The organism is Sunxiuqinia sp. sy24 (assembly GCF_052677165.1).
In genome coordinates, this window is sequence record NZ_JBQYLH010000006.1 from 1 (window position 1) to 213,608 (window position 213,608).

Genomic DNA, 213,608 nt, shown 5'->3' on the forward strand with positions numbered 1-213,608 from the left:
GTTTGTCTTTAAAATCAAACCAACAAATGTATAGACCCGCAAAAAGATTTAAAACACGGGGTTCAGCGAATGCTTACTTCTATACGTTCTTAGATGAATCGAATTTCCAAACACCTGCAATTGCGAAAGAAGAAAAACTGGATGACGAGTTTTTTGACGAGAAGTATTTTGAAATAATTAAAAATCAATCAGATTGTGTAAGTTTCTATTACTTACTTGGCGAAGAATATATGAGGCGAATTACCTATATAAAAAGAGAAAATAAAGTAGTTGAATTTTGGTCATGTTGTTAAACGAAAAAATAACGCACCCTACATTGGCTATAAGTAATTGCTTGTTATTTCCGTACCCTAACTCCCCTTGGTCATTGCTTCGCTCGAACCAGAGGCAGGCCAGGTGATAACTTTATCTGTTTATACCTTACGATCGTCTTTCCTGAATTCTTCCGTATTTTTTGTTTCAGTTATCACAGTCTCCAATGTGCTTTCTCCATATTTCGGTATTTTAAAAAAGAAAGTACTTCCTTTTCCTTCTTCTGATTCCACCCACAGATCGCCACCTAGCAAATGGGAATAAGCTTTAGCAATTGACAAACCTAAACCCGTTCCTTCATGCCGCCGGGTTAAATTTAAATCGGCTTGAACAAATCGGTCAAAAATAGCATCAAGCCGCCCTTTGGGAATACCTATCCCTGTATCACTTACAAAAAATACAATATCGCTGCCATTATCCTTACCTCCAACCTCTATCGTTCCGTCGCTAGTAAACTTTATGGCATTGCTAAGCAGGTTGGAAAGAATACTTTCTAGCAGATTTCTATCGGTATGTAATCTGACTTCAGGAGGAAGTAATTTACTGTCGTATATTACTTGATTGTTCCTTTTTGCTGCCAATGGTCTTGCACCGGTGACATGCTCCGACAATACTTTATTGACATTAACCTCTGATGTATGAACGTGTATTTGGTGGGTTTCAATTTTTGCGATATCAATCAGACCATTTACAGTCTTAAGTAACCGTTCGCCGCTTGCATTTATAATGTCGTAATAGCTGCTGCGTGTTTTCTCATCAACATGCCGTTCTTTCAACAAATTGATAAACCCAAGAATTCCGTTCATGGGCGTGCGGATCTCATGGCTTACATTCTGCAGAAAAACACTCTTTAACCGATTACTTCCTTCTGCTTTCTCCTTGGCTTCTTTAAGTTTATCGAAAATTGCTTTTTTGTCGGTAATATTTTCTCCCAGGCTGGCAATACTTTTTACACTTCCATCATCATCAGTAATAAGCATATTGTGCCACGCAATATCAAGTATTTCATTTTCTTTGGTCTGAATTTTATTTTCATAATAATGAAGAACCGAATCTGTGTCCATAAACTTCTGAAAAGCTGCGACTAATTCCTCTTTCTCATCCTCACAAACAAAAGTATCAATCCAGTTCCTTCCAACCAGTTCGTCTTCTTGATAGCCGGTAACCTGAAGCATATATTTATTGCAGGATATTATGTTTTTATCCAAATCAAGGTTTACAAAAATCATATTGATCCCTTCCAACATCATTACAAACTTACGTTCTGAGTTAAGGAGCCTTTCTCTGGCTTTATGATTATGCCAATTTTCCAGCTGTCTGTTCATCAGTATTCCTAAAAGCACTGTTATAATAGGATAGATAATTATTACAGGAATAGCAATAAACCTTACTATTGGTAAAAATTCTTCTTTAGGTAACCATATCAGCCAAATAAGCATGAACAGATGAACAAGCAGACCGAAAGCATACAGGATACCAATGGTATTTTTAATCCCCCTTTTTTGTAAAAAGTACCTACATACGATACCAAACAAGCCTGACGAAATAATGAGAGAAATTCCCATGAATGCGTGATCTCCTCCAAGAAAAAATCTGAAAACACTCATAATTAAAATTGCACCAAGCGTAGGAATGGCTCCCAAGTATAAACCTGCTATCGATAGAAGAACCGAACGAAAATCGAAACTAATCCCTGCCTGGTAAGTCCACGGGGTATAAATTAAAAAGATACCAATGCCTCCAATTATTATTCCAGCAAAAATTTTTGGCAGCAGTTTTTGAGAATAGATAGAATCAATCCACCTTAATTCATAGAAAAAACTAAACACCAAAAGCAATGCAACATTCGATATTAAGTCTGAAATAAACAAGGGCACCATTTTAGTTATAAAACGATAATATAAAAAAAAAGATCATGAAAACGTCGAATCATTAAAAAATCATTGATTGGATTAAGCCAGATCTCTTATTGCTTTTTCTTTAACACCTAAACGAAAACCAATATTCCAACTCCCCCTCTTCTTCGCCAATCAATGCCGCGCGGCACACGGTCTGTCGTTTGTAACGACCATACACCAGACCTATTGTTTTGAAAGACAATAATGAATACCTTTCAATCAAAATAACTAGTTACTCCTTACCGCTTCGCTCAAACCAGGGGCAGGTCGGTTCAAACGAATAACCACTTCACCTCAACGAAACACGAATGCATGTTAACGAATAACAGCTTCAACCTAAGGAATAGCAACTCGCGTTAAACTAAAGTGTGTCTCACCCAAACGAATGACCATTTCGACATAACGAATAACCATTTGAGCGAAACGAAAGCCTGGTTCAACTCAACGAATAAATCCTTGAGGCAAGCGAAACTGCCTTATCTTAACAAAAGATCACCCCGCATCTTAAATATCACGGTCTTCTTTCCACCGAATTGCCTATTTCCAAATTTCGTTCTACTTTTGTCGCTCAATTGATGCAAAAGATGAAAAGGGTAGTTATTGGACTTTCAGGAGGAGTAGATTCAAGTGTTGCAGCCTATTTGCTGAAACAACAAGGATACGAGGTGATCGCTTTATTTATGGTGAACTGGCACGACCGTACAGGCACCTTAACGGGCAGTTGCTCCTGGGAAGACGATGCCATGATTGCCGAGATGGTAGCCAAAAAACTCGACATGCCCTTTCATATTGTCGACCTCAGCAAGGATTATAAAAAGCGGGTGGTCGACTACATGTTTGACGAATACAGCAAAGGCCGCACCCCCAACCCCGACGTGCTTTGCAACCGCGAAATAAAGTTCGATATCTTCATGGACGAATGCCTGAAATATGGAGCCGACTACGTTGCTACGGGGCATTACTGTCAGAAAAGTGAAGTGGAAAAGGACGGCCAACCCATTTACCAGTTGCTTGCAGGCGAAGACAACAACAAGGACCAAAGTTATTTCCTGTGTCAGCTCAGCCAGAAACAATTGAGCAAAGCACTGTTTCCCATTGGACATCTGGACAAGCCCGAAGTACGCAAAATTGCCGCCGAACAAGAACTGCCAACGGCAACCCGCAAAGATTCTCAGGGCATTTGTTTTGTTGGGAAAGTCGACCTGCCTACCTTCCTGCAACAGCAGCTGGAGCCCAAAACCGGCAATGTTATTGAAGTGCCGCCCGAGTTTATGGCGAAGAAAAAGGCGGTAGAAAAAACGCCCGACAATTTCAAAAAGCTGTGTTTTGCTTACCCTTACAAACCTTGGAACGGGCAGGTTATTGGCGAACATCGTGGAGCTCATTTTTACACCGTTGGTCAACGCAAAGGGCTGAACATAGGCGGACACGAAGAACCCTTATTTGTTTTGGGAACCGATGTGGTGCGCAATATCATTTATGTAGGCGAAGGAACCAACCACGCGGGCCTGTATCGTCCGGGACTGTTCATTTCGGAAGCTGAAACCCACTGGATTCGGGAAGACCTGAAAATGACTGTAGGAGAAAGCCGACGCTACGAGGTGCGCATCCGGTACCGCCAACCGCTTGAAAAAGCAACACTTTACCAACGCGAAGAAGGATTGTATATGCTGTTCGATGACGAGCAACGTGGCATTACCTCCGGACAATTTGCGGCCTGGTATGATGGCAACGAGCTGCTTGGATCGGGCGTAATCGCCTAGTTATCAACAAACCGTCGCTATTCAAAAATCGCTTATCTCTTCTTGACATCAATTCCGGGCAGCCAGCGCTGTCCGGCCTGCGCCTGCCCTACCGATTTTCAAACACTTGTTCATCTTTGTGCTTTCGGCTTTGAACAAAAGCAGAACTTCCATAGTTTAACTAACAGAAAATAACCTGTAAAATCAATATTATGGCAGATCTATCAACCACCTACATGGGGCTAAAGCTAAAAAACCCGCTAATTATAGGTGCCAGCAACCTGGTAAACAAACCAGAAGTGATCAAACAGCTCGAAGAAGCAGGAGTCGCGGCAATTGTCTACAAATCCTTGTTCGAAGAACAAATTCAACTGGAATCGCTTCAACTTGACGATGAACTACACGAATACGAAGAGCGTCATGCTGAAATGACCAGTATCTTTCCTGACCTCGAACATGCCGGCCCTAAAGAACACCTTTTCAACCTGAAAACCTTAAAGAAAAATACTTCAGTACCCGTCATTGGTAGTTTGAATGCGATTTATGAAACCTCTTGGGTTGAATTTGCCAAAGAATTGGAACAAACAGGCGTTGATGCACTGGAAGTGAATTTATACGCCACACCCGGATACTTCGAAACCACTGGCAAAAGCATTGAAGACAAACAAATTCAAATTGTTAAAAGCATAAAAAAGGCCGTTAAAATTCCAGTAAGCGTAAAACTCAGCCCGTTCTATACCAACACCTTAAACTTCATCAAAAAACTAGACGAAGTGGGTGTCGACGGCTATGTTCTTTTCAATCGCTTCTTTCAACCCGAAATCGACATTGAACAAGAATTATTTCACTATCCGTGGGATTTGAGCCATGAAAAGGACCACCAACTTTCGTTACGTTATGCCGGCCTGCTATACGGAAACATTGATGCCAGCGTGTGCGCCAGCCGAGGAATTTCATGCACCAAAGATGTCATCAAAATGTTACTGGCTGGTGCTGATGCCGTTCAGGTCGTTTCGGCCATTTATCGCAACCAACCACCTTTTGTGGCGAAAGTACTTCGCGAATTGGCCGACTGGATGGATGCTAAAGGCTACAAGTCGCTGGATGATTTTCGTGGAAAGTTATCACGCAAAAACCTCAAAGATCCGTTTGCCTACCAACGGGCACAATATGTAGAGATCTTAATGAAATCAGAAGAAGTTTTCAAAAAATACCCTATGGTATAAATTTCGTTTTTGTAACTACAAGACAGAAAAGGCTTTAAACGCAATGCTTAAAGCCTTTTCTACGTTTAGCACGTCAAAAGAAAAAAAAGCAACTCACCTGAAATACTGATTCAAACGAGACATTACTTCTGACGATGGCTTCTCAACAGCCTTCTTCGGACTCCCAATTTCTCTGCCTCCTAAGCCATGCTGTAAAGAAAAAGAATCATCGCCTGTTTTAATTCATTTGAAAATTAGTACTTTCAACAAATCAAACTAACAGCTGAAAAGCACACCTCTCGGGTGTAAAACTTAGATGGTCAAAAAACCTACATATCAAGAATTAGCGAGGCAGGTAGAAGAATTAAAACAGGGAAGCGAAAATCGATTCAGACAACTTATTCGAAATTCATTTGACATGATCGTTTTGCTGGATTCCAATGGAGTACAGCAATATGTGAGTGAATCCTGCGAAAAAATACTGGGCTATCAACCAGATGAGTTGGTTGGTATTACTGTCATTGATGAATTTATTCATCCCGACGACCGGGCACAAGTGCTGCAAGGATTTAAAAATATTCTGGAAAATTCGGACAACGGCGGCACACAATACCGGCATCGACACAAAAACGGAACTTGGGTTTACTTAGAGGCCTTTGGAACAAATCAAATACACAATCCAGACATCCAATCGGTTGTTTTAAATGTTCGCGATATTACAGAACGAAAAAATGCAGTACATGCGCTGCAACAAAGTCAAGCCCACTTAAGTGAGCTAAATGCCACCAAAGACCGTTTTTTCTCCATCATTGGTCACGACTTGAGAAATCCGTTCAATTGCATTATCGGACTCAGTGATATGCTGCTGGAACAAATTCAACAAAAAAACTATGACGATGTGGAGGAGTACGCGCAAATCATTCAAAAAGCATCCAATCAAGCAATGAATTTGCTTACCAATCTACTGGAATGGTCGCGATCGCAGTCGGGAAAAATGAAATTTAACCCCGCACCGCTCAATCTGTCCCTTATCATTCATGACGTGGTTGAACTTTTTAAGGATTCAGCGCGGCAAAAATCAATTACCATTCTGAACTTAACAGCTCAAGACATTCCAGTTCTGGCCGATCAGTCAATGATTAAAACCGTGTTGAGGAATTTGATATCCAACGCAATAAAATTCACAAATACGGGAGGCGAAATTGAAATTACTGTCACACAAGAGGCCAATGAACTCATGGTTTCAGTAGCAGACAATGGGATTGGAATCACAGAAAAAGAATTTCAGAAACTATTCCGCATCGAATACAACCATTCCACTTTGGGCACGCACAACGAATCGGGCACCGGACTTGGCCTGCTCCTTTGCAAAGAGTTTATTGAGATGCACGATGGGCGAATATGGGTCGACCGCCAACGAACTCAAGGCAGTCGGTTTTGTTTTAGCCTACCGCTTGCCCACAAGCCCGGCAATTGAAAAGAAGATCCGCTCTCTCCTAACTTTATTCAGCAAGAGTCACCCGAATCTTTTTGTTTTTCAACCGGAGACAATCAAGCGTCTGAATCAATTGTTCTGCTTTAGCAGCATGCACACCAACAAAGGCGCAATCTCCCTTAAGTTCAATGATTCCTAATTCTTCTTTGTTGAGTTTTCCTTGCTTAAAGAAGAAACCGGCAATGTCTGCTTTCGATATTTTATCTTTCCGTCCTCCTGAAATAAATAGCGTAGTCCATGGCGAAGCATCTGGAAGTGGTGCCTCTTGCAGCCGTTCGATGCCTAGTGCCCCCATGTAGTCGGGCAAGTTTTCTTCTTCCCACTGCAAAACGTAAGCTGTTCCGTCGTTAAACATACGCGCGGTTCGTCCGTTGCGGTGTGTAAATTCATCCTTCCGCCCTGGGAGCTGGTAGTGAATAATAAATTTGATCTCCGGAATATCGAGTCCGCGTGCTGCCAGGTCAGTGGCTATGAGAAGTTGGTGCGAGCCATTTCGAAACTGAATCAGCGCCCGTTCACGCTCCACCTGTTCCATGCCTCCATAAAAGCACCCATGGCTGATTTGCTTTTCCGACAAAAAATCGCTCACCCGCTGGATGGTATCTTTAAAATTACAGAAAATAATTCCAGGCTGGTTGCCGATATGACAAAGCGCCTCAACCAAAGTTTCCAATTTATCTTTTTCGGGCGAAAGAATACGTTTGATCTTCAACTGCGACCGTTGATCTGACAGGTAATTAATCGATCTTGGCTTTTTCAGCCCGACAAACGAAGGCACTTCCATTTTTTGAGTCGCCGAAGTCAAAATCTTTTTCTGAAGCTCCGGTAGAGCTGTCAGAATCTCCTTCATTTCAGACTCAAACCCAATTTCCAGCGACTTGTCAAACTCATCAAGGACCAGCGTTTTTATTTCATGCGTTGGAAATGTTTCACGCCGAAGATGGTCGGCGACCCTACCCGGTGTCCCGATCAATAGGGTCGGACGGTGTTTCAACTCCAGTTTATCTTTCGAAAAAGACGTTCCTCCATAAACCGCATTGGTTTTAAATCCTGCGCCCATTTCACGGGTCACCTGTTCTATTTGAATAGCCAGCTCACGCGATGGGGCAATGATCAAGCATTGAACTTCATTGCAATCGCGATCCAACTCAGCAAGGACTGGCAATAAAAAGGCCAGCGTTTTTCCGGTTCCGGTAGGTGAAAGCAACACCACTTCAGAGCTGGAATGAATGGCTTCCTGAGCCTCCAGCTGCATGGCGTTCAGCTGCTCGACGCCTAATTTTTCCAGAATTTTTTTCTGATTTTTTAACATTCGGCAAAGGTAGTTCATTTCCTTTGATCCCCGACATATCTAAAGTAAAGTCTGCTCAATTAGTCAATTGATTTAATCTGAATGGTTTGACCATTAAACACCAGCTCATCGCCTGCTGTTTTGCCGCGCAGTGCTTGACCAAGGGGCGAAAGCATCGACAAACAAAAAAAATCGGTTTGCTCCACACGAATTTCCCCTAGGGCAACCGACAGAAAATAATTGCCTTGATTACAAACCACCAGACTTCCAAACTCAGCCCTATTCAATTTTATGACCGGATTAATTTTTGCCAGCTCATTCTTCAAACTACGGGTTTTGCTCAACTGTACCTGGTATTTATCCAGCTCCATCTGCATCATTGCCCGGCCTGTTTCGTACTTATCGCCCGCACTACTTTTGGTATCACTATCGCGTGCTTCCTTGGCCGATTCAATCGCTTTTACAGTCGTATCCATTCGCTCATCCAGCAGTTCTCTCAGCTGATTTAAAAGTTGTTCTTTCAGTCCCCTATTTTGGCTCATCAGATTATATTTAAAGAAGTGGAGCAAATTAACTTAAAATCGGTATTCTTTCGCAAAATAATGTCCCTAAAATCGCTAACCAAGCTCTATGCTTGCACCTGAGAGGAAACAGACGAAGCTAAAATAATAAAACCAGGATCAGCACTTACTGCAACTGGTTTTACATCCACAAAAAGCAGTCGAAAGATCATTTGCTTTTGAAATCAGCCACTTCAAAGCCAGATACGACAACCTATAAATCGACTTTCATTGAAATCGCAATTGGATCAAGCACCGTATGCTTCGCTTTAATTCCCGCATTGGCCGGATCATTAACCATAGCACCGAATTTCTCAACATCAGGGGTATCGATCACTAAAACCATTGAATTAGGGTCATCGGCATCTTGAAAAGTAGTAAAACTTGTCACGTAAGGATCAAATAAATCCTATCCTGGTGACCTTTTAGCCATGTGTCAATGTCACTTACTTTGTGACGTGCAACGATTGTCGGCATAATATTGAAGTTAAATAATGAATATCATTTTCGAAGAATTAAAATGGCCCCATACCATTACGACCCAACTGCTTAATCAGAACATTCGGACATTATTCCGTCAGATTTTCCATTTTCATTGTTAAGATTCAATCCGTTAAGGATTTCATACGTTCGTTTTATTCGAGAATAATAGATGTGACGAAAATCTATTCTCGTGATTTAAAAACATTGTTTTAAGACCCGAATGTCTTAATCTCAAGAGATTCAACACCTACACGTTCAGATTGTTTAGCATGAAATTTATCTACCTACGATGAATCTTGCAATCACCAGCAAAGAACTTAAACCAACTCCAGCGTTACGTTCTTCAGAAAACGTTCTTCCAGCAAACGAACAATTCGTTTCACCACAAACTTTCGGATTTCCAACTCCATAGGCTGATCTGGATCCTGATGCGCCCAATTGATTCGTGTTCCAACAATAATGTGAATGTTATCATGCTCCAGCAGCAATTTCGCCACTTCTTCCGGCGGACTCGTTCCCAGTCGGTCCTCGCGCGAATAAACCTCCAAAATCTCCTCCACCTTACCCATGGTTAAAATCCCTTCGGTAACCATCTCAAAGCCTTCCATCTCAGCAGCCGGCGGAATACCAGCCTCCTCATAGCCATAGCGATGCTGAATGTTAACTTCCAGATCGAGTTCGCGGGCAATAATTTCGGCTGTTGTTCCCCCGCAAATGATCTTTTTCCCGGGAAACTCAATCACACGTTTCACAAAGTCCGTGTCTTTTATCTTATAAAAAGGAGGGCCTGTAATGAGCATAAACTCCCGGGGCTGTCTGAAATGGACAATGCCGCAACTCGTATCATCTTTTAGTTCAAAGCCATCATTCATGGCTGCCTGATTCAATATCTTACGTGCCAGTCGGGTTGCCGAGATTTCACTCTCGCGTGCCAACTGTTTCTGAGCGAACTCACGCACCTGCACAAGCCCCCAGCCCATAGGGTAACGTTTTCCGCCCAAACCACTTTGCTCCACCCCATCAGTCATAAAAATAATCCGGTCACCTTGAATGGGCCTAAATTCCCGAATACGAAGAATCTTTCCCACATTTTCTTCGCCCCGTATATTCACTTCAATTTCGTCGGGAGCATAGGGTTCACCATGCCGAAGAATGATTGTTTGCGGGTTGTCGTAGTTAACAATCCGGACCAATCCGCCCACTTCAATTTCAATAATGGTAAAGGTGGCATAACTTTCCTTACCATCGCTGCTGCGGGGCAGCGCGCGCATAAATACCTTGGCTGCCACATCGGGCTGGGTGTGTAACGAAGAGTAGTTCAATGCCATGGAAGCAGTTAAGGTTCCAAGCACATTGGCTTTTACGCCATGCCCGATCCCGTCAGACAAGACCAGGATTACACGTCCTTCCTCTTTGATTCGGCGCGTTAAGAACACATCGCCACATACCACTTCGCCTTTAGGCAGTTTTTGCTGCATATGGACATCAAAATGATAGTCAGCCATCAGTTGTCCTCCTCATATTTATAAGACTCAATAATTGAGTTAAGCATAATCTCGGTTTGCGAAGCATTTTCGCCCAGTAAGAAAGCAATTTTCCGAACGGTCTCCAGGTTTTGCTTGTTCACCTGCCGGGCACGACTGATAATCTCTTCACGCACCAGCGATGGAGCCGACATATCGCGAATAAGCGCACCAACTACCCGATTTTTATAGATAGTGATCACTGAAATATGCAGCAAGCGATTTTGTACCTTCAAGTCACGCTCAACCATATTTTCACCCGAAGCCATCAGCATAGCAAACATTTTAAAAATCACCTCCGGAATTAACTCTTTCAAATCAGCTCCCTGAAGGCCGGGGATGGTTTCATAAAGCTCTTCTAACTCCTCCCCAAAAAGCCGGGCAAACCCTTCATTCGAATCGATGACCTTAAATTCACTGTCAACAATGACGATTCCTGCCCTGATTTTGTGAATCATGGCCGAGGCGATCACCGATGCTTCTTTGGCTTTTTCCAATTTGCGCTCGGCCTTTTTGCGATCTGTAATGTCCATAATAGAACCGACAACACCAATAATTTCATCGTTGCCGTTTCGAATTACGGCCTTATTAAAGATCACATCGTGAATAGAACCATCAGACAAACGAAACTTGGTCTCATAACTTTGACTCTGCTGATTTTCAAATAACTCCTGATCACGACGAGCATACATTTCCGCAATATCAGGGGGCTGTACGTCAAAAACAGTTTTACCTATAACGTCCTCCTTTTTCAGACCAATAAAATTCTCATGCGCCCGGTTGGTTGCAATGTAAACGCCCTGAATATTTCGGTAAAAAATAGGGATCGGCAAAGCATCAATAATTTTTTGATGCAAGTCAGGATGCTGGATCATGTCCGTATGTAAGGATTTGTCGTCGTAAATCATTATTTTGGTTACTTGATTTTGGTTACTCGGTACTATTTCTACGAAAATACAAATTTAAGCCCTTATTTCAATTCAATCTAAATTTTATCAACCGACGCATATTCCCTCCAAATGTTGCTTCCTTTTGACAGTTTTGGGTGATATTTGCAAAAATCGTTTTTAAGCACCATGCAGATCAGTAAAATTTGCCAACTTTTATCCGCCCAAATCATTTGCGGCGAAGAACACGCTACAGCCAACATTGAAAGAGGTTATAGTTCTGACTTAATGAGCGATGTCCTGACTCTTGACACGGACAATCTGCTTCTGATTACTGGTATGTGTAACCTGCAAGCCATCCGAACCTCCGAAATGGCTGATATCCGGTTCATTGTATTTGTCCGTAACAAAAAGGCAAACGATGAAATGCTGGCTCTTGCTAAGGAAAACAGCCTGTGCATTTTGGAGTCCCCTTTTACTTTATTTAAGGCCAGTGGCATCTTGTACCAGGCAGGCTTAAAACCAGTTTATTAATGAAACTGGAGTTCTATATAGAAGGAGGTAATTTCACGCGTGCCGGCCATGCTGCCAGCGAGGTCAAGAAGATGCTCAAACAATTGGGTATAGAGGCCCGAAGCATCAAAAACATTGTGATTGCCCTTTACGAGGCCGAAGTAAACGTGGTAGCTCATGCTTACGAAGGCCAGATTCTGGTTCATATTGAAACGGATAAAATAACGATAGAAATCATTGATAAAGGCCCCGGAATACCAGATATTGAGTTGGCCATGCAGGAAGGTTATTCCACAGCCAGCAAAAAAGTCAGAGAGATGGGTTTTGGCGCTGGAATGGGGCTTCCCAACATCAAGAGAAATACGGATGAATTTCATATTGAGTCAATAGTAGATACTGGAACAACACTTAAAATGATTAATCACTTTTAATGTCACCTGCTAAAAGATATCACGCGTTAACCATTGATGAGCAAAAATGCATTGGCTGTACGCATTGCATGAAAGTTTGTCCGACCGAAGCCATTCGGGTAGCCGGAGGTTTGGCTGAAATCAGAGCTGACCGCTGTGTGGATTGTGGTCATTGCATGCGGGCGTGTCCAGTTAAAGCCATTTATGTGGAGCAGGATGACTTAAAAAATATCCAATCGTTTAAATACCGCGTGGTTCTATTTCCAGCCGTTATGATTGGCCAGTTTCCGGAGAAATATACCGAAGACCAGATTTATGCAGCACTGCTTAAAATTGGCTTCACCCATGTGTTTGAAGTCGAGCAGCCCATTGGAGTCTTAAAGACCTCCATTAAAGAATACTGCCGCAAATCACCCGACAACCGGCCGCACATTTCTACTTTCTGCCCAGCCATTGTTCGTCTGATTCAAATTCGCTATCCATCGCTAACCGAAAATCTGATTAAGCGGAAAGCGCCACACGACCTGGTAGCCCATTTTGCCATCAACGAACTGAAAAAGCAAGGTGCCCTCGAAGAAGAAATCGGTCTGTTTTACGTCACACCCTGCAATGCCAAAATTAGCTCGGTGAAAAGCCCCGTAGGTGAAAAAAAATCCATCGTGGACGGCATCATCAACATGGATGCTTTGTATAACCGGGTGATGAAAGCCATTGATGATAACGAAGCGGCAGATACCAGCGCCCGGCGCCAAAACCTGACAAGAGATGGTATTTTATGGAGCTTGACACGCGGCGAAACCAGACATTTTGGGGAACGCAATATGGCTATCGATGGCATACACAATGTCATCCGCTTTTTGGAGCGGCTGGAAAATGAAGAAGTGCCGGACATTGATTTTCTGGAGCTACGGGCTTGCGACCAAAGTTGCGCCGGAGGCATTATGATGACCGGAAACCGGTTTTTGACCGTTGAACGGTTGGAGCGACGCGCCAAGCGCTATCCTCCAGCCTGGAAACTTCAAAACACGCCGGCTATTAAAGAATCAAAACAACTAAAACAAAAGTTAGTCGCCGATCAAATAACCCCCAAACCTGCTTTTAGCCTGGATCAGGATCGAAAACGAGCCCTCGAAAAGATGGCCCGGGCTCAGCGGATCATCTGCTTTTTGCCAGGCATCGATTGCGGTGCTTGCGGAGCGCCCAACTGTCAAGCTTTAGCCGAAGACATGGTCAACGGCCAAGCCAAAATGTCGGATTGTATTTTCCTGCAACAAATGTGGGAAAACGAAGGCAAAATCGACACCAAAAAAGCCTTACGCAATGTCGAAAAAAAATGGGGAGAGAAACGGTTTCAGGCAGACTGCAATAAAAGAGGACGAAGAAATGAAGGTTTCTGAATTAATAGAAAGACTGGATTTAAAAGTAATTTCAGGCGAGAAAGGTCTCGACCGTGAAATCAACGGAGCTTACGTCTCCGACCTGCTAAGTGATGTTATGGGTAATGCCTGCGAAAACCAGGTGTGGATCACCCTGCAAGTGCATCAAAATGTGATGGCAATCGCCTCGCTAAAAGACCTGGCTGCCGTAATTTTGGTAAAAGGGCTGCAGCCCCACCAAAGTACGATCGCCCATAGCAAAGAGGAGCAAATCCCCTTGCTGTCCTCTTCTGATTCAACTTTTGATTTAAGTGGAAAATTGCATGCCCTACTGAAAGAAAAAGGATGAAAAAATTTCGGGCAGACTTACATATTCACACGGTTTTATCGCCTTGTGCCGATCTGGAGATGAGCCCGGACATAATTGTCCAGCAAGCTATCGACCGGGGCGTCAACATTTTGGCGGTTACCGACCACAACTCAACCAGGCAGTGCGCCATGGTAAAACAACATGCCGAAGGAACCGGTTTGTTGGTGGTCAATGGATGCGAAGTCAACAGCCGGGAAGAAATTCACGCAATTTGCCTGTTTGAAGATGATTATACCCGAAATAAGTTTCAACGATTTCTGAATCAATACTTACCCGAAATCCCCAACCGACCGGAATACCATGGACATCAGGTATTACTTGACCATAAAAACCAAATAACCGAGTATTTACCTCACTACCTGGGTAGTCCTCTTCAAATTGACATAGAAAGCATTGAAAAATATACACACCAGCTGAACGGCCTTTTTATACCAGCCCACATTGATCGGCCCATTAACAGCCTATACAGTCAGTTGGGCTACCTGCCTTCCGACCTTCATGTTGATGGATTACAAATCACCCAATATACCAACGAACAAACCGTTCGAAAGCAGTACGATATACATCCCGAAACCAGTCTGATAACCGCGTCGGATGCGCACTATCCCCATGACATTGGGGCAGCATGCACTTCCTTTTATCTGTACGAACCTACATTTCAGGAAATGCGCTGGGCTTTGAATCAAAAAAATGGTCGTTTCGTAAAAATTGAATCATGAACGAACTCGCTCTGCATATCCTCGATATTGCGCAAAACTCCATTCGGGCCAAAGCCCACTTGGTGGAAATTCGACTTGAAGAACAGCCTGCGGAAGACCGTTATTCAATCGTCATAGAAGATGATGGACATGGCATGAGCACAGCCCAACTAGAGCAGGCGTCCAATCCATTTTTCACCACTCAAACCACCCGAAAAGTGGGGCTTGGACTTCCCCTACTGAAGCATAACGCCGAGCAAACAGGAGGGAGTTTTCATCTTCATTCCGAAGAAAAAAAAGGCACACAGCTACATGTCAACTTTGGCTTTCAACATATCGATCGCCCAATCTTGGGAGACATGGCCGGAAGCTTGTTGATTTTGGTGAGCAACGAGAACAATACCGAAGTGCACTACACGCATCAAACCCCAAAAGGGAAGTTTGAATTTGACACCCGCGAAATCAAAAAAGAATTGGATGGCATAGCCATTTCAACACCAGAGGTAAGAAATTTTCTGCTGGAAATGATACGCGAGAATTTAGAACAAATTCAAATAAGCGAATAATGATAAAAATTAGATTTTAAATGTCTTAATCATCGGACATTTGAACACAAGATAACTCGCTGATTAAAAACAAAAAACAACGATACAAATATGACAAAAGTCAAATCACTGGCCGACCTCAAAAAATTGAAAGAGGAGGTCCAATCTAAAATTAAGCTGCGGGAGAAAGGAGACCATCCGGAAAACCTGATCCAGATTAAAGTTTCGATGGCTACTTGCGGAATCGCTTCCGGAGCCAAAGACACCATGAACCATTTCATCGAAGAGCTCGACCACCAAGGAATTGATGCCCTGATAACCCAAACGGGATGTATGGGCTATTGCTATGCCGAACCCACCATTGAACTTACAATGCCTGGAAAAGAGCCAGTAATCTATGGTTATGTTGACAAAACAAAGGCTCAGGAAATCATTGACAAACACATCAAACTTAACGAACTGGTCGATGGAATCATCCCGGTAAGTTATAAAACCATTGACGAATAAAAATTACGCAACGAATGGCTGACTATAAGATGCACTTGCTGGTTTGCGGAGGCACAGGCTGTAAAGCTTCCCAAAGCGGACCAATCAAAAACAATTTTCAGAACCAACTGGAAGAGATGGGGCTGGAACAAGATGTTCAGGTAATTCACACCGGATGTTTTGGTTTCTGCGAACAAGGCCCGATTGTAAAAATCCAACCTGACAATACATTTTACGTTTCGGTAACCCCTGACGACACCAAAGAAATTATTGAGGAACACCTGGTCAAAGGGCGTAAAGTAGAACGCTTACTATACACCGATCCAAACACACAAATGCCCATAACGGAAAGCAAAAACATGGACTTCTACAAGAAACAAGTTCGTATTGCTTTGCGAAATTGCGGGTTTATCAACCCTGAAAATGTGGAAGAATACATCGGCAACGATGGTTATTCGGCATTAGGCAAATGTCTGGAAGAACTGACTCCCGAACAGGCCATTGAAATCATTATGGATTCGGGGCTGCGCGGCCGTGGTGGCGGCGGTTTTCCTACCGGATTGAAATGGGACATTACCCGAAAAGTAGAGAACGAACAAAAATATGTGGTTTGTAATGCCGACGAAGGAGACCCCGGTGCCTTCATGGATCGCTCCATTTTGGAGGGCGACCCGCACACAGTTATCGAAGCCATGGCCATTTGTGGCTACTGCATTGGTGCCGATAAAGGCTTGGTGTACATCCGGGCTGAATACCCACTGGCAATTCAACGCTTAAAAACAGCACTTAACCAAGCTCGTGAATATGGGTTGCTGGGCAAAAACATCTTAGGCTCTGATTTTAGCTTTGACATTGAAATCAGATATGGAGCCGGAGCCTTTGTTTGCGGTGAAGAAACAGCGCTGATCCAATCGATGGAAGGAAAACGTGGCGAACCAACCTTTAAACCACCGTTCCCTTCAGAGGAAGGTTATCTGAGCAAACCCACCAATGTAAACAACGTGGAAACTTTTGCCAATATTCCTCCAATCATCAACAAAGGAGCCGCTTGGTTTAGCAGCATTGGTACTGAAAAATCGAAAGGCACCAAAGTATTTGCACTGGCTGGGAAAATCAACAATGTGGGCCTGATTGAGGTGCCCATGGGAACAACCTTGCGCGAAGTAATTTACGATATTGGCGGTGGTATAAAAAACGGAAAAGAATTTAAGTCGGTGCAAACCGGCGGACCATCGGGTGGCTGCCTGACCAAGGATTTCCTGGATACGCCTATCGACTATGACAACCTGCTGGCAGCCGGCTCCATGATGGGATCCGGAGGAATGATCGTGATGGACGAGGACGACTGCATGGTGTCAATCGCCAAATTTTATCTGGAATTTACCCTCGATGAATCGTGTGGAAAATGTACGCCTTGCCGGATTGGAAACAAACGACTCCACGAAATTCTGGAGAAAATTACCGAAGGCAAAGGTGCCGCCGAAGATTTGACTAAACTGCGTATGCTTAGTCATGTCATCAAAGACACTTCGCTTTGTGGACTGGGGCAAACTTCTCCTAACCCGGTGCTTTCAACCCTCGACAATTTCATGAATGAATATGAGTCGCATGTCAATGATAGCACTTGTCCGGCCGGCCAGTGCAAAGCGTTGCTACAATACCATATTGATGATGAAAAATGTACCGGATGCACTTTATGCTTCCGAATTTGTCCGGTTGGCGCAATTTCCGGAGAAAAACGCGGTCCACATTACATCGACCAATCGCTGTGTATCAAATGTGGGGCATGTTTCGAGAAGTGTAAATTCAATGCCATAAAAATTGCCTAATACTCAAAACAACTCTGGAAATGATCAATTTAACCATCGATAAAAAACCCCTGGTCGTCAAAAAGGGGACTACCATTTTAGAAGCAGCCTCAAGCATTGGCATTGACATCCCAACACTATGCCACATGAACCTGCACGACATGAATATTGAAAACAAGCCCGGTGGCTGCCGGGTTTGTGTGGTCGAAGTCACAGGCCGCCGAAATCTAGCTCCTGCCTGCTGCACCGAAGTGGCTGAAGGCATGGAAATCAGTTCGCACTCCATTCGGGCAATCAATGCTCGTCGGACAGTTGTTGAGCTGATTCTGTCTGATCACCCATCAGACTGTCTGGTGTGTGCCAAGTCGGGCAACTGCGACTTGCAGGATATGGCTCATCATCTTGGAATTCGGGAAGTTCATTACCAAGGCGAACAATCGCACTACCGCGAAGACACCAGCCCGGCCATTATCCGCGAAATGGATAAATGCATTCTTTGCCGCCGCTGCGAAACCATGTGCAACGAAGTACAAACCGTTGGCGTGCTTTCAACCATCAACCGTGGCTTCCATTGTGTGGTATCACCTGCGTTCGAAATGAACCTGGATCACTCCTCCTGCACCTATTGCGGACAGTGTGTGGCCGTTTGCCCTACAGGGGCGCTAACCGAAGTGGATGAAACCGGAGCGGTGATCCGCGCCCTCTCCGACCCCACCAAAACGGTGATTGTGCAAACTGCTCCGGCAGTGCGTGCAGCCTTGGGTGAAGAGTTTGGAATGGAAGCCGGAACACTGGTAACCGGAAAAATGGCTGCCGCCTTACGTCGACTCGGATTCGATTATGTGTTTGACACTGATTTTGCTGCCGACCTGACCATCATGGAAGAAGGAACGGAATTGCTTGGCCGCCTCAACAAATACCTGGCCGGCGACAAAGAGGTCAAATTACCTATTCTGACTTCATGCTGCCCTGCCTGGGTAAAGTTTTTTGAGCACCAATTTCCAAACCTGAAAGATATTCCGTCAACAGCACGCTCGCCACAACAAATGTTTGGTGCCATTGCTAAAACGTATTTTGCCGACAAAATGCAGGTAAAACGCGAAGATCTGGTAGTCGTTTCCATCATGCCCTGTGTGGCTAAAAAATACGAAAGCAGCCGCGATGAATTTGCCGTAAATGGCAATCCAGATGTCGATCATGCATTAACGACCCGCGAACTTGCTCAGCTTATCAATTTGGCCAACATCGATTTCAAATCCCTGCCCAATGAAGAATTCGACCAACCCATGGGCGAATCAACTGGTGCCAGCGTTATTTTCGGAACAACTGGAGGTGTAATTGAAGCAGCCGTGCGCACCGCTTACGAAGTGCAAACTGGCAAAACTCTGGAGCGCCTTGACTTTGAAGAATTACGCGGCATGGAAGGACTTCGAAAAGCAACCATCGATTTTGATGGATTACCTATCAATATTGGTATCGCACACGGATTAGGAAATGCGCGTAAGTTACTGGAAGAAATAAAAGCCGGTAAAAGTGAGTTTCATGCCATTGAAATCATGTCGTGTCCCGGAGGATGTATTGGCGGCGGTGGCCAGCCTTATCATCACGGCGATGTGGAAGTTTTGAAAAAGCGTCAAAAAGCAATTTATGCCGAGGATAAAAGTAAAGCCATTCGTAAATCACACGAAAATCCGTACATCAAAAAACTCTACGATGAGTTTTTGGGTGAACCTTTAAGCGAAAAAGCACATCACCTCCTGCACACCAAGTATTTTGACAGAAGCTGAAGCAAGTCTTGAGTATCGAGTTTAAAAATTACGAGTATTCAAAGAGGAACTGAATTAAAAAAAAAGACAATGCCAAAAATAAAACTTTCCGAAAAGACCATTAGCCAGATTAAGGAGATCTGTGCTCAGTTTGATAACCAGGAAGGAGAACTAATCAATGTACTGCACCAGGTACAAAGCAAGCTGGGCTATTTGCCAGCTGAAGTGCAGGAAGTAATTGCCAAAGAACTGAAGATGTCGGTTGCCAAAGTATATGGTGTAGTAACCTTCTATTCGTTTTTCACCATGTTGCCCCAAGGAGAGCATCCCATTTCAATTTGCATGGGAACGGCCTGCTACGTGCGAGGTGCCGAGCAGGTGTTAACGGAGTTCAAGCGTCAGCTCAATATTGAAGTTGGCCAAACTTCTCCCGATGGTAAATTTTCACTTAGTAGCCTAAGGTGCGTAGGTGCCTGTGGTTTAGCTCCGGTGGTTACCGTTGGCGAAAAAGTCTATGGACGGGTTTCACCACAACAGGTTGGTAAAATCATTGCGGAATATCAGGAAGGATGTCCTTCCGAAGCACAATCAGCCTAAGTCAACATAAAGCAATGCCTGAGCTTGTTTGGGAGTTTTACACGCCCGAAACAAACTTAGGCATACTTCACTCCTACCCTTTTCACGTCCATTCCTCTCCCTATAATCCACGCCTTCATTTCCCTGCTAACAAACTGCCATATTGACACTTAATGCATGAATCTTTCTTCCAATGCAATCGTAATTAAAAGCATGAAAACACTGAACAAATGACAGGTAAAGTTTGAAAAAATGTCTATCAAAAAGCACTGGCACTTATTTTGATTTTTTCAAGTTGAAATTAAATGTCTAACTAAAAAGTATGGAGGATAAAATTATGGCACTACCAACATTTTCAAATCAGTACCCGGATTTATTTGACCGCTTATTTGACCGCAATTTATTCGATTGGTCAAACCAAAATTACTCAACCACCAACACAACCCTTCCCGCAGTTAACATCAAAGAAGATAACGATGGGTTTGAAGTTGAAGTGGCTGTTCCGGGCTTTGATAAAAAAGATTTCAAAGTTGATCTGAACAACAATCTGCTGACCATCTCTTCGGAAAAAAAAGTGGAAGACGAAACCAAGGAAGGCCAGCAATTTACTCGCAGAGAATTTAGCTACCAATCATTTTGCCGGACATTTACCTTGCCCGATACAGTAAAAACAGACAGCATTGTGGCTAAATATGAAAACGGCATCTTACGTGTAGAAATTCCTAAAAAAGAAGAAGTAAAACCCAAGCCACCAAAGCAAATTGAAATTAAATAGAAATTGATTCATCTCTGTTAACGGAGCGTCCGGATGCTTGGACGCTCTTGAATAAACCGCTCATTCACTGGTCGTAATTTAGGCCATGGACGATCGCTTGAACGCATAAAAAGACAGCTTGCAGTTGCCAACTTAATTGTCTAACCACAAAACACGAAAGACTATGAAGTACATTGGCTTATCAACAACGCTTTTACTCTTTTTGCTTAGCAGCTGTTCCGGTCAACCCCGTTCGGACCAAATGGAATCACTGGATTCGATAACACCCAAAACCGACATCGTTGTTAACCGGCAATTCGATGAAAACGGAAACCTTATCCGGTACGACTCAACGTATACGCAGTTTTACAACAGTGTTGAACAAGACAGCCTTATGGCTGACAGCATCTTGAATGAATTTAAAGATCGCTTTAACTTGCAGTATCCGTTCTCTGACAGATCGTATTTCAACGATTTCTTTTTTCAGGACTCCTTGCTGCAATACGATTTTTACAAGAAGAATTTTTTCTACGAACGGTTTCAAAACAACATGAAGCGAATGGACTCTCTTTTTCAGGAAATGGATTCCATGAAGAATCGCTTTTTCATGGACCAGTTTCCGCAAAACAAATAAGCTTTTCCCCTTGGGGATTACTAAAAGATAAAGTTTAACGATTAAAAACGGAGGTTGTTATGAATGGAATTAGAAAACATGAAAACTTACCACTCTGGCCAAAATTGTTCAATGACTTTTTTGACCGGGACTGGATGAATTTCTCAACCCGCAACTTTTCAAATACCAATACGACACTTCCTTCCGTAAACATCAAGGAAGACGACAATGGGTTTGAAGTTGAGATGGCTGCACCGGGCTTTGAAAAGAACGATTTCAAAATCGATCTGGACAATAGCATCCTCACCATTTCTTCAGAAAAAAAAGTGGACAGCGAAACCAAAAAAGGACAGCAATTTACCCAACGTGAATTCAGTTACCAATCGTTTAGCCGTTCATTTACACTTCCACAGTCAGCTGAAAGCGACAAGATTACGGCCAGCTATGCCAATGGTATTTTAAAAATCTCTATTCCGAAGAAAGAAGAAGCCAAACCGAAACCAGCCAGAAACATTGAAATTAAGTAATGGAAGGCGGAACCTGTCTTCAGTTTAAAGGGGTGCTCCGTCAGGGAACACCCCTTTTTTATTGATTCGCAAACAAAAGACAATGCAATACAAAGATTACTATAAAATACTGGGAGTTGATAAGAATGCCTCGCAGGCTGAAATCAAAAAAGCCTACCGTAAGCTGGCAATCAAGTATCATCCGGATAAAAATCCCGGGGATAAGGAAACCGAGAACCGCTTTAAGGAAATCAATGAAGCCCATGAAGTACTCAGCAAACCCGAGAAGCGCAAAAAATACGACGAGCTGGGCGAAAACTGGAACCGCTATGGACAAGCAGGACCGTATGGCAGCGAAAATCCATTTGCTGGTTACCGACAGCAAGGCCAATCATTTTATTCGGAAGAGGATTTGAATGATGTTTTCGGAGGTTTTGGTTCATCCGGCTTTTCTGATTTTTTCGAAGCCTTCTTTGGTCACGGAAGACCATCAGGCAGATCAAAAAGAAATTTTAATTTCAGAGGGCAAAACCTGAATGCACAGCTGCCACTTAGTCTTGAAGAAGCCTTTCATGGCACCAGCAAACTCATACAGCTACAGGACGAAAAAATCAGGCTAAAAATTAAACCCGGAGCCTTCGATGGGCAAGTGCTGCGCATAAAAGGAAAAGGAGGAAAAGGAAGTGATAAAAGCAATCAGGGCGACTTGATGGTAAGCGTGCAGCTAATGCCACATGACACCTTCGAACGAATAGACGATGACCTGAAAACACGCCAACAAATCAGTCTATTTGATGCCGTACTCGGAGGAGAAGTCCAGATCAATACCATGGATGGCAAGATTAAAATCAAGATTCCGGCCGGAACAAAAAATGACAAAGTGCTACGGGTAAAAGGCAAAGGAATGCCGGTTTATGGTAAACCCAGCCAGAGAGGCGACCTGCTGGTCCAACTTCAGGTAATAATTCCAGATAGACTGACCCCCACCCAGAAAGAACTGTTTGAGAAACTTCGCCTAAGTTTTAACTAAAAAACAGGATATACCCCATATTCCAAAGAAGATCTATTCTGTTTTTATTGACTTTCAAATATCGTTTAATCTAGATCCAACAAGCGTTAAAAATATGGACATCATGAAAAACTTAATTCATTATCCGCCCAACGAGGTCGAGTTGCTTAACACGCTGAATGAGTTGATGCATGACCGGGAGTTAAAATACCGATGTATCGACCTTTGTCAAGCCGGGATAGACGATGAAACGGAACTGCTTTCGGCCATTCAACATGCTAACCAAAGCTTGTTTCGCTCTGGCCTGAATCCACACCACTACATCAAACCACTTTTTGTCACCGCTCTTGAAAGCGGACAAACTTATCACGACTGGAAAATGAGCGAAGCCGGCTTTTTGTTGGTATTTTTCAGCGCCAACCAGTCAAGCCGAAAGTTCAACCGATGTAAAATTGCCCTCATAAATCGCTTGCTCGAAGATGCAGACCGCTCAGACTAAACAGCTAAAAGTCTTGCTCCCGATGGGTCAGAATAACATTCAAATCATATTTTTCTTTGAGATAAGCGGCTAACTGTTCGGCCGAATAAACCGAACGATGCTGGCCTCCGGTGCAGCCAAAACTGACACCTAAGTGGGTAAAACCTCTTGATAGATACATTTGCACCGATTGATCAACCAAAGCATAAACATGGCTTAAAAAATCAGCAATCTCAGATCTGGATTCCAGAAAATCAATCACCGGCTGGTCTTTTCCCGTAAGCTGCTTGTATTCTTCGTAACGCCCGGGATTATGGATCGCCCGGCAGTCAAAAATAAAACCGCCACCATTGCCTGATGGATCTGCAGGCAATCCTTTTTTATACGAAAAGCTGCAAACCCGAACAGTCAATTTTCCTTGCTGCACACCAATCTTTTTCAAAAATTCAGATTCACTTACGGCTTCTAGCACCTTGAAAAGCTCCGGCAAGGCAATCGTTAGATTATTGTTCTTCAACAAATAGCGCAGGTTCTCCAAGGCGAATGGAATACTTTTCAGGAAATGTTCTTTCTTCTCATAGAAACCACGAAACCCATAAGCTCCCATTGCCTGCATAATCCGAATCAAGGCATAACCGGTAAAGTAGGCCTTAAACTCCTCCCGATCAATAGTAATGTATTTTTCCAGTTCATCAAGATAGAACTCTAACAATTTGTTGCGGATGGCTTGCGGAATATCGGCCTTGGCATCGTAAAGCAGCGATGCTATATCGTATTGTAAGGCTCCTTTACGTCCGCCTTGGTAGTCTATAAAGGCCACCTTATTATCATGAAGCATGATGTTGCGCGACTGAAAATCGCGAAACAGGAAAAAATCATTTTCAGCAGCCAGCAGGTAGTTGCTGAAACTCTGAAAATCATCTTCCAACGCTTGCTCATCAAAAGGTATTTTAGCCAACTTCAGAAAGTAATATTTGAAGTAATTCAAATCCCACATCATCGACTGCTTATCGAAAGCCGCCCGGGGATAGCAGAAATCATAATTAATCCCTTTCCCAGCGGTGATTTGCAACTTGGGAAGCTCCATCAACACCTTTTTATACACGTTGACAATCTTCTCCGAAAAACCTTCTAACTCGCGCGTCCGACTGAGGTACTCAAATAAGGTAAGGTCTCCCAAATCTTCCTGAACATAACAGGTTTTCTCTGAATTGACGGTGAAAATTTCCGGAACCGCCACTCCCTGTCTAAAAAAATGATCGGAAAACTCCAGGAAAGCGGTGTTCTCTTTTACATCCTGATTCCAGGCTCCTATTGCCTGATGATTCGCACTTTTAATGCGGCAATATTCGCGGTACGAGCCCGATGGTGGCAATACTTCAAAAGCAGTCATTTCTTCCTTGAAATGGCCTTCATAGAGTCGAATGATTTCTTCCTTTATAGTTAAGTCCAAAGCGTTCTTTTTTTAATCATGAAAAACAAAGATAACAGAATTTAGTAGCTCTCAATTTAAATTTGAACTCCTCTTTTAGCCCTTCTTACCCAATTGTTGCTTCCGCTAAATGCTCCCTCATGAGCAAAGTCATGCTAGCTTTTCCCATACAACGATAAGACCAACAGACAATCGCACGAAAACGAGTACCTCTGAATAAAACCAGTAGTGAAGGCACACTTAATCGACTCTAAAAATCGCAACAACCGGATAATGATCGGAAAGCTTCCAATTGGGTTTCCCGTTAGCGACCCAAGCATCAATACATTGCTCTTCCATTTCAGGCGAAACCAAGATGTAATCGATTCGCTCTAACCTGGCATCCAGTTCATCAGGAGATTCATTGTTAACCACTCCGAGAGCCCTGCCCGGAAAACTTCCCCGCTGAGCAATTCCCTGCGTATGCTTACGAACCACATCACCTAAAGGCAAGGCCAGAAAAGAAGAAATTACCGCATAATCAAAATCGCCGTTAATCAAGTTACCTTCCAGTCCTTTTCCTTTATCGCCCTTTTTCATTCGAGTCAACAAAGGGCCATTTTGATCATAAAGGTCAGCATCATAGGGAGAATGCGCATTGAAATCGCCCAGCACCATAAAACGGGAATTCTGCTCACGAATTGCCTCGATTTTGCTTGTTAGCAACTGACACTCATCCCTTCTCCGTTGAATACTTCCGGGATGCAGGTGAACCACCAAAAAGTCAACGCCATTGGTTTGACAATGCAGCGCTCCGTGATGTAGCCCTTCAAAAAGCTTTTCGTTCAACTCAATTGGGAATCGCGAAGTAAGACCAACGGAATAGCCCGTTGTTTTTAGCAATACCGAATAAGGATGCCCCCATGATTTTGCATCTTCCTCCAACTTTTCAGGAGTATACATGCATAGTTCCTGCAAGGCCACCACATCGGGCTGTTGTTCAGCCATCCACTGTTGCAGTTCAACACGTCGGGTAGCATCCTTTCCCCAGTCAAAACCATTCCAAATGTTGTAGCTAATCACTTTTAACTGATCTTTGGGGGATTGAGAAAAACCTGAATTAGTTGCTCCCAGCAAAATAGCCAAAAGCAACAGCAAGCGAGAGGTCATTTTCGTTCTGCTTTGAATGTTCATATTTTAAAAAGATATTAACTCAGATAACCGTCAGTGGCTTCTGAAACTTTGCAGCATCTAAAATAAGAAAATCTACCGATAACTTTTTGCAGCTCTCCTTCAGATCAAAGCTCCTCTTTCAGCACATCGCGAATATCCATAAAATTAGATTCGAGCCAAAGCATATTATCGATGAGAAAGTTGTAAATATCGGGCCATTGGTTTTGCCGGTGAATGTCGAATCCCTTCTGCTCAACAAATACCCGGCACACTTCTTCTCCGCTTTCGCGAACATACAGGAAATCCCACTCCAATCCATCTTCAAAACCATTTTCGAGAATGGGCTTGTACTTTTGAAGTTTTTCAAAAATCTCCAACCGCTTTTTTTCATTGCGATGATTGACTTCAATGATCACTTTGGCTGATTGTCGATCCACCTCGAATTTCAAATCCAGACCGGTAATTTTAGTATCGTAGAGCACCCACTTTTTATTTCCATCTTGCAATTCGGGAACAAGCTTACATCGCTTCCCAAAGAGAATCCAGAATTGCTTACGTAGTTGCTTGGCTTCTTCTTGTGTATACATCAAAAAACAATTGAGCGACAAAAATACATTCGTTCTTTGGAACCAGAAACAGAAAAACAATCAATTTTATCAATCCACTCTTTTTCGGTTATCCCATGGCAGCATCGCCCTAGACCAGAAGTGACTTTATTTTGAACAAATGAGCACATTAGCCTGAACAAATCTCCCTTTTCATTGTCTCTGAATAAAAACCAGAAGATATACAGTTAACCTTTTTCAATAACATTTACATGCTGGGAAAGCAAATAATCTCCATCCTGATTGTTCTGGCCATCGGCTTACATTTGTTTGCCGAACTGGGTATTTATTTCTCCTTTAAACTGAATCAAGATTGCATTGCGGAGTTTCTCTGTATTGAAAAAGACGTTCCGGAGTCAACTTGCCAAGGGTGTTGCCAGCTAAAAAACAAGCTGGAAGAACACGAAAAGCAAAAACAGGAAGCCCCCCAATCAGAAAATAAGAAATACGAAATCCAATTATTTGCCGATGATTATGGAATAGTGCAAGAGCAATTCCCCAACTCTGAGATCATTGGCAATCAAATCGTCTACTTTAAAGGAGTTTTGTTAGCCTATTCTCTGTTTCACCCTCCGAAAGATCAAGCCTGATTTTTTGTCGAATACGCTTTTTAGTTGCTAATCAGCACTAAAACCAATACAAACTCTTAATTCAACTCATAATGAATCAATTATTTGATCGCTTTAACAGAAGAATTGGGGTGATGCTTAGTTTGCTAATTCTAAGTTTTACAATGCAAGCGCAAACGCCCCTCTTAAAACTTGTTGATGAAGATACCCGTCAATCTGTTGAAAATGCCAACTATGCCTATGGCTCAAAACAAGGCATTTCATCCATTGATGGAGAAATAACATTCGTTTTTCAAAAGGATGTTCCATTAATCATTTCACACATTCAATATGGAAAGCTTAGTTTTACGCCTGAAGAAGTTTCTCAAGCCATGAAAAAACAGGTCCTGGAGCTAAGTGCCAAAAGCCACAGCCTGCAACCTGTTACGCTTATAAGCATCCATCCGCAGGCCGGCAAACGCGAAAAGATGGCCTTCCGGGTACAACACCAACTGGCACACGATGCCGGTCAAATTCTGGAGCAGTTCAGTTCCATTTCAAGTATCCGGAAAAGCGGAGCCTATGGCTTTGATCCGGTTCTTCGTGGGTTTAAATATGACCAAATCAACCTGGTGATTGATGGCAGCCAGGGAGCGACCGCTGGCTGCCCCAACCGAATGGATCCTGCTTCAAGCCAGATTCCCCTTAACATGATCACTCAGGCGGAAGTCATGAAAGGCCCACACAGCTTGCGCTATGGAAACGCCTTTGGTGGAACCATCAATTTTAAAAGTGCCCCAGCTCGCTTTTCTGAAAAAGCCACGATTCAAGGCCGGCTGGGAACCAGCTACGCAACCAATGGAGAGATCAGCCGATCGGAAGCCGTCATTGGCCTTACGTCCAAAGCTACCGACTTAAAATTATTTGGCTCGCTGTCCACTGGAAAAGAATACACCGATGGCGATAATATGGAAATTCCAGCAGAGTTTTACCGCACCAATGTAGGTGGGAAAATGGGACTAAAAATCAGCGAAACACAAACGATGAGTTTACTGCTTTCGAATAATTATGCCAAAGATGTAGACTTCCCTGCCCTGCCAATGGATTTAAGAAAAGATGATACCTGGCTGGTCAATTTGGGTCACAAGGCCTTGTTTTACAACGGGGCACTTTCATCGTGGAACACTACCGTATACGCCACAAAAGTAGATCATTTGATGGACAACCACGACAAAATGATGAATCCACGGATGGTGGATGCCAACACAGCTGCTCAAACCAACAATGCCGGAGGACGAACCGAACTTCGGTTCGATTTTGAAAAGGATTGGCTCTATGCCGGAACCGGCATGCGTGTTGAGAATGCCGAGGGTACGCGCGAACGTAACATCCTGATGGGTCTCATGGCCGGAAAAACAATACTGGATAATGTATGGCAAGATGCTCTCATCCGGAAGAATAGTGCTTTCGCAGAATACCACCACCAAGGCGATGCCTATCACCTGGTTTTTTCCGGCCGTTTGGAACTAAACCATGCTGAAGCTCGTGAGCTAGATGAGAACTTCGCATCAAACTACAGCAACCTGAATTCCGATATCCTTAACCCGGCGCTGAGCTTGGGGGGAACAAAAACGCTAACCAACAACATCTCCTTCAGCTTATGGATGGGAATGGCCCAGCGAAGTGGAAGTTTGGCCGAGCGTTACATTAACTTGTTTCCTATCGGACTGGATCCCTATGAAATGCTTGGCAATCCAGGCTTGAAAGCGGAAACCAACAATCAGCTTGATTTGATTTTCGATTACAAAACCGAACAAACCAATGCAACCATCAACCTGTTCGCTTCCTTCCTATCCAATTACATTTCTTCGGAGATCAGAAACGATTTGCAGCCGCGCATGGCTACTGCAGCCGGTGTGCGACAATTCATTAATATTGATGATGCTCGAATAAGTGGTCTTGAAATAAGCTGGCAACAACTGCTGGGAACGCATTTTCAGCAGGTAGCCGAGCTGGCTTACACCCACGGAGAAAATACAACGACCAATGAGGCCTTACCCGAAATTCCGCCCATGGAATTCCGCTATCGACTACTTGGATCATTCGTCAAAAAGAAGCTGCGAACAGAATTGCACTTTCGCCATGCTTTTGAGCAAAACCGAATTGCAACAAGTTATGGTGAAACAAAAACACCAGCTTTCAATCGGATAGACCTGAAAGCATCGTATACCTTGACCCAGCAACTCCATTTCTCGGTAGCCGCTCAAAACCTGTTCGATGAAGCTTATTACGAACATCTTTCAAGATCAGTGAGAAGTGCAGAGAATCGACCTCTTTATTCGCCAGGGCGGAGTTTTTACTTTAGTCTGAGTTATAATTTTTTATAGATCCCAATTGACTCGCCGGGTGACTTGATGCTACCCGGTGAGTCAATTTCAAGCCACTTAGACAATGTGGATATGCAATAGAGGCAAATCAACCTGCAACAAGGCCTTACTTGTTTTGTTCAAATTTGGAAGCCATTAAATTGAGCTAAAATCAAAGAATCTCCTTACTGTTCATTTCCACCCGCGATTTCGATCTTCAAACCGCCCAGCGTATTAGTTAATCAAAATCTTTACTTTTAAAATGAAGATCACGCTGAGGAAATGGAATTTCAACCTTGTTTTCCCGAAACTGCTTGTCGATATCAAAGCGCAAATCACTTTTAATATTTTCAACCAGAAAGTCATTGCCAGTCCAAAAGTACAGTTCAAAATCGAGCGATGATTCACCAAAATCTTTGAAGCGAACAAAGGGAGCAGGCGTTTTTACAACTTGTGAATGTTCCTTGGCCACTTGCAGCAAAATTCGTTCAACTAATCGGACATCCGATCCGTAAGCGACACCTACGGACACATAAAACCGGGTTACATCAGCATTATGACTCCAGTTAATTACTTCCTGGCCGGTAAACCGGGAATTGGGAACAATGATAATCACATTGTCGCGTGTAAGAATCTTCGATACACGGAGACCAATATCCAAAATACGGCCAACAACCCCTTCCAACTCCACCACGTCATTAACTTTCACCGAACCATCAAAAAGAATAATGATTCCAGAGAAGAAGTCGTTGAAAATATGCTGCAGTCCAAATCCTACACCAATTAATAGGGCAGAAATACTGGCAATCAAAAGGGTAACTTTAAACCCCATCGTTCCTATCAAAACGATGATTCCAACCAACCAAATAAGGTATTTTACAATTTGTAGAAATGATTTCCCTCTGCCAATATCAAGCTTCTTATTTTCAATACGCGTATCAAACCAATACTCTACGGCAAAAGAAAGCCCGTTGATAATATATAATAATATGAAAACAATGAAGATATTGTAGATTCGAAGCTGAAACTTCTCATCTGCGTACAGTTCATAATTAAAAACAGTGGACACCTGAACATTAAGCACTTTTAGAAATAAAAGCAGAAAGGTGATTCCCACAAAGAGCCTGGCCCCTTGATGTAAAAACCGATTGAATCGCAACGAGATATTGTTCTTAGCACTAAGTCGTTGAATCAGCCGTCGAAGCAAGCTCAGAACAAAAAAACAGAAAATAAACAGGGATACAATGAGGATCAAATCCAAAAGGTTGATTTCAAAACTACCGGACTGTAAGATTCGAATATCTTGTAGACTATTCAGCATCATCCACTTCTATAATTATATTTTCCAGGCTATTACTCAGTTCAATAACAGATATATTCTGCGTCAATTTTCCCTTTTGGGCAATAGAGATGTGACCATTTTCTTCAGAAACTACTATGGCAACAGCATCGGTACTTTCGGTAATCCCAACAGCTGCTCTATGACGCAGCCCCAACAAGGGATTGAGATCTTCTTTATTAGTTAAAGGCATAATGCATCGAGCCGCTGCTATTTTGTTGCGGTTAATGATCACGGCGCCATCATGCAAAGGTGTATTTTTAAAAAAAATTGTTTCAAGCAGGGCATCAGAAATCCGCGCATTAATTTTCTCCCCGGTCCGCACATAATCCTTCAATTCTGAATCCTGTGCAATGACGATCAAAGCGCCTGTTTTTGTTTTTGACATGTTTTCACATGCTCTTGAAATCATTTTCAAATGCTGACCGGAAGCTGATTTTGTCTTATCGGAGCTAAATAATTTCTCAACACTCAGAAAGCGATTTACTTGCGAATTACTACCAATGAGCAATAAAAAACGCCGGATCTCAGGTTGAAAAACAACAATCAGCGCTAAAATGCCGACCCCAATAAACTGCCCCATGAAAGAACCCAGAAGTTCCATGTTCAGAGCCCGAACCAAGAGCCAAAAAAGGTAAACCAAAAAAAGTCCGATGAAAATATTGAACGCTACGGTTCCCTTAATAAGCAAGTATAACTGATAGAGTAAAAACGCTACCAGTAAAATGTCTAAAACATCGAGAAATCGTAATGTTATAAATAGGTTCATAAGCTAGCTACTTCTTTCAGCTTGGTAAAAATCCGAACTGATTCTACGGCTTCCTTCACGTCGTGCACCCTCAGGATATCGGCTCCGCCAAGCAAGGCCATGGTATTAGCACTTATCGTTCCACCTAAACTGTTTTCTACATCCACGTCCAATAATTTTTGGATCATAGACTTTCGACTAACCCCAACTAAAACAGGCAATTGAAATACCTTAAAGGCATCCAGTCTGTTCAGTAGATCGAAATTATGGTCAACAGTCTTTCCGAAGCCAAAGCCCGGATCAAGAATCACATCCTTAACACCGGCCTTCGTCAAACGGCGAACGCGCTCAGAAAAATATTTTGAAATATCCTTAATGATATCATCATAGTGAGGATTATCCTGCATGGTTTGAGGATTTCCACGAATATGCATCAGAATATAAGGTAAGCCCAATTTCCCCACGGTGTCAAACATGTGCTCATCAAAATCACCACCCGAAATATCGTTGACAATGCAATCGCCACATTCATCAACAACCCGCAAGGCAACCCACGAGCGAAACGTATCGACCGAAACCGGAATATCCGGAAAGTGCTTACGCACCGCTTTTATGGCAGGTAGTAAACGCAACAATTCTTCCTTCGTTGAGATAGCGCCTGCCCCCGGACGTGTAGAAACCGCTCCAATATCAATAATTGAAACTCCTTCTTCTATCATCTGCTCGGCTCGTTGCACAATCGCATCTTCGCTTACATACTTGCCACCATCGAAAAACGAGTCGGAACTTACGTTTAAAATCCCCATCACAATAGGGTTACTTAGATCAATTAATTGACCATTGAGGTTAATCGAATGTTTTCGTTTAAAAAACTTACTCGTTGAACTTGTGACCAACATAAAACATAACAATTTGAGGAGTTAGACAATACCAATTACAAAAGTAAGATAAAGCCAACAAAATACGCATTTAATTTCTATTTTTATGGCCCAATATAAAAAGCACAACATGGAAAAAACCATTCAACAATACAACCACGTTATCGGAATTTGCGAAGATATCTTTCTGAAAAAGATGAAAGATTATGGTGTTGCCTGGCGAATCTTACGTCCCAGTTCAATGACCGACCAAATCTTCATTAAGGGTCAACGAATTAGGAGTATCGAAATGAAAGGAACCATGAAAGTAGCAGAAGACAGCCGTTCGGAGTACATCGGTATCATCAACTACTGTATCATGGCTTTAATTCAGCTGGAAAAAGGCATTGCCGATCACGATGACCTCAGCCACGAAGAAACGCATGAGCTATATCTGAATTACTTCAACCAGGCGAAAGACCTCATGCTCAATAAAAATCATGATTATGATGAGGCTTGGAGACAAATGCGAATCAGTTCCATCACCGACCTTATCTTAATGAAGATTAAGCGAACAAAGCAAATTGAAGACAACGCAGGACAAACAATTATCTCCGAAGGTATTGATGCCAATTATCTCGATATGATCAATTATGCTGTTTTTGCGTTAATAAAGCTTGAATTTAAAGAGTAAAAACAATGAAAACTTTTTGGCACATCGCACGCATCTCACTGGGCTTAGTCTTTATTTTTTCGGGTTTCGTTAAGGGAATTGATCCCTGGGGAATGGCCTACAAGTTTACCGACTATTTCAATGCTTGGGGCATGGAATGGCTCACGGAACTGGCTTTTCCAATCGGAGTCTTATTATCAGCCTCCGAATTTATTATTGGAGTGGCGCTTGTGCTAAATATTTTCATCTCCTTCTTTTCGCTTCTGAGTTTGATGATGATGGGCTTTTTTACGGTGTTGACCCTCTTCATCGCTATCAATAATCCGGTCACCGATTGCGGTTGCTTTGGCGATGCGCTGACTTTAACCAACTGGGAAACATTTGCGAAAAATATTCTTTTTATCGCATTTGCGATCGTGGTTTTTGCTTACCGGAAAAAATACAAGCCGGCAAATTTCCCACTGATAGCGACCATTATGGGAGCAGCAACCGTTTTTGTTTTTGCCTATCTGGTTGATTATTCCTACAATCACCTGCCCATTATGGATTTTCGTCCGTACAAGACCGGGGTAAATATTCCAGAAAGCATGCAGGTTCCCGAAGGAGCTCCAAAGGATGTTTATGAAAATACGTTTCACTATAAGAACAAAAACACCGGAGAGATCGAGGAATTTAACCAACAGAATTACCCTTGGCAAGACACGATAAACTGGGAATTTGTATCGATGGATGAACCCGTTCTTGTTCAAAAAGGCTATGAACCACCCATTCACAACTTTTTCATTGAAACGCCGGAAGGTGAAGACATCAAAGATTTCTTTCTGTATGATGAAAACTATACCTTTTTTTACATTGCCTATAACCTCGAAGAAACCGACTTATCTCAAATGGAAGCCATCAATCAACTGGCTGACCATGCCGAAGCGAATAACATGAATTTCATTGGACTGACCTCTTCATTAACGGAAAACATAGAGGAATTTCGATCTAGCAATGACATCCATTTCGAACTATTTAATGCCGATGAAATTACCCTGAAAACCATGATCCGCTCAAACCCGGGCTTGATGTTGATTAAAAATGGTACCATCATGGAGAAATGGCATTTTAACGATATTCCAAGTGCCGAAGAGTTGGATATGCAGTTGGCGTATTTCTCCAAGTTGGAGAACAAGCCGAATTAAGCCTTCAAACTGACAGACAAAGACTTTCACAAAATAACAAAACGATCTCGTTACGAATTTGGACAAAAAGATCCCCCGCCGGTAAGGTGCGAGGCCGCGATTTGGCGGGGGTTTAAATTGTTAATGAATAAACGAATTTACACAAATTTTGCTTCTTTCAGATAGTTCTGGCTAATTTTCACATTTTCAAAAGGATCCAAATCCCGAAAACTGTCTTGCTTGATTAATTAAATAGTTTGAAAACCAGCTCCTCATTTTTTAAATTTAACTAAATTGAATCCCAATGAGAGATTTCCAGCTTTTCACTTACGGAACAATTGCTGATCCGGATTTTTTTGAGGGACTGCTAAAACGAAAAGCAATCTATCGACAGGCACAGCTAAATGACTACCAATGCCTGACCAATCCAAGTACGGGTTATCTATTTGTAAAACCGTCAGTTGGCAAACAGGTCTCCGGAAAATTGGTCGATGTAAGCACCCAGGAACTTGACATCCTGGATCGCTGGGAAGAAGTTCCATTGTATAAACGAGAACTTAAAACAATTCGGAGCGAAACCGGGCATGAAAAAGCCTATGTTTACACGCAAAACCATGCGGATGGCGTTCCTATTCATTCTAATCATCCCCATGACCGAGCAAGCATCCTTCATGAAATTCAAGTTTTCCGGACTTGGATTGACAACTTGCTGATTGACTAGGATTTTTGAACGCTCACCTGTAATGCCCGCGAACTTTTTCATACTTGTAAAGAAAAAACTTAACCAATGTCTCTTAGCGTATGAAAAAGCTTCTCATTCTTTTCTCACTACCTCTTTTTTTTGCCTGCCAGCCCAAACCCGAAATCACCCAGTGGCGTGGTGAAAATCGTTCAGGCGCCTACCATGAATCTAATTTACTGGCTAGCTGGCCCGATAAAGGTCCTCAAATTGTTTGGGAAACGGAATCATTAGGCAACGGTTACAGTAGCCCAATAGTTAGCGACGAGTTTGTTTATGTTACCGGAGAAATAGACAGCCTTGGATACCTGTTCAAATTAGACCATAATGGCAATGAAATTTGGCGCTCCACCTACGGCAAGGAATGGACCACTAACTTTCAAGGCTCACGCGGTACTCCCACTCTAGTTAATGACCTGGTTTATATTTGTTCCGGACTGGGTGATATTTCCTGCCTGAGTGCCGAAACCGGAAACCGGTTGTGGTCTATAAATATGGTGACAGACCTCGAAGGAACCTTTCCTCGTTTTGGATTTTCGCAGGCTCTGGTGGTCAACAATGAGTGGGTTTATTGCCAACCCGGAGGCGAACAGCACAATGTGGTTGCCCTCAACCGTTTTTCCGGCGAACTGGTTTGGTCCAGAAGCTGTTTAGGAAAACGTCCCGGATACAACTCGCCCCTACTGTTTGAATGGGGCGAAAAAAAAATGCTGGCTACTTTTTCGGCCTACCATCTTCTGGGGCTTGATGCAGAAACCGGCCAGCTTCTTTGGTCGCACGAGCAAACCAACACCAAACCCGAAGAGCGGTCTCTCGGCAAAGGCGACACCCATGCCAACACCATCTTGTTTGATGAAGGCTTCATCTATTATTCGGCGGGCGATGGCAACTGTGGCGTGAAACTAAAGTTGAATGAAGATGGCACGACCATCGAACAACTCTGGCAAAATTCCGAGCTTGACAATTACATGGGCGGCCTTATTTTAGCTAATAATCACCTTTACGCCAGCAGCCACCGTCAAAATCAGTTTATTGCCATCGACTGCGAAACCGGAGCACAAACCGATAGTCTAAAAATCGGCCGGGGAACTACTATTCAGGCTGATGGTATGATTTACTTTTATAGCAACAAAGGAACGGTTTCGCTCCTTGAAGCAACTGCTGAAGGACTGAAAACACGAAGCTCCTTCAAACTAAAAAAAGGAAGCAAAGAGCATTTTGCCCACCCGGTTATCCATAATGGCCTGCTCTACCTTCGGCACGGAAATTATTTAGGAGTTTTTCAAATTCAACAGCAATCGTAGTAAGCACGGCTCTATCTACGCAGCAATAGCGTTCCTTACTGTAAAGCTCCTTTAGAAAATAAAAAACCCTCTGCAAACTGAATCCAGAGGGTTTTTGATATCGCTTAATCAGCAAATTACTTTGCTTCTTGTTCCAGTTTCAAGGTAACTGTCGTAAGGTCACAAACTTCGCTTGGCCCCCAGTATTGAATTGGTCCCGGGTACAAATAGCTGGTCTCAGTAGCCCACTTGTCGCGGTTGGCTAACAAGTATTTGTATGGAGCGCCATCCAGCTCAACCAAAGCTTTCTGAATTACCGGCTTCATGTGGCCATGACGTCTCTCCATGTTCATCATTTGCGTAATGGGCACTCCGCCAGCGATCCAATCTTCAGCCGGTGAAGTCGTATTACGCACACTTGACATATAACCTGTTTTTCCTTCACCGATCAACACAGATGCTGTTGTTCCTAAAGAGTAGCAGTAGTCTGCATCGAAATTCGAAGGAGCAGCACAACGACCTTCGTATCCGAAAAAGTGGTACTGAGTTCCGAATTTACCTTTAAACTCGCCTTTTTCTGCTAACTCAGCCAATTTGGCTTTCACCATTTCGCCCAACAGTTTTTCAGTCTCAATCAACGAAACCTGAACGTTTCCGTGTGGATCGCGGTCCAAAGTCAATTGGTTTGCAATCCCTGATGGCAATGAACGGAAAACAGCGGCTGATTCTGCTGAAATTTTTTCAGCAACCCACTCACGACGGTAGCTTCTTTTAACTCCCTGGAAGATTTCAGCGGTTTTAGTTCCTTCTGCCAGCAAATCATTCAATTCACCAATCAGAATTTTCATTTCAGGAATAAACTCAATTAATCCTTCAGGAATCAAAGCTACACCGAAGTTATCACCGTTTTCAGCACGTTTAATAACAATACTAGCCATGTACTCCACGATTTCGTCTAACGTTTGCTTTTTCTCAGCTACTTCTTCCGAAATCAGGGTGATGTTTGGTTGTGTTTGCAGGGCAGCTTCTAAACCAATGTGCGATGCTGAACGTCCCATCAGTTTGATAAAGTGCCAATATTTTTTTGCTGAGTTAGCATCACGCTGGATGTTACCAATCAATTCAGCATATACTTTTACGGCTGTATCAAAACCAAATGAAGTTTCAATCATTTCGTTTTTCAAGTCACCGTCAATTGTTTTAGGACAACCAATTACCTGAACACCTGCCTTTTTAGCAGCGTAGTACTCAGCTAACACACAAGCGTTAGTATTACTGTCATCGCCACCGATAACAACCAATGCTTTGATGTCCAATTTTTTCAAGATCTCAAGACCTTTGTCAAATTGAGCTTCTTCTTCCAACTTAGTACGACCTGATCCAATGATGTCAAAACCTCCGGTGTTACGGTAAGCTTCAAGGTATTCGGCAGTAATTTCAATGTAATCATGATCAACCAATCCTCCCGGACCACCCAGGAATCCATATAGTTTGCTATCAGCATTCAGTTTTTTAATTCCATCAAAAATACCTGAGATCACGTTGTGTCCACCGGGAGCTTGTCCACCGGAAAGGATAACACCAACATTTACAGCAGAAAATTTTTCAGCATCAGTACCTTCTTCAAAGGTGATGATAGGCATTCCGTAAGTGTTCGGAAATAAGTCTTTGATGTCTTCCTGATCGGCAACTGATTCTGTTGCAGTACCCTCTACAAGTTTAACGGCACCTTTCAATGATTTTGGAAGTTTAGGCTGGTATTGAGCCCTGGCTTTTTGTAATGCACTAATGGTCATGTTATTAATTTTTTAGGATCGTATTACTATTTAATTTTCGAATCATCTGCTGCAAAAATAACCCAAAATTGCAGTAATGGACATGTTGTTCTAGCGACATCCTATGATTTAAAGTAAATTTAAACCGAAAGCCCGAACAAATCAGCTTTTGAGTATCTCTGTACTTATAGAAAAAAAGAGTTGGTCTGATTAACTCGCATCGAAAACCTAAGTCCCATATGCCCAATTAAAACCAAGCGGATTCAAGGTAAAAATGAGCGGACATGTTTATTGATTCTTCTCAAAATAATCATGAAAAAACAACAAATGGTATTTCACTGAATTGGTCCAGTACGCCCAATTGTGTGCGCCAGGCCTTTCGGTGTAGTCATGCGGAATATTTCGTTCCAGCAGTTTTTGGTGCATTCGCTGATTAGCATCGTAAAAGAAATCATCCACGCCGCAATCAAAAATCAGCTTCAACGTTCGTCCGTCCAGCAAATAAATCAGATTGATGACCGAATTTCCCTCCCACACCTCCTTGTTGTCGGCATAGCTTCCCAATCGTTTCGGGATATCCCAGTTGTTTGGAAAAGGTCGAATATCCAGTCCCCCACTCATACTTCCGGCAGCTCCCCACACATCCTGATGACGAAATGCCAGGTAAAAAGCGCCATGTCCCCCCATGCTCAGCCCGGTAATGGCGCGACCAGCAGGTTCTGCAATCGTTCGATACTGTTGATCAACCGCGCTCACCAATTCCTTTGACACATAGGTTTCGTATCGCATCGCCGAATCAACCGGGCTATCAAAATACCAACTGGTAAAACCACCATCAGGACATACAATAATCAGATTATACTGATCGGCATACGCTTTTATCGTGGGAACTTTACTCACCCAATCAGTATGATTGCCTCCTGCGCCATGCAGCAAATAAACAACGGGAAGCTTTCCGTTATCAGAATGATAACTATCGGGAAGAATGACCATAATTGGAATCGTTTTAGTCATTGCGGCACTTTCCAGTTTCAGGGTGTCGACCCTAGCGGCAAAAATCGTAGAAACAAAAAACAGAAGCAGAAGAACTACAAGTTGAAGTTTCATTATTTGAGTTAATTTAGGTTTGACAGTAATTTACGCGCACAAAAATAGCAATATGAAAACAATCTCCACAATCTCAATCTAAAAGAAGAAAGCCCCAATAAAAACAATCATCTATCAGCACTTCCGAATCATTCTAAATCGTTCAAATTCTAGCATCATCCTGCGTGTTGCGGATAATTCAATTCATTCTGCTAAATTTAACTTCAAAATCAAACTGAAATGAAAATACTCCTGGCTCCCGATTCCTTTAAAGATTGCCTGTCCGCCACCGAGGTCGCTCGTCACATGGCAGAAGGAATCAAGCGAGTAGATAAATATGCAGAAATTAGAAGCATTCCGGTTGCCGATGGCGGTGAAGGATTTGTACAAACCATGCTAGCAATGGAAGGAGGCCAACAAATAAGCTGCCGGGTTACTGATCCTTTGGGACGAGAGATTGACGCAAGCTACGGCATGCTGGACAACGGGCTGACTGCAGTTATTGAAATGGCAACGGCTTCCGGCATTGAGCTTCTAAGCTCTGAAGACCGAAATCCGCTGACAACAACAACCCGAGGCACCGGCCAACTGATGAAAGATGCCATGCGGAGAGGCTCTCGCAAGCTCATCATCGGCATTGGCGGTAGCGCCACCAACGACGGAGGCACTGGAATGGCTCGGGCACTCGGCTATCATTTTCTGGATCAAACCAATCAGGAAATTACTGAAGGAGGTGGTCATTTAGATCAGTTGCGTCACATTGACCAATCATCCGTATTGCCAATTTTGAAACAAACGGAAATTGTAGTGGCCTGCGATGTGAACAATCCGCTTATCGGTCCCAACGGCGCATCTGCCGTTTATGGACCGCAAAAGGGAGCAACACCGCAAATGGTATCACAACTCGATAAAAACTTAACACATTTGGCTCTAATCATTCAGAAAGACTTGCAGCTTGATCTTTCACAACTACCGGGCGGCGGAGCTGCCGGAGGCTTGGGTGCTGGTCTGGTCGCTTTTGCCGGAGCAATGCTACGCCCCGGCTTTTCCATCATCAGTGAACAAACCGGACTTGAACAAGCCATAATAGAGGCAGATCTTGTCTTCACCGGAGAAGGAAAAATCGATCATCAAACCAAACAAGGAAAAACACCGTGGGGCGTGGTTCAACTGTCCCGCAAATATGGCAAACCATGTATTGGTTTTGCCGGTTTGTTAGGTGACCGTTACCATGAACTTTACCACGAAGGCTTCAGTTCGCTGTTTGCACTCCCCAACGGGCCACTTTCTTTGGAGGAGAGTCTAACGCAAGCACCTGAGTTGATTAGTGACACTGCCGAACAGGTTTTTCGTTTAATCAGAAGATATGCGCCCCCTAATAGTTAGAACATATCGCTTGTTCAACCATCAATGATCCATCATTTTGCGCTTTTGATTGTTAAAACTTCAAAGACAAAACATGAAAATATTACTAACAGGCATTACTGGTTATGTGGGGAAGCGCATTTTGCCCCTTTTACTGGAGCAAAAGCATGACGTAATTTGCTGTGTACGCAACCTGGACCGTGTGGAAGAAAAATGGACCAATCATCCGCAAGTCCAACTGGTGGAAATCGATTTTCTCAGTGCAAACAATCAGTCAGACTTTCCCCGCGAAATTGATGTAGCCTACTACCTGATTCACTCCATGGCTTCTACTTCCGGTGATTTTGAAGAATTAGAACTAACAGCAGCACGCAATTTCAGAAATCTGATCAGTCAATCGAAAGCGAGGCAGGTGATTTATCTGGGGGGAATATCCAACGACAAATACCTTTCCAAGCACTTGCGTTCGCGTCTAAATGTGGAAAAGGAACTTGAAAAAGGCGATTACGCGCTGACATCCTTGCATGCCGGCATCATTATTGGGTCGGGAAGCGCTTCCTTTGAAATTATCCGTGATATGGTTGAAAAGTTGCCAATTATGATCACCCCCAAATGGGTACTCACCCTATCCCACCCGATCAGCATTCGCGATGTATTGAAATTTCTGGTTGGCGTGCTAAACAACGAAAGCTGCTTTAACCAATCTTTTGATATTGGTGGAAAAGATATTCTTTCCTACAAAGATATGCTGCTCCAATATGCTGAAATCCGGAAACTAAAACGACGCATCGTCACCCTACCTATCATGACACCGCGGCTTTCCTCCTATTGGCTGTTCTTCATTACTTCTACCTCCTACAAACTAGCCATTAACCTGGTTAACAGCTTAAAGGTCGAAGTGATTGCCAAAGAAAATTCACTAGCCGAAATGCTTCAGATTGAGCCCATGACCTACCGCGAGGCCGTTGAAGCTGCCTTTACGAAAATCCGTCAAAACCAGGTATTCTCTAGTTGGAAAGATGCTTTGAGTTCGACCGAGTTCAATCCAAATTATGCCGATCAAATTGATGTTCCGAACTATGGATGCTACTGGAATAAACAGTCGGTAACTTTTACACAGAATCCGGATAAAGTACTGCAAACCATCTGGTCAATCGGAGGTGACAATGGCTGGTATTATGGCACCTGGCTTTGGCAAATAAGAGGCTACATGGATAAGCTAACCGGGGGCATTGGTTTACGGCGTGGGCGCACCAACCCCGATGAAATCATGAATGGCGATGCGCTGGATTTTTGGCGGGTGCTGCTGGCCGATAAACAAAAAAAGCGCTTGCTGCTCTATGCTGAAATGAAGCTTCCGGGAGAAGCCTGGCTTGAATTTAAAATTGTGCAATCGGGCAATGAAAACCGCCTGATACAAACTGCTACTTATCGTCCTATTGGGGTCTGGGGTCGCTTTTATTGGGGCTTATCCTGGCCTTTTCATCTTTTTATTTTCCGGGGCATGGCCCGAAACATACTAAAAGCCAGCAACTAAAACAGCTACTGGCTTTTACTATTTTTTGATTTTTACAACTGAACTCACCGGGAATATTCCAACCCGAGTTTTGCACAATTCGACTCCAGCCTTACTCGTCTTTCGCTTCAAGCTTCACAACCTTTTCGGCATCGCCATATTTATTCTCTGATCGGGCTGCCAAAAAGATTGCAATAAACACGACCGCAACAGCGACATAAACGAAACTTGGAATGGCTGGCGCATCGCCTTGAGCATACGAGTGCATTCCCGACAAATAGTAGTTCACTCCAAAGAAAGTCATAAGAACTGAACTAAAACCAGCTAAAGCCAATGCACTAAGCACAAAATGGTTGTACATGCCTGGTACTTTGCGCAGGTGGATAATGAAGGAGTACACCAGAATGGTGACCAAAGCCCAAGTTTCTTTCGGATCCCACCCCCAATAACGGCCCCACGATTCGTTGGCCCACACTCCACCGATAAATGCACCTACGGTTAAAAGGATTAAACCAACAATCATGCTTAATTCAATAATGATAGCCAGTTCAACAATGGTAAATGAGGTATTCTTCAGATTTCCAGGTTTACGCAGCGTCATGATAATCAGGTTCAGGAAGCCAACCAACGCAGCCACACCCAAAAAGCCGTAACTTGCCGTAATAACGGCCACATGAACAATCAGCCAATACGATTTCAGAACCGGAACCAGATTCGTGATTTCGGGATTCATCCAACTCATACCGGCCACCATTAAGATTAAGGAAGCCAGAATAGTGGTAACCGCCAAAGTAATATGCGATCTCTTCAGAAAAACAAACCCCGTCAGCAACGAGGCCCAACCAATGTAAAGCATGGTTTCGTACCCATTGCTCCAAGGTGCATGGCCGGCAATATACCACAAGAGCGCCAATCCGGCTGTATAGGCAGCAAAAACAACTGCAACCAGCCATGTTCCTGCACTCAATATTCTTTTCAGTTTTAATTTTTCGTTGAAGATCCCAAGCAGATGAGTAATCAGCAGCAAGAAACCCACCACTCCGCAGATCTTGGACAGCCATCCAAAAATATTCCAGTTATTATAGCGGATTTCCCAATTTATTTTTGCCTGACTGGGAATAATTTCATTCCCATGAGTTTGTTGAAAATCTTTTAAGGCATTTAACTTCTGGTCAGCCATTCCGAAACTGCCCCGGCTGATCGCTTCATTTACAGCCTGAAAATAATCGGTCAACAAGCGTTCTTCTCCTCCTTCGCTAGCAGTCTTCTTATAAAACTCCTTCTCGCCAACCCACTTGTTATTTTCATCGTTCTGAATGGGAAATACTTTCAGAAAATCGCCCTGAAAAATCTGATAGCAGATATTCATTCGCTCATCCACATTAATGATTTCCTTATCATACTTATTTCGCTGGGTGGGTTGCTTTTGATAGGTTTCATCGACCAGCTGCTGTAGCTTGTAAACTCCGGTATTCGGATCCAGCATTTGGTTGAAAGTAACATATTCGTCCCGAAACCCCAATCGCTTACGGAGTTCTCCATTGCTAATACGGATAATTGGCACATTTCGCCAGGCAGCCGGACGGGAACTCATTCCCAAGAACACTTCCGAAGCACTCAGTCCTTCAAAGGTGTTTTTCTTGTTCAGTTTGCGTAAAACTTCTGAGGCCAATGTATTAACGGGCTCAACACGCCCTTTGGTATCTTGCACCAGCAAGGTTTCAAACTGCTTCAGGTGGTCCTTGTCAATTTTAACCATGTTGCCATTTTGGGCATTAACAATAGCCGGAGACACCATTAATACGGCTAAAAGAAAGCCGAAAAAGCTCTTCTTTTTCAGGTTTTTCAACCGGACACTTGAACGCAAGAGCGATTGAAAACGACTCTTTTTATTGAAAAAAGTAGCTAGCATCCCCAAGGTCATTAGGAAATAACCCACGTAAGTGACTCCCGTCCCTAAGTAATCATAGCTCACAGAAAGAACCGTGCCCTTTTCATCTGTATCATAAGAAGACTGAAAAAAGCGAAAGCCATCATAATCCAGAATGTTGTTCATGAAAATCCGATAAGGCATTTCAAGCTGGTTGCGTCGATCAATTAGCGTTACTTCGCTGGCATAGGACGAGGGACTCATACTGCCCGGATAGCGCTCGAGTTGAAAATCATTCAGGAAAATTTTAAACGGGAGTTCTATCAATTTGGGGCCAAAGCTCAGTTTAACATCCACATCACCCAAACGGGTTTGAGCGGTTTTTGCCTGCTCGCCTGAATTTTTAAATACCGCCACTTGTTTTTGCTGACTATTTAGCTTTAAATCAACCATAATGGCATCGCTGGCCTGAGCAGCTGCAGCACCGGTAACGCGCGACAACACTTTCCGAGCAAATGGATAATAGGCTTTCAGCGCAAAAATATGATTCCCCAATTGATACATGCCCTGACTTTTCAATGAAATTTCGTCTCCTGGAGCAACAGTCTGCTCCACATTTCCGTTCATCGCTACCACTTGAATACTATCTTGCGCTTTCAAAAGAAGGCTATCAGCCGAACGCCTCAGATAAATCGATGAATTGGTATTTTTCCCTTCGAAGCTAACCCGAAAATTATTGCGAGTAATTTCCTCGTTTAGCTCCAACACAACATCATCTCGAGATGCATTCCGATTAACGAGGACAAAAGAAAGCATCGGACTCCCTCCTTCGTCGGCCACAACACTTTCTAGTGCCGAGGAAACATAATCCAGCACCTCAATCTCCAGCTCATTGCCCCCAAGCTCCAGCGACTTGTCAAATTGGTTACCGGTGTAGGGTGAAAACATCACCTCCCAATCGTCCCGACTCGTTGCAGCTTCTGTTGACGCTTCAACCTGTATAAACGTATTAGTCGATATTAATTGATTCGAATCCTGGCCTTCACGAATATGCATCATCCCTTCATAACTATAAAAACGGGTAATGCCTGCTCCAATCAGGATAACTATGAATGCCAGATGAAAGAGCACCATGCTCCAACGCCTCAGCTGGAAAGCTTTATAGTAAAACAAGCCACCAACCAAGTTGACTGCGGTTACACCTAATAGAATATTAAACCACAAGGCATTGTAAACTAATATTTTTGCTGTTTGGGTACCGTAGTCATTCTCTAAAAAAGTAGCATAGGCTATCGCCACCCCAAATATAACGACCAGACATGAGCTGGTTAACATTGAAAACAGAGCAGATTTTATTCTTTTCATTCTCCACAAGCTTAAGTGATAATTTTCGATCTAATTGATCTTACCTTTTAACAAAAAATTACTCCAACCTCATGCAAGGCTGAAGTAATTACTATCTTTTTCAAATTCTATTTTTACTTCAACGATTCAGCTCCAAAATAATCAAATATTCTGATCAATACAAACTAAAATGACAGTCGGAACAGAATGTTGTACGCCACTTTTCATTGATATCAATCGGATGTTCAAATTCCAGCGGACTGGCTGATGTTCCGAAGGCCAGCTGGTCGGCCGTCCCCTGAGCTAGAATATCATGGCAAAGATTACAGTCACGTGAAATAATCTCTCCTTTTGCTGTTTCATGGCGGTCGTTATGGCAACGGTAACAACCGGTGGTTTCAAGATGCCCCAAATGGTTTGGATAGACCGTCCAGTTGACCTTCATCACCGGAAATATATTTTTCCGATAGCCTGTTTTGATCGCTTCTAAAGCTCGATCGTAAAGTTCTTTTTGCTCCTTCAACACTTCAGGGTACATAATTTCGTAATACTCCTTTGCGTAGGCATCAATGCCATTCATGGCACTATCAACCGTAGGGTATTCGGTACTCAAAGCATCCATGGCAACCACCTTGATATCCGGCAATTCTCTTGAAATTTCGCCAGAGGTAATGTAATCATCGATAAAATTGGCGGGCGACAAGTAATTATGCGAGGGGCGATTGTGACAATCAATACAATCCATGGTTCGAAGCTCCACTGTTTCTATATCAGAGTCGGGCATCGCAACTGCTTCATCCCGGTAAACTTTAACTTCGCCTGTTTTTAAGTTTGTATAGCGAACCCATGGAATGGAGTCCCGTCCTTCGTCCACTGCCCGATATTCAATTTTGATGTCGGGGTTGATATGCCAGTGAATTCCTTCCTGAAGCCCCTGAGCACTGTAAGTAGCACTGGTTTTCATCATCAGATGAATATCCCACTCTGTCGTATTTTCATCCGCTAGATACGATTTTTTTGTGTTGATTTTGCGGGCATAAAACTTCTCTGTCCAGTGACACTCTTCACAGGTTTCGCGTGCCGGCCGCAAACTGTGAATAGGCGTTTCGATTGGCCGGGGGTATTTGTCAAACAAAACCGAATAGACCTGGTACAAACCCGACATTTTACTTTTCACATACCAACCTGCTCCCGAGCCAACATGACATTCCACACAGCCAACACGCTCATGGGCTGATTCCTGATAAGCCGTATATTCGGGCTCCATCACTTGGTGACACAATTTACCGCAAAACTCGTCCGACTCTGTTAAATGAAAAGCTTCGTAACTTCCTATGGCTGAAAGGATTAAAAAACAAATCGTGCCAGCCACAAAAATGATGGAAGCATTGCGTACCGTTGGCTGATTAAAATCGATAACAGGCCAGTCTTTCACATGAACCTCATCCGGATACTTCTTTAATCGATTTTTCTCTTTTATTATTCCAACAGGAATCAGGATTAAGCCAAGCACCAACACCATGGGCAAGGCAATGTAAATGAAGATGCCCAGGTATGAGCTACCGATATCGAATAAGGCTGAGATACTAAATAAGAACAGGATAATGAGTAAACTTATCAGAGCGATTGAGGCACCAATAACCGAAGTTAAATTTCTAACAGATTGTGGTAATTTCATGGAGATAGTTTTAAAAGTAAGTGTAATTCCTTTTGCAAATATCCTAACTCATTCAGGGCCGAATCAGCCTGAACTACCTAATACCAAATCAAAATCCTGCTCTTCCAAATAGCCATAACAGAGGGCTGCTAAACCTTTTTCTTGTCTTTTTCAGTTGAATGCACATCATGATATCCATTGATGATGCTTCTAAAATTATCCAAAGGATTTTTGCCAATTGAAGCAACATACAAGTGAATCAACAAGAAAATGGATATTAAAAAACCGACAGAACCGTGCAAAATGGCGGTTAAAAAGATTCCACTAACAGAATAAACCTGTTCAATAATCAACTCAGGAAAAAGCAAGGCGACCCCGGTAACAATTGCCATTGGGACAAAGCAATACATCACAAAAATATAGGCATACTTTTGTAGTGGATTAAACTTTCTTTTTTCAGAAATCGGAAACGGACTCTCTTCGCCTTTAAACAGACCTGAGATGTAATAATTGAGCTGTTTGGTCAACCGCTTTACCAAGCCTTTAGGTTTAATCTTATAGTATTTTTTATTAGGAGTAACCAAATTACCAATAAAAAAAACGAAGTAACTCAGTGTTACAATTACCCCTGCAATATTGTGCATTTGAACGGCCAAACCAAAATCCATCGGAAGCAGGCTTAGTTCGGAATACTGCAGTCGTATCCCGGTTAAAATCAATAGAATAATTCCCAAGGCATTGACTCCATGCCAAATTCTAAGCCATAGCGGGTACAAGTATATTTTGTTGTTCTCAGCAGTCATAATTACTTACTTTTTTTAACGATTCTGAAAATCCAGTGAATAGCGATCCCTGCGAATGCCAAGCCAAAAAGAATAAAGCTCAACAACTTCAATAACGGATTTTGATTCGCACCGATCACATAAGCCTCATTGGTGAGAATGGCACCAATCTTTCCTTCTTCGGAACGAGCCTGCAGATTTTCATATTTATACAACGATGCTTTCAACATGGAATTGGATGAATGGCACTCATTGCAATTTCTTAAAGCTTCTTCTTTGGGTAAAATGTTGTGCGATACCAAGAATGAATCGACAACAACCGTATGACACTCGATGCATCGTACATTGTCGAAGTGCAGCTTTTGGTTAGGCAACCAATCATGCACCTGACTAAGTTGTGGCGTTTCTTCGGCTGATACCGTTTGATATTTCAACACATCATCATGACATGATAAACACATGTTGTTGTTGTATGAGACAATTTCGGCAACATTGCTGCTCGTCCGTGCGGTTGCCCGATAATAATGCTGATTATGACATTTGGAACATGTAAAACTCTCACCGCTTTTCTGGAAGTGAACACTTTTATGAAACTCTTCTTCAATTTTATCAAATTGATAGTCTGCATAAGTTTCATCGCCACCATGACAATCAAGACAAGTGGCTAGTGGTTCCAGCTTAAGTTCGGCGTTATGTGGATAGGTTTCGTAATCGGGAGAATGGCAGTCGGTACAACTAAATTCGCCATGAACACCCGTTACCATGATTGTTGAATCTAAAATGTAGAAAGGATTCATCATCCTTTTGGTTTCTACTTCCAACCAATCGTTATAAAAAGAATAAGTCTGATTGGCATGGCAATTTAAACAATGACTATTTTCGGCGGGCATTTCCTTTATCTGCCCCGTGGATACAATCCCAACTGAAAGAAATGCGATGAGTAAAATACTCCTGATTAAAATTGACATTTTTGTGAAGGTTAAAAGCCGGAAGTTACTACTTCCGGCTTATCTGGTTCTTACTTCTTCATTGATTTAATGTAGTTTACCACCGCCCAGCGGTCTTCCTCTTCCGGAATTTTGCTTTCATAGTTAGGCATTTCATCCCGCCCAATAATTGATTGGTAATACACTACGCCATCAGCTTCCTCCTGAAATTTCTCTGAAGTGAATGACAGAATCTCTGTTTTCATGCTGGCCGCTTTAGGTCCATCGCCTTCGCCCGTGTTTCCGTGGCATGAACGGCAATGTTTGATGTAGAGAATTTTCCCTACCCGATCCAACGACTTGTCGCCAACATACGGATTCTCCATCTTCTGATACTTTTCAGGAATATCCCACGGCGCTGATGCTACCTTATCTTGAACAGTTACAAACGACAGTAAAAAACCGCCTACAAATACGATGACAATGAATGTCAATAAACTTCTGTGCTTTTTCATATCTCTCAATTTTAAATGTCAATTAAAAACTCCACAAACGGGTAATTGTAAACCCTATAGCAAAGTTATCAAAATCAATGCCATTATAATTATTAATCATCATGTCTTGCAACAACATCGCCTGAGAGTTTCCCATGTAGATTTGAAAAGCATGTGTACTTGTCGACACCTCATAACCAAATGATAAATTTGGTTCAGGATGATAAGGACCATCCCAGCCCGGAGTGTTCTCCGAAGTCCAGCCCGGATTTTGTTCTGAGAGATCATCAATTTGCAGAGGAGCATCAAAGTTAAAGATGATAGCTCCCTGGGGACTCACTTTCAAACGACCGTTAAAGTGAAGTCCAACCCGGTCGTGATCCTGCCACTGCGGAACAAAGTTTGCGTGCGAAAAGCTCACTGCTCCCTGCACCGACAAAGCATTGGTCACTTTACGGCCAATAATTAACTCGGCAAAATATGACATGCGAGACTTTAAATTGAAGCGGGATCTGGCATAAGGCATATCGTAGTTATAAAGCTCCAGATCGTCACGATCCATTCCGTCAATGGCGGCATTGGCATATACTGTTACAAATACAGGAACCTTATTTTTACGCGTTTGCTCCAGAATTGTCCATTTAGCATTAAAATCATTGTACATATTTCTTCTGGAGATTCCCCAGCCAATTTGCACGTTGTTGGCTACTACATAATTCAACCCAAGTCTGATATTACCAGCAGGAGCATAAATACCCCATAAATCAGAACTTCCATTATCAATGGAGCCAAATTTATGCTGAATAACCATTTCCAGTGTCTTTGCTGTTGATATTTGCGAAGTTTGCTGATCAATCAGCATACCGCTTTCCCAGGCAAACCGAACAGGTTTATCCTTTTCTTTAACTCCAGCGGTTTCTTCCTGAGCAAACAAATTAGTGCAAACCAACAAACCTAAAAGGATAGATAATATTTTATTCTTCATAGTATGATTTCTTTTGATTTTCACTAATTATTTTTTGCTCCTTGCTCGATCCAAACTAACAGATACTGAGCCTGAGCTGCTGTGTATTGTCTGTGCCCGTGCGTTGATGCTCCGGGTGCCACATAGGAATAGATCAAGCTTGCTTCGGGGTTAGCAGTATCAATATATTTAGCCTTATTAATGCTTTGATAAGCATTAGCTGCAGTTAAATCAGGGGCTTGTCCGCCAGATTTATGACATTCAGCACAACGTGAAGTAAAAATAGGGAGAATCACTTCGGAAAAACTTACATCTTCATCCACAGGGATATCGGGAAGTTCTTCCTGGGCAATAAAATCATACTCACATGCACTAATTGCTAAGCCCAGAACTGCAATAATCAGGAATAATTTAATTTTTTTCATTTTGCGTGGTGTTTAGCTTATCATGATAAGAAAAAAGCTTCTGTTTTGATAAGAAGCTTTTTTCTTAAAATTGAGTATTTTTTAGTTAGCAGGTACTGCTGTCTCTAAAGCTTCAATCGTATTATTCAACAAAGCTCTAACATATTTAGGATTGTGAACACCTAAACTACGATCTTCTTCCAATCCAGCCCAATTAAAGAAGGCACGAGCTTCGATCATTGGATAAGTCCCAACAACAGGACCATAACCAGCCTGGTCATCTCCAGATACAACTCCGCGAGCAATCAACAAGTCTCTCAATTCAATCAACTTATCGTGAATATCGGTCTGAACGCCACCATAGTTAAAGTCAGTCTCATCTGCTTCATGGCATTCATTACAGGCATTCACACTTGGATTCCAGGAGTGACCTCCCTGTCCATCTGCAAATTCTCCCATATGACAACCAACGCAAGAGGCTTGAGCAAGGTGTAGGTTGGATCCTGCGTCAGGATACGAAGTTGATCCTTCGATTTCGGCAAAGCCAACACCGGCAACAACATTAGCCTGAGCTCCGTGGTGTGGTCCATAATGGGTACTTGTAATTTTGTAAGTGTCGCCAGGTTTATCAATCGACGGCTCCGGACGACGTGACTGGTGACAATTCGCACATAAATTGCTATTTCCCATGAGATCCATCGTCACTGTCTCATCAAAGATTGGATTAACAGGATCACTCAGGCGAAGAGCATAATCTCCCGACTCGAAAGAATTATGCAAGCCGTGGCAAGTTCCACACTCCCATGCGTTAGGGCTAGTAATAGCACCAAACACTTCACCAAATTCGGCAAACTGGACAAAACCTTCATGTGAGTGACATTGAGCACAATCGGCTCTGGCTCCGGCATAAGCAACTGCATTTACACCACTTTTGTGAACTGACATTGCAAATTGTCCTTGAATCGCTTCAATATTCTCTCCTCCATGGCATACCAGACAGGTAACATGTCCATCGGCACCATCGGCACCATCAAGGCCATCTTCACCATCGACACCAGCAAGTCCCTGAGGTCCTTCTTTTACACACGCCGGAATAAGTAACAATACGAGCGAGGCAACAAACAATAACTTGGTTATTTCTCTAAGTTTCATACGCTTAAAATTTAGTACATTCATGTAATCTGGAATTTCTTCCAATTCTTTAGTTTGAGTATAAAAGTATAATTGAAAGTACTAAATCCTCAGACCTGAGGAGTGATATATTTCGAGGGAAAAATTGACATATGTCAATTAGCCATTTTTGCTGATCTTTATCAGCTCCAGCTCATTCAAAATCTCAATTTCATTACGTCGTTGTATAATGATTCCAGAGACCTCTAACTCTTTCATATTCCGAATGAAGCTCTCTTTGGTCATCCCCGACATTTCTGCAAATTCCTGCTTGCTTAGCTTATATTGAAAAGGATTTGCCTGATATATTTCATTCTTTAAATACAGGAGGGTGTCTGCCACTCGGCCGGGCATATATTTCTGGGTTAACCCAATCAAGGTATTTAACATCTGAATGCTTTGCTTATTATTATATTTCAGAAGTTCATAAGCAAAACGACTGTTGCGGGCAAGTAGTGTATTTAACCGACTAGAATCAATAAAACAACATTCAACAGTTGTTAGCGCAGTAACCGTGAAATGCCGAATATCATCACTAATTACACCTCCGGCGGTTACCAGGTTATGGGTAGAAATGAGCCGCATGATGACATTTTTACCATTACTCCCTTCAGCAACCACCTTGGCCAAGCCTTTTTTCATGCAAACAAAGTGAGTGGTCGATGTATTTTGCTTGATAATTGTTTCCCCTGGATTAAACACGACATTTCTGCGGCTAGTCATCAGGTAATCCATATCTTCTTTCGAAAGGCACTCGAAGATACTGGACTCTGCTTCAGGCAAGCAATTCAAGCAGCAGGTTAATCCACAATTTACACAATCATTTATTTCCGCTTCTTTAAACATCCGGTTTTAAGTCTGTAGTTAGAGTTAAATCACATGCTGGTATAAATATATATATTAATATTCGCATGCTTCAACAAATCATATCCTATTTTCATGCTAGGATAAACACTTCAATTTTTCTATTTTTTAATATACTGATAATACACGAATTAGAAAACCTGTTTCCCTCAAAAAATGTTGTACAATATTCCTTTAGGCAGTGATCATGCACAAAACAAAGTCAATAATACGCCTTCAGGCCTTGAGAGAAAAAAAATCAGCCTCAGGTGAAACGCGTCTAAAGCGCCTATATCAGCTCATAAAAAATGAAGAAAAAACTAATTGGTTATAAAATCCAACACACTGCTCGCTCCGGATGATCGAACGCCTTTGTAAAACTCGGTATATCCGCAAGCGGCACAAGAAACTACCGTAAAACGTCTGTTTTGAATATTGAAAAACTTAGTAAAACCTGAACCTGTCGTTCTAATTTCGTCGATTTCGGCCTTTTTACCACTACATTTCGGACAAACATAAACTTTTCTCATGGGGTATATAAATTAACGATTAATAAAACGAACTTGTGGCATTTCAATCAAAAGCTGACGGATGACTTTACTTTTTCTCTGACTCATTATCGGGCTTTCGGCCTGCCTCTTTTAATGCTTCATTTATGAGCCATTCCAACTGACCATTTATGCTACGGAAATCATCGCTCGCCCAACGTTCAAGCGCAGCATAATCCTCCGGATCTAAACGTAATACAAATGATTTTTTCTTTCCCATACTCATCCTATCCTCCCGTATTATTAGAAAACAACCGATCCCATCGAGCTAGAATCTCGACACCCAATAGGACACGGCTACAATTAACAGCAAAATCAAATAGGCTTCGACCCTGGCAAAATTCAAAGTCCACCCCAAAAGCTTGTTTCGCTTGGGTAAAATCGTGCGGTAATCTTTTCGATTGAAATAAAAAACGCCCCAAATATAATTTTCAGGATCATTCCTCATTTTGTCCAACTGAAATTGGTCGAATAAATCTTGCTTTCTCATGTTAAATCCCCTTCCTTTGAGTTATCGCTATCAATAAATAGAACCGGTATTGACCACCGGAGTAGCTTCCTTATCGCCACAAAGCACAACCATCAGGTTGCTTACCATGGTCGCTTTCTTTTCCTCGTCCAGCTCAACAATTCCTTTCTGCCCCAATTCCTCTAAAGCCATTTCCACCATACCAACGGCTCCTTCAACAATCTTAAATCGGGCGGCAACAATAGCGGTAGCCTGCTGACGCTTCAACATAGCCTGAGCAATCTCCTGTGCATAAGCCAAATAATTAATCCGGGCCTCCATCACTTCAATGCCAGCAATAGCAAGCCGTTCAGTCACTTCTTTTTCAAGTTCCTCATTGACCTCCTCGCCCCCGCTACGCAAAGTAATTTCGGCTTCATGATCTTCAAAATTGTCATAGGGATAAAGTCCAGCCAATTTCCGAATAGCCGCTTCTGTCTGAATCGTTACAAAATGCTCAAAATCATTGACGTCAAAAGCGGCCTTGAATGTATTATTTACACGCCATACGAGCACTACACCGATCATAACAGGATTACCAATCTGATCATTCACTTTGATCGGCTCGCTATCCAGGTTGCGGGCACGAAGTGATATTTTTCGCTTTGTAAAAAAGGGATTTACCCAACAAAAACCGTTCTTTTTGACGGTACCACGGTAATCGCCAAACAAAACCAACACGGCACTTTCATTGGGATTTACAATGGTAAAACCGACTGCTAAAAAGATAAAAACAACAATTAGAACGGCTGCAGGAATAGCCATTCCTCGCATAAAGCCCAGAATAATGAGAGCAAAAACAAAAAACTCTACAAAAACAAAAACATAGCCAGATACAGCATGATAATTCTTTTCCATAGCTTAAAGATTAAATTGATATTATTCTGATATCACTAAGCTACATAAAAAAAGCATCTTTGTCAAGATGCTTTACAACCATACTTACCTCACTGTTAGTTCTTAATAAACTCAATATTTGTCATTAAGCACGAGTTTAAAACATCGTATGATCTGGAGAAGTTCAAAACCTTCTGAACTGATTTTTCAGATGGAGTAAATGACTGTTCATTCACCGGCTGAAGCTCATCGCTTCCCATCAGGCTATTTGTTGTCATTTCCCGAGGTGCAAACCCATCAATAGTAAAATCATGAATAAAATAAGATAAGGTAAAACTCTTCTTCATAGGCATTTCGTTTCATTTTAAGATTCGAATAGAAAACGCCTTTGAAGATCGTTTATTGTCTGACCAGGACTTAAATTTTTGTCAGATGAAGTTTATTTTTTTCAATTAGTTTCCGCAGATTAATCAGCGCATAACGCATACGCCCCAAGGCAGTATTGATACTCACATCCGTCTGTTTCGAAATCTCCTTAAAGCTCAGCCCCATATAATGTCGCATCATAATAACCTGACGCTGATCTTCCGGCAACAAATCAATTAGCTTCCGCACATCTTCGGTAATTTGATCATACACCAGCTTATCCTCTATATTTTCATCGGAGTACTTTTGTGAATTGAAAAGGTCGATTTCGGTATCATCATTCGATGTTGTATTCAACAATTTTTCCTTCCTGAAGTGATCGATGATGAGGTTATGGGCAATGCGCAGCACCCATGAAACAAATTTTCCGTTCTCGGTATATTTACCGGTTTTCAACGAACGGATAACCTTGATAAAGGTGTCCTGAAATATATCCTCTGCAAGTTGATGATTTTTAACAATTAAAACGACGTAAGTAAAAACCCTGTTCTTATGTCGCCGGACAAGCTCTTCGAGAGCCAGTTGATCACCGTCTATGAAATTCTGAACGAGCTGATTGTCGTTCAACGTATCTGTATTGAACATTACTTTCTATTTATATTATATCGATAAACAAAAGTAAAATTCTTCTATAGGCGATCTATTTTAGGTGTGAGTAAAACAATTTGCTAATTTTGCACGTGGTAAAAATGATGGTTTTTTGCTTAAAAAACAAATTTATTCCCGGCAAAAAAAGATACGTTGATGGCAGAGATAAAAAAAACAACACAAGAAATACATATTAAAGGCGCTCGAGTTCACAACCTTCAAAATGTGGAAATCAAGATTCCCCGAAACAAACTTATGGTCATTACAGGCCTTTCTGGCTCTGGGAAATCATCCTTGGCCTTCGACACCCTTTACGCTGAAGGACAGCGTCGCTATGTGGAAAGCCTCTCCTCTTATGCCCGGCAGTTTCTTGGTCGGATCAACAAGCCGGAGGTCGATTTTATTAAGGGTATTCCCCCTGCCATTGCGATCGAACAAAAAGTTAACACCCGAAATCCGCGATCAACAGTAGGCACATCAACTGAGATTTACGATTACCTAAAACTATTGTATGCGCGGATAGGCCAAACGATTTCACCCGTTTCAGGACAGGAGGTCAAACGCCACCGGGCAACCGATGTGGTTAACTACATTTGCTCTTATCCATCCGACACCCGTGTGCTCATTTGCTCGCCTCTAACAGCAAAAAATGACCGCACCGTTCTGGAAGAAGCCGAGCTTTTACTTCAACAAGGGTTCTCAAGAATTGAAACCCCAGAGGGAATTAAGCGAATCGATCAATTAGTTGCTAATAAAGAGGCAGATTTTTGCTCCGGCAAGTGCAACATTGTCATTGACCGCTTGCAAGCCAGCCAGGACGAAGATAACGTAAGTCGAATGGCTGATTCGGTGGAAACGGCCTTTTTTGAAGGACATGGAACAACCATCATCAAAACCTATCAGGGCAATCAGGAGACTGAGCATGTATTCTCTAATTTGTTTGAAGCCGATGGGATTGAATTTGAAGAACCCACAGAGCACCTCTTTAGCTTCAATAATCCCGTTGGAGCCTGTCCTACCTGCGAAGGCTATGGCAAAGTAATCGGCATTGATGAAGACCTGGTCATTCCGGACAAATCGCTTTCCATTTACCAGGATGCAGTAGCCTGCTGGAAAGGTGAAAGCATGCAGAAGTGGAAGCATGAACTCATTCAACATGCGGCTAGCTTCAGTTTTCCCATACACAAACCCTATTATGAGCTGAATGATGAGCAACGCGAATTGCTTTGGACAGGCAACAGCTATTTTGAAGGCTTAAATGCCTTCTTTAAAATGCTGGAATCAAAAAGCTATAAAATTCAATACCGCGTCATGCTTTCGCGCTACCGTGGAAAAACAAACTGCACAGACTGCCGTGGAACACGCTTAAAAAAGGAAGCCAGTTATGTCAAAGTCGGAGGTCACTCCATTCAAGATTTGGTTTTACTGCCGGTAAACGAATTGAAACCATTCTTCGACGAGCTGGAAATTAAAGAACATGAGCAGCAAATAGCAAAGCGAATTCTGATTGAAATCAGTAACCGACTGGATTTTCTTGATGATGTAGGACTGGGCTACCTCACGCTGAACCGCCTGTCATCCACACTTTCCGGAGGCGAGTCGCAACGCATTAACCTGGCCACTTCCTTAGGATCAAGCCTTGTTGGGTCACTCTATATTCTGGATGAACCCAGCATTGGCCTGCACCCAAAAGACACGGAGCGACTAATCAATGTTTTACGAAAGCTCCAAAAAATTGGCAATACCGTCTTGGTTGTTGAGCACGATGAAGAAATTATCCGGGCTGCTGATGAAATTATCGACATTGGCCCCGAAGCTGGCGTACATGGCGGTCAGCTGGTTTTTCAGGGCAACCACAAACAACTAGTGAAGGCCAAAAACAGTCTGACAGCCGACTACCTGAATGGCACCAAAAAAATTGAACTGCCCGAGCGACGGCGGAAATGGAACAATTTCATCGAAATAAAAGGAGCCCGCGAGAACAATCTAAAAAACGTCACCGTCAAATTTCCACTCAACACCATGACAGTGGTCACTGGAGTCAGTGGCTCCGGAAAATCGACTTTAGTCAGCCGCATTCTTTACCCAGCTGTTGCTAAGCTGTTTGGAGTATATGGAGAAAAGACTGGCCAACATGACACCATCAAAGGTGATTTCAACCGCTTAACGTCGGTCGAATTTGTCGATCAAAATCCAATTGGAAAATCATCACGCTCAAACCCTGTAACCTACCTGAAAGCCTATGATGAAATACGAAAGTTATTTGCCGAGCAACAGGCTTCAAAATACCAAGGATTCAAACCATCGCACTTCTCATTTAATGTCGATGGCGGACGCTGCGAAGAATGCCAAGGCGAAGGAGAAATAAAAGTGGAGATGCAGTTCATGGCCGACATTCATTTGCAATGCGAAAGTTGCCATGGCAAACGATTCAAAGACGAAATACTGGAGATTCAACTACACGGCAAAAATATTCACGATATCTTGGAGATGACTGTCAACCAGTCTATCGAATTCTTCAATTCCTGTAAAGGCAATACAGAGAAAAAGATCGGGAAAAAGCTACAACCGCTGCAAGATGTTGGTCTGGGCTATGTAAAGCTCGGTCAAAGCTCCTCAACACTATCGGGCGGAGAAAGCCAGCGGGTAAAATTGGCCGCATTCCTGTCAAAAGAAAAAGATTCTCCTTCGCTGTTTATCTTCGACGAACCAACCACAGGACTTCATTTTCATGACATTAAGAAACTGATGGACTCCTTCAATGCGCTCATTTCAAGAGGACACAGCATTCTGATCATTGAACACAATTTGGAAATTATTAAATCAGCTGATTGGATCATCGATTTGGGGCCCGAAGGAGGTAAAAATGGCGGCCATATTTTATTTGAAGGAACGCCGGAAGATTTAATCAAAACATCAAATTCATTTACCGCGAAGGCTTTAGCCGAAAAACTGATATAACCTGAAGCTTGTCTAATACCGATTTTTTCTTTCAAACGAGATAAAAATCTGTATCTTTACGGGTGACAAAAGAGTGAATTATGGGATCCTGCATCAAAGCTTAAACATCAGAATGTCAAAACTTAAGATTGCATTTCCCTCAAAAAAAATCTAATGAATTTAAATAGGCATACCTTTAGTATTCCGGTCATGGGGCTGGGATACACCATAGACACCCCCGTTCGGGTGGCACACCTGGGGATATCATCTGTTATTTCCTTAGTTGATGATATTTTAATGGAAAAGATGCGCGAACTCTATAGTAAAAAGTTCGATATTCCGTATCAAACCATCACTACCAAAGTCGAAGACTTTCGGGCAAAACGCATTGCCGCATACCTGAATTTAGTTGACAAGCTGGTGAACGAAAAGCTTGAAGAAGTGGTGGAGAATTTCCACAAGAAGGAAAGTGAACTTGAAAAATATTTCGAATTGCTTCCGAACTCCACACAGATTCGCGAAAAATTCAACCATTTGCTTGAAAACACGAATCTTCAGGATGTGAAAAGCTGGTTGCACAACACGTTAAAGCCAGGTAATATTGATGTAAACATCATGACTAAGCTGGATAAAGCGAACTTCGAAAACCACGAAAAACTCCCCTCTGAATTCAATGACGCTCACGCTGCCTTGCGCGGATTTGCTACCAGCAATTTGAGCTCATCCTTAGTGCTTTCGGCAGGTATGAATCCCAGACTATACAGCTACCTCGAAAATTTCAGTGATTTCTATCCTGATGAGCAAGGACAGCTACGCAAGAAAATCACCCTGAAAGTCAGTGATTTTCGTTCAGCAATGGTTCAGGGACGTTTCCTGGCTAAAAAAGGTATCTGGATTTCGGAATACCGTATCGAGTCGGGCTTAAACTGTGGAGGACACGCCTTTGCAACCCAAGGTTATTTGCTTGGACCAATCATGCAAGAATTCAAGGACAAACGTCAGGAGTTGATCGATTCAACCTTTAGCGTTTACCAAGCAGGACTGAAAGATAAAGGACTAAAAGAACTGGATCAGACTCCCGAAGTAAAAATTACTGCTCAAGGAGGTGTTGGAACCCATGAAGAACACCAACTGCTACTGGAAGAGTACCAATTGGACAGTGTTGGATGGGGTAGCCCTTTTATGCTTGTTCCTGAAGCCTGTAATATTGACGAAAAAAGCCTGGAGCTGTTAAAGAATGCTGACGAAGATGACTTGTACCTGAGCGATGCCTCTCCATTAGGAGTGCATTTCAACAATGTGCGCGGAGCAAGCCAACAGCAAGCCATCCAAAACTACCTGAAAGAAGGAAAACCGGGGTTCCCATGCACCAAGAAGTACCTGGTATTCAACACAGAATATACCGAAGTGCCTATTTGTACAGCATCAAAACAATACCTTCGCAAGAAACTGAAAGAAGTGGATGAGTCGGATCTGACACCTGAGCAAAAACAAGCCAGGAAAAGTAAGCTTACAGAGAAAGAATGCCTTTGCGAAGGACTGACCAACTCGACTTACCTGGCCAATGGTCTTAAAACCGATAGCGATCGCAACGGCGTGAGCATCTGTCCCGGCCCCAACATTGCCTATTTCAAAAAAGTCGTTTCGCTAAAAGAGATGGTTGACCACATCTATGGAAGAATCAACTTGTTAAAAGACACCAAGCGTCCCAATCTTTTTCTGAAAGAGTTAAAGATGTATGTTGAGTACCTCGAAAACAAGCTGCAAGAAGCTCGTGCAGAACAAGATGATAAGCAATTGGTTTACTTACGGAAATTTCAGGCAAACCTAAAAGACGGAATCAGCTACTATCAGGAATTTTTCAAAAAGTATGAAGCCAAACTTCAGGAAATGAAGAAAGATGTTTTCAGCGATCTGGAAGCATTTACTAAAAGGCTGGAGCAGATTACCATTTAAGGTCTCTAAATAGATTAAAAAAGAATCCGGACACATGAAAATCACTTTCAAGTATCCGGATTCTTTTTTTCAAGCCGATCTGACCCCACTTACCACTTACCACTTACCACTTACCACTTACCACTTACCACTTACCACTTCCCTCTCAAATAACGTCTTGAAATAAGGTACCGGGAACACCCAAAAAACGATGAACGTTAAACTGCGTTAATCAAGCTTCTTCCACTCACGCGAAATGAAATAGGTGACAATCAAAGCCGAACAAGTATCAGAAATGGGCATAGAAATCCAGATTCCATTTAACTCCAGAAAATTTGGAAGAACAAACAACAGCGGAATCAATACAATCACCTGCCTCAACAAAGTTAGCAAAGTGGCAATTTTGGCTTTTCCTACCGATTGAAAAAAGTTACCAGCCACCACTTGAAACCCCACAACCGGGAGCGCCAGCATAGAAAGCCGAAGCCCTTGCTTACCAATAGCCAATAGCTGCGGATCGGAAGAGTTAAACAGCCCAACAATAAGTTCGGGGATAGACTGAACCAAGATGAACGCAATAATGGAGATAACAGTCGATGCAATCATCGCCAAGCGTAAAGTTTCTTTCACCCTACCTCCGGCATTTGCACCGTAGTTAAAGCCAATGATGGGCTGAGTAGCCATGTTGATGGCCACAATAGACATCACAATTAACGTAACAACAGAATTGATAATCCCCATCGCACCAACAGCCAAATCACCGCCAAACCGAATCAGCTTGGTATTAATTAAGGCCTGAACCGCCGAGTTAGCAGTCTGCATAAAAAAAGGCGCCATTCCAATGGCTAAAACTTCATTGATAATCGGAAGCTCCAATCGAAAATACTGAGGCCGCAACTTGACGATAGAGCGGTTGCTCATAAAATGCGAAAGCACCCACACGGTTAAAGCAATCAATGAAATCATCGTAGCATAGGCCGCCCCTTTCACCCCCATATCGAAACCAAAAATAAAAATAGGATCGAGGATTATGTTGATGCCCGCACTTAAAAGCATGGAATACATCGCTATTTTTGCATTCCCTTCACTTCGGATGACATTGTTCAACGAGAAACCCACAACCTGAAAAACGGTGGATAGCAAAATAATATTCAGATAATCATTTGCATATTCAATCGTTTCCGCGGTAGCGCCAAAAAGCTCCAACATGGGTCTTTTAATCAGAAAGCCAATAGCCATTATCACTCCGGAAACCAGAATCATCATGATAAAGCTATTCCCCAGAACCCGTTCAGCTTTATCCACATCCCGGCGCCCCATATTAATGGATACCAACACGCCGGCACCAATCCCAATCAACATACCAAAAGCCATCACAATCAGCATCACCGGAAAAATAACTGAAACGGCACTCAACGCCACAGCACTCACCCCCTGACCAATAAAAATCCGGTCAACAATATTGTACAAGGCATTCACAAACACCCCGATAAAAGCAGGTATAAAATATTTTACCATCAGACGAGGGATGCTGCCTTCGCCCAACTCTCTTGTTTTGTCCATAAAAAAAATTGGCTGCAAATGTACTGATTCAATTCAACAAATCAGGTATGCCTCCATTCCCTTTATTCTTTAGGAAATATTAAATTTGCAACTTAAAGTTAAAGTTCATGACAACAGAAAAATCACAAAAGATTAGTGCTCGCACCGTTGAACGGCTAAACTCGACCGATGCCCAAACTGCCATTCGAGCCATTGCCGACTTGAAAGAGAGTGGAAATGTCAACTACATCCCCACTTTAGTTGAGTTGCTACATACAACGTCTGATCCTGAAATAAAAACACAGGTACATATGCTTCTTGCCGAAATCAAACAAACAGAAGCAGTTCCCTTTCTGATCCAAGCCATCGAAAACAAAAAGTACAACAACGAACTCCAGCAGTTAGTTTCTGCCTGTTGGGAAAATGGGCTGGATTTCAGCATGCACCTATCACTGTTCATCAACCTGGTGATTGAGCATGACCTGATGATCGCTTTTGAAGCTTACACGGTGATTACCAACATGTCGGGGAAAATTTCAAAAGAAATGCTTGAAAAAGAAAGTGGCAAACTGAAAGAAGCGATCCTTGAAACCAATGAGCAAAAGAAAGAGCTAATGCATGACTTGTTGCATTTTCTTCCCGCTTTTGAGCGAGGAATTGAGCCACAAGCTTACTAAAAAGCTTTAGGAACTGTTAGCATTTAAATTGACCCTTATTTTCCCTTTGGCTCTTAGCAATTCGATTTCGTCAAAGCGAGACGCCGCAAAATAACAATTTAGATACGGAAGGCAACGCCAAGGCCTTCCTTTAGTCAGATTCCATAACAAACAGTCAATTTCAAACAAAAAACCCATGAAAACATTCAGGTTTGTTCTTGCCTTTCTCGTTTTCATTACTTCAGGGTTGACTGCTGCTGCTCAAGATTTTAGTGCTATCCAATATTATTCAACACCCATCCTGTTAAATCCATCCTATGCCGGATCGACGGGAGGAGATCGGCTTTTGGCTTCCGTTTATACCTCCTTACGGCAAAATACCAAATCGTATCAGAAGTTTATCAGTCATGATTTTTTTGTAAAGAAAAGAAGTTTGGCCTTAGGGTTTATTGGAGACATCCGGCGAGATCACATACAGCAGAACTATGTTCCCATTCTGGAACTTTCTGCTGCCAAATTTATCCCCTCAGCTTATCGCCGATTTTTCACCCCATCCTTTACCCTGGGGATTCATCACCCCTTGAAAGATCCCGTTCTATTCCTCGCTGATTATATGATCAACTCCAACCGTTTGTCCGAACAGGATTCAATACGTGAAAATAGTTTCTTTCGAACTACGGAACTTGTTGCCGGCGCAGGCGTCTTACTTTCCAATTATCTTGGATCGATAGGACTGGCAGGAAAAATAGGACGATCCTATAAAAAAATCCGGCCAACGAGAAGTATGATGAACTCCTTTGGCATGTTCTGTTACATGCTGAAACGATTCTCACCTGGTATCAGCAGGGCTTGTTATCGCGCCGCTATCTGATCCGACCGTGAGTAGTTTTACATTATGGTAATGAATTCACCCAACTTTTAACTGAAGTCACTGTCCTGCGCAAACAACTTGAAGCCGGTATTGGGTTCCTTCCTAAGTTAGACACCGGCCAAAGCCATTTCTCACTTCAGCTTGGGTATGATTTCAAGGTTCTAAAAGTCTCTTACCTGAGCTCTCTTCTAAAAACTCCTCAAGGCCTTCAAGATCCGATGCACAACATCAGCCTACGCGTGATTTTGCCGAAGCTAAAACGCCACGCCGTTCCGGTTCCGGCTCTCTTCCGAAGTTTATAAGCTGGATTTCCTGTTATTCAACACCCTCTGCTCTCAATACTGCAATTTTCGAACTTTAATATTACTTTTACTATTCGTGAAAAATGGACAACCCTAATCTGAATTCTGCGTGAAAAAGGCTCTTTTTCTCTTGCTATTCCTTAGCAATTTCATCCTGACTAGCGGGCAAGATGCGGAGTATTCACAATTTTATGCCAATCCTCTTTACTTAAACCCCGGATTAACCGGCACTTCAGCTGCTCCTCGTTTAGTTATGAACTACCGAAACCAATGGCCTCAAAAAGGAGCAACTTACATCAATTACAGCTTGTCCTACGATCAATATATCAAAGAAATGAAAGGAGGTTTAGGCGTCCAGTTTCAGAATAGCACCGAGCTCAATGGACTAATCGAAACTTCTTCGGGCTATCTATTTTACTCACATCACATTAAAGTTAATAAACGACTATTTATTGACGCCGGACTTCAGCTTGGAATAAGCTATAAGAAACTGGATTATGGCCGGCTCATTTTCCCGGATATGATTGATCAGCTTACCGGAATTACTTTTCCGGGAACCATGGAGCAACCTGAAAATGCAAGCAAGCTCTATCCTGATTTTGGCTTTGGAGCCCTGGGGCAATACGATACTTTCTTTTTTGGATTCAGCCTGATGCATTTAACACAACCTGACGAATCTCTCTTTACGGGAGACCAAAAAGGGAAATTGCCCCTAAAAATTACGTTACATGCCGGATCAAGAACACACAAGCTACATCGCGGGTTGTTGTCGCGCGAGTTTACGCTTTCACCCAACCTTATTTATCAGCAGCAGGGGACATTCAAACAAATCAACCTGGGCCTTTACATGCTGGAACAGTCGCTGGCCGGCGGAGTATGGTACCGGCAAAACCTGGGCGTACAACCCGATGCCTTAATCCTAATGGTAGGCGTTATGAAAGAGCGGTTTAAAATAGGCTACAGCTACGACTACACCTTATCCAGCTTATCCAATTACTCGAATGGGTCGCATGAGTTCTCGCTCACATTTTTTATTGGAGAAAAACACAGCAGTCGTGGTGCCTTGCTGATTCCATCGCTTTAAAAGAACCTTGCTGAATAGAAAAGAGTATTTACAGCCAAACTCAACCTAATAAACTAAAGTGACCGTCCCGGCTTGCCGATGACTTTCCCCCAGAAAATCCTGATAAGCCAACACCCAGGTGTAAACCCCGGTTGGTGCAGCCTGACCATTTTTCATAGTGCCATCCCAGCCCACAAACTCATCCTTAGCTTCAAAAATCCGTTCTCCCCACCGATTAAAAATCTGCATGTGGTAACCGGCTTCCTCAACGCCATCATGCTTGAGTAAGAACACCTGATTTTCAACACTTGAACTGTTCGGACTAAAAGCATTGGGTGCAAAAATCTGATCGGGAGCTACCAACACTCTCTGAATGGCCGTATCGGCACAGAAAAATTCATTTTCAGCAATCAGCTCCACCTCAAACCATCCCAGTCCGGCGTAACTGTATGCAGGCTCAAATTCAGCGGAAGTTCCTGCATCGTCGCCAAAATCCCACGCGTATCGACTTGCTCCTTCACTTTCATTTTCAAAATGAACAAGCGGTTCTACAATGCTAACTTCATTCGGACTCGCACTAAAAGCGGCAAGTGGCTTTGAATAAACCCGGATTGGATTCTGCTGCCAAGTGGTGTCCACACATCCGGTTAACGATGACCGGGCTATAGCAAACACCGCAAACTGCTGATCGGATGTATGAAACGTATTCGCCAATTTGGCCGGACCAGAAGCCGTTTCCTGCCCCTGATCAAAATTCCAGGAATAGCTCAACTCATCCATGGTATCCATCGGCAATGCCTGAAAGTTCACCTCCAAAGGCGAACAACCATCCAGCACATCAGCCGACAATTGAACCCAGGGTTTTCGCTTAACCCTAAAATTCCGAAGCTCACTTTCACAGCCAAACTCAGTAGTTATCTGAAGTCCGAGGCTGGCCTGTGGCTGATTCAACTTTAGCTGAAAAGGCCCCTGCCCCGTCCCCGGATCCTGTAAAACCTCTTCCGCCTCCAGAGCCGATAAATCCCAATGATAAGTATCCTGCGAGTTGGCAGTTCCGGTATACCGAACCAGAAGCTGGTGCGGAAAACAGGAATCCGGATCAAGATTCGTCTGTACGGTTGGCACCGGCCTTACTTTGATGAAGTCCTCCATTAAGCCATAATTTTCGCAGCCTTCCTCCGAAACAATTCGCAAGCCCACATCATAAAAACCATCCCCGGTATAGGTATAGTCCGGGGCTTGCTCCTGGCTTGAACCTCCGTCGCCAAAGGACCATAAAACCTCCGAAACCGGCTCACTCGTTTGGGCTGAAAATTCAGCATGAAAAGGCTCGCACCCTTCGTCATCCACCACACTGATTTCAATATTTGGAATGACTTTGATGTGCTCCCATAAAGTATCACTCAGGCAGCCTCCTTCATTCACCATCAGTCCCAACTTCCGGTTATCGCCCCGGTCAAAGCCCAAGGCAACAGCAACCTCGGTTAATCCAATCCCTCTAGCGTAAATGGAATCTGAGAAAAACCAGGAGTAGTTTGCATCCAATGTCCCATCACCCATATAAGCAACATCCAGGTTGTAACCATAACATTCCGATTCATCAATGCTGAAATCGGTCGTTGGCGTTTTGTAAAAACTCAGGTTCAACGAATCTTTGGTCACACAACCGTATTGGTCTGTTGCCGTCAGGTAGGTTTTATAAGATCCCCAATCCGTAACATTAGCTTGTGAAAGGGTGTTGCTATCTGAAAAATCCAAGGCTGAATTCAATGGCTGCCAGGCCAACTGCCCTTTATCCAGAGCAACTGTTATTGCTCCAGTTTTTGAATCGCAGAATAAGGTATCAGTATCCGTCAGGTCTATTTTGGGATAGGCATGCACCGTCACCTTCACCTCCTCCGTGGTTGAGCAGGCAAACTCATTCTCAACCCGCACTTGATAAACTCCGGCTTCTGAAGTAAAAAATACCTGCTGATCAATGCCGGTACTCCACGCATAAAGAGCATGACTGCCTGCATCCAATTCGGTGCTGTCTCCCATGCAAATATTCCGGTCTCCTTCAAAATCCACAACCGGAACAGGATTCACAATCACCCTAAAATAAGCAGAATCCGAACAAACACCATTCCTTGAAACTACCTTGTAAACCATTGTTTCCATCGGTCGGGCAATCGGATTGGAACTGTTTGGATCGTCCAGTCCGGTTTTGGGAAACCATTCATAAGAACCTATAAAATCATGATTCAAGCGAACTTCTTCGTTTTCACAAATGGTTTTTACCGTATCCGTATCAAATTGAATGTTCCAAACATTGATCTCCAAGGCAGCTGACAAGCTGATCTCCGAATCGCCTTCCATCCCTCCAAACTCAACAATATAGCCTTGCGGAAAGTAATATCCGGAACCACCTTCATCCGGTAGGTCATTCCATGACTTATCAGCATGAGCTGGATTTTGATTGATGTGGGCATAGTCCTCATCTCCCAGGTTGTTAGGCTCCCCCGAACTCCAAAACGAATACTCACCATTAACAGCCCCACCATTGTAATTACCTCTCCAAAACAAGGTTCTGTCGGCAGCAGGACCGGTCACCCAACGCCAGTCCCCCTCATCCTGTGCATCACTGGCACCAATCCAACCAACTCCCTGCACTTTGGTCCAGATAAAATCATTTTCCGCCTTCGATTTGATTGTTGCCAAATACCCCTTTAAGTTGTGATATCTTTTGCCTTCTGCCGCAAGCTTGGCATCGATCCAGGAGATCCCGGGACTGCTGATGTATTGATAGAAATGCCCTGTGGCAGGTAAGTAATCGGCATCCTGTAAGGTAATGGCAATGGATCGTGTGCCATTGGTGGGCGAATCTGCAAGATTGGTATAAGCAATGCGTTGGATGGCCTCCTCGTACGCTGCTGCCGTGGCTGCTCCAGTCAAGAAAAGTGTCCCAAGCTCGGAATCCCATCGCCCGGAAATGTTGGCGGTTTCATCCAGACTCAGCTGATCTTCTCCTTGGATGTAGTTTGAGATTGAAACTTTCAGTCCATCCTCCACGGCATCGCCTTCAATGCGAATGCGCTCCCCAAATTCGACAGGTTCGCTGCAATAATCAACCGGCGGCAAATCAATGGAACTGATTTCGGGTTGGGCCAATAGCAATTGGCTGCAAAAAACAAATCCAATGACCAGCACATTCCTTTTCATAAAACAGATGTTATAATGATGTCCTGGTCATCGGAGATAAGTTAGTTGTTCGTTATATAAAACCGGAGTGGAGCATTCAGGCTCTGGCCTCTAGTTTCTGGAAGAGAAATATTTCATAAACTGCGAACGTTCATACATCATCGGATCTTTAATTCGGGCATACGACAAGCGGCCTCTAAACGAATCGATGGTTTCGAAATTCCACTTATCCATAAAAGCTTCGAGATCATTCAAAATACCGTTAATTACCTGGGCACCCTGAATATAAACAACTGAGCACACCTGCGTTACCTGGGCCCCCGCCAACAATTGCTTGGCAACAGCAGCGCCATCGTGAATTCCGGTTGAAGCCGCTATTTCAAGTTTAGGAAGCGCTGCGCTTACCAAGCCTACCCACCGCAGCGAACGACGGATATCCGAAGGATCGCTAAAAACGTCGGAAGCAGAAAGCTCGAGCTTCTCCAAGTTGATGTCTGGCTCGTAAAAACGGTTAAACATGGTTACAGCAGCCGCACCGTTCGCCTTCAGTTTTTCAGCCATCGAAACCAGGTTTGAAAAATAGAACCCAATTTTGACCGAGACCGGAATACTTACCTCTTTTTTCACTTTATTAAGTATATCAATATACAATTGCTCAATTTCTTCTCCCGATTGGTGACGATCGGTCGGAACCACAAACAGGTTTAACTCCAAAGCATCGGCACCCGCCTTTTGAAAGTCCTGAGCAAAACTGGTCCACTCTTTGGCTGTAATGCAATTGATGCTGGCAATGATTGGAATAGAAACTGCACTTTTTGCCTCTTTAACCAATTCCAGGTGACCGGTAATGGAATTATTGCGCGTATAATTCCAGATGTAATCTTCGGCTTCCGGATATAAGTTTTGAGGATCTTTATTGATAAGATGACTAACCTCGCTGTTAATTTGCTCCTCAAAAATTGATTTTAGTACCACCGCTCCAGCACCCGCCTCTTCCAGCGCTTTAATCTTGTCGACAGTATTGGTTAAGCCCGAACTGGCTACAACAATAGGGTTTTTCAATTTTAACCCCATATATGTGGTTTCTAAGTTTGCCATATCTTTCTTTTTTTAATTATCCGAATATATTAAAAAAAACCGCTATAAATTCATGTTATTCAATGGTACTCCCGATCACCAAAGATTTTACTCCCTACCCGAACGATGGTACTCCCTTCTTTAACAGCTAGTTGATAATCACCCGACATCCCCATTGAGATTTCAGAAAAAGAAGGTTGATCCTTAAAATAGCGGGTTTTCAATTCATCAAAGATAATCTTAAGCGACCGGAATTCCTTCCGGACCTGGGTCTCATCATCGGTATAGGTAGCCATTCCCATTACACCTCGCACCTCGACACTGTCGAGCGAAGCAAAAGTCTCGCTTTCCAAAAGTTCTTCGGCCTCAGCCAGGTTCAACCCGAATTTTGTTTCCTCCTCAGCAATATGAAACTGAAGCAAACAAGGAATTACCCGCTTGTTTTTTTGCCCTTCCTTATTAATTGTTTTCAGCAGTTTTAACGAATCAATTCCATGTATCAAGCTCACAAAAGGAGCCAGGTATTTCACTTTGTTGGTTTGCAGGTGTCCTATAAAGTGCCATTCAATATCCTTGGGCAAATCCTCATTCTTTTGTACCAATTCCTGCACCTTATTCTCACCAAAAACCCGTTGTCCACCTTGGTAAGCTTCCAGAATGGCCTCCTTTGGTTTTGTTTTCGACACCGCTACCAGGCAAACATCGCTGGTAATTTCCTTTTTAATGCGTTCAATATTCTCCGTAATTTCCATATCTAATAATGTGTAGCACAAATTTACTAAAGCAGCCGCAATTGCACATGTAAAATTCACTATTTTTAAAACTGAATCCAAATGCGGTAATCGCAGTTCTCAAGGCATTTTCTTATCTTTGAGCCCTTCATGATCACCACCAAAAAAGATACTATTTTAAAGATGAACGCGTTGGGGAAAGCCAAGCGTCCGTTTGTTTTTCTGATTGACTTCGATTTTAAAAAACCAATCGTATTGGAATGGGAAGAAAGCCAGAGCCAGCTACTGTGGCAAACCCCCAAACATACCAATTTTAAAGAGCAGAAACCCGTTAACCAGCCCTTTCGCTGGAAAGTGCTTCCGGTTTATTACGGACGCTATCAGAAAGCCTTTGACTTGGTTCAGCACCACATCCATAACGGAGACAGCTATTTGCTTAACCTGACCATGCCCAGCGGCATTGAAACCAATCTGAGTTTAGAGGATATTTTTCATCAAAGCCATGCCCCGTACAAGGTCATGCTGAACAATCAATTTGTATGCTTTTCCCCGGAAATCTTTGTCCGGATTGAAAACAAAGAGATTTCCTCATTCCCCATGAAAGGGACCATTGATGCAACACTGGAAAATGCCGCATCCATTCTGATGAACGACACCAAAGAACTGGCCGAACACAGCACCATTGTCGACCTGATTCGAAACGACATCAGCATGGTAGCCGACCAGGTGCAGGTGGAAAAGTTTCGCTACCTCGACCACATCAAGTCCAACCGGAATGAGCTGCTGCAAATGAGCTCAAAAATCACCGGAAAGCTTCAGCCCCATTACCGCAAAAACCTGGGCAATTTGATAGCCAAACTTTTGCCTGCCGGTTCAATCTGTGGCGCCCCCAAGAAAAAGACCGTGGAAATTATAAAAGCAGCCGAAAACTACGACCGCGGTTATTATTCCGGCGTGTTTGGTGTTTTTGACGGACAAAATCTCGATAGCTGCGTGTTAATTCGCTACCTTGAGCAGCAAAACGAAAAGCTGATTTTTAAAAGTGGCGGCGGAATCACCTTCCAAAGCGACTGTCAATCGGAATATGAAGAACTGGTAAAAAAAGTCTATGTCCCTCTTGCTTGAAACCCTCAAACTGGAAAACGGCAAACTCCAAAATTTGCCTTACCATAACCAGCGGTACAACAAAGCCCGGCAGGACTTATTTTCATTGCACTGGCAAGACTTAAGCGAACGTATTACAATACCCGAAAACTGCCGAAACGGAATCTTTCGCTGCCGGGTGCTTTACGCTGAAACCATTGAAAAGGTGGAATTCATTCCCTGGCAAGCCCGCTCCATCCGATCGTTGCAACTGGTTTATGACGACCAGATCAGCTACAGCCACAAGTTTGCCGACCGTTCCCGCTTAGAATCTCTTTACAGCCAGCGCGGAACAGCCGATGAAATCATCATCGTTAAGCAAGGATTGGTTACCGACAGTTTTATTGCCAACCTTGTATTTTTTGATGGGGAAAAATGGTTTACTCCTGCTCAACCGTTATTGCAAGGTACCCAACGTCAAAAATTACTCGATGAAGGGCAAATTCACGAAGCTATCATCACCGATAATGAGCTGTTTGAATACCAAAAAATAGGTCTGATCAATGTTTTTTACAACTTGTATAACATGCCTGTGCTCGAAATCTCTCAAATCAAAAAAGCATCTATCCGCTAATAGTCAATCAAATAACAAAGAGCCTCTTTTTTGTTTCGCAATTTTATACCGTTCGAAACAAAAAAAATAGTGAGCATGCTATCAAACCTATTTTTTTATTGAGTCATTTTCGTATTTTTCGACAAGATTAAAACTTAAAAAATAAGGTAAAAACTGCCTTCTTTGGCGTAAAATATATGGAGGATAAAACAATGGCTGTCAGTAAACCAAGAGTAATAAAAGACTTTGAAAAGCTGGAAAACAAAATCCAGGAGCAAATCAAATTAGTGTACCCGGAAGGGTTCAGCCAACACTTGATTACATTTAACAATAAAGACGGCTTGCTGGTAAGCGCCCTGCCATTCGAAACGGATGAAAAGTACTATTTGGTCCGAATGACAACTCAACAAGCCGAGGACATCATCAGCGATGATGATGATTACGATGATGATGGTACCCTGAAGGATGAATCGCGCTCGGAGTATGAAGACAAATATGCCGAGCTGGACTATATTGCTGAAAACCTGGAAGACAATGCCGATGATGATGATGATGATGACGACTAGGGCAATACGATAATCACAAAAAAAAGATTGCCGTTTCGGTGATCCTTTTTTTGTGCTTCCGATTGATCCGATCCGACGGAGGCATCGTGTAGTTATAAGATCGAGCTTGCACGAAAAAATTCGCCCCCAAATGGGGTCGCGCATTGCCAGCACTATACCATTAAAATTGGGGGAAAATAGCTGCACCAGCTAACAACAGCTAGTCATCCTCTTTCAAATCTTCCTGAGCATCCCGTACAATACCAGCCTCTGAATCAGCCGCTATCAGGTTGTTTTCAATCGCATGCCGAGCCGCTTCAACGGTATCGTGAGCCAAAATCATAGGCACATGGAGCAGCTCCAACCGTACTTTAATTTCACTCAGTCGTCTGTATCTTCCTTTCTTTCTCACCACCCGAATGTAAATCGCCCGAATACGACTCGGGTACTCTTTGGCAATTTGAGAGTAAATTTCCGGATCGTGCTGTCCATTATCGCCAATCAGGATGAAGGACATACCGGGATAGATATCAAACAGCGCTTTAATTTTTCGATACTTATGCTGATGATCGCCACCGCCCGACTTCCAGAACTTCAAAATATTCACCTTCAACTCGCGTAACAAAAACACCCCTTTGGGGAAACCGTTGTAAATGCAAAAATCTTCCAACAAATCGTACAAATTCCACTCGCTGCTCGACACGTAGAAAAAAGGATTGAATTGCTTCCCATCCCGGCCAACATGCAGTGCCCGATAGAAAGCGGCCACCCCCGGAAAAGGTTTGCGCGTACGCGAATTCCGCCATAACATCAACCATAACTTGCGCAGCGCTTGTGTTGCGTGACTAACTAAAATGGTATCATCTACGTCCGACACCACGGCAAATTCGCAGTCTGCTCCAGGAATCAGAATTTCACCCCGGGTACTCACCTGCCGGTCATCTTCCGTAATGTCTGAGTGAAGCGTGGCAACATAAGGAATCCATTCGGACTTTTTCTTTGACGCCAATGCAACCGTGTCAAACCTGACTTTAAACAAGCCCGTGTCGCCGGTAGTCGCCTCCTGCCGTTGCCCGTCAACATCAATAGTAACAAGCGCCCCCGGAATTTCATCACTTGAGTAGCGTTTAATCATCGCAAGCAGATTCTCCCATCGGGTGTGCTTCTCATCTGGCTTGGCCATTCCCTTGTCTTCGGTCACATAACCACTCACCAACAAGGTTTCACCATCACCATACCCGTGGTAAGGGATAATAATAGGCACCCTCAGCCAGCCCAAACGGTACTTGACAAACAATTTGATGCGCTTATAAACACTTTTTGTAATCTTCTTAAAGTATCGAAATGTTTTTGGTGCCTTAACCATAAGTCTACTTTTTTGGCATGAGTTTTATAGCCTACAAACAAAAAAAGATGCATAACATATGCCAAACAAGCCATTGAACACACCGCAAAGAATCTTATTTATAGTCAACCCAATTGCGGGTGACATCGTTAAAGATGACTTTAAAGAAAAAATTGAAACATTTTCGGAGAAACGAAATTTTGCTTTTGAAATTCAGTACACTAAAGGCGAAAAGGACAACCAGCTCATTGCTGAAGCAATCCGGAGATTTGTCCCGGACAAAGTCGTAGCTGTTGGTGGTGACGGGACCAGCAACCTGGTCGCCAAAATTCTGATCAACGAAAAAATTATCATGGGAATAATCCCCATGGGCTCAGCCAATGGGCTGGCCAGAGAACTGAACATTCCGCAAACGCTGTCTGATGCTCTGGAAGTTGTTGCAGCCCAGAAAACAAGAGCCATCGACACGGTAACAATCAACGGCACGCACCTGTCGCTTCACCTGGCCGACATTGGCATAAATGCTCAGGTTATCAAACGTTTTGAACGCGACAGCATCCGGGGTTTTACAGGTTACGCCAAACATTTCATCCAAGAGCTTTTTGCTGCTAAACCGTTCAAATTTGCAGTAACGCTGGATCAAAAGAAAATCACCCAAAAAGCACATATGGTGGTCATAGCCAATGCAACAAAATATGGAACAGGTGCCGTCATCAATCCCCGGGGAAACATCAGCGACGGGCAGTTTGAAATCATTTTTGTCCGTCCCTACTCCATGTGGCATTTGTTTCAAATGATCATTCCCTTCTTCACCCACAAAATTCACGAATTAGACTACGTTAAAAGCTTTAGTGCCCAAAAGGTGACCATCCATAATTACGGTAAAAAAGAACTCCAAATTGATGGGGAACTTATTGGACGCTTAAAGGAGATAAACGTGGAAATAAATCCTCAGGCGCTGGAAATACTAATCCCGGAACGTCGCAGCAAATATTTCTTTTCAAGCGTAACTGACGAAACCTGATTTAAGTTTCCGATGAAACAATGCCACGCTCAATCAACAAAAATCCAGGATTCCAACTTTCTCCGTCAAGCCCTGCATGACCTTAAAAACTTACTTGAGCATGCCCTTGAACTCCTATTAAAATATTAACTTTGCAGGCAACTAAAAATTACCGCATGATCAAATCGATGACTGGCTACGGAAAAGCCGAATTTGAAACCGGAAACAAAAAAATTACGATTGAGCTGAAAACACTGAACAGCAAGCAACTGGATATTAACTCCCGGATACCGGCCCTTTACCGTGAAAAGGATATTGTAATACGGAAAGAAATCAATGAGAAACTGGTGCGTGGAAAGATGGATTTCTCGCTCTACCTGGAAAACCTGGGTACCGAGAGTAACTCAGCCATCAACGAAAACATTGTAGCAGCCTATTACCGCCAGCTGAGTAGCATCCACGAAAAACTGGGTCTGCCAATTACCGACCAGATCATGCAATCCATTATGCGTTTGCCCGACACGGTAAAAACCGTTTATGAAGAGTTGGATGAAAAAGAATGGGAAACCATTTATGCCAACGTTCAAAAAGTAATTGCATCGGTTGATCAATTTCGGGCTCAGGAAGGCATTGCCCTGGAAAAGGACATTCGCTCAAACGTTCAGGAAATCATGCAGCTGATGAAGCAGGTTGAGCCCTTTGAAAAGCAACGGCTGGAAAATGTTAAAACACGTATCTCAGACAGCTTGAATGAGTTGAACCTGAATGGCAACTACGACCAAAATCGTTTTGAGCAGGAGTTGATCTATTATATGGAAAAACTGGACATCAACGAAGAGAAAGTGCGCTTGCTCAACCATTGCAACTATTTCCTGGAAACCATGGAAAGCCATGAAGTAGCCGGAAAAAAACTGGGGTTTATTGCACAGGAAATTGGTCGCGAAATCAATACCTTGGGAAGCAAAGCCAATGAGAGCAACATCCAGCGTATTGTGGTGCAAATGAAAGACGCCCTGGAGCGTATCAAAGAACAAATGCTAAATATCCTGTAAACGGGCACACAGCCATTTTAGAATTTAGTTGAACATGAAAAAAGGTAAGTTAATTATATTTTCAGCCCCTTCCGGAGCTGGCAAAACAACCGTTGTCAAACATCTGTTGAGTCAGAATTTGGGACTGGAGTTTTCGATTTCGGCCACCAGCCGCCCACCCCGCCACACCGAAACCCATGGCAAGGACTATTATTTCCTGAGCCAGGACGAGTTTCAGCAAAAGGTGGCCAATGGAGACTTTCTGGAGTGGGAAGAAGTTTACCCCGGAACAAGTTACGGTTCGTTGAAAGAAGAAGTAGAGCGAATTCGCAACAAGGGAAAGCATGTTGTGTTTGATGTGGATGTCGTTGGTGGTATCAACATCAAAAAATACTACGGCGATGAAGCCCTCGCTGTTTTTATTCAACCACCATCCATCGAGGAATTGCGTAACCGCTTGGTAGGACGCTCAACCGATGCACCTGAGGTGATTGAAAAACGCGTGGAAAAAGCCGCCTACGAATTAACCTTCGCCCCCAATTTCGATGTTATTTTGGTTAGCGAAGAATTGGAAGTAACCTTGGCCAATGCCGAAAAACTGGTTACTGATTTTATCCATCGCTAAACATCGGTTATGAAAGTTGGACTCTATTTCGGAACATTTAACCCCATTCATATTGGTCATTTAGCCATTGCCAACTACCTGGTTGAATTTTCTGAAATTGACCAGCTGTGGTTTGTTGTCAGCCCGCAGAGCCCGTTTAAAACCAAGCAGAAACTGCTGGACAACTACCAGCGGCTTGAATTGGTCAATCGGGCCATTGGCAAAGACCACCGCTTTCAGGCTTCTTCCATCGAGTTCAACCTTCCCCGCCCCTCCTACACCATCGATACGCTGACGTATTTGAAAGACCAATACCCGTCGTATGATTTTACGCTGATCATGGGGGCCGATAATCTCGCATCGATTGAGAAGTGGAAAAATGCCGATATGCTCTTAGCCGACTATAAGTTGCTGGTATACCCGCGTCCGGGATTCGATAAAGAGCAGCTGAAAAGTCATCCTAATATTCAATTTATTGAAGCTCCGGTTATGGAGATTTCGGCCTCGTTTATCCGCAAGGCCATAGGCGACGGTAAAGACATCCGACACTTTATTCCGCAGGGAACCTGGCAGTACATTGAAGAAATGCGCTTCTACCATTAAGCGGTCTCCTTCGAAAGCTCAACCATCCTCCTTCATTTCAAACGAGATACCAACACCCTGGCGATTCGAATGCTGGCTTACGCATAAAACAGGCAGACGCTTTTATCACTAGACTTCTGGCTCGGGGTTCTTCTTTCCCCATGCCCTCTGCACATCATTATTCTTCCCTGAATTCCTCCATGTTTCCTTTCAATTTGTATCTTCGCATAAAAAAAAAGAAGATGATCCCAAAACTGAAACATGCCGGCAAAAATTTTCTCTTACTGGCAGGCCCTTGTGTTATTGAAGGAGAACCAATGGCCTTTGATATTGCCGAAAAGATAGCCGCCATTTGCGACCGGCTGGAGATTCCATTCGTGTTTAAAGGTTCGTACCGCAAAGCCAACCGTTCGCGGATTGATTCCTTCACAGGTATTGGCGATGAAAAAGCGCTGAGCATTCTGAAAGCCGTGGGCGAAAAATTGAACATCCCAACGGTTACAGATATTCACTCGGCCAGCGAGGCAAAATTAGCGGCGCAATATGTCGATGTGTTGCAGATTCCGGCTTTCCTGTGCCGCCAAACCGATTTATTGATTGCTGCTGCCGAAACCGGCAAAGTGGTGAACATTAAAAAAGGGCAGTTCCTGTCTGCTGAGTCGATGAAATTTGCCGTTGACAAAGTTCGCGATTCGGGCAACGAGAACGTGATGCTAACCGAACGTGGAACCACTTTTGGCTATCAGGATTTAGTGGTTGACTACCGCGGCATTCCAATCATGAAAGAAAATAACTGCCCGGTGATTATGGACATCACCCACTCCCTGCAACAGCCCAATCAAACATCGGGCGTTACCGGAGGAAAACCCGAGCTAATTGAAACCATTGCTAAAGCAGCCATTGCTGTTGGTGTTGATGGTATTTTTATTGAAACCCATCCGAACCCAGGTGTTGCGAAATCGGATGGTGCCAACATGTTACAACTCGACTTGCTGGAACAGCTTTTAACCAAACTGGTTAAGCTAAAGCAAGTGACCGATCAACTATAAACCAATAAAAAAACAGCGCCGCATGAAAAATCGCCGTACTTTCTTAAAACGATCATTTGCCGGAATCGGATTTTTAAGTTTCCCCCTGTTTGCCAAAAAGACCAGTGCCAGCGAAATGAAAATAAGCCTACAAGATAGTTTTATACACCATGTTTATTTTTGGTTGAAAGAACCCGAAAATGAAGCGGCCTGTAAACGTTTTGAAGAAGGGCTGAAACTATTAGTCACCATCCCGGAGATCAAGCTTTACCACACCGGCAAAGCCGTTCAATCGGATCGCGATGTGGTGGATGATTCCTTCACCTATTCCTACTTGGCGGCATTCGACACGAAAGCCGATCAGGATACCTACCAGGTACATCCCACTCACCTGAAATTCGTTGAAGAATATGGTGATTTATGGGAGAAGGTAATTGTTTACGACGCGCTTTAATGAAAAAATAGGTAAGCGATCAGGATAGCGGCAATAATTCCGGTAAGGTCAGCAATTAACCCGCAAACAACAGCATAGCGGGTTCTTGTAATTCCTACCGCACCAAAGTAAACAGCCAAGGTATAAAAAGTCGTTTCGGTTGATCCTTGAAATACGGATGATAATAAGCCGGCAAAGGAGTCGGGGCCAAAGCCGGGGTTATTATAAATTTCGAGCATAGCGCCTCGTGCCCCACTCCCACTCAGGGGTTTCATAAAAGCAACGGGCAAGGCATCCACAAAATCGGTGTTTAGCCCAACGAACGAAACAAGTGCTTTAATACCACCGATCACCAAATCCATGGCCCCTGATGCCCGAAATACGCCAATGCCAACCAGCATGGCCACCAGGTAAGGAATAATTTTGATGGCGACATTGAAACCATCTTTTGCTCCGGTAATAAAGGAATTGTAAACATCAATCTTCTTCCGGAAAGCCAAAAACAGAAAGGAAATAATAATCAGGAAGATGATCAGGTTGCCGCCAAACGACGAGACTTCCGTAATTTGATCCTGATTCAAACCAGAAAACCACCACAATAAGCCGGCAATTAAGGCCGTTGCCGTTCCGATGTACGCAAGCACGGTTTTATTAAAAAGATTGATCCGCTGATAAATAGATACCGATATTAAGCCCGCAAGCGTAGAGAAATAGGTGGCTAATAAAATGGGGAGAAAAATAACGGATACCATCTGCGACTCAGCAGCCACGCGGTAAGCCAGAATACTCACCGGAATAACCGTCAGACCCGAAGTATTCAAAACCAAAAACATAATCTGTGCATTCGATGCTTTGTCCTTTTCCACATTCAGCTCTTGCAGGTCCTCCATGGCTTTCAGTCCCAGCGGCGTTGCGGCATTATCCAATCCCAGCATGTTGGCCGAAAGGTTCATCATCATGGCCCCAATCGACTTATGATTTTTGGGCAGCTCCGGAAAAAGCTTGTTAAAGAACGGACCGAAGATACGGGCAATAAGGTTGACTGCGCCCCCATCTTCGCCTACTTTCATGATGCCCAGCCACAGCACCATCACTCCTATTAACGCAATAATCAGGTCGACACTGGCCGTTGCCATCGAAAAAGAAGCATCAACCATATCCTTAAAAACATGCAGGTCAACTTCCGTGAAAATGATGCCCAGCGCATCGGCAAAAAAATCGCGAAACAAATAGCCCAACACGCGAATAAGAGCAACCACAAAGGCCACCAGAAAAAATCCGATCCATATGTAATTTAATACCATACCAATAAGCTTATTCAAAGCCCGGGAGCCGGGCACTCGATCTCAAAATTAAAACCGAAACTACAAAAAAAGCCTGAGAAATCCGGCATCTGCCTTCAAATCGGTCCCTTGTGCTGAAACTAAAAGAACGAAAAAGACCAAGGCCGACGACGCTTTTCACCTACCGATGAAGTGGAGGACTTAGGTATTGCTGGTAATCGGTTCGTGCGTTCATCTGTTCGTGTCCTCGTACCCTCGGTGATCCGTTTTGAGCGTCGTCCTGAACTCGTTTCAGAATCTGTTCCTTTTAGGATGGCGCTTGAAGACGCCGGTTTCCTTCGCCCCAACGGGGCTAAAGCAAGCAGCCAGGGGAAACAGAACAGATATAAAAAAGGTGCAATCGCTCTTCTTGGAAAGGCTCCAGAGCAGACATGTACCGCAACGAAATCAGTCGGCTCCTTTCATTTCTTTTCCGATGAAAAGAAACGCCCGCCTGCCGAACGGGCAGGGAAACAAAGAAAAATCCTAAAAATTTCATCCTTCTACCCGCCAGGCTCTCGCTGGCCCGGGCCAAATTTTCGACCAACGCGCTTTTCACCTGCCGTGAAGTGGAGAATTTAACCCTTGTCTGATCTCAGTGATCGGTTCGTTCATTCGTCTGTTCATTTCTTCTATTGCTTTTTTTCCAGCCAGAATCGTCTTCGGTTCAAGTCCGGATCTTCTGCGTTGCTTCTGGGTATCTTCTGTATTGCTTCTGTATTCAAAAACACAGAAGATACTTTGAATTAACGTAGAAAAAACGTGGAATTACCGGACTTGGTACGGAGCAAGATACACGACGACTAGGCTGACCCCATCTGCTGCCTTAGGCCGCAAAGTATAATGAGCTTACTCATTGCGACGGCTCGGAAGTAAAAGCTATCAGTTGTTTAGAACGAGAATAACATGCGTTTATTCATGCATGCATTTTGTAACGTTTTGTAAATTGAGCAGGGAAAGCTAAAAACGAAAAAACCAATGAGAAAACAATCCTACAAACTCCACCCTCGCACATCCAGCATTTTTACTAACAAAAACACATCCAGCTAATACTTGTATTAGGTTTCATGCTAAAAAACCGACACACAAATAGCACATGTGCAATCTCCAACACACATGCCGAAACTTCAGCTTACAAAAGAGTGAAGTTGCTACATTTGATTGGACGGTAGGTTAAGTATTATTTTATTCACCTACATTATGAGTCCTATGAGAAAGAAGTTTGACAAAGAATTTAAGAAAAAAGCCGTAGAGCTATCCTATGCGAGAGGGAATGCCAGCGAGATTGCAGATGAACTGGGAATCGACCGAGCATTACTTTATCGGTGGCGTAAGGAATTTAGTCAATATAAAGACAATAGTTTTCCAGGTTACGGGAATCCGAAGATGACGGATTTGGAGCGAGAAAATGCCCGCTTACAGAAAGAGCTTCGAGCAGCCAGAATGGAACGCGATATCCTAAAAAAGGCAATCAGCATCTTCTCCGTGAACGATGGGAAATCTAGCAATTTATAAGTGATCACCGCAACCGGTTTTCTACCCGGATGATGTGTAAAGTATTCAAAGTAAGTAAAAGCGGTTATTACCACTGGCTTCAGAACAAAGACTCAGGCCGCTGGAATGAAAACCAAAAGTTATTGGTCGAAATTAAACGGATTTTTCAGGATAGTGGTCAAAGCTATGGAAGCCCGCGGATGAGCGAAGAACTTCGCGCCTTAGGACACAAGGTGTCACGTCCTCACACGGCCCGAATTATGAACGCTGCAGGACTGCAAGCCAAGCGGAAGCGAAAGTTCAAAGCGACAACCGACACCAGGCACAACTATCCGATCGCTCCCAACCTGTTAAACCAGAACTTTTCGGTTTCTGCCCCTGCCAAAGTTTGGGTTTCCGATATTACCTATATCAGAACCAACAAAGACTGGATGTACTTGACTGTCATTATTGATTTGTTTGATCGTAAAGTGATTGGCTGGGCGATGAGCAAAGGCATGCGTGCGAAAGAAACAACGATTCCTGCATGGAGAATGGCCGTAAAGAATCGTTTGATTACGAATGAACTAATCTTTCATTCAGACCGTGGTATCCAGTATGCCTGCAATGCTTTCACCAATCTATTGGAACGCGAGCAGCTGGTTGCCCGCAGTATGAGCCGTAAAGGTAACTGCTGGGACAATGCAGTAGCCGAAAGCTTCTTTAAAACGATAAAAGTGGAGTTGGTCTATCAACGGAGCTTTCTCGATCAGGAATAAGCCCAATTATCCTTGTTTCGGTGGATCGAAACCTGGTACAACAAACGAAGAAGGCATTCGGCTTTAGGGTACAAAACAATAAACGAATTTGAACAACTAAATAATAATCAAAGAATAGCAGCGTAACTCTTAACTAGCCGTACAGTTTTTTGTTGCATATCCATTTGTCGATGTATCGAGCAAACAAAAAAAGAGTTGCCTTTGCTGACAACTCTTTCGCCCGCCGTTATGGCCGGTCTTATTTACCGGAGTTTTTGAGTTACTGAAGCGTTTGCGTAACCTCCCCCGTAAACTTCACATCAAATGCGTCTTTCTGATTACTCAGATAGACTCGAACCGACTTACTGAACACCCCCAGATGATCAGCAATATATCGAATTTTCAAGTCTGAAGACGCCTGAGGAAGAATCGGCTCCGGCTGTAATTCAGGAATCGTACATCCACAAAATATCCGAACTTCATTGATTATAACTGGCTTGTCCGCCATATTTTTCAGGGTGAGCACCAATTCCTTCTCCTGCCCAACAGCTATTGCCCCCAGCTCATAAATAACGTCTTCATTGGCCGAATCCGTTATTTCCAGCATTTTGGTCTCGCCCCGATTGGCTTGCTGCCCACTGCACCCCCAAAGCAAAGCTCCCAGTGCGAATAAAAGCAAGTGATTTCGAAATACGTTTTTTTTCATGGGTGAAGAATCCTGTTTCATTGATGTATTATTTCTACTAAAAACCAATAAACGAGTTGCCCGTGAGCAACTCGTTTAATTCTAATATTGATTCGGTTAGTATCCAGGGGTTTGTTCTAACACAGTCGTTCCGGTTTCGTCAACCGACAAGTCGCGCTGGGTTTGTGGAATTGGCCAACGCTCATGTTTTCCTGCCGTAAAGCTTTTACCTGACAGATGCGTCATTTTAGTTCCTTCCACACTCAGGTAGTTATTCATCACATCAGCTGCAATGCCCCAACGTACCAGGTCGAAAAAGCGTAGTCCTTCCATAGCAAACTCCAGTCGGGTTTCATGCTGAATGGCTTTCATGGCAAATTCTTTCGATTCAAAAGTATCATCATAAGTTTCAACCATGTAATTGGCAGCAGGAGTTCCATCAGCAAACGTAACCACATTGGAGTCTTTAGCCCGGCTACGAATTTCATTGACCAAATCAGTTGCACGGTCAAGCGAACCAACCTGGGCTTCGCATTCGGCCAGCCAAAGAATAACATGCCCTAAACGGAACTTACGGAAGTTATTGGGATTAACACCCGTTGCCCAACCGGTAGTGGTAGCCAATCCTTTTTCAGATTGTTTGAACATATTTTTCTTATACAAATAAGGTCCGCCATTGCTGGGATCACGAATCCAACCATAACCAACATGAATTCCCCAATCCAAAAACGGAACTCCCGGACGTCCAACCGTATGATCCAGGCGCGGGTCAACAAGCCCCTCGTACATCACATCTTCATCTTTCGTGATATCGGTATCGTAAGGAAGCATATCGTCGGCCGTATAGGTATCATCCAGCAGTGGCAAGCCATCATCGCCCACGCGGTAAGCACTTACCAAGCTATGAGTAGGCTGAAAAAAACCACAGCAGGTTCCCATGCCGGCAACCCCATGAGGAAAGTTTAAAGCATCGCCCCAGCCACCATTAGGCGACCCCGACGCACCGTCGTTGGTTGCATATTGAATTTCGAAGATCGACTCCTTGTTGTTATTAAATTCAATCAGGTAGTTCTGCTCATAGCTTTCCATGAGATCGAAAGGCCCGTTGGTGTAAACATCATCCAAAAGCGGTAAGGCCTCATCATATTTCCCTTGCAGTAAATAAATGCGAGCCAGGTAGGTTTTAGCAGCCCACTTAGTAGCCCGTCCAGCATCGTTCCAGGACTCCGGCAAATTGCTGGCAGCGAATTTCATGTCAGTTTCAATTTCGGGCCAAAGGACATGATCGTTTACTACTGTTTTTGGCGTTTCGGTATTTTCATCAATGTACGGCACCTGACCGTGAACCATCGTCAGTTCAACATAGAAATGGGCACGTAGAAATTTTGCCTGAGCCTCAGCCTGCAATTTCTCCGTTTCATTCATATCTTCGGTTCCCGGCAAATACCGAAGCACATCGTTGGCACGAATAACACCATCGAATAAGCCCTGCCAATGGTTGGCCACATAGCCATTATCCGCATCCGCAGTAAACGCCTCTACGGGGTTGATGGTTGCCTGGTCGCCATAATCTGATCCTTTATAGGCATCGTCGGAAGCAACACTCCCCCATACCCAGTTTGAAACAGCACTGGCCCAAACCGCACCATCGGTAGGCAAATGTGTTCCGTCAACAACAGCATAGGTTCCTGTCAACAAATACTCAATTCCTGTTTTACTGGTTAAAGTTGTTGGAGATCCTTGTCCCTTAGGTTTTATCTCAAACCAGTCATTGGTGCAGGACGAAATCAGTCCTGCCACAAAGATGAAGGATAGAAATAATATCTTTTTCATATGTCTTTTCATTTTTAAGTGATTACAAGTTCAAATTAACACCAAACATGAAGATTCGGGAAGTTGGATAAACGCCTTCATCAACACCCATCAAACGATCGGGGTTGGAGTCCGGGTTTGAAAGTTCAGGATCTAAACCGCTGTAATCCGTGATGGTAAATAAATTGGTTGCCTGAATATAAAGTCTTAAACTTTCAATACCTGCTTTACTAATCAGCGAGCTAGGCAGACTATAACCAATTTGTAAATCTTTCATTCTGAAATAAGAACCATCCTCGATAAAGAAGCTGGAGTTCTTTTGCATAGCGGCATCATCGCGCAAGGCAATGGGCTGTGTAATTTTAGCACCTGCGGCGTAACGCTCTTCAGTCCATGACTCGTACAAGCGTGCTTTTCCACGGTTCCCGGAGAAGTTATTAAACATGATCCAACGATTCACGTAGTTAATCAGGTCATTACCTTGCGATCCCTGGAAGAACATGGTCATATCCCAGTTCTTGTATTCCAGGTCAATGTTGATTCCATAAGTGAAGTCAGGGTGTGGACTTCCAATAACTGTTCTGTCAGCCGCGTCAATCTTACCATCGCCGCTAATGTCCCGGTATTTAAACACACCCGGCTGGCTGTATGAATCACCATCAAAGGATTCTGAATTATAAGGCACATGATCATATACTTCATCCCATGAATTAAAGATACCATCAACAACATAGCCATAGAAAGACGAAATTGGCTCGCCTGTCATACTGGCTGTATAGGTATTTTGACGTAAGGAAGGGCCGTACAAAATCTCATTCGGGTTTTCGTTCAGCTTAACAATCTCGTTCTTGTAATGCGAAATATTGGCCCGAAGATTCAGTTTAAGGTCTCTGCCAATCTTTTCGCGGTAGGAAACCATCAGGTCAAATCCCTTGTTTTGCATCTCACCAATATTTACCGCAGGTAATTCCAAACGACCATAAGTATAAGGTAAACTCTGGTTATAGAGCATATCGGTTGTTACCCGTTTGTAAATATCCAGGTTGACCTCCAGCTTGTTAAACATGGTCACATCAATTCCCAAGTTGGTTGTTACACTGGCTTCCCATTTTCCATCGGGATTACCCAACTTGTATTTGTGAATACCTGCATCGGTAGCCGAGTTTGAACCTGACAAACTGTAGTACGATTCGCCATTGTATACCCGGTAGGTGGTGTAGGCATTGTAGTAACCACCAACATTATCATTTCCGTTTTTACCCCATCCAAAACGAAGTTTCATGTTATCAATCCAGCTCGTATTACTCATGAAATCTTCCTCTGAAAGACGCCATCCTACAGAGAAAGCCGGAAAGGTTCCCCAACGGTTATCTTCGGAGAAACGAGAAGAAGCATCGCGACGCAAGACCACTTCAGCTAAATATTTTCCCATGTAGTTGTAATTAATACGACCAAAATAGGAGAAGGTAGACCACTCATCGAACGATCCATTGGCAACCTGATCTTTTTCACCGGCGTCCAAAACCATGTAATCCAAGTCAGTACTCGCAAATGTTGAACGACTACCCTGGAACCAATCATAATTCCACTTTACTGCTTCAGTTCCTAACAGGAAGTTGAAATTGTGCTCATTATTAATAGAAACTTCGTAATTCAAGGTGTTGATCCAGTTATACTGGAATGTTCCGTAATAGAATTGCGATAAAATATCGGTTGGAATTGCTTCCGAAAACTCCGGGTTGGTCAAGGTGCGATCCTGACGGCGGGTACTGGTGTAATCAGCTCCAATCAATGTTTTCAATTTTAAGCCTGAAAGTAAATTAACCTGTGCGTAGGCATTGGCCAGAACGCGTAGGTCGCGGTAATAGTCATCTTTATCTCTGGTAAGAATGGCTACCGGGTTGGCTCCGTTACCCATTGTTTTGGCCTGTGTTCCGGCAAAATTTCCGGCAATATCACGAACTGGAATAAGAGGTTGCATCCGGTAAGCAAAAGAAATAGAGTTACCTTCATCGTTGTTCGTTCCTTGTCCTGTTCTGTCGGTATAGGAAACGCCCAGGCTCTCCCCTACTTCAAGCCAATCCGTAATTTTTGTATCGGCATTTGAACGTAAAGAGAAACGCTCAAAACCGGTATGTATAACGACTCCGTCCTGGCTCATATACCCCCCAGAGAAAGCGTATTTCCCTTTTTCTGTTCCACCAGACACTGAAAGGTTATACTCCTGAATGGGAGCAGGATCAAGAATCTCATCGTACCAATCGGTTCCCTCTTTATTGGCTCGGGTGATTCCATTATAAGGACTGGGATAACTGTAGTCACTCTCATTAACTTCGCCTTCCATCGCGCCTTCAGGAATTATATAATCAGGAATAACCGGTTCTGCCCCATAGCCATACTGTGAGTTTCCCCACCCCTCGTCGCCAACGTTCAACCCCAGGTTTTTACTTTCAAGCCATAGCAAATCACCATACTCCCTAGAATTTAATAAATCCAGGCTGTTTATTGTCCGCTGAATTCCATAGCGGGCATCAAAACGAAGAGTTGGTTTCCCGGCTTTACCACGTTTGGTGGTTACCAAAATCACACCATTGGCAGCGCGCACCCCATAAATGGCCGAAGAGGAAGCATCCTTCAATACAGACATGGACTCAATGTCGTTTGGATTGATTTTACTTAAGCCTCCTGAAGTTGGTACTCCATCAATAATGTATAAAGGATCGTTGTTGTTGACCGAGCCAATTCCCCGGATCCGAACCATAGACTCTCCACCGGGGGTATTGTCATTGGTGATTGTCACCCCAGCCACGCGTCCTTGCAATTTGGCTGCGGCACTGGCTGCCGGAACCGAGCGCAATTCCGTTTCATCAACCGATGAAACAGCTCCGGTTAGTGTTTTTTTCTGTTGGGTACCATAGCCCACCACAACCACTTCATCAACGCCAATCACGTCGGGCTCTAATACAATTTGAAAAGAGGCCTGATTGCCAAGTGTAATCGTTTCGGTCCTCATCCCAATATACGACACCGTAATGGCCGTAGCGCCTTCTGGAACATTAAGGGTAAAAAGACCATCAAGATCGGTAATTGTTCCACTCGTGGTTCCTTCCAAAACAATCGATACTCCGGGAATGGGCATGCCATCATCCCCCTTAACCGTACCGGTTATCACCCGTTCGCCTTGGCTAAGCTTCATCGGTTTAAGAACGATAAGATTGTTATTCTGAACACTGTAGGTCATATTCTTCCCTGAGAAAAGTTCATTGAGAATGTCATCAATCTCCTTATTACGGACATCGATATTGACCATTTCATCCAAGGATAAAACATCTTCCGAGTAAAAAAACCGGAAACTACTTGATTGTTCAATGACGTTCAATACAGAACGTAATGATTGATTTTTGATCTCCAGGTTAAGCTTGGTATTTTGAGAGTATACTCCCGCACTAACCTGAACTAATCCCAGCAGTAAAAAAAAGGCTGTTAGTTTCATAAATAGAAAAAGTTTTTTCAATTGATCCCCGGGGGATTCAAAGAACTGTTTTTTTTTCATAGTTTTACAAATAATTAGTTAGACGATACATACTTACGTATGCTGTTGTTTAATAGAGTAGCAGGGTGCTGGTACCATCCTGTTACTCTTTTTTGATAGTTTGTTATTTTACTAAAATTTAGGGTTATACCATATGCTTACATTTTTATTGTCAAGTGTATAATTAATTGGTGATGTGATGCTAAGCACATCCAATACTTCTTTCAGATTTTCATCCATCAAGGTGCCACTATAGGCCAAATCGTATAACGAAGAATCTTTTATGTTGATGCTTACATCATACCGCTTTTCAAGCTTCTTCATGAGTGAGCCAAACTTTTCTTTATAAATCACCCATTCCTTTTCTTTCCACGAGGTATAAATGTCTGTTCTCGCTTCAGAGGTTAATACCGCCTTTTCGATCTTCAATGGAGTTTCAGCAAAGTATTCGATGTGTTTTTCCATCGATTGACCCGCCAAATTCTGGTCAGCCATCGTATGTCCTTTATCTTTGAAAATGGTTAGTCTTTGATTGGGCTTTAAAAGCAGATCTTGTTTTTGCGGCGACACGGAGCGATTAACAGTCACTTCTCCCTCAATCAAAATTGTTTCAATAAATTCTTCATCGCCATAAGCCCTTACATTGAAACGCGTACCGGTGGCCTTCACTTTCACACCCAATGCTTCAACAAAGAAGGGTCGATCTTTATTCGTTACCACATCGAAGAACGCTTCTCCCGCCAACCAAACCGTTCGTTGGTTTTCATCGAAGGTAACCGGGTAACTCATGGAGCTGCCCGCATTAATCCATACGCGCGATCCATCGGGCAAAGTCACTACCGACCTACTACCATAGGGCACTTCAGTTATAATATAATCAGCATGTAATTCCTGGGTTTCAGTTGTCGGGTTCAGGTCGAAATAAAAATAGCCGAGTACGAAGGCGATTGCAAATACAGCAGCAATCTTAGCAAACTCCTTTCCGAGTTTTATTAGATTTGTCCGCTGGTTAATTTTAGAGGCTACTTTTTTCCAATTCTTTTTGGTATTAAATCGTTCAGATTTCATTACCCCCGAGGAAAGTTCTAAATAGGCAATGGAGTGACTGAAGTAGGCTGTATTTTGTGCCGAAGCCTCCACCCACTCAAAAAGTTCGGCCTCTTGCTGTTGGCTTAGCGTTCCATTTACATAGTCTAATATAAGGATGTCTATCTCTGAATTATTCATCATCATATGGTATGCGTATACTTACTTTATCTCTATGACAATGAAGCTTAAAAATGGCGTACAAGATTAAACAGGAAAATTTGATCGACCGCCTTAAAATCTTTAAAATCAAGGCGAATCTTCTTCAGCGCACGTGCAATCTGCGTCTTCACGGTGCCCACGGATAGGTTTAACTTTTCGGCAATTGCTTTATAGGACATCTGCTCGTACCGATTCAGAAAAAAGATATAGCGACATTGCTGTGGTAAAGATTCAATAGCATCTTTCAGTTGCTCTTCGAGCTTATCGAGTTGCTGTAGCTGCTCAATTTTATCTGAAATTTCTTCTTGCTTATAAAAAGGGTAACTACGCTCTGAATTGAAGGTCACTTTCTGCTTCCGTTTGCGTAGCTGATTAATTGACAAGTTGCGGACAGCAATGTATAAATAAGACTTTAAAGAACTGGTGATTTCAATCGATTGACGCTTATTCCAAAACTCCATAAAACAATCATTAACGATATCCTTTGCATCTTCATGATTGCCTAATATTCCGGAAGCATAAGAGCAGAGCGCAGCGTAATGGGAGTTGAAGATATACTCAAAAGCCTTCTGATCATTATGAGATTTTACCCGTGAAAATAAGATTTGATCCATGTTTGGCATAGTTCAGCTTCGTTAGTTTAGGAGTATATCGGACGTCAAAAAATACAATCGCAACATAAACAATTATATTTTAACGGAAGATAGAAAGATTTATTGAAATAAAGGAAGGTATTTGTAATTTATAAAACACCTCATATTCAAACGAAAACGCCCGTCACTCTGATCTATCCAACGTTATGGAGCTTAGCTGTTAAAAAACATAAAAATAACAATCATCCTTCACCCTGCAATTCGAACAATCAATCTTAACACAAAAAGAAAGGAGCCATGTTCCCATGACTCCTTCGGATTTAACGATAGACGATCCGTCCTAAATAATAATGTCTATTGGATGACTTAGCTTTTCAGCTTCTTCGTTAATGTAGCTTTGAAAATGGTCCATTTCTTTCCATTTTGGATTTTCGAGCCCCCAGACGGCAAAAAAGTAATGCCGTGCTGGCTGGTTATTTTTAATCTTTTGCGCCAGGTAGTAAGTTTCTGAAATAACATGACTGAAATTCTTAGCAGGCACCGTCTGGTAACCTTCCGCAAAAAAATTGATATCTGTTGTCCGGTCAATTTTTGTCATCTCAGCTTTTGGAACCATTACGGCCATTCCAAGTTCATCTTTGTTTAACGATTGAACGTCAAGTGTGGCAATGGCCGAAAATTTATCACCGGCATCAAACGAATAAGGTTCGTTTTTCAATAAGCTGGTAACAATACCCGTTGCCAACTGCTTTTGCCCCGTAAATCCTGTTACCGTAACATCCGACTGAAACCAATACTTTCCGGGATAAATAGAGATGCGTTCAACAGCATCGAGTTGTTCGCCATTGACATCCCACCCTTTGTATTTCAGATCGAATACCGAACGAATTGGACCTTCTACAATTTTCTGGTACTCATAAACCTCCGTAGAGCCCAACCGAAACAGGGAATCATTTTCGAGCAAGGCCAGACCTCCGGATCCTAGGCTGCTCCCACAGTGCAAAACATCCATTCCCCAATCAGCTAAATCATGATAGCTCCCCATTTCCGGCGTATGAATTTTATCGATGATCAAGCCAGGCTGAAGCTTTCCAAACAGGTCTTTCACATTCCGGCAATCGAAGTAATTCCGGAATCCCATTTTATCGTTTTCCCAGTTTACACTTTCACCTTGAGCAATGGTTGGAAATCCATCCAAGCCTTGAGGAGCAAAATACTGATCCACTTCTTTAAAGGAATGATCATCCTGAACAATTCCCAAACGTACGTTCGTCCGTTTTTCAAAGTCTGGATAATCAGCTGCCGAAACGATCTCAACATCCAGTAAAATTATCTCATTGGCCAAAAAATCAAAGTTGACAACCAACTCATCCCAAGCGCCATCAGCATCCATATCATCGACCTGAGTTGGAACCAGCTGTCCCTTGTGCATCAAAACAGGAGCCATTCCGGCTTCAAATTTGCCGAATTTTTGTTCCAGATCAACTCGCTCAATTAGGATGGTTTCATCCGGACGATCAACATTCAGACCATTCTTCATCGTAAGTTGATTGTTCGATTTTGAACAAGAAAAAAGTCCGGCAACAAGTACAAGTGATAGGTAGATTAGCTTTTTCATAACCTTAGTCCAAGTCGTTTTCACCTTTAACATAGCCAAAATTGGCTAAAATTCCACCATCAACATAAAGCACCTGACCGTTGACAAAGTTGCTGGCCTCCGATGCCAGGAAAAGCGCGGCATTACCAACATCTTCGGGTTCGCCCCAGCGTCCTGCCGGCGTGCGGGTCATCACCAAATCGTTGAACGGATGGCCTCCCTCACGTATTGCAGCTGTTTGTGATGTTGCTATGTATCCGGGACCAACGCCATTGATTTGTAAGTTGTATTTAGCCCACTCGCAACACATATTCGCGGTTAACAGTTTCAATCCACCTTTGGCTGATGCATAAGCTGAAACCGAGTTACGACCGTAAACGCTCATCATGGAACACATGTTGATGATTTTCCCACTGCGTTTGGCAATCATTTTAGGAGCTACACGCTTCGCAACAATCAAAGGAGCAACCAAATCCACATCAATCACCTGTTTGTAGTCAGCAATAGCCATATCCAAAATAGGAATTCGCTTAATGATTCCGGCATTGTTTACCAGGATATCAATCTCACCAACTTCCTTTTCAATTTCAGAGATTCCGCGATCAACATCTTCTTCACTGGTCACGTCAAATTTTAAGGCAAATACATCGATGCCTTCTTTTTTATATTCTGCACGACAGCTCTCCAGCTTATCGCCTGACAAGTCGTTAACACAGATTTTTGCCCCGGCTTTTCCCATAACCTTGCCAATAGCCATCCCAATTCCGTGAGTTCCTCCGGTAATCAGGGCCACTTTCCCTGTTAAATCAAATAATTCGTTCATTTCAATTGTATTTGAATGTCTTGTTTATTAATTCTTCAATGCATGGTCAGCCGGGAAATTTGTTCCTCCCCAAATTGTTTTGGCAGTCCAGTCTGTTTCAGGGCCAGCCCAAAACGGATCATCTTCCGGAAGACCAAGGGCCAACAGACCAACCGAACACAGGTATAAGCTTCCGGTTGAAAGATAACTTTCAGCAATATCCGGTTGATGTCCGACAAAACCGATTTTCAGCCAGCCATTGGCATCAAAAACACCATCGGCTTCAAACATGCGTTTAATAACGGCAGTGAGACCACAACGCACCTGAGCCGGCTTAATGGACTCGGGCAAATGGTGTTGAAGAGCCATTTGCGACAAATGTTGAAAAGCTCCAAAACGGTAGGGTAAAGACCGGCCAATTGCAGGGAAAGTTCCTTCCGGAGAAATCAACTTTTCCTGGATAGCCGCATAACGGGTAGCTCGCTTCAAAACAGTCTCATAGGTGGATTCATAGCGCTTGTTATGCTTGACGACCTCCGCTAAAATATCGACCATCATAGGCTGAATGACATAGCTGTTGTAGTAGTCCCAGTGAAACTCAGGACCATCGCCATACATCCCATCGCCAACATACCACTCCATGTGTTTTTTGAGAGTCAAATCAACACGCATTTGGTCCCAGTCTTCGCCGGCAAAAGCCAGAAAAGCCTCAACCATGCCACTAAACAAAAGCCAATTATTATACCACGGGGTAATTTCCCTTGAACTTTTCATCGCTTCAACCAATTGCCTCTGGGTGGTTTTATCTAGCTGTTTCCAAAGCACATTGGGTGCTCTTAAAATTGCATGTGCTAGAAAGGCAGCATCGACCAAAGGTTGATACCCTTTGGTGAAATTCATGAAGTCGGGAGAATTTGGATCTACGGCCATTTTCAGACTCTTCTGAGCCAACTCAATGAACTGTTTGCGTTGCTGTCCCTCTCGACTGCTATCAGGCCCCAGCTCAAGCCAAGGCGCCAAGCCGGCCAAAAGCCGGCCAAAAGCTTCCAGGTAAGTAACCTCTTCCCTGTTCGCCTTCATTCCCGGCTTGCATTCTACCGGCATATTCTTTTTCAATTCACCTTTGCTTAATGATTCCAACAATGGTGAGGAAATAGTGGTTAACACATGCACCCAATATTCGCGATGATTGGTTGGCTCATCTGCCGCAAAAACAGAAGCCGTTGCTTTTCCACTAAGGGGCAACAGTCCCGCTAATGACAAGTATTTAAAAACGTCTCTTCTTCTCATTTTCTAGGTATTTTGTCAGAAAGACAACAATACCCCTCGAAGGGGGTATTGTAAAAGGTCATTTTAATTCAATTGGTTTAATGACATCCATATCAGTGTAATCCAGGTTTTCGCCGGCCATACCCCAAATAAAGATATAATTGCTCGTACCTGCTGCGGAGTGAATAGACCAACTCGGGGAGATTACAGCTTGCTCGTTTTTCATCCACAAATGACGAGTTTCCTGAGGCTGTCCCATGAAGTGACAAACCGCCTGATCTTCCGGAACATTGAAATAAAAATAAACCTCATTTCGTCGGCTGTGTGTATGCGCAGGCATCGTATTCCAAACGCTTCCGGGTTTCAGCTCGGTCATTCCCATTTGCAATTGGCAAGTTTCAACAACCGTATTGATCAACAACTGGTTGATGTTTCGTTCATTGGATGTTTCAAGAGAGCCCAAATGCAATACGTTGGCATCTTTCAAGGTCACATGCTTGGTTGGAAATTCTTTGTGAGCCGGTGCCGAGTTAAAATAGAAACGAGCAGGTTTTGCTGAATCTTCCGACTCAAAAGCAACTTCCTTTGCTCCTTTTCCAATGTACAGGGCGTCTTTAAACTCAAGAACATATTTTGTCCCATCAACCGAAACAGTTCCTTTGCCACCAACATTAATAATTCCTACTTCGCGACGTTCGCAGAAATAATTTGCTTTCAGAGCATCAACGGTTCCGAGTGTTAGTGCTTTTGTAACAGGAACAGCTCCTCCAACGATATAGCGCTCAATATGTGAGTACACTATATTGATGGCATCCTCTTCCATTACTTTCTCAACCAAGAACTCTTTTCTGATTTTTTCCGTGTCATACGCTTTAAAATCATCCGGATGATACGCATAACGTTCTTCAAAATTTGTAGTCATAATTCTCTTATTTTTTTAATTCATGTTTCCGCTTAATTGCTTCTAGATAGTAATAATCAGCATAATTCAAAGGAACATTGATTTCTGAATTACCTGGCAAATGCCCAACACAGTGTTTCAGCAAAAATCCTCCATTGGCACCGCCTTCAGCCAAGTAAGCCGGAGAGGAAAGCTTTTCCACGATTTGATCGGCCAAATCAAAATAGTGTTGGCCATCCGCGACCATCGTACCTAGCTCATAGAATGCCGAAGCCACTAAAGCTGCCGCTGAAGCATCCCTTTCACTGTTTGGAATTTTAGGATCGTTATAGTCCCAGTATGGGATCAAGTCGTCTGGTAAATTGGGAATAATAAATGCGGCAATATCTTCTGCTGCCTTCAAATATTTCGGATCGCCTGTCTCCCGATAACAAACAACATAACCATATAATCCCCAGGATTGTCCTCGAGCCCAGGCTGAATCGTCACTGTATCCCTGGTGAGTCTGTTTGCGCTCAACTTGCCCGGTAATGGTATCGTAGCTAACCACGTGGTATGAACTCATATCTTCCCGGAAATGATTCTCCAGCGTAGTGTTAGCATGGGTTACTGCCATATCCCGGAAACGACTATCGCCAGAAACTTTTGATGCCCAAAACAACATCTCCAGGTTCATCATATTGTCAATGATAACAGGAAATTGCCATTTACCCCAATCCCAAGAACGAATAGTTCCTGTAACTGGATTAAAACGTGAGGCCAAACTTTTAGCGCCTTGTAGAATAACTTCTTTATACGCTTCGTCGCCAGTCAGTCGATAAGCATTTCCATAGCTGCAAAACACCATGAATCCCAAGTCATGAGTTCCCGTGTAATATTGCACACCATCCAACTTCTCCGTTGCTCTGATGGCTGTATTTTTCCATTGGGCATCATTGTTCAAATCATACATATACCAATACATTCCAGCCGGGAAGCCGCTACACCAGTCTCGGATCCCAATCATTTTGTATCCGTCCTCTTCAGTCCATGATCGGGGCAACTTCTCCGAATCATCGGTTGCTTGCACCAACACATTCAATTGGTCAGAAAGCCGTTGCTCCAAGCCATTATCTGCCGTTTTTCTTAGAGAACATGCCTGAAAAAGAAAAAACGCCAAGCCAGCAAAAACCAAATACTTCATTTTCATCTGTTTATTTTTAGATCGTTTTAGAGCTACAAATCTATTACAAATAGAGTAAAAATGCAATCGATTGCGCGCTATTTTCATTTTATTTGAAAAATAATTATCATATTTGTACCCTAATTGCAGACCATGCAAAATGGCCAGCTGATTCTTATTCGATTCTGAAAAAAAAAATGGAAAAAAAAACATCGATCACCATTCACGATATTGCACGGGAACTCAATATTTCTGCGTCAACGGTATCCCGAGCACTAAATGATAACCCTCGGATTAGCCAAGCCACAAAAGACAAAATTAAAGCACTCGCTCTTAAACTTGGCTATCAACCCAACACCATCGCATCGAATCTGCGCACCCAGAAAACCCACACTATTGGGATCGTTGTACCACTAATTAACCGACATTTCTTTTCCACGTTTATAAGTGGTGTCGAAGATGTTGCGTTTGAAGCAGGTTATAATGTTATTATCTCTCAATCAAAAGATTTGCTGGAAAAAGAGAAAAAGATTGTGCATGCGATGTTCTCCAACCGAGTAGATGGTCTAATTACCTCGCTCAGCATGCAAACCAATGAGTTCGATCACTTTCAGATTTTCACAAATAAGAATATTCCTTTGGTCTTTTTTGACCGGGTAGCTCCTGATCTTAAAGCAAATAAAATTGTCATTGATGACTTTTCATGTGGGTTTAAAGCAACTCAACATTTAATTGATCAGGGCTATAAACGAATAGCCCATCTTGCCGGCCCAACGGCACTCAACACCTATCAGGATCGAATGGATGGCTACAAAGCAGCTCTGAAAAAGAATAACCGCCGCGTAGAAGATGAGTTAATTATCTGTAACCGACTAACCCGCATGGACGGCCAGCAAGCCATTAAGCAGCTACTCAACTTGGATACCCCACCAGATGCCGTTTTCTGTGGCAACGACACCTCAGCCTTAAGTATGACTATCTACCTAAAATCACAAGGTATTCGCATTCCAGAAGATTTTGGGATCGTTGGGTTCAGTAATGAGCCCTTCTCAGAAGTAGTCACCCCGTCTATATCCACCCTTAAGCAGCCGGCTCAAGAAATGGGAAAGAAAGCAGCAGAAATAATTATCAATGAAATTGAGAACAAGGGAGGACAGGGGATCTACCAAACGATAACACTACCCAGTGAGCTTATAATCAGAGACTCATCATTGAAAAAATCACTTTAAGCCATCGGATCATCGCTTAAACAAAACCTAAAAGACTTTCAACGCACAGAGAAACAGAACACTTTTATAAAAAAAGAACTGATCACCCAAAAAATCCAACTAAGCTCAGCCCTTTTTTCTGCAGAGATCGCACAGCTTAACTTTAATTATTCATTAGGCGACAATTAGCAAAAAAAAGATTAAAGGTAGTGAAGACCATCGATATTCAAACGTTCCATTCTTTCTATCGAGTCTCCCTGATTCCAAAGCACTGCATCTAAGTTTAAAGCAAGCTCATGCAATTAGATATGCTCAGGACGCAGCCAATTAACAAAACCCTCTTAGACTTTGACAAACAATTAACCATCCAATAACACTCCTAAATCCTTAATTATTCGAACATATTCAGCCACTCTGTGTTTACATAAATGATTTCTAAACTTAGATAAAAAAGAGTACTCCAAAGAGCCTCATTTTTTTAGTTCATAGGCCAAACAAGCATTTTGGGGAATTGAAACAATCAGTTCATGAAATAAGTCAATAAATATTACTAATTACAAACTAATATGTTTTAACTTGTAGAGGATATTCTAGTTCCATAGGAGTAGTTTGTCCACAGCACAAGAAAAGAATTAGCTAAGATTACAGTATAATTATGGAATATTCTTCAGATCAGAATATAGGTCAAATTATAAGTTCCTTATCACATGAATTAAGGACTCCGCTTACGATTCTAAGCTCTAACCTTCAATTACTGAAGACTAGCAATCATAGCTTGGAGCCAACTGTGCGTGAAGAAACATTTCAACTTTGTGAAGAGGCTTTAACAGCAGTAACTAAATTTCTTGATGATATCCATTTCATAAATCTATCAAACAAAAACGAACTCAAACAAAATCGCCAAAAAGTTGATATCAGTCAATTAATTTCAAATGTTTTAGCGTCGAAAAAGACCTGCTTCTATAAGTCGAACAGGATCAAAGTGCTCAGCCATTCAAAGCAGTTTTTTTTCAAGACTGATGAAGCTTTGTTGGCTAAAATTATTACGAACCTACTAAGCAACGCTTATAAGTTTTCAACTAAGGAAATCACCCTTAAGCTTTCCAATGAAAATAACCATTTAAATATCGAAATTGAAGACCAGGGAGTTGGAATCCCAACAGATCAACTCGAATTCATTTTCATGCCCTTTTACCGATGTGAAAATGTAAAAATGCTGAGTGGAACAGGACTGGGTCTATCTGTCGCCAAAAAAGCAGCCGACTGTTTAAATGGAGAAATAACGATTGATAGTACTCTTTCAAAAGGGACAACAGTCAAACTAAAAATTCTGTCAGATGAACGCTAAGAAGATATTGATTATTGAAGATGATTTAGCTTTGAGTAAGACTCTACGGAATGTTTTAATGCTCAACAATTACCAGGTCGATCTGGCCGGATCTGGCGCGGAAGGCATTCAAAAAGCTTATGAATACTGCCCCGACTTAATCCTGTGTGACATTAATATGAAACCCATTGATGGGTATCAGGTATACAATATACTCAAGGACAGCCTGCTAACCAGTCGAATTCCATTCATTTTTATTACAGGAAAATCCGAATTAAACGACATCCGCTTTGGCCTTGAACTAGGGGTTGACGACTATATCGTAAAACCTTTTGACAATCAAGATCTTCTAAAGTCAGTCAAAGTTCGAATTGAAAAATACGAGAAACTGGTTAACATTGGTAAAAATGACTATAAAGCGCTTCTAAACCTATCACCCAATGGGGTTTTTGTTTTTGATGGCGAAACAATTTATGAAACCAACCAAGCATTTCTAGACCTTACAGGATTATCGGAGGCTGAAGTAAAAAAAATCACCTTCGATCAACTGGTTAGTGCCAAGCATTACCATAAAATCGAAAAAAAAATCATGAAATGTGCCAATGGACTGAGTGGCAACTTTCATGAAGAAATTGAGCTTAAAACATCATCGGGCAATAAAGATAAATTTGTTTTACATGTTTCTCCTAGCCAAAAATACAATGGCTTCACTCTTTTAATTGGGTTGTTGGCACGCCAGGAACAGCAGGGAGAATCGGCTCAGCTTGAATATAAAAAGCTCGTCAACATTCTGGAAGAAGAAAAAGTTTACATCTCAGGCACCCTCGCCAATAAGCTACACCTAGCTTTTGACGAATCTGCTGCTTCCACATCGCACCAGCATAGCAGTTCAACCATGGTTGCCAAGTCACTCTTCTCCAAAAGAGAGCAGGAAGTGTTAAACTTATCATGCAAAGGTCTTCCCATCAAAATCATAGCCGATCAGCTCTCAATTTCAGACCGTACCGTAGAAAAGCACCGAGCCAGCTTAATGGAAAAAACAGGGGCAAAAAACATTGTAGAGGTCATTATCTATGCCTTGAAAAACGACTTAGTCGAAATCTAAATACCGATGATAGGAATAAAAAATACCGGAATAATAACTTCCGGTATTTTCATTTACACTGCTTATGAAAGAGCGTTTACGTGTATCACATCAAACTTACGTTTATTAACTCTTTAAAATGTCACCATAGGGATTGCGTGAAGAGCGTGATAAGACTGATTGCATTTTTTCATTACCATCCAAAATTGTTTCAGAAACAGGATCCCATTTCAGAGTAGTTTCTCCTGAGCGTACCATGATATTGCACAGATGACTGATGGTATCCGAACGAACTGCTGACTCAATCGGGCTCACCGTGGGGGTATTGTCTATGATGGCATCAAGGAAATTTTTTGTATGATTGCTGCTATTCAACAATCTTACATCATTCTCTGAGAAAGTGTGCTTCAGTATTTCGGGATTGCTGGCATGAATTCCTTCACGATCGACACTTACCCAGCCTTCAGTTCCAAAGAAAGTGGTTCCATGGCCGCAAAATGAACGGTATTGCTCAATAATTGGTTTGCAAAAATCATCGCTAAAAAAATGCATTTCAACGCCGTTGGCATATTTGGTTTTGATGTCCCAAGAATTCATCGTGTTAAATAAATTATCGGTCTCGAAAAAGCTACCTGTCCCTTCATATTCAACTGGGCCACTTTCATCGCTGTTGTTTCCCCATTGAGCAATATCCAAAGGGTGGGCTCCCCAACCAGCAACAAAGCCAATGGCGTAATCGTAAATAAACCAGGCTCCCAGGTTCGAAACACGTTCATTGGAGAAAGGGTGTTCCATTGCCGGACCCTGCCATAAATCGTAATCAAATCCGGCAGGAACAACATCTGTTTTTATGGGGGCAAATTGTTCGCTTCCGCCATCACACCAAACATCGATTTTTTCAAGTTTCCCGATTACTTCATTTCGGGTTAGTTCGCAGGCCAATCTGAATTTTGAATCTGATCGTTGTTGGGTTCCATACTGAAAAACCACCTTTTTCTCCTGAACCAGTTTTCGTAATTTCTGTCCGTCCTGAATGGACAATGCAAGAGGTTTTTCCAGATAGATATGTTTGCCAGCCTGAGCCGCAGCTAACGCAATAGGAACGTGCCAATGATCGGGAGTGGCAATTACCACAGCATCTACATCTTCACGAGTAAGCACTTCCTGAAAATTGTTATAAGCCACACATCCATCGTAACTGGCTAAGCCCTTTTGTTTGGCATAAAACGCATTGATTTTCTGCGTAATTGTATTTCTCCGATTTTCAAATGGATCGCAAACAGCAACAATTTGAGCTTGTCTGGCCAGTTCGAGCATGTATACCACATGATTTGAGCCTCTTCCGCCGACACCAATCATGGCAACATTAATTTTATCGTTCGGGGAACTGGTTTTAATGCACGAGCTCAATACCGATGGAATAACCAAACCTCCTGCTGTAATAAGACCTGTATTGCGAATGAAATTTCTTCTTGAAATATTTTCTTTCATAACTTATTTATCAGATAATTAACTTGCACCAAGTTTCTTCAAAAACTCAAAGCTTTTCAGAACTGCTTCTTCGCCCGCGATTTCAAGCGTAGAATAACCATCAAATCCCGCGTTTATCAATGCATTGAAGATAGCTTTGATATCAATAACTCCATCACCCAGAGCTGTTGTAGACATACCACAGCCAAATTGAGTCCCTCGTTTTTCAATCATTTCTGCAGGAAGATCTTTCCAGTGAACATGCTCGATTTTCGAACCGAGTTTTTCGATCATCTCCAGCGAATCACCGCCACCCAGCCAAAGGTTTCCAGTATCAAGGTTAATTCCTAGCGCTTCTGAGTTACATTTATCCAATACATCACCCAGCAATTTAACTGAATCAGTAATATGACCATGTGGCTCAATCAATATTTTTACGCCATAATCTTCAGCAAACCGAAGCGGTTCGTACAATTTCTCCGCGATTGAAAAAATAGCTTCTGAAGTGGTCATGTTTTTGCCAAAAGGTGTTTTCGGATCACCTTCGGCCGTTATTACATGTTTTATGCCAATGGCTCCAGCCAGCTTAACAGCTTTAATAATTTGGGCTGTTCCATAACGCGAAGGTGATGTTGGGTCGAGTAAATTGGCGTGGGCGCAAATGCTCGAAAGTTCCAGACTGCGACTTTCAAACATACGTTTCACGTCGAAAGGGTTGGAGTCCAGACTTGCTAAGGCCGTAAAACCATATTCTACACCCAGACAGGCGCCATCTGAACTATCGGTTAAATCGCCACAACTAAAGCCCCATTGTTTGATTTGATCCAGTTGCGCTTCAAGCGTACTAAATGGATTGATTAATGCAAAACATCCTACTTTGATTGCCATATGTTTTAGTTTTTTGGAGTTATTTTAATAGTATTTAAAGTTGCTAGCTTTTTGATACTGTCATTAAGTTGTCAGCATCAGTTCGCCTTCAACTCATCTGGAACGGGAATCGTTACTTTTCCGCTTGCTGCCCACTCTGCTCCTCGAAGCATCAAGGTTTTCCATCCCAGATTCTGCATGGCAACTACATTGTGCCCCAGAACCAGATAAAAACAGCGACCTTTCCCTTGTTTTCGGCAAATGGCAATTGGTTCATCCATGGCCCGACCGCTATTTTCGGGGGTTGAAAATGCGGAACAAATAAGATGATTTCCTTCTTGTCGATCCATTTCTACCCATAATTCATCCGCAATGATGAAGTTAGACATTCCTTTGGTAACCGGATGGTTTGTGTCCTCTATTTTCACCTCGAAAGAGGTAATCTTTCCATGCCGCGTGTTCTTCCCCCAGGTTGCCCCAACCATGTTCTGGTATTCGGGCCAATTGTAATGTGCGGCGCTGGCTGAATGAAAAAGCACAAAACCGCCGCCTCTGTTTACAAAGTCCAGAATGGCTTTTTCGGCTATCCCACCCCACTGTCGTGTCGTTTCCGGGAAAGCATTCCAGTTACTGGCCAGGACATCATATTTTTTAAGATCGACACTTTCCTGAGTATCCGACCTTTCGGTCAAATCAACCTTGTAGTACCCATTCTCTTCCATGATCTGCTCAAAGCAGGGATTGGTTTTTTGCCATTCATGATTGTTTTTCCCACTTATCAGCAAAATTCGCATAGGCGATTTCGCAATCGCAACTGCCTTTCCAGAAAAAGAAAACAGGAAAAAAATCAGAATGAGGACATGCTTCTGTTTTATCATCGGCTTAAGCTCTTGAAATGATGTTATTAATCCATTAACAAAAATAGATATTAGAAACTTCGAAATATTTAACTATTTTTCAGTGAAATATAATGCAAGCTCAAGACATCTGGATATGACCGCAACTGAAAAAAACGCATGTGCTAAAGAGGAAATTTACTATCCAGACTCGTGTACTCCACTGGCCAGTGCATGGCATAATGGGCAAGTCGAAATGCATGTCTTGGCGAGAGGGACGTATCCTGGTTATCCCTTGAAAAAAGATGAACTAAAAGGAATCAAATCGATTGGCTACTGGAATTCTGAAAAAATGCAGAACTGGGGACTCGACTGGCATCGGAACGAAGGCATTGAACTTTGCTTACTTGAAACTGGAAATCTTTGTTTTGAGTTAAACGATCGGCAATACACGCTGACTCCCAACACCCTGACCATTACACGCCCCTGGATTCTACATAAACTAGGAGATCCAACTATTGGTTTGTGTAAGTTGCATTGGTTTATTATTGATCTTGGTGTTCGGCAGCCGCACCAGGAATGGATATGGCCTGATTGGGTGATTCTCAGTAAAGATGATCTCAACGAGCTGACCCGCATTTTACGATTGAATGAACAACCGGTATGGCATGCAAATGACGAGTTGAAACGGTGCTTTGCCCAGATTGGTAAAATGACCAAGAATTATGAACGTGAGCATTTTGATTCGCGCATCAAGGTTTTTATTAATGAAATTTTGATTTTACTTTTAGAAATGCTTCAAAAAGACAAACCGATTCTGAACGATGCCCTGATTGACTCAAAACGCAGTGTTTCTCTTTTTCTAAGAAGCATGGAAGATGATCTGGCAAACACCTGGACCGTCAGCACGATGGCCCGGCACTGCGGATTAGGTGTAACTCAATTTTCGAAGCATTGCTATCAGCTAACCAATTGCACTCCGATAAACTATCTGAATAAACTTCGACTGAGAAAAGCAAAAAAACTAATTGCTGAAAATCCGGATAGTACAATTACGTCAATTGCATTCGACTGCGGTTTTTCATCGAACCAATATTTCACTAAAGTGTATAAAGCTCATTTTAAAGAAACACCACAGAGTTTCAGGGAAAACCAAAAAAAAATGGGACTGTTTTTTTAACCAGCTTTTGCCCATTCGAAGAGGTCTGCAAACTCTCGTTATTTTATGGTGTGTACACCTCTGGAAAATGAGTTATGCTTTCTTTTCAAATTGAATTTTTCTGGCTGAAAAAGCAAAAAGCGGGAAGTGATAATCACCTCCCGCTTTTTTTGATCTATCATTAAGATTCCTATTTCGCATAGTTTACAGCTCGCAACTCGCGAATAACTGTAATTTTTATTTGTCCCGGATAAGTCATCTCATCCTGAATGTGCTTGGCAATATCGTAAGACAACTGTTCTGATTCTTTATCAGAAATTTTATCGCTACCAACAATTACCCGCAGTTCACGACCTGCTTGAATCGCATAAGTCTTTAGAACACCCGGATACGAAAGCGCCAAATCTTCCAATGCTTTCAGTCGCTTGATGTACGACTCAACAACCTCGCGACGTGCGCCTGGTCGCGCACCTGATATCGCATCACATATCTGAACGATAGGTGCTAACATGGTCTGCATTTCAACCTCATCATGGTGAGCACCAATGGCATTGCAGATATCTGGCTTCTCCTTGAATTTTTCAGCCAGTTTCATACCCAGCACGGCGTGTGGCAACTCCGGTTCATCATCCGGCACTTTACCAATATCGTGCAACAAGCCAGCACGCTTGGCCCATTTCGGGTTTAAGCCCAACTCTGATGCCATTATAGCACTGAGGTTGGCTACTTCGCGTGAGTGTTGTAACAGGTTTTGTCCGTACGACGAACGATACTTCATTTTACCGATCATGCGAATCAACTCAGGATGCAGGCCATGAACACCTAAATCAATCGTTGTCCGTTTACCAGTTTCAATAATTTCTTCTTCAACTTGTTTCTTCACCTTCGAAACAACTTCCTCAATACGTGCCGGATGAATCCGACCATCAGTTACTAGCTGGTGTAAAGCCAGACGAGCAATCTCCCTTCGCACCGGATCAAAGCCTGAAAGGACAATCGCTTCAGGAGTGTCATCAACAATGATTTCGACACCAGTAGCTGCTTCCAGTGCTCGAATATTACGACCTTCGCGACCAATAATCCGTCCTTTAATCTCATCACTTTCGATGTGGAAAATGGTAACCGCATTCTCAACTGCTGTTTCGGTAGCCACCCGTTGGATGGTTTTCACCACCACTTTTTTAGCTTCTTTATTGGCTGTCAGCTTGGCTTCTTCCATGATCTCGTTGATGTAGGACATTGCATCGGTTTGTGCTTCGTTCTTAAGCGACTCAACCAGTTGATTTTTAGCCTCTTCTGCGGACAAGCCCGAAATGGCTTCCAATTGTTCTACCTGCTGCCGATGCATTTTATCCAGCTCATCTTCTTTTTGCTGAACCATGTTTAACTGGTTCGTCAAATTTTCGCGAATTGCCTCCGCATCTTTTTTTGTCAGATCAAACTCCTTAACTTTTCGTTGCAGCTCATCACGACGCTGCATGAAGGCGCTTTCTTTCTGTTTCAACTTATTTTCAATCGAGCCAATTTTGTTGTTTTTTTCGTTAATAAACTTTTCATGCTCTGTTTTTAACTGCAAAAACTTCTCTTTTGCCTGAAGAATTTTATCCTTCTTGATCACATCGCCTTCGACTTCGGCCTCCTTTATAATTTTCCCCTTCTTACTTTTCAGAGCCTTATCCCACAAAAAGTAGGAAACAACTCCTCCAAGTAGAAAACCGGAAATAGCATATATAATTTCCATAGTTCAATTAAGTATTACTTTATATATATTTAACAAAAAAGCCTACCTATAAATCCTATCCCAGGATATCTTTCTGGGATTGAATCAAAAGCGGGCTTCAACGATTTTATTTACTCTATTGGTGTACCGACAAATAATCACCTAACACTTCATTAAGGTCTTTAATTTCTTCAATAAAAGGAGATTCATCTGCTCGGTCTTCCAACTCTAAGTTCTTCAGTACAAACTGAAAAGCAGTCATCGCAAGAAAATCTTTCGAATCGTGGTCTGCATATTTTTTCTTGTATTGAAGAATTATATCATTAAGTATTTTCGCAGCTTTCCTGTACTTCTCCTCGTCATCTCTTACAATGGTCAATGGATAAATTCTCCCATCGATATTGATATTTATTGAAAGCTTATTTGTCATTTTTACTGGTATTTGCTACACATTTAATTGAGCAATACACTTATCAATTTCCCGCACTATTTTTGTTATCGTTTGCCTCGCATTATGTTTCTCATCATCCGAAGCGGTAAATGTCTTTGCTAATTTAAGACTTTCATATTTTTTGACCAACAATTCATTTTCCTTACGAATCTGAGCTAATTCTTCCTGAGTATTTTCCAGCTGGTCCAACAGTTGCTTATTCTCACTTCTCAAACTATTTTGCTTGCCGATCAGCAGTCGGAGTCGCATCTTAAATTCATCAATTAAATATTGATCTTGCTCGGTCATTCCTGCATACTTTCTTGGACAAAATTAATATTTTTGGCCGATAGTTAATACGAAGATAGTTTTATTTTGCTAATTGCAAACTGCCGTACAACAAATCTTCCATTAGCCGGTTTTAAACACAAACCAATTAATGATTTAATTTATGTGCACCCGTTTACTGATTGCTTTTCTATTATTTACGCATACTATATTCGCCCAAGCTCCTGACCCAGAATATTTTCGTTCACCACTGGCGATTCCTATTCAATTATCGGGAAATTTTGGAGAACTCCGATCAAACCATTTTCACTCTGGGATTGACATTAAGACTGAAGGAAAAACAGGACTTCCAATCTATGCAGCAGCTGAAGGGGAGGTCTCACGCATAAACATCTCGCCATCAGGCTTTGGATTGGCACTATACCTCAATCATCCCAATGGACAAACAACCGTTTATGGGCATTTATTAAGCTTTCGGGACGACATTCAGGCCTACGCACGAAAAATTCAGTATGAACGTGAATCTTTTGCTGTTGACCTGTCGGTTCCGAAGGGAACTTTTCAGATAAAAAAAGGCGAACTAATTGCCCTCAGCGGCAACAGTGGTAGTTCTGGAGGCCCGCATCTTCACTTCGAAATACGAGATACACATAGTCAGAACCCGCAGAACCCTTTACTTTTTAGATTCCCCATTGTTGATGACATGAAACCCAAAATATTGTCGGCAGCCATTTATCCCTTGTCGGACGATGCGCATGTGTACGGAAAATCGAACGACCGACGAATTGAAACGGTCTATTACGACGGAGCCTACCACCTGAAAGGCAACCCAACGATTCCTGTTTATGGAAATATCGGTTTCGGATTACAAACGCTTGACTACCTCAACGGAAGCTGGAGCAAATGTGGCATTTATGAGATTAGCTTGGCGGTAGACGATCAAGAGGTTTACACCTTCCGAATGAATGAATTGAGTTTTGCTGAAACCCGCTATTTAAACAGCCACATCGATTATTCCCACTATCGGCAACATTACCGTAGAATCCAAAAAAGCTGGGTAGACCAGGGAAATAAGCTGAGCAACTACCCCACTCTGGAAAACCATGGCGTTGTGAATTTATCCGATGGGAAAACCCATCAGATTCGTTACGAAGTAAAAGATGTTTATGGCAATAAAAGTACCTTATCCTTTCGTGTGCAATCTAAAAAGACATCAATCGAGCGTTCCGAAGATTCCGGGCAGCTCATTAGGTTGAACGAAGAAATACAGCTTGAAAAACCCGGCGTACAGGCTCATTTCAAGCCTGGCACTTTTTATAGTGATTTCAATTTAGACTTTGAAACCAAGCCGGCTAATAATCTTTTTTTCTCACCGCTGTATAGAGTACACAACGACCGGATTCCGGTTCATCAGTCATACCAATTGAAGATAAAAGCGGACGAAGTACCCGACTCGCTCCAAGCCAAAAGCCTGCTTGCCGTTATTGATGAAAAAAGCGGCAAAAAATGGTCGATGGGAGGCGCTTATCAAGATGGCTGGATAATGGCTCGCGTAAGACAAATGGGCACCTTTGCCATCACCGTTGATACGGTTGCGCCCACCATTCGCCCCTTAAGCATTCAAAACCGCAAAAGCTTGACAGAACGGAACCGCATTCGGTTTAAAATTAGCGACGATTTTTCGGGCATTGACAGCTACCGCGGCCAAATTGACGGTCAATGGGTGTTGTTTGAGTACGATGCAAAAAATGCGCTAATCACCTACCACTTAGACAAAGATCGGTTTCAGTTTGGCAAGCAACATACCCTAAAGTTGACTGTTACTGACAACAAAGGCAACGAAACGGAATACCAGGCAACTTTTTACCGCTAAGGAAAAAACTATTGAACATTCAATTTCAATAGTCGATAACAAGTATTAAAAAAGTCAAACTATTTCTGTTCAATCATTTCAATTGCCTTTGGTGCAAAAAAAAACGTTTTAACTTTGCCGCGATTTTAACTTAAACTGAGTTTAATATGAAAGCATATGTATTTCCAGGGCAAGGCGCTCAGTTTCCGGGAATGGGAAAAGACCTGTACGAAAACTCGCCTGCTGCCAAAGAATTATTTGATAAAGCCAATGAGATACTTGGTTTCAGCATTACTGATATCATGTTCAACGGCACAGCCGACGATCTGAAACAAACCAAAGTTACGCAACCGGCAATCTTCCTGCATTCGGTAATTTTGGCCAAAACATTGGCTGATTTTAAACCTGAAATGGTTGCCGGTCACTCGTTGGGTGAATTTTCAGCCTTGGTTGCCAATGGCACCTTAAATTTTGAAGACGGTTTGCGTCTGGTGTCACAACGTGCAATGGCTATGCAAAAAGCTTGCGAACTTGAGCCATCAACCATGGCTGCCATTGTCGGTATGGAAGATGCCGCGGTTGAAGAAGTTTGTGAGGCCATCGACGAAGTCGTAGTTCCTGCCAACTACAATTGCCCGGGACAATTAGTAATTTCAGGATCTTTTGCAGGCATCGATAAAGCCTGCGAGATTCTGACAGAAAAAGGTGCCAAGCGTGCCTTAAAACTGCCGGTTGGCGGAGCATTCCACTCACCACTGATGGAGCCCGCCCGCGAAGAACTGGCTGCAGCCATCAAAGCAACAACGTTCAGCACTCCAAGCTGTCCGGTTTATCAGAATGTGAATGCTCAACCGGTTAGTGACCCTGAAACAATTAAGGAGAACCTGATTGCCCAATTGACTGCCCCCGTAAAATGGACACAAACGGCGCAGAACATGATCAACGACGGAGCAAGCTTATTCACCGAGATTGGACCAGGCAAAGTATTGCAAGGACTGATAAAAAAAGTAGATCGCCAAGCTCAAACAGCAGGAGTAAGTGCTTTTAAAGCTTAACAAATTATTTCAGGATGACTTCACGGGGGTGTTCAATTTTTACATTGAACACCCTTTGTTATTTTTCAATCTCAGGTTTCCCAAGGCTAATTAATGCCTGCCGGTTACGTCCATCCATCAAAATGCTCAAATCCTGATCAAAACGAACATGCTTGACATAGTCTAATTCTTCAACCACCGGCTGTTCATTCAACATTTCAATATTGATTTTCTCCTCTTGCGAAGCATGTTTTACCGAGAAATAGCCCACATTCATGGAGGTTACATTATGAAAGAAATGAGAGCCCAATGAACCATCCAGCGGAAACTCAGGCAAGCCCATTTCAACTATAATCCGGGCACGTGATATTTGTGACCAAATGACTGGAATACCGGTAAACTGGTCTTTTGTTCCCCAGCGTCCGGGACCAATCAAAATATAATCTTTATCCTCCGCATCCATCTTTCTATTCATCTGATGAATCTCACGGGCAATATCTTTGGTGTGCATCTTGTCAAACCTTTCGGGGTTCACAAAAATTACATCACGGATATCGTAAATCTCACCGTTCCCCATCCCCTGCTTGGCAAAAAGCACCACTTTTTCCTGTTCCACCTGCCCAAGGTCAATACTGAGTTCTTCTTCACGCCGGATCAATGGCTTGATTTGAAGCAGATAAAAGGTGGGCAGGCCATCATCGCCCTTTTCTAAATCAACGGCGTACTCCATTTCTACCGGAGAGCCCATCGCCTCGCGAAATAAACGCAGCAAAAAGCTCAGCGTATCAGCCAAGGGAATGTAGTTGTATTTTAAGATATTGGCAAAATCAACCACCCGTGGCCCTTTCATGCTAATTCCAGGAACCAGGTCATCGTTTTCAAAATCATAAACCGAGGCACAATGCTGAAGCAAGCCATCATTTTCAGCTTCCTTAATCTTGAACTTTTTAATAGCAGCGTCTTCTCCATTAATAACAATATTGACATTGGGCTGCGACATATCTATAGCATAAAACTCCTTTTGAGAATCGCGAACCTGATCACGAACCATGGTTGGGTTAATGGTTGGGTACTTGGGACAAAACCGAAAAGCCTGCTCCCCACCAACCACATACATTCCCAAGCCTACAGCAGCAACAGCAAAGCCATCCTCCGGCTTCATATAAGCAACCGGATAGTAATTGTAGGACTGCGCCACTCCGCTAATTGAGGGATAATAGCGCTTGCTATGCTCATGTCCTACAACTTTCTGAATGATTACCGCCATCTTTTCCTCTTCAATTTTGTAATTCACCGCATCGAAATAAGAAATGGCCGATTCGGTAAAAATACTGGCATATACCAGCTTGACTGCATTAATAAGCTGCTGATAACGAACATATTTGTCCGGATGATTATTAGGTAACAAATAAGTGGAGTAAACGCCCGAGAAAGGCTGAAGCAGCGAATCTTCGAACAAACCTGAAGAACGCACAGCCAAAGGACCTTGCATGACTTCGATGTACCGGAACAACTTGGCTTTTAAGCCTTCGCTCAAATGCGATTCAAGAAAGATAGCCTTGATATGCTCATAATCATTGTTGCAATAAATCTCCTCATAAAGGTTGTTAAGCTCCAAAAACTTATCAAATTCAATGGCTCCAATAACCGCTGTTGCCGGAATACGAATGTTAATATGGGGGATAATCTTTTTAAAATCGATATTTTCAATAAAGTTACTCATGAAAGCCATACCACGCCCTTTTCCGCCCAACGAGCCTTTCCCCATCCTTACAATGTAGCGGTCGCTATCCACAATTGCCGAATCAAAATTAATAATGCGTCCCCGCATCTTTTTCACCCGTACGCGTTCAAAAACATCTAAACAAAAGTTGCGGAGTTCGTCGGAACTTCTAAAATCTTCGAACCGATAAGGCAGCAACTGTTCAGCAATATTAATCTCGCCCCGGGCCATTAGCCAGGTTGAAAATGAATTACGCTTTCCATGATAAGATAAGGCCTCGTCAGGAATCAATTTAAACATTTCCTGAAACTCCTGAAGATTACGGGCCACCATGATGGGATTTCCGGCTAAATCTTTAAAGACAAAGCTTCCAAACCCCAGCCTTTTATAGATAAAGTTGTGAATATCCATCGACAAACTTTCCGAATTCTTATTAATAAATTCGGCTCCAATTTCGCGGGCTCGTGTGGCATTATTCACATCATGACTTTGAAGCAGAAAAGGTACCGGGAAGCGCAAAATCTGCTTCACATATTTGAGCAATTCAATACCAGCTTCGGGATCATCGACTCCATTGCGAGTAAACCGCACATCTGAGATTACACTGAGGAGGTAGTCGCGGTATTTATTGAGCATGGCAACGGCTTCCTCATAGGTACTTACCAAAATAACCTTGGGTCGCGCACGCATCTTCAAAATCATATGCAGATCATCAGTCGACTCATCTTGCACCAGGTTTTGCGTTTGGGTCATGATGTTGGTGTACAACATGGGTAGGTAGCGCGAGTAATACTGAATTGAATCTTCAACCAGCAATAACATCCGCACATTCCCGTTATTGATGTCGGCTTCGATGTTCTTTTTATCCTCGATGTATTTCACCATGGCCAGGAAAACGTTGGAATTCCCATTCCAGACAAACACGCGATCAATGGACTCAAACTGGTTTGCTGCCTCCTGGAAATAGCGTAAATCACCATTATTGTTTACAAGCAGCAGTATAGGAACCAGGCTGTTGGCCTCATGAAGCACATCAGCCATTTTCACCGGAATATCCTTGTCAACCCCCACCATGATAATTACCAGATCGAAATCGCGTTCTTCCATCATTTTCAAGGCATCTGCTTCGGAGTTGACGCTGGTAAATCGTGGATAGGTGTATAGGTTCAGCTGCAGAAATTCACCAAAGATTTTATCGGTGAACTGTCCCTCCCGAACAATCGAATAACTGTCGTATAAGGTAGCGACCAACAAAACCTCTTTAACCTTAGTAGGCATCAGCTCTTCAAAAATATCGCGGTCACTTTTCTTGCGCTTATATATCGACGAAAGAGAAATATTATCTAAATTATCCATGCTTTTATTTTATTGAAATCAACACAAAGTCTAACCGGGTAACTAACATCAACGACTAGTGCTTAATTAAACCGAAGGTTCATCTGTTACCAAATAATAAACGTTTGAAATTAGACAAAATCCGGCTTACCCCCACAAAAAAGGGGAGTGAAAGCCTCCTTTTCTAAAACATACCGGCTGAAAGAATCACTAGAATCCCCTATTCGAAGTCGGGATTAATCTTCAGCTGAAAAGAATCGTATACCCACCAGCAAACCAAATACAACAAGCAAAGAGGCCGCCCCAACAAATTTGGAACGGCCTCTGCATTATTTTCAGGCCGATAAAATCACCGGATCACCGGGATCTTTTCAGGCTTTGGTTTCCCAGAGCTAGATGATCGGACATTTTTTCTTAAAGAACGGAACCGGCTCACTACTAGTAGGCTCATCTACCTCCCAGGTATTACCGGAGCGTAACAACTCATCCATCGAGTTGACTTTGCGCGTAGCTGAAACCGTTTCAACCTGCTTCACTAATTCCTGATCATACACCAGTGTTTCAACCGCCCGAATAACTCCCATCGCAATCGGGAACTCGGGCAAGCTCATTTGAATAAGCTGCATATGAATCGACAAATCTACTTGTTTAGCATCATGAATCAGGATGTCATCCTCTGTTACGCCATTTTCTCCGATAGTAACAACTTTCAGACGGCCACACTCAAGCATCAATCCTTTTTCATTTTCCTTACCAAAGATCATGGGTTTACCATGCTCCAAAAACAACTGCCGCTCGGCTCTGTGTTTAGGATCGGCAATTTGCTCATGAATTCCGTCATTAAAGATCACACAATTTTGAAGCACTTCAACAATAGAGGTCCCTTTATGCTTGGCGGCTTCGGCAAATACCTGCTGGTTGTGTTTCACATTTGAATCTACCGCACGGGCAAAGAACGTTCCACCTGATCCCAATACCAACTGTCCGGGAACAAATGAATCTTCGATGGTTCCAAACGGAGATGTTTTCGTTACAAAACCACGATCAGTTGTTGGCGAATATTGCCCTTTAGTCAATCCATAAATCTTATTATTGAAAAGAATCACATTCAAATCAATATTACGACGAACCAAATGTATAAAGTGGTTTCCTCCGATAGCCATCGAATCACCATCACCAGTCATCACCCACACATTCAGATCAGGATTGGCACACTTAACACCTGAAGCAATGGCAGTTGCCCGACCGTGAATCGAGTGAAAACCAAACGTACTCATATAGTATGGGAAACGTGAAGAACAACCAATTCCGGATATCACCGCAAATTGTTCTTGCGGCACATTCATATCGGCCATGGTTCTCTGAACCGCATTCATAATGGCATAGTCACCACAACCAGGACACCAACGTACTTCGTTTTCGCTCTTAAAGTCTTTAATAGTATAATTTAATTCTGTCATGTCTTAGTCCTCCAGTAATTTTTCGACGTTTTCTTTCAGTTCGGTAACCGTAAATGGCAGGCCTTTCAATTTATTGACCTGGTGGTACTCGAACCCGGGCACCTGATCTCTCAAGTATGCCACAAATTGTCCAAGATTCAACTCACACACAATGATCTTTTTAAATTTGCTAAATACCTCGCGAGTATTAGCTGGCAGCGGTTTAATAAAATTAAAATGAGCCAGGCTCACATTTTTGCCATCTTTGCGCATTTCGCGCACGGCACTCACGGTATGACCGTAGGTTCCGCCCCAGCTAACAACCAGTACGTCACCTCCAGCTTCTTCGCCAAACACTTCCAAATCGGGAAGCATGTCAACCACCTTCTGTACTTTCGCCTCACGAATCTCACAATTTTTCTGGTGATTCTCCGGATCATGGTTTACCGTACCTTCCTCGTTCTTTTCCAATCCTCCAATACGATGTTGAAACCCTTCCATTCCTGGATATGCCCATTCTCGAGCCAGGGTTTCGGGATCACGTCTGTAAGCCTTAAACATACTATTATCTTTGGCAATACGCGGTGTGATTTCGGGGAGCTCACTCATCGCAGGAACACGCCAAGGCTCGCTTCCGTTTCCAAGGAAACCATCAGTCAGCAATACCACTGGAACCATTCGTTCCAAGGCAATCTTGCAAGAAAGGTAAGCATAGTAAAAACAGTCGGACGGAGTGCTGGCCGCGATGACAACCACCGGGCTTTCACCATTACGTCCGTATAATGTTTGCAATAAATCAGATTGTTCCGTTTTGGTAGGCAATCCTGTTGATGGGCCACCGCGCTGTACGTTGACTACCACTAATGGCAATTCAGCCATTACTGCCAATCCCAGGGCTTCTGACTTCAAGGCCAATCCGGGGCCAGAAGTACTGGTCACTGCCAGGTCGCCGGCAAATGCTGCACCAATAGCCGTACAAATTCCGGCAATCTCATCTTCGGCCTGAAAAGATTTCACTCCTAAATCGCGGCGTGAAGCTAAAGCGGTCAATACATCAGTGGCAGGAGTAATGGGATACGAGCCCAGAAAAAGCTCTAAGCCGGCCTTTTCAGCAGCAGCTAAGAATCCCCAGGCCGTAGCCTGATTACCGTTAATATTACGGTAAGTGCCTTTTTCAATAGCAGCAGCATCCACCATGTAGCGAGGGGTCATGTGCTGCATGTTCATGCCGTAGTTATAACCACTGTGAAGTACCTTCAGGTTTGACTCAACCACTACTGGCTTTTTAGCAAATTTTGTGGTGATGAAGTTTTCAATGTAGTCCATGGGTCTGCCAAACATCCAACAAATGAATCCAAGGGCAAACATATTTTTACTTCGAAGTACCGATTTGTTGTCCATTCCGAAATCCTTCAGGCATTCACGCGTCAGGCTGGTAATTGGAACTGGAATCTTCACATAGTCCTCCAAGTTCAACTCTGCAAAAGGATCATCGGTTGAAAACTTGGCCTTATCTAAATTTTTCTGAGAAAAAGAATCCGCATCATAAATAATGGTTCCTCCGGGGCGTATAAAACGAGCGTTAGCTTTTACCGCGGCAGGGTTCATCGCAATCAGTACATGTGCGTCATCACCGGGCGTATTCACCTCCTTGTGTCCAAACTGCACCTGAAATCCAGATACTCCGCCAACTGTTCCTTGTGGCGCCCTGATTTCAGATGGATAATCTGGAAAAGTTGAAATATCGTTCCCAAACAATGCCGTAGCATCGGAGAACAAAGTACCCGTAAGTTGCATCCCATCGCCCGAATCTCCGGAAAAGCGAATGCTCACTTCTTCTAACTCAATAACTTTTGTGTCTTTCATTTGACAATTATTTTAAATAGCTGGATTTTTCTTTACAAAAACAAAAAAACGACCGCTAAAATAACGAATTATAACTTTGGAACCATTTTGAATAACCCCTTTCGCTATCGTTGTTGAGCAAAAATAATTAATAATTAATAATTGCTAAATGAAATATGAACCATTTAATTATTTATTGCTTTTAATATCTTTGCTATCAATTTTAAATGAATTTTGATAATGGCTTTAATAAAAACGCTTCAAGGAAAAACCCCCATCATAGGTCAGAATTGTTTCCTGGCTGAGAATGCAACCATCATAGGCGATGTAGAGATTGGTAACGACAGCAGTATCTGGTATAGTGCGGTCATCCGGGGCGATGTCCACTCAATCAAAATAGGCAACAATACCAATGTTCAGGATTGCGCGGTAATTCATGCCACCTATCAAAAATCACCCACCAACATTGGCGACAATGTCATTATTGCTCACGGAGCCATTGTTCACGGGTGTACCATCAAAGACCACGTTATGATCGGAATGAACGCTGTGGTTCTGGACGATGCGATTATTGAAAGCAACACCATTATTGCTGCCGGATCGGTGGTTACCAAAGGAACCCGGGTCGAATCGGGCAGCGTATATGCCGGAATACCAGCCAAAAAAGTAAAATCGCTTGGAAAAGACTTACTGGAAGGAGAAATCCACCGGATTGCCAACGCTTACAGCATGTATGCCGGATGGTATAAAGAATAGTACGATCCATTCATCTTTTTTAGCTTTAAGCTGAGTCAAGCATTTCTTTAGAATGAGATATTCTTTCTATCTTTCAGGCTCAAAATTAATTACCGATTTCGTGTGATCTGGGAATCTCTTTCTAAATCACTAAAACATACCTGATTATGAAAGTAATTTCATTTTCACCCGAAATCAACGATAAAAAAAGATAACTGAAACTGATCTTTTTGCAGTTTCAACACACAGACGATTAACAAATAATTATGAGTAAAAAACCTACACTACTAATTTTAGCTGCAGGCATGGGGAGCCGCTATGGCGGATTAAAGCAGATTGAGCCCATTGGCCCCAACGGAGAAACCATTTTGGAATATTCAATTTTTGATGCCATCCGAGCCGGTTTTGGGAAAGTTGTTTTTGTCATCCGCGATAGTTTTGCAGAGGAATTTAAAAGCCGCTTTGAAAGTAAATTAAGCGATAAAATCGCGGTTGAATACGTCTATCAGGAGCTGGACAAACTTCCTGAAGGTTATTCTTTACCCGAAGGACGTGAAAAACCCTGGGGAACAGGACACGCCATTTTAATGGCCAAAGATGTTATTCAAGAGCCATTTGCCGCCATCAACGCGGATGATTTCTACGGACAGGAATCATTCCAAGTTGCCGCTGACTTCCTAAGGGATCAGGTTGCCGAGAACAACTACAGCATGGTGGGTTACCAGCTAAAAAATACCTTGTCTGAATTTGGAACAGTTTCCAGAGGAATTTGCAAAATTGACTCGGATAATAAACTGGTTGAGATTACCGAACGCCACCAAATAGCCCGGACAGGCGAGAAAATCACCTTTACAGATGACGACGGCAACATCGTTCCGGTAGAAGATAACACTCCTGCATCAATGAACTTCTGGGGATTTCACCCCAGCCTGTTTCAACATATTGAAGCTCAGTTCAAGGCTTTTCTGGATGAGAAGATGCACCTTCCAAAATCAGAATTTTACATTCCCAGCGTCGTGTTTGAACTCATTCAATCTGGTGAAGTAAAAGCAGAAGTACTGCATGCCGATTCTCCATGGTTTGGAGTCACCTACCCGGAAGACAAAGACTATGTCGTTGAACAGGTCAAACAACTAACAGAAAAGGGAGCTTATCCTGAAAAGCTCTGGTAAAACTCATAAGCGATAGATGAATAATGGCTAGCCATTATTCATCTATCGTTCCAATCCCCTAAAAAAATCAAGATCCAAGGGCGGCAAGCATTATATCCATAAAGCCGACACCCATTATTAACCGTTTGATTTATTAAAATCATTCCAGTATTTGTTTACGTAACTTTTCAAGCACAGACACCTATGAATAACGCAAAAACCAAAGTCGGATTTTTTCAGAAGATGTTGAACTGGACCGAGCGGGCAGGAAATGCCTTGCCACACCCGGCAACGCTGTTTGCCTTGTTTGCCCTGTTTGCCTTGATATTTTCAGCCGTTGGTCATTTTATGGCCTGGGAAGTGATTCACCCGGGTACCCAGGAAATCATCCGCCCCGTCAATCTATTATCCGCAGAAGGCATTCACCGGATTTTACTTGAAATGGTTAATAATTTCACCGGATTTGCGCCTTTGGGAATCGTTTTGGTTGCCATGCTTGGAATTGGCATTGCCGAACAAAGCGGCCTAGTTTCTGCCATCATTCGTATGCTGGTGCTCAATTCGCCAAAACACCTGCTCACCTTCGTACTTGTATTTTCGGGCATTCTCTCCAACATCGCTTCCGATGTAGGCTATGTTCTGCTAATTCCTATGGCCGGGGTTATTTTTGTGGCTGTAGGACGACATCCTATTGCCGGCATGGCTGCAGCATTTGCCGGAGTATCCGGAGGTTTCAGTGCCAACCTGGCACTAGGAACTATCGACCCGCTATTGGCAGGCTTATCGCAGGAAGCTGCCCATATTCTCGACCCCAATTACATGGTTAATGCAACGGCCAACTACTATTTCATGGTGGCTTCAACCTTTATTATTGCGCTGGCAGGTACCTTGGTCACTGAAAAGATAGTAGAACCTCGCTTAGGCCCATACAAAAACAGCAAAGCACATAGCGATCAATCCTTTGACAGACTATCAAAAATAGAAAAAAAAGGATTGCTTTGGGCCTTGGTTGTTTTTCTGTCCATCACAGCGGTTGCGCTTATCGGGCTTATTCCGGCTGATGGCTTTTTCAGAGGAACCGACGGAGGATTCCTCAACTCTCCACTCATTGAGGGCGTTGTAGCCATGCTTTTCGTAACAGCAGGAGCAACAGGTCTGGCTTACGGATTTGCGACCAAAGTCTTTAACAACGATGCCGATGTAATGAACGGGATGGCTGAAAGCATGAAAACACTGGCAACCTACCTGGTGCTGGTATTTTTTGCCGCCCAGTTTGTAGCTTACTTCAAGTGGAGCAACCTGGGCATGATTCTGGCGGTAAAAGGCGCTGAGCTACTCATGTCGGCCGATATTGGACTCATTCCGCTCATGATTCTGTTCATTCTGCTGTCAGCCTCCATCAACATGCTGATGGGAAGCGCCTCGGCCAAATGGGCTATCCTGGCCCCCATTTTTATCCCCATGTTCATGATTATGGGCTATTCACCCGAATTGTCGCAAGTTGTTTACCGAATTGGTGATAGTGTAACCAACATCATTTCACCCATGATGAGCTTTTTCGCTCTCATTATCGCCTTTGTTCAGAAGTATGATGCCAAGGCAGGTATCGGCACCATTATTGCTACCATGCTGCCCTACTCCATCGTCTTCCTGTTATTCTGGATCGTATTGCTGGTTGCCTGGCTGTTCTTTGGCTTGCCCTTGGGACCCGATGCCGGAATTCATTACGAAATGATCAATTAATAATTCAATAGCTTCAGAAAAGAACCGATCATCCTTGCACGTTTTCAGGCTTCAGGTTTCACAAAACCACTAATGAAACTTTAAGCCTGAATTCTTGTTATGGATAACATTTAAATGATGATTCCATAAAAATGAACCTCAAAGATATACGAACAACCAACAAGCTTTTATTGGCGATTGCCATTCCACTGTTTTTTTATTTACTGAAAATTCTGGACTTCATTTTCATTCCGCTGATTGCATCCATGTTTACTGCCCTTCTATTTTTGCCCTTGATGCGATGGCTGAACAAAAAAAGAGTACCTAATCCAATCAGCATCCTGTTGGTTATTCTGATAATTATTGGGGGGTTAAAGGCTGGTGGTGAATTGATCCAATTGTCGAGCAATGAAATCATGACTACCGACAGCCACTTTCTGGAAAAGGCTGAAACAAAATTAACTGGTTTGATTGTGTCCGTTGAACATTTTTTTGGTTTTAAACGAAGACAGGGAGAAAATATACTAGAGCATTATTTCAAAAACACCAGCAACCTCGAAAATTTCGGGTCTACGTTCGATTTCATCAGCAACACGCTTTCGATGACCCTGATGACGCTGTTTTTCACCATCCTGCTACTTTCGGGCTCCATCAATTTCCAGAAGCTACTAAATGATGCCATTTTCAAACAACAATACTCCTCGGTCAAAATATTCATGAAAATCGAGAAAGACATCATCAAGTTTGTTGTCGTAAAATTCATTATCAGTCTGATGACCGGAGTCGGTTTTAGCCTGGCCTGCGTCTTTTTTGATGTGAGTTATCCAATTTTCTGGGGCTTGCTGGCTTTTCTCATCAATTTTGTTCAAATGATTGGCTCCGTCATTTCGGTGGTTCTTCTCTCGGTTTTCGCCTTCATCGAACTCGATCCAACCAGTACCCTCTTTTTTTTCATTCTCACCATTACCTTCGTTCAGGTGCTTATGGGTGGTATTTTGGAGCCCATATTCATGGGAAAAACTTTTTCAATTAATGTGATTACCATTTTGGTTATGCTGATGCTCTGGGGCTTTATATGGGGCGTTCCGGGTTTGATCATGTCCATTCCCATCACCGTCTTCCTGCGGATTATCTTAGAACAATTTCCTAAAACGCGTATCATTGCCGACCTGATCTCAGGACCGGACCAAAATCTGAAATTCTTATTGAAGAAGAAAGATTAAGGAGAAAGAAGCTTCTCCTCCGAATTACAATTCTATTTTCGTAGCCTTGATGGGATAGCCTAAAAACTGAGCTGCCAGGGCTTCAAAGAAATGAACCCCTTCAGTCGTCAGGAACTTCCGAGTCGAAGTCTTCGAGCAGTTTTCATCTATTTCCGGATGACGCAGCAAGTAATTTTGAAGTTTTTGAGTCACAATTTTACCTTGCTCAATCACTCGCACACCTTCCTGCGGAATAAACTTACGAATGCTGTCAATCAGTAAGGGATAATGCGTGCAACCAAGGATCAAGCTATCAATTAAAGGATCTTTCTGAAACAATGCCTCTAAATTCTGTTGGATAAAATAATCAGCTCCAGGCGTATTCATCACATTGTTTTCAACAATCGGCACCCACATGGGGCATGCTTCCTGCGTGGTTTGCCTAACCCGGCCGCCAGACCATTTTTCAAGTTCAATCGGATACGAGTCCGACGCCACAGTGCCGGAGGTAGCGAGCACACCAACATGCCCATTTTTCGAAATTCCAGCCACTTCTTCCACACTCGGGCGAATAACTCCCAACACCCGCTTATGCGGAGCAATTAACGGCAAATCGCGCTGCTGAATACTTCGAAGCGCTTTGGCCGAAGCTGTATTGCAAGCCAAAACAACCAAGTGACATCCTTCATCGAAAAGACGCTTAACCGCCTCCAGCGTATATTCATATACCACATCAAACGAGCGGGTGCCGTATGGCGTCCGGGCATTGTCACCCAAATACACAAAATCGTATTCGGGCAACTGATTGACGAACTCCTTTAAAACCGTCAGACCTCCGTAGCCTGAATCGAAAACACCAATGGGATGATAGTTGCTTGTCATGAAATTGCTTTGAAAACAAAAATAAACAAAAAAGCCATCCGGTGACTACCGGATGGCTTTTGACATACTATTTATTGTATCTTATTGGATTCCCAATTTAGCTTTTACCAAAGGTAATAAGTCAACACTCTGAGTTGACTTGTACAAAACAGCGTTAGCGTCAAAAACGTAGATTACCCCTTGCTCTTTAGCTACCGTTTCAATCATCTCATTCGCCTTAGCAAAGATAGGCTGCATCAACTCTCCTTGCTTTTGTTGTATGCGTTGTTGTGCCGAAGAGTTGAAGTTTTGAATACGCTGCTGAAGACCTTGCAAATCTTCCACTTTTGATTGATAGACAATCTCGGTCAATGAATCTTGCTTATCGGATAAATCAGCCAATTTTGTTTGATATTCTTGTTGTAACGCGTCCATCTGATCTTCCAAACCTTTGGCTTCTCTTTCGATTGAAGCCTGTGCTGTTTTCGTTTCAGGCATGGCTTGAATCAGCGCCTGTGAATCAATATGTGCAAATTTTAATGTTTGCGCGTTTACCATTCCAGCTGAAAGGAATAAGACAGCTATTAGACAAATTTTGAAAATTCTTTTCATGATCGTTTTCGGATTTTAAAATTTTGTTGACAAATATAGTTTATTAATTTTTATAACCAAGTTTTTCAAGGACCTGGTCACTTAGGTCATATTTAGGGTTTGTATACAGCATGGTGAGGCTCCCGGCCTTATCAAAAATTACGGCATAAGCTCCATCGGCAGCCAATTCCTGAACGGCATTAAAAACATCATCCTGGATGGGTTTGATCAAGCCTTGCCGTTTTTTAAACAAGTCTCCATCGCGTCCAAAATACTTGCGCTGCAATTCTTTATAATCTTTTTCCTTGCTAATAATAACATCTTCACGCTTCCGCTTCATATCCTCAGAAAGCAAGACTGCTTCAGCCTGAAAATCCTGATACATCTGCTCAATTTCAGCATGCATGGTTTCCAGTTCTTTCTGGAATTGTTTTGAAATTTGATCCAATTGTTCCTGAGCCGCAGTATAAGCAGGAATATTTTCTAAAACATATTCGGTATCGATGTAGGCATATTTCTGGGCCATTGCAACTGTTCCAAAAACAATCAGAAAAACAAATAATAATACTTTCTTCTTCATGGCAATTCAATTTAAATTCATACTATTTCCACATTAAACAAATACCGAGCCAAGCTCATAACGATCAGAACTGCTGACCAATAACAAAGTGAAACTGACTTCCACCAACAGAGGAATCACCATTCACCGCATCAAATCCATACCCCCAATCGATCCCCATCAAACCAAACATGGGAAGGAAGATCCGTACACCGGCACCTGCCGAACGTTTCAAATCGAAAGGGTTGTAATTTTCAAAGTCCATCCAGGCATTACCGGCTTCCATAAATCCGAGGACATAAATGGTAGCTGATGGTTTCAACGTAATTGGGTAACGCATTTCCATGGTCAGTTTGTTATACATGTTTGAACCAGTTGTTGGACTCAAACTGTAATCTTTGTAACCACGCAAGGAGATAATATCGGCTCCGTAAAAGTTATACCCTGACATTCCTGATCCACCAACGCGGAAGCGTTCGAATGGAGAACGTCGGTTCTTGTCGTAATATCCTAAGAATCCATATTCAAATTTGGTATGCAATACCAGGTCTCTGTCGCGTGAAAGCGGCGTAAACCAAGCACCTTTCATATTCCACTTGTGATATTCAATCCACTTGTAACGTTCTTCACTGGTTAAGTCCGGATTACTGTAGTCCACATCGTTAAACATCGAGAATGGAGGTGTCAACTGAACCGTTAAAGAGAAATCGGCTCCACTTCTTGAATACAGCGGATTATCAACCGAGTTACGGCCAAAAGCAGTTTTGAAACTCAGGTTGTTAAAACCACCACCGCCTGATCCGTCATCATCACTCAGGAAGTAATAGTAACCTGACATGTTTTGAAGTTTATAGTGCTCCAGCGACAACTCATGATAAACCGTAAAGAAGTCATCGGGCCACGACAAACGGTAACCATATCCTAATGCAAATGAAGTAGTCACCTGCACTTGATCATCATCTGAGCTTTCCTCATCATTATAGGTATAATAATCACCGGGGTCATAGCTACCGTAACCACCGTAACCATAAGGTGAGTAGCCATAGGGCGAGTAGCCACCGTAGCCGCCATAACCTCCTCCATAGCCACCGTAACCACCACCATAACCCGAACCGTAAGGGCTGTATGAGCTGTTATAGTAGTTATTAGCCGAGTAGTTCACGCGTGAGTGCGAAAACGAAATGGAGAATGAGTTTGGCTTTTTACCCCCCAACCAAGGCTCAATAAATGAGACACTGTAGGATTGGTAAAACTTACCGCTGGTTTGCGCACGAATACTCAAGGTTTGACCGTCACCCGTTGGTAATGGACGCCAAGCTTCTTTATTCGGAATATTTCTTACCGAGAAATTGGAAAATTTCAAACCAACCGTTCCGACAAACATATTCGCACCCCAACCTCCGGAAAGTTCAATTTGGTCATTGGCCTTCTCTTGCAATTCGTATTTAATATCTACGGTTCCATCTTCAGGATGCGGAATCACATTGGGGTTAATCGCTTCCGGATCGAAGTGCCCCAATTGAGAAAGCTCACGCACCGAACGGATAATTTTTGATTTGCTGAATAAATCTCCAGGGATCGTACGAATCTCACGACGGGCAACATGCTCGTGTGTTTTAGTGTTTCCTTCTATGAGTACTTTATTGATGGTCGCCTGATCGCCTTCATAGATACGCATTTCCAAATCAATGGAGTCTTGATCAACACGAGCTTCTACCGGATCAAGGTTAAAGAACAAGTAGCCGTTGTCGAGGTATAGGTTGCCTACAGCATCATCGTCTTCCGTCAAGCGTTTATTCAACAATTTCTGATCAAAAACTTCACCCTTTTTAATTCCAAGGTAAGCATCCAGGTAATCGCCTGGATAGATAGTATTTCCAACCCAGTTAACATCGCCAAAGTAATACTTGTTCCCTTCTTCAACCCAAATATCCAATTTAATCAAGTCGTCCTCCAGTTTGGTAATACTGTCTTTTACAATAATGGCATCTCTGAAACCTTTTTCATTGTACTTACCGACAACATTTTGCTTGTCCTCCTCGTACTTCTCTTCGTTGAATTTTTTGGTCAAAAAGAAGTTCTTAAGCTTTTTTGCATTGGTTTTTTTCATGGCCCGGGTCAGCACTTTTGTCTTCACCTGATCGACACCATGAAATACAATTTCATCAATTTTTACCTTTTCCTTTTTATCGACATTAATATCCAGGATAACACTATTAACTGATGCAGTGTCATCACGCTGAACAATATTCACTTCGGTATTGAGGAATCCTTTTTCAAGAAAAATATCTTTAATGATCCGCTCGGCATTATTCAGTTGATTATCGGTTACCTGACTGCCTTTCAGCAATAAAACCTTCTCGGTAATATCATCCTTTTCTCCTTTCGAAACGCCATAAAAATTAACATCGGCTAGTTTGGGGCGTTCCTGCAAGTGGATTGCCAACCAGATTTTATCACCCTCTACTTTACTAGCTTCGATTTTCACATCCGAAAACATCTGGTGTCCCCATAGTTTCTTAATCGCCGTCGTAATCTGATCACCCGGAACTGTAACTTCATCGCCAACCTCAAGGCCCGATATCTGGATTAATACATCTGAGTCGAGATAACGAATACCGAGTACATCAATACCTGCAATTGTATAGTTTTGGGGACTAGAATACCGGATTGTAAAGTTTGTGTTTTCATTTACCTGGGCGTGAGCACTTACACTAAACAGGAGTAGAATTAAAAAAAATTTCAGTTTACGCATTTTCTGGAATTAATTAGCTAACTAATTGTTGACTGGTTTTACCAAACCTTCTCTCACGATTTTGAAAATCGCGAATTGCTTCAAAAAGGTCTTCTTTACGGAAATCTGGCCAAAGCGTGGGAGTAAAATAAAACTCAGCATAGGCAATTTGCCAGAGTAAAAAGTTACTCACCCGATTTTCACCGCTGGTCCGAATCAGCAATTCTGGATCTGGTATTCCAACTGTAGCAAGGTATTTATCAAGTAGATTTTTATCAATTTCATTTATTTGGAGGCTGCCATCGACCACTTCAGCAGCTATCTTTTTGATCGCTTCGGTAATTTCCCATTTGGCACTATAACTTAAGGCTAAAACCAGTGTTAATCCAGTACAATCCTTCAGTTCATTGATCGACCAATTCAATTTCATCTGAACTTCTTCGGGTAAACTATTGAAATCGCCAATCATGGTCAAACGGACATTTTGCTCTTTCAACTTCTCGGTCTCCTCATTGATCGCTTGGACCAACAAGCCCATCAGCGCATTAACTTCATCCTGAGGTCGTCCCCAGTTTTCGGTTGAAAACGCATACAAAGTTAAATATTGAAGGCCAATTTCTGCGGCTCCTTCAACTGTCGAACGAACAGACTCAACGCCATGTTCATGCCCAAAAATACGCTGATTACCGTGTTTGGTCGCCCATCTCCCATTCCCGTCCATTATGATGGCGATGTGCTTAGGTAGTTTGGCTTCTTGTATTTTATCTTTAATGATCATTTAGTCTAATTAATATTTTCATACACCGGGCATTCCTGATCGCCTCTGTAAAATCGGTAAGTTAAATGAATTCCCAAATGAAAAGTAAAATCGTTGTTGTGCAGAAACGTGTTGTAGCTTTGCCAAGTGCCACTTTCCGGCAAACCACCATCATCATAACTAGTTACCACAAAGTATTTGCGAGGATCATCCAAATCATCCACTTTATCATTGAAATACTTCCTCAAAATCGCTTCAACCCCCACTCCCATGCGCTCTCCTATATTGAATTTAAAACCAAAGCCAATCGGTACATTCAAGCCAATGACTGACTCTTCTTTATTAATGAGTAACTCTGCACGAATATCAAGAGGTAAAGCACTTAGATGCCCATTATTAAGATAGTACAGCATGGGACTCAGTCGAATCACGTCGGTTGGTCTCTGTTGCAACCAGTCGTATGTATAATTGTACAAACTGGTTCCCAAGCCGCCCATTAAGTATGTGGTCATTGAATGACGCTTACTTCCGATGATGTACCTAAAGAAGTTGAATTCGCCCATGACTGAAACATCCGTCATAAACTTGTCAAACTCCCAAGGATCTGCCTCATAGTATCCGGTAGCTCCAATCGTTCCCACCATCAAGCTGGTCCGTAAACTCAGCCGCGAATTAAAGTTGTAACGAAAGAATGCTCCCACATTTGGATTCAAAGAACTTACCTGATCAATCTGAGTCATGTCTCCAAAGTAACTGCCAACGCCACCCCATATGCCAATATCCGCTGTTTCCTGAGCAGAAACTGAGCTAAAAATAAGGATGATACAAACGATTATAAAAAACCTTTTCATCGACTATCGTTTTCATTGAAAGGTTGCTAATAAAAGGACAGCAACATAAAATATTCTGGCATTCCACAACAACATTAAAACATAACTCCTTTCAAGAGCTACAAAAGTAATATAATTCTGAAAACATCTTACCGACTGCCTATTATAAAACCCAAATAGAGGTTAAAAATTGTTAAGCTAAATTGATTAATTTCTCTTGTCAGCGCCCCACATCAACTTATTGCGGAGGGTACTGAAAAATCCATGCCCGGGAAGTTTCAATGTTTTCACATGAAAATCGGCTTTCCGGATGTGCAGTTCCCCCGGGAAATTGATAGCCTCGGAGCGTGAATCGAGCGAGGCCTGAAACTGATGGCCTCGACCTTCGACCTGCAGGCGCAAAGAGATATTATCGGGCACCACAATGGGGCGAACTGTCAAATTATGAGGAGCGATGGGTGTAATAATTAAGCTTTTTGAATCCGGAGTTAAAATAGGACCTCCAACGCTAAGCGAATATGCCGTTGACCCGGTAGGTGTAGCAATAACCAGTCCATCGGCCCAATACGTACTGAGGTATTCTTCATTCAAATAGGTATGAACACTAATCATAGAAGAAGTGTCAAGCTTGGTGATCGCAATTTCATTCAAGGCATAATTAAAATCGCCGAATATGTGCTCCTGCTCATTCAGCTGCAGCAAAGAGCGTTCTTCAATCTCATAGTTTCCTTGCAAGATGTGGTCGATAGCCTCCTGCATATCCTCCCGCGAAATATCCGATAAAAAACCAAGGCGCCCCAGGTTCAACCCAATAGCCGGAATCGACTTATTTTTCAGAGTCAAAACCGATTGTAAAAAAGTACCATCGCCACCAATGCTGATTAAGAAACTCACATCATCGGGCAAATCTTTTCCCGAATTGAAAACGCCCGCTACCTTCGGACGAATATGACATCGCTGTTGCACAAAATCGAAAAATGGCCGGTACATATACGTACTGACATTTCGCTCTTTAAGCAATGTAAACAACTTGGCTAAATCGGGAGTATAAGTAAGGTCTGTACTGATTCCAAAAATTGCAATAATCATAGATTTGCGTGTGCTAAATATTCATATACTTGATCAACTGATTAAACCGGTCGTCATACAAGTTATTCAGGATCGACTCATCCATAAAAACGGCCCGAATTGAATAATCATATCGCACAAAAGTCTGAATAATTGGTGAAAGATCAACCTGATTTATTTTCAACGTGACCAGCAATTCTTTTGAATCTTCTTCTTTGTAAGTATATAAACTCAAAACCTTAGCATCATTGCCTTCCACAATCTGCGAAATCTGTGAAAGCGAATAGTCCATTGGCGTCAATTCTAAAACAATAATGCCACCGGGCTCATGAACGGCAACTAGTCTGGCAAACTTTCGTGATAAATCCATCACCGAAACCACTCCCATATAGCTGTGTTTGAGATCAAGAACTGGTACCAAACTCAGTTTTAGTTCAGACATAACAGAAGCCACTTCGTAAATATGCTGATTAGAATGAACATGTGGAGGCGCAAGATGCTCCCGACAATCGTCCATCTTTTTCTCAATCAAATTCAAATCATAAATCACTTTATCCGATATCAATCCAATGAATTCACCATTATCCACAACCGGCAAATGAGAGATCCGAAAAATATCCATCCAGTTCAGTGCTTTCTGCCCGTCATCAGTCAAGCGTAATGAGGGAATAACGTCCGATATAAGCTCTTTTGCAATCAATTTTTTACTTGTTTCAATTCTATGTTGTAACTTGCAGCCCTCTATTTATTCAATATGACAAGACTAAGTGTAAATATAAACAAAATAGCAACATTAAGAAATTCACGCGGAGGCAAAACGCCCAGTGTGCTTGATGCTGCAATTAGCTGCGAGAAGTTTGGTGCTGAGGGAATTACAGTACATCCACGGCCTGACGAACGACACATTACCCGTCAGGATGTTTACGACATTAAACCCCACATTACCACCGAGTTCAACATTGAAGGCTACCCCAGCGAAGATTTTATCAAACTGGTAACCGACATAAAGGCTACTCAGGCGACCCTTGTACCCGACATGCCGGGCCAACTCACATCAGATCATGGCTGGAATACCCTAAAACACCACGATTTTCTGGTTGATGTTATTGCCCGTCTTAAAGCGGAAGGCATTCGCACCTCTATTTTTGTCGACCCCGATTTGCACGCCATTGAGGCTGCAGCCAAAATCGGAACCGACCGAATTGAGCTATACACCGAACCGTATGCCACCATTTACCCAGAGGATCCTGACAAAGCGATCGCCCCTTTCATTGAAGCGGCCAAACTGGCCAAACAATTGAATCTGGGAATCAATGCCGGCCATGACCTGAGCTTGAAAAATCTCAAATTCTTGATCGATAAAATTCCATACATCGATGAAGTTTCGATTGGGCACGCCCTTATTGCCGATGCACTTTACCTGGGCTTGAAAAACACCATTCACGAATACCTGGATTGTATTCGCCCCTAACGGCACCGACCAACAAAACGGCCCATTGACTGTTCCTTGAATCAGGAATAATGAACCAACATGTTTAATGCAGAGTACCGCGTCATGAAGTTATTTTATCGCGAAGAAGGCAAAGTTAATAAACAAACCATTGTCATCGTCCACGGGCTGTACGGCTCGTCGGACAACTGGCTCACTGTTGGGAAAAAACTGGGCAGAAAACACCATGTGTACCTGATCGACCAACGTAACCACGGACGCTCGCCCAATGCCGAAGAACACAACTACCAGGACATGACTAACGATTTGGCGGATTTCTTTGAAGAACACCAAATCGAAAAAGCCACCGTAATCGGACACAGCATGGGTGGAAAAACAGCCATGTTCTTCGCTGCCGAATACCCGGAAAAGATAGATAAGCTGATCATTGCAGATATTGCGCCTAAGGATTATTTTGAACTGCAGGACAAAGGACAATATTACCAGCACCAGCATATCCTGGAATCGTTAAAAGAAGTACGAAAACATCAGTTCGACACACGTGAAGATATCAGTGATTTTCTGAAACTCAAACTCGACAACAAAGGACTGGTGCTGTTTCTGCTTAAAAATGTTTACAGAAACAAGGAAACCAAAAAGTTTGATTGTCGCATCAATGTCGATGTGCTTTACGATCATCTGGATGAAGTGATCAGTGGGGTCAACTACCGCTGGCTTGAAGATCGTATCCCCATTCTAAACTACCCGGTTTTGTTTATCAAAGGCGAGCAATCCCCCTACATTTCTAAAGAAGACGAGAAAAAGATCAAGGAAATCTATCCGGAAGCACAAATCACCACCATTCCCGATGCCGGACACTGGCTTCATGCCGAGCAACCCAAACTATTCATGGATGCGCTGGAGCGATTCATTTAGGCCAAGGTTTAAAGCAACAATCAAAGGCTTCTGAACACATTATGAAGCACATGTACTGGACAGCTTCTCATCACTTTCAAGTTCATATTTTCGGCAAGCAGCCTAAAAAATTGAAATTCAATTTTCCTCTGGCGGCTTGCAGCGATTGTACTTTTCAGTAATTTGCTTCAGAAAATGACGACGCGACAGCCGGAGTTGCCTCCATTCAAAGCGCCATTCCCAGTTTCCTCCAGCTACCCCCGGAACATTCATGCGACCTTTGCCATCAAGCCGAAGTAAGTCCTGCATAGGCATAATGGCCAGCTCAGCAACCGAGCCCCAGGTAGCTTCAATAATTGAATCAACCGTCCTTCGTCTGCTTCGATAAAAGTAGCGCCTGATATTTAGGCGCTCAACTTTCGTTACCGATTTCAGCCAGCCTAACGTCGTGTTGTTATCATGCGTTCCTGTGTAAACCACAAAATTACGGTCATAATTATGTGGTAGATGCTCGTTGGTAGCATCCGAAGCAAAACCAAACTGCAGCACTTTCATTCCCGGCAGCTTAAAATCATCCCGCAGTTTCTCCACCTCTGGAGTTATCACCCCAAGATCCTCAGCAATAACTGGCAGCTCGCCAATTTGCGATTGCAAAAGCCTCAGCATATCATGCCCTTTGGCTGGCCACCACTCCCCGCGAATAGCTGTCTTTTCTCCTGCTGGTACCGACCAAAACGACTCCAATCCACGAAAATGATCAATCCGTATCCGGTCATACATCTTCAAGCAAAAATGCAGGCGCGCCATCCACCAGTCATAATTTCGTTCAGCCAATCGGTTCCAGTCAAAAACCGGACAACCCCACAACTGCCCCGTTTCGCTAAAATAGTCCGGCGGCACTCCCCCCACATGCGTTGGCTGCCCTTCCTCATCCAGCAAAAACAAATCCTGGTTGCCCCATACATCCGAACTATCCAAGGATACATATAAGGGCAAGTCGCCAAACAGTTGAACGCCATGCTCATTGGCATAGCTCTTCAATTCGAACCACTGCTTAAAAAAGATAAACTGAATAAAACGATGAAAATTGATCAATTCGGCATGTTCCAGATAAGCTTTATCCAACGCCTGCACTTCCCGTTTCGTGTAGGCAATTTTCCATTCATTCCATACCAGTTCGGGCTTTTGCTCCTTCAGTGCCTGAAATAAAGCATAGTCATCGAGCCACCACGAATGTTCGCCCAGGAAATTATAGTACGCTTCTTTATAGCGGTCAAATTGATTGCCAAAGCGCTCGAAAGCCTTTTTCAGGAGCTCTCTTTTTATGGGAGCAATTTGATCATATTCGACCTTCTTTTGCGAAAATTGAGCAAAAATCTCTAATTCCGACTGTTTCAACAGTTGATCATCCACCAGTTTATCCATACTGATGAGCAAATCGCTTCCGGCAAAAGCCGAATAACTTTGGTAAGGCGAATTACCATAGCCTGTGGGGCCCAATGGCAAAATCTGCCACCACTTCTGCCCTGTTTCCTTCAGAAAGTCAACAAAAGCAAAGGCATCGGCCCCCATGCTTCCAATCCCGTGTTTCCCTGGCAATGAGCTTATATGCAATAAAATTCCGCTACTTCTTGACATACGAAGAAAGTTGTTTTCTGAATGAACTGAGGTGCGTTGCCGTTTCGCGCACCAGACGCTGAACGGCTAAGCCATGCTGCAAATCCGGAACAAAAGCCCTTTCATCGGCCCCACCTAAAAACAGGTAATGCGCATGCACCATCGAGCGCAACCAGCCGGGAGGCACATGTCCCGACGGGAAACTACTGATTGGCTTATAGTGGCTTCCAACAGGCTGGGTTACCCACTGCTGGGTTTCTTCCAGAAAATAGTCAAACGACTCAGGCCGCTGCGAAGTGTAACGCAGGGTCCCCTTTTCAGCATAAATTTCAAGGGACACCAAATCGCCCGATCCGGAACTGATTCGACTGGCTGACATATTCCCGACAGCCCGTGTATGTGGATCGACCAGCGAAAGCGACGAAAACAAATCAGAATCGCCTGGTACATCCGCAAAATCACCGCCCTGCAAAGCGCTGGTAATCTGTAGTTGCTCACCCATAAAAGAAAGCAACAAGCTAATTCCGTGTGAACCTAAATCGGCCATAGCCCCACCGTCAGGAGCAGGTGTTAAGCGGGTTTGCCGCTTGTCGCGATAGCTTTGCTGCAAATAATCGCCGTGATAATATTTCAAGTCAAAATGAATTGGTCTACCCAATTTACCGGATTTCCAGAAAGCAATTGCTTCGCGCACCGAGGCCGTTTGTAAATATTGAAACCCAACCTGCAGTTTTCTACCTGCTAACGCCAAGGCAGCCAGTTCTTTTTCTTCCTGCAAACTCGAACAAACCGGTTTTTCAAGGTAAATGCGTTTCACATTAGGCATCTTTGCTACCGCCTTCAAATGCTCGGCGTGCACCTTGTTCGGGCCAAGAATCAACACCGTATCAATGGCATCATTCTGCATAAAATCGGCCTCGCACTGATGTTGCCGGAAACCATAACTTTCAGCAAAATGCTTACGACTTTCTTCCCGTTGTGAGCACACCGACTCGAAAACGATCTGCGGTGTTTCTGGATAGTAATAACGTAACGAGTTTAACGAATAAGCATGCGCCTTGGCAATTCCTCCTGCACCTAAAAATCCAATTTTAACCGTTGACATAAATAAGTTTTTTCAGTTTGACTGTCAAAAATAAACCTTTTCTCCTGAACCTTCTGGCTTTCCATATTAAATCGAAGAGTTATTACCAATATTTCCGCCGAAAACGTACCTTTGCCTGTTCAAATAAAAACACGAAGCAATGGCAGCAATAGGCTTAATGAATGAATTGGAAGTTGTAAAAGAAGTAGATTTTGGAATTTACCTCGATGGGGGCCCACATGGCGAGATTTTAATGCCCAAGCGCTATGTACCCGAAGGGTGCAAACCAGGCGATGTGCTGAATGTTTTTATCTACCTCGACTCGGAAGACCGCTTGTTAGCTACCAACGAACAACCTAAAGCAATGGTTGGCGAATTTGCCTTCTTGCCGGTCGTTTCAATCACTGGTGTTGGCGCATTTCTGGACTGGGGGCTTCCCAAAGATTTGCTGGTTCCCTTCCGCGAGCAACAACAAACAATGGAAGCCGATCGCTCCTACCTGGTTTATGTGTACCTGGATGACGAAAGCCAACGTATTGCCGCCACTTCGAAGCTTGACAAGTGTGTAGACAATATTCCGGTGGATTATGAAGTAGGTGAAGAAGTGGATCTGATTATTGCTGGTCAAACCGACCTTGGATTTAAAGCTATTATTGACAACAGCCACTGGGGCATGATCTATAAGAATGAGGTATTTCAGCCGCTAAAAGTAGGACAAAAACTCAAAGGCTTTATCAAAACCATTCGCGAAGATGAGAAGATCGACCTTTCGCTTCAAAAAGAAGGTTACGAAAAAATTGACGACATCTCTCAAGGCATCTTGAATAAACTGGCAGCCAACAACGGCTTTTTACCATTAACCGATAAAAGTTCGCCCGAGTTAATCAAATCAACCTTCCATATCAGTAAAAAGAATTTCAAAAAAGCCATTGGCGCTTTATATAAACACCGCCTAATCTCATTGGAAGAAGACGGAATAAAAATGCTTTAAGCGATAGCTAAAAACGATAACTGACAACCGATCACGTTTCATGAAAGTTTGCATTGCCGAAAAACCAAGTGTTGCCAAAGAAATTGCACAAATTATTGGAGCAAATAGCCGGCGCGATGGCTATTTCGAAGGAAATGGCTACCAGGTAAGCTGGACTTTTGGGCACTTGTGTACGTTGAAAGAACCGCATGATTACACCGTCCGATGGAAATACTGGAACATCAATGAACTACCCATGATTCCCCAACGGTTCGGCATCAAAGTAATTGATGACCAAGGGGTAAAAAAGCAATTTTCAATTTTAGAAAGCTTAATTGAAAAAGCAGACGAAATCATAAACTGCGGTGATGCCGGACAAGAAGGAGAACTGATTCAGCGTTGGGTACTCACCAAAGCCGGAAACAAAGCGCCCATCAAACGACTGTGGATCTCCTCCTTAACGGAAGAGGCTATTCGCGAAGGTTTTGCCAAACTCCTGCCAAGCGAAGAATTTGACAAACTTTATGAAGCCGGCAGTGCACGGGCCATTGGCGACTGGCTACTAGGGATGAATGCCACCCGCTTGTACACGCTAAAATACGGCCAAAACAAGCAAGTGCTTTCAATCGGTCGGGTACAAACCCCTACTCTGGCGCTGATCGTAAACCGCCAGCAGGAGATCGAGAACTTTAAGCCCGAACCCTTTTGGGAAATCAAAACCCTGTACCGTGAAGCCACATTCTCCTACACTACCGGACGCTTTCAGCAAAAAGAAAAAGCCGAAAAAGTATTGCGGGAAATTTCCGGCATGGATCTGTTTATCGGTAAAATAACCAAGAAAAACAGCAAGGAGCATCCTCCCCGCCTGTTCGACCTAACCTCGTTACAGGTGGAGTGCAACCGAAAGTTCAACCTCAGTGCCGACGAAACGCTGCGCACCATTCAGTCGCTATACGAAAAGAAGGTAACCACTTATCCAAGGGTCGACACCACTTTCCTTTCGGATGATATTTATAAGAAAGTCCCGGGCACCCTTAAAAGCCTGAAAGGCTACGATGAACTGACCCAGCCAGTACTAGGCGCAGGAAAAATCCGCAAATCGAAAAAAGTATTCGACAATAAAAAGATCACCGATCACCACGCCATCATTCCTACCGGGATGACACGCATTGACCTAACCGAAGCAGAGCGAAAGGTTTACGACATGGTGGTGAAACGATTTATAGCCGTTTTTTATCCCGACTGCGAAATTGCCAACACCACAGTAGAAGCAAATATCGAAAAGCATCAGTTTAAAGCCACCGGAAAGCAAATCCTGAAGCCGGGCTGGCGCGTGGTATACAAGAACGAGAAAAAAGCCAATCAATCGGATGACAATATTCTTCCGGCATTTAACACCGGCGAACATGGGCCTCACCAGCCCGAATTACAAGAAAAACAAACACAGCCCCCCAACTATTACACCGAGGCCACCCTGCTACGCGCAATGGAAACAGCCGGAAAGAATATGGACGATGATGAACTGCGCGAGCTGATGAAGGAAAACGGCATCGGACGTCCATCGACCCGAGCCAATATCATTGAAACACTGTTTCGCAGGCGTTACATTCGCAAAGAACGTAAGCGACTGGTAGCGACACCAACCGGCATGGATTTGATCAACACCATTGAAAACGACATGCTGAAGTCGGCCGAACTAACGGGTATGTGGGAAAAGAAACTACGTGAAATTGAATCGGGCGAACTGGAAATTGCCCAATTTATGGCCGAGTTGAAAAACATGGTAACCGAAGTCATTTGGCAGGTTAAAAATTCACGCAAGAAAGAAATCACCATTCTGGAAGATGAAGAAAAAAAGACTCAGGAAAAAGCAAAGGCTGAGGGAAAAAGCAAAAAGAAAGCGTCAAATAAACCGGCCAAGGACTTGACTTGTCCTCGCTGCCAAAAAGGAAAACTCCTAAAAGGGAAATCGGCCTGGGGATGCTCCGAATGGAACCAAGGCTGCCATTTTAAGATACCATTCAAGTGGTATGGCAAAAAACTGACCGACAAGCAAATTCAAGCATTAGTCAGCAAAAAGAAATCACCGTTAATCAAAGGTTTTCCTTACGAAGGCCTGAAACTGGACGGAAACCTGCTCATGAAAGACGATCAGTCCATCCAACTTCAACCACAAATAAAAAACGAACTCACATGCCCCAAGTGCAATACTGGCAAAATACTGAAAGGGAAAACCGCCTGGGGATGCTCCAATTTCAAGAATGGTTGCGACTTTCGGATACCGTTTGAGATTTAACTCCGGATGTTGCGACTTCTCCGGCAAGCGTGGTTTAGCTTTCGCTGCAGTTATGGTGTCTGGCATCTGTGGCAGACCTAGATTTTCGCTGCCACCTGGCTCTGAGATTAGTTATTTCAGAATACTAAAATTCCCTTGCAATGAGGCCAGATATCCATTTTTTCGTAATCCTTAGACTCCATAGCTTAGTAAGCTGGCTTCGAAGATCTCCGTCATCCTAACCAGCAACGGTTCACTCCCTGCCCACTCTTTAGATAGCCACTCTTTACTCTCCAGAAGAGTAATGATCTGCAATTTCTGATTCGTCAGCAATTTCGCGGCAATTGCCACTCACATAAGAAAGCTCGGCTGCGTTTGTCTTAAACTCGCTATCTAATCTTTTTTCTCATCCTATTTATAATTGGACATAGGAGTGCGACACTTAACTTTCCGTGCTGTAGAGTGTTACACTCCCAATACGTATATGGCTGCAGATACTATTACAAATAAATATACTTTTCATTAGTTTGTTTTAATCGTTACCTTATATTAGAAAATCTATAGGCAGATCAAACTATCCAATTACTCAGTCATTTAAATCCCCAATTTTTATTGGGATTACTCCCTAGCACTAACTCTAATTTCCCGCCTTTCGCAAATTCGTTGTGAAAGAAATAGTACTTCACCCAGTCTTTCCCATTCAATTTTGCTGATTGAATATACAAGTTTTCTGATGAGTTATTCTTGGTTGAAATCACAAATCTTTTACCTGAATAATAATCCTGATTTAGTGAGATTTCTATTTTATCAAATACAGGTGAGGTAATTTCATACTGTGAACTGATTGAAGCTCCTCCATCCATTTGAAATAAGCCCATAGCCATCAAAACGCCTAATGCGCCCATTTGCCCCTGATCTTCATCACCATTATACCCTCCATAAGGACTTACATCCCCAAAAGTGGTTTCTTTCACTTCCCGCACCCACTTCTGCGACAACCAGGGAGCTCCGCTGTGATTAAACAGGTGAGCCATTTGAGTTGACGGTTGGTTCTCATAATCAACCCAGCTTTCGGCATGCTTACCATGATCAGTGATAAATTTATTGCCTTGAGCTTTTATAAAACAACTATCGACATATTGTGTATAGCGCTCTTCCCCACCAAACAACGTTATTAGTCCCTTTAAATCATGAGGAACAAAATTGGTGTAAATCGCTGAATTACTTTCTACAAAACCTTTCATATTAAACCCTTTGCCAATGGGGGCAAAATCGTCAATCCATGCTCCATCCATATTCTTAGGATGAATAAATTGACTTTGTTGATTCCACAAATTCTTGTAGTTACCAGAACGGGTACTAAAAAAATCGTAATCTTTTGTTTTATTGAGGGATAAGGCTAATTGCCCCAAACACCAATCCTGGTAAGAATACTCTAAAGTCATAGCCGCACCATTTTTATGCCCACCCGGACCTTTTATACCTTCAGGCACATAACCTTTTTCCACATAAAAGTTCATTCCACCACCTTCAGCATTCTTACGATGCTCGTATCCGGCACGGTCTCGTATGCCGCCTACAAACGCATTTTTACGTAGCCCTTCATAAGCTTTCTCTATATTGTAATTACGAATTCCCTTATTATAAGCAGTTGCAAAGAAACAAGAAGCCGGATCGCCAATCATTACATAGGTATAATTGCCTCCTGATGGTCCGCGAGGTATCAAGCCCCCATGCTCATACATCTCAACCATACTACTGCAAAAATCATTCATCACCTCCGGATAGACCATCGACCATAACACATTCAAGGTCCAGTGACTACCCCATAAGGCATCAAAATTATATTGCTTATGCAAAGGTAAGCCCTCGTTATCTAATGCAATTTGGCGAATCACCGGTTTATCGCCAGTCATGTCGCAATACTTGCCATCCACATCACTAACAATTCTTCGCCCTAATAATGCGTGCCACAAATCGGTGTAAAACTTTACTTTCTGTTTTTCAGTTCCTCCTTTAACTTTTATTCGTCCCAGATAGTTGTTCCACTCATCTTTCGACGCTTTAACTACCGTATCGAAATTCCAGTGGGCAAGCTCTGTGTCCATGTTTAAACGAGCCTGTTCTGTACTTGTATAAGATATGGCAACTTTCATTTTTAAGGTGTTGCTTTGTTGCTTGTCAAAACGAACAAATGCCCCTACTTCTTTCCCATAAATTTGTTGCACTTCACCTTCTTTGAGCACACCCTTTTCCCAAGCTCCAAAGGTAGAGATCGGCTGATCGAATCGAGCGACAAAATATACATAAGTAGGTTTTGGGCGCCTACCCGTTGCGGCCATAATGCTATAGCCGGCAATCTCATATTCGCTTACCTTCTCAACTTTAGCTGAATCCATCGCTGAATGGCCTAGAAAGGCACCGACATCAAAAATTACATCTTTATCAACATCTTTAGGATATTCATATCTATGAAAACCAGCCCGTGTCGTAGATGTCAATTCAGCACGTATATTATAGTCTTTTAAATAGATACGATGGTATCCGGGACTAATATTTTCGTCATCATGACTAAAAGCAGACTTATAAGATTCCATTCCTAAGTGCCCTTTAAATTCCCCAACGGCAGGCATCACCGGGATCCCAGACATCTGCCAGGCATGGATATGCGAAAAACAACGCACATGAAGACTATCATAAAGATACCCTGAATTCCAACTCCCCTTCACCCAGGTATCCGGACTAAGATTAACCATCCCAAATGGACGAGAAGCGGATGAAAAATAAAACCAACGAGATTTATGTGTATCGATTAACGGATTGACATAATTGGTAGGATCATTTGATTTCTGAGAAAAACCAAACAATGAATAACCACAGAGTAGCGTGATTAAGGAAATTCTGAAGAGAAATTTGCACATGATTGAGATTTAATATTTTGTGGTAAAATAAGCACCTTCACATATGTTAGAACATGTAAATATACTTTTTTATTGAAAAAAGTTCAATCGTATAATGAAAAAGGGCAATCGAATAAAGACTACAAAAATGAGGCATTACGACAGCAAAAAAATGAGGCTATCCTTTTCTCTTAGGATAGCCTCATTTAAAAATCATTCTTCAATAAATCAGAAACCAAATTTTCCGGGTAACCACAAGCTTAGCTGAGGCAAATAGGTTACCATTAACAAAACAATCACCATCGCTAGAAACATCGGAATAAGCGGTTTGATCACCTTATCGATACTGAGACCCGAAACACTACAGCCAATAAAGAGTACCGATCCTACCGGCGGAGTACACAAGCCCACACTCAGGTTAAGCACCATAATGATTCCGAAGTGAATCGGGTCAACCCCCATAGCCGTAACAATTGGCAGGAAAATGGGCGTGAAAATCAAAACAGCCGGTGTCATATCCATAAAAATACCAACAACCAACAAAATCAGGTTAATAAGCAGTAGGATAATAAAAGGATTACTGGAAATGGATAACAGTCCCGCGCTAACATCTTGAGGGATATTCTCATAAGCCATAATCCACGACAGCCCCAAACAGGTCGCCACCAATAATAAGACAATTGCGGTTGTTTTAACCGACCGCAAGAGAATCTGAGGCAAATCGCTGACAGAAACCTGCCGGTAGATGAATGCCAGAATCAGTGAGTACAAAACAGCGATAGCCGAAGCTTCGGTAGCCGTAAAGTAACCGGCCACAATTCCTCCAATTACAATAATCAGCATCAACAAACTGGGGATAGCATCCAACAATTTCTTTGTGCCATCCAACGCTTTTTCTTTGTTGTTTTTCGTTTTTATAAAGGTAAAAACGGCAAATGCAGCCAGTGCGACACCTGAAAGGCTTCGATTAACACCAGAGTTAAAAGACTCGCGGGCAAAGCTTACTCCCTGAAATACCAGCACCAATGCAATAGCAACCAATACAGCGACACCTAGGCCTTTAAGTGCAGCTTGCAAGCCTTTCCGTTTATATATAAGCATCGTAACAGCCGTGGTAATAATTGCCAGGCCTGTTAAAATACCGGGGACATAGCCAGCCAAAAATAAGGCCGTAATGGAAACACCACCACTGGCCAATGAATAAACGATTAAGATGTTACTTGGAGGAATGGATAAGCCGGTTGTGGCCGAGGTAATATTTACCGCAGCACTAAAGTTTTCCGGGTAGCCTTCTTTTTTCATTTCGGGTCCCATGATACTTCCAATAGCCGACGCCGAAGCAGCAGCAGAACCGGAAATAGCTCCAAAAAGCATATTGGCTAATACATTCACAATGGCAACACCTCCCGGGATTCCGCCAACCAACACCCGTGCAAAATCAATCAGGCGAATGGCTATTCCACCACTATTCATGATGTTTCCGGCTAAAATAAAGAACGGGATGGCCAACAAAGCAAAACTATCGAGTCCTGTAGCCATCCGTTGCGAAAAAGTAGTCAATGCCGGAATCACATCAATACTGACTAGCATGGTCAAGATTCCGGAGATACCAATACTGAACGCGATGGGTACACCAACGACCAGCAATAGGATAAAACTAAAAACGAGTACAAATATTTCAAGAAATTCCATAATGTTATTTTTTCCGGTTCTCTTTAACCATGTTGTACATATTATCCATGTCGAAATAAGCAATCAGCAAACCACTGATAGGCAATACCAGGTAAACCATTCCCAGTGGTAATCCCAAAGCAGCCGACTTCACCGACAGGTAGAATCGGGTGTAGACCAACCACGAGCCACCAACAACCATAACCGTCAGCGCAAAAATAATAACAACCACACTAATCATCATTTCAAGTTTAAACCTCCGTTTGGGTGAGCTTCGCTGAATTAGTAAATCGATCGCTAAGTGTTCGCGCTGACCGGCGACATAAGCCGCCCCCAGCAAACCAACCCAGATCAATAAAAAACCCGCCAGCTCATCGGTAAAGCTACTTGGCGCATTCATTACATAGCGGCTGAATACCTGCCAAAGCACATCCAACACAAGAATCCCCATCAAGAAGACGAGTACCCACTCAATTACTTTATCAATATATTTTCGTAGAGTCATGATATTTTGATTTTATTCAACCGCCTGAATACGCTTGATGTATGAATAGATCAACTCGTTATCTCGGTAGCTTTCAAGCAAAGGCTGTACCTTTTCAATGAAAGGAGCTTTATCGGGATAGTTGACTTTAACACCCGCTTTTTGAACTTCCTCCAAGGATTTCTTTTCAGATTCAGCCCAAAGTTTGCGCTGCAAAACGGCCGATTCGTCGGCTGCCTGCTGAATCCACTCCTGCTCCTGTGGTGACAGTTTATCCCAAATAATCTGACTAAAAACCAACACATCGGGGATGATGGTATGCTCATCAAGCGAGTAAAATTTACACACTTCATAATGGCGCGAGGTGTAAAGACTGGGGGGGTTGTTTTCAGCGCCATCAACTACGCCACTCTGCAAGGCCGTGTAAAGTTCGCCCCACGAAATGGGGGTTGGCGAACCTCCCAGCGCTTTGGTCATTTCAACAGCTGTGATACTGCGCATCACGCGAATTTTCATCCCTGCCAGATCATCAGGATGATTGATTGGCTTTGACTTGGTATAAAAACTGCGCGACCCGGCATCGTAATAGGTCAAGCCGCGAATCCACTTATCTTTGGTACTCAGCAGCAGATCTTTTCCAATGGGGCCATCCATAATTTTAAAAGAATGCTCTTTGGATTTGAAAATGTAAGGTAAGCCAAAAACTTTATAAGCATCAGTAAAGCTTTCCATCACAGCAGCCGACACTTTAGTAATGGCCAAACTACCGATCTGCAACAACTCTACACATTGCTGCTCGGAGCCCAATTGTTCAGCCGGATAGACCTCAATGATTAACTTGCCCTCCGACAGTTCTGCCGTTCGTTGAGCCATAAATTCCATTGCCTGATGCACCGGGTGATCAACCGGTAATCCATGAGCAAGTTTCAGCTCTTTTTTGTCAGAAGGTCCTATACAGGAGAAGCTGCTCATTAGAACAACAAACATTAATAGTTTAGCAAGACTGGTGTTAGTCATTTGATTGTAATTGGTTATTTTTTGTATTTCTGAATGATTGCCAGCGCTTCCTGGCATTTCTCCGTAATATAGGTAAAATTACCCTGAGCCAAGACTTCTTTAGGAAACAGCTGAGAGCCCATTCCAACGCAATGCACACCGGCTTTGAACCACTGGCTCAGATTTTCTTCGTCGGGCGAAACACCGCCAGTAGGCATAATACAGGCGTAAGGCATTGGGCCCATTACCCCTTTTACAAAATCAGGTCCGCCAACCGATGATCCGGGGAAGATTTTCACCACTTCACAACCTAATTCGTGTGCACGTCCGATTTCGGTAACCGAACCGCAACCCGGACTCCAGGCTATTTTGCGTTTATTACAGACTTTAGCCATTCCTTCGTCAATCAAAGGAGAAACAATAAAGTTCGCACCAATAGAAATATAAAGTGCAGTCGTTGCCTCATCCACAATAGAGCCCACCCCCATAATCATTTCAGGGCATGCTTTTGCAGCCCACTTGGTCAATTCACCAAACACTTCGGCCGCAAAATCACCGCGGTTGGTAAATTCAAAAATGCGAATTCCTCCATTATAACAAGCTTCAACCACTTGTTTGCATAGTTCGACATCAGCATGATAAAAAACCGGAACAAGGCCAGTTCTTTTCATGGTTTGTGCTACTTCTATTCTTGTAAATCGAGCCATTTTATCATTTTTAAGTTTCGAATTTTAATCGGAAGAAGAAAAGTCATGCTTCTCGTTTCTCAGGATTCCGGTTCCCGAGTAGCCATCTCATCTTTCGAAACGGTTTGAATAATTATTATTTTATCAGTCCAACTATTTATTCCTGATCATTATCTCGCGACACGCCCTGACGCATCGCCACCCATCAGTTTTTCAACTTCAGAGACCGTCACTTGGTTGTAGTCGCCATAAATGGTGTGCTTCAAGCACGAGGCCGCTACTGCAAATTCCAAGGCTTTCTGATCGTCATTCGGATAGCTCAGCAGTCCGTAAATTAAGCCGCCCATAAACGAGTCGCCACCACCCACACGATCAACAATGTGAGTAATCTGGAACTGACGTGATTCGTATAATTTTTTGCCATCCCAAAGTACACCGGCCCAGCTGTTGTGGTTGGCGTTGATGGAACCACGCAAGGTGGTGATCACTTTCTTGCATCGTGGAAACTTGGCCATAATCTGTTTTGAAACCGACTCATAAGCCGCTCCGTCAACATGTCCTCCAGTAACATCGACCCCCTCAGGATGAATATCCAATACCATAGCGGCATCTTCCTCATTTCCTAACACGACATCTGTTCCAGCCACCAGCTCAGGCATAACTTCTCCGGCTGTTTTTCCATACTCCCAAAGATTCTTGCGGTAGTTCAAATCGCAGGAAACCGTAATTCCTTTTTCATTGGCTTTTTTGATAGCCTCCAGACAAACATCAGCTGCCCCTTGCGAGATCGCCGGAGTAATTCCAGTCCAGTGGAACCAGCCAGCTCCATCGAATACAGCATCCCAATCAATCATGCCAGGTTCGATTTCAGCAATGGCTGAGTGTGCACGATCATAAACCACTTTGCTTCCACGGCTTACTGCTCCTGTTTCCAGGAAATAAATACCAACACGATCGCCTCCACTTACAATCTGATTCACCCCAACTCCATAACTTCGCAAATCCATTTTGCAGGCACGGGCAATATCATTTTCGGGCAAGCGAGTCACAAAATCAACCGGAATACCATAGTTAGCCAGCGAAACGGCCACATTCGCTTCTCCTCCGCCAAAAGTAGCTGTCAAGCTATCTGACTGATTAAATCTTAAATATCCGGGCGTCGCTAATCGCAACATAATTTCTCCAAACGTAACAACTTTCTTATTCATTTTTTTAATCAATTAAATCGACAAATGCAATCGATTGCAAAAATAAAATACTTTTCATCAAGAACAAACTCAAATCTCACTTTTTAAAAGCATTTGAACTGCAAATCATTTAAAATTGAAATAATTCCGGGCGTTATTATAACAAATATTTTCGACCATTTCACCCAGCAATTTCATATCATTCGGAATTTCACCATTTTCAACATCGTCCCCCAACAAATTACACAAAGTCCGACGAAAATATTCGTGTCGGGTGTACGATAAAAAGCTACGTGAATCTGTCAACATTCCAATAAAACGACTCAGTAATCCAAGGGTCGAAAGCGTATTCATCTGCTTTATCATGCCCTCTTTCTGATCCATAAACCACCAACCTGAACCATATTGAATTTTACCCGGCATTGAGCCATCCTGAAAGTTACCAATCATGGTAGCATACAATTCGTTATCGCGTGGATTCAGGTTGTACAAAATTGTTTGACTCAGTTTATTTTCCTGATCCATTCGGTCAAGTAGTTTGCCTAATGAAGCCGCAACAGGCAAATCTCCAATAGAGTCGAATCCCGTATCAGGCCCCGCCTTTTCAAACAAACGGGTATTGTTATTTCGCTGTGCTCCAATATGAAACTGCTGAGTCCAACCACGCGAATGATCCATGATACCAAACTCGTAAAGCATACACGACTTAAACTTCTTAATTTCCTTTTCATTCAAATTTTTCAGCATACGGATCTTATCGAAAATGGCATTGATTTCCATTTCCGTATAATCCTCAGCATAAGCTGTATCAAGGCCATGATCGGACAAGCGGCAGCCATTGTCGTGGAAAAACTGGTGGCGTTTATCCAGCGCAACCAGAAACGCATCAAAACTGTCGATATCTACCTTAGCTACTTCGCCCAACTGATCGACATAGTCGTTGAAATAGTCAACATTTTCGACCATCATCGCTTTATCGGGACGCCAAGCAGGCAATACCGCCACCTCAAAACCATCGTTTTTAATGGCCTGGTGATATTCCAATGAATCCAGCGGATCATCGGTCGTACAAATAGTATCGACATTGGCCATACGAATAATGTCGCGGCAGGAATAACTCCCGGAGTTTAATTTTTTATTACACTCATCCCATATTTCCTTGGCCGTCTCCGGATTCAGTACTTTATCAATTCCGAAGAATTTTTTCAATTCCAGATGCGTCCAATGATAAAGCGGATTGCGCAAAGTATTTGGAACCGTTTCGGCCCACTTTTCAAACTTCTCCCAATCACTGGCATCTCCGGTACAGTAGCGTTCGTCAACCCCATTGGTGCGCATGGCACGCCATTTATAATGGTCGCCATACAACCAAATCTGGGTGAGGTTTTCAAACGACTTATTTTCCGCAATTTCCTTGGGTGAAATATGACAGTGGTAATCAAAAATCGGCATTTTAGCCGCGTGTTCGTGATAGAGTTTTTGAGCTGTTTCTGTTTGCAACAGAAAATTCTCATCCATAAATTTTTTCATCTTCCTTTTATTGTTGAATTATCCACAATGCCTGATTGTTGGTTCAGACCTAAAATCAGCTAAGCGATTAAAACGGTCATAGGCTAAATGCAAAGTCACTGAAAGAACGACCGTTAAAACATCCGTTAACGTTCACGAAAATACCCAATAAATAAATTTCAAACAAATACTTACCCACTTTAAATGGTTTAAAAATTTTTATTCTACTGGATTCCTGAACTTTAGCGATGCTATTTTTATTCCTTATACCAAAGCATCGCCGCAATGCCATGTTGCAATCCATCAATCTCAGCAAGGCCTTTAAGGCGCCCTATTAATGGATAACCAGGGTTGTAGGTCTTCTTGTAATCTGTCAACAGTTTATGTCCATGATCTACACGCATAGGCATTCTCCAGTTGACCAGACCGGCAGATTTCCTCCTATCTTGTTCCATCAGCAACTCTTTCACGATAGCTGGCATGTCGACACTCCCCTTCAAGTGTTCAGCCTCATAAAAATCCCCCCCCTCGCATCGTTCCGTGCTGCGAAGATGTATAAAATGAATTCTCTCAGCAGTGGCATTTACAATTGATGTCAAATCGTTATGCGCCCCCGCACTCAATGAACCAGCACAAAATGTAAGCCCATTGGCCGGATGATCCACTGCATTCAATATCCACTGGATATCACTAAGCGAACTAACAATCCGAGGTAATCCCAGAACTTTCATTGGAGGATCGTCCGGATGAATACACAGCTTGATTCCAGCCTGCTCTGCCGCTGGAATAATGGCATCTAAAAAATATTTAAGATTAAAGCGCAGCGCTTTTTCATCAATTCCATCATACTGTTTGAGTAATTCTTTAAAAAGCGCGACTGCCTGCTGAGGATCTTCTGCCGTTATTCCATCGATAAACCCCTGCGTTTTAATGATAATAGTATCTATCAACCGATCCTTGTCACCATTGCTCATGTGCTGCACCCGCTCACGAGCCTGCTCCACGAGCTCTGCAGAATAGTCCTCATCAGCTCCTATCCGATCAAGGATAAAACGATCAAATACAATAAAGTCCACAAAATTGAAAAACAACGACTCCCCGCCACCTTCAAGTTGATGGTTCAAGTCAGTTCTGATCCAATCAATGACAGGCATAAAGTTGTAGCAAACCGTATCGATACCACACTGTCCCAAGTTGAAAATACTTTGCTTATAATTCTCAATCAATTGGTCACGCCGTGGTCCACCCCACTTGATCTCTTCATGCACCGGCAGACTCTCCACTACCGACCAGCGCATCCCGTGCTGTTCAATATTCTTTTTTACTTTTAGGATTTCCTCGCAACTCCAAACTTCCCCATTGGGAATATGGTGCAAGGCAGTAACAATCCCTTCGACTCCAATCTGACGAATTTCACCTAGTGATATTTGATCATTTCCCCCAAACCAACGCCACGTTTTTTCAAGCATAATTTCTATCTTTTTTACATATTCTAGATCGAAGGTTTCAGTTCCAACTAATTTACAGACTGAAAACCACGCTTCTAAACCCCACTAAAAGCTGTAAATCCACCATCTACCGGCAATATCACTCCAGTAATAAAACTAGCAGCATCAGAACACAAAAACTGTACAGCTCCATTGAGTTCATCGATGCTACCAAAACGCCTCATTGGGGTGCGTGCAATAACCTTTTCACTTCTTTCAGTCAATGAACCGTCCTCATTTAGCAGAACCTTTCTATTCTGATCACCAATAAAGAACCCCGGAGCGATGGCATTTACTCGTATCTTCTCTCCAAATTTCAATGCCATTTCTGAAGCTAGCCACTGGGTGAAAATATTGATTCCTGTTTTAGCCACTGAGTAACCCGGCACCCGCGTAATAGCTGAATAAGTAGCCATGGATGAGATATTGATGATACTTCCACTTTTCTGGGTAGCCATTGACTTGCCGAACACCATACTTGGCAGAACAGATCCATTCATATTCAGATCAGTCACTTTCTGAAAATCTTCCATCTTCATATCGAAAAACGTTTGATCCTCATCCAGGGTTGCTCCTGGGATATTACCTCCAGCGGTATTTACCAAGATATCAATTCGCCCCCACTTTTGAAGTATTTGCTGACTTGCAAGCTCCAGGTTTTCCTTATCCAACACATTACCAATAAATCCGGCAACTTCTCCTCCTAATTGTTTCAACTCTTCAACCCGCGCATCCAACTGCTCCTGGCGGATATCCAAAACGGCTACTTTAACCCCTGCTCCAACAAGGCTTTTACAAATATTACCTCCCAACACGCCACCACCTCCGGTGACTACTGCTACTTTTCCTTCTAAACTAAACATATTTTGTTCCATTTATCCAATATCTATTTTAATAAAAAATATGATCTTAATCAATTCTTCACAACATCAAACAACAAGCTAAAAAGCAACACAAGACCACTCTGCTGGGTTATTGCACTTTTAGCCACTTAAAGCCTCCCATATCTATCCAGGAAAAAACCTCAGCAAGCTCAAAACCTGTGTCGTCAAAAGAACCAGACCAAAAAACACCTCAATTTTTCACATTCCATAGTCGATAAGAGATGTTCATTCTCCAATTGATTTTCATCCCTAGGCTCGTCCTCCTTGAAGTATCCATGTAAAAACAGGGACTAAAATCCAAAGCACACACCTAAGTAGTAATCTTAACCTTGGATTTATTAGCAAATACAATTCTCTAGTGAAGCTTTTCCTTTCACAGTCTAATTTCACACATTCAAAACTATCATTATACAAGTCTCCAATCAAGTATAATCCCACTATTTTATGATACGATATTTACATCTCAAACCAAACAACCACGAAAAGAGGCTGCCCTATTTACTTTTAGGACAGCCTCTTTCTTATGTTAAACCGTAGCTATTTGCTTTTACTATGTCATTCCAGATCGCTTAAATCAAGCTTTTTATATAAATCTCATTCTGTTACTTTCTTAAAAATAAAAGCCGATAAATTCATTCCGGGATTATCCATTGTAACTTTCATTGTATATCTACCTTCCTGCAATTCTATTGTCTGACCGGTTTCAGTAATTTCGACATCTCTTGAGCCTCCACTGGTTTTTGGTCCCCATAATCTGAGCTCTTTATCCATGCCATCAAATGATACAACAAAAGCTCCTCCAACATTTCCTCCATTATTCACATAGGCAAGGTCAACTTCATAAGTGGCAGTTTCTAAAACATCTACCGTATAATTCAACCACTCACCATTAGCAATCCATCCTATAATGTAAGGCCATCCCGACACTGCATTTCCGACATCAACATCCTCCTCGTCTCGAATGACGGCATCTCCGCTGTTACCAGAGGTAGAATCATAATAGCCGGCACCATTCCCTCCTACATCAAAATAAACCCCATCAATGGTTCCAGGTATTGTCTGAGCAATAGAGTTGTAGGCACTCCAAGCGGGAGCACTAGGGAATTCAACACTTACAGGATTAGCCGCAAACGTATCCAACGCATCTTCCTCCGGCATATATAAGGTAGAATAACTAAACACTGACTTTGGCTTCCAATCGGTAATTATGGTATGTTCGACATCGGCTGGAATCGATACTGTTACAGCTTCATCATTGCCATTAATATAGTTTAAAATAACGCCATCGTCAACTCCAACCATCTGCCAATGAAAATTTAACGCTCCGAGTTCTGAACCGTCTTGGTCAATTGATATAGACACAAGGCGATTTTGTAACCTATTTCTATATTTCTCTCCATACACATACCCTGATTGCTCACTAACTATAGAATTATTGCCTTCAGCATCATAATTGATTAATTCAAACAAATAGTCACCTTCTTCAAGATCTTCTATGATTGCCTCCCATTTGTACACTCCTTTCTCTAGAGAAACAACTAGGGAATCGGCTCTGTTGTTCCAATAGATAAGACACTCTCTCAGCTTAGGATCGGCATTTGTTTGCCACTTTAACAATACCCTTTGATTTCCGGAAATAAGCTGAACTGAATCTGCTTTCCCAGGATAGATTATCTCGCCCTGATCCAAATATTCCTGATGCAAGTCATTCATTTTTGAACAACTAACCAGAAATAACAAGACTCCTAATATAAAATATTCCAATTTCATAAACATATGCTATTAATTTAAATGCGATTGTATAAGACTTAAACAAACAACTTACTGATTACCTTTCAATAAAATTGATAACAGATTATATAGGTTCTGCTTCAAAAGCATCCACCAGTTGTTATTCGTGTTCATTTTATACATTTTTTACTAATTTTTTTTTACTCTCTGGGTTCTCCATAAATAAAAATTTCGCTCCAAACAGGATGTGAGTCTAACACAACAATCCGCAAATATCTTGAAGGAGGAGCATCCAAAGGAAAATCAGCTTGCAGACCTGTAGAACTCCATACTTCAAGATCCTCATTAGATACTTCTCCATATGGTAACCCAGAAGGCTTTTCAAATTGAACAGTTGTTAGTTTGGTCCATCCGCTACCTTCTCCATAATTCCCATCGTCTACAAACTCTTCGGCTCCCCAAATTTCAAAATTCAAAGCAGCACCTTCTGTCCATGCCCACTCTGTACCGTTTCTTGGGTATAGTGTAAAACGACTTAATTTGGTAATACCTCCTAAATCAAAAGTAAAAGGAATAGGTAACCCATATTCGTAATATCCATGTATCCCATTATTTCCTGATATTACTCCATCCCACAACCGAGGCATCACCCATCCATACTTATCAACTGGCTTATCATCCACCAGATACAATGCTCTAAAATTCTCCTTACTAATCTCCTCCTCATACCAAGGTGTAAATACTCCTGCAATCGTATCTGAATAATTGCCCCATCTGTCTCTTGCATAAACAGCGAATTCTCTTTCATCAGATGAATAACCGCGTACAGATTCGGAATTATGACTTAAGTTGCTATAAAATGTTCCATAAGGATCAGGAACCCAAATACCAAAAGTGTCCCTTATTAATACAGTAACCGCAATATCAAGATTAAACTCATTTTCCCAATTAACACGTATACCTCCGAAGTCTTCCTGAATCTCAAAAGTTTCTCCGACTAACTCAATCGGTGGTGTTAAAGGCTTAATACTTACGCTAACCGGTTCTGATTCATTACCGCTTCGATCAACGCATATCAGCTTTATTACTCGTTCTTCAGTGTCACCAAAACCTGCCACTACAACATGGTTTTTGTATACTGACGAACTGTTTTCTTTTATTCCGCCGTTGAGAGTGTAAATTGCTTTTACACTAAGTAAATCTTGGTCTAAAGGGAGTTCATAGGTTATCTTTGCTCCTCCATTTATATTCTCCACCATCGGATTACTAACCATTCCCGGAGGAATTTTATCAACCGGCATTTGACCTATAGGCGCCTCTTCGCAAGATATAATTGACATTAAGCAAGTTGCCACCGCAGCTATTTGTAAAATTTTATTTTTTATCCGTTTCATTTCACTAAATTCATTTAAGTACAACAATATCTACAAATTACCACCCCGGATTTTGTTCCAGATTAGTGTTGGAAAAAACACTGCTCTGCTTTATCGGCCACAGATAGTCTTTGCGCGTAAACGAGGGTTCAAACTGCGTATCAATAGAAAGGTCATTATTATCTTTATAATATCTCCAACCCAATATAGGTTGATTCATATATTGGGTTGCTAGCTTCCAACGTCTTAAATCCCAAAATCGGTGACCTTCAAAAGAAAGCTCAATTAATCTTTCTCTACGAATAATTTCACGCATGCCCTCTTTGCTTTCAGGCTTTGATGGATAGTTTGATTTTGCCCAACTGATATTAATCGCATCCAATCCCGAACGTTTTCGAACTTCATTCACATAGTAATGAACATCAGCAACAGGACCTTCTACTTCATTTAATGCTTCAGCATACATCAGATAAAGATCAGCAAGCCTTAGTATGGGCATAAAATACCTTTCAAAAACTAAAGAACCAGACGCATTGCTATTTCTTGCTTCACTCCCATAGTGTATCAATTTTTTCACATAATACCCTGAATAAGTTCCTTGTTTCGTACCAGACCACCATTCGATTCTTGTGTCAAAATCGACCATATTATCATCACCTATTCTGCCAAAACCATAACCGCGAGATTTATCAAAAATAATTGAAGCATGATAACGAGGCTCTCTATTTAAGTTTAGTTTGTGAACCTCAGCTCCTGGCTTTATATAAAATTTATCCCTCTCATCAGCAACAACAGTTTCGTAACGATTGGTATAGTCCCAAGAGGGATCCTCTTCAATAGGAATTCCATTATCAGAATAAAATAATTCTGCCATCCTGAGCGTTGGTTGGATAGTTCCAGCCGCGTAATAATTGGAAATCCACAAGCTATTCGATGGCCACACCTCTGACAAAAAACTAGACATACTGTTCATTGATCCCCATATTATTTCATCATTCCACTTTTCAGTTACGGCTCCCCGGTAATTCATCTTGATCATCGTAGAATCACTTAGCCCAATTCCCTTATTGTCAAAATAATGCAAGGAATGCCCAGCCTCTTCTGCCGATTCTATTGCATCTAATGCATACTCAGCCGCTTTTACCCACAAATCGGGATTTTCATCTTGTGCAAATAACTGCACACCTCTTTTATCAATTACAGAAAAGTCTCGATTACCATTAAACAAAGGACTGGCTGCCAACAAATATGCCTGTGCCTTTAATGAAAGGGCTATAGGTTGGGTTATTCTTCCCATCTCTGATACTTTTGACTGTATTTGTAAGGGTAAGTGTGGTGCAGCCTCATCCAATAATTCAGCAATATATTCTACCACGTCAGCAACAGGCTCACGATAAACTCTAACTTCTTCGACAGAAGATGATACAGGCTTGTTCTCTCTAACGATCGGAATTGGACCGTACATACGCATTAAATAGAAATGATAATAAGCTTTTAAAAACTTCACCTCTGCAATCCACCTGTTTTTCTCATAGTCATCTAAATCGCGGGGGGTATCAATATTCTCAAGGAATATATTACAATCCCGAATGGCAATAAACAAGTTAGTTCCATTATTCCCCCCATCCCAATAATTCAAATATGGGCTGTTTATGTTCTGTTCTCCCCTGGCAATTCTCCAGGCATTAACATTTCCATACCTTAAAGGACTTGGAGCTAGTCGTGGCAACCAAAGCTCATCACCACCAATCAAGGCTGGATTAGTACTATGATTAACAGCATTAGGCAAATAAGAGTAACAGGTAAATAAAAACCGTTCCGCATTGCTTCTATCTATAAAAGCATCATCAATAGTAGCAATATTATCGGGTACTACATCGAGATAATCGCTGCAAGATACACTCCAAAAAAACAAAACTATTAATAGTATATTTCTCATCACTTACAATATTTAAAATGAAACTTGAATACCGAGGTTAAACACTTGCTGGATAGGGTATCCCAGTCCGTTTCCTGCCATTTCAGGGTCCCACAGTTTGAAATTGCTAAATGTTAGCAGGTTGGTTCCGCTAAAATAAAACCTTAGTCGCTCTAGTCCTACTCTGCTGATACGCTTAGGCGGAACTGAGTATCCAAACTCCAAACTTTTAAGTCTTAAAAAGCTGCCATCCCTCATAAACCAAGTACTTGCCTGCGTGTTATTTGTAATCTCGTAATCTGACAGGCGAGGCCATAATGCATGTATATTTCTATTGTCTTCAGACCAATGATCGTTTGCATAAACCATTAGTAAAGCATTGTTCTCAATAGTGTTATTGCTTGGGTTAATGTCAATAAAAGGAGATGTATTTTTAGAACTAATCCAGAAGGATGACCTAGCACTCCCCTGAAAAAATGCAGACAGATCCCAGGCCTTATACCCCATTGAGACTCCAAAGCCATATATAATTTCTGGTGTAGTTGGATACCCTATTGGCACCATATCACGCTCATCAATTACTCCATCTCTATTTATGTCTCTGTATTTAATATCTCCTGCCCCATATTCTCCAAATGTCTGAACCGGAGAATTGGCGACTTCTTCGTCATCAACAAAAAGACGCTCTGCAACGAGTCCCCATTGTTGCCCTAACTTATGTCCTTCCTTTGAACGCCAAGGAGTCCCGGCATCAATATAATCAGGTTCCTCATAAACCAGAAATTCACTTGTGGCATATGTGAAATTTCCACGCGCTGCAATCCAAAAGTTTTGATCGATGACCTTATTAAAGTCTAACGAAACGTCTAACCCCTCCGATATCGCCTCTCCGACATTTGCTCTTAAGCTAGCCTGCAGCCCCATGGAAGTGGGAATGGAGCTTCGCGTCATCAAAATATTAGTCCGCTTATCTCTAAAAATATCGGTATGAATAGTCAGGCTATTCTCAAACAGACCTAACTCAATACCCAAATTGGTTTTGTATGATGTTTCCCAGCTAATATCAGGATCTTCATAACGGGAAATTGATATACCGTTACGCGAGTAGGTCGCATTAGTCCCAAACGTATATCCTCTACTACTGTCATTTATATTTACATTTGAAAGATAAAAAAATCGGTCTCTTGCACTACCAATAGCATCATTCCCAGTAAGTCCATAAGTAGCTTTCAGTTTTAAAAGCGAAATTACATCTTTAACAGGATTCCAAAAATTTTCATTTGATACTATCCATCCGAATCCTGCCGATGGGAAAAAGCCAAAACGATTTCTTTTGTCAAAACGTTCAGAGCCGTTATAACCAAAATTGAATTCTCCAAAATAGCGACTATCATATGAATATGTAAAACGCCCTGATAGTCCCATATTTCTTGATGGCAACGACTGCTGCAGATCGCCTGCATTACCAGCTAATGATTCCCTTGCAGTGTAAACCAACAAACCACTAACACCATGTACTTCATCAAATTTTCGATCATACTGAAGAACTGTCTCTAAATATGAATTAGCCGTAACTTCCTTAGGACCTTCGCTATAATCTAGAGATTCTCTTCCTTCTTTCAATTGCTCTAAAGTATATGTGTTTTCTACACGATCATAAAAACCAATTCCATAATAATAAGGATCATAGCTTCTTGAAACATCAAAATACGAATACCGGTTAATGTGCCCTAAAGCTCTTACTCGTAGTCCTTTTGTAATAAAATCCAAATCCTGTTCTAGCTCAAACTGAACCATCATCATTGATCTGCTGTAATCTTTATATCCTTTAACAAGATCAGCATAAGGGTTTAGATATCTTGCCTCCTCTCCATAATTACCAAAAAGAGTATGACGTGTATATTCATTAGCAGCATCGGGTTCATAAACAGCAGGAAACAATACCGGATTTGTCCGCATTATCTTTCCATACAATCCGGAGCCTCCGTCTATCGGACCGGTGTAACCATCAAAAGTTCCATGCAGTCTAACTTTTGCCCTTGTTGTCTTTGTGACATTGATATTGATATTTGAGCGTAAAAGATACTTTTTAAGGTCAATATTATTATTAAAATTATTTCGGTTGTCAACATTCAGTATTCCGTTATCTTGAGAAAAAGCACCTGCTATATAGTACCTTGCCACTCTCCCTCCCCCACTGAGATTAAGATTAACTCGCTGATTAATAGCATAGTCTTTCAATAACTCGCTTTGCCAATCCGTGGCAGGATAAACATAGGGATTTGTTCCAGCAATGGTATTCAATATTTTATCTTGTGAATAGGGCACGGCTCCCAAAGGATTACGAGTAAGAACTGCCTCATTGTGAAGCTGCATATATGTTATCGGGTCGGCAAATTCTATATCTTTTGTTGGCATAGAGATAGAATTTTCGAATCTTACAGATACTTTGGCTTTACCCTCTTTTCCCTCTTTAGTAGTTACAAGAATTACACCGTTAGCACCACGAGCGCCATAGAGTGCCGTTGCCGTTGCATCTTTCATTATAGAAAAGCTGGCAATATCATCCGGATTTAATCTGGCAAGGTCATTCGAGGTCAGCTCTACATTATCAATTAAAATAAGTGGATCTTTCTTTCCTACTCCAAATGAAGTTACACCACGCACAAAAAATTCCGCATTATCCTGTCCGGGCTCTCCGCTTCTTTGATAAGAAATAACACCTGACATACGCCCAGCTAAAGCAGTTGTAAGGTTTGAAGAAGGAACTTTAAGCTCGTCAACATTAACCGTCTCAATAGACGCTAACACACTCTCCTTCTTTTGCTTACCAAACGCCACCACAGTGACATCCTCCAATTCTTCCGTTTTTTCCTGAAGCACAACGTTAATCCTTGCTCTTCCATTTACTTCAATCTCCTGCGGTTCCATTCCAATAAAAGAGATAAGTAATTTATCAGTTGGCTTAACCATAATTTCGTAATTACCATCAGGATCGGTGATTACTCCTCGAGTACTACCAACCACCATAACAGTTACTCCGGGGAGCGGTGCACCTGATGCATCAGTAATTTTACCTGATACAGACTGTTCCTGAGCTTGAATAACCACTGGCTGTCTGCTATTCTGTGTTGCCACTGAAATGGTTTCGTTTATACGATGAAATTTAACACCAGCCCTTTCTGATATGTCTTCCAGAATATCCTGCAAACTTTCATTCTCATACTTGCCAGAAAATTTTTGCGCATATTCCATTACAAATTCATCATATGCAAACTTAAAATCGGTTCGTTCTTCCAGCTCTTTAAAAACATGCAGCAGGTGAGCATTCTTAAACTCAGCAGAAACATGTACTGCAGACATGTTCTGGCTCCGTGTTTCATTGGCAAACATCAGCTGCATGGCTAATGTCTGCACAATAAGAATAAATAGTATTTGTCGCGACACAAACAATAATTGTTTTAATAATTTAAATTTCATACTTTTGTTTGTTTAAACTTGATTTTTAGCGAGTTAAGTTAAATTTGCCGGATTTGTTGGTGCAAATCCGGTTTTTTTTTCGTAAGTTCTGTTTTAGGTTAGGTTTTTCTCATAGACAATTCTATTTAGTTACTTATTACTATCACTTCATTATTTTCTTTCATTTGTACTTTAAGCTTATGAATGAATTCAAAACTTTTAAGCACATTTTCCAATCTTTCATTTTTATAACTTCCTTGGATAATATCATTTTTAAGCTTTTCATCTTCAAACAAAATTTTCACATTATACCAACGCTCCATTTTCTTTGCAGCTTCGCCAAGGGTAATATTGTTGAAGTTCAGGATTCTATATCTCCATGCTAAATACTCTGTTATATCTGCATTTCTTCTAGCAACAGTGTCATTGTTTGCATCATAAATTGCCTGTTTCCCCGGAGTGAGAAACACTTGTTTTTGAGGAAATTCTGTCGGCTTCACACTTACCTTTCCCGTTTCAACCGTAACAACCGTATTTTCACCGGGATAAGAACATATATTAAAAGAAGTACCCAGAACCCTAGTGGAAAGCCCGTTAGAGTTAACCACAAAAGGGTAATTAATATCTCGTTTTACGTCAAAGAAAGCTTCACCATCTAACTCTACCAATCTTGAAACTTTTCCAAATTCTTTTGGAAAACGAAGAGTTGAGGCATTATTTAAATGAACCCTTGTACCATCAGGAAGAACAATTTTCTTCCTGGTTCCCGGCCTGGCATAAATCTCAACAATTTGCTCATTTATTGGAGCTTGAACCTCTGTCACAGGTTTTGGAGAATAGATATAATACAAGAAGGTCGATAACGAACTTATTACAATAATCGAAGCTGCAATTCTCAAGCTTTTCCCTATATAAAATTGTTTCGTCTTTTTGGATTCTATTTTTCTTTTTATTTTCTGCTTTAATTCTTCACTGTTGAGTGTTGGCAAATAGATTCTCTCCTTATTCAATTTCTCCCACTCTCTGTCTAACAACTTTTCAAGTAGTTTTCTGTTTCTATTCTTTTTCTTGTCCATAAACAAATTGCTCTTAACTGTATTATATACAAACAAGCCGTATCAAATCCACTACTCTGCTTCGCGAAAAGATCCATTTTTTTTTTTAGACAGCCCTATCCTTCAGATTCTGTGTGGAGTTACTAAATTTGACTACACGGTACGTGACGCAGTATTTATACTGAAATACAATTATTAATTGGATGAGAAAAAAAACACGACTAGGAATTCAAGCAAGAAGCAGTAATACTTCCCTGCGGAAGGGGCAATACTAACGAAATTGCAGTTACTGATGAGTTAGGCACTGAAAGAACTTCTTTATCGATGGAAAAGAGAGTTAAATAACTTTGAGGGTAATTTTCCGTTGAGATGGATATACTACAGAAACCTATTTAAATTTTTAATGAAACAGAACAGTAAAAAACTGAAGCCGGACGATTGTTTCAAGAAATCCATCCTTTTGCGTATAAAACCATTTGCCTGTGACAAATGATTCTCTACTGTATTGGGTGAAATGTCCAGTTTCTCAGCTATTTCTTTATTCGAAAATCCTTTCAAGTATCTAAGCTTATATATTTCTTTTCGCTTTTTGGGAAGTTGGTTAATGGTATTTTCATAAATGTCTTGAATTTCATGACAATAAACCTCCTGCATACCATCTTTCACTTCAGCCCCCACAGCAGTCAGACTACTAATCACCTGTTGTTCAATGCCCTGTCGTTTAATGTAATTAAGCAAGAGATTCCGGGCAATAACAAATACCTGTGCATCTAAAGGTTTTTCGGTTGAAAGTTTTTTACGGTTATCCCAAACTTTTATAAAAGTAGATTGTATGATATCCTCTGAAACTTCATGACTCTTCGAAATACGAATAAGAAAAAGATATAACCTTTCATAAAGATTATCATAAAGGTCTTCCAATGCTTTTATATCATTTTTTTGAAGTTTATGGATAGTCATCTAATTTTATCTCATTATTAAATAAAATCTCTTCAAGGAAATAAAGATCTATATTTCAGCACTTAAAGGGATTAAAATAAAACAACTGTAACTATATTATACTTTCCCGAAGTAATACTACATACAACTCAGTGTCTTTGTTATATATCGATAGCTCATGTAAACACGCTATCTCCAATAGCTGTTATGAGGAGATGCCCTGACTAAACATCCGGCCATCACCCTCACTACTTGCGGAATCTGCTTTCTAAAGCCAACCGATAGGCTGGACTAACGAATGAAAAACAGAAAAACTCAAGCGAAAATTCACTTACTATTTTGTCGTCATATTTTGTTCAACTTCTTTATCAAAGGCATGAATGATTGACACTGGCAATTTTGCTTTTGCAAGCCATGCAGCATCGCCATAAACCCCGGCCGAACCATAATCAAACGGTTTAAATCCGATACGCTTTACATTCCGCTTATTTCGTAGATTAAAATTATAATTAGCAGCATCTTTGAAATGCGGGTCAGCAATAATACTGTTGGCGTCATGACCAGTTTTTTGCCATTCAGCAAAGGACTTGCCATTAAAAAAATAGCGATCTCCTGCCGTATTCCAATAGAGGTTATTATCCATCTGGATGTCAATGTTCTCCCATGCACCTTTCAACACGACCCCTTCATCGAAAACAACAATATTATTCTCAAAGTTAAACGAACGATGTTTTTCTACACGCGTACATTGCAACTGATACAATTTAGCAAAAGCAAAAATATTGTTTCGAATGATATTATTTTCACCATAATGCTGATGAAAACCTCCCGTTTTTGTACTGTATACCAAATTATTTTCCATAATGATATCTGAGGAACCCTCATCGGTATAAAGTCCCCAGCCACCATACGAATAGGCGTGCACATGGTGTACAATATTGTTGCTAATTACCGTCCCTTCTGATTTCCCTAAGGTATAAACAGCAGCCATATCACTTAGCAACGCCCATCCAATGTGATGGATATTGTTGTGCGTGATTTGGTTTCTTTTGGCCTTGCTTCCAGCATAACCCCATATCCATCCAACAGAGACTCCGGAGTAATAAAAATTTCCAATATCGTTACGAGACACCTCATTATCGGAACTATGACCAATCCACACGCCAACAGCAGATGGAAATTCTTGCCCTCCGGTTTGAATGATATTGTTGTGCAAACGAATATTTTCAGTGTGCTCTTCACCCTCTTGAGGAGCAAAATATCCGAGGTAAACACCACCTCCTCCCAGGTCATTCAGGTAACAATGTTCTACCTCACTGTCGCTACATCCTTTTCCGAACCATAAAGCATGCTGCCCGGTTTGGGATATTTCGCAATTGGTAAATGTGATATTTCTTGCCCCTTCAAGCATGACAGCGGCATTAATCAACGCGGCTGCCTGATTGGGTTCAGAACCGGTACGGGGCATTCTATAATGACAATGACTAAAAGCAAGCCCCTCGAAACGGATGTTCTCCACCAAATTATTGTTTTTTGCATCGCCTACAACAGAGATAATATTTTCCAGTGCCGGAGCTACGATCTCTGTATTTTCGGGGGTTTCTCCGGGTAGAGGCATGTAATGCAGCGTTCCTTTCTCATTCAAATACCACTCTCCGGCTTCATCCAATGCTGCAGCATAGTTTTCAAAAACAATACGTCCCCCTTTAAATAATGGATTCCAAGGTTTCATTCCGTGTCCCGATGTATAAATCCGGGCACTATCCCGATCTATTCTATCCATAAACCGCAAGGTAAAATCCCACTTGTGGTATGCTCTAAAGCGTACATTTTCTATCTCTTCATCTCTAATGTCCTGAAGTGGCAAGAAATTTTCCTTATCGAATGAAAGCACCTGTTCTGCTTTTTCAGCCACACGGCCTGTTCCTCTATCCCAGATATTCTGCTTTACATTTCCAATTTTCAAAAATCCCTTATTCGGAGTGCGGGCCAGTACTGCTCTTTTCCCATTGACATACAACTGATCGAAGCGCCAGTTGTAGTACTTACACTCAGGCACTCTTACCTCCCAAACGCCATTATTATTCACAGTAAATCCCATAATCTTTTTACCTCCACTAAAAACAGGAGTGCTCCCCTCTTCTGCTTTATAAATTATCGGATATTGTGAAGTCCCTCCATCTGCGGGTAGCAAAACCAATGGTTCTGTCATTTCATACTTGCCACCACGAATAACAACTACAATGGATGAGCTAAGTTCATTCTCTCGTTTATAGGCCCGAACAGCATCCCTGGCACCCGTCAGTGTCGCCAAAGGTTCTTCCTTGGTACCGGCATTTAGGTCATTACCATCAGGAGCTACAAAGAATTCAATTGTTGCCTTACTACTCTGAGCCCAACTCTTAACTGTATTGAACCCTACAAATAGAAAGATCAACAAACAGATTAGGATATTTTTACTTTGTCTCATTGTTTTAAAAATTAGTCTGTTTTTCTTTTGTATGCTTTAAGAATTTATAGTATTTCTTTTGCGGTCCTGACCTTTCGATGATTTGATTGAAGTTCAAATCTGCAATCTTCTTATCCGGAGCTTCCCAAGCAAATGACGTTGCATTCTCCTCTCTATCGGTTTCTTTAACCGATAGAGCTGTTGAATACACCCTAAGCTTTTCCACACCATTTCGCAATGAGTTGGCCCTAATTGGAGCAATCGTCATCTTTCCGTTCCCGGTTTTTCTTTTTCGATTAATGCTTCTTTCACCGATCGCTTTCCCATTTAAGGAAAGCTCCATTTTTTCCCCATCATAGGAAAGGCCAGCCCTATTGATGGCATCGTCTATGAGTACATCTTCTGAAGTAATGGCAAAGCGTCCTGCTTTTCCGCCTCCGATGTTCATGATTCCGGTAATCCGTTTTCCTTCAACAACTAGGCCGATATACCCGTCATCATTTTGTCCTCCGTTTTTGGACATTACCCAACGTTGTTCAGTCCATCCCTGTAAATTCAAGAATCCACTTACCATCTCGAAGTCAACGACAACGGTCATCTCCGAAGCCTCCATGCCGGGTTTATGTTCCAGCACAGGACGTTCTACCATCAGGTTGAAATTGTTATCTATCCACTTGTGATCTTCCGGTTTGTTTTTATTGAAGCTGGCTACCTTTCCGCTGATTTTCCCAACAACATTTCTTTCAATCCTGATATTGTTGCTGTGCTCATCAAATCCCATGGCATCAACCACTCCATGTACGCCATCTCCTTTGGCAATCTGATCCATGTAATTCTCATAATAGGCGGTGCCTTCACAATTCCCCAAAGAGTAAATTCCGGCTGCATCACCGAGGTATTGGGCTACATGATGAATGTAATTGTTAGCAATCCGATTCGATTTTGTATAGTTAAACCCGCCACCCCAAGTCCAACCAGTACTTACACCGGTATAACTGATATCACTTATCTCATTATGAAATATTGTATTGTTATAACTCTGAGCAATCCATACTCCAACAGCAGCCGGATGTACTTTACCCGCCGAATGAATGAAGCAGTTCGAGATTGTATTGTTAGATGGAGCATCCGATTTAGGGACACCTGCTTTATCGACCTCCCTGATTGGGAAACCAATATAAATGCCACCGCCGCCCATATCGAACATCTCGCAACCATTAAACACGACTTCACGGCTACCTTTTCCGATCGTCACAGCATTTGATCCAAAATGGTTAAACCGACACTTCTCGAAGCGAATATTCTTACTGTACTCCAGAAAAACGCCTTGACCACAGCGAGGAGATGCTTGCGAATCGGTATAACCCGGACGTGGATGATCAGGGAATTCAGGAAGTCCTTTTTTAATCTCCTCCGGCCAGTTGGGGGCTATATCATAAATACCCAACTCATAGGCAGCATATTTAAAATTGATATTCCTAAATTCAATAAACTCAACCAAATTTTCATTTGATCCTTTTAACGCAAGAATAGAAGTCAGATAGGGGGCGTGTATATTCATTTCACGAGGATCCTCTCCAGTTTGAGCCAGGTAGTGCAATTCGCCCTTTTTTCCATCAAGATACCATTCGCCGGGCATATCCAATGCCTCCGGAATATTTTCAATACGATAGCGCATATGACCTCCAAATGTTCCCACCGGATAACGGCAGGGAGAATTGAAATGCACATCCTTTTTATCACTATCTATCTCTCGGATCGTCTGCCATGAGCTTTCCCAGCTATGGTAGGTAAGAATCTCAGCTTCCTCCCAGTTATTCCACTCCTTAATATCACCATCCTTAAAACGAAATCCGCAACGACTTCCCCAATAATTTAGCAGATCTTCCTGTTTCATCTTGGCATCCCAAGTATATTTCCTGATTGTTTCCTTATATTTTGAAAGAGGTCCGGCGGTTTTCAAAAAGCCTGCATTGGGAATTCTGGCACGTGTCAACCGCTGATCTCCGGCAAAAAGCTGACGAAAATACCAGTTTCCCTTTTTCACTTCAGGCAGATCAGCAATCCAGTGATTATCTCCTTCGTTACGCCATGAGGTAATAGCCCTTCCTCCACTTATCGTTACCGATTCTTTACCGTTAGCACGAATCACAACCGGCGCTTCCTTTCTTCCCGACATACCGGATGTAAACTCCAAGGGCTCGCTCAATTCGTAATGTCCACCTCGGATCAATATTTCCACCTGCTCATTACCTGCCTTATCTTTTAAAACCTCCAAGGCTTTGTTTAGCGATGTAAAAGGAGATGCTTTGGTACCGGTGCCGACATCCGTTCCATTGAGCGATACATATATCTTTTTTGACTGACTGGAAACCAACGACGGGGTGCAAGCCAAAAAGAAACTTAATAATGATAATAAAATGACTCTCATGGCTAGATAGTTATTTGTAAATATTTTACATTCAATATAAATTCACGCTGAGGCTTCTAGTGACGTGGATTATACCCTTTCTTCACTCCTGCATTTTCAACAACTCCTTTATTGTCTTCGGTAATTGGACCATTATTAGTAAACGGATTATTTCTGGAATGATTATGAGATCCACCAACTTTGGCATTGTGAACCACATTGTTTTTCACCTCAATAAACTGGGTGTAATTATCCAGATAAATAGCATCTACATGCCAGTTGCCCGCCCATTTACTGCGGTTTATATGGTGTAAATAATTCTCGGCAATAATGGTTCCTCGCTGGTTTCCTCCCAATGTGTAGATTCCACCGCCATCATCGTGCAACTGCATGCAATGGTGCACATGATTGTAACGAATCATGTTGCTATGACATCCGGTATCATTATATCCACCAGGCTGATCACCGATCTGCATTCCACTATACGGCATATCAAAAACCTCATTACACTCAATAACCAAACCACTAACATTATGCGCCAATATACCTCCTCCATTGGAATAACTTCTTCCACATCGGGAAATTTTATTGTTCCATATTGCTGTGCAACTGCTTAACTCATCGTCTTTAGCATTCATATTTCCATGTGCATCCAATTCGATGCCATTGGCACCGATATTCGTAATTACATTTCCCTCGATATCTGCGTCATCCACATTTTGGAAGAACTGAATACCATGAGCTCCCGTATTCCGGATAACACTATTACGAATAGCCAATTTATTAGCGTGCATAACTTTTATGGCCGCCTGCGGATACATTCGATTACCATAAGTTCTGTTATTGAACTGGGAATACGGTTGTACAAACTGAGTCGCCGATAATCCCACTTCAGATGGACTTAACCAGTTGGTGCACTCAAAAGTCAGCCCCCTGAATTCAAGATTATTCACCTGATTTGTTGGCTTGCCAACCACAGAAAACAAAACTTCCAAAACCGGTATTTCAATATTGGCTCGAATCATATCCATTCCTTTGGGAGCCTTGTAATAAAGCATTCCTTCATCCCTGTCGAGGTACCACTCGCCATCCGCATCAATCAGTTCCAATGCATTTTCAAAATGATAAGCCGCATTGTTGAAATAACCGGCTCCCTTATTAAAGCAGGAAAGCCGTTCAGAGGCAGCCGGTATGATCGCTACCTGATCGCCATCAATGACGTGGCTTTCATAGCGGGCATTGTGATGAATCCAATGGGGTTGAGCCACCAGTTCAAGGGCATGCAGGTTTGTCACCTCTTTCACAATATTCCAGTCCTCCAAAGGTATTTTGTATTGCTGCTGTTTTACATCGGCTCCTTTTAGTCTTAAATAAGGGCCAAATGTAGTATCCGATTCTTTATTAGGGTAGCGTGCACGAATGGCTCCATCACCATTCACATACAACTGTCGGAAATCGCGACTTCCCACATAAGCTTTATAGATATTCTGAGCTGTATCGTGGAAGGTCCAATCCGTTACTCGTTCTCCTCCTGAAATAATAGGAATTTCACCTTCATACGCCTGGAAAATAATTTTGCCATCTCCTGCCCCGGAATCTCTGGAATCAAACTCAACAGTATGTTTTAATGCATACTTTCCTCCCCTGACATATACGATCACGTCACCTTTCTTGTCAACGGCGCGCACGGCTTCTTGTGCCCGTTCAAAAGTAGCAAAGGGCTTTTTAATTGTCCCCGGATTTTCGTCACTCCCATCAGGAGCAATATAAAATGAAATACCGCGACCTTTAGGTCCGGCAAGTATATTTTGTGAACTGATAAACAGCAGACATAAAAACGATAGAATAAGTGTAAAACGCATAATATTATTCGATTTTGATATTTATTTAACAGGGGCAGCATAATCGTAGATTGCAGCTTCATGCAATATACCATGAAAGGAAGGAGTATATTCATCTCCTCCAAGATTTGTCAAGGGGCATACCATTTGCTTTTTGATTGAATCTACCAGCTTCCCGTCCACATAAAGCTCTGTTTTATTCTGATACCCGACAAATGTCAGTTTCACCTTTTGGTTTAGTGGCACTTGATAGTTAAATACCTCGATATTGGCCAACACATGACTTTCAGGAGTTGGAGCCTGCCCTGAATTGGCACGCACAATAGCTACACCCTTCTTGCGATCAATGGTAAGCTTTGTTTTTTCATCACGTACATCCCAGGTATAATCCAGAAAAAGAGTTCCAAGTTTGGACGATAATAACGCTTCATGTCCAGAAGGTCTTTTTTCCCATCGTTCGTTTACATCGGTAAAACGGGTGACCGTAAAAGTCGCTGTCCATGGATATTCAAGGTTCTCAGCTCCGAGATGAAGTGGGTAAAAAGTGTTGGCAATAAAATGAGAAGGCTCATTATATTGCCAAACATTTGGCTTTAGCGTGGCGGCTTGACGTTTCAAAAAATGGGTTCCCGGGACTTGTCCACACAACACATTTTCAGCACTGTGTGAATCGTGACTGACCAAAAGCATTTCGAAAGCATCAGCTCCGGGCAATACCCTTTTAGCACGTTGGGTAAATTTTTCATAATCAGAGGATCCTTTTGTCCCCCATAGTTTTTCAGCCATTACCAAAACGGTTGGCATAGTCAGACGGGCAATTTCGTTGGTTGTGTAACCAGTAGGTCCTTTATCGTTCCACACATGAAATTTACCTCCTAACAGGCCCTTATCTTTTGGGCTTAGAGTACCTTCGGGTTTCTTTGAAAACCTTAGCGGTGTCCATTCTTCATATAAGAATTTGTTGTTCACACCATAATAAGGTGCACCAGGTACAATATAGGTCCAAAGGTGAGTAGAGTTAATAAACTGGTAGCCTGCTTTTGATTTATTCAAAGCATCGGAAGTTTCCCACATGTCGATCACAATCGATTTATCGGGCTCGGTTGTGCCTGGCATATTTTCGTATCCCGACCAAATACGCACCGTTTTCCCTTTAGCTCGGATGTATTGATTAAAGTGATTGATGTATTGTCTGAATTTCTCACCAAGTATGGCTTTTTCCTGCTCATCTTTTATGAGGTTTAAACGATATTCATCGGTGCCAATGTGAAAATCTTCAGCATCAAAAAGAGGGACAATCTCATCAAAAACTTTTTCCACAAAACGGTAGGAATCCTCTTTCGTAATATCCAGATAATTGCCACCCAGTTGAGGATGTGCCAGATCCGGGCGAACCGTAGTAAAAGATCTCGAATGTCCGGGAGAATCTATTTCGGGGACAATGGAAATACCCCGAGCTTTTGCATAATCCTGGAGTTCCCTTATTTCTTGCTGTGTATAATACCCATCGGTTGATGTCAATCCCTTGATGGTTTTCATCTCAACCCTAAAAGCACCGTAAAAAGGATGACAATTATCATTTAAATGAAGGTGTATTTCATTGATTTTAAAATAACTTAATGCTGTTATCCAGTCTTTCAGTTCGGTAAAAGGAATGAATTTACGAGCCACATCCAACAAAATGGACCGCACCGGGTATTTCGGATAATCTTTAATCATACCTTTAGGTATTGCAGTTTGGTGCTGGACTACAAGTTGCAACAAAGTACGGGTTCCGTAGAACACTCCAGTTACCCCTGCTGCTTCAATTTCGATCCCGTCCTTTACATTCAAAGTATACCCCTCAGCCGAAAGACTGGCATCACCTGTGGTCAGGTAGATGTTGCCTTTCACTAATTTCCGGTTACCTTTCTCTATTGTTATTTTCCGGCCGGTTATCAATTGCCATTCACTACTTAATATATTGGCAATCGGAAGCAGTTCTTCTGAATAATTCTCATTTATGATAATTCTTGGAGAAACCAACTCCAATTGTCCTTTATAACTTTTCCAGTGTTGAACAGCTGGTATTGTTTTCGGTATATCACCTGCTTTTCCTGACAGGATACCGAATGATAAAATAAGTAAAAAAAATATTTTCTTCACTTTTACATTTTGAATATCTGATACAGATTTAATAACGCTAAATAATTTATATTTTCTCATAGAGTATGTTTAGACAATTAACGAAGTGCTCCTACTTTACCCGCGTATTTGTTAACAGCTTTATCCATCCCCTCATCACTGTGCAACTCCTTGTAATGATTATTAAAACTATATGGCAAGTAAAGCGAAGCACATTGTTCGTTATTTTTATTTAGTGACTCGAACTCTTCCCAAAGTTGTTCATATCGAAGACAAGCACTCTCTATGCGAACACGGTCATAGTTCCCCGTTTTGTCTCCTTCCAGTCCTTTCAGCATAACAATCCACGCCTGCTGAATAATTTCGTACTTGATACGTCCATAAGAGCAAGAAACCTGCAGATAATCTCTGAACTGTTCATTCCCTGAATTAACTTGACCGGCCAGCTTTTCAATCTCCTTCCAGATTTCAACAGCCTCAGCTTTCTCTTTCAAAATTGCTTCCACCATATCATTCTCTACGATATGATTAAACTCCTTGTTGGTTTTCCCCCAAGCCTCATCCGTGTGATCATTAAATTCAGGCGCTGTGAGTCCTCCCATATACTGATCACGAATCCACCAGGGATTAATAGGAGTCAGTTCACTGCTGCGCCCAAGAAATACTCCTCTGGTCGATAGTAATGCGATTTGCCTAAAAGCATCCGCATCTGCATCGGAAAGCCCCAACTCCTGTGTATAATGTTTGAATATAACCGGTTCAGTCAGGCTGGTATCCTGTGCCCATTGGCTCAACACGTAGGCATTCAGATCGCACCACAATTCATTGGCTATGTAAGGTCCTTTCCAACCTCCACCACGCGACCAGGTCCAAACCCCTTTGAAATTAGGACTTGATTTTAAATCGCTCAGGCTTTTCATTCCTTCCTGGTCCCTATTCTCTTCAAAGCCATTGATAATAGATTCTGCAACGTAATTCGGATGAGCTCCTTTTCCTTCATATTCTCGCTGACATTGTGCTTCGACTATTTGAGCATGCTTACCAATACCCAGCGTTGGGTTAAATGGAAAGGTGCGCAAGAAATCGCCCTTAGTATGTTTGATCGAAAAGACGAGATTCTCATGAGGCTCGACCTGATTGGTTATGGCCAAGTAAACTTCCGGCTCCGTATGAAACCAACCAAAATCCCATGTGCGGTAAAAAAGCTTCTTATTGCGCTTCACACAAATTTCATCACGTAAAATATTGAGAAGTATAACGTGATCTTCTATTCCTTCATCTCCCTGCCGAACCGGTTTCCCCCCCATGTGAAAAGGCGTATCGTGCAGGTAAGTTTCACCAAAACGAATCATCAATCCATCCAAGGTCGGAAAACGATCGAAGATACCTTCAACCTGAGCACGGATTAATTGCTCGACAATGGGATATTGCACATTGGGTTTGCGTACATTTTCCACATCGCCACCATACCCATGAAGGTTGGTTTCCTGCTGTCCCATGGCTTCACCATACTTTGTCCAAATAGATTTTGGAGCCACAAATATGTCGGTAAAAGCATAGACATCCAGCTCTGCGGAATCACATGCAGCCAGTTTTTTATCAATCATAGCTGCACGTTGCTCAATCCATCTACGCTCATCACTCCCAATCGGCACAATGTTTTCTTCAAAGGTATCATAGGTAATGGCACAATTAATATACCATTGAGGAACCATGCCATTATACCCTCTGCTTTTTAAAAAAGCAGGATTTGTATATGCCGAAACGGTTGGAGCTTCTCCGGGGTTATTATAAACCATATCTAACACATAAGGGAGTGTATCTTTATCTTCAGTTTGACTCTGACATCCCAATCCCCATAATACCAACATAATGTAAAAAACAGACCTTATCATCATAAGATATTCATTTTTATTCTAATTCAATTATCTCCTATTAAAACATAAAAATAGCCCCATCAGCTCGACAACAAACTTAATGGGGCGGGTATTTGGAATCAAGTACTATCTCTTCCGTTTATAATACTATTTTCACATTTCAACTGCTCCAATCACCTGAAATGTACTAATCAAAGGACAGGCTGATGCGCTGTTTATCGTCAGGCGTACAGCATCGGTTGCCGGAAATTCAATATCGGCTGCAGATGCCCTCCCCTCAAGGATAATTCGCTTATAACCAATTCTTCTACCAGAAAAAACCTCCATCCACTTACCATCAACACGGCACTGGATCGAATAGCCATCAACACGCTGCCCCAAATCGATAAATTCCTGGAGGATAAAACCTTCAACCTCCTGAACCTCTCCTAGGTCAATCTCTATTACCGCATCAGTAACATTGTTATCTGTTGCGAAATAAGTATCATAATTTCCATCTACTACTTGTTGAGGCGAATACGCCTTGTCCCCTCCTCTGAAATTTGGTGCACTTACTTTTACTTTTTCAGAACGGGCTAAGTCATTATTATGCAGCTTGTCAACCCAAGTTCTAAACTCAGAAACTCCATCAACCGTATTCTCATCAATTAATCCATTCCGATTCGGAGCTAGATTCAATAATGGCGTTACGCCATACCCAATCGAAGTCAGGTAGTAGTCTTGCATTTCTTTCAGTTTTACCACCGGAGTATTGTTATGAAACCAGTTTCCCTGCCAGATAATTGAAGGTTCAGCAGGATACCAACGCATTACCCCATCAACTTCAACCCGGTAATTCTGATCAGGGGCAATACCGCCGTGGGCACCGGGAAAAGCAATGCAACGGTCTGGGAGAAATTCAACCATTGTGCCCGAGTCATAGACAACAGCATTCGGTTGATTCTTCTTAATCATTTCAGCGATCTTCTTATAATCAAGCTCCAATCCATCGGCTTTATAGCCATCAAACCAGTATTCATCAATAGTACCGTACTGTGTACTCAGCTCGGTAAGTTGCGCGAGATAATAATCGCCATAATCGGAATATTTATCCGAACCTGAATTTTCAAAATGCTTATCAATTATCGATACATAAATACCAAAATAAATGCCTCCTTTGTGACAGGCTTCACTTAGTTCTTTGATAATGTCACCTTTCCCCTCTTTCCAAGGAGAAGACTTTACAGAATGCTCGGTTGTTTTGGTTTGCCAATTGCAAAAACCATCGTGATGTTTTGCAGTAATTACAATCCCTTTAAATCCACCCGCTTTTGCGGCTTCCACCCACTGCTCAGCATCAAAATCTGTAGGGTTGAATTTTCCGGGATCTTCAAGTCCATACCCCATGTGATCGTCGCTGGGATAAAAAGTCTTCATCCCAAAATGGGCAAACATGATATACTCAGCTTTGTGCCATCTTAACTGTGCGGCATTGGGTACCGGCAAAAAAGGTTCTGGTGGGGACACACTCTTTTGACAGGCTGTTAAGCTTAAAATACTTATCAGGATAATAATAGGTCTGATTAATTTAGTCATGGTTTTCTATTAATTAATTTACGTTCTATAATATGGGTATCTCAAAGGATTATGACAGGCTGTTTATTGAAAACCTGCATGAAACCTTTGAGACTCCTTCTTTTTTTCATTCTAATGAACCCGGAAACTTTTCGGATCTGGCTATTCTACAGCTGCAAACTCACCTTTCAGGCGGATATCATCCGAAGAACTACCAATTTGAATTTCAAAGTTGCCTGGCTCTACAACTTTCTCCATCTCCTGATTCCAAAGGCTCAACTCTTCAAAGTCAACGGAGAACTCGACCAGCTTCGATTCTCCAGGCTGTAACTCAATTTTGCTAAATCCTTTCAGTTGCTTCACAGGCGTGGTTACCGAGCTAATCATATCGCGCAAGTATAACTGCACCACCTCTTTTCCTGCTCTATCGCCGGTATTTTTAACCTTAACAGAAAGCTCTACAGGTTGGCCATCCTTCACCTCTTTGGTTTTAATAGTAAGATCAGAATATTCAAAATCAGTATAACTTAAGCCATGCCCAAAGCAAAACAGCGGGTCGGGTGATGAGAAAACATAATCGCGCCCGGGATCTTCCGGAGTCCCTCTACGACGGTAAAGCCCTCGTCCTGATGGTTTATAGTCATAAACTGTTGGAATATGACCAGCACTTCGAGGTACTGATACTGGCAATTTTCCCGAAGGATTTACCTTACCAAATAAAATATCTGCGACTGCATGTCCTCCCTGCTCTCCGGGATACCAGCCCTCTACGATGGCCGGAATGTGTTCTTTTTCCCATTCAATGGAATAGGGACGACCGTGAATCATAACCAAAACCACTGGCTTTCCTGTTGCTTGAATGGCTCTAATCAGCTCTTGCTGAACCCCTGGAGGATCCAGTGAAGCACGATCCATTCCTTCACCACATGTATTATGCTTATCCAATTTCTCATCGCCCCAGCCAACTCCAGAGTAAATTAAACTGGTACCACCAATGGCCAAAATCACCACATCACTATTCTTTGCTGCAGCAATCGCATCTGCAAATCCGCTCTTATCCAAATCAGTAATACCACAGCCTCTGGCATAATTAATTTCTACTTCATCCCCAACTAGATGTTGTATTCCCTGCAAAAGAGTCACCCCATAGTCATTACTTTTAGTAACTGTGTAATCACCAAATTGTACCTGATCAGCATTAGGGCCAATCACTGCGATGGATTTGATCTTATTCTTATCCAAGGGTAACAGCTGATCCTCATTCTTTAACAATACAACAGACTCTTCAGCCATTTTACGGGCATGAGCGATGTATTCTTGTGTATGAATTTGTTCCTCACGTTTTTTCGACACTTTAAACGACCGATCGAACATACCGGCTTTGAACTTTGCCAATAAAATGCGCCTTACAGCGGTATCTACAACCGATTCATCCATTTCTCCGCTTTCTACAAGCGTTTTTAATTCGCCATAAACTGACTGGGCAGGAGCTTCCAGGTCAACTCCTGCTGTAATGGCGCGGCGAGCAGTTTCTTTCTTATTATCACTTACCTTATGGAAATTCTGCATCATATTGATGGCCGTATAGTCAGAAAATACATACCCATCAAAACCCCACTCTTCTCTGAGAATATCGGTCAATAGCCATCGACTGCCATGAACTGGCACTCCATTCACCTCGTGATAACCGGGCATTATGCTGTAAATATTTGCTTTTTTTATAGCATCCTCAAATGGCTTGAAATGCAGGCTTCGCAATTCGTGCTCCCCCACCACGGCTGGTGCAATAAAAATACCGGATTGAGGAATTCCACAACCCACAAAATGCTTTGCGGTACACATCAACCTGTTTTCAGGGATCTCTGTTTTTGTCACTTCTGGATCCCCTTGCATACCAGTTACAAATGCCACCCCCATTTCAGATACCAAGTAGGCATCTTCACTATAACACTCTTCAATTCTACCATAACGCGCATCACGCCCTAAATCAAAAAGAGGAGAAAGAGCCTGATCAACACCGGCCAATGAGGCTTCCTTTGCAATAATCTCAGCCATACGGTTAATCAAATTTGGATTCCAGGTACTCCCCTGTCCGATTGCCTGTGGAAATATGGTGGCTCCCAAGGCCATCTGCCCATGCAAGCACTCTGCAATCTGAATGGCGGGAATCCCCAGCCGAGTATGCTCACGCAAGTACCGATCTGCAGCTTCTGAGAATTTAGCTATCTTCTCATGCTCCACAAAAGGACTCTCAAGGCAACCAAGACTCTGCCCATTAAACAGTTTCTCCAGCGATTCTGTGGTTACCTCACCTTTATCATCCATTTTAAGTGCATTCAGACTTTTCATGGATAACTGATCGATCTTTTCATCCAGCGTCATCCTTGAAATCAAATCTTCCACCCTTTCTTTGGCGGATAAATCAGCGTTCTGGTAAGGATACTTGTACTTCTTCGCTGATACCATAGCTACCTGCATCAATACCATTAATACCAAGACCAGTTCTTTACATCTCTTTTTCATTCCAATTTATTTTATTTTAGATTATTTCCCCTTTTCACACTTCACTCCTTTAGGGAACCAAGATTTTAAGAAAGCATTCATTGACCTCTTATAGACCGCTTCAGCCAGGAACTCATGCCCTTCCTGATCACCCCAGGAATAAGTAATTACAAGCTTTCCTTTATGTTCACAAAAATCAATATCCGAATTATTGACATCTCTGGATGATGCAATGTCTTCTTTTTCTTCATCAGTAAATCCATCACGAGCCATCAAACGATCTTCTTCTGATGCTGCCAAAACGGAATTGAATGGACTACTTTCCCAGTTAATCAGATCTTTTGAACGAAATACAAATTGCTCATATCCTTTAGGTTGACCGGCCTCAAGATGAAAGCTGTAATACCACCCGTCATGAAACCTCAGGCAATGAGGGGCAGCGTATCGATCACGTCCATAAGTGCATTCAGGAGCTGTCAATTTAAAAGTCTTCAAATCTTTGGAAAGTAAAAACCTTGGCGTAAAACTGACTCCAGCTTCTTTAGTACCGGAAATTTCAAACATTAATGCATATCCTTCATCTGTTTTACACAGGGAGGTGTTACAAATCTGATGCAATTCCTCAGGCGCGTCATAGATTTTTCTTTGCTCCCAATTCTTCAGGTCACTGGATACAAACATGTTTAAAACAGTACCATGCCATCCCAAATTTTCGTTGGTTCCAACCACATATACAGTATTATTTTCAACAAACGCACAGGGAAAACGATGATAATCCCCAAATGCAGAAATCTCCTCGCCCGTAACGTGATCTACGATATGCAAATAACTGATTCCTTTGGTGTTATTTCTATTTTTTGTTCTTACCCATTCCAACCGGTAGACCTTATCCTTATAAACAAAAGGAGTGGCCTCCACCACATGGCATGCAATGGTTCCTTTTTTAATTATTTCAGGCTTTTGCTGTTTTGATAACGTTCCGGCTTTGCTGATACCGGATGCTGTTGCTAATGAAATACAAAAAAAGTTGACAGAAAATATTACTACAAATAGTTTAAAAATGAATCTCATATGATACATATTTCTTACAGTTCAATAGTTACAAATTATTTTACGACAGCTCTTACATAGCAGCAAAAACTATATTGCTACTTCACTTTCAACATAGCTTTCTTCACATTGGCAGAGCTGTTTCCAATCATAATTTCAAAATCACCAGACTCAACTATCCATTGTCCATCCAACCAATACTCCAACTGTTCTTTTCCAATTTCAAAACTAACCTTTCTGCTTTCGCCCGGTGCCAAGGTAATGCGCTCAAAGCCTCGCAACTCCATAGCCGGCCTCACCCTCGACGATACCAGATCATTTATGTACAACTGAACTACCTCATCACCATTATGTTGACCAGCATTGGTTACATCAACAGATACACTGGTTTTTCCATTTCGAGAAATGATATTGGTATCAAGAACCGGTTCACTTATCTTAAAATCCGTATAACTTAATCCGAAGCCAAATGGGAAAAGTGGTTCCGGTGACGAGTTATGGATTCTTCTTGGGCGGCCGGTTTCCAGTTTATTATAGAATAAAGGCACCTGTCCCACATTCCGGGGGAAAGTAATGGGAAGTTTTCCACCTGGATTTACTTCTCCAAACAGCACCTCTGCAATGGCTGTTCCTGTTTCCTGCCCCAGATACCATCCTTCAATGATGACAGGCGCATTTTGAGCCGTCCATTCTACAGACAGAGGACGTCCGTTTAAAAGCACGACAACATAGGGTTTACCTGTTTTATGAATGGCCTGCACCAATTGGGTTTGAACCCCTGCAAGATTCAGATCATCTCGATCTTCATTTTCACGGCAGGTTTCCTCTGAACCGCCAATAGCCAATACCACCAAATCAGAATTTTGTGCGAGGGTTACTGCATCTGCCATTTTATCGGTATCATCAGATGCAATGTCACAACCCTTTGCATAGCTAAATTCAATGTCTTCGCCGTATTTGCTTTTTAATCCCTCCAGGATGGTCACAAAATACTTTGGCTTTTCAGGTGAATATCCTCCCAGGCGCATGGCATCGGCATTGGGACCAATGACTGCTATCTTTTTATATTTGCCTGTATTTAGCGGCAAAATATTATCCTCATTCTTTAAAAGCACAACGGATTTACGGGCTACTTCCAAAGCCAACTCATCATGCAAAGGACTATTGATGACTTCCCTGTAACCTTCACGGGGAATACCAAAATAACCGTTTTTGGTCACCAATTCAATTTCTTCGTCTTTAATGTTGTGATCACGCCTGTATTGCTCCCCTTCCAGTACATCGAACCGGGCATCTAGTTGTTCTTTGGAATCCATCAGTCCAAGGTCATATTTAGCTTTAAGCACGTAATAAACTGCATTGTCCACCAGCTTCTCATCGATCTGCTTCGACTTAACCGCCTTAACCAACAAATCGCCATACAAACGGTTATCGCCCCAAGGTTGTAAAATGGATAATTCCTGATGGATACCGGCCTCTAAAGCCATGCGAACAGCATCGGTATCTGTTTCTGCATATTTAAATGTGTTGAAAGACCTTTTAATATCCTGATTATCCGACACTATCAAACCATCCCAGCCATAATGTTTACGCAGGATCTCATTCAGCAGGTATTTACTGGCATGACAAGGGATACCGTTCAACAGGTGATGCGCTGGCATCATACTTCGCACATTGCCTTGTTCGATGGCCATTTTGAAAGGTGGCATATGAACATTGTGCAAATTGTAATCAGACACATCCATTGCTGCTCCGTTATCTCCTGCCATTGGCTCTCCATCCGCCACAAAGTGTTTGGCTGTAGCAATGATATGGTCTTTGTCGAGGTATTGCTGTCCGGTTCCCTGTAATCCATTTATGTATGCTGTTCCTATCTTACCAACCAAGTATGGATCCTCACCATAGCTCTCCTCTGTACGCCCCCAACGCACATCACGCACCACCGAAAGCATGGGGGTATAACATTGATGAATACCGAAAGCCCGGGATTCTTTTGCCACCACATGTCCCATTTTTTCAATCAACTCCGGATCCCATGAGCTCGCCATAGCAATTGCCTGTGGAAAAACAGTAGCTCCATCCATAACAATGCCATGCAAACATTCTCCGGCACTCAAATTGGGAATACCCAATCGCATGTTGGCATTCGGAAACTGTGTGGCCAATTGATGCACCTTCTCCTCAAGGGTCATTCGGGATAACAAATCTCTGATACGTTCCTCTACCCTTACTTTGGGATCCTGATAGGGATATTTAGATTTCTTTGCTGATAAAGTTATAAAGGATAATACAACTATCATTATCAACACTATTTTTTTATGTCTCAGGATTTTCATATTCTATTCTGTTAAAAAGTTTTCATCCCATATTATAACATCTCTCTTTCTGCTTTCGGGAAGAACCTTCAATTCAACTAATTTTCCATCTTGAATTTTTCCGTCTACGGTGGTGTTTTGTGGTGCATGGAGTTTAAATTCAACATTCCAGTCTTTCGGCCATGCCGGAGTTATAATAATCTTTTCCCCTACAGACTTAATCAACATCTGTTGCAATGCCGTTGAAGCCGAACCACCATTATCATAATCAGGAACCCAATCATTTTCAGCTTTCCAGAAGTAGGGGTATCGCATCGATTCATCACCATTCGTAAAATGAGCAACAACATCCTCTTGGGCATCCTCTGCAAAACCAACATTAGCCGCATGAATTGCATCCTGATACCAACACTTATTGCTTTTAATGCGACGTGTAAGATACGTATTCCGAGCAAGCTCTAATTCAGGTTGCCCGACACCATACAAAGCATATGGAAATACGGGATAAAGACTTGGATTTTCCTGATTAGATGCTTTACCGTACTCTTGAGCCGGTGCAATTCTCCTCACTCCGTCAATAGTATCAAATGGTAATTCGATCAGTTCTGTCAATGTTCTCCCCCATTGTTCCCGCATCTTTTTTGTGGTTAAGGTTTCCGATAAATTGACTAGGCGGGGTAAAACATAGCGTAAACCACCTATAATTGTACTCGGATTTCTCGCCCCCCAATATGTTTCAACTGCATGGGTTGGATAATATTGAATTTTACCATCTTTTCTTTCCCAATGTTGGTCAAAAAAAGTCATTATCTCAGAGGCGACAGGAACCAGGTATTCTTTTGCAAAACAACTATCTTGAGTATAATCAAAGTAGTCAAGCATCATAGCGCTTAGTTCAATTCCATTGTCCCAATAATTTTTCATGTAGGGATTATTCGGATTTGGAAACGATGCACTCTTTAGAAGCTCTCCTTCCGCAGGCTTTTCTTGTTGATAATAGAAGCAAGTATTACTATAAGTCCCCCAAAAGTATTGCGTTTCAGGGAAAAATGCCCCCTCGTGCCCATAGTAAGTTTGTGTTCTGTATTTTGCCAGTTCAAGGGCATTTTTATACATATCGAAAAACGGCATGATTAAATCTTGATCGCCACTTGCTAGCATTGGCCAATACAAATGACGATTGTTCTGAAACCAATATGCACCTCCCCATCTACGATAATCCGGGTCAAATGAGCCTTCCGACTGTCCAACAGTAAAGATTCCACCATTGAATTTTACAGGCATCGTTCCTCGTCCCGACGCAGCCAACTGATACCGTTGATGAATATATCCAGCCGTTACGGCTTCTGCTTCTTTATTGCCTGAAATAAAAATACTACTACGCTTCCAGAATGAGTGCCACCAGCCACAATGTTCTTCATAGGCATCGCTTAAATCTTTGGCTTGAATTTCTTTATCCAAAGACTTAATATCATTAATCCACTCCTCTTTTGTATGAGTTACTTTTGTCAGGCAAGTGATCGAAACATGATGATTTTTCTGTGCTGTAACAGATTTGAGTTTATTCTTCTCCCGTTTCATATTTTCGCCTGAAATCAAAGCTCCAAAAGTCCTGTTCAAAAGCGGATCTTTATTCTTCTCCAGATAACCTCCGAGTTCTTGCCCTTTCAACGTAACCGGGTAGATTGATTCGGCATTACGGTGAAACCAAATCAAATCGTCCATTTCCGAGGACTCTGGCACAATTTCATCGGCAAAAAGCTTTGGGTTGAAATATTTGAAAGTTCCCATATCAGAGAAAGGAATAAGATCAGCTCCTGATCCTTGGCGGTTCTCTTTTCTCCATAAATCCAAATTAACCTCACACTCTGATGCATCACTTCCCTGAGTTTCTATATGAACAACCGGATTGTTTGCATCTATCCAAACTTTCAAACTGGTAAACTTCTCATCATTTCCTAAACGAACTAAAAGTTGACCATTAACAATATCTAACTCTTGCTTAAAAGGGGTGTTCAAGCTCACCTCCTCAGGAAAAGCTTGAACACGGACAATCCCCAACTTGACCAAACGTCCTGCTTCATCCCATGAGTCGGTATGACTCAATAAAAGAACCAATTCTCCATTTTCTTGTATCCAAACATTGGCACCAATCTGGCCATTTCCAATCGGCACTGAACCCAACTCATTCATCCCCGGGGAGTCCCATAAAACATTGTACGATCTGTATTTCTCAAGAGTCACATCTTTTGCTTTCTTATGAGAGCACCCTGAGACAAACATCACAATGCCGAAAAGGACTAACTTTATCGATAGCACTTTTATAAAATTCATTGTCTTATTTCTATTTAATTTTCATATCCAAAAGCCTCAAATTCAGCCATACTAAATGAGTCTTTGTTTTTGCCAATGATCCGGATATAACGATACGGCTTGGGATGATTCAAAAACACTTCCCACATATTGCTGCACTTTGTATCTGTTTTATAATAAGATACAACTTCATTTTTAACCGCTAATACCGTGTAATCTTTGAATGAAGGATCGTTGGACGCCTGAACCTCATAACTTGAGCGGGATGCCGGCTCAAAACGATCTTTGACCGGAATAATCACCAATTTTTCCAGCACATATTCTGATTCCATATCTACCTGGTACCAAGATCTTCCCTTTGCATCAGCTGCCGTGTGCCAATACGTGTCCCAATTATTATCATTGCCATATTCTGCAAGATTGTCATCTTCCTCTGAAGAAACTGTTACCGGCTTATTTTTTAGTAAACTTTCATGTCCGTAGCTATGTGCAGCCAAATCCTGATAATCTTTTTCTAATCCGGCATTTTCCATAATGGCTAAAGCGGAATCGGGCCATGCATTATTTTCAATGTAATGATAATTGATCAACTGAGCACCTCCGGCACTTTTGCAAGGGGCATCACCGTAATTGTTTTCAAAAACCACACGATTCGAAGAAGCCATCCAAGCCCTGCAAACATGCTCTGCATTGGAGTCTTTGCTCACATTATTCCGCCAGTAGGAATCGTTGCTCCAGTTATCGGCATAGAATACATCCATCACATTACGACTAGAATACACCACATAGTTTTCTTCAACCAGGCAGTTCGGATAATAGCCATGGGTATAGAGTGTTCCGCCGTCACGTATCCCCCATTTGTGCAATGCCGAAGTACGCGAGATCAGGTTCCGGCGATAGGTCAGTCGGGCTATACCTGCTTTATGATGCGTTGGTTGATCACCAATGCGTGCGTGGATACCGGCATAGGCAATATCGGAAATATCGTTGTTTTCAATGATTACATCGTAGGCCGCAAAGGTATTAATGGCACTTGCCTGATAATAATCGCGCCCGATGTTACGAATCACATTGTTTCGGATTAATGTATGTTTACAGATTGTATTATCAGGACAAAGCAATTTGTTCAGATACCATTTGCCGGTACTGACTGCAGCTGCACTCAGATCGTAGAAAGAATTGCCTTCAATTCTTATCCGGGTTGTCCCTTCGTAAGGTTGAATTCCTGATGATCCCAAATGACGAAATACAGAATTATTAATCCGGACATCGTTCGCATAGTTTAAAACCAACTGACCGGGAACTTCGCTATCGTATTCTCCTGTAATTTCAGCCTGCGATCTTCCCAGCATGTGCTTTTCAGGGTACGTCCAGTTTCCATGTTGAAAAATGAGGCCATCAAATACAATATTTTTAATTCTTGCCTCAGGAGTTCCATTTAATTCAATAAGGCCTTCCACTACAGGCAGATAGGCATCTACCTTTTTCATATTTTCCCATGGCTGAGGGAAATAGTATATTTTGTTTTCGGTGGTGTTCAAACACCACTCCCCGGGCTCGTCAAGCTCCTCAATGGCATTTACAATGTAATGCCCCATTGCGCCCGATGCATCTTGCCAGGTAGTCCACCACTGAAAATCAGGATTTGGCAAACGAAAAATATAGGAACTGTCTGTTTCAATTATTTCTTCGACTGAAATTTGCATCATTTTGAAAACAAGCAAGGCATGTAAACTAAGATCTTTTACATTTGAATAAGTTTTCTGCATGTCGGCTTTGCTAAACTCAATGCCATCCAGCTTTTCTTCAGTTTCCGGGTCATTCCACCAATGCCTTGTGGGATGGTTACTGATTTCGGAACGTACTTTACCTTTCTGGATATCGCCAGACTTAGGAGCTGTTATAGACCTAAACGGCTTGTTCGAGATAGCCTGCTGTGTACGAATGCCATTGACATAGAGTTGCTTAAAATAGGGGGCATAACCTTTGTCTTCAGAAACATCTGCAACAAAGTAGTCTTTCCCTGAAACCTTTTTCCAGCCCTCTACTTTGCGACCTCCACAAATCACCGGTTTTTCATCAGTAAGGTTTCGGTAAATAACGTTGTATCCATTTGATCCTGAGTCCTCCGGCTTAAAGATTACTGTTTCATTCAAGGCATAACGCCCCGGAGCAAAATAAACGTAAAGATCAGATTTCATGTTTCTGTTCAGCTGGTGCTTGCGGATATAATCTCTTGCCCCTTCCAATGTTCTTAGGGCCGTTTCAGGGGTTAATCCATCAGCAGAATTATCTCCTTCTGGGTTGATGTAGATGGCCCTCTGCTCACCAATTTCAGATTCTGCTTTTCTGGCACTTAAAGCATCACAAGTCAAACTTGTGGTTAAAATGATCAGTCCTAAACAGACCAAATATTTACAATAACTAAATTTCATATGCTTAATTTTATATTTTTAAGATCAAACTACATGCGACTCACTATCAACTACGTAATTAATCGCAGCTGATTGATTAGTTGATTAATCACTAATACATTTCACTATTTGACAGTAAATTTTTCTTATCCCTAAAAATTATCATTTTCAGCTTCTTTCGGTTTAGGAAACTCCCTTATTGAACTATAGCGTTTATAAGTCTCAAATACTCCTTCGTCAGATCCAACCACGCGAGGGTCTCCGGTTCGTAACAACTCTTTCCGAAGCTCTTGCTTGAATTTTGCTCTGATTGAACTATACTTCTTATTTTCAATTAAGTTATTCAAACAAAAAGGATCTTCTTTGATATTATAGAGCATCTCTTCCGGCTGCTTCTCAAAGGCTAAATCAAAAAAAGGCCTGATCTCTTTCTCTTCAAAATGCTCAACCAAATAGGATTTTGTAGGACTTCCGTCCACATCAGTAAAAGCCCAATCACTATGATGTCCTCCCTGCTCATCAATACCATATAAGGGAAGAAGCTCATTTTTCTGGTCGGGATTCAAACGCTGTGGAGCACCAGCTGGCCAACGAGCCGGTTTCATGTTCCAGACATATATAAAATCGTTATCGCGAATAGCTCTCTGAGGGTACCCCAAGTTTTTCCAGCGGGAAGAAGAGTGCCTTTCTCTTCCTGAAAAAGCAAATTTACGAGAACGATCAATCATCCCATCCTTATCTGAAGTCAAGACTTTTACCAAGCTTTTACCTGTTACAGGCAGCATCCCGTCTGCTGTGGTTTCTGTCAGTTCAAGTATAGTAGGCGCAAAATCGATGAATGAAACCATATCCTCCACCACACGTCCTCCCGGAAATTTCTGGGGATACCGAATAGCCAAAGGAACGTGAATCCCGTATTCAACACATAAAGCTTTCGCCCGGGGAAAAGGCATACCATTGTCTGATGTAACAATAATGATGGTATTTTCAAGCTCGCCAATCTCTTCCAAATAATTTATCATTTTTAGCAGTTGCTTATCAAACCATTCTATCTCCATCGCATAATCAAGTAAGTCTCCACGGATTTCTTCCGTGTCTGGTAAGAAGGCGGGAACCTGTGCATCCTCAAGCTTTTTGCCTGATCTTTTCCAAGCCCCCTTTTCATACACACGATGAGGTTCGTAGCCACCATACCAGAAATAAAAAGGCTGATCATCTTTTCGACCAGACATAAATGCCTTGAAGTTGGCATAATAGTCTATTGATGACAGTCCTGTCGTTTCTTTTTCAGCCGCATCATAAGCAAGCTGATTAAATCCCTTTCCGGCTGCATTCTCAATCCGAAATGAATCTTCTTTTACATGATTACGATGATACTGGAAAGGCCCTACTCCTTTTCCGGTGTAGCCTGTTAAGTATCCATTATCCGAGAGTAAATCTACAAATGGGACATATTTGTCAAGCCATCCGGAAAAATGCTGACCGGATTGTTCATTTTGCCAATGATGCCGGCCTGTCACCAGCGAACTCCTCGAAGGAGCGCACCCCGGAGAACCCGCAATGCAATTAGAGAAATAAATACCTTCGCGAGCTACTTTGTCAAATGCCGGGGTTTTTACAAAAGTGCATCCTGCAAAGCTTGTATGAGCAAAAGACTGATCATCACTAATCGCAATAATAATATTTGGTCGCTTCGCCTTGCATTCCTCAACTGTTGTTGTACAAGCAACCATCAAAAGCATTCCTGATATTCCTATCGTTCTTTTCATTTTCCTTTATGATTTACATCATTTTAAAAATTCAATCTCTCCTCATTCCCAATCATTAGCACTGATATATGATAGAATCATTAACTTTCAGCAATAATTTCAAAGGAGTTTTCTATATATTGTCTATCTATTAAATGACAATTTCTTTAAACGTCTATAATCTCTCCAGCTTTCCATTGAAAGAATAGGACTTACCTGAAACTGTCTCAAAGTTGATTTCTTTATCCATATATTTTAAATTACAATCATGATTGCTATTGGAATAGACCGTAACCTTTTCTAATTGTCCGTTCTTCCAATACAGGTCTAACTCAAAGTTACCTCTGGCTTTAATTCCTTCAATATGTCCTTTTTTCCAGGAAGAAGGGAGAGCAGGCAACAAGTGAATTAAATTATTATGACTTTGTAATAACATTTCGGCAATACCGGCAGTACCCCCAAAATTTCCATCAATTTGGAAAGGAGTGTGCCCATCAAACAGATTGTTATAGGTTGAATGCTTCATTAAAGCATTAAAGTGCTTATATGCATTATCTCCGTCCAATAGGCGCGCATAGAAATTAATGATCCACGCACGACTCCATCCAGTTCCTCCACCTCCATGTTGAAGTCTTCGCTCAATGGTTTTCTGAGCAGCTTCAAATAAATCGACCGTTTCAGGCGTTATCGTAGTTCCTGGATGCAATCCTAATAGGTGAGACATATGACGATGTCCAGGTTCTGCCTCTCTGTAATCTTTAATCCATTCCTGAATCGTACCGTCCTCCCCAATCACAACAGGGGGTAACAATTTTTCGGCTTCATTGATCCGATCGAGCAATTTTTCTTCCCCACCAACAATCCGAGCTGCCTTTTTACAGTACTTAAAAAGCTCATTAATAATCTGAATATCCATGGTTGGAGCATAAGTTAGTCGTGTATGCTCATCAGAGCCCGGCAAATAAAAATGATTCTCGGGAGAGTATGACGGTGCAGTAACCAAGTATCCGCTTGGTCCTTCCACAAGAAAATCAAGAATAAACTGGGCATTCCCTTTCAACATAGGCCAAGCAATTTCTTCCAGATAAGTGGGATCGTTGGTAAATTCAAAATGCCTCCAAATAGGGAAGCAAACCCAGCTACCTCCTAGCGGAAACATGCCCCATTCAATACCATCCATAATGCCGGTTCGCCCAAAAGGGTCGGTTAGATGGTGCATGGTCCAGCCATTACAGCCATACATTTTAGCCGTATTAGGACCAGGAATTTGGCTGATTTTTTGGAAAAAACCAGCCATAGGCAACATCGTTTCCGAGAGGTTGCAAACCTCTGCCGGCCAGTAGTTCATCTGAAGATTAATATTCACATGAAAGTCTGAATTCCATGGCGCGTTTATGTGATGGTTCCAAATCCCTTGTAAATTGGCAGGTAAAATACCCGGTGAGCGCGACGATCCCATTAGCAAATAGCGACCATACTGAAAATAAAGTTCTACTATGTGTAGGTCTTCTTCTCCTGCTTTTACATTAGCTAATCGAATATCAGTAGGAACAGTATCCTCAGTTAATTGGGTTAATTGTAAATCTAAGCGATTAAAAAAAGATTCGTGATCGACCTTATGTTTCTCTTTTAATGTTAAGTATGATTGGTCTACCACCTTGTTTAATATCCCGGACACTTTTGAGGCGGGATCAATGGAGCGGTCAAAATCCAGTTTCTCCAAATTGTAATCCGTTCCAGCTGTTAGAATCACGGTTACTTTTGATATGCCACTAAATTCTAAATGATCATCCACAGCATTTACCGTTCCATCTTCATTAACAACCTTTAGCCGACCTTCAAAACACATATGCTCACCTCCTCTGTCATACTTAAGATCTGGCGCGTCAATAATTTGTCCCACCAACCGAATCTCGTTATCTGAAATTACTTGAGCAACTGCGCCTTGTGGCCTTGTTAAATTCAGCGAACCACTTAGTCCTTTAGGGTCTTCTGTCTCCAGGTGTATTACAATTACATCATCGGGAGCCGAAGCAAATGCCTCCTGAGTATAACGATAACCATTTCGTTGACACTCCACTTTGGTTACCCCAGAGGCTAAATCCAACGAACGCTCATATCCTGATATTGATTCTAACTCATCATTAAGGGTTATTAGTAAATCTCCCAAAAGCTGGTACGAGCGAATTTTATTATTCTCGCGTAACAAAACCTTACTTGCCAACTCAAATGCTTCTTTGTTTTTATCATTGAAGAGCAGTTCTCGTATTTCCGGAAGTTGCTCTGTTGCATTAGGATTTAAGTTGTTCTGCTGCATCCCCGCCCATATACTCTCCTCGTTTAATTGAATGCGAATCGTATCTATTCCACCAAACACCATCGCCCCCAATCGCCCATTTCCGATCGGAAGAGCTTCTTCCCATATCTGGGCTGGTTGTTTATACCACAAATGCAAAAATTGACTATGCTGCTCCTGTTTTTCACAAGAACTCATAAGTAAAACCGTTAGGCTTAAAAGAAAAAATAGATTTTTTGTCATTTCGATTTTAGGTTTTGTTGCTATTTAGGATTATTCTGATAGGTTCTTATTGTATAGCTACTTTCAGAAAAGTGCGATAAGGTGCTTTTATGCCAGCCTCTTTCTTAATTTGTTCAAAATCAACCTTTGCTCCGGAAAGCTGAGGCTGCTCCCATTGAAAAGTCAAATTTGTACTTTCAGGGGTTAGTGCACCCATTTTTTTATCTTTGATGGCTTCATTAAAAATCAGCAACTGATCAACACTATATCGAAGACAATTGGCTCCCAAATGTGCCACAACTAACTTTCCATTACCAGGCTTTCTTGTTTTTGCGATTTTCTTTTCTACCACAGCGCCATTAACATAGAAGCGAAATATTTTACCATCATAACTAATGGCAAAACGGTTTTGCGCATCTTCTTGCAATTCATTTTCGATAACCAACTGGTGATTGTTTTCTTTACCTCCTCCCACATTGAGATATGCAATAGCTTTGCCTCCTTCAACGAGCATTCCGTAATAACCATCAGTATCTGACTTCCCATTTTTACTGAGTACCCATTGTTGTTCGGTCCATCCACTCAAATCCAAAAAAGTAGATGGAAGCTTAAAATCTGCAACAATCGTAAATTCGCTATGATCGAGTTCTGGGCTATGAGCAAAAACAGGACGTTCTATATCCCAGTTAAAGTTGTTATCTTTCCAAGTGAAATTCCATGGACCTGTTTGACGGGCAAAACTAGTTACCTTACCACTCGTTTTACCAATTACATTACGCTCAAAATGAATATATCGGCTGTGCGAGTCCATGCCCATTCCATCCACCACACCATGTACGCCAGGGCCTTTCACAATCTGGTCAATAAAATTCTCCTGTAATATGGTTCCCCGGCTGGCTCCATTGTTGTAATAACCAGCGGCGTCTCCCATCGTTTGAGATGTATGGTGGATGTAATTACCAATAAAGCGGTTATTAAAATTATACGTCTCCACATGATCGGTCCAACACCAACCGTTACTGATACCACTGTTTCCGGTATAGCCAATCTCACAGTGTTCAATCAGGTTATTGTGGCTTTGCATCACACACAATCCAACAGCTGCCGGATGCACCTTGCCACCATCGTGGATGTAACAATTGGAAATGATATTGTAACCCGGTGCCAGGTCAAAAGGAATACGATCTTTCACCACATTCCGATCGGGACGTCCCAATAACAAACCACCACCTCCAAGATCAAACATCTCACAACCTTGCAGTTTGATATTAAAGCAACGTTCACCAATTCTCATTGCATAGGCACCCACATGATTGAAACGACAGTTCTCAAACTGAATGTGCTCAGCGTTCACTAATTCCACCGCCTGACCTGACCTTGGTGCCGCCTGTGCATCGGTATAGCCGCCTCTTGGATGATTGGGGAATTGTGGCAGCCCTTTTTTAATCTCTTGGGGCCATTGCGGAGTCATATCGTAAATACCTAAATTGTAACGGGCATATTTAAAGCTGATGTTCTTAAACGAAAGGTATTGTACTTTCTTCAATGAATCCCCTTGGAATGACATGAACTCGTTCAGGTAGGGAGCATAAATTTCCATCGTACTCGGATCTTCGCCTTCGGCAGTCAGGTAATGCACTTCTCCTTTCTTCCCATCGAGGTACCACTCTCCCGGCTGATCCATAGCGGCCGGAATATTCTCAACGCGGTAGCGCATTTCCTTTCCGAAGGTGCCAATGGGATAACGACAAGGCGAATTAAAATGGACGTCCTGCTTTACAGGATCTATTTCGCGTATGGTTTGCCAGGAACTCTCCCAGCTGTGATAAGTTAAGATTTCGGCCTCATCCCAATTTTCCCACTGTTGAATATCGCCTTTATTAAACTGAAAACCACACCGGCTTTCCCAATATTGCCCCGGCTGTTCTTCTCGCATTTTCTGATTCCAGGTATATTTCCCAACAATATCAGCATATTTAGAGAGTGGACCTTTTGTTTTTAAGAATCCGGTATTGGGAATCCGGGCGCGAGTCAGCCGTTTCTCTCCAGCAAACAACTGTCTGAAATACCAATCACCACTTTTTACTTCCGGCACGGAGGCTACCCAGTGATTATTCTTCACCTTTCTCCAATTAGTGATTTTTAGCCCGGCAGTGATGAACACACCGTCTGGTTCAGCTCCCTGAAAAATGACCGGTTTATCTTTTTCACCATTATCCTCTGGTGTAAAAACCAGTGATTCATCTAAGGTATATTCTCCCGCTTCAATCATTATACGGACACCTTTATCAGGCAAACCATCTTGAGCTTTTAACTCCCTCACTAGTTCCTGAGCCCGCTTAATGGTAGCCACCGGTTGTTCCTTACTGCCTGCATCATTGTTATTGCCAACAGGTGACACATAAATATTAACCTGCGCGATAACACTCAAATTAATTAAAAACAATAGTGCAAATCCTACTATCTTTTTCATAGACTTTTATTATATGAATATCTGATATCCCTACTCTAGAATTTATTTACATAAAAAACGATCCTCAATCAGTCACCTGTGCATATACTTCACAAGGCTTTCCTGTTGATTCCGAAGCCAGTTTAATCTTTATCTCCATAGCTCGTATTTGTTTAGCCCAAGGTTCCTCCAGCCATATATTCTCCACCACAAAACAATCATGATCTTCACATCTTTTATCAAAACGAATATGCTCTTCTCCATGTTGACCAATACCACAGCCATCTATTAAAATAAACTGTGGGGCATCAGCCAGTATGGCTTCAAGTACATGCTCATCTAAAAATGTTTGTGCTTCGCCATACTCCTTTGTTCCATAATTGTACTGCGCCATAGCTCCAGTATAAAGCACTAACGCTTTATTTTTGAAACTATAAAGGGCTAGATCTTTCATCGTAGGCATGTGCTGGCGGCAATCAATTACTTCTGCCGACACCTTATATTCCTTTTTCTTGGGTTGCTTTGTATAGCAGTCCATATGTGTACCTACATGCCCGATTGCATTCACAGCATCAGACTCAGATTTTGCCCATAGTATAGCTGGATGGTTATCTGTCAACTCTATATGTATTTTAATCAGGCTTTCCATCTTTGTTTTACTTTTATTCCTTTTCGGTATCAATCCAGCCATTTTATAATCAACCTAACCTGAAAGACATATAAAACAGACCTCTCAAGTATTCTTCCTTTCAGGTTTGGCTTGTTTTATTCTTGCGATGTGCATTTAGACCCAATTGGCTACAATTCGTCTAAAGTCCAGATTAACCTGTGTTATTGTTCTTTTCGGGTTATCGAATTTGACTTTCCAACAACGATATCACTAAGCTCAGCAATACCACTTTCATTGAATGCCTCTATTGCAAAATAATAGTTCATTCCTCTATTCAGACTCTTTAGTGTAATGTCATTCTGCTTATAAAGCATTACTGACTGATACAGTTTATCGGGCGCAATTCCATACCTGAGCACATACCCCTGAGCATTCTTAACATCATCCCACGATATATTCACTTCCCGCTCATCCTGAGGGTTTCTTTGCACTTTTAGTCCTTTCACTGTTCCGGGCAAATCACCAAAGGCATTCCCAAATACACGAAATCCTGATACAGCTACCTTTCCATCCGGCATTTTCAATACCGACAACCTCAGGTAGCGTGCAGCTATTTCTTCTTCAAGTTGATGATAAGCATGAGGAGTATCTTCTTTACTCTGGCTTTTATCTAACAACACCTGCCATTTTTTGCCATCTTTTGAGTATTCTACTTTATATTGGTAGTATATCCCCTGCTCCCGTCCATAAATGGAAGTTTCATGTTCGGCAAAATTGATTTGAACAGCATTGATCCGACTCCTTTTTTGAAGATCAAGCTCCAACCATTCATCACTTTCCCCCTCTGCTGCCCAATAAGTCCTCACATTTTCATCTACTGATTGCTGCGACTCATAACCTTCCAATTGCGAGGAAACCTTTGTAGGTTTATTGTACGACAACAACATCCAACCGGTAAAATCAGACTGTTTCGTTAAATCTCTCTCCTTTATAGGGATATAGTGTGGATAATCGCCATAAGCTGTACGAGTAAACAATACTCCATCCTGATCAAAATCAGCAGGAAAAATACACAAGCGACGTTCGAACATGTGCTTTACACTGATCACCATGGTGGTAGCATGCCAATAGTTATCGTATTTATCCTGAAAGGTACAACTGTGGCCAATACCGGTTGCAAAACCACCAGTTCGCCGGCTAAACGGACTATAAGGCGAATAAATAAAAGGTCCCAATGGACTTTCACCAACATAATATCCATCAGCATAAGTACGCACTTCAGTTCCTGGAACAGCATATTGCAAGTAATATTTACCATTAAGCTTATTCATCCAGGCCCCTTCAAGCCAGGGGGAAGTGTCTTTTTCATTGTTTTCACCGGGGCATTCCCAACCATGATCGGCCGTATCGCTGTCCAACATTATCTTTGGTTGACCGATGGGATTGAGCTGATTTTTCAAATCGAGTTCTATGCCATAAAGCGGATTCTTCGGTGAGCACCCCCAATACAAATACAACCGTCCATCATCATCCTGATAAAACGCTGGATCCCAAACAGGAAATGGGAACTCAGGATTTGCAATTTCCCAAACCCCTGAATCAGGTTTTGTTGTTTTAAACAAGGGGCGTTTTGATGTCGAAGAAGCTGCAAAATATAGCGTATCACCAATGGCAATTACAGCAGGTGCATAATCTTCTGTTGGCAAGCCAGTACTTGCAATAAAATCCCATTCAGCCAAATTATCAGAGCTCCAATAACCTCCTGACTTTGATGCAAAAAGGTAATACTTCCCTTTAAAGTAAACGACTGAAGGGTCGGCTGCTTCGCGATACGACACTTCAGCTTTTTCCGGCCTAAAACGGTAGTTTAAATCGATTGGATTGCAATAGGTTTCTTTCTTAAGTGTATCTGTTTGAGAACAACCACTAAACATTAAAACAAGCAACAATAACACACCAATTTCTTTCATTCTTAAAACCATAGTCCTCTGATTAAGCGTTTTATAGATCAACCCTTTTCTCCCAAAACTCCAAGAGTCGGTAATTCCTACCTTTTTCCCCTGCAACTATTTCTCTTCGAATAACAATCTTCTAAATACGAGTCAAGCTGTTCTGTACTGTTCTGTACAAATGTAATGAATTCCCCCTATTTAACAAGCACTAAAACATGACTGAAGATTGAAACTTTAGATTGACACTTATCGCTAATACCCGGAGATATAAGACTCTCTAATAATTCTATTCATCCCGCAACTCACACTATTCCTCATATTGCTATTTTATCTCACTACAAACTCTACACCATAGCCAGTTAGTTAATCTCGAACTAATTGGGGTAATACAACATCTTTTCTCCTTTCCGCAGGGCTTACATGTATTTTTTTAAATTCTCCATTAATGTACTCGACCTCGACCTCTGTTTTATTGGGGGCATGTAACTTAAACGAAACATCCCAATTTGTGGGCCAGGCAGGGAGTAAATAGATTTTATCCTTGAAACATTGCATCAGCATTTCCTGTAATCCGATCATTCCTGATCCACCCCAGTTATGATCTGGTACCCAGTCATGCCCCGGGCCCCAAAAAGTAGGAAACCTACGGTCAGAATCTTTCATTTTCTTTACATTGTACTCTGCAGCTTTATCTGGCAAACCCATTCGAGCATAAAAAATGCCATCCTGATGCCAACTTATGACCATATCCTTCGGGAATTTTCCATGCTTCCAGGTGTTTTGAAAAACTGTCATATCATCTCTTCCCAAGTAAAAGCGGTTGAAAGGGAACAATGGATAAAATTGCGGACATTCCACATTCTGATATCTCTCCCATGATTCTGCAGGCTTTAAAACTTTATCTCCCTCAATCTCCTCATATGAATATGACGGAATTCGGTTCAAATAAGCACGAAAATACTCTTTCTCCTCCTGGGTAAAGTAATCACCATCAAGTTCTAAGATTGAGCTAACACAGGCCTGCAGTCCCGCAATAAGATCACTTGGATTTTTTGCTCCCCGGTACGATTCGCAGGATGTGGACGGATAAATCACTAGCTTCCCATTATTATCCAAAGCTTTACCATTTCGCATTAATTGGCGCTTTTGATAATGTTCATCAAAAAAAATCAGGGCAGATTTAATGAACGGGATATATGCAGAGATATCTGCTCCTGAGTAACGGTGATATTCTAATATCATGAAAGCATGCTCTACCTGTGATTCCCAATGATACGAAACCGCAGAGTTAGCCATCACTCCTTTTTCAACCAGATCACTATACCCACGAAGAGCATTTGCCCGGGAATCGCCGAATGAAATTTCCTCTCCTCGTTTTCGATGGCTCTCTCCTTTCCAACCGTAGCCAGCACCAAAGGCTAACCCAGGGACATTCATATATTCGCTAAAGATTGATCCTTTGTGCCCAAAGTTTTTTTTCACCCTTGCTTCAGCGCCGCCCAGACCTTTACGATAAAGTTCGAATTGAGGGGTCATAACATCAAAATCCCCGGTCTTAAGCAATGGCCAGTAAAGCAGGCGTTGATTCTGGGCTGTAAATATGGCCCCTCCCCATGCTCGCCAGTCTGGATCATAGGCACGCTGTTCATCTACCAATACTGGGTCAAAAGTCAGGTTTCCACCGTTGAATTTTGTGGGATATTCACCAGAAATATTTCCACCTAACTGATAACGAAAAAGCTGATAGTTCCTGCCTGCCTGCCATATTTCATTCGAAGGATCCGGATTGTCAGGCATGATCTTAATCCAGCTGCGATTCCAAAATTCCTTCCACCAATCAACAGTTGCCCTCAAAGCTTTCTTATGGTTTGTTAAGGTTTTGTCTGCAAGCTGGTCAAGACCATTCTTCCACACTTCAAGATTCTCAGACTGGTCAATATGAGTAACAACAATTAGCTGATGTTTCTTTGCAGGCTTCTCACTCTTTAACTTCCATGCCTTGTATGGCGTTAACACATATTTACCTTCTTCCGTACCAGCAGGAATAAATCCTTTACCGGCAACAAATCCGCCAAAAGTCCGGTTTCTAATATCATCGACAATCTGATCCTGATATGCTTCCAGCCCCTGCTGCTTTATCAATACATCCGGAATTAATTTATCCTTCGGGTTACGATGATAAAACAAGATCCCTTTCCTATTAAAATCAATTTCATCCTTATGACTGATTACTTTTCCCGGATATCCCTCAAGGCTAAAAATCCCCCAACGTTCGCCGTACCCGCCAGGTTTACGTTCTTTACTTCCCGTGCGCCAACTTTCATATGATGCAGTTACTTCAACAGGAACATCCGAATCGATATCCGCATGAACAACCGGACTGTGCACATCTACCCAAAGTCGTATTTGAGTTTGAATATTCTTTCCTGCTACTGTTGTATTGCCGTTTATCTGCACATAACCCTCTTCCAGTTTAAGCTCCTGTTTGAAAGAACCTGCTTCTGAAAAAGGATTAGGCTGAAGCTGCAACCGCACACGGCCCAATTTCAAATACTCTCCATTTTCACTAAAGCTCCCGCTGCGTTGTATATAAAACAGTAAATCTCCATTTTCTACCCATACATTACAACCAATATCACCACCGACAAGCGGCATCGATTCGCTGCTGTTCTTGCTTTGTTCAGTCCAGATAATGTTGTAATCGTCCAAGTCGCCAGTTTGACATTTCCCGGGAACCAATCCCCAGCCCATGAAAAAGCAAATCAATACAAGTATTCTAACTACTATCATAATTAAAGTTGTTTTTTAAGCGTAATATTTTCTAGTTTTTCTGTCGATAAAAAGAATCTTTCACCTTCTAGTATTTCTGAATCCTTCCCATTTCTGTATACCTTCACTTTGCTTCCGGGCCAAGGATTCACTATTATACAAGTTTTCCCCTCTTCGCTCATTATTTTTACAAAGCTCACTTGTCCTTCTTTTAGTTCACTCGACACAAGAAAAGCTCCATAAGTTCTCAGACAGTGAAAGCTGGCATCTTTTTCTTTGGGCCACACCGGAAAAACACGAAGAACTCCGCCATGCCCCATACATAACATTTCGTTGATGGTGTTTGGTACGGTACTAAAATTCTCAATTCCATGCGGATTGTTTAATTGAAAACCATTGGGATAAGTATGTTCGATATATTTATGCATTTTTGTTAGAATCGTATCCGGATTATATCCCACACGCACTGCTGCCGGGAAGAAACTGTTAGAACCATTGAAATCGATCCAGCGTTGCATGACATCAATCGTATTGTGAGCAACCTGAAGCAATTCAGGATCACTATCCAAACCAATCTGCCCTGCCGGGTAAATATGTTGAACACCCAGTGTATTGTCGCCCCACCAGGCTGTTCCTTTCTCCGTATATCTAAAGACTTTTTTCCCGTCACGCTCCTGATATGAATAATCAGATAAATGATCCATTACATATTGCCATTTGTCTGTGCGCTCCGCATCTACCTCCAACTCCTTGCTCATGTCAATGGCCGTTTGCATAACCATTCTAACCAATCCCAATGAGAGAATTGGATTCTTGGTACCAACTGTTCCTTCATGAATGGCATCGTTGTAAATCACATAACGACCATCTTCAAAAGTCAAGTAGTTCTCCCAAAAAGTAGCAACACCTTTTACAAAAGGATAAACCATTTTAGCAAACTCCAGATCATAGGTGTGATAAAACTGCATAGCCATATTTACCACACAGTAAGCGGAGTTACTTTTTTGTCCGAAAAATAATCCACCTTCTTCTTCATTTCCGTCCTTGGTATAATGTCTAAATTTCTCCATCAATTCATTACGCCTGGTGGTCTCGATACCCTGGGGACCTATTCCCACTGGCAACATAATTCCCCCATCGATCCCACAAATCTTTTTAGAGTAATATTCACCCCTTTCTTTTTGGGCAAGAAGCGGGATTATACAAGGAGTAGCCTGCTCAATGTGATTGGAAGAAAAAAGTCCGTAAAAAGGTGCAAAATGATTGTAATTCAAGTGATAATCCCCATTCCAATAGGGACGCTCTTTGGTTATACAGGTTCCGAAAATAGAAGGGGGGAAATCTTTATCCCGGCTGAAGCTAGCCATGCTATAATTGGAAAGGTAATACTGTTTCTCTATAATTGAATCGTTAATGTCAATATAGGACTTAGACCAGAAATCTGCCCACCAGGCTTCATGGTTCAATTCAATCTCTTTAATTTCTTTATTGTCTATTCCTGCAAGTCGGTTTTTTACTTCTTGCAAACAATCATTGCTTTTAAAATTACTCGAAAAAGCCAACACGATTGTTACCGTTTTTCCTTGTGATAATTCGAAACTGTTTGAGTTTCTTCCGATAATATTTAATGCACAGGTTGCCTGTGTTGGAATATCAACATCTTCTTTAAACGCTCTTGAAATATAATAAATTCCATTTGTCGTTTTTCCACTGTCAGTTACTGCCGGAAAAACCAAATCAAGAGGAGGATTTTCAACAAAATCATTTCTGTCCGGAAGTTGAAGGTTGACTGTGCCCGACAATTTATCTTCTCCAGTAAGGCTTATTTCCAGCACCATTAAATCCTCGGTCGCAGAAACAAAAGTCTTGAACAATACCTCCTGCCCTGCTTTTGAGAATTTCGAAAAGGTTTTTGCCCCAAATAATTCTTGTTCTATCAGGTAAGAAGCATCCTTCAATGCCGGAATACTAATTTTCACTTTACCCAGAACTGCAGGGAAGGATTCGTTATACCCATTTTTCAATCTCCAGAAATCATTTCGGGCAATGTGAAAAACCTGTTGTTCCGGCTGACCCGAAATCGCCACTCCGGTAAAACCATTCCCTAGCATCGGCGCATCCACAGAATAAGGAACAGGAATTTTTTTTGGCGATTGGGTAAAAGCTACTTTGTGTTTTCCAACAACCTCTTTGGCTATGTTTAACTCTTCTTTTTGGCAACTAAAAAACTGAACAACTAGAATTAATGCAAATAGTATCTTTAAAAAAGGGCTCATTGCTTTTTATAAAACTGGTTTGGTAAGTATTCTTATGAAGAAAATTCTCAATCTCAAATAATAAGGAATCATTTTAATACTGATATCCTTTGACTACCTTCTAGTTTACCTGCTTCATAAACTAATTGAATACCGCTCTGCTATACTCCGAGATATAAAAAAGCCTTGAAACCTCAAAAAATAAGGTTTCAAGACTTTAGCTCTCTAAGTATCAATTAGTTTACATAACCCGGGTTTTGCTCTAAAACAGCTTCCGAGTTACGTTCAATTTCGCTGTAAGGAATTGGATATAACCCATTATGATCCTCAATGGTCTCGCCACTATACGGATTATATTCCCGGGTACGCTCTACAAGCATTCCTAAACGAGATAATGTAAGTCTACGCTGTTCAAAAAAGTCTAGTTCACGCATCCGCTCATCCAAAATATAATCAATATCTACATCTCCATCAGCTACCAGTGTAGCGTTGGCTCTGCCACGCACCTTATTAATGTCGTCAGCTGCCTTATCTTTTTGACCTTTTCCCAAGTATGCCTCTGCACGCAGCAGGTACGTTTCGGCCAAACGAATCATGTAACGATCCCGGTAAGTTGCCCCGGCTGATCCAAACATAACACCTGTTGCAGGGTCCTGAATCACCTCTGCAGGATGATCTCCTTTAGTGGTCAACTTTGTTGGATAAGCAAAGAACCATCTTAGCGTGTCATTTTTACTTAGATCGAGGTTTTCACTAACTTTCAGACCATAATAAGCTGAATTGGGATTATCAAAGACCCAATCGCGCTGTATGTTGCGGCTGTGGTTTCGAAGGTCGTTGTCCCAATCACTTTGCCAGATTTCATAGATATAGTGATCTGTAGGTCTGACATTCCCAATTCCACGTCCACCATTCTTAGATGTTGGTCCAACAAACCCATTGACCCCGTCCGGGTCTTTTAAATACCAGTAGAGTGGCACAATAAAGCGCTCAAATTGAGATTGTGCACTCCAGTGGTTTTTGGAACCACCTCCACCTGGAGTATCAAATTCTATTTGAATAACCCAAATTCCTTCCTTGTTACCTGCCGAGCGGTTCTGGTTGTTCCGCTGAAACAAATCCCAATAAGGATCTCCATCCTGATCAGCCTTAACACCAAAGCGTTCTGTCATCAAGGAAAAATTAGGATCATCAATCACTTTGGATGAAGCGGCAATGGCGTTATCCCAATCCTTTTGTGCTAGATAGATCTCGGTGAGCATATGATTCGCTGCCGCCTGACACAAACGTCCTTCAGCAGCTACATCCGATATTTTAGGTAAGTTAGTCGCTGCAAATAAAAAATCTTTTACACATTGAGCCAGAACCTCTTCTTTACTATTACGCACAAAGTCCCTTTTTGGAGAGCTAATTTCTTCCGTTACGATAGGCACTCCACCATAAAAGAAAACCAAAGTACGATAAGCCCAACCACGGAAAAACCGTGCTTCACCAATATGCTCGTTTTTCTCATCTTCCGTTAGATACTCAATATCAGAAATCCGATTCAAGATCACATTACTCAGATAAATCACCCGGTACATATCTCCCCATCTGCTAGATACAATTCCTGAAGTAGGCGTTAATGAGGAGGGGTAATCCCCAAATGCCCTTGTTGCGGGATTAATTCCTCCCATAGCCAAGTCGGTTCCAAGGTGAATATCTTCTCTACCTTCATGTCCATTATAAAAACCCCTTACAGAACCATATATGCCATTCAACGCAGTTTCTATATGTACTGGTTTGGTATAAGAGTTCTCAGGACTGTAAAAATCCAATGGCACCTCTTTAAGCACCTCCATCTCATCACAGCTAAACAATTGCAACGAGATCGCAACAACGAATAAAAATTTTAAATATTTCATCTGTATTTTTTCTTAAGATTAAAACTGCAGGTTGACACCTAAAGAATAACTTCTTAACACCGGATTGACTGCGCCGTCACTAATGCCAGCTCCCAGTTCCGGATCATTGCCTTTCCATTTGGTCCAGGTATGCAGGTTTTTTCCACTGACATACAGTTTCAGGCTTTTAATATATCCTTTAAACAGCTGTTTGTCGAACTTGTACGACAACGAAACATCCTGCAAACGTACAAAGCTTCTCTGCTTATAAGTATTGGGGCGTATTTTGGCAACATATTCCAATGCAGGATATTCAGCTCCCGGATTTTCGGGTGTCCAATAGTCCCACTCTTTGACAATGTTCCAGTTGGTGATATTGTCACCACCAGACCATGCTCCAACATAAGGGGTATTGTTGCCATAGTAATAGTTCTTACCCCCTTGAATTGAATTGACAAATACACGCAACGACCAGTTTTTGTAACTAAACTGGTTTTGAATACTGAATCGATACGCGGGTACGGTATAACCAATGATATCCCGGTCATGAGCTGCAGACACTTCTCCATCGGGAACTCCATCGGGTCCGGAAAGATCAACCAATCGATACCCACCCACATTATAGCCACTGGGCACCTCATCTCCAAGCTGGTAGATACCATCAATCACATAACTATAAATAGCTCCACGTGACTCTCCAATAAACAAGCCATTGGAAACAAGGTCATCTTCTTTACCATCTCCATCATCATCTTTTCCTAAAATAGAAACTACTTCATTGCGGTTCAATGAAAAGTTCAGGGTTGACTCCCATTTAAAATCAGGAGTTTTTACATTCAATGAAGTAACAGAAGCTTCCACTCCCCAGTTAGCCACTTCACCAATATTGGTTGTAACTGAACTAAATCCATCAATAGTTGGAATATTGATGTTGTATAGGATGTCAGATGTTTTAGTATCGTAATATTCAATATTACCATGCAGGCGCTGATTTAACAAACTAAAATCAATCCCCAGGTTCAGACCAGTAGTGGTTTCCCACTTCAATTCCCTATTGGGTAACCTACCAATAGCAATTCCAATGGCCGGAGAACCTCCATCGCCAAACACATATGAATTGTCGGAATTGACGGTAGCCAGTGTAGAATACCTACCAACAGTTCTGTTTCCGGTTTCACCATATGAGGCACGCAGCTTCAGGAAATTGATCCAATCGATAGGCTGCATAAAATCTTCTTCACTCATCACCCATGCTAATGCTCCTGACGGAAAGACTCCAAATTTGTTGTCTTCTCCAAATCCCGAAAATCCATCCCTCCGAACCGTAACGGTAGCCAAGTAGCGGTTATCAAACTTGTATTGCAGACGCCCCATGGAGTACAAACTGTTTTCCTCCCAGGCTCCCGAGTTAACCCGCATTTTATCAACTGAACCCGCTTCCAGCTTATTGTATCCCAAATCAGGATTAACAAATACTCCGGAAGAAGATTCTGTCCCCTCATATTCACGTGACTCGCGTCCATACACAAATGTTGCAGAAATATCGTGAATATCATTAAAAACCCTGGAGTAATTCAGAATATTATCGAAAGTCCAGTCGTAGGCAGTGCCATAGTCTTTATTAGCACTTCCGGTAAAGTTTTCTCCAGCCGGATTAAACCCAAAATTGCGACTCGTACGATAATTGTGCGAGAAGTTAAAACGATACTTCAAACCTTGTATAAAGGGCAACTTGATCTCTCCATTAAAATTGGCAAACAAATTTAAACGCTTGCTCAAATTTTTTACTTCGAGGCGCTGTAGCGGATTCGTAATAGAACCGGCCTGTGGGAAATAATCCAATTTGCCTGTTTCCGGATCGTATGGGGTTACGACAGGAGAGTGCAGGTAAGCGGTACGCATATCAGGAGATACGCCACTGTTATCTGCAGAGGTAACATAAGACTGTAAGCCGAGTTTCATCCAGTCGGTAATCTGGTTTTCGAAGTTGGCCCGAACGGTCCATTTCTTGTACTTGTCGTTGATAATATACCCTTCCTGCTCAGTAAACGAACTTGACAGGTAATAGTTGGTAAGCTCAGTCTGACCGCTAACGCTCAGGTTGTGGTTCTGAATATGGCCGTGATCGTTGGCGATCAAGCCATACCAATCGGTATCATAACCGTCGTCAAAATATTTTTTCACACCGGAGTGACCAAACTTTAACGCCACGTCAAAATCGGGATTTACTTGTAAATAATCATCTCCCATGCGACTCTCCTGCCAATATACATCTTTCACTTTCTGAATATACCCTTCCCTGTCGAGAGGTGTTAACCGGCTCGCAGGATTCTGAATGGTATAATATGAAGAGTAACTAAACTGTGGTTTTTCCCCTCGTTGTCCTTTTTTTGTGGTAATGATCATCACCCCATTGGCAGCCTCTGATCCATAAATAGCAGCAGAACTAGCATCTTTCAGAATATCCACCGACTCGACATCATCAGGGTTGATCTCCCCGATTGGACCTCGATAGATTACGCCATCAAGAATAATTAGCGGTGAAGTACTTCCACTTATCGAGTTGTAACCACGAATACGTATACCAGGACTCTCGCCGGCATCATTGGTAATACCAACATTCAAACCAGGAACAGAACCTTGTAAAGACTGCACAATATTAATGTTGGGCTGCTCACGGAATGCTTCAATATCGGCTTTCACAACCGCTCCGGTAAGGTCACTTTTCCTGGCGACCCCGTAACCAATCGCTACCACTTCCTCCAGGCCAATGGCATCCTCTTCCATCGTAATATTGAAAGATGATTGTCCTGCAACCTCAATTTCAACGGTCTTCATTCCCACGAATGAAAATACAAGCGTTGCTTTAGCCGAAACGTTTGATAAATTAAAATTTCCATCAAAATCAGTAATCGTTCCCGTAGTTGTTCCTTTAATCACAATGGAAACTCCTGGCAAGGAGCCACCTGAAGCATCCTTTATCCTTCCTTTTACATCAATTTCTTGTTGTAAAAAATTAGTCGGATTAGCATCGGCTTCTGAAATCGCAATGTATTTATCAAAGGCTTCATATTTCAGATTTAGTTTAGGGAGAAAAGTGTCCAGAATTTCACTCACAGTCTTCTTTTCAACGTCAATACTCAGAAGCTCCTTGTTTTCGATGTCTTCACTTTGGTAGAAAAAATGAATGTCAGTCTCATTTTCTATCTGTTCCAAAAGTTCGACAATCGAAAGATTCTTCATACTTAAACTCAGTTTTGTTCGCTGGCCTAAGGCATTTCCCGCAAATGTTTGCATAAGTGCCAGGAAAAAAATAAAAACAGTAATTCTCATAATACGTAAGAATTTCGACAACCTATATCGGTTGCAACAATTAAAAGTTTTTTTCATAAATTTGAAATGTTAGAAATTAATACAAATCTTCGGGCAGAAGATTAAACTCTAATTAACGGGGTCGGGAAATACTTCCAATATTTTCCGATCCCTTTTATTTCACATAGGCTTCTTTTTTAAATGAATTATATTCGGTTCTTCATGTCTTATGGTAATCGTATATTCTAAGTTTGAAGTAAATTCAAGAATATCAAGAATTTGATTAATTGGTTTGCTTCTTAGTATCGATCCGGAAAATTTAATCTCTTTTGCAGATTCATCGTCAAACTCAATAACAACATTATAACAGCGCTCTAAGCGCCCCGCTATATCGTTCAATTTTTCTTCTTTAAATAGCATGATTCCCTTTGTCCATGAGGTATAAAACTCAACATCAACAGCCTTCACATTTAATTCTTTACTTATGGAATTATAGACTGCATTCTGATTGGGCTTTAATTCAGCTATAGGCTTCCCCTTGTTTGTTTGTAGATTCACTTTCCCCTCAACCAGTGTAATATTTACTTCTTCCCTATTATCCAAAGCCTCAACATTAAACTGAGTTCCAAGAACCTCCACGGTCATATTTTCAGTAATCACATGAAAAGGACGATCTGCATTATGTTCTACGTCAAAAAAAGCTTCTCCCAATAATTCAACATCTCTATTCTTCCCATTGAAGTTCGATGGATATTTCAAACGGGTACCTGAATTCAGCCAAACATGTGTTTGATCAGGCAATATTACTTCAGCATTTTCGCCCAAAGGAACAATTACCTCGTTAACAGCAAATTTTTGATTTGCATTACCTTCTATCAGGTAGATTGACGCCCCTCCTCCGATAAAAGCTAAAATAAAAATTGCCGCATATTTAATCATATCAAGAGGAATCATTCGTACGATGGGGCGTTTCTCGAAACCTCTTCCTGCCAAGTCGTCATAATTTGCAAAAGAAGCATAGGCCCATGCATTTTTGAGTCGATTATACTCGTTTCTATTTTCGGGTGATGCTTCGATCCACTGAATAACTTCTTTTAATTCTGAGGGATCTGAAATTTGATTTAATGTATATCGTTTTAATTTTTCTTTGTTCATGAATCGGTATTTGTAAGTAAGTACGGTTAAAGTCAAATTACCCTATCGAAAAAACATTTTCCATCTAAAAAACACGATAACACTAATTCACAGCACCATACAGAAACATGGCTATTTCTACAATTACAAGAAGCTGCGTTAAAAAGGACAAGCTAGATTAGAAAAACACAAGCGGAAGATAATGACGAAGAGATTTTCGAAGCAACTTGAGCGTTTTTGTAATATTGGCCTCCACTGTTTTTAACGAGATATTTAATTCTTCTGCAATTTCCCGATTCTTCTTATTCTCATTGCGACTCATCTCAAATATCCGTCTTGTCTGCTTGGGAAGCTGCTCTAATGTCTTATCAATAATATGACTAATTTCATTAAAGGCCACAGGCGAAGTATCCAATTCACTAAGTGCTCCCTGAGTAATGAGCAGTTGACTGTATTTTAATGCATCTGCATGTTTTTGTATAACCTTAATATGCTCAATCTTTTTCAAACACTGATTTTTACATAAAGTATGCAACCAAGAAGAGAGATTCTTTATCTCAGAAAACCTGGCATAATCTTCCCAAATACAGGAAAAGACATCTTGAACAACATCACGGGCCATCTCATTATCATTCAAATAATGAAGTGCAAAATAAAACAAGCGGTCATAATACAACTTAAACACAACTCCATAAGCCAGCTGATCACCACCAGATAGCTTTAACAACAACTCCTTTTCGTTCAGTGTATTCAACTTTGACAATCCCCCCTATTAAATTGAAGTTCATTCATATAGAAAAAAACAGCTCCCCAAAGCCTTAAGTATCTCCCAAATTAATCGAGATCTTACAAAACTTCGACTGACGCTGTTTTTTATCCTACTTCCCACACACTTACACATTCAATTAGTAACCGAACAAACTTAAACGACAAGACAATCGGATTCAAGTACGATCCTTTCGATTTTTTATACTATTTTCACATTTAAACAAAAAACATCAGCCATGGAGATGTTATATGAGAAAGTATCTATTGCTCCCGAAAGCTTGGTTATCACTCGTTGGAATAAAAGCCAGCATTTTATGATGCCCATGCACTTTCACGACGAGTATGAAATCATCTATATAGAAGAAAGTTACGGAACAAGATATGTTGGCGATTCAATAGAGCCTTTTCAGGAAGGAGATTTGGTATTGGTGGGTAGCAAACTCCCCCATACTTGGCAAAGCAATGAAATTTTCATGAAAAAACTCCCCACGCACGCCGTAAAAGCAGTTGTAATCCAGTTTGGATCGGATTTTTTTGAGCAGATTAATCGTTTCCCAGACCTTCAGCATATCTCGAACATGCTAAAGCTTGCGCAACGTGGCATTGCTTTCTCGAATAAGATAGCCCTTAAAAACAGAAAAGCCTTAATCCAATTACCTGATGCAAAACATGGATTCCACCGTTTAATGTCCATTTTAACGATACTACATAATCTTGCTTCAGATAGAAATTACAGCTTATTGGCATCTTCTGCCTTTCAAAATATTGACAAAGAGAGCTCACTAAATCGAGTGACCCAAACCCTTGACTTTATAGCCAAAAATTACACACAAAAATTAACCCTTGATGATATTGCCGGCAAATTCAACATGAGTATTTCTGCATTTTCCAACTATTTTAAACGCAAAACAGGAAAAACAGTCATCAACTACATCAATGAATTAAGAATATCCGAAGCATGCAAATTACTCTCACAAACCGATAAAAGTATTGCCGAAGTTGCATTTGAATGTGGGTTTAACAATATTTCAAATTTCAACCGCACTTTTAAAGGAATCACGAGCAAAACCCCAAAAGAATATCGACAACTCTGGTCGAACATAACCTAACATCCAGATTTAACACCAATTCAAATTCTTGCACTTCTTAAGCAAAAGGCATTTTAATCTATGAAGAATCTGGAATTAACCTTCGTTAAATAAAGCCGATCAATTCCAGACACTTCAAACTGCTACTACAAATTAAACAACCGTTTCAAGTGGCGATCATAGATATTTTCTTCTACGCAGGCTCCAACCACATCTGCATTTTTCTCCAACAACGAATAATAACGCTCTCCCATTTCGGCAGCAACTTTGTACCCGACGTGAATTAGTTGGCGAAAATTCAGGTTGTAATCCGGGTGACCAGGAATATGTCGAAGCGTGTTGGCAAATTTTTCGCTCGTCCACCCATTCACTTCATCGGCAGAGGGCAACTGAGCGTCGTCAATATCGATTACATCGGCATACGGGCCACATAACTCTTCTTTACGCCCCAAGGCGCTGGTATAAATCTCTTTGGCCACTTCTAGCGCTTCACCTCCGGCCACTGCCAGTCCAATCACTTCTTCCAGCCAAGTAGTTCCAGCGGTTTTCACATGCAGCCCTTTATCGTATTTATTAATGACATCAGCCATAATCGGGTAAATTGAAAACTTATCGCTGCCCGAATGGACGCTCAGTTTCAAATCAGTCGGCAAACCAAATTCCTTCACCGCATAATCAATAACCAGCACATCTTCTTCAAACTCTTTGGCAAACTGATCCAAATCACCCACGTAATCCACTCCTTTATTAAAGCGCCCGGTAAACTTAGGCGCGATCGTTTGTACCGACACTTTTCTATCTGCCAGCATTTTCAAAGTAAAAAACAGGTCGACAGGGGTTTGTGGCAAATCCACTTCATCCATCGACACCTCGGTAATAAACTTACCTACCCCTTTCTTCTCTACCAGGTACTGATAAATGCTAGCTGCCTGATCGGTTGCTGCTAAAAACTTGCCGGCAATAGCAATCAACAACTCTTCATCCACTTCTATAGGCTGTGCAATGCCCGGAATTTGAAGGGCTCCCTTGTATTTTTCGCTCGAAGCCAGAAAAGCCTCAATGGCTTCTTTTGAGCTTTCATTTCCGATAAAAGCAGCCACATCAAGGGTGAAAAAGTCAGATACTTCAACAAAAGGAGCCACCGTAGTCAGGTTGATGTGGTCGGCATCCACAAAGTACGGTTTATTCCAGCCCAAAGCTTTCACGGCAGCATCAGCTTCCAAACGTACATCAACCGGAACTGTTTTAACAATACCGTGCTCGCGGTTTGATTTATTCCAAACCGGACTTACATCGATCCCAGCTTGATTGGCCTTGCTAATTGCTCTCAACTGAGCTTCACCCTGGTACGAAAAACGATCGCCAACACCAAAACTATATTTACTTAATTTCATGATCTATATTTTTAATTGATATTCTAACGCAGTCTGTCAACAGTGAAAAAAGCCCTCCGTGTTCGCACACGAAAATAGATCATTTCTTGTTCTCAGCCATAGAAAAAATCAAAAATCAATCGAAAAATGTTATAAAATACTTTTAACCGTGTTCGCACACGAATATAGGAAAAATTACATAGCTTTGTTGGATTAAGATATGTTTAACGAAAAAAGGAAAGTTATCAAACCGACAAGAAGAATACGAATTAAGGACATTGCCGAAAAGGCCAATGTATCCATCGGCACGGTTGACCGGGTAATTCATAAGCGTGGCGAGGTTTCACCAGCCACACGCGATAAAATCATGAAAATCATTGAAGAACTCGACTACCACCCGAATATACTGGCGAGCACGCTGGCCTCCAAGAAAGTGTATTCGTTGGGAGTAATAGTCCCCGAACCACAAACAGAAGAAGCTTACTGGAACAAACCGCTAATTGGAATTAGCCGGGCTTTTAATGAAATTCAGCAATACGGCATCGAAATTGAAATTCATCAATTTAAACAGAATGATGCGGCAGACTTTAAAGCCAAAGCGGAGCGATTGTTGGAAAAACCTTACGACGGCGTGGTGCTGGCTCCTTTCTTTTCGCGCGAATCCAAGGCGTTTATCCAGAAACTGGAAGAACGTGATATTCCTTTTGTCTTCATCGACTCGAACATCAAAGACAGTAGTAAATTAAGCTACATTGGACAAAACTCCTTTCAAAGTGGAACTTTGGCGGCTAAACTACTCGACTTCTCGGTTCCAACTGATGCGGCCATTCTGGTAGTTCACGTGGCCAAAGAAATGGACAATCAAAACCACCTAATGCAGCGGGAAATGGGTTTTTACAACTATTTCAAGGAAAAGAAAACCCTATCGGACAGGAAAATAGTTACTGTTGAAATCAACGATGCGGCCGCTGATCATTCTTTTATTCAACTCGAAAATGAAATTCAAAAAATTGGAAACGTAAAAGGAATCTTTGTAACCAATTCGCGGGTTTACAAAATTGCCGAATTTCTGGAAGCACATCCCATTCCGGATCTTCGCCTGATAGGCCATGATTTAATACCCAACAACTCCAAATTTGTGAGAAACGGCATTGTCGACTTCCTAATCTGTCAACGTCCGGAAGAGCAGGGCCATCAAGCAATTATCACCCTGTTTCAACATCTCATTCTGAAGAAAACAGTGGCTTCGGAAAACTACACTTCAATCGATATTATAACGAAAGAAAACCTGGATTTCTACCAGGAATTTAATACAAATAATTATGGAACCAATTAGTTTTAAAGACCTAAGCGGCAAAGTATGTGTCATTACAGGTGGCGCCGGCGTTATCGGACTTGAAATGGTAAAAGCCATGGCCTCGGTGGGTGTTAAAATTGCGATTGCCGACATTCAAAAAGACCGGGCAGAAAAAGTAGCCGCTGAAATAGCCAGCGAATTTAATGCCCAAGTGATCGGCGTTGAGGCTAACGTATTGGATAAGGCTTCGCTTGAAAAAGCCAATGAAGCAATCAAAGAAAAACTGGGGCCTGTTGAAATCCTGATCAATGGCGCCGGAGGTAACCATCCTTCTGCTACAACCAAAGTAGAACAGCTATTAGAGGAAAATCTTGACAATTTGGAAGATACTTTCTACGGATTGGAGATGGACGGCTTCGACAAGGTTTTTGCCTTGAACTTTAAAGGCACACTGCTTCCCTCCATGGTGTTTACCCGAGACATGCTGAAAAACAAGAAGGGAGTCATTCTGAATATTTCTTCCATGAACTCCTATAAGCCTTTGACTAAAATTCCGGCTTACTCCGCTGCGAAGGCATCGGTCAATAATTTTACCGAATGGCTTTCAGTGCATCTTGCCAAAATGGGCATTCGCGTTAACGCCGTTGCCCCGGGCTTTTTCATTACCAATCAAAACCGTTTTTTGGTGATGGATGAAAAAACGGGCAACTTCTCCTCTCGCGGACAAAAGATCATAGACAACACACCCATGGGTAAATTTGGCGAACCTGAAGATTTACAGGGAGCCACGCTTTTTCTAATTTCCGACATCTCCCGCTTTATCACCGGAATCGTACTCCCGGTTGATGGAGGCTACAGCGCCTTTGGAGGCGTATAATTTTATTATTGGTCATTTTTTGATCACCTAATGGCTAATTATCTAATCATAAAAAATCTAACAATCTAGTCTCTAATATCTAATAATCTACAGTATGAGTCTCGAACTAAAAAATAATTGTCAATATTCCTTATTGGTCCCTACAAGCATGGGGGTGCGCATCACCCCAATCAACGGTCAGCCTGTACACGCCAGCGACACCTTTAAAATGCAGGCCACCAGTGCTGAAACCAATGTGGCCAGCATCGCTTCTTTTCTTGGCTTGCCAGTTAAAGTACTCACCACCTTTGTAAAAGGAAGCCCCATTGCCCAATTCATAAAAAGCAACCTAAAAAGTCGCCACATGGACTACGAAGGGCCGGAAGTGCCCCAGAGCGATCCGTGGGGTTACCGCCACCAGTTTAATATTGCCGACAGTGGTTACGGTTCTCGCGGGCCACGGGTACAAAACGACCGGGCGGGTGAAGTAGGACGCACCCTGAATGTGAAGGATTTTGACCTGGAGCGTATTTTTGGAGTAGAAGGCGTGCAAATCGTCCACCTTTCCGGCTTAATTGCGGCCTTGTCGCCCGAAACAAGCGCGTTCTGCCTGGAGATTGCGCGAGCAGCCAAAAAACACGGCACCCGCATTTCCTTCGACCTGAACTACCGCGCTTCATTCTGGAAAGGTCGTGAGCAGGAACTACGCGCAAACTTTACCGAAATTGCATCCGTATCAGATATACTGATCGGCAATGAAGAAGATTTTCAGCTTTGCTTGGGCATTCAAGGTCCTGAAGCTGGCGGTAAAGGAATTGAAGCTGAGATTGAAGGCTTTAAAGGCATGATTGGCCGGGTAAAAGAAGCCTTCCCCAACGCTTCCGTTTTTGCCACTACGCTCCGCGAAGTCGTTAGTGTCAACGAACATTTGTGGGGCGCCATTATGCTGGAAGGTGAAAACAACTGGCAAGTTATTGAGCCCCGAACCATCAACGTATTAGACCGCATTGGCGGAGGCGATGGCTTTGTTGGCGGCTTGCTTTACGGAATTCTGAAGGGCTGGGATGCCGAAAAATGGCCTCAGTTTGGATGGGCCACCGGAGCCATGGCCACCACCTTCCTGACCGACTATGCTCAACCCGCCGACGAAGAAATGATCTGGAGCATCTGGGAAGGCAACGCCCGGGTGAAAAGATAAGAACGAGAAAGGCAAAGGCGAAGGAACAGACTGGGGCGAAAAAATGACTTGAAGTATTACTTGTCAAACCCCCGTTGAAATCATTCTAGTTACTGACGTAATAAATTCCGACATGAATAAAAAGTTTAATGATTTTAGAGATATGTCCGTTTGGCAAAAAGCTTTTGCCTTGCTCGTCGAAGTCTATAAAATTTGTAAGATTTTTCCGCAGGACGAACGCTATGCATTAACAGATGATTTGAGACGAGCTGCCAATTCAGTCGTCCATAATCTGGCAGAAGGCTATGGGGATTCGAAACAAAAGATAAATCCCGATTTTATAAATTTTCAAGAGGAAGTTCTTTTGAAGCAATGAGCCAGTTATTAGTCGCCGAATCTCAACGCTACATTAATTCTCAACAAGCAGAAGAGCTAATTAGCAAGTATAAAGAAGTTATTGAGGAAATTAATGCTTTAATCTTCTTTTTAGAAAAATAACCCAAACAGGAGGACCCACTTTTGTCTGGGCCTTTGCCTGTGCCTAATATTAAATGAAATGCTTTATTATGAAATAGGTTCAACAGAACATGAATTAACCGCGGACGACCTTAAGAAAGGCCTGTACACGGCATTGGACAAGCTTAGCGGAATTAACAAGGTGCTGACTATTCCTCCGGATTATACGCGCTTACCCAGTCGTTCGGGAGAACTAACCGAATTTACCTGGCAGTACTATGGTGAAAAACTTACCGATGTGCTTCCGGCCTTAGGCACCCATTCGCCCATGACCGACGAGCAAATTGCCCACATGTTTGGCAGCTTGCCCAAATCACTCATTCGTGAGCACGACTGGCGTAATGATGTGGTGAATGTGGGTGAAGTTTCGGCCGAATTTGTCAAAGAGGTGTCGGAAGGAGCTGTCGATTTCCCATGGCCTGCACAAGTCAACAAGCTTTTGCTTTCCGGAAATTTCGATTTGATTCTATCCATCGGGCAGGTCGTTCCGCACGAGGTGGTTGGCATGGCCAATTACAATAAAAATGTGTTTGTAGGCACGGGTGGCGTAGAAGGAATCAACAAAAGCCATTTTGTAGGCGCCGCTTATGGCATGGAGCGCATGATGGGACACGCCGACACACCAGTACGCAAGATTTTCAACTACGCCTCGGAGAACTTCACCAATCACCTGCCGCTGCTGTATGTGCAAACGGTGGTTGGCTTGGACAAAGCCGATGGCAAGGTAAAAACCCGTGGCTTGTTTATTGGCGATGACTACGAAGTATTCGACAAAGCCGCCAAGCTTTCGCTGCAAGTCAATTTTGAGATGCTGGATAAACCCTTGAAAAAGGTCGTTGTATGGCTCGACCCTACCGAGTTTAAGTCAACCTGGCTGGGCAATAAGTCGGTTTACCGCACCCGCATGGCCATTGACGACGAAGGAGAACTCATAGTATTGGCGCCGGCACTAAAAGAGTTTGGCGAAGACAAAGAGATTGACCGCCTGATTCGGAAGTACGGCTACTTTGGAACACCGGCTACCTTAAAAGCCTGCGATGAAAATGAAGAACTCCGGAATAACCTCAGTGCAGCAGCTCACCTGATTCATGGTTCTTCCGAAGGCCGTTTCAGCATTACTTATTGCCCAGGCAAAAAGCCGGGAAACCTGACCAAAGAGGAAATTGAAAGTGTCGGTTTTCAGTATGCTGATATCGATGAAATTACAGCTCGCTATAATCCGCAAGAGTTGAAAGATGGTTACAACAGCTTGCCCAATGGCGAAGAAATTTTCTATATTTCCAATCCCGCAATTGGCTTGTGGGCTTTTAAAGATCGGTTTAAATACTAGATGCTGGATACACCGAGGAACATTATAAGTTTAGACCTTTAAAATTTAAAACATGAAACTTGACAACATAAAGTGGGGCATTATTGGCTGTGGGAATGTGACAGAAATGAAAAGCGGACCAGCTTTTCAAAAAACAGAACATTCCAGCTTGGTTGCTGTCATGCGACGTAACAAAGAGAAAGCGGCCGATTATGCCAGGCGGCATGGCGTTCCGAAATGGTACGATGTGGCCGACGACCTGATTCATGATCCGGAAGTGAATGCCATTTACATCGCTACCCCACCCGACACCCACGCCAGCTATGCCATTCAGGCTATGCAAGCTGGCAAACCGGTGTATGTGGAAAAACCCATGGCGCTGAATTATGCCGAGTGCCAACAGATGATTGAAGTCTCGAAAGAAACCGGCATGCCACTCTTTGTTGCCTACTACCGGCGCACCTTGCCTGCTTTCTTAAAAATGAAGGAACTCGTGGAAAGTGGCGTCATTGGCACGCCGCTTAGCGTAAGCATCACGCTCGTTAAAAGCGCTTCAGAACAGGACAAGAACGCATCGGACGCCAATTGGAGGGTTGACCCCAAAGCAGCGGGTGCCGGCTACTTTTTCGATTTGGCCTCGCATCAGTTCGACTATCTCGATTTTCTTTTTGGCCCCATCGCTAAGGTAAGCGGACTGGCCGTTAACCGGGCTGGTTTGTATGAAGTTGAAGATACCCTTGCTGCCAGCTTTTCGCTGGAAAGTGGCGTTGTTGGAACCGGTCTATGGAGCTTTGTTGCTGATGAATCGGCTACAAAAGACGACCTGGAAATCATTGGCACAAAGGGGAAAATTAACCTCCCCAGTTTTCAGCATACCGATTTACTGTTAACGACTGCCAAAGGCACGCTAAGTTTCAGTTTTCAAAATCCGGTAAATATTTCGCACAACCTGATTAAACAAGTAGTACAAAGCCTGCGGGGGGAGGCCGAATGTGTCAGCACCGGGGTTTCTGCTGCCCGCACCAATTGGGTCATGGAAGAAATCATTAACGATTATTATCAATCGTAGCCTTGCTGCCTAAAACGGAGAATGACAATTAAGAGAATCTGTTTTTATAAATTTGAAAAACGAACAGCCACATATTTCGCTCACAACCATGTGGTTTCAAAATAGAAAAATGAAATTCATTATTGATGATAAAATACCCTACATCAAAGGTGCTTTGGAGCCCTTTGGAGAAGTGGTTTATTTACCGGGAGCCCAAACAACTCCGGAAGTTGCTCGGGATGCCGATGCAATTATCACCCGCACGCGCACCATTTGCGACGAAGCCTTGCTTAGCAATTCAGCGGTAAAAATGATTGCCACAGCAACCATTGGCTACGACCATATTGACACCGATTATTGCCAACAAGCAGGTATTGAATGGACCAACGCACCGGGCTGTAACAGCAAGTCGGTGGAGCAGTATGTGCTTTCGGCTTTGCTGGTACTGGCTAAAAAGAAAGGCTTCGAACTGAAAGGCAAAACCATAGGAATTGTAGGCGTTGGCCAAGTGGGATCGAAAGTAGCCCGTGTTTGCGAACTACTCGGAATGAACGTGCTGCTAAACGATCCGCCACGCGAGCGCGCTGAAGGACCCGAACTGTTTGTAAGTTTTCACCAAATCATGGCTAAATCCGACATCATTAGCTTCCATGTACCTTTAAGCATGCACGGCGAAGATGCCACCTTTCATATGGCCGACACCCTGTTCTTCGAGTCTTTACAAAGAAGTCCGATCATTTTAAATACCTGCCGGGGCGAGGTAGTCGATACCTTTGCAGCCGAAACAGCCATTGAGCGCGGACAAGTTTCGGGCATGGTACTCGATTGCTGGGAACGGGAACCGCAGATTGACCGCAACCTGCTGCAGTTGGTCAATTTGGCCACACCGCATATTGCCGGCTATTCCAAAGACGGAAAAGCCAACGGAACAAGCATGAGCGTGCAAGCCATCAGTCGGTTCTTCAAACTAGGAATTGATGACTGGCAGCCGCAGGAAGTGGACCTGCCGGAGCAAACAAAAATTCATTTGAATGGTTTAAATCGCACAGAAGAGGCCATCATTCGCGAAGCCGTGTTGTTCACCTACGACATTCGGGAAGACGACCAGCGTTTACGCTCACAACCAGAGCTATTTGAGCAGCTGCGTGGCGATTATCCGGTTCGGCGCGAGTACCCGGTCTTTCGCATCACCCACGAGCAGGTGGATGCCCAAATCCTTGAGAAATTAAGAAAACTTGGATTTAATATCATCGAATAAAATTCAGAAATAATTAAAGACAATAAACAAAAGATACCATGAAAAAATTAGCAGACATCGGTTTAATTGGGTTAGCCGTTATGGGCGAAAACCTGGTTTTAAACATGGAAAGTAAGGGCTATACCGTAGCCGTTTATAACCGTACGGTTGAAAAAGTAGATAAATTTGTCAAAGGTCGTGGCGCCGGTAAAAATTTCATCGGAGCACACTCCATCGAAGAGCTTTGTGCCTCGCTGGAAAAACCCCGTAAAGTAATGATGCTGGTGAAAGCCGGACAACCGGTTGATGACTTTATCGAGCTGATTATTCCACACCTGGAAGAAGGCGACATCATCATTGACGGCGGAAACTCACACTTCCCCGACACCATTCGCCGCACCAAATACGTTGAGAGCAAAGGTTTGCTGTACATCGGAACAGGGGTTTCGGGTGGCGAAGAAGGTGCGCTGAAAGGACCATCGATGATGCCCGGTGGATCGCCTGCCGCATGGCCCGCTGTAAAAGACATTTTCCAGTCGGTGGCTGCCAAAGTAGAAGATGGCTCTCCCTGCTGCGACTGGGTAGGTGAAGATGGCGCCGGCCACTTTGTAAAAATGGTACACAACGGCATCGAGTACGGCGATATGCAAATTATTTGCGAAGCTTACCAGCTGATGAAAGAAATGCTGGACATGAACGCCGACGAGATGCACGAAGTGTTTAAAGAGTGGAACAAAGGCGATTTGGACTCCTACCTGATTGAAATTACCCGCGATATTCTGGGCTATAAAGAAGACGGCGAAGCACTGGTGGAGAAAATTCTGGATACGGCCGGACAAAAAGGAACCGGAAAATGGACCGGCGTTTCGGCACTCGACCTGGGTATTCCGCTAACCTTGATTGGAGAATCGGTATTTGCCCGCTGCTTGTCAGCTCAAAAAGATTTACGCGTAGAAGCATCGAAAGTGATTGAAGGCCCCAACGTGAAATTTGAAGGCGACAAAGCCCAAATGATCAACGACCTGAAAGATGCTTTATTTGGAGCCAAAATCATTTCGTATGCCCAGGGATACAACCTGATGATGGAAGCTGCCAAAGAACACAACTGGAACCTGAATTATGGCGGCATTGCCCTGATGTGGCGTGGTGGCTGTATCATCCGCTCGGTCTTCTTAGCCGATATCAAGACCGCATTCGACAAAAACCCGACATTGGCCAACCTGCTGCTTGATCCTTATTTTAAACGAAAAGTAGAAAAAGCCCAGGCCGGATGGCGTCGTGTTTGTGCCACGGCCCTGTCGTACGGAATTCCGGTTCCTGCTTTAACATCGGCCCTTTGCTATTTCGATGGATTCCGCAGCGAACGCCTGCCAGCTAACCTGCTGCAAGCGCAGCGCGACTATTTCGGAGCACACACATACGAGCGTACCGATAAGCCACGTGGCGAATTTTTCCACACCAACTGGACGGGCCGTGGCGGCGACACTGCTTCGACCACCTACGATGTGTAACAGCGCATTTAACACGAAATAAAAAAAGAAAGCCACTTCCCGGAAATGAGAAGTGGCTTTTTCTATTTTTGATCAGCTCCCTAAGGCCTCAGCTCCAATCTTAAACGGATGCCGTGCAAAAGGCCTTTTTTACTAAATTTCGGAGCAGCGAGTAGATTGAAGATCGAGAAACGGGGATAAGTCCATAGCCGAAGTGAAACACCCGGTTTACGTCAACACCGCGTTCAGCCACTGTGGAGTTGCTACATTTGGTTGGACGGTAGGTTAAGTATTATTTTATTTATCTACATTATGAGTCCTATGAGAAAGAAGTTTGACAAAGAATTTAAGAAAAAAACAGTTTATATCATTCTGGGGCATACCATGGAGGGGCAGAAAGATTTGTTAGGGATGTATATTCCGGAGAGCGAAAGTGCGCGATTCTAGCTTAGCGTGCTGACTGTTCTTCAAAACCGGGGAGTACACGATGTGCTGATTGCTTGTATGGATAACCTCAAAGGCTTTACCGAGGCGATAGAAG

General features: G+C 42.3%; 165 protein-coding genes and 3 pseudogenes. 66 read left to right on the forward strand and 102 right to left on the reverse strand.

Annotated elements, in window-relative coordinates; genetic code table 11:
- A partial coding sequence (locus tag ACUNWA_RS06815) for a hypothetical protein (protein WP_445591140.1) occupies nt 1-293 on the forward strand: 293 nt, incomplete at its 5' end.
- Nucleotides 294-413: 120 nt separating this feature from the next.
- On the opposite strand, the gene ACUNWA_RS06820 is transcribed toward ACUNWA_RS06815, so the two are convergent.
- Nucleotides 414-2,183, reverse strand: a complete 1,770-nt coding sequence (locus tag ACUNWA_RS06820) for an ATP-binding protein (protein WP_445591141.1) — start codon at nt 2,181-2,183, stop codon at nt 414-416.
- A gap of 602 nt (nt 2,184-2,785) precedes the next feature.
- On the opposite strand from ACUNWA_RS06820, the gene mnmA reads away from it, so the two are divergent.
- The 3 genes from mnmA (at nt 2,786) to ACUNWA_RS06835 (ending at nt 6,634) form a co-directional block, all read left to right on the forward strand.
- Nucleotides 2,786-3,973 (forward strand): tRNA 2-thiouridine(34) synthase MnmA, encoded by a 1,188-nt coding sequence (gene mnmA, locus ACUNWA_RS06825; RefSeq protein WP_445591142.1) that lies wholly within the window; start codon nt 2,786-2,788, stop codon nt 3,971-3,973.
- Between the two features lie 191 nt (nt 3,974-4,164).
- Nucleotides 4,165-5,178 (forward strand): dihydroorotate dehydrogenase-like protein, encoded by a 1,014-nt coding sequence (locus ACUNWA_RS06830; protein WP_445591143.1) that lies wholly within the window; start codon nt 4,165-4,167, stop codon nt 5,176-5,178.
- A 295-nt stretch (nt 5,179-5,473) separates the two neighbouring features.
- Nucleotides 5,474-6,634 carry a PAS domain-containing sensor histidine kinase gene (locus tag ACUNWA_RS06835; protein WP_445591144.1) on the forward strand — a complete coding sequence of 387 codons (1,161 nt, stop codon included), beginning with the start codon at nt 5,474-5,476 and terminating at the stop codon, nt 6,632-6,634.
- A gap of 25 nt (nt 6,635-6,659) precedes the next feature.
- Here the strand turns inward: ACUNWA_RS06835 and ACUNWA_RS06840 are convergent, their stop codons facing one another.
- From ACUNWA_RS06840 to ACUNWA_RS06860, 5 genes are all read right to left on the reverse strand, one after another.
- Complete coding sequence (locus ACUNWA_RS06840) at nt 6,660-7,964, reverse strand: DEAD/DEAH box helicase (RefSeq protein ID WP_445591145.1); 1,305 nt, start codon at nt 7,962-7,964, stop codon at nt 6,660-6,662.
- A gap of 59 nt (nt 7,965-8,023) precedes the next feature.
- A complete protein-coding gene (locus ACUNWA_RS06845) occupies nt 8,024-8,485 on the reverse strand; it encodes a hypothetical protein (RefSeq protein ID WP_445591146.1) in 462 nt (153 codons plus the stop codon).
- A 232-nt stretch (nt 8,486-8,717) separates the two neighbouring features.
- Nucleotides 8,718-8,894, reverse strand: coding sequence for a hypothetical protein (locus ACUNWA_RS06850; RefSeq protein ID WP_445591147.1), 177 nt, complete (start codon nt 8,892-8,894; stop codon nt 8,718-8,720).
- Between the two features lie 409 nt (nt 8,895-9,303).
- Nucleotides 9,304-10,491 (reverse strand): SpoIIE family protein phosphatase, encoded by a 1,188-nt coding sequence (locus ACUNWA_RS06855; RefSeq protein WP_445591148.1) that lies wholly within the window; start codon nt 10,489-10,491, stop codon nt 9,304-9,306.
- Nucleotides 10,491-11,417 carry a PAS domain S-box protein gene (locus ACUNWA_RS06860; protein ID WP_445591149.1) on the reverse strand — a complete coding sequence of 309 codons (927 nt, stop codon included), beginning with the start codon at nt 11,415-11,417 and terminating at the stop codon, nt 10,491-10,493. Before ACUNWA_RS06860 ends, ACUNWA_RS06855 begins: the two co-directional genes overlap by 1 nt.
- A 168-nt stretch (nt 11,418-11,585) precedes the next feature.
- On the opposite strand from ACUNWA_RS06860, the gene ACUNWA_RS06865 reads away from it, so the two are divergent.
- The 15 genes from ACUNWA_RS06865 to ACUNWA_RS06935 all read left to right on the forward strand — a co-directional run bounded on the left by ACUNWA_RS06865 (nt 11,586) and on the right by ACUNWA_RS06935 (nt 23,325).
- Complete coding sequence (locus ACUNWA_RS06865) at nt 11,586-11,930, forward strand: hypothetical protein (RefSeq protein WP_445591150.1); 345 nt, start codon at nt 11,586-11,588, stop codon at nt 11,928-11,930.
- Nucleotides 11,930-12,340, forward strand: coding sequence for an ATP-binding protein (locus tag ACUNWA_RS06870; protein ID WP_445591151.1), 411 nt, complete (start codon nt 11,930-11,932; stop codon nt 12,338-12,340). Before ACUNWA_RS06865 ends, ACUNWA_RS06870 begins: the two co-directional genes overlap by 1 nt.
- Complete coding sequence (locus ACUNWA_RS06875) at nt 12,340-13,716, forward strand: [Fe-Fe] hydrogenase large subunit C-terminal domain-containing protein (RefSeq protein ID WP_445591152.1); 1,377 nt, start codon at nt 12,340-12,342, stop codon at nt 13,714-13,716. The genes ACUNWA_RS06870 and ACUNWA_RS06875 overlap by 1 nt, the downstream gene beginning before the upstream one ends.
- Nucleotides 13,703-14,044, forward strand: coding sequence for a DRTGG domain-containing protein (locus ACUNWA_RS06880; RefSeq protein ID WP_445591153.1), 342 nt, complete (start codon nt 13,703-13,705; stop codon nt 14,042-14,044). The genes ACUNWA_RS06875 and ACUNWA_RS06880 overlap by 14 nt, the downstream gene beginning before the upstream one ends.
- Nucleotides 14,041-14,784, forward strand: coding sequence for a PHP domain-containing protein (locus tag ACUNWA_RS06885; protein WP_445591154.1), 744 nt, complete (start codon nt 14,041-14,043; stop codon nt 14,782-14,784). The genes ACUNWA_RS06880 and ACUNWA_RS06885 overlap by 4 nt, the downstream gene beginning before the upstream one ends.
- Entirely contained in the window at nt 14,781-15,329 is a 549-nt protein-coding gene (locus tag ACUNWA_RS06890) for an ATP-binding protein (RefSeq protein ID WP_445591155.1), read from the forward strand. Before ACUNWA_RS06885 ends, ACUNWA_RS06890 begins: the two co-directional genes overlap by 4 nt.
- A gap of 90 nt (nt 15,330-15,419) precedes the next feature.
- Nucleotides 15,420-15,815: a (2Fe-2S) ferredoxin domain-containing protein gene (locus ACUNWA_RS06895; protein WP_445591156.1), complete on the forward strand. Its 396-nt coding sequence runs from the start codon at nt 15,420-15,422 to the stop codon at nt 15,813-15,815.
- Between the two features lie 14 nt (nt 15,816-15,829).
- Complete coding sequence (locus ACUNWA_RS06900) at nt 15,830-17,623, forward strand: NADH-ubiquinone oxidoreductase-F iron-sulfur binding region domain-containing protein (protein ID WP_445591157.1); 1,794 nt, start codon at nt 15,830-15,832, stop codon at nt 17,621-17,623.
- A gap of 20 nt (nt 17,624-17,643) precedes the next feature.
- On the forward strand, nt 17,644-19,389 hold the full coding sequence (locus tag ACUNWA_RS06905) for an NADH-dependent [FeFe] hydrogenase, group A6 (protein ID WP_445591158.1): 1,746 nt from the start codon (nt 17,644-17,646) through the stop codon (nt 19,387-19,389).
- A gap of 69 nt (nt 19,390-19,458) precedes the next feature.
- The gene (nuoE, locus tag ACUNWA_RS06910) at nt 19,459-19,965 is read left to right on the forward strand and encodes an NADH-quinone oxidoreductase subunit NuoE (protein ID WP_445591159.1); all 507 of its coding nucleotides are present in this window, start codon (nt 19,459-19,461) and stop codon (nt 19,963-19,965) included.
- A gap of 316 nt (nt 19,966-20,281) precedes the next feature.
- Nucleotides 20,282-20,719, forward strand: coding sequence for an Hsp20/alpha crystallin family protein (locus tag ACUNWA_RS06915; protein WP_445591160.1), 438 nt, complete (start codon nt 20,282-20,284; stop codon nt 20,717-20,719).
- A gap of 163 nt (nt 20,720-20,882) precedes the next feature.
- Entirely contained in the window at nt 20,883-21,332 is a 450-nt protein-coding gene (locus ACUNWA_RS06920; RefSeq protein ID WP_445591161.1) for a hypothetical protein, read from the forward strand.
- 59 nt (nt 21,333-21,391) lie between these two features.
- Nucleotides 21,392-21,838, forward strand: a complete 447-nt coding sequence (locus tag ACUNWA_RS06925) for an Hsp20/alpha crystallin family protein (RefSeq protein WP_445591162.1) — start codon at nt 21,392-21,394, stop codon at nt 21,836-21,838.
- Nucleotides 21,839-21,920: 82 nt separating this feature from the next.
- Nucleotides 21,921-22,847: a DnaJ C-terminal domain-containing protein gene (locus ACUNWA_RS06930; protein WP_445591163.1), complete on the forward strand. Its 927-nt coding sequence runs from the start codon at nt 21,921-21,923 to the stop codon at nt 22,845-22,847.
- A gap of 103 nt (nt 22,848-22,950) precedes the next feature.
- Nucleotides 22,951-23,325 (forward strand): hypothetical protein, encoded by a 375-nt coding sequence (locus tag ACUNWA_RS06935; protein ID WP_445591164.1) that lies wholly within the window; start codon nt 22,951-22,953, stop codon nt 23,323-23,325.
- Nucleotides 23,326-23,329: 4 nt separating this feature from the next.
- Here the strand turns inward: ACUNWA_RS06935 and ACUNWA_RS06940 are convergent, their stop codons facing one another.
- The 3 genes from ACUNWA_RS06940 to ACUNWA_RS06950 form a co-directional block, all read right to left on the reverse strand.
- Nucleotides 23,330-24,757 carry a RapZ C-terminal domain-containing protein gene (locus tag ACUNWA_RS06940; protein WP_445591165.1) on the reverse strand — a complete coding sequence of 476 codons (1,428 nt, stop codon included), beginning with the start codon at nt 24,755-24,757 and terminating at the stop codon, nt 23,330-23,332.
- Nucleotides 24,758-24,976: 219 nt separating this feature from the next.
- A complete protein-coding gene (locus ACUNWA_RS06945; protein ID WP_445591166.1) occupies nt 24,977-25,909 on the reverse strand; it encodes an endonuclease/exonuclease/phosphatase family protein in 933 nt (310 codons plus the stop codon).
- A gap of 104 nt (nt 25,910-26,013) precedes the next feature.
- Entirely contained in the window at nt 26,014-26,475 is a 462-nt protein-coding gene (locus ACUNWA_RS06950) for a DUF4268 domain-containing protein (protein WP_445591167.1), read from the reverse strand.
- Between the two features lie 230 nt (nt 26,476-26,705).
- On the opposite strand from ACUNWA_RS06950, the gene ACUNWA_RS06955 reads away from it, so the two are divergent.
- Together ACUNWA_RS06955 and ACUNWA_RS06960 are read left to right on the forward strand one after the other, a co-directional pair.
- Entirely contained in the window at nt 26,706-27,083 is a 378-nt protein-coding gene (locus tag ACUNWA_RS06955; RefSeq protein ID WP_445591168.1) for a hypothetical protein, read from the forward strand.
- A 71-nt stretch (nt 27,084-27,154) separates the two neighbouring features.
- The gene (locus tag ACUNWA_RS06960; protein WP_445591169.1) at nt 27,155-29,428 is read left to right on the forward strand and encodes a TonB-dependent receptor domain-containing protein; all 2,274 of its coding nucleotides are present in this window, start codon (nt 27,155-27,157) and stop codon (nt 29,426-29,428) included.
- Nucleotides 29,429-29,645: 217 nt separating this feature from the next.
- Here the strand turns inward: ACUNWA_RS06960 and ACUNWA_RS06965 are convergent, their stop codons facing one another.
- Genes ACUNWA_RS06965 through folP form a run of 3 tightly spaced genes read right to left on the reverse strand, consistent with a single transcriptional unit; the run spans nt 29,646 to nt 32,300 of the window.
- Nucleotides 29,646-30,731 (reverse strand): mechanosensitive ion channel domain-containing protein, encoded by a 1,086-nt coding sequence (locus ACUNWA_RS06965; RefSeq protein ID WP_445591170.1) that lies wholly within the window; start codon nt 30,729-30,731, stop codon nt 29,646-29,648.
- Nucleotides 30,718-31,515 carry a diadenylate cyclase CdaA gene (gene cdaA / locus ACUNWA_RS06970; protein ID WP_445591171.1) on the reverse strand — a complete coding sequence of 266 codons (798 nt, stop codon included), beginning with the start codon at nt 31,513-31,515 and terminating at the stop codon, nt 30,718-30,720. Before cdaA ends, ACUNWA_RS06965 begins: the two co-directional genes overlap by 14 nt.
- Nucleotides 31,512-32,300, reverse strand: coding sequence for a dihydropteroate synthase (folP, locus tag ACUNWA_RS06975; RefSeq protein ID WP_445591304.1), 789 nt, complete (start codon nt 32,298-32,300; stop codon nt 31,512-31,514). Before folP ends, cdaA begins: the two co-directional genes overlap by 4 nt.
- A 178-nt stretch (nt 32,301-32,478) precedes the next feature.
- Here folP and ACUNWA_RS06980 point away from each other — a divergent pair, with 178 nt between their 5' ends.
- From ACUNWA_RS06980 to ACUNWA_RS06995, 4 genes are all read left to right on the forward strand, one after another.
- Nucleotides 32,479-33,045, forward strand: coding sequence for a DUF1599 domain-containing protein (locus ACUNWA_RS06980; protein WP_445591172.1), 567 nt, complete (start codon nt 32,479-32,481; stop codon nt 33,043-33,045).
- A gap of 5 nt (nt 33,046-33,050) precedes the next feature.
- Nucleotides 33,051-34,208: a BT_3928 family protein gene (locus tag ACUNWA_RS06985; protein ID WP_445591173.1), complete on the forward strand. Its 1,158-nt coding sequence runs from the start codon at nt 33,051-33,053 to the stop codon at nt 34,206-34,208.
- 283 nt (nt 34,209-34,491) lie between these two features.
- On the forward strand, nt 34,492-34,908 hold the full coding sequence (locus ACUNWA_RS06990; protein WP_445591174.1) for a gamma-glutamylcyclotransferase family protein: 417 nt from the start codon (nt 34,492-34,494) through the stop codon (nt 34,906-34,908).
- 80 nt (nt 34,909-34,988) lie between these two features.
- Nucleotides 34,989-36,230 (forward strand): PQQ-binding-like beta-propeller repeat protein, encoded by a 1,242-nt coding sequence (locus ACUNWA_RS06995; RefSeq protein ID WP_445591175.1) that lies wholly within the window; start codon nt 34,989-34,991, stop codon nt 36,228-36,230.
- Between the two features lie 116 nt (nt 36,231-36,346).
- Here the strand turns inward: ACUNWA_RS06995 and ACUNWA_RS07000 are convergent, their stop codons facing one another.
- Both ACUNWA_RS07000 and ACUNWA_RS07005 read right to left on the reverse strand, forming a co-directional pair.
- Nucleotides 36,347-38,005, reverse strand: a complete 1,659-nt coding sequence (locus ACUNWA_RS07000; RefSeq protein ID WP_445591176.1) for a diphosphate--fructose-6-phosphate 1-phosphotransferase — start codon at nt 38,003-38,005, stop codon at nt 36,347-36,349.
- A 267-nt stretch (nt 38,006-38,272) separates the two neighbouring features.
- Nucleotides 38,273-39,091: an alpha/beta hydrolase gene (locus ACUNWA_RS07005; RefSeq protein ID WP_445591177.1), complete on the reverse strand. Its 819-nt coding sequence runs from the start codon at nt 39,089-39,091 to the stop codon at nt 38,273-38,275.
- Nucleotides 39,092-39,310: 219 nt separating this feature from the next.
- On the opposite strand from ACUNWA_RS07005, the gene ACUNWA_RS07010 reads away from it, so the two are divergent.
- Nucleotides 39,311-40,456 (forward strand): glycerate kinase, encoded by a 1,146-nt coding sequence (locus tag ACUNWA_RS07010; RefSeq protein ID WP_445591178.1) that lies wholly within the window; start codon nt 39,311-39,313, stop codon nt 40,454-40,456.
- A gap of 73 nt (nt 40,457-40,529) precedes the next feature.
- A complete protein-coding gene (locus tag ACUNWA_RS07015; protein WP_445591179.1) occupies nt 40,530-41,972 on the forward strand; it encodes an SDR family oxidoreductase in 1,443 nt (480 codons plus the stop codon).
- Nucleotides 41,973-42,063: 91 nt separating this feature from the next.
- On the opposite strand, the gene ccsA is transcribed toward ACUNWA_RS07015, so the two are convergent.
- From ccsA to ACUNWA_RS07090, 15 genes are all read right to left on the reverse strand, one after another.
- Nucleotides 42,064-45,186, reverse strand: a complete 3,123-nt coding sequence (gene ccsA / locus ACUNWA_RS07020) for a cytochrome c biogenesis protein CcsA (protein WP_445591180.1) — start codon at nt 45,184-45,186, stop codon at nt 42,064-42,066.
- 154 nt (nt 45,187-45,340) lie between these two features.
- Nucleotides 45,341-46,843 carry a cytochrome c3 family protein gene (locus ACUNWA_RS07025; RefSeq protein ID WP_445591181.1) on the reverse strand — a complete coding sequence of 501 codons (1,503 nt, stop codon included), beginning with the start codon at nt 46,841-46,843 and terminating at the stop codon, nt 45,341-45,343.
- Nucleotides 46,844-46,971: 128 nt separating this feature from the next.
- Complete coding sequence (locus ACUNWA_RS07030; RefSeq protein ID WP_445591182.1) at nt 46,972-47,625, reverse strand: cytochrome b/b6 domain-containing protein; 654 nt, start codon at nt 47,623-47,625, stop codon at nt 46,972-46,974.
- Between the two features lie 2 nt (nt 47,626-47,627).
- Complete coding sequence (locus ACUNWA_RS07035; RefSeq protein ID WP_445591183.1) at nt 47,628-48,572, reverse strand: cytochrome c3 family protein; 945 nt, start codon at nt 48,570-48,572, stop codon at nt 47,628-47,630.
- 50 nt (nt 48,573-48,622) lie between these two features.
- On the reverse strand, nt 48,623-49,045 hold the full coding sequence (locus tag ACUNWA_RS07040) for a c-type cytochrome (RefSeq protein ID WP_445591184.1): 423 nt from the start codon (nt 49,043-49,045) through the stop codon (nt 48,623-48,625).
- A gap of 22 nt (nt 49,046-49,067) precedes the next feature.
- Nucleotides 49,068-50,009, reverse strand: a complete 942-nt coding sequence (locus ACUNWA_RS07045) for a DUF5777 family beta-barrel protein (RefSeq protein WP_445591185.1) — start codon at nt 50,007-50,009, stop codon at nt 49,068-49,070.
- Nucleotides 50,010-50,032: 23 nt separating this feature from the next.
- Nucleotides 50,033-50,413, reverse strand: a complete 381-nt coding sequence (locus ACUNWA_RS07050; protein ID WP_445591186.1) for a hypothetical protein — start codon at nt 50,411-50,413, stop codon at nt 50,033-50,035.
- Between the two features lie 81 nt (nt 50,414-50,494).
- The gene (locus ACUNWA_RS07055; protein ID WP_445591187.1) at nt 50,495-51,544 is read right to left on the reverse strand and encodes a multiheme c-type cytochrome; all 1,050 of its coding nucleotides are present in this window, start codon (nt 51,542-51,544) and stop codon (nt 50,495-50,497) included.
- 138 nt (nt 51,545-51,682) lie between these two features.
- Nucleotides 51,683-52,345 (reverse strand): Crp/Fnr family transcriptional regulator, encoded by a 663-nt coding sequence (locus ACUNWA_RS07060; RefSeq protein ID WP_445591188.1) that lies wholly within the window; start codon nt 52,343-52,345, stop codon nt 51,683-51,685.
- 380 nt (nt 52,346-52,725) lie between these two features.
- Nucleotides 52,726-52,935, reverse strand: a complete 210-nt coding sequence (locus ACUNWA_RS07065; protein WP_445591189.1) for a zinc ribbon domain-containing protein — start codon at nt 52,933-52,935, stop codon at nt 52,726-52,728.
- Between the two features lie 67 nt (nt 52,936-53,002).
- Entirely contained in the window at nt 53,003-53,173 is a 171-nt protein-coding gene (locus ACUNWA_RS07070) for a hypothetical protein (protein ID WP_445591190.1), read from the reverse strand.
- A 48-nt stretch (nt 53,174-53,221) separates the two neighbouring features.
- Entirely contained in the window at nt 53,222-53,443 is a 222-nt protein-coding gene (locus ACUNWA_RS07075) for a hypothetical protein (RefSeq protein WP_445591191.1), read from the reverse strand.
- Nucleotides 53,444-53,473: 30 nt separating this feature from the next.
- The gene (locus tag ACUNWA_RS07080; protein WP_445591192.1) at nt 53,474-54,319 is read right to left on the reverse strand and encodes an SPFH domain-containing protein; all 846 of its coding nucleotides are present in this window, start codon (nt 54,317-54,319) and stop codon (nt 53,474-53,476) included.
- Nucleotides 54,320-54,414: 95 nt separating this feature from the next.
- Entirely contained in the window at nt 54,415-54,645 is a 231-nt protein-coding gene (locus tag ACUNWA_RS07085) for a hypothetical protein (protein ID WP_445591193.1), read from the reverse strand.
- Between the two features lie 70 nt (nt 54,646-54,715).
- The gene (locus ACUNWA_RS07090; protein ID WP_445591194.1) at nt 54,716-55,309 is read right to left on the reverse strand and encodes an RNA polymerase sigma factor; all 594 of its coding nucleotides are present in this window, start codon (nt 55,307-55,309) and stop codon (nt 54,716-54,718) included.
- Nucleotides 55,310-55,468: 159 nt separating this feature from the next.
- Here ACUNWA_RS07090 and uvrA point away from each other — a divergent pair, with 159 nt between their 5' ends.
- Together uvrA and ACUNWA_RS07100 are read left to right on the forward strand one after the other, a co-directional pair.
- Nucleotides 55,469-58,273 carry an excinuclease ABC subunit UvrA gene (uvrA, locus tag ACUNWA_RS07095; RefSeq protein ID WP_445591195.1) on the forward strand — a complete coding sequence of 935 codons (2,805 nt, stop codon included), beginning with the start codon at nt 55,469-55,471 and terminating at the stop codon, nt 58,271-58,273.
- A gap of 153 nt (nt 58,274-58,426) precedes the next feature.
- A complete protein-coding gene (locus ACUNWA_RS07100; protein WP_445591196.1) occupies nt 58,427-60,208 on the forward strand; it encodes a hypothetical protein in 1,782 nt (593 codons plus the stop codon).
- Between the two features lie 207 nt (nt 60,209-60,415).
- Here the strand turns inward: ACUNWA_RS07100 and ACUNWA_RS07105 are convergent, their stop codons facing one another.
- The gene (locus tag ACUNWA_RS07105) at nt 60,416-61,750 is read right to left on the reverse strand and encodes an MATE family efflux transporter (RefSeq protein ID WP_445591197.1); all 1,335 of its coding nucleotides are present in this window, start codon (nt 61,748-61,750) and stop codon (nt 60,416-60,418) included.
- 107 nt (nt 61,751-61,857) lie between these two features.
- Here ACUNWA_RS07105 and ACUNWA_RS07110 point away from each other — a divergent pair, with 107 nt between their 5' ends.
- The 3 genes from ACUNWA_RS07110 (at nt 61,858) to ACUNWA_RS07120 (ending at nt 64,642) form a co-directional block, all read left to right on the forward strand.
- Nucleotides 61,858-62,406 (forward strand): HEAT repeat domain-containing protein, encoded by a 549-nt coding sequence (locus ACUNWA_RS07110; RefSeq protein WP_445591198.1) that lies wholly within the window; start codon nt 61,858-61,860, stop codon nt 62,404-62,406.
- Nucleotides 62,407-62,581: 175 nt separating this feature from the next.
- On the forward strand, nt 62,582-63,256 hold the full coding sequence (locus ACUNWA_RS07115; protein WP_445591199.1) for a hypothetical protein: 675 nt from the start codon (nt 62,582-62,584) through the stop codon (nt 63,254-63,256).
- Between the two features lie 411 nt (nt 63,257-63,667).
- Nucleotides 63,668-64,642, forward strand: coding sequence for a PorP/SprF family type IX secretion system membrane protein (locus ACUNWA_RS07120; RefSeq protein ID WP_445591200.1), 975 nt, complete (start codon nt 63,668-63,670; stop codon nt 64,640-64,642).
- Between the two features lie 45 nt (nt 64,643-64,687).
- On the opposite strand, the gene ACUNWA_RS07125 is transcribed toward ACUNWA_RS07120, so the two are convergent.
- The 3 genes from ACUNWA_RS07125 to ACUNWA_RS07135 all read right to left on the reverse strand — a co-directional run bounded on the left by ACUNWA_RS07125 (nt 64,688) and on the right by ACUNWA_RS07135 (nt 69,630).
- Nucleotides 64,688-67,822, reverse strand: a complete 3,135-nt coding sequence (locus ACUNWA_RS07125) for a PKD domain-containing protein (protein WP_445591201.1) — start codon at nt 67,820-67,822, stop codon at nt 64,688-64,690.
- Nucleotides 67,823-67,912: 90 nt separating this feature from the next.
- On the reverse strand, nt 67,913-68,899 hold the full coding sequence (locus ACUNWA_RS07130) for a dihydroorotate dehydrogenase-like protein (RefSeq protein WP_445591202.1): 987 nt from the start codon (nt 68,897-68,899) through the stop codon (nt 67,913-67,915).
- A gap of 59 nt (nt 68,900-68,958) precedes the next feature.
- Nucleotides 68,959-69,630 (reverse strand): YggS family pyridoxal phosphate-dependent enzyme, encoded by a 672-nt coding sequence (locus tag ACUNWA_RS07135; protein ID WP_445591203.1) that lies wholly within the window; start codon nt 69,628-69,630, stop codon nt 68,959-68,961.
- 129 nt (nt 69,631-69,759) lie between these two features.
- On the opposite strand from ACUNWA_RS07135, the gene ACUNWA_RS07140 reads away from it, so the two are divergent.
- From ACUNWA_RS07140 to ACUNWA_RS07150, 3 genes are all read left to right on the forward strand, one after another.
- Nucleotides 69,760-70,734, forward strand: coding sequence for an aminodeoxychorismate synthase component I (locus ACUNWA_RS07140; RefSeq protein ID WP_445591204.1), 975 nt, complete (start codon nt 69,760-69,762; stop codon nt 70,732-70,734).
- Nucleotides 70,718-71,326: an aminotransferase class IV gene (locus tag ACUNWA_RS07145; protein WP_445591205.1), complete on the forward strand. Its 609-nt coding sequence runs from the start codon at nt 70,718-70,720 to the stop codon at nt 71,324-71,326. The genes ACUNWA_RS07140 and ACUNWA_RS07145 overlap by 17 nt, the downstream gene beginning before the upstream one ends.
- Nucleotides 71,327-71,502: 176 nt before the next feature.
- On the forward strand, nt 71,503-71,871 hold the full coding sequence (locus ACUNWA_RS07150; protein ID WP_445591206.1) for a hypothetical protein: 369 nt from the start codon (nt 71,503-71,505) through the stop codon (nt 71,869-71,871).
- A 199-nt stretch (nt 71,872-72,070) separates the two neighbouring features.
- Here the strand turns inward: ACUNWA_RS07150 and ACUNWA_RS07155 are convergent, their stop codons facing one another.
- Nucleotides 72,071-73,216: an App1 family protein gene (locus tag ACUNWA_RS07155; RefSeq protein ID WP_445591207.1), complete on the reverse strand. Its 1,146-nt coding sequence runs from the start codon at nt 73,214-73,216 to the stop codon at nt 72,071-72,073.
- Nucleotides 73,217-73,274: 58 nt separating this feature from the next.
- Here ACUNWA_RS07155 and ACUNWA_RS07160 point away from each other — a divergent pair, with 58 nt between their 5' ends.
- The 6 genes from ACUNWA_RS07160 (at nt 73,275) to ACUNWA_RS07185 (ending at nt 77,897) form a co-directional block, all read left to right on the forward strand.
- The gene (locus tag ACUNWA_RS07160) at nt 73,275-74,219 is read left to right on the forward strand and encodes a diacylglycerol/lipid kinase family protein (RefSeq protein WP_445591208.1); all 945 of its coding nucleotides are present in this window, start codon (nt 73,275-73,277) and stop codon (nt 74,217-74,219) included.
- 155 nt (nt 74,220-74,374) lie between these two features.
- Nucleotides 74,375-75,250: a YicC family protein gene (locus ACUNWA_RS07165; RefSeq protein WP_445591209.1), complete on the forward strand. Its 876-nt coding sequence runs from the start codon at nt 74,375-74,377 to the stop codon at nt 75,248-75,250.
- 34 nt (nt 75,251-75,284) lie between these two features.
- Entirely contained in the window at nt 75,285-75,854 is a 570-nt protein-coding gene (gmk, locus tag ACUNWA_RS07170) for a guanylate kinase (RefSeq protein WP_445591210.1), read from the forward strand.
- Between the two features lie 9 nt (nt 75,855-75,863).
- Nucleotides 75,864-76,436, forward strand: coding sequence for a nicotinate (nicotinamide) nucleotide adenylyltransferase (gene nadD / locus ACUNWA_RS07175; RefSeq protein WP_445591211.1), 573 nt, complete (start codon nt 75,864-75,866; stop codon nt 76,434-76,436).
- Nucleotides 76,437-76,657: 221 nt separating this feature from the next.
- Nucleotides 76,658-77,464 (forward strand): 3-deoxy-8-phosphooctulonate synthase, encoded by an 807-nt coding sequence (kdsA, locus tag ACUNWA_RS07180; RefSeq protein ID WP_445591212.1) that lies wholly within the window; start codon nt 76,658-76,660, stop codon nt 77,462-77,464.
- Nucleotides 77,465-77,486: 22 nt separating this feature from the next.
- Nucleotides 77,487-77,897: a Dabb family protein gene (locus ACUNWA_RS07185; RefSeq protein WP_445591213.1), complete on the forward strand. Its 411-nt coding sequence runs from the start codon at nt 77,487-77,489 to the stop codon at nt 77,895-77,897.
- Here the strand turns inward: ACUNWA_RS07185 and ACUNWA_RS07190 are convergent.
- Nucleotides 77,894-79,180, reverse strand: coding sequence for a nucleoside recognition domain-containing protein (locus tag ACUNWA_RS07190; protein WP_445591214.1), 1,287 nt, complete (start codon nt 79,178-79,180; stop codon nt 77,894-77,896). The genes ACUNWA_RS07185 and ACUNWA_RS07190 overlap by 4 nt on opposite strands.
- A gap of 1,218 nt (nt 79,181-80,398) precedes the next feature.
- On the opposite strand from ACUNWA_RS07190, the pseudogene ACUNWA_RS07195 reads away from it, so the two are divergent.
- Nucleotides 80,399-81,576: pseudogene (locus ACUNWA_RS07195) on the forward strand (IS3 family transposase).
- Between the two features lie 133 nt (nt 81,577-81,709).
- Here ACUNWA_RS07195 and ACUNWA_RS07200 read toward each other — a convergent pair.
- The 10 genes from ACUNWA_RS07200 to ACUNWA_RS07245 form a co-directional block, all read right to left on the reverse strand.
- A complete protein-coding gene (locus ACUNWA_RS07200) occupies nt 81,710-82,135 on the reverse strand; it encodes a DUF1573 domain-containing protein (protein WP_445591215.1) in 426 nt (141 codons plus the stop codon).
- A 96-nt stretch (nt 82,136-82,231) separates the two neighbouring features.
- Entirely contained in the window at nt 82,232-83,947 is a 1,716-nt protein-coding gene (locus ACUNWA_RS07205; RefSeq protein WP_445591216.1) for a RagB/SusD family nutrient uptake outer membrane protein, read from the reverse strand.
- A 22-nt stretch (nt 83,948-83,969) separates the two neighbouring features.
- On the reverse strand, nt 83,970-87,419 hold the full coding sequence (locus ACUNWA_RS07210) for a TonB-dependent receptor (protein WP_445591217.1): 3,450 nt from the start codon (nt 87,417-87,419) through the stop codon (nt 83,970-83,972).
- 171 nt (nt 87,420-87,590) lie between these two features.
- Nucleotides 87,591-88,691, reverse strand: a complete 1,101-nt coding sequence (locus ACUNWA_RS07215) for a FecR family protein (protein WP_445591218.1) — start codon at nt 88,689-88,691, stop codon at nt 87,591-87,593.
- 41 nt (nt 88,692-88,732) lie between these two features.
- A complete protein-coding gene (locus tag ACUNWA_RS07220; protein ID WP_445591219.1) occupies nt 88,733-89,320 on the reverse strand; it encodes an RNA polymerase sigma-70 factor in 588 nt (195 codons plus the stop codon).
- 319 nt (nt 89,321-89,639) lie between these two features.
- A complete protein-coding gene (locus ACUNWA_RS07225; protein WP_445591220.1) occupies nt 89,640-90,917 on the reverse strand; it encodes a DUF4861 domain-containing protein in 1,278 nt (425 codons plus the stop codon).
- 4 nt (nt 90,918-90,921) lie between these two features.
- Complete coding sequence (locus tag ACUNWA_RS07230) at nt 90,922-91,719, reverse strand: gluconate 5-dehydrogenase (RefSeq protein ID WP_445591221.1); 798 nt, start codon at nt 91,717-91,719, stop codon at nt 90,922-90,924.
- A gap of 27 nt (nt 91,720-91,746) precedes the next feature.
- Nucleotides 91,747-92,988 (reverse strand): DUF2264 domain-containing protein, encoded by a 1,242-nt coding sequence (locus ACUNWA_RS07235; protein WP_445591222.1) that lies wholly within the window; start codon nt 92,986-92,988, stop codon nt 91,747-91,749.
- 58 nt (nt 92,989-93,046) lie between these two features.
- Entirely contained in the window at nt 93,047-93,889 is an 843-nt protein-coding gene (gene kduI / locus ACUNWA_RS07240; RefSeq protein WP_445591223.1) for a 5-dehydro-4-deoxy-D-glucuronate isomerase, read from the reverse strand.
- Nucleotides 93,890-93,896: 7 nt separating this feature from the next.
- Nucleotides 93,897-95,057 carry a glycoside hydrolase family 88 protein gene (locus tag ACUNWA_RS07245; RefSeq protein WP_445591224.1) on the reverse strand — a complete coding sequence of 387 codons (1,161 nt, stop codon included), beginning with the start codon at nt 95,055-95,057 and terminating at the stop codon, nt 93,897-93,899.
- 170 nt (nt 95,058-95,227) lie between these two features.
- On the opposite strand from ACUNWA_RS07245, the gene ACUNWA_RS07250 reads away from it, so the two are divergent.
- The 3 genes from ACUNWA_RS07250 (at nt 95,228) to ACUNWA_RS07260 (ending at nt 98,670) form a co-directional block, all read left to right on the forward strand.
- A complete protein-coding gene (locus ACUNWA_RS07250) occupies nt 95,228-96,259 on the forward strand; it encodes a LacI family DNA-binding transcriptional regulator (protein ID WP_445591225.1) in 1,032 nt (343 codons plus the stop codon).
- A 634-nt stretch (nt 96,260-96,893) separates the two neighbouring features.
- Complete coding sequence (locus ACUNWA_RS07255) at nt 96,894-97,586, forward strand: sensor histidine kinase (protein ID WP_445591226.1); 693 nt, start codon at nt 96,894-96,896, stop codon at nt 97,584-97,586.
- Nucleotides 97,576-98,670 carry a response regulator gene (locus ACUNWA_RS07260; protein ID WP_445591227.1) on the forward strand — a complete coding sequence of 365 codons (1,095 nt, stop codon included), beginning with the start codon at nt 97,576-97,578 and terminating at the stop codon, nt 98,668-98,670. The genes ACUNWA_RS07255 and ACUNWA_RS07260 overlap by 11 nt, the downstream gene beginning before the upstream one ends.
- A 105-nt stretch (nt 98,671-98,775) precedes the next feature.
- On the opposite strand, the gene ACUNWA_RS07265 is transcribed toward ACUNWA_RS07260, so the two are convergent.
- From ACUNWA_RS07265 to ACUNWA_RS07275, 3 genes are all read right to left on the reverse strand, one after another.
- Nucleotides 98,776-100,140, reverse strand: a complete 1,365-nt coding sequence (locus ACUNWA_RS07265) for a Gfo/Idh/MocA family protein (RefSeq protein ID WP_445591228.1) — start codon at nt 100,138-100,140, stop codon at nt 98,776-98,778.
- An 18-nt stretch (nt 100,141-100,158) separates the two neighbouring features.
- Nucleotides 100,159-101,007: a sugar phosphate isomerase/epimerase family protein gene (locus ACUNWA_RS07270; RefSeq protein ID WP_445591229.1), complete on the reverse strand. Its 849-nt coding sequence runs from the start codon at nt 101,005-101,007 to the stop codon at nt 100,159-100,161.
- 77 nt (nt 101,008-101,084) lie between these two features.
- Nucleotides 101,085-101,864: a ThuA domain-containing protein gene (locus ACUNWA_RS07275; RefSeq protein WP_445591230.1), complete on the reverse strand. Its 780-nt coding sequence runs from the start codon at nt 101,862-101,864 to the stop codon at nt 101,085-101,087.
- Nucleotides 101,865-101,979: 115 nt separating this feature from the next.
- Here ACUNWA_RS07275 and ACUNWA_RS07280 point away from each other — a divergent pair, with 115 nt between their 5' ends.
- On the forward strand, nt 101,980-103,002 hold the full coding sequence (locus ACUNWA_RS07280; protein ID WP_445591231.1) for a helix-turn-helix transcriptional regulator: 1,023 nt from the start codon (nt 101,980-101,982) through the stop codon (nt 103,000-103,002).
- Nucleotides 103,003-103,171: 169 nt separating this feature from the next.
- Here the strand turns inward: ACUNWA_RS07280 and rny are convergent, their stop codons facing one another.
- From rny to ACUNWA_RS07295, 3 genes are all read right to left on the reverse strand, one after another.
- Entirely contained in the window at nt 103,172-104,722 is a 1,551-nt protein-coding gene (gene rny / locus ACUNWA_RS07285; protein ID WP_445591232.1) for a ribonuclease Y, read from the reverse strand.
- Nucleotides 104,723-104,837: 115 nt separating this feature from the next.
- The gene (locus ACUNWA_RS07290) at nt 104,838-105,131 is read right to left on the reverse strand and encodes a cell division protein ZapA (RefSeq protein ID WP_445591233.1); all 294 of its coding nucleotides are present in this window, start codon (nt 105,129-105,131) and stop codon (nt 104,838-104,840) included.
- Nucleotides 105,132-105,146: 15 nt separating this feature from the next.
- A complete protein-coding gene (locus ACUNWA_RS07295; protein WP_445591234.1) occupies nt 105,147-105,440 on the reverse strand; it encodes a hypothetical protein in 294 nt (97 codons plus the stop codon).
- Nucleotides 105,441-105,582: 142 nt separating this feature from the next.
- Between ACUNWA_RS07295 and ACUNWA_RS07300 the strand changes: the two genes are divergently transcribed.
- The gene (locus ACUNWA_RS07300) at nt 105,583-107,292 is read left to right on the forward strand and encodes a M23 family metallopeptidase (protein WP_445591235.1); all 1,710 of its coding nucleotides are present in this window, start codon (nt 105,583-105,585) and stop codon (nt 107,290-107,292) included.
- A gap of 146 nt (nt 107,293-107,438) precedes the next feature.
- Entirely contained in the window at nt 107,439-108,326 is an 888-nt protein-coding gene (gene fabD, locus ACUNWA_RS07305) for an ACP S-malonyltransferase (protein WP_445591236.1), read from the forward strand.
- 58 nt (nt 108,327-108,384) lie between these two features.
- Here fabD and ACUNWA_RS07310 read toward each other — a convergent pair whose 3' ends face one another.
- The 3 genes from ACUNWA_RS07310 to ACUNWA_RS07320 all read right to left on the reverse strand — a co-directional run bounded on the left by ACUNWA_RS07310 (nt 108,385) and on the right by ACUNWA_RS07320 (nt 114,668).
- On the reverse strand, nt 108,385-111,384 hold the full coding sequence (locus ACUNWA_RS07310; protein ID WP_445591237.1) for a PEP/pyruvate-binding domain-containing protein: 3,000 nt from the start codon (nt 111,382-111,384) through the stop codon (nt 108,385-108,387).
- 371 nt (nt 111,385-111,755) lie between these two features.
- On the reverse strand, nt 111,756-112,823 hold the full coding sequence (locus ACUNWA_RS07315) for a 2-oxoacid:ferredoxin oxidoreductase subunit beta (RefSeq protein ID WP_445591238.1): 1,068 nt from the start codon (nt 112,821-112,823) through the stop codon (nt 111,756-111,758).
- Nucleotides 112,824-112,826: 3 nt separating this feature from the next.
- Complete coding sequence (locus ACUNWA_RS07320; protein WP_445591239.1) at nt 112,827-114,668, reverse strand: 2-oxoacid:acceptor oxidoreductase subunit alpha; 1,842 nt, start codon at nt 114,666-114,668, stop codon at nt 112,827-112,829.
- A gap of 219 nt (nt 114,669-114,887) precedes the next feature.
- Between ACUNWA_RS07320 and ACUNWA_RS07325 the strand changes: the two genes are divergently transcribed.
- From ACUNWA_RS07325 to ACUNWA_RS07340, 4 genes are all read left to right on the forward strand, one after another.
- A complete protein-coding gene (locus tag ACUNWA_RS07325) occupies nt 114,888-115,403 on the forward strand; it encodes a gamma carbonic anhydrase family protein (protein ID WP_445591240.1) in 516 nt (171 codons plus the stop codon).
- Nucleotides 115,404-115,648: 245 nt separating this feature from the next.
- Complete coding sequence (locus ACUNWA_RS07330; protein ID WP_445591241.1) at nt 115,649-116,554, forward strand: nucleotidyltransferase family protein; 906 nt, start codon at nt 115,649-115,651, stop codon at nt 116,552-116,554.
- A gap of 183 nt (nt 116,555-116,737) precedes the next feature.
- Complete coding sequence (locus ACUNWA_RS07335; RefSeq protein ID WP_445591242.1) at nt 116,738-118,276, forward strand: AbgT family transporter; 1,539 nt, start codon at nt 116,738-116,740, stop codon at nt 118,274-118,276.
- A 131-nt stretch (nt 118,277-118,407) separates the two neighbouring features.
- Entirely contained in the window at nt 118,408-119,478 is a 1,071-nt protein-coding gene (locus ACUNWA_RS07340) for an AI-2E family transporter (protein WP_445591243.1), read from the forward strand.
- Between the two features lie 24 nt (nt 119,479-119,502).
- Here ACUNWA_RS07340 and murI read toward each other — a convergent pair whose 3' ends face one another.
- The 8 genes from murI to ACUNWA_RS07380 form a co-directional block, all read right to left on the reverse strand.
- Nucleotides 119,503-120,339: a glutamate racemase gene (murI, locus tag ACUNWA_RS07345; protein ID WP_445591244.1), complete on the reverse strand. Its 837-nt coding sequence runs from the start codon at nt 120,337-120,339 to the stop codon at nt 119,503-119,505.
- Between the two features lie 81 nt (nt 120,340-120,420).
- Nucleotides 120,421-120,930 (reverse strand): OmpH family outer membrane protein, encoded by a 510-nt coding sequence (locus tag ACUNWA_RS07350; RefSeq protein ID WP_445591245.1) that lies wholly within the window; start codon nt 120,928-120,930, stop codon nt 120,421-120,423.
- 43 nt (nt 120,931-120,973) lie between these two features.
- Nucleotides 120,974-121,489, reverse strand: coding sequence for an OmpH family outer membrane protein (locus tag ACUNWA_RS07355; protein WP_445591246.1), 516 nt, complete (start codon nt 121,487-121,489; stop codon nt 120,974-120,976).
- 64 nt (nt 121,490-121,553) lie between these two features.
- A complete protein-coding gene (gene bamA / locus ACUNWA_RS07360) occupies nt 121,554-124,223 on the reverse strand; it encodes an outer membrane protein assembly factor BamA (RefSeq protein ID WP_445591247.1) in 2,670 nt (889 codons plus the stop codon).
- 13 nt (nt 124,224-124,236) lie between these two features.
- Nucleotides 124,237-124,980: an isoprenyl transferase gene (locus tag ACUNWA_RS07365; RefSeq protein WP_445591248.1), complete on the reverse strand. Its 744-nt coding sequence runs from the start codon at nt 124,978-124,980 to the stop codon at nt 124,237-124,239.
- A gap of 5 nt (nt 124,981-124,985) precedes the next feature.
- Nucleotides 124,986-125,810 (reverse strand): DUF6089 family protein, encoded by an 825-nt coding sequence (locus ACUNWA_RS07370; RefSeq protein ID WP_445591249.1) that lies wholly within the window; start codon nt 125,808-125,810, stop codon nt 124,986-124,988.
- Between the two features lie 186 nt (nt 125,811-125,996).
- The gene (locus tag ACUNWA_RS07375) at nt 125,997-126,878 is read right to left on the reverse strand and encodes an NAD kinase (protein WP_445591250.1); all 882 of its coding nucleotides are present in this window, start codon (nt 126,876-126,878) and stop codon (nt 125,997-125,999) included.
- Nucleotides 126,879-126,891: 13 nt separating this feature from the next.
- A complete protein-coding gene (locus ACUNWA_RS07380; RefSeq protein ID WP_445591251.1) occupies nt 126,892-127,557 on the reverse strand; it encodes a CBS domain-containing protein in 666 nt (221 codons plus the stop codon).
- 54 nt (nt 127,558-127,611) lie between these two features.
- Between ACUNWA_RS07380 and ACUNWA_RS07385 the strand changes: the two genes are divergently transcribed.
- Both ACUNWA_RS07385 and ACUNWA_RS07390 read left to right on the forward strand, forming a co-directional pair.
- Nucleotides 127,612-128,328 (forward strand): pyridoxine 5'-phosphate synthase, encoded by a 717-nt coding sequence (locus ACUNWA_RS07385; RefSeq protein ID WP_445591252.1) that lies wholly within the window; start codon nt 127,612-127,614, stop codon nt 128,326-128,328.
- Between the two features lie 84 nt (nt 128,329-128,412).
- Nucleotides 128,413-129,222, forward strand: coding sequence for an alpha/beta fold hydrolase (locus ACUNWA_RS07390; RefSeq protein WP_445591253.1), 810 nt, complete (start codon nt 128,413-128,415; stop codon nt 129,220-129,222).
- 117 nt (nt 129,223-129,339) lie between these two features.
- Here ACUNWA_RS07390 and malQ read toward each other — a convergent pair whose 3' ends face one another.
- Together malQ and ACUNWA_RS07400 are read right to left on the reverse strand one after the other, a co-directional pair.
- On the reverse strand, nt 129,340-130,839 hold the full coding sequence (malQ, locus tag ACUNWA_RS07395; RefSeq protein WP_445591254.1) for a 4-alpha-glucanotransferase: 1,500 nt from the start codon (nt 130,837-130,839) through the stop codon (nt 129,340-129,342).
- Nucleotides 130,826-131,923, reverse strand: coding sequence for a Gfo/Idh/MocA family protein (locus ACUNWA_RS07400; RefSeq protein ID WP_445591255.1), 1,098 nt, complete (start codon nt 131,921-131,923; stop codon nt 130,826-130,828). The genes malQ and ACUNWA_RS07400 overlap by 14 nt, the downstream gene beginning before the upstream one ends.
- Before the next feature lie 139 nt (nt 131,924-132,062).
- On the opposite strand from ACUNWA_RS07400, the gene ACUNWA_RS07405 reads away from it, so the two are divergent.
- Together ACUNWA_RS07405 and ACUNWA_RS07410 are read left to right on the forward strand one after the other, a co-directional pair.
- On the forward strand, nt 132,063-132,893 hold the full coding sequence (locus tag ACUNWA_RS07405; protein WP_445591256.1) for a CvfB family protein: 831 nt from the start codon (nt 132,063-132,065) through the stop codon (nt 132,891-132,893).
- 40 nt (nt 132,894-132,933) lie between these two features.
- A complete protein-coding gene (locus ACUNWA_RS07410; RefSeq protein ID WP_445591257.1) occupies nt 132,934-135,168 on the forward strand; it encodes a DNA topoisomerase 3 in 2,235 nt (744 codons plus the stop codon).
- A gap of 569 nt (nt 135,169-135,737) precedes the next feature.
- On the opposite strand, the gene ACUNWA_RS07415 is transcribed toward ACUNWA_RS07410, so the two are convergent.
- The 37 genes from ACUNWA_RS07415 to ACUNWA_RS07595 all read right to left on the reverse strand — a co-directional run bounded on the left by ACUNWA_RS07415 (nt 135,738) and on the right by ACUNWA_RS07595 (nt 201,662).
- A complete protein-coding gene (locus ACUNWA_RS07415; protein ID WP_445591258.1) occupies nt 135,738-138,068 on the reverse strand; it encodes a GH92 family glycosyl hydrolase in 2,331 nt (776 codons plus the stop codon).
- A gap of 207 nt (nt 138,069-138,275) precedes the next feature.
- Nucleotides 138,276-139,739: a TRAP transporter large permease gene (locus ACUNWA_RS07420; protein WP_445591259.1), complete on the reverse strand. Its 1,464-nt coding sequence runs from the start codon at nt 139,737-139,739 to the stop codon at nt 138,276-138,278.
- Nucleotides 139,740-139,743: 4 nt separating this feature from the next.
- Nucleotides 139,744-140,223 (reverse strand): TRAP transporter small permease, encoded by a 480-nt coding sequence (locus ACUNWA_RS07425; protein WP_445591260.1) that lies wholly within the window; start codon nt 140,221-140,223, stop codon nt 139,744-139,746.
- 12 nt (nt 140,224-140,235) lie between these two features.
- Nucleotides 140,236-141,219, reverse strand: coding sequence for a TRAP transporter substrate-binding protein (locus tag ACUNWA_RS07430; protein WP_445591261.1), 984 nt, complete (start codon nt 141,217-141,219; stop codon nt 140,236-140,238).
- Between the two features lie 14 nt (nt 141,220-141,233).
- Entirely contained in the window at nt 141,234-141,905 is a 672-nt protein-coding gene (locus ACUNWA_RS07435) for a bifunctional 4-hydroxy-2-oxoglutarate aldolase/2-dehydro-3-deoxy-phosphogluconate aldolase (protein ID WP_445591262.1), read from the reverse strand.
- Nucleotides 141,906-142,054: 149 nt separating this feature from the next.
- A complete protein-coding gene (locus ACUNWA_RS07440; protein ID WP_445591263.1) occupies nt 142,055-143,092 on the reverse strand; it encodes a PfkB family carbohydrate kinase in 1,038 nt (345 codons plus the stop codon).
- A gap of 105 nt (nt 143,093-143,197) precedes the next feature.
- Complete coding sequence (gene uxaC / locus ACUNWA_RS07445) at nt 143,198-144,601, reverse strand: glucuronate isomerase (protein ID WP_445591264.1); 1,404 nt, start codon at nt 144,599-144,601, stop codon at nt 143,198-143,200.
- 236 nt (nt 144,602-144,837) lie between these two features.
- Nucleotides 144,838-146,049 (reverse strand): mannonate dehydratase, encoded by a 1,212-nt coding sequence (gene uxuA / locus ACUNWA_RS07450; protein WP_445591265.1) that lies wholly within the window; start codon nt 146,047-146,049, stop codon nt 144,838-144,840.
- 74 nt (nt 146,050-146,123) lie between these two features.
- Nucleotides 146,124-146,942, reverse strand: a complete 819-nt coding sequence (locus tag ACUNWA_RS07455; RefSeq protein WP_445591266.1) for an SDR family oxidoreductase — start codon at nt 146,940-146,942, stop codon at nt 146,124-146,126.
- Nucleotides 146,943-147,545: 603 nt separating this feature from the next.
- Entirely contained in the window at nt 147,546-148,727 is a 1,182-nt protein-coding gene (locus ACUNWA_RS07460; protein WP_445591267.1) for a DUF4998 domain-containing protein, read from the reverse strand.
- A 155-nt stretch (nt 148,728-148,882) separates the two neighbouring features.
- The gene (locus ACUNWA_RS07465; RefSeq protein ID WP_445591268.1) at nt 148,883-150,076 is read right to left on the reverse strand and encodes a DUF4959 domain-containing protein; all 1,194 of its coding nucleotides are present in this window, start codon (nt 150,074-150,076) and stop codon (nt 148,883-148,885) included.
- A gap of 37 nt (nt 150,077-150,113) precedes the next feature.
- Nucleotides 150,114-151,994 (reverse strand): RagB/SusD family nutrient uptake outer membrane protein, encoded by a 1,881-nt coding sequence (locus ACUNWA_RS07470; RefSeq protein ID WP_445591269.1) that lies wholly within the window; start codon nt 151,992-151,994, stop codon nt 150,114-150,116.
- Nucleotides 151,995-152,006: 12 nt separating this feature from the next.
- A complete protein-coding gene (locus ACUNWA_RS07475) occupies nt 152,007-155,453 on the reverse strand; it encodes a SusC/RagA family TonB-linked outer membrane protein (protein WP_445591270.1) in 3,447 nt (1,148 codons plus the stop codon).
- Between the two features lie 125 nt (nt 155,454-155,578).
- On the reverse strand, nt 155,579-156,508 hold the full coding sequence (locus ACUNWA_RS07480) for a FecR family protein (protein ID WP_445591271.1): 930 nt from the start codon (nt 156,506-156,508) through the stop codon (nt 155,579-155,581).
- 357 nt (nt 156,509-156,865) lie between these two features.
- A complete protein-coding gene (locus tag ACUNWA_RS07485; RefSeq protein ID WP_445591272.1) occupies nt 156,866-157,447 on the reverse strand; it encodes an RNA polymerase sigma-70 factor in 582 nt (193 codons plus the stop codon).
- A 313-nt stretch (nt 157,448-157,760) separates the two neighbouring features.
- Complete coding sequence (locus ACUNWA_RS07490) at nt 157,761-159,896, reverse strand: right-handed parallel beta-helix repeat-containing protein (RefSeq protein ID WP_445591273.1); 2,136 nt, start codon at nt 159,894-159,896, stop codon at nt 157,761-157,763.
- Nucleotides 159,897-159,900: 4 nt separating this feature from the next.
- Complete coding sequence (locus ACUNWA_RS07495; protein WP_445591274.1) at nt 159,901-162,306, reverse strand: right-handed parallel beta-helix repeat-containing protein; 2,406 nt, start codon at nt 162,304-162,306, stop codon at nt 159,901-159,903.
- 56 nt (nt 162,307-162,362) lie between these two features.
- Nucleotides 162,363-164,147, reverse strand: a complete 1,785-nt coding sequence (locus ACUNWA_RS07500) for a right-handed parallel beta-helix repeat-containing protein (protein ID WP_445591275.1) — start codon at nt 164,145-164,147, stop codon at nt 162,363-162,365.
- 21 nt (nt 164,148-164,168) lie between these two features.
- Nucleotides 164,169-166,331: a family 20 glycosylhydrolase gene (locus ACUNWA_RS07505; protein ID WP_445591276.1), complete on the reverse strand. Its 2,163-nt coding sequence runs from the start codon at nt 166,329-166,331 to the stop codon at nt 164,169-164,171.
- Nucleotides 166,332-166,348: 17 nt separating this feature from the next.
- Nucleotides 166,349-168,148 (reverse strand): hypothetical protein, encoded by a 1,800-nt coding sequence (locus tag ACUNWA_RS07510; protein ID WP_445591277.1) that lies wholly within the window; start codon nt 168,146-168,148, stop codon nt 166,349-166,351.
- A 132-nt stretch (nt 168,149-168,280) separates the two neighbouring features.
- Nucleotides 168,281-169,702, reverse strand: a complete 1,422-nt coding sequence (locus tag ACUNWA_RS07515; RefSeq protein ID WP_445591278.1) for an alpha-L-fucosidase — start codon at nt 169,700-169,702, stop codon at nt 168,281-168,283.
- Between the two features lie 141 nt (nt 169,703-169,843).
- Nucleotides 169,844-172,204, reverse strand: coding sequence for a glycoside hydrolase family 3 N-terminal domain-containing protein (locus tag ACUNWA_RS07520; RefSeq protein ID WP_445591279.1), 2,361 nt, complete (start codon nt 172,202-172,204; stop codon nt 169,844-169,846).
- Between the two features lie 21 nt (nt 172,205-172,225).
- On the reverse strand, nt 172,226-173,254 hold the full coding sequence (locus tag ACUNWA_RS07525; RefSeq protein ID WP_445591280.1) for a hypothetical protein: 1,029 nt from the start codon (nt 173,252-173,254) through the stop codon (nt 172,226-172,228).
- A 77-nt stretch (nt 173,255-173,331) separates the two neighbouring features.
- Nucleotides 173,332-175,533, reverse strand: coding sequence for a glycoside hydrolase family 3 N-terminal domain-containing protein (locus tag ACUNWA_RS07530; protein WP_445591281.1), 2,202 nt, complete (start codon nt 175,531-175,533; stop codon nt 173,332-173,334).
- Nucleotides 175,534-175,572: 39 nt separating this feature from the next.
- Nucleotides 175,573-177,882: a DUF5703 domain-containing protein gene (locus ACUNWA_RS07535; RefSeq protein WP_445591282.1), complete on the reverse strand. Its 2,310-nt coding sequence runs from the start codon at nt 177,880-177,882 to the stop codon at nt 175,573-175,575.
- A 14-nt stretch (nt 177,883-177,896) separates the two neighbouring features.
- Entirely contained in the window at nt 177,897-180,296 is a 2,400-nt protein-coding gene (locus ACUNWA_RS07540; RefSeq protein ID WP_445591283.1) for a discoidin domain-containing protein, read from the reverse strand.
- Nucleotides 180,297-180,427: 131 nt separating this feature from the next.
- Complete coding sequence (locus tag ACUNWA_RS07545; RefSeq protein WP_445591284.1) at nt 180,428-182,044, reverse strand: sulfatase family protein; 1,617 nt, start codon at nt 182,042-182,044, stop codon at nt 180,428-180,430.
- A 154-nt stretch (nt 182,045-182,198) separates the two neighbouring features.
- On the reverse strand, nt 182,199-184,562 hold the full coding sequence (locus ACUNWA_RS07550; protein ID WP_445591285.1) for a glycoside hydrolase family 95 protein: 2,364 nt from the start codon (nt 184,560-184,562) through the stop codon (nt 182,199-182,201).
- Nucleotides 184,563-184,608: 46 nt separating this feature from the next.
- Complete coding sequence (locus ACUNWA_RS07555; RefSeq protein ID WP_445591286.1) at nt 184,609-187,014, reverse strand: right-handed parallel beta-helix repeat-containing protein; 2,406 nt, start codon at nt 187,012-187,014, stop codon at nt 184,609-184,611.
- A 64-nt stretch (nt 187,015-187,078) separates the two neighbouring features.
- A complete protein-coding gene (locus ACUNWA_RS07560; RefSeq protein ID WP_445591287.1) occupies nt 187,079-187,642 on the reverse strand; it encodes a hypothetical protein in 564 nt (187 codons plus the stop codon).
- 182 nt (nt 187,643-187,824) lie between these two features.
- The gene (locus ACUNWA_RS07565) at nt 187,825-189,585 is read right to left on the reverse strand and encodes a family 43 glycosylhydrolase (protein ID WP_445591288.1); all 1,761 of its coding nucleotides are present in this window, start codon (nt 189,583-189,585) and stop codon (nt 187,825-187,827) included.
- Nucleotides 189,586-189,918: 333 nt separating this feature from the next.
- Nucleotides 189,919-192,264, reverse strand: a complete 2,346-nt coding sequence (locus ACUNWA_RS07570; RefSeq protein ID WP_445591289.1) for a DUF5703 domain-containing protein — start codon at nt 192,262-192,264, stop codon at nt 189,919-189,921.
- Nucleotides 192,265-192,347: 83 nt separating this feature from the next.
- The gene (locus ACUNWA_RS07575) at nt 192,348-194,600 is read right to left on the reverse strand and encodes a glycosyl hydrolase family 95 catalytic domain-containing protein (protein WP_445591290.1); all 2,253 of its coding nucleotides are present in this window, start codon (nt 194,598-194,600) and stop codon (nt 192,348-192,350) included.
- A 215-nt stretch (nt 194,601-194,815) separates the two neighbouring features.
- Nucleotides 194,816-196,483, reverse strand: coding sequence for a RagB/SusD family nutrient uptake outer membrane protein (locus tag ACUNWA_RS07580; protein WP_445591291.1), 1,668 nt, complete (start codon nt 196,481-196,483; stop codon nt 194,816-194,818).
- Nucleotides 196,484-196,501: 18 nt separating this feature from the next.
- Nucleotides 196,502-199,705, reverse strand: coding sequence for a SusC/RagA family TonB-linked outer membrane protein (locus tag ACUNWA_RS07585; RefSeq protein ID WP_445591292.1), 3,204 nt, complete (start codon nt 199,703-199,705; stop codon nt 196,502-196,504).
- 249 nt (nt 199,706-199,954) lie between these two features.
- Nucleotides 199,955-200,929, reverse strand: coding sequence for a FecR family protein (locus tag ACUNWA_RS07590; RefSeq protein ID WP_445591293.1), 975 nt, complete (start codon nt 200,927-200,929; stop codon nt 199,955-199,957).
- A 157-nt stretch (nt 200,930-201,086) separates the two neighbouring features.
- Nucleotides 201,087-201,662: an RNA polymerase sigma-70 factor gene (locus tag ACUNWA_RS07595; protein WP_445591294.1), complete on the reverse strand. Its 576-nt coding sequence runs from the start codon at nt 201,660-201,662 to the stop codon at nt 201,087-201,089.
- Between the two features lie 250 nt (nt 201,663-201,912).
- On the opposite strand from ACUNWA_RS07595, the gene ACUNWA_RS07600 reads away from it, so the two are divergent.
- The gene (locus ACUNWA_RS07600) at nt 201,913-202,785 is read left to right on the forward strand and encodes an AraC family transcriptional regulator (RefSeq protein ID WP_445591295.1); all 873 of its coding nucleotides are present in this window, start codon (nt 201,913-201,915) and stop codon (nt 202,783-202,785) included.
- A gap of 125 nt (nt 202,786-202,910) precedes the next feature.
- Here the strand turns inward: ACUNWA_RS07600 and ACUNWA_RS07605 are convergent, their stop codons facing one another.
- A complete protein-coding gene (locus ACUNWA_RS07605) occupies nt 202,911-204,158 on the reverse strand; it encodes a tagaturonate epimerase family protein (RefSeq protein ID WP_445591296.1) in 1,248 nt (415 codons plus the stop codon).
- A gap of 199 nt (nt 204,159-204,357) precedes the next feature.
- Between ACUNWA_RS07605 and ACUNWA_RS07610 the strand changes: the two genes are divergently transcribed.
- The 9 genes and pseudogenes from ACUNWA_RS07610 to ACUNWA_RS07650 form a co-directional block, all read left to right on the forward strand.
- Entirely contained in the window at nt 204,358-205,473 is a 1,116-nt protein-coding gene (locus ACUNWA_RS07610) for a LacI family DNA-binding transcriptional regulator (protein ID WP_445591297.1), read from the forward strand.
- On the forward strand, nt 205,460-206,311 hold the full coding sequence (locus ACUNWA_RS07615) for an SDR family oxidoreductase (RefSeq protein WP_445591298.1): 852 nt from the start codon (nt 205,460-205,462) through the stop codon (nt 206,309-206,311). Before ACUNWA_RS07610 ends, ACUNWA_RS07615 begins: the two co-directional genes overlap by 14 nt.
- A 94-nt stretch (nt 206,312-206,405) precedes the next feature.
- On the forward strand, nt 206,406-207,488 hold the full coding sequence (locus ACUNWA_RS07620) for a PfkB family carbohydrate kinase (RefSeq protein WP_445591299.1): 1,083 nt from the start codon (nt 206,406-206,408) through the stop codon (nt 207,486-207,488).
- Nucleotides 207,489-207,630: 142 nt separating this feature from the next.
- Nucleotides 207,631-207,965 (forward strand): annotated as a pseudogene (locus ACUNWA_RS07625) (four helix bundle protein).
- Between the two features lie 58 nt (nt 207,966-208,023).
- Nucleotides 208,024-209,313 carry a lactate racemase domain-containing protein gene (locus ACUNWA_RS07630; protein ID WP_445591300.1) on the forward strand — a complete coding sequence of 430 codons (1,290 nt, stop codon included), beginning with the start codon at nt 208,024-208,026 and terminating at the stop codon, nt 209,311-209,313.
- Between the two features lie 52 nt (nt 209,314-209,365).
- A complete protein-coding gene (locus tag ACUNWA_RS07635) occupies nt 209,366-210,361 on the forward strand; it encodes a Gfo/Idh/MocA family protein (protein ID WP_445591301.1) in 996 nt (331 codons plus the stop codon).
- A 109-nt stretch (nt 210,362-210,470) separates the two neighbouring features.
- Nucleotides 210,471-211,598: a 4-phosphoerythronate dehydrogenase PdxB gene (gene pdxB, locus ACUNWA_RS07640; protein WP_445591302.1), complete on the forward strand. Its 1,128-nt coding sequence runs from the start codon at nt 210,471-210,473 to the stop codon at nt 211,596-211,598.
- 38 nt (nt 211,599-211,636) lie between these two features.
- A complete protein-coding gene (gene gnd / locus ACUNWA_RS07645) occupies nt 211,637-213,088 on the forward strand; it encodes a decarboxylating NADP(+)-dependent phosphogluconate dehydrogenase (RefSeq protein WP_445591303.1) in 1,452 nt (483 codons plus the stop codon).
- A 333-nt stretch (nt 213,089-213,421) separates the two neighbouring features.
- Nucleotides 213,422-213,608, forward strand: a pseudogene (locus ACUNWA_RS07650) (transposase); the annotation flags it as partial.

What these genes read in the sequence shown, in the direction of transcription:
- ACUNWA_RS07465 (WP_445591268.1), bottom strand. Translation starts at nt 150,076, where the DNA reads ATGAAACGGATAAAAAATAAAATTTTACAAATAGCTGCGGTGGCAACT.
- ACUNWA_RS07140 (WP_445591204.1), top strand. Translation starts at nt 69,760, where the DNA reads ATGATCACCACCAAAAAAGATACTATTTTAAAGATGAACGCGTTGGGG.
- ACUNWA_RS07290 (WP_445591233.1), bottom strand. Translation starts at nt 105,131, where the DNA reads ATGACAAATAAGCTTTCAATAAATATCAATATCGATGGGAGAATTTAT.
- ACUNWA_RS07420 (WP_445591259.1), bottom strand. Translation starts at nt 139,739, where the DNA reads ATGGAATTTCTTGAAATATTTGTACTCGTTTTTAGTTTTATCCTATTG.
- ACUNWA_RS06920 (WP_445591161.1), top strand. Translation starts at nt 20,883, where the DNA reads ATGAAGTACATTGGCTTATCAACAACGCTTTTACTCTTTTTGCTTAGC.
- ACUNWA_RS07145 (WP_445591205.1), top strand. Translation starts at nt 70,718, where the DNA reads ATGTCCCTCTTGCTTGAAACCCTCAAACTGGAAAACGGCAAACTCCAA.
- ACUNWA_RS07045 (WP_445591185.1), bottom strand. Translation starts at nt 50,009, where the DNA reads ATGAAGAATAAAATATTATCTATCCTTTTAGGTTTGTTGGTTTGCACT.
- ACUNWA_RS06860 (WP_445591149.1), bottom strand. Translation starts at nt 11,417, where the DNA reads ATGATTTACGACGACAAATCCTTACATACGGACATGATCCAGCATCCT.
- ACUNWA_RS06980 (WP_445591172.1), top strand. Translation starts at nt 32,479, where the DNA reads ATGGCCCAATATAAAAAGCACAACATGGAAAAAACCATTCAACAATAC.
- ACUNWA_RS07455 (WP_445591266.1), bottom strand. Translation starts at nt 146,942, where the DNA reads ATGGAACAAAATATGTTTAGTTTAGAAGGAAAAGTAGCAGTAGTCACC.
- ACUNWA_RS07585 (WP_445591292.1), bottom strand. Translation starts at nt 199,705, where the DNA reads ATGAAGAATCTTTCGATTGTCGAACTTTTGGAACAGATAGAAAATGAG.
- ACUNWA_RS07270 (WP_445591229.1), bottom strand. Translation starts at nt 101,007, where the DNA reads ATGGCAATCAAAGTAGGATGTTTTGCATTAATCAATCCATTTAGTACG.
- ACUNWA_RS06885 (WP_445591154.1), top strand. Translation starts at nt 14,041, where the DNA reads ATGAAAAAATTTCGGGCAGACTTACATATTCACACGGTTTTATCGCCT.
- ACUNWA_RS06945 (WP_445591166.1), bottom strand. Translation starts at nt 25,909, where the DNA reads ATGAACATTCAAAGCAGAACGAAAATGACCTCTCGCTTGCTGTTGCTT.
- ACUNWA_RS07375 (WP_445591250.1), bottom strand. Translation starts at nt 126,878, where the DNA reads ATGATTATTGCAATTTTTGGAATCAGTACAGACCTTACTTATACTCCC.
- uvrA (WP_445591195.1), top strand. Translation starts at nt 55,469, where the DNA reads ATGGCAGAGATAAAAAAAACAACACAAGAAATACATATTAAAGGCGCT.
- ACUNWA_RS07425 (WP_445591260.1), bottom strand. Translation starts at nt 140,223, where the DNA reads ATGACTCTACGAAAATATATTGATAAAGTAATTGAGTGGGTACTCGTC.
- ACUNWA_RS07090 (WP_445591194.1), bottom strand. Translation starts at nt 55,309, where the DNA reads ATGTTCAATACAGATACGTTGAACGACAATCAGCTCGTTCAGAATTTC.
- ACUNWA_RS07325 (WP_445591240.1), top strand. Translation starts at nt 114,888, where the DNA reads ATGGCTTTAATAAAAACGCTTCAAGGAAAAACCCCCATCATAGGTCAG.
- ACUNWA_RS06930 (WP_445591163.1), top strand. Translation starts at nt 21,921, where the DNA reads ATGCAATACAAAGATTACTATAAAATACTGGGAGTTGATAAGAATGCC.
- ACUNWA_RS07480 (WP_445591271.1), bottom strand. Translation starts at nt 156,508, where the DNA reads ATGGACAAGAAAAAGAATAGAAACAGAAAACTACTTGAAAAGTTGTTA.
- ACUNWA_RS07115 (WP_445591199.1), top strand. Translation starts at nt 62,582, where the DNA reads ATGAAAACATTCAGGTTTGTTCTTGCCTTTCTCGTTTTCATTACTTCA.
- ACUNWA_RS07490 (WP_445591273.1), bottom strand. Translation starts at nt 159,896, where the DNA reads ATGAGACAAAGTAAAAATATCCTAATCTGTTTGTTGATCTTTCTATTT.
- ACUNWA_RS07495 (WP_445591274.1), bottom strand. Translation starts at nt 162,306, where the DNA reads ATGAGAGTCATTTTATTATCATTATTAAGTTTCTTTTTGGCTTGCACC.
- ACUNWA_RS07320 (WP_445591239.1), bottom strand. Translation starts at nt 114,668, where the DNA reads ATGAAAGACACAAAAGTTATTGAGTTAGAAGAAGTGAGCATTCGCTTT.
- ACUNWA_RS07035 (WP_445591183.1), bottom strand. Translation starts at nt 48,572, where the DNA reads ATGTCAATTTTAATCAGGAGTATTTTACTCATCGCATTTCTTTCAGTT.
- kduI (WP_445591223.1), bottom strand. Translation starts at nt 93,889, where the DNA reads ATGACTACAAATTTTGAAGAACGTTATGCGTATCATCCGGATGATTTT.
- ACUNWA_RS07105 (WP_445591197.1), bottom strand. Translation starts at nt 61,750, where the DNA reads ATGGACAAAACAAGAGAGTTGGGCGAAGGCAGCATCCCTCGTCTGATG.
- bamA (WP_445591247.1), bottom strand. Translation starts at nt 124,223, where the DNA reads ATGCGTAAACTGAAATTTTTTTTAATTCTACTCCTGTTTAGTGTAAGT.
- ACUNWA_RS06935 (WP_445591164.1), top strand. Translation starts at nt 22,951, where the DNA reads ATGAAAAACTTAATTCATTATCCGCCCAACGAGGTCGAGTTGCTTAAC.
- ACUNWA_RS07295 (WP_445591234.1), bottom strand. Translation starts at nt 105,440, where the DNA reads ATGACCGAGCAAGATCAATATTTAATTGATGAATTTAAGATGCGACTC.
- ACUNWA_RS07510 (WP_445591277.1), bottom strand. Translation starts at nt 168,148, where the DNA reads ATGATGATAAGGTCTGTTTTTTACATTATGTTGGTATTATGGGGATTG.
- ACUNWA_RS07350 (WP_445591245.1), bottom strand. Translation starts at nt 120,930, where the DNA reads ATGAAAAGAATTTTCAAAATTTGTCTAATAGCTGTCTTATTCCTTTCA.
- cdaA (WP_445591171.1), bottom strand. Translation starts at nt 31,515, where the DNA reads ATGAACCTATTTATAACATTACGATTTCTCGATGTTTTAGACATTTTA.
- ACUNWA_RS06855 (WP_445591148.1), bottom strand. Translation starts at nt 10,491, where the DNA reads ATGGCTGACTATCATTTTGATGTCCATATGCAGCAAAAACTGCCTAAA.
- ACUNWA_RS07260 (WP_445591227.1), top strand. Translation starts at nt 97,576, where the DNA reads ATGAACGCTAAGAAGATATTGATTATTGAAGATGATTTAGCTTTGAGT.
- ACUNWA_RS06925 (WP_445591162.1), top strand. Translation starts at nt 21,392, where the DNA reads ATGAATGGAATTAGAAAACATGAAAACTTACCACTCTGGCCAAAATTG.
- ACUNWA_RS07330 (WP_445591241.1), top strand. Translation starts at nt 115,649, where the DNA reads ATGAGTAAAAAACCTACACTACTAATTTTAGCTGCAGGCATGGGGAGC.
- ACUNWA_RS07255 (WP_445591226.1), top strand. Translation starts at nt 96,894, where the DNA reads ATGGAATATTCTTCAGATCAGAATATAGGTCAAATTATAAGTTCCTTA.
- ACUNWA_RS07265 (WP_445591228.1), bottom strand. Translation starts at nt 100,140, where the DNA reads ATGAAAGAAAATATTTCAAGAAGAAATTTCATTCGCAATACAGGTCTT.
- ACUNWA_RS07150 (WP_445591206.1), top strand. Translation starts at nt 71,503, where the DNA reads ATGGAGGATAAAACAATGGCTGTCAGTAAACCAAGAGTAATAAAAGAC.
- ACUNWA_RS06985 (WP_445591173.1), top strand. Translation starts at nt 33,051, where the DNA reads ATGAAAACTTTTTGGCACATCGCACGCATCTCACTGGGCTTAGTCTTT.
- ACUNWA_RS07100 (WP_445591196.1), top strand. Translation starts at nt 58,427, where the DNA reads ATGAATTTAAATAGGCATACCTTTAGTATTCCGGTCATGGGGCTGGGA.
- ACUNWA_RS06840 (WP_445591145.1), bottom strand. Translation starts at nt 7,964, where the DNA reads ATGTTAAAAAATCAGAAAAAAATTCTGGAAAAATTAGGCGTCGAGCAG.
- ACUNWA_RS06905 (WP_445591158.1), top strand. Translation starts at nt 17,644, where the DNA reads ATGATCAATTTAACCATCGATAAAAAACCCCTGGTCGTCAAAAAGGGG.
- ACUNWA_RS07340 (WP_445591243.1), top strand. Translation starts at nt 118,408, where the DNA reads ATGAACCTCAAAGATATACGAACAACCAACAAGCTTTTATTGGCGATT.
- ACUNWA_RS07535 (WP_445591282.1), bottom strand. Translation starts at nt 177,882, where the DNA reads ATGAATTTTATAAAAGTGCTATCGATAAAGTTAGTCCTTTTCGGCATT.
- malQ (WP_445591254.1), bottom strand. Translation starts at nt 130,839, where the DNA reads ATGTCAAGAAGTAGCGGAATTTTATTGCATATAAGCTCATTGCCAGGG.
- ACUNWA_RS07250 (WP_445591225.1), top strand. Translation starts at nt 95,228, where the DNA reads ATGGAAAAAAAAACATCGATCACCATTCACGATATTGCACGGGAACTC.
- ACUNWA_RS07315 (WP_445591238.1), bottom strand. Translation starts at nt 112,823, where the DNA reads ATGACAGAATTAAATTATACTATTAAAGACTTTAAGAGCGAAAACGAA.
- ACUNWA_RS07275 (WP_445591230.1), bottom strand. Translation starts at nt 101,864, where the DNA reads ATGATAAAACAGAAGCATGTCCTCATTCTGATTTTTTTCCTGTTTTCT.
- ACUNWA_RS06875 (WP_445591152.1), top strand. Translation starts at nt 12,340, where the DNA reads ATGTCACCTGCTAAAAGATATCACGCGTTAACCATTGATGAGCAAAAA.
- ACUNWA_RS06865 (WP_445591150.1), top strand. Translation starts at nt 11,586, where the DNA reads ATGCAGATCAGTAAAATTTGCCAACTTTTATCCGCCCAAATCATTTGC.
- ACUNWA_RS07390 (WP_445591253.1), top strand. Translation starts at nt 128,413, where the DNA reads ATGAAGTTATTTTATCGCGAAGAAGGCAAAGTTAATAAACAAACCATT.
- fabD (WP_445591236.1), top strand. Translation starts at nt 107,439, where the DNA reads ATGAAAGCATATGTATTTCCAGGGCAAGGCGCTCAGTTTCCGGGAATG.
- ACUNWA_RS07460 (WP_445591267.1), bottom strand. Translation starts at nt 148,727, where the DNA reads ATGTTTATGAAATTGGAATATTTTATATTAGGAGTCTTGTTATTTCTG.
- ACUNWA_RS07520 (WP_445591279.1), bottom strand. Translation starts at nt 172,204, where the DNA reads ATGAAAAAGAGATGTAAAGAACTGGTCTTGGTATTAATGGTATTGATG.
- ACUNWA_RS06895 (WP_445591156.1), top strand. Translation starts at nt 15,420, where the DNA reads ATGACAAAAGTCAAATCACTGGCCGACCTCAAAAAATTGAAAGAGGAG.
- ACUNWA_RS07440 (WP_445591263.1), bottom strand. Translation starts at nt 143,092, where the DNA reads ATGAATAAGAAAGTTGTTACGTTTGGAGAAATTATGTTGCGATTAGCG.
- ACUNWA_RS07125 (WP_445591201.1), bottom strand. Translation starts at nt 67,822, where the DNA reads ATGAAAAGGAATGTGCTGGTCATTGGATTTGTTTTTTGCAGCCAATTG.
- ACUNWA_RS07085 (WP_445591193.1), bottom strand. Translation starts at nt 54,645, where the DNA reads ATGAAGAAGAGTTTTACCTTATCTTATTTTATTCATGATTTTACTATT.
- ACUNWA_RS06990 (WP_445591174.1), top strand. Translation starts at nt 34,492, where the DNA reads ATGAGAGATTTCCAGCTTTTCACTTACGGAACAATTGCTGATCCGGAT.
- ACUNWA_RS07075 (WP_445591191.1), bottom strand. Translation starts at nt 53,443, where the DNA reads ATGAGAAAGCAAGATTTATTCGACCAATTTCAGTTGGACAAAATGAGG.
- ACUNWA_RS07555 (WP_445591286.1), bottom strand. Translation starts at nt 187,014, where the DNA reads ATGAAAAAGATAGTAGGATTTGCACTATTGTTTTTAATTAATTTGAGT.
- ACUNWA_RS07580 (WP_445591291.1), bottom strand. Translation starts at nt 196,483, where the DNA reads ATGAAATATTTAAAATTTTTATTCGTTGTTGCGATCTCGTTGCAATTG.
- ACUNWA_RS07055 (WP_445591187.1), bottom strand. Translation starts at nt 51,544, where the DNA reads ATGAAACTTAGAGAAATAACCAAGTTATTGTTTGTTGCCTCGCTCGTA.
- ACUNWA_RS07430 (WP_445591261.1), bottom strand. Translation starts at nt 141,219, where the DNA reads ATGACTAACACCAGTCTTGCTAAACTATTAATGTTTGTTGTTCTAATG.
- ACUNWA_RS07335 (WP_445591242.1), top strand. Translation starts at nt 116,738, where the DNA reads ATGAATAACGCAAAAACCAAAGTCGGATTTTTTCAGAAGATGTTGAAC.
- ACUNWA_RS06835 (WP_445591144.1), top strand. Translation starts at nt 5,474, where the DNA reads ATGGTCAAAAAACCTACATATCAAGAATTAGCGAGGCAGGTAGAAGAA.
- ACUNWA_RS07210 (WP_445591217.1), bottom strand. Translation starts at nt 87,419, where the DNA reads ATGAAACTAACAGCCTTTTTTTTACTGCTGGGATTAGTTCAGGTTAGT.
- ACUNWA_RS07515 (WP_445591278.1), bottom strand. Translation starts at nt 169,702, where the DNA reads ATGACTAAATTAATCAGACCTATTATTATCCTGATAAGTATTTTAAGC.
- ACUNWA_RS07025 (WP_445591181.1), bottom strand. Translation starts at nt 46,843, where the DNA reads ATGAAATTACCACAATCTGTTAGAAATTTAACTTCGGTTATTGGTGCC.
- ACUNWA_RS07245 (WP_445591224.1), bottom strand. Translation starts at nt 95,057, where the DNA reads ATGAAAATGAAGTATTTGGTTTTTGCTGGCTTGGCGTTTTTTCTTTTT.
- ACUNWA_RS07000 (WP_445591176.1), bottom strand. Translation starts at nt 38,005, where the DNA reads ATGACCATTAGTGCATTACAAAAAGCCAGGGCTCAATACCAGCCTAAA.
- ACUNWA_RS07405 (WP_445591256.1), top strand. Translation starts at nt 132,063, where the DNA reads ATGGCAGCAATAGGCTTAATGAATGAATTGGAAGTTGTAAAAGAAGTA.
- ACUNWA_RS07130 (WP_445591202.1), bottom strand. Translation starts at nt 68,899, where the DNA reads ATGGCAAACTTAGAAACCACATATATGGGGTTAAAATTGAAAAACCCT.
- ACUNWA_RS07590 (WP_445591293.1), bottom strand. Translation starts at nt 200,929, where the DNA reads ATGAACAAAGAAAAATTAAAACGATATACATTAAATCAAATTTCAGAT.
- ACUNWA_RS07525 (WP_445591280.1), bottom strand. Translation starts at nt 173,254, where the DNA reads ATGAGATTCATTTTTAAACTATTTGTAGTAATATTTTCTGTCAACTTT.
- ACUNWA_RS07435 (WP_445591262.1), bottom strand. Translation starts at nt 141,905, where the DNA reads ATGGCTCGATTTACAAGAATAGAAGTAGCACAAACCATGAAAAGAACT.
- ACUNWA_RS07070 (WP_445591190.1), bottom strand. Translation starts at nt 53,173, where the DNA reads ATGGGAAAGAAAAAATCATTTGTATTACGTTTAGATCCGGAGGATTAT.
- ACUNWA_RS07205 (WP_445591216.1), bottom strand. Translation starts at nt 83,947, where the DNA reads ATGAAAAAGATATTATTTCTATCCTTCATCTTTGTGGCAGGACTGATT.
- ACUNWA_RS07215 (WP_445591218.1), bottom strand. Translation starts at nt 88,691, where the DNA reads ATGATGATGAATAATTCAGAGATAGACATCCTTATATTAGACTATGTA.
- ACUNWA_RS07400 (WP_445591255.1), bottom strand. Translation starts at nt 131,923, where the DNA reads ATGTCAACGGTTAAAATTGGATTTTTAGGTGCAGGAGGAATTGCCAAG.
- ACUNWA_RS07190 (WP_445591214.1), bottom strand. Translation starts at nt 79,180, where the DNA reads ATGGTATTAAATTACATATGGATCGGATTTTTTCTGGTGGCCTTTGTG.
- ACUNWA_RS06915 (WP_445591160.1), top strand. Translation starts at nt 20,282, where the DNA reads ATGGCACTACCAACATTTTCAAATCAGTACCCGGATTTATTTGACCGC.
- ACUNWA_RS07560 (WP_445591287.1), bottom strand. Translation starts at nt 187,642, where the DNA reads ATGGAAAGCCTGATTAAAATACATATAGAGTTGACAGATAACCATCCA.
- ACUNWA_RS07165 (WP_445591209.1), top strand. Translation starts at nt 74,375, where the DNA reads ATGATCAAATCGATGACTGGCTACGGAAAAGCCGAATTTGAAACCGGA.
- ACUNWA_RS07635 (WP_445591301.1), top strand. Translation starts at nt 209,366, where the DNA reads ATGAAACTTGACAACATAAAGTGGGGCATTATTGGCTGTGGGAATGTG.
- ACUNWA_RS06890 (WP_445591155.1), top strand. Translation starts at nt 14,781, where the DNA reads ATGAACGAACTCGCTCTGCATATCCTCGATATTGCGCAAAACTCCATT.
- ACUNWA_RS07040 (WP_445591184.1), bottom strand. Translation starts at nt 49,045, where the DNA reads ATGAAAAAGCACAGAAGTTTATTGACATTCATTGTCATCGTATTTGTA.
- ACUNWA_RS07220 (WP_445591219.1), bottom strand. Translation starts at nt 89,320, where the DNA reads ATGGATCAAATCTTATTTTCACGGGTAAAATCTCATAATGATCAGAAG.
- ACUNWA_RS07080 (WP_445591192.1), bottom strand. Translation starts at nt 54,319, where the DNA reads ATGGAAAAGAATTATCATGCTGTATCTGGCTATGTTTTTGTTTTTGTA.
- kdsA (WP_445591212.1), top strand. Translation starts at nt 76,658, where the DNA reads ATGATCCCAAAACTGAAACATGCCGGCAAAAATTTTCTCTTACTGGCA.
- ACUNWA_RS06960 (WP_445591169.1), top strand. Translation starts at nt 27,155, where the DNA reads ATGAATCAATTATTTGATCGCTTTAACAGAAGAATTGGGGTGATGCTT.
- ACUNWA_RS07005 (WP_445591177.1), bottom strand. Translation starts at nt 39,091, where the DNA reads ATGAAACTTCAACTTGTAGTTCTTCTGCTTCTGTTTTTTGTTTCTACG.
- ACUNWA_RS06880 (WP_445591153.1), top strand. Translation starts at nt 13,703, where the DNA reads ATGAAGGTTTCTGAATTAATAGAAAGACTGGATTTAAAAGTAATTTCA.
- ACUNWA_RS07015 (WP_445591179.1), top strand. Translation starts at nt 40,530, where the DNA reads ATGAAAATATTACTAACAGGCATTACTGGTTATGTGGGGAAGCGCATT.
- gmk (WP_445591210.1), top strand. Translation starts at nt 75,285, where the DNA reads ATGAAAAAAGGTAAGTTAATTATATTTTCAGCCCCTTCCGGAGCTGGC.
- ACUNWA_RS07410 (WP_445591257.1), top strand. Translation starts at nt 132,934, where the DNA reads ATGAAAGTTTGCATTGCCGAAAAACCAAGTGTTGCCAAAGAAATTGCA.
- ACUNWA_RS07065 (WP_445591189.1), bottom strand. Translation starts at nt 52,935, where the DNA reads ATGAGAAAAGTTTATGTTTGTCCGAAATGTAGTGGTAAAAAGGCCGAA.
- ACUNWA_RS07620 (WP_445591299.1), top strand. Translation starts at nt 206,406, where the DNA reads ATGAGTCTCGAACTAAAAAATAATTGTCAATATTCCTTATTGGTCCCT.
- nuoE (WP_445591159.1), top strand. Translation starts at nt 19,459, where the DNA reads ATGCCAAAAATAAAACTTTCCGAAAAGACCATTAGCCAGATTAAGGAG.
- ACUNWA_RS07575 (WP_445591290.1), bottom strand. Translation starts at nt 194,600, where the DNA reads ATGAGCCCTTTTTTAAAGATACTATTTGCATTAATTCTAGTTGTTCAG.
- ACUNWA_RS07160 (WP_445591208.1), top strand. Translation starts at nt 73,275, where the DNA reads ATGCCAAACAAGCCATTGAACACACCGCAAAGAATCTTATTTATAGTC.
- ACUNWA_RS07235 (WP_445591222.1), bottom strand. Translation starts at nt 92,988, where the DNA reads ATGAGAAGAAGAGACGTTTTTAAATACTTGTCATTAGCGGGACTGTTG.
- uxuA (WP_445591265.1), bottom strand. Translation starts at nt 146,049, where the DNA reads ATGCTTGAAAAAACGTGGCGTTGGTTTGGGGGAAATGATCAAATATCA.
- ACUNWA_RS06965 (WP_445591170.1), bottom strand. Translation starts at nt 30,731, where the DNA reads ATGATGCTGAATAGTCTACAAGATATTCGAATCTTACAGTCCGGTAGT.
- uxaC (WP_445591264.1), bottom strand. Translation starts at nt 144,601, where the DNA reads ATGAAAAAATTTATGGATGAGAATTTTCTGTTGCAAACAGAAACAGCT.
- ACUNWA_RS07370 (WP_445591249.1), bottom strand. Translation starts at nt 125,810, where the DNA reads ATGAAAAGGTTTTTTATAATCGTTTGTATCATCCTTATTTTTAGCTCA.
- ACUNWA_RS06995 (WP_445591175.1), top strand. Translation starts at nt 34,989, where the DNA reads ATGAAAAAGCTTCTCATTCTTTTCTCACTACCTCTTTTTTTTGCCTGC.
- gnd (WP_445591303.1), top strand. Translation starts at nt 211,637, where the DNA reads ATGAAAAAATTAGCAGACATCGGTTTAATTGGGTTAGCCGTTATGGGC.
- ACUNWA_RS07615 (WP_445591298.1), top strand. Translation starts at nt 205,460, where the DNA reads ATGGAACCAATTAGTTTTAAAGACCTAAGCGGCAAAGTATGTGTCATT.
- ACUNWA_RS07230 (WP_445591221.1), bottom strand. Translation starts at nt 91,719, where the DNA reads ATGAACGAATTATTTGATTTAACAGGGAAAGTGGCCCTGATTACCGGA.
- ACUNWA_RS07415 (WP_445591258.1), bottom strand. Translation starts at nt 138,068, where the DNA reads ATGTGCAAATTTCTCTTCAGAATTTCCTTAATCACGCTACTCTGTGGT.
- mnmA (WP_445591142.1), top strand. Translation starts at nt 2,786, where the DNA reads ATGCAAAAGATGAAAAGGGTAGTTATTGGACTTTCAGGAGGAGTAGAT.
- ACUNWA_RS07530 (WP_445591281.1), bottom strand. Translation starts at nt 175,533, where the DNA reads ATGATAGTTGTATTATCCTTTATAACTTTATCAGCAAAGAAATCTAAA.
- murI (WP_445591244.1), bottom strand. Translation starts at nt 120,339, where the DNA reads ATGACAAGCAACTATCATCCCATTGGTGTTTTCGATTCAGGCTACGGA.
- ACUNWA_RS07505 (WP_445591276.1), bottom strand. Translation starts at nt 166,331, where the DNA reads ATGAGAAAATATAAATTATTTAGCGTTATTAAATCTGTATCAGATATT.
- ACUNWA_RS07185 (WP_445591213.1), top strand. Translation starts at nt 77,487, where the DNA reads ATGAAAAATCGCCGTACTTTCTTAAAACGATCATTTGCCGGAATCGGA.
- ACUNWA_RS07010 (WP_445591178.1), top strand. Translation starts at nt 39,311, where the DNA reads ATGAAAATACTCCTGGCTCCCGATTCCTTTAAAGATTGCCTGTCCGCC.
- folP (WP_445591304.1), bottom strand. Translation starts at nt 32,300, where the DNA reads ATGGGGATTTTAAACGTAAGTTCCGACTCGTTTTTCGATGGTGGCAAG.
- ACUNWA_RS07605 (WP_445591296.1), bottom strand. Translation starts at nt 204,158, where the DNA reads ATGAAATTAAGTAAATATAGTTTTGGTGTTGGCGATCGTTTTTCGTAC.
- ACUNWA_RS07550 (WP_445591285.1), bottom strand. Translation starts at nt 184,562, where the DNA reads ATGACAAAAAATCTATTTTTTCTTTTAAGCCTAACGGTTTTACTTATG.
- pdxB (WP_445591302.1), top strand. Translation starts at nt 210,471, where the DNA reads ATGAAATTCATTATTGATGATAAAATACCCTACATCAAAGGTGCTTTG.
- ACUNWA_RS07050 (WP_445591186.1), bottom strand. Translation starts at nt 50,413, where the DNA reads ATGAAAAAAATTAAATTATTCCTGATTATTGCAGTTCTGGGCTTAGCA.
- rny (WP_445591232.1), bottom strand. Translation starts at nt 104,722, where the DNA reads ATGGAAATTATATATGCTATTTCCGGTTTTCTACTTGGAGGAGTTGTT.
- ACUNWA_RS07500 (WP_445591275.1), bottom strand. Translation starts at nt 164,147, where the DNA reads ATGCGTTTTACACTTATTCTATCGTTTTTATGTCTGCTGTTTATCAGT.
- ACUNWA_RS07610 (WP_445591297.1), top strand. Translation starts at nt 204,358, where the DNA reads ATGTTTAACGAAAAAAGGAAAGTTATCAAACCGACAAGAAGAATACGA.
- ACUNWA_RS07385 (WP_445591252.1), top strand. Translation starts at nt 127,612, where the DNA reads ATGACAAGACTAAGTGTAAATATAAACAAAATAGCAACATTAAGAAAT.
- ACUNWA_RS07600 (WP_445591295.1), top strand. Translation starts at nt 201,913, where the DNA reads ATGGAGATGTTATATGAGAAAGTATCTATTGCTCCCGAAAGCTTGGTT.
- ACUNWA_RS06845 (WP_445591146.1), bottom strand. Translation starts at nt 8,485, where the DNA reads ATGAGCCAAAATAGGGGACTGAAAGAACAACTTTTAAATCAGCTGAGA.
- ACUNWA_RS07545 (WP_445591284.1), bottom strand. Translation starts at nt 182,044, where the DNA reads ATGAAAAGAACGATAGGAATATCAGGAATGCTTTTGATGGTTGCTTGT.
- ACUNWA_RS07225 (WP_445591220.1), bottom strand. Translation starts at nt 90,917, where the DNA reads ATGAAAAAGCTAATCTACCTATCACTTGTACTTGTTGCCGGACTTTTT.
- ACUNWA_RS07355 (WP_445591246.1), bottom strand. Translation starts at nt 121,489, where the DNA reads ATGAAGAAGAAAGTATTATTATTTGTTTTTCTGATTGTTTTTGGAACA.
- ccsA (WP_445591180.1), bottom strand. Translation starts at nt 45,186, where the DNA reads ATGAAAAGAATAAAATCTGCTCTGTTTTCAATGTTAACCAGCTCATGT.
- ACUNWA_RS07630 (WP_445591300.1), top strand. Translation starts at nt 208,024, where the DNA reads ATGCTTTATTATGAAATAGGTTCAACAGAACATGAATTAACCGCGGAC.
- ACUNWA_RS07365 (WP_445591248.1), bottom strand. Translation starts at nt 124,980, where the DNA reads ATGATCATTAAAGATAAAATACAAGAAGCCAAACTACCTAAGCACATC.
- ACUNWA_RS07155 (WP_445591207.1), bottom strand. Translation starts at nt 73,216, where the DNA reads ATGGTTAAGGCACCAAAAACATTTCGATACTTTAAGAAGATTACAAAA.
- ACUNWA_RS06900 (WP_445591157.1), top strand. Translation starts at nt 15,830, where the DNA reads ATGGCTGACTATAAGATGCACTTGCTGGTTTGCGGAGGCACAGGCTGT.
- ACUNWA_RS07200 (WP_445591215.1), bottom strand. Translation starts at nt 82,135, where the DNA reads ATGAAAAAAAACGTATTTCGAAATCACTTGCTTTTATTCGCACTGGGA.
- nadD (WP_445591211.1), top strand. Translation starts at nt 75,864, where the DNA reads ATGAAAGTTGGACTCTATTTCGGAACATTTAACCCCATTCATATTGGT.
- ACUNWA_RS07540 (WP_445591283.1), bottom strand. Translation starts at nt 180,296, where the DNA reads ATGAAATTTAGTTATTGTAAATATTTGGTCTGTTTAGGACTGATCATT.
- ACUNWA_RS06870 (WP_445591151.1), top strand. Translation starts at nt 11,930, where the DNA reads ATGAAACTGGAGTTCTATATAGAAGGAGGTAATTTCACGCGTGCCGGC.
- ACUNWA_RS07110 (WP_445591198.1), top strand. Translation starts at nt 61,858, where the DNA reads ATGACAACAGAAAAATCACAAAAGATTAGTGCTCGCACCGTTGAACGG.
- ACUNWA_RS07485 (WP_445591272.1), bottom strand. Translation starts at nt 157,447, where the DNA reads ATGACTATCCATAAACTTCAAAAAAATGATATAAAAGCATTGGAAGAC.
- ACUNWA_RS07565 (WP_445591288.1), bottom strand. Translation starts at nt 189,585, where the DNA reads ATGGTTTTAAGAATGAAAGAAATTGGTGTGTTATTGTTGCTTGTTTTA.
- ACUNWA_RS07475 (WP_445591270.1), bottom strand. Translation starts at nt 155,453, where the DNA reads ATGAAATTTAAATTATTAAAACAATTATTGTTTGTGTCGCGACAAATA.
- ACUNWA_RS07310 (WP_445591237.1), bottom strand. Translation starts at nt 111,384, where the DNA reads ATGGATAATTTAGATAATATTTCTCTTTCGTCGATATATAAGCGCAAG.
- ACUNWA_RS07135 (WP_445591203.1), bottom strand. Translation starts at nt 69,630, where the DNA reads ATGGAAATTACGGAGAATATTGAACGCATTAAAAAGGAAATTACCAGC.
- ACUNWA_RS06830 (WP_445591143.1), top strand. Translation starts at nt 4,165, where the DNA reads ATGGCAGATCTATCAACCACCTACATGGGGCTAAAGCTAAAAAACCCG.
- ACUNWA_RS07030 (WP_445591182.1), bottom strand. Translation starts at nt 47,625, where the DNA reads ATGACTGCTGAGAACAACAAAATATACTTGTACCCGCTATGGCTTAGA.
- ACUNWA_RS06955 (WP_445591168.1), top strand. Translation starts at nt 26,706, where the DNA reads ATGCTGGGAAAGCAAATAATCTCCATCCTGATTGTTCTGGCCATCGGC.
- ACUNWA_RS06950 (WP_445591167.1), bottom strand. Translation starts at nt 26,475, where the DNA reads ATGTATACACAAGAAGAAGCCAAGCAACTACGTAAGCAATTCTGGATT.
- ACUNWA_RS07300 (WP_445591235.1), top strand. Translation starts at nt 105,583, where the DNA reads ATGTGCACCCGTTTACTGATTGCTTTTCTATTATTTACGCATACTATA.
- ACUNWA_RS07470 (WP_445591269.1), bottom strand. Translation starts at nt 151,994, where the DNA reads ATGAGAAATATACTATTAATAGTTTTGTTTTTTTGGAGTGTATCTTGC.
- ACUNWA_RS07280 (WP_445591231.1), top strand. Translation starts at nt 101,980, where the DNA reads ATGACCGCAACTGAAAAAAACGCATGTGCTAAAGAGGAAATTTACTAT.